183 protein-coding genes and 3 pseudogenes are annotated in these 225,272 nt (G+C 59.8%); 93 read left to right on the forward strand and 93 right to left on the reverse strand.

What is annotated here, in order from left to right; all coding sequences use genetic code 11:
• Positions 1 to 188 (forward strand): hypothetical protein (locus KGB28_RS27750; protein WP_223448722.1); only part of this gene is annotated, 188 nt, incomplete at its 5' end.
• On the opposite strand, the gene KGB28_RS27755 is transcribed toward KGB28_RS27750, so the two are convergent.
• The 4 genes from KGB28_RS27755 to KGB28_RS27770 all read right to left on the reverse strand — a co-directional run bounded on the left by KGB28_RS27755 (position 181) and on the right by KGB28_RS27770 (position 3,546).
• On the reverse strand, positions 181 to 888 hold the full coding sequence (locus KGB28_RS27755; protein ID WP_223448723.1) for an ATPase: 708 nt from the start codon (positions 886 to 888) through the stop codon (positions 181 to 183). The two genes, KGB28_RS27750 and KGB28_RS27755, sit on opposite strands and share 8 nt — an antisense overlap.
• A gap of 229 nt (positions 889 to 1,117) precedes the next feature.
• Positions 1,118 to 1,528 (reverse strand): cupin domain-containing protein, encoded by a 411-nt coding sequence (locus KGB28_RS27760; RefSeq protein WP_223448724.1) that lies wholly within the window; start codon positions 1,526 to 1,528, stop codon positions 1,118 to 1,120.
• A gap of 167 nt (positions 1,529 to 1,695) precedes the next feature.
• Positions 1,696 to 1,989, reverse strand: coding sequence for a putative quinol monooxygenase (locus tag KGB28_RS27765; protein WP_108215849.1), 294 nt, complete (start codon positions 1,987 to 1,989; stop codon positions 1,696 to 1,698).
• Between the two features lie 123 nt (positions 1,990 to 2,112).
• On the reverse strand, positions 2,113 to 3,546 hold the full coding sequence (locus tag KGB28_RS27770; RefSeq protein WP_223448725.1) for a PLP-dependent aminotransferase family protein: 1,434 nt from the start codon (positions 3,544 to 3,546) through the stop codon (positions 2,113 to 2,115).
• A gap of 205 nt (positions 3,547 to 3,751) precedes the next feature.
• On the opposite strand from KGB28_RS27770, the gene KGB28_RS27775 reads away from it, so the two are divergent.
• The 4 genes from KGB28_RS27775 to KGB28_RS27790 all read left to right on the forward strand — a co-directional run bounded on the left by KGB28_RS27775 (position 3,752) and on the right by KGB28_RS27790 (position 6,462).
• Positions 3,752 to 4,192: a carboxymuconolactone decarboxylase family protein gene (locus KGB28_RS27775; RefSeq protein WP_150724044.1), complete on the forward strand. Its 441-nt coding sequence runs from the start codon at positions 3,752 to 3,754 to the stop codon at positions 4,190 to 4,192.
• Between the two features lie 73 nt (positions 4,193 to 4,265).
• A complete protein-coding gene (locus KGB28_RS27780; protein WP_223448726.1) occupies positions 4,266 to 5,246 on the forward strand; it encodes a LysR family transcriptional regulator in 981 nt (326 codons plus the stop codon).
• Positions 5,247 to 5,330: 84 nt separating this feature from the next.
• Positions 5,331 to 5,852 (forward strand): GNAT family N-acetyltransferase, encoded by a 522-nt coding sequence (locus tag KGB28_RS27785; protein WP_223448727.1) that lies wholly within the window; start codon positions 5,331 to 5,333, stop codon positions 5,850 to 5,852.
• Positions 5,853 to 5,967: 115 nt separating this feature from the next.
• Positions 5,968 to 6,462 (forward strand): hypothetical protein, encoded by a 495-nt coding sequence (locus tag KGB28_RS27790; RefSeq protein WP_223448728.1) that lies wholly within the window; start codon positions 5,968 to 5,970, stop codon positions 6,460 to 6,462.
• 57 nt (positions 6,463 to 6,519) lie between these two features.
• On the opposite strand, the gene KGB28_RS27795 is transcribed toward KGB28_RS27790, so the two are convergent.
• Positions 6,520 to 6,741, reverse strand: a complete 222-nt coding sequence (locus tag KGB28_RS27795; RefSeq protein ID WP_223448729.1) for a cbb3-type cytochrome c oxidase subunit 3 — start codon at positions 6,739 to 6,741, stop codon at positions 6,520 to 6,522.
• Positions 6,741 to 8,168, reverse strand: coding sequence for a cytochrome-c oxidase, cbb3-type subunit I (gene ccoN / locus KGB28_RS27800; protein ID WP_223448730.1), 1,428 nt, complete (start codon positions 8,166 to 8,168; stop codon positions 6,741 to 6,743). The genes KGB28_RS27795 and ccoN overlap by 1 nt, the downstream gene beginning before the upstream one ends.
• A 239-nt stretch (positions 8,169 to 8,407) precedes the next feature.
• Between ccoN and KGB28_RS27805 the strand changes: the two genes are divergently transcribed.
• Complete coding sequence (locus tag KGB28_RS27805) at positions 8,408 to 10,081, forward strand: nitrite/sulfite reductase (protein ID WP_223448731.1); 1,674 nt, start codon at positions 8,408 to 8,410, stop codon at positions 10,079 to 10,081.
• A complete protein-coding gene (locus KGB28_RS27810; protein WP_223448732.1) occupies positions 10,078 to 10,557 on the forward strand; it encodes a DUF934 domain-containing protein in 480 nt (159 codons plus the stop codon). The genes KGB28_RS27805 and KGB28_RS27810 overlap by 4 nt, the downstream gene beginning before the upstream one ends.
• A 121-nt stretch (positions 10,558 to 10,678) precedes the next feature.
• Here KGB28_RS27810 and KGB28_RS27815 read toward each other — a convergent pair whose 3' ends face one another.
• The 15 genes from KGB28_RS27815 to KGB28_RS27885 all read right to left on the reverse strand — a co-directional run bounded on the left by KGB28_RS27815 (position 10,679) and on the right by KGB28_RS27885 (position 30,319).
• Positions 10,679 to 13,039, reverse strand: coding sequence for a tetratricopeptide repeat protein (locus KGB28_RS27815; protein ID WP_223448733.1), 2,361 nt, complete (start codon positions 13,037 to 13,039; stop codon positions 10,679 to 10,681).
• Between the two features lie 209 nt (positions 13,040 to 13,248).
• Positions 13,249 to 15,762, reverse strand: a complete 2,514-nt coding sequence (locus tag KGB28_RS27820) for a fused MFS/spermidine synthase (RefSeq protein ID WP_223448734.1) — start codon at positions 15,760 to 15,762, stop codon at positions 13,249 to 13,251.
• Between the two features lie 183 nt (positions 15,763 to 15,945).
• Positions 15,946 to 17,526: an arylsulfatase gene (locus KGB28_RS27825; protein WP_223448735.1), complete on the reverse strand. Its 1,581-nt coding sequence runs from the start codon at positions 17,524 to 17,526 to the stop codon at positions 15,946 to 15,948.
• Positions 17,527 to 17,601: 75 nt separating this feature from the next.
• Entirely contained in the window at positions 17,602 to 18,630 is a 1,029-nt protein-coding gene (locus KGB28_RS27830) for an HAD family hydrolase (RefSeq protein WP_223448736.1), read from the reverse strand.
• Positions 18,627 to 20,054 (reverse strand): hypothetical protein, encoded by a 1,428-nt coding sequence (locus KGB28_RS27835; RefSeq protein ID WP_223448737.1) that lies wholly within the window; start codon positions 20,052 to 20,054, stop codon positions 18,627 to 18,629. The genes KGB28_RS27830 and KGB28_RS27835 overlap by 4 nt, the downstream gene beginning before the upstream one ends.
• The gene (locus tag KGB28_RS27840) at positions 20,051 to 21,631 is read right to left on the reverse strand and encodes a VWA domain-containing protein (RefSeq protein ID WP_223448738.1); all 1,581 of its coding nucleotides are present in this window, start codon (positions 21,629 to 21,631) and stop codon (positions 20,051 to 20,053) included. Before KGB28_RS27840 ends, KGB28_RS27835 begins: the two co-directional genes overlap by 4 nt.
• A 1-nt stretch (position 21,632) precedes the next feature.
• On the reverse strand, positions 21,633 to 22,625 hold the full coding sequence (locus KGB28_RS27845; protein WP_223448739.1) for a vWA domain-containing protein: 993 nt from the start codon (positions 22,623 to 22,625) through the stop codon (positions 21,633 to 21,635).
• Positions 22,612 to 23,208, reverse strand: a complete 597-nt coding sequence (locus KGB28_RS27850; protein ID WP_223448740.1) for a DUF4381 domain-containing protein — start codon at positions 23,206 to 23,208, stop codon at positions 22,612 to 22,614. Before KGB28_RS27850 ends, KGB28_RS27845 begins: the two co-directional genes overlap by 14 nt.
• Complete coding sequence (locus tag KGB28_RS27855) at positions 23,205 to 24,149, reverse strand: DUF58 domain-containing protein (RefSeq protein ID WP_411740608.1); 945 nt, start codon at positions 24,147 to 24,149, stop codon at positions 23,205 to 23,207. The genes KGB28_RS27850 and KGB28_RS27855 overlap by 4 nt, the downstream gene beginning before the upstream one ends.
• Complete coding sequence (locus tag KGB28_RS27860) at positions 24,149 to 25,129, reverse strand: AAA family ATPase (RefSeq protein ID WP_223448741.1); 981 nt, start codon at positions 25,127 to 25,129, stop codon at positions 24,149 to 24,151. The genes KGB28_RS27855 and KGB28_RS27860 overlap by 1 nt, the downstream gene beginning before the upstream one ends.
• 8 nt (positions 25,130 to 25,137) lie before the next feature.
• Positions 25,138 to 26,088, reverse strand: coding sequence for a transporter (locus tag KGB28_RS27865; protein WP_223448742.1), 951 nt, complete (start codon positions 26,086 to 26,088; stop codon positions 25,138 to 25,140).
• Between the two features lie 12 nt (positions 26,089 to 26,100).
• Positions 26,101 to 27,501 (reverse strand): DUF1254 domain-containing protein, encoded by a 1,401-nt coding sequence (locus tag KGB28_RS27870; protein WP_223448743.1) that lies wholly within the window; start codon positions 27,499 to 27,501, stop codon positions 26,101 to 26,103.
• Positions 27,502 to 27,527: 26 nt separating this feature from the next.
• Entirely contained in the window at positions 27,528 to 28,979 is a 1,452-nt protein-coding gene (locus KGB28_RS27875; RefSeq protein ID WP_223448744.1) for a DUF1254 domain-containing protein, read from the reverse strand.
• 10 nt (positions 28,980 to 28,989) lie between these two features.
• Complete coding sequence (locus KGB28_RS27880; RefSeq protein ID WP_223448745.1) at positions 28,990 to 29,529, reverse strand: hypothetical protein; 540 nt, start codon at positions 29,527 to 29,529, stop codon at positions 28,990 to 28,992.
• Between the two features lie 364 nt (positions 29,530 to 29,893).
• Entirely contained in the window at positions 29,894 to 30,319 is a 426-nt protein-coding gene (locus KGB28_RS27885) for a YciI family protein (RefSeq protein ID WP_223448746.1), read from the reverse strand.
• A gap of 408 nt (positions 30,320 to 30,727) precedes the next feature.
• Here KGB28_RS27885 and tpx point away from each other — a divergent pair, with 408 nt between their 5' ends.
• The 7 genes from tpx (at position 30,728) to KGB28_RS27920 (ending at position 43,789) form a co-directional block, all read left to right on the forward strand.
• Positions 30,728 to 31,228, forward strand: coding sequence for a thiol peroxidase (gene tpx, locus KGB28_RS27890; RefSeq protein ID WP_223448747.1), 501 nt, complete (start codon positions 30,728 to 30,730; stop codon positions 31,226 to 31,228).
• 177 nt (positions 31,229 to 31,405) lie between these two features.
• A complete protein-coding gene (locus KGB28_RS27895) occupies positions 31,406 to 32,722 on the forward strand; it encodes an MdtA/MuxA family multidrug efflux RND transporter periplasmic adaptor subunit (protein WP_223448748.1) in 1,317 nt (438 codons plus the stop codon).
• Positions 32,719 to 35,814 (forward strand): MdtB/MuxB family multidrug efflux RND transporter permease subunit, encoded by a 3,096-nt coding sequence (locus KGB28_RS27900; RefSeq protein WP_223448749.1) that lies wholly within the window; start codon positions 32,719 to 32,721, stop codon positions 35,812 to 35,814. Before KGB28_RS27895 ends, KGB28_RS27900 begins: the two co-directional genes overlap by 4 nt.
• Before the next feature lie 148 nt (positions 35,815 to 35,962).
• Positions 35,963 to 39,070: an efflux RND transporter permease subunit gene (locus tag KGB28_RS27905; RefSeq protein ID WP_223448750.1), complete on the forward strand. Its 3,108-nt coding sequence runs from the start codon at positions 35,963 to 35,965 to the stop codon at positions 39,068 to 39,070.
• Entirely contained in the window at positions 39,067 to 40,548 is a 1,482-nt protein-coding gene (locus KGB28_RS27910; protein WP_223448751.1) for an efflux transporter outer membrane subunit, read from the forward strand. The genes KGB28_RS27905 and KGB28_RS27910 overlap by 4 nt, the downstream gene beginning before the upstream one ends.
• Positions 40,549 to 40,839: 291 nt before the next feature.
• Positions 40,840 to 42,957, forward strand: a complete 2,118-nt coding sequence (locus tag KGB28_RS27915) for a putative bifunctional diguanylate cyclase/phosphodiesterase (protein ID WP_223448752.1) — start codon at positions 40,840 to 40,842, stop codon at positions 42,955 to 42,957.
• An 85-nt stretch (positions 42,958 to 43,042) separates the two neighbouring features.
• A complete protein-coding gene (locus KGB28_RS27920; protein ID WP_150756037.1) occupies positions 43,043 to 43,789 on the forward strand; it encodes an SDR family oxidoreductase in 747 nt (248 codons plus the stop codon).
• Positions 43,790 to 44,060: 271 nt separating this feature from the next.
• On the opposite strand, the gene KGB28_RS27925 is transcribed toward KGB28_RS27920, so the two are convergent.
• Positions 44,061 to 44,336, reverse strand: a complete 276-nt coding sequence (locus tag KGB28_RS27925) for a hypothetical protein (RefSeq protein ID WP_223448753.1) — start codon at positions 44,334 to 44,336, stop codon at positions 44,061 to 44,063.
• A gap of 306 nt (positions 44,337 to 44,642) precedes the next feature.
• Here KGB28_RS27925 and KGB28_RS27930 point away from each other — a divergent pair, with 306 nt between their 5' ends.
• Both KGB28_RS27930 and KGB28_RS27940 read left to right on the forward strand, forming a co-directional pair.
• Positions 44,643 to 47,426 (forward strand): RHS repeat-associated core domain-containing protein, encoded by a 2,784-nt coding sequence (locus KGB28_RS27930; protein WP_223448754.1) that lies wholly within the window; start codon positions 44,643 to 44,645, stop codon positions 47,424 to 47,426.
• Between the two features lie 352 nt (positions 47,427 to 47,778).
• Positions 47,779 to 50,571 carry an RHS repeat-associated core domain-containing protein gene (locus tag KGB28_RS27940; RefSeq protein WP_223448755.1) on the forward strand — a complete coding sequence of 931 codons (2,793 nt, stop codon included), beginning with the start codon at positions 47,779 to 47,781 and terminating at the stop codon, positions 50,569 to 50,571.
• 35 nt (positions 50,572 to 50,606) lie between these two features.
• Here the strand turns inward: KGB28_RS27940 and mapR are convergent, their stop codons facing one another.
• From mapR to KGB28_RS27955, 3 genes are all read right to left on the reverse strand, one after another.
• Positions 50,607 to 52,016, reverse strand: coding sequence for a GntR family transcriptional regulator MpaR (mapR, locus tag KGB28_RS27945; protein WP_223448756.1), 1,410 nt, complete (start codon positions 52,014 to 52,016; stop codon positions 50,607 to 50,609).
• Positions 52,017 to 52,113: 97 nt separating this feature from the next.
• Positions 52,114 to 53,526 carry a cytochrome c oxidase accessory protein CcoG gene (gene ccoG, locus KGB28_RS27950; RefSeq protein WP_223448757.1) on the reverse strand — a complete coding sequence of 471 codons (1,413 nt, stop codon included), beginning with the start codon at positions 53,524 to 53,526 and terminating at the stop codon, positions 52,114 to 52,116.
• A 195-nt stretch (positions 53,527 to 53,721) separates the two neighbouring features.
• A complete protein-coding gene (locus KGB28_RS27955; protein ID WP_223448758.1) occupies positions 53,722 to 53,955 on the reverse strand; it encodes a DUF3203 family protein in 234 nt (77 codons plus the stop codon).
• Between the two features lie 122 nt (positions 53,956 to 54,077).
• On the opposite strand from KGB28_RS27955, the gene KGB28_RS27960 reads away from it, so the two are divergent.
• Positions 54,078 to 54,575, forward strand: a complete 498-nt coding sequence (locus KGB28_RS27960; protein WP_223448759.1) for an MgtC/SapB family protein — start codon at positions 54,078 to 54,080, stop codon at positions 54,573 to 54,575.
• A gap of 39 nt (positions 54,576 to 54,614) precedes the next feature.
• On the opposite strand, the gene KGB28_RS27965 is transcribed toward KGB28_RS27960, so the two are convergent.
• Entirely contained in the window at positions 54,615 to 54,782 is a 168-nt protein-coding gene (locus tag KGB28_RS27965; RefSeq protein ID WP_223448760.1) for a hypothetical protein, read from the reverse strand.
• Positions 54,783 to 54,996: 214 nt separating this feature from the next.
• Here KGB28_RS27965 and KGB28_RS27970 point away from each other — a divergent pair, with 214 nt between their 5' ends.
• From KGB28_RS27970 to glgB, 3 genes are all read left to right on the forward strand, one after another.
• Positions 54,997 to 56,991, forward strand: coding sequence for an alpha-1,4-glucan--maltose-1-phosphate maltosyltransferase (locus KGB28_RS27970; protein WP_223448761.1), 1,995 nt, complete (start codon positions 54,997 to 54,999; stop codon positions 56,989 to 56,991).
• A gap of 180 nt (positions 56,992 to 57,171) precedes the next feature.
• Positions 57,172 to 60,513, forward strand: coding sequence for a maltose alpha-D-glucosyltransferase (treS, locus tag KGB28_RS27975; RefSeq protein ID WP_223448762.1), 3,342 nt, complete (start codon positions 57,172 to 57,174; stop codon positions 60,511 to 60,513).
• 2 nt (positions 60,514 to 60,515) lie between these two features.
• Entirely contained in the window at positions 60,516 to 62,747 is a 2,232-nt protein-coding gene (gene glgB / locus KGB28_RS27980; RefSeq protein ID WP_223448763.1) for a 1,4-alpha-glucan branching protein GlgB, read from the forward strand.
• Positions 62,748 to 62,851: 104 nt separating this feature from the next.
• Here the strand turns inward: glgB and KGB28_RS27985 are convergent, their stop codons facing one another.
• Positions 62,852 to 65,752: an RHS repeat-associated core domain-containing protein gene (locus tag KGB28_RS27985; RefSeq protein WP_223448764.1), complete on the reverse strand. Its 2,901-nt coding sequence runs from the start codon at positions 65,750 to 65,752 to the stop codon at positions 62,852 to 62,854.
• 117 nt (positions 65,753 to 65,869) lie between these two features.
• Here KGB28_RS27985 and KGB28_RS27990 point away from each other — a divergent pair.
• Positions 65,870 to 66,117 (forward strand): annotated as a pseudogene (locus KGB28_RS27990) (alpha amylase C-terminal domain-containing protein); the annotation flags it as partial.
• Between the two features lie 98 nt (positions 66,118 to 66,215).
• On the opposite strand, the gene KGB28_RS27995 reads toward KGB28_RS27990, so the two are convergent.
• From KGB28_RS27995 to glgA, 13 genes and pseudogenes are all read right to left on the reverse strand, one after another.
• Positions 66,216 to 68,969, reverse strand: coding sequence for an RHS repeat-associated core domain-containing protein (locus KGB28_RS27995; RefSeq protein WP_223448766.1), 2,754 nt, complete (start codon positions 68,967 to 68,969; stop codon positions 66,216 to 66,218).
• Positions 68,970 to 69,051: 82 nt separating this feature from the next.
• A pseudogene (locus KGB28_RS31550) lies at positions 69,052 to 69,168 on the reverse strand (autotransporter outer membrane beta-barrel domain-containing protein); the annotation flags it as partial.
• Positions 69,169 to 69,216: 48 nt separating this feature from the next.
• A complete protein-coding gene (locus KGB28_RS28000) occupies positions 69,217 to 69,405 on the reverse strand; it encodes a hypothetical protein (RefSeq protein ID WP_223448767.1) in 189 nt (62 codons plus the stop codon).
• Positions 69,406 to 69,514: 109 nt separating this feature from the next.
• Positions 69,515 to 72,109, reverse strand: a complete 2,595-nt coding sequence (locus KGB28_RS28005; RefSeq protein ID WP_223448768.1) for an autotransporter outer membrane beta-barrel domain-containing protein — start codon at positions 72,107 to 72,109, stop codon at positions 69,515 to 69,517.
• A gap of 167 nt (positions 72,110 to 72,276) precedes the next feature.
• Positions 72,277 to 74,913, reverse strand: a complete 2,637-nt coding sequence (locus tag KGB28_RS31745) for an RHS repeat domain-containing protein (RefSeq protein ID WP_223448769.1) — start codon at positions 74,911 to 74,913, stop codon at positions 72,277 to 72,279.
• Between the two features lie 190 nt (positions 74,914 to 75,103).
• Positions 75,104 to 75,904, reverse strand: coding sequence for an endonuclease/exonuclease/phosphatase family protein (locus KGB28_RS28015; protein ID WP_223448770.1), 801 nt, complete (start codon positions 75,902 to 75,904; stop codon positions 75,104 to 75,106).
• 96 nt (positions 75,905 to 76,000) lie between these two features.
• Positions 76,001 to 76,759 (reverse strand): PIG-L deacetylase family protein, encoded by a 759-nt coding sequence (locus KGB28_RS28020; RefSeq protein WP_223448771.1) that lies wholly within the window; start codon positions 76,757 to 76,759, stop codon positions 76,001 to 76,003.
• 215 nt (positions 76,760 to 76,974) lie between these two features.
• Positions 76,975 to 79,137: a glycogen debranching protein GlgX gene (gene glgX, locus KGB28_RS28025; RefSeq protein ID WP_223448772.1), complete on the reverse strand. Its 2,163-nt coding sequence runs from the start codon at positions 79,135 to 79,137 to the stop codon at positions 76,975 to 76,977.
• A gap of 192 nt (positions 79,138 to 79,329) precedes the next feature.
• On the reverse strand, positions 79,330 to 79,650 hold the full coding sequence (locus KGB28_RS28030) for a DUF2934 domain-containing protein (protein ID WP_223448773.1): 321 nt from the start codon (positions 79,648 to 79,650) through the stop codon (positions 79,330 to 79,332).
• 21 nt (positions 79,651 to 79,671) lie between these two features.
• On the reverse strand, positions 79,672 to 82,467 hold the full coding sequence (locus tag KGB28_RS28035; protein WP_223448774.1) for a malto-oligosyltrehalose synthase: 2,796 nt from the start codon (positions 82,465 to 82,467) through the stop codon (positions 79,672 to 79,674).
• Complete coding sequence (malQ, locus tag KGB28_RS28040; protein WP_223448775.1) at positions 82,464 to 84,542, reverse strand: 4-alpha-glucanotransferase; 2,079 nt, start codon at positions 84,540 to 84,542, stop codon at positions 82,464 to 82,466. The genes KGB28_RS28035 and malQ overlap by 4 nt, the downstream gene beginning before the upstream one ends.
• Positions 84,539 to 86,335: a malto-oligosyltrehalose trehalohydrolase gene (gene treZ, locus KGB28_RS28045; RefSeq protein WP_223448776.1), complete on the reverse strand. Its 1,797-nt coding sequence runs from the start codon at positions 86,333 to 86,335 to the stop codon at positions 84,539 to 84,541. The genes malQ and treZ overlap by 4 nt, the downstream gene beginning before the upstream one ends.
• 12 nt (positions 86,336 to 86,347) lie before the next feature.
• On the reverse strand, positions 86,348 to 87,931 hold the full coding sequence (glgA, locus tag KGB28_RS28050; protein ID WP_223448777.1) for a glycogen synthase GlgA: 1,584 nt from the start codon (positions 87,929 to 87,931) through the stop codon (positions 86,348 to 86,350).
• 558 nt (positions 87,932 to 88,489) lie between these two features.
• Between glgA and KGB28_RS28055 the strand changes: the two genes are divergently transcribed.
• Positions 88,490 to 89,302, forward strand: a complete 813-nt coding sequence (locus tag KGB28_RS28055; protein WP_223448778.1) for a crotonase/enoyl-CoA hydratase family protein — start codon at positions 88,490 to 88,492, stop codon at positions 89,300 to 89,302.
• A gap of 6 nt (positions 89,303 to 89,308) precedes the next feature.
• Positions 89,309 to 90,139 (forward strand): NAD(+) diphosphatase, encoded by an 831-nt coding sequence (gene nudC / locus KGB28_RS28060; protein ID WP_223448779.1) that lies wholly within the window; start codon positions 89,309 to 89,311, stop codon positions 90,137 to 90,139.
• Here nudC and KGB28_RS28065 read toward each other — a convergent pair.
• The 3 genes from KGB28_RS28065 to KGB28_RS28075 form a co-directional block, all read right to left on the reverse strand.
• Positions 90,107 to 90,886, reverse strand: coding sequence for a TSUP family transporter (locus KGB28_RS28065; RefSeq protein ID WP_150723998.1), 780 nt, complete (start codon positions 90,884 to 90,886; stop codon positions 90,107 to 90,109). The two genes, nudC and KGB28_RS28065, sit on opposite strands and share 33 nt — an antisense overlap.
• A gap of 198 nt (positions 90,887 to 91,084) precedes the next feature.
• Positions 91,085 to 91,561 carry a DUF1348 family protein gene (locus tag KGB28_RS28070; RefSeq protein ID WP_223448780.1) on the reverse strand — a complete coding sequence of 159 codons (477 nt, stop codon included), beginning with the start codon at positions 91,559 to 91,561 and terminating at the stop codon, positions 91,085 to 91,087.
• 55 nt (positions 91,562 to 91,616) lie between these two features.
• On the reverse strand, positions 91,617 to 92,180 hold the full coding sequence (locus tag KGB28_RS28075; protein WP_223448781.1) for a TetR/AcrR family transcriptional regulator: 564 nt from the start codon (positions 92,178 to 92,180) through the stop codon (positions 91,617 to 91,619).
• 216 nt (positions 92,181 to 92,396) lie between these two features.
• On the opposite strand from KGB28_RS28075, the gene pssA reads away from it, so the two are divergent.
• Positions 92,397 to 93,740, forward strand: coding sequence for a CDP-diacylglycerol--serine O-phosphatidyltransferase (gene pssA / locus KGB28_RS28080; protein ID WP_223448782.1), 1,344 nt, complete (start codon positions 92,397 to 92,399; stop codon positions 93,738 to 93,740).
• A 541-nt stretch (positions 93,741 to 94,281) separates the two neighbouring features.
• Positions 94,282 to 95,298: an AraC family transcriptional regulator gene (locus KGB28_RS28085; RefSeq protein WP_223448886.1), complete on the forward strand. Its 1,017-nt coding sequence runs from the start codon at positions 94,282 to 94,284 to the stop codon at positions 95,296 to 95,298.
• Positions 95,299 to 95,315: 17 nt separating this feature from the next.
• On the opposite strand, the gene KGB28_RS28090 is transcribed toward KGB28_RS28085, so the two are convergent.
• The 5 genes and pseudogenes from KGB28_RS28090 to KGB28_RS28110 form a co-directional block, all read right to left on the reverse strand.
• Positions 95,316 to 95,804 carry an LEA type 2 family protein gene (locus KGB28_RS28090; protein ID WP_223448783.1) on the reverse strand — a complete coding sequence of 163 codons (489 nt, stop codon included), beginning with the start codon at positions 95,802 to 95,804 and terminating at the stop codon, positions 95,316 to 95,318.
• A gap of 58 nt (positions 95,805 to 95,862) precedes the next feature.
• Positions 95,863 to 97,335 carry a nucleobase:cation symporter-2 family protein gene (locus KGB28_RS28095; RefSeq protein WP_223448784.1) on the reverse strand — a complete coding sequence of 491 codons (1,473 nt, stop codon included), beginning with the start codon at positions 97,333 to 97,335 and terminating at the stop codon, positions 95,863 to 95,865.
• A gap of 97 nt (positions 97,336 to 97,432) precedes the next feature.
• Positions 97,433 to 98,140: an HPP family protein gene (locus KGB28_RS28100; protein ID WP_223448785.1), complete on the reverse strand. Its 708-nt coding sequence runs from the start codon at positions 98,138 to 98,140 to the stop codon at positions 97,433 to 97,435.
• 159 nt (positions 98,141 to 98,299) lie between these two features.
• Positions 98,300 to 98,425, reverse strand: a pseudogene (locus tag KGB28_RS28105) (MFS transporter); the annotation flags it as partial.
• 131 nt (positions 98,426 to 98,556) lie between these two features.
• Positions 98,557 to 99,936: a UDP-glucose dehydrogenase family protein gene (locus KGB28_RS28110; RefSeq protein WP_223448786.1), complete on the reverse strand. Its 1,380-nt coding sequence runs from the start codon at positions 99,934 to 99,936 to the stop codon at positions 98,557 to 98,559.
• A gap of 256 nt (positions 99,937 to 100,192) precedes the next feature.
• Between KGB28_RS28110 and xerC the strand changes: the two genes are divergently transcribed.
• Positions 100,193 to 101,131, forward strand: a complete 939-nt coding sequence (gene xerC, locus KGB28_RS28115; protein WP_223448787.1) for a tyrosine recombinase XerC — start codon at positions 100,193 to 100,195, stop codon at positions 101,129 to 101,131.
• Between the two features lie 4 nt (positions 101,132 to 101,135).
• Here xerC and KGB28_RS28120 read toward each other — a convergent pair whose 3' ends face one another.
• From KGB28_RS28120 to KGB28_RS28150, 7 genes are all read right to left on the reverse strand, one after another.
• On the reverse strand, positions 101,136 to 102,206 hold the full coding sequence (locus KGB28_RS28120; protein ID WP_223448788.1) for an ABC transporter ATP-binding protein: 1,071 nt from the start codon (positions 102,204 to 102,206) through the stop codon (positions 101,136 to 101,138).
• On the reverse strand, positions 102,203 to 103,801 hold the full coding sequence (locus KGB28_RS28125; protein WP_223448789.1) for an ABC transporter permease: 1,599 nt from the start codon (positions 103,799 to 103,801) through the stop codon (positions 102,203 to 102,205). The genes KGB28_RS28120 and KGB28_RS28125 overlap by 4 nt, the downstream gene beginning before the upstream one ends.
• A 4-nt stretch (positions 103,802 to 103,805) precedes the next feature.
• Positions 103,806 to 104,819: an iron ABC transporter substrate-binding protein gene (locus KGB28_RS28130; RefSeq protein WP_223448790.1), complete on the reverse strand. Its 1,014-nt coding sequence runs from the start codon at positions 104,817 to 104,819 to the stop codon at positions 103,806 to 103,808.
• A 373-nt stretch (positions 104,820 to 105,192) separates the two neighbouring features.
• Positions 105,193 to 105,750, reverse strand: a complete 558-nt coding sequence (locus tag KGB28_RS28135) for a membrane integrity-associated transporter subunit PqiC (RefSeq protein ID WP_223448791.1) — start codon at positions 105,748 to 105,750, stop codon at positions 105,193 to 105,195.
• Positions 105,751 to 105,767: 17 nt separating this feature from the next.
• Positions 105,768 to 107,444: an intermembrane transport protein PqiB gene (locus tag KGB28_RS28140; protein ID WP_223448792.1), complete on the reverse strand. Its 1,677-nt coding sequence runs from the start codon at positions 107,442 to 107,444 to the stop codon at positions 105,768 to 105,770.
• Positions 107,425 to 108,081 carry a paraquat-inducible protein A gene (locus KGB28_RS28145; RefSeq protein WP_223448793.1) on the reverse strand — a complete coding sequence of 219 codons (657 nt, stop codon included), beginning with the start codon at positions 108,079 to 108,081 and terminating at the stop codon, positions 107,425 to 107,427. Before KGB28_RS28145 ends, KGB28_RS28140 begins: the two co-directional genes overlap by 20 nt.
• Complete coding sequence (locus tag KGB28_RS28150; protein WP_223448794.1) at positions 108,078 to 108,674, reverse strand: paraquat-inducible protein A; 597 nt, start codon at positions 108,672 to 108,674, stop codon at positions 108,078 to 108,080. The genes KGB28_RS28145 and KGB28_RS28150 overlap by 4 nt, the downstream gene beginning before the upstream one ends.
• Before the next feature lie 371 nt (positions 108,675 to 109,045).
• Here KGB28_RS28150 and KGB28_RS28155 point away from each other — a divergent pair, with 371 nt between their 5' ends.
• Positions 109,046 to 110,698, forward strand: coding sequence for an arylsulfatase (locus tag KGB28_RS28155; RefSeq protein ID WP_223448795.1), 1,653 nt, complete (start codon positions 109,046 to 109,048; stop codon positions 110,696 to 110,698).
• 93 nt (positions 110,699 to 110,791) lie between these two features.
• Here the strand turns inward: KGB28_RS28155 and KGB28_RS28160 are convergent, their stop codons facing one another.
• From KGB28_RS28160 to KGB28_RS28170, 3 genes are all read right to left on the reverse strand, one after another.
• Positions 110,792 to 112,093: an NAD(P)/FAD-dependent oxidoreductase gene (locus tag KGB28_RS28160; RefSeq protein ID WP_223448796.1), complete on the reverse strand. Its 1,302-nt coding sequence runs from the start codon at positions 112,091 to 112,093 to the stop codon at positions 110,792 to 110,794.
• Positions 112,090 to 113,178 carry a polyamine ABC transporter substrate-binding protein gene (locus KGB28_RS28165; protein ID WP_223448797.1) on the reverse strand — a complete coding sequence of 363 codons (1,089 nt, stop codon included), beginning with the start codon at positions 113,176 to 113,178 and terminating at the stop codon, positions 112,090 to 112,092. Before KGB28_RS28165 ends, KGB28_RS28160 begins: the two co-directional genes overlap by 4 nt.
• 183 nt (positions 113,179 to 113,361) lie before the next feature.
• Positions 113,362 to 114,720 carry a glutamine synthetase family protein gene (locus KGB28_RS28170; protein ID WP_090455086.1) on the reverse strand — a complete coding sequence of 453 codons (1,359 nt, stop codon included), beginning with the start codon at positions 114,718 to 114,720 and terminating at the stop codon, positions 113,362 to 113,364.
• A 162-nt stretch (positions 114,721 to 114,882) separates the two neighbouring features.
• Between KGB28_RS28170 and KGB28_RS28175 the strand changes: the two genes are divergently transcribed.
• Entirely contained in the window at positions 114,883 to 115,815 is a 933-nt protein-coding gene (locus KGB28_RS28175; RefSeq protein WP_223448798.1) for a helix-turn-helix domain-containing protein, read from the forward strand.
• Here KGB28_RS28175 and KGB28_RS28180 read toward each other — a convergent pair.
• Both KGB28_RS28180 and KGB28_RS28185 read right to left on the reverse strand, forming a co-directional pair.
• Positions 115,812 to 116,408 carry a cupin domain-containing protein gene (locus tag KGB28_RS28180; protein ID WP_150758105.1) on the reverse strand — a complete coding sequence of 199 codons (597 nt, stop codon included), beginning with the start codon at positions 116,406 to 116,408 and terminating at the stop codon, positions 115,812 to 115,814. The genes KGB28_RS28175 and KGB28_RS28180 overlap by 4 nt on opposite strands.
• Positions 116,409 to 116,573: 165 nt before the next feature.
• A complete protein-coding gene (locus KGB28_RS28185) occupies positions 116,574 to 118,535 on the reverse strand; it encodes an FAD-dependent oxidoreductase (RefSeq protein ID WP_223448799.1) in 1,962 nt (653 codons plus the stop codon).
• A 314-nt stretch (positions 118,536 to 118,849) separates the two neighbouring features.
• On the opposite strand from KGB28_RS28185, the gene KGB28_RS28190 reads away from it, so the two are divergent.
• The 33 genes from KGB28_RS28190 (at position 118,850) to KGB28_RS28350 (ending at position 155,634) form a co-directional block, all read left to right on the forward strand.
• Positions 118,850 to 119,899, forward strand: a complete 1,050-nt coding sequence (locus tag KGB28_RS28190) for an ABC transporter substrate-binding protein (RefSeq protein WP_223448800.1) — start codon at positions 118,850 to 118,852, stop codon at positions 119,897 to 119,899.
• Positions 119,900 to 119,974: 75 nt separating this feature from the next.
• Positions 119,975 to 120,763, forward strand: coding sequence for a class II aldolase/adducin family protein (locus tag KGB28_RS28195; RefSeq protein WP_223448801.1), 789 nt, complete (start codon positions 119,975 to 119,977; stop codon positions 120,761 to 120,763).
• A 246-nt stretch (positions 120,764 to 121,009) separates the two neighbouring features.
• Entirely contained in the window at positions 121,010 to 121,657 is a 648-nt protein-coding gene (locus KGB28_RS28200; RefSeq protein ID WP_223448802.1) for a TetR family transcriptional regulator C-terminal domain-containing protein, read from the forward strand.
• Between the two features lie 92 nt (positions 121,658 to 121,749).
• Complete coding sequence (locus tag KGB28_RS28205) at positions 121,750 to 122,466, forward strand: response regulator (RefSeq protein ID WP_223448803.1); 717 nt, start codon at positions 121,750 to 121,752, stop codon at positions 122,464 to 122,466.
• A gap of 5 nt (positions 122,467 to 122,471) precedes the next feature.
• Positions 122,472 to 123,245, forward strand: coding sequence for a substrate-binding periplasmic protein (locus tag KGB28_RS28210; RefSeq protein ID WP_223448804.1), 774 nt, complete (start codon positions 122,472 to 122,474; stop codon positions 123,243 to 123,245).
• Positions 123,242 to 125,497, forward strand: coding sequence for an ATP-binding protein (locus tag KGB28_RS28215; RefSeq protein WP_223448805.1), 2,256 nt, complete (start codon positions 123,242 to 123,244; stop codon positions 125,495 to 125,497). Before KGB28_RS28210 ends, KGB28_RS28215 begins: the two co-directional genes overlap by 4 nt.
• Before the next feature lie 208 nt (positions 125,498 to 125,705).
• Complete coding sequence (locus tag KGB28_RS28220) at positions 125,706 to 127,118, forward strand: amino acid permease (RefSeq protein ID WP_151214692.1); 1,413 nt, start codon at positions 125,706 to 125,708, stop codon at positions 127,116 to 127,118.
• 356 nt (positions 127,119 to 127,474) lie between these two features.
• Positions 127,475 to 128,266 (forward strand): enoyl-CoA hydratase/isomerase family protein, encoded by a 792-nt coding sequence (locus KGB28_RS28225; protein ID WP_223448806.1) that lies wholly within the window; start codon positions 127,475 to 127,477, stop codon positions 128,264 to 128,266.
• A 40-nt stretch (positions 128,267 to 128,306) separates the two neighbouring features.
• The gene (locus KGB28_RS28230; RefSeq protein WP_223448807.1) at positions 128,307 to 129,467 is read left to right on the forward strand and encodes an acyl-CoA dehydrogenase family protein; all 1,161 of its coding nucleotides are present in this window, start codon (positions 128,307 to 128,309) and stop codon (positions 129,465 to 129,467) included.
• 18 nt (positions 129,468 to 129,485) lie between these two features.
• Positions 129,486 to 131,585 (forward strand): acetate--CoA ligase family protein, encoded by a 2,100-nt coding sequence (locus KGB28_RS28235; RefSeq protein WP_223448808.1) that lies wholly within the window; start codon positions 129,486 to 129,488, stop codon positions 131,583 to 131,585.
• A gap of 10 nt (positions 131,586 to 131,595) precedes the next feature.
• A complete protein-coding gene (locus KGB28_RS28240) occupies positions 131,596 to 133,203 on the forward strand; it encodes a 5-guanidino-2-oxopentanoate decarboxylase (RefSeq protein ID WP_223448887.1) in 1,608 nt (535 codons plus the stop codon).
• A gap of 24 nt (positions 133,204 to 133,227) precedes the next feature.
• Positions 133,228 to 134,418, forward strand: coding sequence for a pyridoxal phosphate-dependent aminotransferase (locus tag KGB28_RS28245; RefSeq protein WP_223448809.1), 1,191 nt, complete (start codon positions 133,228 to 133,230; stop codon positions 134,416 to 134,418).
• Positions 134,411 to 135,826 (forward strand): aldehyde dehydrogenase family protein, encoded by a 1,416-nt coding sequence (locus KGB28_RS28250; RefSeq protein WP_223448810.1) that lies wholly within the window; start codon positions 134,411 to 134,413, stop codon positions 135,824 to 135,826. Before KGB28_RS28245 ends, KGB28_RS28250 begins: the two co-directional genes overlap by 8 nt.
• Positions 135,827 to 135,913: 87 nt before the next feature.
• On the forward strand, positions 135,914 to 136,624 hold the full coding sequence (locus tag KGB28_RS28255) for an NAD(P)H-dependent oxidoreductase (RefSeq protein ID WP_223448811.1): 711 nt from the start codon (positions 135,914 to 135,916) through the stop codon (positions 136,622 to 136,624).
• An 885-nt stretch (positions 136,625 to 137,509) separates the two neighbouring features.
• Complete coding sequence (locus tag KGB28_RS28260; protein WP_223448812.1) at positions 137,510 to 138,856, forward strand: outer membrane beta-barrel protein; 1,347 nt, start codon at positions 137,510 to 137,512, stop codon at positions 138,854 to 138,856.
• An 87-nt stretch (positions 138,857 to 138,943) separates the two neighbouring features.
• Positions 138,944 to 140,254 (forward strand): ABC transporter substrate-binding protein, encoded by a 1,311-nt coding sequence (locus KGB28_RS28265; protein WP_223448813.1) that lies wholly within the window; start codon positions 138,944 to 138,946, stop codon positions 140,252 to 140,254.
• A 25-nt stretch (positions 140,255 to 140,279) separates the two neighbouring features.
• Positions 140,280 to 141,005 (forward strand): ABC transporter ATP-binding protein, encoded by a 726-nt coding sequence (locus tag KGB28_RS28270; protein ID WP_223448814.1) that lies wholly within the window; start codon positions 140,280 to 140,282, stop codon positions 141,003 to 141,005.
• A gap of 3 nt (positions 141,006 to 141,008) precedes the next feature.
• Entirely contained in the window at positions 141,009 to 141,701 is a 693-nt protein-coding gene (locus tag KGB28_RS28275; RefSeq protein WP_223448815.1) for an ABC transporter ATP-binding protein, read from the forward strand.
• Between the two features lie 2 nt (positions 141,702 to 141,703).
• Positions 141,704 to 142,567: a branched-chain amino acid ABC transporter permease gene (locus KGB28_RS28280; protein ID WP_223448816.1), complete on the forward strand. Its 864-nt coding sequence runs from the start codon at positions 141,704 to 141,706 to the stop codon at positions 142,565 to 142,567.
• On the forward strand, positions 142,567 to 143,601 hold the full coding sequence (locus KGB28_RS28285; RefSeq protein ID WP_223448817.1) for a branched-chain amino acid ABC transporter permease: 1,035 nt from the start codon (positions 142,567 to 142,569) through the stop codon (positions 143,599 to 143,601). Before KGB28_RS28280 ends, KGB28_RS28285 begins: the two co-directional genes overlap by 1 nt.
• Before the next feature lie 207 nt (positions 143,602 to 143,808).
• Complete coding sequence (locus KGB28_RS28290) at positions 143,809 to 144,738, forward strand: LysR family transcriptional regulator (RefSeq protein WP_223448818.1); 930 nt, start codon at positions 143,809 to 143,811, stop codon at positions 144,736 to 144,738.
• A gap of 232 nt (positions 144,739 to 144,970) precedes the next feature.
• On the forward strand, positions 144,971 to 145,465 hold the full coding sequence (locus KGB28_RS28295; protein WP_223448819.1) for a hydroxyquinol 1,2-dioxygenase: 495 nt from the start codon (positions 144,971 to 144,973) through the stop codon (positions 145,463 to 145,465).
• Between the two features lie 48 nt (positions 145,466 to 145,513).
• Positions 145,514 to 146,533, forward strand: a complete 1,020-nt coding sequence (locus KGB28_RS28300; protein ID WP_223448820.1) for a hydroxyquinol 1,2-dioxygenase — start codon at positions 145,514 to 145,516, stop codon at positions 146,531 to 146,533.
• Between the two features lie 93 nt (positions 146,534 to 146,626).
• The gene (locus tag KGB28_RS28305; protein ID WP_223448821.1) at positions 146,627 to 148,090 is read left to right on the forward strand and encodes an aldehyde dehydrogenase family protein; all 1,464 of its coding nucleotides are present in this window, start codon (positions 146,627 to 146,629) and stop codon (positions 148,088 to 148,090) included.
• Between the two features lie 8 nt (positions 148,091 to 148,098).
• Positions 148,099 to 149,166: a maleylacetate reductase gene (locus tag KGB28_RS28310; protein ID WP_223448822.1), complete on the forward strand. Its 1,068-nt coding sequence runs from the start codon at positions 148,099 to 148,101 to the stop codon at positions 149,164 to 149,166.
• A 37-nt stretch (positions 149,167 to 149,203) separates the two neighbouring features.
• Positions 149,204 to 150,076: a dioxygenase gene (locus tag KGB28_RS28315; RefSeq protein ID WP_223448823.1), complete on the forward strand. Its 873-nt coding sequence runs from the start codon at positions 149,204 to 149,206 to the stop codon at positions 150,074 to 150,076.
• Between the two features lie 3 nt (positions 150,077 to 150,079).
• A complete protein-coding gene (locus KGB28_RS28320) occupies positions 150,080 to 150,397 on the forward strand; it encodes a YciI family protein (RefSeq protein WP_223448824.1) in 318 nt (105 codons plus the stop codon).
• A complete protein-coding gene (locus KGB28_RS28325; RefSeq protein ID WP_223448825.1) occupies positions 150,394 to 150,747 on the forward strand; it encodes a Rieske (2Fe-2S) protein in 354 nt (117 codons plus the stop codon). The genes KGB28_RS28320 and KGB28_RS28325 overlap by 4 nt, the downstream gene beginning before the upstream one ends.
• 67 nt (positions 150,748 to 150,814) lie before the next feature.
• On the forward strand, positions 150,815 to 151,270 hold the full coding sequence (locus KGB28_RS28330; protein ID WP_223448826.1) for a YMGG-like glycine zipper-containing protein: 456 nt from the start codon (positions 150,815 to 150,817) through the stop codon (positions 151,268 to 151,270).
• Positions 151,271 to 151,618: 348 nt separating this feature from the next.
• On the forward strand, positions 151,619 to 153,229 hold the full coding sequence (locus tag KGB28_RS28335; protein WP_223448827.1) for a mechanosensitive ion channel family protein: 1,611 nt from the start codon (positions 151,619 to 151,621) through the stop codon (positions 153,227 to 153,229).
• A 25-nt stretch (positions 153,230 to 153,254) separates the two neighbouring features.
• A complete protein-coding gene (aspT, locus tag KGB28_RS28340) occupies positions 153,255 to 154,946 on the forward strand; it encodes an aspartate-alanine antiporter (RefSeq protein WP_223448828.1) in 1,692 nt (563 codons plus the stop codon).
• Positions 154,947 to 155,086: 140 nt separating this feature from the next.
• Positions 155,087 to 155,359: a CopG family ribbon-helix-helix protein gene (locus KGB28_RS28345; RefSeq protein WP_223448829.1), complete on the forward strand. Its 273-nt coding sequence runs from the start codon at positions 155,087 to 155,089 to the stop codon at positions 155,357 to 155,359.
• A complete protein-coding gene (locus tag KGB28_RS28350) occupies positions 155,359 to 155,634 on the forward strand; it encodes a type II toxin-antitoxin system RelE/ParE family toxin (protein WP_223448830.1) in 276 nt (91 codons plus the stop codon). Before KGB28_RS28345 ends, KGB28_RS28350 begins: the two co-directional genes overlap by 1 nt.
• A gap of 75 nt (positions 155,635 to 155,709) precedes the next feature.
• On the opposite strand, the gene KGB28_RS28355 is transcribed toward KGB28_RS28350, so the two are convergent.
• The 10 genes from KGB28_RS28355 to KGB28_RS28400 form a co-directional block, all read right to left on the reverse strand.
• Positions 155,710 to 156,210, reverse strand: a complete 501-nt coding sequence (locus tag KGB28_RS28355) for an outer membrane beta-barrel protein (protein ID WP_223448831.1) — start codon at positions 156,208 to 156,210, stop codon at positions 155,710 to 155,712.
• Positions 156,211 to 156,280: 70 nt separating this feature from the next.
• A complete protein-coding gene (locus KGB28_RS28360; protein WP_223448832.1) occupies positions 156,281 to 157,876 on the reverse strand; it encodes an EAL domain-containing protein in 1,596 nt (531 codons plus the stop codon).
• Positions 157,877 to 158,139: 263 nt separating this feature from the next.
• On the reverse strand, positions 158,140 to 159,153 hold the full coding sequence (locus KGB28_RS28365; protein ID WP_223448833.1) for a helix-turn-helix domain-containing protein: 1,014 nt from the start codon (positions 159,151 to 159,153) through the stop codon (positions 158,140 to 158,142).
• 127 nt (positions 159,154 to 159,280) lie between these two features.
• Entirely contained in the window at positions 159,281 to 159,613 is a 333-nt protein-coding gene (locus KGB28_RS28370; protein WP_223448834.1) for a hypothetical protein, read from the reverse strand.
• Positions 159,614 to 159,790: 177 nt separating this feature from the next.
• Positions 159,791 to 160,090, reverse strand: a complete 300-nt coding sequence (locus KGB28_RS28375) for a hypothetical protein (RefSeq protein WP_223448835.1) — start codon at positions 160,088 to 160,090, stop codon at positions 159,791 to 159,793.
• Positions 160,091 to 160,273: 183 nt separating this feature from the next.
• Positions 160,274 to 160,756, reverse strand: a complete 483-nt coding sequence (locus KGB28_RS28380; RefSeq protein WP_223448836.1) for a hypothetical protein — start codon at positions 160,754 to 160,756, stop codon at positions 160,274 to 160,276.
• Positions 160,753 to 161,574: a transcriptional regulator gene (locus KGB28_RS28385; protein WP_223448837.1), complete on the reverse strand. Its 822-nt coding sequence runs from the start codon at positions 161,572 to 161,574 to the stop codon at positions 160,753 to 160,755. Before KGB28_RS28385 ends, KGB28_RS28380 begins: the two co-directional genes overlap by 4 nt.
• Before the next feature lie 664 nt (positions 161,575 to 162,238).
• Complete coding sequence (locus KGB28_RS28390; protein ID WP_223448838.1) at positions 162,239 to 162,580, reverse strand: hypothetical protein; 342 nt, start codon at positions 162,578 to 162,580, stop codon at positions 162,239 to 162,241.
• 84 nt (positions 162,581 to 162,664) lie between these two features.
• On the reverse strand, positions 162,665 to 163,126 hold the full coding sequence (locus KGB28_RS28395; protein WP_223448888.1) for a hypothetical protein: 462 nt from the start codon (positions 163,124 to 163,126) through the stop codon (positions 162,665 to 162,667).
• Between the two features lie 115 nt (positions 163,127 to 163,241).
• Positions 163,242 to 163,922 carry a DUF3313 domain-containing protein gene (locus KGB28_RS28400; RefSeq protein WP_223448839.1) on the reverse strand — a complete coding sequence of 227 codons (681 nt, stop codon included), beginning with the start codon at positions 163,920 to 163,922 and terminating at the stop codon, positions 163,242 to 163,244.
• 287 nt (positions 163,923 to 164,209) lie between these two features.
• Between KGB28_RS28400 and KGB28_RS28405 the strand changes: the two genes are divergently transcribed.
• Positions 164,210 to 165,031: a transporter gene (locus KGB28_RS28405; RefSeq protein WP_223448840.1), complete on the forward strand. Its 822-nt coding sequence runs from the start codon at positions 164,210 to 164,212 to the stop codon at positions 165,029 to 165,031.
• A 34-nt stretch (positions 165,032 to 165,065) separates the two neighbouring features.
• The gene (locus KGB28_RS28410; protein WP_223448841.1) at positions 165,066 to 165,458 is read left to right on the forward strand and encodes a GFA family protein; all 393 of its coding nucleotides are present in this window, start codon (positions 165,066 to 165,068) and stop codon (positions 165,456 to 165,458) included.
• A gap of 11 nt (positions 165,459 to 165,469) precedes the next feature.
• Here the strand turns inward: KGB28_RS28410 and KGB28_RS28415 are convergent, their stop codons facing one another.
• On the reverse strand, positions 165,470 to 165,892 hold the full coding sequence (locus tag KGB28_RS28415; RefSeq protein ID WP_223448842.1) for an MAPEG family protein: 423 nt from the start codon (positions 165,890 to 165,892) through the stop codon (positions 165,470 to 165,472).
• 78 nt (positions 165,893 to 165,970) lie between these two features.
• Positions 165,971 to 166,924: a diiron oxygenase gene (locus tag KGB28_RS28420; RefSeq protein ID WP_223448843.1), complete on the reverse strand. Its 954-nt coding sequence runs from the start codon at positions 166,922 to 166,924 to the stop codon at positions 165,971 to 165,973.
• Positions 166,925 to 167,111: 187 nt separating this feature from the next.
• On the opposite strand from KGB28_RS28420, the gene KGB28_RS28425 reads away from it, so the two are divergent.
• Together KGB28_RS28425 and KGB28_RS28430 are read left to right on the forward strand one after the other, a co-directional pair.
• Positions 167,112 to 168,068, forward strand: a complete 957-nt coding sequence (locus KGB28_RS28425) for an AraC family transcriptional regulator (protein WP_223448844.1) — start codon at positions 167,112 to 167,114, stop codon at positions 168,066 to 168,068.
• 208 nt (positions 168,069 to 168,276) lie between these two features.
• Positions 168,277 to 170,400: a TonB-dependent receptor gene (locus tag KGB28_RS28430; RefSeq protein ID WP_223448845.1), complete on the forward strand. Its 2,124-nt coding sequence runs from the start codon at positions 168,277 to 168,279 to the stop codon at positions 170,398 to 170,400.
• On the opposite strand, the gene KGB28_RS28435 is transcribed toward KGB28_RS28430, so the two are convergent.
• From KGB28_RS28435 to KGB28_RS28460, 6 genes are all read right to left on the reverse strand, one after another.
• The gene (locus tag KGB28_RS28435) at positions 170,388 to 170,894 is read right to left on the reverse strand and encodes a thiol-disulfide oxidoreductase DCC family protein (RefSeq protein ID WP_223448846.1); all 507 of its coding nucleotides are present in this window, start codon (positions 170,892 to 170,894) and stop codon (positions 170,388 to 170,390) included. The genes KGB28_RS28430 and KGB28_RS28435 overlap by 13 nt on opposite strands.
• 51 nt (positions 170,895 to 170,945) lie before the next feature.
• A complete protein-coding gene (locus KGB28_RS28440) occupies positions 170,946 to 171,152 on the reverse strand; it encodes a co-regulatory protein PtrA N-terminal domain-containing protein (protein WP_223448847.1) in 207 nt (68 codons plus the stop codon).
• 83 nt (positions 171,153 to 171,235) lie between these two features.
• Positions 171,236 to 171,889, reverse strand: a complete 654-nt coding sequence (locus tag KGB28_RS28445; RefSeq protein WP_223448848.1) for a hypothetical protein — start codon at positions 171,887 to 171,889, stop codon at positions 171,236 to 171,238.
• A 277-nt stretch (positions 171,890 to 172,166) separates the two neighbouring features.
• Entirely contained in the window at positions 172,167 to 172,445 is a 279-nt protein-coding gene (locus KGB28_RS28450) for a DUF2790 domain-containing protein (protein WP_223448849.1), read from the reverse strand.
• Between the two features lie 257 nt (positions 172,446 to 172,702).
• Complete coding sequence (locus KGB28_RS28455) at positions 172,703 to 173,836, reverse strand: response regulator (RefSeq protein ID WP_223448850.1); 1,134 nt, start codon at positions 173,834 to 173,836, stop codon at positions 172,703 to 172,705.
• A gap of 49 nt (positions 173,837 to 173,885) precedes the next feature.
• Positions 173,886 to 178,748, reverse strand: coding sequence for a HAMP domain-containing protein (locus KGB28_RS28460; protein WP_223448851.1), 4,863 nt, complete (start codon positions 178,746 to 178,748; stop codon positions 173,886 to 173,888).
• 297 nt (positions 178,749 to 179,045) lie between these two features.
• Between KGB28_RS28460 and KGB28_RS28465 the strand changes: the two genes are divergently transcribed.
• Together KGB28_RS28465 and KGB28_RS28470 are read left to right on the forward strand one after the other, a co-directional pair.
• Positions 179,046 to 179,687: a response regulator transcription factor gene (locus tag KGB28_RS28465; protein WP_223448852.1), complete on the forward strand. Its 642-nt coding sequence runs from the start codon at positions 179,046 to 179,048 to the stop codon at positions 179,685 to 179,687.
• A 328-nt stretch (positions 179,688 to 180,015) separates the two neighbouring features.
• Positions 180,016 to 180,315 (forward strand): hypothetical protein, encoded by a 300-nt coding sequence (locus KGB28_RS28470; RefSeq protein WP_150723922.1) that lies wholly within the window; start codon positions 180,016 to 180,018, stop codon positions 180,313 to 180,315.
• A gap of 329 nt (positions 180,316 to 180,644) precedes the next feature.
• Here KGB28_RS28470 and KGB28_RS28475 read toward each other — a convergent pair whose 3' ends face one another.
• The 3 genes from KGB28_RS28475 to KGB28_RS28485 all read right to left on the reverse strand — a co-directional run bounded on the left by KGB28_RS28475 (position 180,645) and on the right by KGB28_RS28485 (position 182,552).
• Complete coding sequence (locus tag KGB28_RS28475) at positions 180,645 to 180,851, reverse strand: co-regulatory protein PtrA N-terminal domain-containing protein (protein ID WP_223448854.1); 207 nt, start codon at positions 180,849 to 180,851, stop codon at positions 180,645 to 180,647.
• Between the two features lie 83 nt (positions 180,852 to 180,934).
• The gene (locus tag KGB28_RS28480) at positions 180,935 to 181,588 is read right to left on the reverse strand and encodes a hypothetical protein (RefSeq protein WP_223448855.1); all 654 of its coding nucleotides are present in this window, start codon (positions 181,586 to 181,588) and stop codon (positions 180,935 to 180,937) included.
• Positions 181,589 to 182,213: 625 nt separating this feature from the next.
• The gene (locus KGB28_RS28485) at positions 182,214 to 182,552 is read right to left on the reverse strand and encodes a hypothetical protein (RefSeq protein WP_150723919.1); all 339 of its coding nucleotides are present in this window, start codon (positions 182,550 to 182,552) and stop codon (positions 182,214 to 182,216) included.
• Positions 182,553 to 182,867: 315 nt separating this feature from the next.
• On the opposite strand from KGB28_RS28485, the gene KGB28_RS28490 reads away from it, so the two are divergent.
• From KGB28_RS28490 to KGB28_RS28510, 5 genes are read left to right on the forward strand one after another with little or no spacing between them, the layout of a single operon-like run.
• The gene (locus tag KGB28_RS28490; RefSeq protein WP_223448856.1) at positions 182,868 to 184,346 is read left to right on the forward strand and encodes a cytochrome c oxidase subunit II; all 1,479 of its coding nucleotides are present in this window, start codon (positions 182,868 to 182,870) and stop codon (positions 184,344 to 184,346) included.
• A 49-nt stretch (positions 184,347 to 184,395) separates the two neighbouring features.
• A complete protein-coding gene (ctaD, locus tag KGB28_RS28495; protein ID WP_223448889.1) occupies positions 184,396 to 186,168 on the forward strand; it encodes a cytochrome c oxidase subunit I in 1,773 nt (590 codons plus the stop codon).
• Positions 186,165 to 186,857, forward strand: coding sequence for a cytochrome c oxidase subunit 3 (locus KGB28_RS28500; RefSeq protein WP_223448857.1), 693 nt, complete (start codon positions 186,165 to 186,167; stop codon positions 186,855 to 186,857). The genes ctaD and KGB28_RS28500 overlap by 4 nt, the downstream gene beginning before the upstream one ends.
• A 6-nt stretch (positions 186,858 to 186,863) precedes the next feature.
• Positions 186,864 to 187,577: a heme-copper oxidase subunit III family protein gene (locus KGB28_RS28505; protein WP_223448858.1), complete on the forward strand. Its 714-nt coding sequence runs from the start codon at positions 186,864 to 186,866 to the stop codon at positions 187,575 to 187,577.
• A gap of 13 nt (positions 187,578 to 187,590) precedes the next feature.
• Positions 187,591 to 187,908 (forward strand): cytochrome C oxidase subunit IV family protein, encoded by a 318-nt coding sequence (locus KGB28_RS28510; protein ID WP_150723915.1) that lies wholly within the window; start codon positions 187,591 to 187,593, stop codon positions 187,906 to 187,908.
• 32 nt (positions 187,909 to 187,940) lie between these two features.
• On the opposite strand, the gene KGB28_RS28515 is transcribed toward KGB28_RS28510, so the two are convergent.
• The 3 genes from KGB28_RS28515 to KGB28_RS28525 all read right to left on the reverse strand — a co-directional run bounded on the left by KGB28_RS28515 (position 187,941) and on the right by KGB28_RS28525 (position 189,959).
• Positions 187,941 to 188,501 carry a magnesium transporter gene (locus KGB28_RS28515; RefSeq protein WP_223448859.1) on the reverse strand — a complete coding sequence of 187 codons (561 nt, stop codon included), beginning with the start codon at positions 188,499 to 188,501 and terminating at the stop codon, positions 187,941 to 187,943.
• Between the two features lie 134 nt (positions 188,502 to 188,635).
• The gene (locus KGB28_RS28520; RefSeq protein ID WP_223448860.1) at positions 188,636 to 188,926 is read right to left on the reverse strand and encodes a hypothetical protein; all 291 of its coding nucleotides are present in this window, start codon (positions 188,924 to 188,926) and stop codon (positions 188,636 to 188,638) included.
• 211 nt (positions 188,927 to 189,137) lie between these two features.
• On the reverse strand, positions 189,138 to 189,959 hold the full coding sequence (locus KGB28_RS28525; RefSeq protein WP_223448890.1) for a helix-turn-helix transcriptional regulator: 822 nt from the start codon (positions 189,957 to 189,959) through the stop codon (positions 189,138 to 189,140).
• A gap of 96 nt (positions 189,960 to 190,055) precedes the next feature.
• Between KGB28_RS28525 and KGB28_RS28530 the strand changes: the two genes are divergently transcribed.
• Positions 190,056 to 191,012, forward strand: a complete 957-nt coding sequence (locus KGB28_RS28530) for a threonine dehydratase (RefSeq protein WP_223448861.1) — start codon at positions 190,056 to 190,058, stop codon at positions 191,010 to 191,012.
• 73 nt (positions 191,013 to 191,085) lie between these two features.
• Here KGB28_RS28530 and KGB28_RS28535 read toward each other — a convergent pair whose 3' ends face one another.
• Positions 191,086 to 192,078 (reverse strand): GlxA family transcriptional regulator, encoded by a 993-nt coding sequence (locus KGB28_RS28535; protein WP_223448862.1) that lies wholly within the window; start codon positions 192,076 to 192,078, stop codon positions 191,086 to 191,088.
• A 192-nt stretch (positions 192,079 to 192,270) separates the two neighbouring features.
• Here KGB28_RS28535 and KGB28_RS28540 point away from each other — a divergent pair, with 192 nt between their 5' ends.
• Both KGB28_RS28540 and KGB28_RS28545 read left to right on the forward strand, forming a co-directional pair.
• On the forward strand, positions 192,271 to 193,062 hold the full coding sequence (locus tag KGB28_RS28540; protein ID WP_223448863.1) for a cysteine hydrolase: 792 nt from the start codon (positions 192,271 to 192,273) through the stop codon (positions 193,060 to 193,062).
• A 234-nt stretch (positions 193,063 to 193,296) separates the two neighbouring features.
• Positions 193,297 to 194,133 (forward strand): alpha/beta fold hydrolase, encoded by an 837-nt coding sequence (locus tag KGB28_RS28545; protein WP_223448891.1) that lies wholly within the window; start codon positions 193,297 to 193,299, stop codon positions 194,131 to 194,133.
• Positions 194,134 to 194,187: 54 nt separating this feature from the next.
• On the opposite strand, the gene KGB28_RS28550 is transcribed toward KGB28_RS28545, so the two are convergent.
• Positions 194,188 to 194,463, reverse strand: coding sequence for a DUF2252 domain-containing protein (locus KGB28_RS28550; protein ID WP_223448864.1), 276 nt, complete (start codon positions 194,461 to 194,463; stop codon positions 194,188 to 194,190).
• A 391-nt stretch (positions 194,464 to 194,854) separates the two neighbouring features.
• Between KGB28_RS28550 and KGB28_RS28555 the strand changes: the two genes are divergently transcribed.
• The 4 genes from KGB28_RS28555 to KGB28_RS28570 all read left to right on the forward strand — a co-directional run bounded on the left by KGB28_RS28555 (position 194,855) and on the right by KGB28_RS28570 (position 199,167).
• Entirely contained in the window at positions 194,855 to 195,505 is a 651-nt protein-coding gene (locus KGB28_RS28555) for a hypothetical protein (protein ID WP_150724312.1), read from the forward strand.
• 602 nt (positions 195,506 to 196,107) lie between these two features.
• Entirely contained in the window at positions 196,108 to 196,548 is a 441-nt protein-coding gene (locus KGB28_RS28560) for an Ohr family peroxiredoxin (protein ID WP_223448865.1), read from the forward strand.
• Positions 196,549 to 196,675: 127 nt separating this feature from the next.
• On the forward strand, positions 196,676 to 197,134 hold the full coding sequence (locus KGB28_RS28565; protein WP_008051025.1) for a MarR family winged helix-turn-helix transcriptional regulator: 459 nt from the start codon (positions 196,676 to 196,678) through the stop codon (positions 197,132 to 197,134).
• A gap of 536 nt (positions 197,135 to 197,670) precedes the next feature.
• Positions 197,671 to 199,167 (forward strand): multiheme c-type cytochrome, encoded by a 1,497-nt coding sequence (locus KGB28_RS28570; protein ID WP_223448866.1) that lies wholly within the window; start codon positions 197,671 to 197,673, stop codon positions 199,165 to 199,167.
• Positions 199,168 to 199,325: 158 nt separating this feature from the next.
• Here the strand turns inward: KGB28_RS28570 and KGB28_RS28575 are convergent, their stop codons facing one another.
• The gene (locus KGB28_RS28575; RefSeq protein ID WP_223448867.1) at positions 199,326 to 202,226 is read right to left on the reverse strand and encodes a multicopper oxidase domain-containing protein; all 2,901 of its coding nucleotides are present in this window, start codon (positions 202,224 to 202,226) and stop codon (positions 199,326 to 199,328) included.
• A 376-nt stretch (positions 202,227 to 202,602) separates the two neighbouring features.
• Positions 202,603 to 203,526: a LysR family transcriptional regulator gene (locus tag KGB28_RS28580; RefSeq protein WP_223448868.1), complete on the reverse strand. Its 924-nt coding sequence runs from the start codon at positions 203,524 to 203,526 to the stop codon at positions 202,603 to 202,605.
• Positions 203,527 to 203,662: 136 nt separating this feature from the next.
• On the opposite strand from KGB28_RS28580, the gene KGB28_RS28585 reads away from it, so the two are divergent.
• The 3 genes from KGB28_RS28585 to KGB28_RS28595 all read left to right on the forward strand — a co-directional run bounded on the left by KGB28_RS28585 (position 203,663) and on the right by KGB28_RS28595 (position 208,538).
• The gene (locus tag KGB28_RS28585) at positions 203,663 to 204,718 is read left to right on the forward strand and encodes a tartrate dehydrogenase (protein ID WP_223448869.1); all 1,056 of its coding nucleotides are present in this window, start codon (positions 203,663 to 203,665) and stop codon (positions 204,716 to 204,718) included.
• Positions 204,719 to 204,824: 106 nt separating this feature from the next.
• Positions 204,825 to 206,180, forward strand: coding sequence for a dicarboxylate/amino acid:cation symporter (locus KGB28_RS28590; protein ID WP_223448870.1), 1,356 nt, complete (start codon positions 204,825 to 204,827; stop codon positions 206,178 to 206,180).
• Between the two features lie 231 nt (positions 206,181 to 206,411).
• Positions 206,412 to 208,538: a TonB-dependent siderophore receptor gene (locus KGB28_RS28595; RefSeq protein ID WP_223448871.1), complete on the forward strand. Its 2,127-nt coding sequence runs from the start codon at positions 206,412 to 206,414 to the stop codon at positions 208,536 to 208,538.
• Between the two features lie 138 nt (positions 208,539 to 208,676).
• Here KGB28_RS28595 and KGB28_RS28600 read toward each other — a convergent pair whose 3' ends face one another.
• On the reverse strand, positions 208,677 to 208,955 hold the full coding sequence (locus KGB28_RS28600; RefSeq protein ID WP_223448872.1) for a DUF2790 domain-containing protein: 279 nt from the start codon (positions 208,953 to 208,955) through the stop codon (positions 208,677 to 208,679).
• A 322-nt stretch (positions 208,956 to 209,277) separates the two neighbouring features.
• Here KGB28_RS28600 and KGB28_RS28605 point away from each other — a divergent pair, with 322 nt between their 5' ends.
• From KGB28_RS28605 to KGB28_RS28635, 7 genes are read left to right on the forward strand one after another with little or no spacing between them, the layout of a single operon-like run.
• Positions 209,278 to 209,955 carry a thermostable hemolysin gene (locus KGB28_RS28605; protein WP_223448873.1) on the forward strand — a complete coding sequence of 226 codons (678 nt, stop codon included), beginning with the start codon at positions 209,278 to 209,280 and terminating at the stop codon, positions 209,953 to 209,955.
• Positions 209,945 to 211,426, forward strand: coding sequence for an AMP-binding protein (locus KGB28_RS28610; protein WP_223448874.1), 1,482 nt, complete (start codon positions 209,945 to 209,947; stop codon positions 211,424 to 211,426). Before KGB28_RS28605 ends, KGB28_RS28610 begins: the two co-directional genes overlap by 11 nt.
• Positions 211,423 to 212,097 carry a TenA family transcriptional regulator gene (locus KGB28_RS28615; protein ID WP_223448875.1) on the forward strand — a complete coding sequence of 225 codons (675 nt, stop codon included), beginning with the start codon at positions 211,423 to 211,425 and terminating at the stop codon, positions 212,095 to 212,097. Before KGB28_RS28610 ends, KGB28_RS28615 begins: the two co-directional genes overlap by 4 nt.
• The gene (locus KGB28_RS28620) at positions 212,084 to 212,893 is read left to right on the forward strand and encodes an SDR family oxidoreductase (RefSeq protein WP_223448876.1); all 810 of its coding nucleotides are present in this window, start codon (positions 212,084 to 212,086) and stop codon (positions 212,891 to 212,893) included. Before KGB28_RS28615 ends, KGB28_RS28620 begins: the two co-directional genes overlap by 14 nt.
• Positions 212,890 to 213,534, forward strand: a complete 645-nt coding sequence (locus tag KGB28_RS28625; protein WP_223448877.1) for a tetratricopeptide repeat protein — start codon at positions 212,890 to 212,892, stop codon at positions 213,532 to 213,534. The genes KGB28_RS28620 and KGB28_RS28625 overlap by 4 nt, the downstream gene beginning before the upstream one ends.
• 11 nt (positions 213,535 to 213,545) lie before the next feature.
• Positions 213,546 to 214,208, forward strand: coding sequence for a response regulator (locus KGB28_RS28630; protein ID WP_223448878.1), 663 nt, complete (start codon positions 213,546 to 213,548; stop codon positions 214,206 to 214,208).
• Positions 214,205 to 215,572, forward strand: a complete 1,368-nt coding sequence (locus KGB28_RS28635; protein ID WP_223448879.1) for a sensor histidine kinase — start codon at positions 214,205 to 214,207, stop codon at positions 215,570 to 215,572. Before KGB28_RS28630 ends, KGB28_RS28635 begins: the two co-directional genes overlap by 4 nt.
• A 62-nt stretch (positions 215,573 to 215,634) precedes the next feature.
• Here KGB28_RS28635 and KGB28_RS28640 read toward each other — a convergent pair whose 3' ends face one another.
• Positions 215,635 to 216,552: a LysR family transcriptional regulator gene (locus KGB28_RS28640; RefSeq protein WP_223448880.1), complete on the reverse strand. Its 918-nt coding sequence runs from the start codon at positions 216,550 to 216,552 to the stop codon at positions 215,635 to 215,637.
• 83 nt (positions 216,553 to 216,635) lie between these two features.
• Between KGB28_RS28640 and KGB28_RS28645 the strand changes: the two genes are divergently transcribed.
• Positions 216,636 to 218,426 carry an acyl-CoA dehydrogenase C-terminal domain-containing protein gene (locus KGB28_RS28645; protein WP_223448881.1) on the forward strand — a complete coding sequence of 597 codons (1,791 nt, stop codon included), beginning with the start codon at positions 216,636 to 216,638 and terminating at the stop codon, positions 218,424 to 218,426.
• 68 nt (positions 218,427 to 218,494) lie between these two features.
• On the opposite strand, the gene KGB28_RS28650 is transcribed toward KGB28_RS28645, so the two are convergent.
• From KGB28_RS28650 to KGB28_RS28660, 3 genes are all read right to left on the reverse strand, one after another.
• The gene (locus KGB28_RS28650) at positions 218,495 to 219,760 is read right to left on the reverse strand and encodes an MFS transporter (protein ID WP_056724954.1); all 1,266 of its coding nucleotides are present in this window, start codon (positions 219,758 to 219,760) and stop codon (positions 218,495 to 218,497) included.
• Between the two features lie 51 nt (positions 219,761 to 219,811).
• Positions 219,812 to 220,882, reverse strand: a complete 1,071-nt coding sequence (locus KGB28_RS28655) for a sugar phosphate isomerase/epimerase family protein (RefSeq protein ID WP_223448882.1) — start codon at positions 220,880 to 220,882, stop codon at positions 219,812 to 219,814.
• 112 nt (positions 220,883 to 220,994) lie between these two features.
• Positions 220,995 to 222,503, reverse strand: coding sequence for a PLP-dependent aminotransferase family protein (locus KGB28_RS28660; protein WP_223448883.1), 1,509 nt, complete (start codon positions 222,501 to 222,503; stop codon positions 220,995 to 220,997).
• Positions 222,504 to 222,773: 270 nt separating this feature from the next.
• On the opposite strand from KGB28_RS28660, the gene KGB28_RS28665 reads away from it, so the two are divergent.
• The 3 genes from KGB28_RS28665 to KGB28_RS28675 form a co-directional block, all read left to right on the forward strand.
• Complete coding sequence (locus tag KGB28_RS28665) at positions 222,774 to 223,208, forward strand: GFA family protein (protein WP_223448892.1); 435 nt, start codon at positions 222,774 to 222,776, stop codon at positions 223,206 to 223,208.
• A 317-nt stretch (positions 223,209 to 223,525) separates the two neighbouring features.
• Positions 223,526 to 224,398, forward strand: coding sequence for a DNA/RNA non-specific endonuclease (locus KGB28_RS28670; RefSeq protein ID WP_223448884.1), 873 nt, complete (start codon positions 223,526 to 223,528; stop codon positions 224,396 to 224,398).
• A 198-nt stretch (positions 224,399 to 224,596) separates the two neighbouring features.
• Positions 224,597 to 225,272, forward strand: a 676-nt coding sequence (locus tag KGB28_RS28675; protein WP_317853324.1) for an Orn/Lys/Arg decarboxylase N-terminal domain-containing protein, incomplete at its 3' end; no start/stop codon positions are given.

A 225,272-nucleotide genomic window follows, 5' to 3' on the forward strand; every position in this document is an offset into this window, starting at 1 on the left:
GTGGTTCGACAGGCTGGGTCTGGTGCGACTCTCATAACCTCAATCTCTCGAACCGCCCGGTGCGGACCCGCATGCCGGGTGGTGTGGCAGGGGTACGGCCTATGAAGGCCGTCCCCTATGCCGATTCGGAGGTTTTTGTGGTGACTGATTGCCCGCGCTGGGGTTATCAGTACCAACTAATTATTTGAAGACTGATGTTCTTTCAGTGTTCATCGACACATTATTTGTCGGGCTGGTCAGTAAATTGCTGAGTGATTGGTCAAACTTTTGCAGTGCCCTGACTTGTACATTCTGTTGTTCGTTAATGTCCGCAACTATCTCTTCACTGCGTTTATAGTCGGCCCATACCGGACTAAGTGCTTTGGCATCATGCCCTTGTGCAGTACCGATGTAGTTGAAGTTCTTGTCGTAAAAATCCGCACTCACATCCGCCTGGATGTCTGAACTGCGCGACGTCATCAGTTGGCTGCGGGTGTCGATCACCGCCATCACATCCGGCCTCGCCGCTCTGAGGCTTTGCATGTCCGGGTACACCGTGACCGAGCCGAATTGCCGCTGCAGGGAGGCCTTGACCCAATCTACGGCCATGTCTGGCCTGGAGGTGGCAACGTAGGCGTCATGAATCGGCTGCACCAGCAGGCTCTGGCCGAAACCGGTGCCGGCGTTGGCTTGATAGTCCCGAAGGTAGGCGCGATTGGTCTGAGTGGATTGGCTGTAGATAACGCCCAACGAAACATGGCTACCGTTGGTAATGCGGGTGGCACCGCTGCGGCCCACCGGTTCGGTGAAGATGCCGTTCAGTGAAGAGACCGCCGTCGGTGCGGTGGGGATCGAGCAACCGGTTAAAACAACAGCCATGGTCAACGTACTGGCAAGCGCAAGTTTCATGGTGTTTCTCCAGTGAAACAACTTCAGTCGAAAGTTAAAGTTGCCGGTGTTGTACCGGCGGTAACTCAAGACTAAACCCAGGTTGATTTATTTAAATGGCCAATATCCACACTTGTCAGGCGACCAATAGTTTTGTTTGGTTTAAACGTCCTCGGTTAATTGCGTGAGGAAATAAAAAGGCCCGAATCCGCGATTCGAGCCTTTTTATTTATAGCTGTACGTTCAGCCATCAGTGTTCCAGTGGGATCAACACTTTCTCGTCCGTGGCCAAAACCATGAATGCCAGCAACCTGGCCGGCTGGGTTGCGCTGGCGTTTTTCGACACCAAGTGTTCCGAACCCGCCGGCTCATACCAGAACTCACCAGCCTTGTAGGTTTTCGCTGGCTGGCCCTTCACCTGGGAGGTGATTTCTCCGGAAATGACATAGGCCATGGTGGTGCCATCGTGTTTGTGGGCGATGGACGACTGGCCGGGTTGGTAATCGACTTCGATCATCAGCGCTTTCTTGCCAGGCACGTTTTTCAGCATTTCGTCCTGCAAAACGGTGACCTTTTCCGAAGGCTCATGGGCAAAGGCCGATGCGGACACCATCAGGGCCAGGGCGGCAAGGGGGGCAGCACAGAAGCGCAACATGTTCATGGTTCTTTACCTGCGGTGGGTGAGTTGTCGAAAACAACAGTAGTCCGCAAGCAGTAGAGGTTAAACAGCCAATATTCTGGAAGGCTAGGGGACCAATTACAGAAGATTCCAGGCCAACGGGGAAAAAATTGTGGCGAGGGAGCAAGCTCCCTCGCCACAGGTATCGGTTAAACGATCGGAAAACTGTTGAAGTCCACGGCATTGGCCAGCTGGCTATCAATCAGACTGATAAAACCCTGGACCTGCGGACAGTTGAAATGTGATCGCATGGCCGCTTCCGATTGCCAGTGGGCGCTGACGGTCCAGCGATTGGTGTCCTCTGGGCAGCGGTCGACCATATAGGATTCGCAGCCCGGTAGTTCACGCAGGGTTTCGACAATCTTTTGCAGTTGCTTACCCAGTTCATCCGAGCGGCCGGCGGCGGCCTGTACCTGTACGGTATTGATCACTTCATGGGACATTGCTCACACTCCTGAATCAGGCCGGACGAATCCTGCTCATTGAGGGATAACGCCTATGCAGGATAGGCCCGGCCCCCGGGACCGCCAATAGCCAATCGCCGGATAAAGTCGCAGGCCAATCCGTCAGGCCACCTGCTGCAGGATGTCGCGCAAACGGTCCAGCGCAATGTCGATGTCGAGGGTTTCGATGGCGCCAAAACCGAAGAAAAGCCCGGCCCTGGGCGTTTCCTGATAAAAAAAGCTGTCGATGGCATAGAGCCCGACTTCGACTTTTTTCGCCAGTTCGATCACCAATGCAATATCCATCGGCGCTTTGCACATCACCACCATGTGGAATCCGGCGGTGGACGGCACCGCCTCCAGCCAGGGCGAGAGGTCGCCGGCCATGCGCGTCAGGATCCGCTCGCGGCGCCCGGCATAGATCGTATGGCAGCGCCGGATGTGCTTGAGCAGGCAGCCTTCGGCGATGAACTTGGCCAGCGCCCATTGCGGCAGGGTCGAGGTGTGCAGGTCGGTGAGCTGTTTGGCGCGCACCACGGCCTCGAGGATCGCCGGCGGCAGGATCGCATAGCCGAGCCGCAGTTCCGGCAACAGGGTTTTGGAGAACGTTCCGACGTAAGCGACGATCCCCCGTTCATCCATGCTTTGCAGGGAATCGGTGGGGCGGCCTTCATAGCGGAATTCGCTGTCGTAGTCGTCCTCGATGATGATCGCACCCAGTTCATGGGCCTTGGCCAGCAGTGCTTCCCGGCGCGCCTGGCTCATCGGCATGCCCAGCGGGAACTGGTGCGACGGGGTGACGTAGATCAGGCGCGTGCCGCGAGGAATCCGGTCCACCACTATGCCTTCGGCGTCCACCGGCACGCCTATCACCGTGGCGCCATGGGTGCCGAACAGCAGGCGCGCCGGCGGGTAGCCGGGGTCCTCCATGGCGACCAGGCTGCCCGGACTGATCAGCACCCGGGCGATCAGGTCCAGCGCCTGTTGCGCGCCGTTGCACACCACCACATCCTCGTCCTGACAATTGACCCCGCGGGAGAACGCGATGTGTTGCGCAATGGCGTTGCGCAAGGCGGGCAAGCCTTCGGGCAGGCTGTAGAGGCCCTTGGAACCGGCCATCTGGCGCAGCGCATGAGAGGTGCAGCGCCGCCAGTCATCCTGGGGAAACTGGCCCTTGCTGGTGGCGCCACCAATGAAGTCGTAGCGCAGCGAGCCTTCCAGGGTCGGGTGACGCAGAAACACCGGCAGGTTGCGCCAGGACTCGATCACCTCGAAGCCGCCCAGCTCGGTGTGGCTCCGTTTACGCTGCACCTTCGACGCGCGCGCGTTGACGTAAGTGCCTTTGCCGACCACCCCGGTGAGGAAGTTTTCGTAGGTCAGCTGGGCGTAGGTATCGGAAATGGTCTTGCGCGAAATACCCAATTGTTCGGCCAGCAAACGGCTGGGCGGCAGTTGCGTCCCGGCGGTCAGGCGCCCGGACTCGATGGCGCTGCGCAGTTGGTTGTACAGCTGGCCGGCCAGGTCCTTGCGGCCGTTGATGACAACATGTAGTTCCATACCGGCGAGGCTCCGGGGCTGTTGAGGCGCGTGTGCGTCGCGCAAGATTACGCTTATCCGCTTGTGGTACAGAAGTTGTGCAGTGGAAAAACCGTCCATTGGTCTGGTGGCGGTGGTCCCCGGGGAATTCGCCTGATTGGATCTGTCATGCCCCCGCGCCAGCGACTACCGTGAAGATCACCTCACGGCTGCACGAGATCGCTCCATGAACCCCCGTCTGGATTACTACAGCGCGTCCCCCAAGGCGATGAAAGCCATGATCGCCATGGAGGCCCTGACCAGCAGCCTGAGCATCGAGCAGGGCCTGCTGCACCTGATCAAGATTCGCGCATCGCAGCTCAATGGCTGTGCCTTTTGCACCGACATGCACTCGGTGGATGCACGGCGCCTGGGCGAAAGCGACCGGCGCTTGTATTCCATTGTGGTCTGGCGCGACAGCAACTTTTTCAATCCGCGGGAAAGAGCCGCGCTGGCCTGGACCGAGGCGGTCACCTTGATCTCCGAAAGCCACGTGCCGGACGATGTCTACGCGCAAACCCGGGAGCAGTTCAGTGAAAGCGAAATGGTCGACCTGACCATCGCCGTCACCACCATCAACAGCTGGAATCGCCTGGCGGTGAGCTTTCGGCAGACACCCAGCGCCTGATTCATTGTCACAGCAGGTTCATGAACGTTCTGCAGGATGCAACTGTCAGTGTCAGGTCGACAGGGAGTCTTCGATGTCAGTCATGGAAATCTGCGCCCAACAGGGTGCTGCCGAGTATCGTGTAGCCATCGATAAAAACGCGTCCTGGCGCCAGTTGGCGGCGGCAATCGACCCCGAACTGGCGCTGTGTTTCACCGTCAGCGCCCGTTGCGGTTGTTTCATGCAGGCCGCACGCAGTCTCAACATCAAGGCCACCCGCCTGCGCAGGCAACTGGTGCTGCTGGAAACGCAGCTCCAGTGTTCACTGTTCAACCCTTCCGACAATGGTTTCAGCCTCAGCCGCGATGGCTTGCGCTTGCACGCACAATTGATCGCCCTGGCCCATGAGCGCAATTTGCCAGTGATCGAGCAGCCGTTGATTCGCCTGGCCGTAGCGGATTCGATCCTGCATGACATTCTCGGACGTGACCTGGTTGCACTGCTGCGGCGCAACGCCAGCGTGCGCCTGGACATCATCACGCTCGACAGCGAATTGGCCTTGCAGGCAGTCAGCGCCGACGTGGTGGTGTGGCTGGGTGAAACCGAGTCGCCGTTGCCGGGGCCAAGCTTTGCCACCACCGAAGCCCGGCGTCTGGTGCAACTGGAATACCTGCCGCACATTGCCAAGCGCTATTCGCGGGTCGCTTCCAGGCCGGAAAGCCTGGATGAACTGGCCGATTTTCTCCTGGTGCAATGGCGACAGGACTGTCAGGTTGAAAGCTTCCGGCCTTGGAGTGCACTGGTGGATCAACGCCTGGCGGGGGCGGTGCAACTGCAATCCTGGGGGCTGATGCTGGAGATGATCCGATGTAGCGCCTGCATCGGCCTGCTGCCGCACTACATGAGCCACTTCGACCGCGGGCTGATTGCCTTGCCGGGCTTGTTTGACCAGCCGATGCGGCGTCAGGTGTGGATGGCGGTCAACGCCCATTCCGGGGACGACGCGCAAGTGCGGATGATCGTCGAATTGATCGAAAGCACCTTCAGCGAGCGCCGGGAGTGGTTCGAAAGCTGAGCGCGATCAAAATGTGGTTCTCGCCACACCCGAAGGTAGCGTTATAGAGTGAACGGCCATGTCTGCTTCAAGGATGATTCACCCATGCCAACCACCGAATCCGTCATCACCCTCGAACGCTTCAACGAATCCCATATCGAAGGCATTACGGCGCTGTACAACGATCCGGCAATCGCCCGTCAAACCCTGCAAATGCCGTTTCAGTCCACCGAACTCTGGCGCAGTCGCCTGGCGCTGGATAACGAACACTTGGTGAAAGTGGTGGCCCTGCATCAAGGTACGGTCGTCGGCAACATTGGCCTGGAGCAGTTCTCACGCATTCGTCGCAGCCATGCCGGCAGTTTCGGCATGGGCGTTGCAGTGGCGTGGCAGGGCAAGGGCGTAGGGTCGAAGTTGCTCGCAACGGCATTGGATATTGCCGATAACTGGATGAATCTGCAGCGCATCGAGCTTTCGGTATATGCCGACAACGAAGCGGCCATTGCCCTGTACCGCAAGTTCGGCTTCGAAACCGAGGGCCTGTTCCGTGACTACGCCGTGCGCGACGGCGTACTGGTGGACACCTTGAGCATGGCGCGCCTGCGCCGCACGCCCAAGGCCGGTTGAGTCAATCACCCAGGGTGAACCTCTGGCGTACCTCCTGGCTGTTAATTGCCCACCGGCTGCACGCATCTGCCATGCTCAATGTCCGTAGCACTGCTGCAACCAAAGGAACACTGCAATGGACGATGTACAGCAACTGGGCGAAATGCTTCGCCACTACGCTGAAAGCGAAGCGCACAAAAAGCAAGTGTTCGAGTCGCAATCGGCCGAGTGGGCGAAGCGCATTGGTGCGCTGTTCGATCAGATCCAGCAGTGGCTGGAACCGGTCAAGGCACCCGACCTGCTCGAAGTGAACCGCGAAGTGTATGTCGCGTCGGGGCCGAGTGTTCCGGTGGAGGCCTCTCCATTCAAGACCGAAAAGCTGAGCATCCTGATCGCTGGCAAACCGGTGGAATTCGTGCCGGAGGTGATGGGTGTCGGCGGGCAGATTTCCGTGGCGGTGATGGGCTTTACAGCAGCACGTTATGGCAGCGTGTCACTGGTGTGCCTGCCGCCATCCACTAGCTGGCAGTGGCGCAAGACCAATGGCTTGAAAGACCCGGACACTTTTGAGTTCGATGCAAACTTCCTGGCGCAACAACTGCAAAGCCTGATACCCCGGGAGCGTACCTGAAATCTCGACATACAACCCTGTGGGAGCGAGCTTGCTCCCGCAGTAATCGGTGCTACATCAAATATCCAGGGTTCCCCAATCCGGTTTCGCCTCTTCCGGCGGCAGTGTTCTAACGGTTTTTCCGGTCGCCAATTCCACCCGCCGCGCCACTTCCGGGTCATCCGCAAACGGGATCAGGCTCGCATCATCCAGGCTCTCGGCGGTCTGGTGGCGCAGACAATACTCGATGGCGAACCACAAAAATGCCACACCCAGAATGTTCAATATGACTTCAATCATCAGGCTAACCGCGCCTCGCGTTCGGCCATCGCCACGTCCGTTACCCGCACCGTGCGCCACACGTTGTAGGCCATCAGCAGCATGCCGCTGAGGAAGAACACCCCGCCGGCAAAGCGCACGACGAATCCCGGATGGCTGGCCTGCAAGGCTTCGACGAAGGAGTAGGTCAGCGTGCCGTCATCGTTGATCGCGCGCCACATCAGGCCCTGGGTGATGCCGTTGACCCACATCGAGGCGATGTACAGCACGGTGCCGATGGTCGCCAGCCAAAAGTGCAGGTTGATCAGCGGCGTGCTGTGCATCTGATCGCGTCCGAATACCTTCGGCACCATGTGATAGGTCGCACCGAAGGTAATCATCGCCACCCAGCCCAGCGCCCCGGCGTGCACGTGGCCGATGGTCCAGTCGGTATAGTGGGAGAGGGCGTTGACGGTCTTGATCGCCATCATCGGCCCTTCGAAGGTCGACATGCCGTAGAAGGCCAGGGACAGCACCAGGAAACGCAGGATCGGGTCGGTGCGCAACTTATGCCAGGCACCGGACAGGGTCATCATACCGTTGATCATCCCGCCCCAACTCGGCGCCAGCAGGATCAGCGACATGGCCATGCCCAGCGACTGCGCCCAGTCCGGCAGCGCGGTGTAGTGCAAGTGGTGCGGGCCGGCCCAGATGTACAGGGTGATCAGCGCCCAGAAGTGCACGATTGACAGGCGATAGGAATACACCGGCCGGCCCGCCTGTTTCGGCACGAAGTAATACATCATCCCCAGGAAACCGGTGGTCAGGAAAAAGCCCACGGCGTTGTGCCCGTACCACCATTGCACCATGGCGTCGGTGGCCCCGGAATACACCGGATAGGACTTGAACCAGTCGACTGGAATCGACAGGTGATTGACCACGTGCAGCATGGCGATGACCACGATGAATGCACCGAAGAACCAGTTGCCGACGTAGATGTGTCTGGTCTTGCGTTGCACTACGGTAGTGAAGAACACCACGGCGTAAGCAATCCAGACCACGGTCATCCACACCGCGCCGGTGAATTCGATTTCGGCGTATTCCTTGGTGGTGGTGTAGCCCAGCGGCAGGGTGATCAGCATCACCACAATCACCGACTGCCAGCCCCAGAACGTGAAGGCGGCGAGTGTGTCCGAGAACAGCCGCACCTGGCAGGTACGCTGCACCGCGTAATAGCTGGCGGCGAATTGCGCGCTGCCGGCGAAACCGAAAATCACCAGGCTGGTGTGCAGCGGGCGCAAGCGGCCGAAGGTGGTCCACGGCAGGTCCAGGTTCATCTGCGGCCACACCAGTTGCGAGGCGATCCACACGCCCATCGCCATCCCCACGACGCCCCAGATCACGGTCGCCACGATGAATTGGCGGACGACCTTGTAGTTATAGGCCTGTCCGATAGTTGTTGTGCTCATGATCGATGCTTCCACGGTTGCAATGACGTGCACTGTAAAAACCGTGGCGAAAACAAAACAGGCTCAGGAATATTTCATTTGTGCGGATCAGATAAGTTGCGCTGCTGCGGCGATCTTGCGCGCTCTGATACGGTTTTTAACGATTCAGGTGAATCTGTAACACGCTGCACCGCTGGCGCATAGTCCCTCTTATGAACGAGCCACAGAGCCCGATACCCCGCAATCCTGATGAGGTAGCTATGTATCAATACGATGATTACGATCGGGCACTGGTGCTCGAACGGGTTGCGCAGTTTCGCGATCAGGTCGAGCGCTTCATGGCCGGTGAGCTGAACGAAGAAGAGTTCCTGCCGTTGCGCCTGCAGAACGGCCTGTACATGCAAAAGCACGCCTACATGCTGCGGGTGGCGATTCCCTACGGCACGCTGAGTGCCCGGCAGATGCGTACGTTGGCGAGCATCGCCCGGGATTACGATCGCGGCTACGGCCATTTCACCACCCGGCAGAATATGCAGTTCAACTGGATCGAACTGGCTCAGGTGCCGGACATCCTCGAACGCCTGGCCGGGGTGGAGATGCATGCGATCCAGACCTCCGGCAACTGCGTGCGCAACATCACCACCGAAGCCTTTGCCGGGGTTGCGGCCGACGAAATGATTGACCCGCGACCGTTGGCGGAAATTCTGCGGCAGTGGTCGACCATCAACCCGGAATTCCTGTTCCTGCCGCGCAAGTTCAAGATCGCCATCTGCTCGGCCGAGCAAGACCGCGCGGCGATCATGATGCATGACATCGGCCTTTATCTTTACCCAGGTTGCGAAGGACACATGCTCCTGCGAGTCATGGTGGGCGGCGGCCTGGGGCGCACGCCGATCCTCGGCTTGCAGATCCGCGAAGGCTTGCCGTGGCAGCACCTGCTGTCTTACGTAGAGGCGGTGCTGCGGGTGTATAACCGCCATGGCCGACGGGACAACAAGTACAAGGCGCGAATCAAGATTCTGGTCAAAGCCTTGGGCATCGAGGCCTTCGCCAGGGAAGTGGAGGAAGAGTGGCAGTACCTCAAGGACGGCCCGGCGCAACTGACCCTCGACGAGTTCGAGCGTGTGGCCAGTGCGTTCGTCGCACCGCCATATCGTGATCTGTCCGACACCGATCTCGGTTTCGGCACGCACCTGGCCGAAAACCCGGCGTTCGCTCGTTGGGTGCAGCGTAACGTAAAGCCGCACAAAAAATCGGGCTATGCCAGCGTGGTGTTGTCGACCAAGCCCGGCAGCGCTGCGCCACCGGGCGATGTCACTACCGGACAGATGGAGGCGGTGGCCGAGTGGTCCGAACGCTTCGGCTTCGGTGAAATCCGCATTGCCCATGAGCAGAATATCGTCCTTCCTGATGTGTCCAAGGCCGATCTGTTCACCCTGTGGCGCCTGGCCTGCGGACACAATCTGGGCAGCGCCAACGCCGGATTGCTCACCGACATCATCGCCTGCCCCGGTGGCGACTTCTGCGCGCTGGCCAACGCCAAGTCGATCCCCATCGCCAAGGCTATTGCCGCACGCTTCGAAGACCTCGACTACCTGCACGACCTGGGCGACATCAGCCTCAATATCTCCGGCTGCATGAATGCCTGCGGTCACCATCATATCGGCAACATCGGCATTCTGGGGGTCGATAAGAACGGCGCCGAGTGGTACCAGATCACCCTCGGCGGCGCCCAGGGCAAGCACAGCGCGTTGGGCAAGGTCATTGGCCCGTCCTTCAGCGCCGCCGAAGTGCCCGAGGTGATCGAGCGCATCGTCGACACCTTCGTGCGATATCGCGAGAGCGAAGAACTGTTCGTCGACGTCTTCCAACGGATCGGGCTAGAGCCGTTCAAGGAGGCGGTATATGCGAAGGTGCTGGAGGTGTCGGCATGAACAATCTGTTGCGGCTGGAAGAGGGCATGGCGCGGATTGTCGCGGATGATCCGTGGAAGCTCGTACGCGACCCACAAGCACCGCTGCCCGTGGGTGCCGCGATTCTGCCGCTGAGCCGTTGGCTGGAAAACCCGTCGCCAAGCGGCGTGTGGCTGGGGCCGGACGATGAAGTGGAAAGCCTTCAGCCATGGTTTGCCCAACTGCCCTTGATCGCCCTGGATTTTCCGAGCTTTCGCGATGGCCGCGGGTACAGCCAGGCCTATCTGCTGCGCACGCGATTGGGCTGGGCCGGCGAGTTGCGCGCCATCGGCGATGTCTTGCGCGATCAACTCAGCCACATGCGCCAATGCGGTTTCGACAGCTTTGCCGTGCGTGAAGACAAATCCGCAGAAGACGCATTGAAGGGATTGGCGGGGATGAGCGTGTTGTACGGGCGTTCGGTGATTGAGCCGCGGCCGTTGTTCAGGCGCCGCTGAATTCGGTCCCTGTAGGAGCGAGCTTGCTCGCGATGGACGTCAACGAAAACGCGATTTTTCTGGATAATCGCGTCGTCTGTAACGCCATCGCGAGCAAGCTCGCTCCTACAAGAATCTCCCGTCACTTCAACGCCGGATCCCCCATGTTCATTTTCTTCCAGCCCTGCAACAGCACTTGCGCCTTGGGCTCCTGGCCGTTGTCCAGGTAGTACTGGATCAACGACAAGCGGGCATTGCGGTTGGCTGGTTGTTCTTTCAACAGCCGTTCCAGCTCTGCGCACGCCTGGTCAATCTTGCCGCTGTCATGCAGGGCCACCGCCAGCACATAGCCGAACTGTCCGCTCTGTGGCTCCAGTTGCGCGGCCTTGCGCAGGTACGGCATGGCTTGGGCGGCCTGGCCCGCACGAATCAGCGCCAGGCCCTGGGTGTGTTGCAGCAGGCCTGAGTCGGGGTGGTCCTTAAGGCTTTGCGCCAGCAGGGCATGGGCTTCCTGACGGCGACCGTTGGCCTCCAGCCATTGCACCAGGGTCACCAGCGCCGGGTAGAAGTCCGGATCGCGCTGCAGGGCGGTACGCAGCAAAGCTTCGACTTCTGCACTGCGGCCATCAGCCTGATAGAGCATGGCCAGGTTCAGGTTGGCCTCGGCACGCTCGGCCAGACTCTTTTGCACCGCCTCGTATTCGGCGATGGCGGCATTCCAGCTGTCCTGAGCGTTGCCCAAGCCACTGCGTGCCACGCTGAGCAGGTCCCGGGCGACGGCAATGCGCACGGCCCGTACCGGGTCGCTCAGCAACGGCGTCAGTAATGGCGCGCGCTCCGCTGGCGGCAGGAAGGCGCTGACCGCGCGCACCGCGCTCTCGCGGACTTGCGGCGCCGGGTTGCCGAGGTCCTTGGTGGCCAGTTTTAACGCCTGTTCGCTCGGGTACGCCGGCAGTTCCGCCAGCAGCGTCGCCCGTTGAATCGCCGGCAGATTGCTGCGTTGCAGTTGCTCGAACAATGCCTGGGCGGCGCCGGCCTGACCGTTGCGAATCAGCCACAGGCTCTCGTCGTAGCGCGGGGCTTGCACCGCGCTGGCGTTGGCGGTGTTCCACAGCTTGAACTGCTCGGTGACCTTGTCGCCGGCCTTGCCCTGGTGGCAGGTCAGGCAGGCGTCGGGCGTCCCCAGTTTTTTTGCCCGCTCGGGGTTGGGGATGCTGAAGCTGTGGTCATGCCGAAAGTCGTTGCCCATGTAGAACTTGCCGGGCATGTGGCAATCCACGCACTGCGAACCCGGCTGGCCCATGGTGTGGCGAGTGTGTTCGACGGAATCGTAGTTTTTCGCTTGCAGGCCCTTGCCGTCGACGCCTTCCACAGTGGTTTTGCCGGCGGTGTTGTGACATTGCAGGCACACGCCATTGCCTGGCGCCTTTAGCTGAGTGCTGTGCGGGTTGTGGCAGTTGCTGCAGCGCACACCCTTTTCGGACATTTTGCTCTGGGCAAAGGAGCCGTGTTCGAACACTTCGTCCTTGATCTTGCCGTCCAGCGAGTACAACTCGCGGGTCAGGACGCTCGGCAGGTAGTCGTCCATCAGGCGCTTGCCGACCGTGTAGCCATCGTCCAGCGGCGCACGGCGGGAGTGGCAGCGGGCGCAGGTTTCGATCTCGACACTGGCGTTCTTGTACTTGAGATCGACGGCAAACCCGGCATGGATCAAGTCGGTTTTCTTCGCCGTCCATTCCAGGTGATTGGACGCCGGGCCATGGCAGGCCTGACAGCCGACACCGAGGCTGTTCCAGTGACTGTCGAAGGTGTTTTTCGCCGCATCGAAATTGCGCTTGTAACCGGTGGTGTGGCACTCGACGCACATGAAGTTGGCGTTCTGGCTCGGTTTGCTCCAGTGCAGCGGGTTCTTGAAAGTCACGCCCTGGCCCGGATAGAGGTGAAACCAGCGGTGCTTCTCGGTATCCCAGGCCACGGCGAGGGCCTGTAGCCGGCCTTCGCCGACTTCGATCAGGTATTGCTGCAGCGGTGCGATGCCAAAGGTGTAGGCCACCTTGAAATCGGCATTCTTGCCATCGATTCCCGGCGTGTTGACCCAGAATTCGTCGCCTTTGCGCGAGAACACCGTGGTCTCTTTTTCGGCCTTGAAGGTGACGTTGTTGAAGTCGCCGAGCAGGGTGTCCGCGTTGGCTTGCTGCATCGCCAATTGGTGATGGGAGCCTTGCCAGTCCTTGACCTGTTCACCGTGGCAGCCCTGGCATTGTTGCTCATCGACCATTTTCGCCGGCGTGACAGCGACCGGTTGCGGTTTGGCCGGTTGCACGGCAGGGGCGCTGACAGGGACTGGCTTGGGTGGTGTCGGTGTACTGCCCAGCAAAAACCAGCCGATGCCTGCCACGGCCAAGAGCAGGATGCCGATGGTGACAGGGAACAGATAACGGTTGATCAGGGTCGGTTGCGAATCAGGGTTTGGGGGTGCAGCTTTATTTTTATGGTTCGGCATTGCGACTTCCATGGTCCAGGTGCGTTTGCCTTGCGGCGCGCGATGAAGCTTGATGCAGCTTTGTCGGATGGTCGACGTCTGTCAAATGACATTGTCTTGAGGCTGATGGCCCCTTCGCGAGCAAGCCCGCTCCCACATTGGATCTCTGGTGCATCCGGTATCCCTGTGGGAGCGGGCTTGCTCGCGAAGGCGGCCGCCAAGGCGCCACATCACTCCCCGACAAACCACCGGTAATACGGATTCCCGGAATCCCCGCGCATCACCTCGCGCATATCCCTGGCCCAAGCGTCACGGTTTCCGTCGTAGGCATGCAGGCTCGCCCGATAGAACTGCATCAGGCGTTGTTGCTGGGTGTTCATGCGCTCGATGAACCCGGCGTCGGCGTTCGACACGGCTGGCGGCTGGTGCAAGTCGAGCAGGGCCGGCAACACGCGGCTGATCTCTTTCGACCTAACCCAGGGCGCATATTCGATCCTGGGCTGATCGTCCGTCACCGGTTGCGCATCGCCAGCGAAGCGTTCCAGCCCCGCACGGTCAGTCACCCAGGTGGCGAGCAGCGCCGCGGCTGAACCGACGCCGACATCCTGCAGGGTGCTGCGCACGCTGTCCTGCTGGAAGCGTGCGTTGATCTTCGCCGCATCCAGTTCAATCGGCTCCATCGAACCCACCAACAGCATCTCGTGGAATTCGCTGGTCCACAGGGTTGCGTACGGGAACACATCGAGGAAGCTGCGCACAAGCGAGCGCGAGTCGTCGATGTTCTGCGTCGGCAGCGGCAGCCATTGGGCGACCAGGCCTTGTTTGTGCAAACGGCTGGCGGCCAGTAGGTAGAAGTCCCGGGAATACAGGTTGACCACGCCGGCAGCGGAGGGCGGCGGCGGCTCGAGGGTGATCAGGTCGTAGCGCTGCGGATTGCGCAGCAGTTCCTGGCGACCGTCACGCAAGCGCACATCGACCCCCGGATCGGCCGCGGCATTGAAATTGCCCTTGAACAAGGGAGCTGCCTTGACCACCGAAGGCAGCAGTTCGGCGACCACGCGATGTTCCAGGCCGGGGTAGCGGGTCAGGGCGCCCGCGGTGATGCCGGTACCGAAACCGATCACCAGGGCCGAGCGCGGCTCACCGTTGTGGATCAACAGGGGCAGCAGCGCCTGGATCCGCATGTAGCGCAGGGACGGCATGGCATCGCCGGTATTGGACACGCCCTGGATGTACAAACGCTGGAACGCTCTTTCGCCCTTACCCTGGGTGACCACGGCGACGGTGCCGCCACGGCCTTCTTCGTAGAACGTCAGCGTGCCATTGCGCGCACCCGGCAGCAGGCTGGCGAGTTTGTTGACCGGTGTGAACACGGCGAGTGCCAGGGACACCAGGCCGATGGCAACCACTGCCTGACGTCGACCTTTCTTCACCCCATGGCCTTTGCGCACGGCGAGGTATGCGATACCGGCGGCGATCATCGCCAGCAGACCCAGAGTCCGCACCAGACCCAGCATCGGGATCAGGACAAAACCGCAGAGCATTACGCCGATGATGCCGCCAAGGGTATTGAACGCGACGACTTCGCCGACGTTGCGCCCCACCTGCTCGCCGCCGACGCTCAAGCGCAGGGCCAACGGGAACGCAGCCCCCAGCAACAGGGTCGGTACAAACACGATGCTCAAGGCGACCACGGCAAAGCGTGTGCTAATGCCCGCCAGTTCACTGCCGCCCAATGTCAAAACCCAGGATTCGGCCAGGGTTTGTGCAAGCACCAGCCAGCGTCCGAGCAACGCCACTTCCAGCAGGGCAATGGCACCGGCTGCGGCGATCAGCAAACCGAACACCCCCCAGGGATCACGCAGGCGATCGACCCGACGGGCCAGCAGGATGCTGCCCAGGAACAACCCGGTGAGGTAAGTCGCCAGCACCACGGCAAAGGCGTAGGTGCGGGTGCTCATGAATTGCACGATCGATTGCGACCACACCACTTCGTAGCCCAGGGCCACGCCACCGGCAATGGAATACAGCCACAGGGCCAGGCGGTCGGGGGCTTTTTCACTGTGATGTTTCACCGGGGCATCGACGGGGGCCACGCGCTGGCGCTGGAACCACAAGGCCCCTGCGGCGGCCAGCAGGTTCAGCATGGCGGCGGCCAGCGCGCTGCCGCGCACGCCGAGGGTGGCAATCAGCAAGAACGCAGCGAGCAGGGTGCCGGCAATGGCCCCGGCGGTGTTCGCCGCGTACAGCTGCCCGCCGGCCTTGCCCAGGTGTTGCGGGTCAGTGGCCAGGGAGCGAACCAGCACCGGCAGGGTGCCGCCCATCAACAGCGCGGGAATGCCCACCAGCGCGAATGGCAGCACCCAGGCCAGCAAACCCACGTGTTCTTCCAGCCAGGCAAAGGGGCTGGCCGCCAGGCTCATGGCGAAGGTCGCGCCGACACCGAGCACCGCCACCAGCACTTCCAGCCCGGCGTAGAGCACAACCGGTTGCTGCATCCGGTCCGCCCAGCGGCCGAACAGCAAGCCGCCCAGGGCCAGCCCGGCAAAAAAAGCGCTGATCCCGGTGGTGATGGCATAGACCTCGACGCCCACCACCAGCGACAGCTGCTTGATCCACAGCACCTGGTACACCAGCGCGGCGGCGCCGGAGACAAACAGCAACAGGGCGGGGATCAACAGCGCCGGGGAGGCGACTTGAGGGGCAGGTATGGCCGACGACTTGCTGGCGACACGTGAGGTCATTGCGGATTGCCTTGTTCCAATTCGAAATAGCCTGTGACCGCACCGGCCCTTCGCGAGCAGGCTCGCTCCCACATTTGCAATGCAGCCCCTGTGGGAGCGAGCCTGCTCGCGAATGAAGTCGATGCGGTCCCAGATCGAAAATAAGTCCGCTCGCCAATGAAGGCGAGCGGCGGTCCAGCGGTCTTACTGTGCAGCTTTCATTTTTTCAGCGATTTTGGCGTCTACCGCAGCACGGATCTGGTCGATGCTGAAGCTGGCCGGTCTCTGGCTAGGTGGATACTCGATGAAGGTCTGCAGGAACGTCGCCGATTTTTCGACGGCTACAGCCGCCAGGTAGACGTTCTTGGTTTGCCAGTCGTAATACTGATCGGACACCACGTCGGCACGTTCATACGGGTCCATGCGCAGGTTGAAGATCTTCGGTACGCGCAAGCATACGAAGGGTTCGCTCCAGACCTTGAAGCCGCCGGGTGCGCGCTGTTCGCAGAACACGGCTTTCCAGTTGTCGAAACGCATCGACACCAGCACGCCGTCATCGTTGAAGTAGTAAAACTCCTTGCGCTCACCCTTGGGCGCCTGGCCGGTCAGGTAGGGCAACTGGTTGTAACCGTCCAGATGCACCTTGAAGTTGGTGCCGCCGGAAGTCGGTGCCCAACCCTTGAGCAGCTTGGTTTTCACGTCGGCATCGCCAGCGGCGGCCAGCAAGGTCGGGAACCAGTCCATGCCCGAGAACATCTCGTTGGACACTTCGCCCGGCTTGATCTTGCCCGGCCAACGCACAATCGCCGGTACCCGGTAGGCGCCTTCCCAGTTGGAGTTCTTCTCGTTACGGAACGGCGTGGTTGCCGCGTCCGGCCAGGAGAACTGGTTCGGGCCGTTGTCGGTGGTGTAGACGACGATGGTGTTGTCGGTGATTTTCAGGTCATCGAGGGTTTTCAGCAGTTTGCCGACGTCGCCGTCGTGCTCGATCATGCCGTCGGCGTAATCGTTGCCGGGCATGCCGCTCTGGCCCTTCATCGACTCGCGCACGTGGGTGAACAAGTGCATGCGGGTGGTGTTCATCCAGACGAAGAACGGCTTGTCCGCCTTGGCCTGCTTCTCGATGAACGCTTGCGCCGCGGCGGTGGTTTCGTCGTCGATGGTTTCCATGCGCTTGGTGTTCAGCGGGCCGGTGTCTTCGATCTTGCCATCGGCAAAGCTGTGGATCACGCCGCGCGGCGAGTAGGCCTTGACGAATGCGGGGTCGTCCTTGGGCCAGTACGGACGCTCGGGTTCTTCTTCGGCGTTGAGGTGATACAGGTTGCCGAAGAATTCGTCGAAACCGTGGTTGGTCGGCAGGTATTCATCCTTGTCGCCCAGGTGGTTCTTGCCGAACTGACCGGTCGCATAGCCTTGGGACTTGAGGGCCTGGGCGATGGTGATGTCGCGTTTTTGGAGGCCGACCGGGGCACCCGGCATCCCGACTTTCGACAGCCCGGTACGTAGCGCCGACTGTCCGGTGATGAATGTCGATCGGCCGGCGGTGCAACTGTTCTCCGCATAGTAGTCGGTGAACATCATGCCTTCTTTGGCGATGCGGTCGATGTTCGGAGTCTTGTAGCCGACCACGCCCATGGAATAGGCGCTGATGTTGGTCTGGCCGATATCGTCGCCGAAGATCACGAGAATGTTGGGTTTTTCGGCGGCCCCGGCAGTTGCCGAAATCGCCATGACCGACGCTGCCACAAAGGCGAGTTTCGGTATCCACTTACGTATGCGAGTCATCTGACTGGCTCCTTATGCTCACTTGCGTCGCGTACTGCGACAAACGTTTATTGCGGTCCTGCATTACGTCTTTTTTTATTGCACTTGCCCGGGTGTGGCGGCATCGAACGGGTAGATCCGACGCCATTCGGACGCCATGTCGACGACCGTCCAGCCACGTTTGTTTGCTTCGTCCAGGGCTTTGTCCAGACGACCGATCTGCGACTGCCGGTCGTATGCCCATTCGCGTTTGGCGTCGGTGTGATGCACCAGGCCCATGAAGCGTTTTCCAGGTCCGGCGGCAGTCCACTGGAGCATTTGCAGGTCGCCGTCGGAGTTGCCGAAGGCGAGGATTGGCCGGCGCCCGATCACCGCGTCGATGCTGACCGGTTTGCCCGGGCCATCGTCGTTGTGGGCCAGTTTCGGCGTGCGCAGAATCGACGCCTTGCCATCCTTGTAATCAAAGGTGGTAACGAAGGTCGTGCCGATAACCTGCTCGGGTGGAACGCCATAGACCTTCTCGGCGAAGGCGCGCATGAACCCGGTGTCGCCGCCGGAGACGATGTAGGTCTTGAAGTCCTTGCCACGCAGGTAGTCGAGCATTTCCAGCATCGGCTGAAAGATCATTTCGGTGTACGGCTTGCCGGTTTTCGGATGGCGGGCCTGGGTCAGCCAGGTCTTGGCGTAGTCATCGAAGGCTTCGGTGGTCATCCCGGTGTGGGTTGCACCGAAAATTTTCATCATGCCCTCAAGGCCGCTGGCAGCCAGGGCCTTGTGATCGTTTTCCAGCACTGCCTGGAAGGGCTGGGTGGTTTTCCATTCCGGGTGCTGCGGCGCGGTGCGCTTGACTTCTTCCAGGGCGAACAGCAACTCGAAGTACATCGGCTGCTCGCTCCACAAGGTGCCGTCGTTGTCGAACACGGCAATGCGGTCTTCGGGCTTGACGAAGTCCTTGCTGTTTTGATCGGTGACCGTCTGCACGAATTCGATGATCTGCTTTTTCGACGGCCCGTCGTTCCACGAGGGCAGCGGCTCGGCGGCCTGCACCAGCAGCGGCAGGCTCAAGGCCAGGGTCAGCAGGAAACTCAATGCACGATGATGGCGTAGAGATATCGGATTCGTCATGGGAAGTCCTTCTCGTGAACGGGGTTGAGCGGATGAAGAGCAGAGACGACTGATTCTCTGTTGCGTCCGGCCTGACTATGCAGCGTAGACAAGGATTCCCTGAATTGGCGCAGCGCCTGCTCTTTGTCCGGTTCGCGGCCATAGCAGGCCCGCAGGAACGTTTGCAGGCGCGGGCCGAGGCCGGTCAGTTTCAGGCCGTGGCGGCTGCGTCGGGTCCACAGGTACAGGGCGCTGAGTTGCACCGGTTTGCCTTCGATTTGTGCCGGGATCTGCCGCCACGCGTAGTCGGCGGAGTCGAGCCAGGCGGCGTGTCGGGCGCGGCGTCGGGCTTGCCACTTGAGGTGTGTGCGGCGTACGAGCGGGCGACTGAACCAGCCGAGTGCCACCACCGCCACCACCAGTGCCAATAGTCCGAACCAGTGCCCGGAAAGGTGCAGGCGATTCTGCTGGCCGAGTTTTTTCAGGTCTTCGGTGATGGAAAACACCGGCTTGTAGGCGCTGTTGGCCGCCGCGTCGAAGGTCACGGCAGGCACCGTGGCCGTGCGGGTTTGCTGGCTGCTGGCATCCCACCATTTCAGTTCGACGGATGGCAGGCTGTAGTGGCCTTCCTGGTCGATTCGGTAAGTCACGCTGTCGATGCGCTGGCCGCCATTGAAGTTGCCGCGACCGTCATCCAGATTGCGGATTTGCGGCGCTTTCGGGTAGCGGCTCAGGCCCTTGATGTCGTCCAGCGTTGGCGTCGGCAGTGCCATGGCCAGGGCACCGTCGGCCTGCAAGGTCAGTTCCCGGGTGATGCTGTCACCGACCTTCAGCGGCGTGGCTGAATGGATGGTCTTCTGGGTAAACCGCAGTCCTTGAGCCACCAGCACCGCCTCACCGGGCTGGAACCCCGGTGGTTGCGCGGCGTTGAAATGCAAAGGCTGGCTTTGGGCGCTGAGTGCGTGGCTGGCCTGACCCGGTGTGGCTTGTACCGTCAGTGCCGGAATGTCGAAGCCCTGGGCCAGGTTCGGGGTGATCAGGTAGCTGTAGCGCATGCCGCTGAAGGATTGGCCGTCGAAGGTCTGGTTGATGTGCTGGGCATGGCCGTCCGGTGGCATCACCAATGCTCCGGGCAGTTTCAGGCCGGGCAGGGTGGGGGCGCTGGTGAACCAGGTGTCGGTGAAGACATCGAGTTGCAACTCGACCAGGCTGCCGACCATGACGGGGGTGGCGGGTTGCAGGGAGGCCTGGACTTTCAGCTGAGGGTCGGCGGCGAATGTGTTGAGGCTGATCAGGCCAATGAGCAGGGCGCCGAATTTTGTAGTGAGTGGTCGGGCCCTTTCGCGAGCAAGCCCGCTCCCACAGGGGATTTGTGGTGAGCCTGGATCAAATGTGGGAGCGGGCTTGCTCGCGAAGGCCGCGACTCGGAGTTTCAGGCTGATCATGGTTTAGCCCCCGCCTGATCCTGCAGACTGAATTTCTGCTTGAGAAATTTCGCCGGCGATGTGGTGAGGTTCTGCAACCATTGCTCATCCGAGGCCGCTTGCCGGGTCTCGACCTTTTTGCTTTGGCCTTTACCCGGTGCCTTGTCCATCTTGATTTCGTCGGGTTTGACCTCTGGCGTGTTTTTCTCGGCGCTTTCGGTGTCTTTTTGCAAGGCAATGGCCAGGGCCAGGTTGGCCGTGGCTTCCGGGAACTGCGGTTGCAACTTCAGCGCCTGGGTATAGGACGCGATGGCCTGATCGAACTTGAAGCGGCGCACGTAGATGTTGCCCAGGTAGAAATACGCCTGCGGTGTGTCGAGCCGCGCGAAGCTGGCCAGTGCCAGGTCGAAATCGGCCGCGTTGTAGGCGGCCACGCCTTTCCAGTACGGATCGACAAACAGCGCCGCCGCCTGAGGGTAGTGCTCGTGTTCGAAGGCCCAGCGACCTTGCTGGTCGCGGGTGAAAAAGGCATCGGTCAGCGCGTTGGCTTGTGCCGGCGCCGGTTGCAGGCCCAGGCCTACCGCCAGTAGTAATCCGGCCATCCAGTTCAGGCTCCAGCCCCTGCGCACGCTGAAGAAGGCGATCAGCAACAGCGGCCAACACAGCCAGTAACCGGCGTCCTTCCAGTGCAGTTCGCGCTGTTCGTCACTGGCTGACTGGAAGTGCTGCTCGGCGTGCAGTTCGATCCAGTCCAGATCGTCATCGTTTAGGGTCAGGCTGCCCAGCGGGGCATCCATCGTCGAGGCAAGCTGCTTGAGGGCGTCCTGATCGAAGCTGCCCATTTGCGGGCGACCGTTGCTGTCGGTGCGTGGCTGGCCGCTGGCATCGCGGATGATCCCGCCGTCGCTGCTGCCAGCCGCCAGTATCAGCACTTGCAGCGCACTGTCCGCCAGTTGCTTGTCCAACCCGGCCAGTGCCGAGGTGTCGGCGCCATCGGTGATCAGCAGCAGGGTGCCGGGTGTTTTCTCGGCGGCGAGCAGGCGCTTGGCCTGATCGATGACCGCGCCGACATTTTTCCCCGGTTTGTTGATCAGGTCGGTGCTCAGGGCCTGAACGAACGTATCGAGCAGCGCCGGGTCGTCGGTGGCGGGCAACACCAGATGCGCGCTGCCGGCGTAGGCAATCAAGGCGTTGCGTGAACCGGCGCGGCGCTGGATCAAGTCGTGGAGTTTGTGCTTGACCGCTTCCAGGCGACTGGGGGGAACATCGTTGGCGTCCATGGAGGGCGACAGGTCGACGGCGATGATCAGCGGCGCACGGTTTTCCAGAAAGTCCGGCCGATCCTGCTCCCAGGTTGGCCCGGCGGCGGCGATGGCGCCCAGTACCAGCAGCGCGCACACCAGATGCACCGGACGCAGGCGCTGCCGGTCCTGCGGGGTGATCAGCAGATGCGGCAGCAGGTGCGCGGCGATGTTGCTGCGCAAGCGCCGTTGCAGGTCCTGGTTGCGCCGCCACAGCAACGGCAGCAATGCGCCGAACAGCGCGAGCAACAGCCACAGGGGGCGCAGGAAATGGAAGTCGCTGAGGTTGATGTCCATGTCAGGCCTCCTGCCGTTGACGGGCGAGCATCAGCCGTGGAAGCAGCAGGGCACCCAGGTGATAAAGCGCCAATAGGGCAATGGCTGCGCCCAGCGGCCACCAGAACAGATCACGTTTGGGCTGATGGCTGAGGGTTTTCACCTGATGCGGAGTGAGTTTGTCGAGGGTGCTGTAGACCTGATCCAGGGCGTTGCGGTCTTCGGCGCGGAAGAAGCGTCCGCCCGTGGCCTGGGCAATGTCCTGCAAGCCTTGCAGGTTGACCTTGGCTTCGCCCTCGGCATTCGGGTCGCCGATGCCGATGGTGTGAATCACCACACCTTTGGCCGCGGCCATGGCGGCCGCGTGATCCGGGGTGATGGCACTGCTGGTGTCATTGCCGTCGGTGAGCAGGATCAGCACTTTTTCCTGCTCGTGGGCTTGATCCAGCAGTTTCAGGCTCAGGCCGACGGCGTCGCCGATGGCCGTGTTGGGGCCGGCCATGCCGATGCCGGTGTCGTCCAGCAGCAGTGACAGACTGGCGTGGTCGAGGGTCAACGGCGCCTGCGGATAAGCGCCGGTGCCGAACACGATCAGTCCGATTCGATCGTCTTTACGTTTGTCGATGAACCCGTGCACCACTTCCTTGACCGCGGCCAGGCGATTGATTTTCTGGCCATTGGCGTCGGTGAAATCGGTGGTTTCCATCGACTGGGAAATGTCGATGGCCAACATCAGGTCGCGCACCGGCTGCTGGCGCTCGATGGGTTTTTCCACCAACACCGGCCGGCTCGCCGCCACCAGCAACAGCGTCCAGACCAGCAGGTTCAGGAGCAATTGCCAGCGGTTGCTGCGGGTGCCGGCCTGGCTCGGGGCCTGGCCGACAGCACGGCTCATCGCCGCGAAAAACGGTACACGCACGGCGCTACGCGCCTCGCGGTAATCGGGCAGGTAGCGATAGCCGATCCACGGCAGCGGCAGCAGGATCAGCAGCCAGGGGTAATCAAGCTGCCACATGATGACGCTCCACCCAGGTTTTGCAGGTGCTGAACAACTGCTGGCGCTGTTCGGTGGGCATGGCCTGCAATGTTGCGTCTGGGGCGTAGGCCAGTAGCGAGAGTTGTTGGCTGAGGTCGGCAGGTAGGGGTTGTTTACTGTGCCGCTGCAAAAACGCCTGCCAGTCCTCATTTCCTAACGCCGCAGGAGATCCCTGTGGGAGCGGGCTTGCTCGCGAAGAGGCCATTGCATTCAATATTGATGTCGACTGACAGGACGCCTTCGCGAGCAAGCCCGCTCCCACAGGGAATGTATTCCAGGCAAAGGATGGCATCGAGAGGGCCACGCGTTTGAGCAGTTCCGGAAGCTCGCGCAACGCACTCAGGTCATTACTGCGCTGCTGCAATTCCTCCAGCCGCACCAACGCCTCGCGCCGATAGCGATCGCGCCGCCATTGCCAGTATCGCCGCGCACCAAGCACTACCAGCGTAACGATCAACAGCGCCAGCAACGCCCACCAACCCCAGGTTTGCGGTGCATAACTGACCGGCGCCGGCAGTGCCATTTCCTTGAGTTGGTCGATGCTCGGGATAGCGGGGTTCATCGGCGCCCTCCGGCAAACTTGCCCAGTTCGGCGCGCAGTTGTTCGTGGGCTTCTGTGGCAGTACTGAACATCATCAGTGGCACCTGGCTGCGGCGCAGCAAGGTCGCGACGTCCTTGAGCCGCCCGCTGAGAAAATCCCCGAGCGGCTGATGCACCTGTTGCCGATCCACCGCCAGCTCCACTTGCAATTGCCCTTGGGTGACCAGCACGCGGCCGTTTTTCGGCAGGTTCAGCGCCAGCGGGTCATACACCTGCATGGCAATCACATCGTTGTGCGCCGCCAGTTGCCGCATCAGTTGCAAGGTGCGTTCGCCGGCACCGGCGAAGTCGCTGACGATGCAGATCAGGTGATCGTGACCGGCCACGGCCAGGCAGTGCTGCAGGACCTTGTCGAGCTGGTCTTCGCCTTCGGCGTCCGGGTTGGCGGCATTGAGTGCCTGGTTCTGCTGGGCGATGCGGCTGCACAGCGCTTCGATCCGTTTGCGGCTGCGCAGCGGGGCGACGCTGTCGATGCGTTGATCGTTGAAGACCAATCCACCGACGCGGTCGCCGGCGTTGAACACCATCCACGCCGCCAGGGCGCCGAGTTCGGCGGCGACGGCGGATTTGAAGCTGCGTTGCGAGCCAAAGAACATCGACATGCGCTGGTCTACGAGGATCAGGGCCGGGCGGTCGCGCTCTTCGGTGAAGGTGCGTACCACCGGTTTGCAGGTGCGCAGGGAGGCGCGCCAGTCGAGGTGACGCAAATCGTCCCCCGGTTGATAGCGGCGCAGTTCATCGAAGTTCAGGCCCCGGCCACGCAAACGCGAAGCATGGTTGCCGGCCAGGATGCTGCCCTGGGGCTGACGCGCCAGAAAACTCAGGTCACGGGCCTTGAACTCCAGGGCCATCAGTTGCGCCAGAGAGACATACACCAGGCCGTCGGCGCTGTTCATGGACATCAGGCAGGAATCGCCACTTTATCGAGCAGGCGGTCGAGCACCTGATCGGCGCTCACGCCGTCGGCCACTGCGTCGTAGCTCAATTGCAGGCGATGGCGCAGCACCGGGTGCACCACGGCGCGGACGTTGTCCGGAGAAACGAAATCCTGGCCCTGCAACCAGGCGTCGGCCCGGGCACAACGGTCCAGGCCGATGCCGCCGCGGGGGCTGGCGCCGATGCTGATCCAGCGCCCGAGGTCGGCGTCGTAATCGGCCGGGTGGCGAGTGGCATTGATCAGGTCGATCAGGTAGCGGTCGATGGCCGGGGAGACATGCACGGCACTGACTTCACGGCGCGCGGCGAACACCACGTCCTGAGACAGGGAGAAACCCTGCACGGCAGCGGTCTTGGCGCCGAGGGCCTGTTCTTCGTCGCGCAGCAGACGCAGCACCTGGCTTTCGTTTTCCGCGCTGGGGTAATCGAGCAGCACTTTCATCAGGAAACGGTCCATCTGTGCTTCCGGCAGCGGGTACGTGCCTTCCTGTTCGATCGGGTTCTGGGTGGCGACCACGATGAACAGGTCCGGCAGCGCATGGCTGTTGCCGGCCACGGTGATCTGGCGTTCTTCCATGGCTTCGAGCAACGCCGCCTGGACCTTGGCCGGCGCACGGTTGATTTCGTCGGCGAGGATCAGGTTGCCGAACAGGGGACCTGGCTGGAAGCGGATTTCGTTCTTGCCTTCGACCTGATGCAGCACCTCGGCGCCGGTGATGTCCGATGGCAGCAAGTCCGGGGTGAACTGGATGCGGCTCATCTTCGCGTCCAGGTGTTTGGCCAGTGATTTGACCGTGCGGGTCTTGGCCAGGCCGGGCAGGCTTTCGAGGAGCAAATGCCCGTTGGCCAGCAAACCGACGAGCATCTGCCGGATCACCTGGTCCTGGCCGAGCACCGCTTCGGCGATGCTGGCTTGCAGGGCGTTGAGGTCGTTGAGTGCGCTCATGGGGTCTCCTAGAAAAACGCCAGGGTCATGTTGACGCTGAATCCATTGCCCTCAGGGCGGTTCTTGGTGTCGAACTCCGGCACCCAGCGCGCATTGAAGTTGGCCTGGGCGTCGGCGAACTTGCCGGTCCAGCCCACTGTCGGGCCGGCACCCACGGAGCGCCCACGGAAGCCGCTGTCGGCGCCGGACCCCGAGTCATCGGTGATCTGCTGGATGTAACCGGCGGCGATACCGGCGTTCCAGCCGTTGCCAAAACCGTGGGTCCACAGCGCATCGAGGGTGTAGATGTTGCCGTTGCGATAATCGGTGGCGTCGTTCTCGGTGTAGAACTCCAGGCCGCTCGACAGCGTGAATTCGCCGCCCTTGCCGTCCAGATGAGTGAAGGCCACGGTCGGCATGAAGGTGTAATTGTTCTGACCGGGGTTGGCCAGGCGATCGTCGTTGTAGGCACCGGTCGGCACGTAGATCGGCAGCGAGAACGATATGTGGTTGAGCTCGTCGAAGTGATAGCCGGCAGCAATCGGTGTCACCAGCATGTCGGCGAACTGGGTGCCGCTGTCCGAGGTGCCCAGGGTTCTGCCGCGAGGGCCGGTGATACTCGCGGTGATGTCGGTGTACTGCACCGGAACGCCAATGGCCGAGGCGTAATTCCAGCGACCCTTGCCGGTGTCCCAGACACGGGTGAAGTTGGCCATGGTGTAGGACACTTTCATGTCCAGCCCGGTACTCAGGGCACCGACGATCGGCACCTGGGCGCTGCCCTTGAGATCGCCGTCGTACCAGATGCTGGTCAGGGACATGACCCAACCCGGCTCCGGGGGCACGATCCCGGCATTGGAGAACACTTGCTGACCGGTAATCGGCCGTCCGACACCACCTTCAGCCGCCAGTACCAACGGGCTGCCGCTGACCATGCACAGCGCCAACAACAGGGGGCGCACTACGAAAGGCCTGATCATGACTGACTCCACTTATTGTTTTTGAGTGACGGGGTTCAACAGCGGCATTTTCCATTCGCCGTTGCTGACTTCCGGTTTTGGCAAATACAGGCGCAATATCCCGTAGAACGGTCCGTTCGGAGCCGGCAGCCAATTGCTTTGCAGGTCTTTGGCCGGCGCCTTGTGCTGCACATAAAGAGTCAGGCCGCCATCGGCATCGAGCTTGAGGTCAGGCAGCATGCGCGAGTTGATCAGGTAGCGATTGAGCGGGTTGGCCACCAGCAGCTTGTTCTTGCCGTCGTACATGGTCAGTGACCAGAACGCGTCGGCCGGGGGCAGGGCGCCCTTGTCGAAATGCAGGGTGTAGTCATTTTTCGAGGCATCGACCGGTTTGCCGTCCTTGTCGACGAAATAACCGATGTAGTTCGCCTCTTCGGCGGAGTTGCCGAAAATCCCCATGTTGGCACCGGCATAGCGGTACAGGTAATTGCCCTTGAGGTGATCGCGGGTGCCGAAGAAATCGCCGCTGGTGATCTCGTGGGTATCGACTTTGGTTTTCTTGAACTCGGCAAATTCTGCCTTGGCGTCGCTGATCCCGTCTTCCAGCGCCTTGCGTTGATCGGCGCTCAATTGGCTCAAGTTCAATGGCTTGCCGGCCTCGATACCGATTTTGGCGAAGCGCGCCAGCAGGTCCTTTTCCACGTCCTGGGCCGGGGCGAACGACAGCATGAAATTCAGGTAGCGGAACAGGTCCGGGGTTTCGCTCATGGTCGGCGTGGGTTTAGGCCAGTCGATCTTCGGTGCGGCCGCAGGCGCTTTGTGTTTGTCGTAATGACTCAGGGTTTCAACCTTGTAACCCTTCTGGATCTGCTTGACCTTGGCCAGATCCTTCCCGTCGAACAGTTGTGTGCGGTACAGCGCATAGGCGATGTTGCTTTCACTGCGCAGCAAGCGGTCGATGTTCAGCGGTTGCTGGCCCTGCCAGTTGGGCCCGGCGATCATGAAATGCCCGCCATTGTTGCCGGTGCTGCGGGTGCCCAGGTAGGCAAAGTTCTGCGTATAGGCGTCGATCAGTTGCACCGAGTAATAACGATGCTCTTCGATCGGCGGCAGGGTCAGTACCAGTGGCTCGGCGCGCAAGTCCATCCAGACAAAGGAGTAGGGCGTGTCGGCGTTTGGCGTGACAAACGCGGTGTCCTTGGCGGTGAAGGCCTTGGCGGTGTTGCCGATCTGGTTGAACGGCGCCTTGAAGTTCGGGCTCTTCTTGTCCACGGCCTGGGTGTAGAGCGTCTTGTACATCTCTACTACCGGAAAACCGTACAGGTAGGCTTCCTTGGCGATGGCCCGGGCTTCCTCCGGGGTGGCGGTGAAGTCGGCCCAGACGCTGGTGCTGAGGGTCAGCGCAAGGCCGGTGAACAAAATGCGGTGATTCATATACATCCCTTATTGAACGTTCGGCGTCATTGCACAGCCGTGATGTCGTCGAGTTTCCAGCTCTTGTCGAAATAGGCTTCTGTCGGCGCATACAGACGGAAATAGCTGAACCAGTGTTTGCCCGGCAGGGTTTGCACCCAGTTGTCCTCGAAACCTTTTGGCGCGGTCGGGCCGAAGTACAGGTCCACCGAGCCGTCGGCGTTTTTCTTCAAGTCCTGACGGGACGACAGGTCGGCCTTGCGCTGCGGGTTGTCGATCAGGCAGCGGCTGTCGATGTCGTATACGGTCATCGACCAGAACTGCTTGGCCGGCGGGTTGGCGCCGACGTGCAGGCGATAGCTTTTGCCGCCGTCGAGCCAGTTGCCCTTGCTGTCGGTGTAGGCGCCGAGGTAGGTCTGGCCCAGCCCCGGGGTTTTCGAGACCATGCCTTTGGTGTTGGTCACCGCCTCGTAGAACCAGGCGCTGCGCTCCCACAACTGGTCGTAATAGGCCACGCGCTGGGACGGATCGGCGATGTTCAGCACGCTGTCCCATTGCCGGTCCGGCCAGAATCGGGCATTGGGGAAACGCTTGGCGAAGGTGTTGGCCTTGGCGATCAGTTCACCGACCTGTGCACCCTGTTCCAGGGCTGCGCGTTGTTTGTCGTTTGGGTTGAACGGCTTGTCCTTCTCGATACCCAGGCTGGCCAGCATGGCCATGTAGAAACGGTCGCGCTCGTTGACAGGTTCCTTCTGGATGATCTGGTGCAAGCGCTCCCAGTACGCCAGGCCACGAGGCTGGGTGCCGGACCAGGCTTTACCACCGGGAGACAGCAGTCTGGTTTTGGCAGGTTCCGCTCGCTTGGCATACGGGTACATCTTGAATTGCTCGACCAGCGCCTTGCCCTTGGCCGGGTCTGGATCCAGCACGCGGAAGCCCACCAGCACATTCATGGTTTCGGATTTGGCCAGGTAGTATTTATGGGCATCCGCTGGCGGCTCGGCACCCGGTGGCAATACCAGGTACTTGCCGCCCTTGCCTTTGTCCGGGCCGGTCTGGCCCATGTCGATGATCGCCCGCTGCCAGAAATCGCCCACGCCACCAGCAGTCGGGCCAGGTGGTAGTTCAATCACCAGCGGCCCGGTTTCGTTGAGATCGACAAAGCCCAGGATGTACGGCGTGGTGGCGTTGGCCGTGATCACCCCGAGCTTGTCTTCGTAACTGTCGAGCACCATCAGGTCGCCGTTATGGGCACCCAGTTTGTCGCGGAATTCTTCCTGCCACTGGGCGTAGGACACCAGTGGCAAAGCCCACAGATAACTCTGGGTGGCCTGCTGGAAATCCAGTTCGGCGTAGAGCCTGGCGATCGACTCGTGGGCTGGCAGTTCGCCTTCCATGGCAATTTTGCCGATGCGGGTATCAAGTTCCTGGGCGCCCACGCCGCAGCTGACGAACATGGTCATCAGGCTGAAGCCGGCTGCGCGAAGGGCAACGTTCATTTTAAAGTCCTTATTTAGCTAAGGTGACGTTGATGCCGGCGTACAGCGTGAATTGCGGCAAGCCGTCGCCTTTGCGGTCGACGCGTGGCGAGGAGTCGATGGCGATGGCGGACAGTCCGGCCTGCCATTTGCCAGTCCCCAATTCGTCCTGCCCGGCGGTCGGCGCAGTGATTTGCGGGCCGACGCCCAGCTGCACGCCTTCGGTCTTGAGCAGGAAAATATCAAACACGTTCAGGTCGCCGATGCCGGTGCTGTAACCGTTATGCGGATCGGGACGGGTGCTGACGGGGAGGGTGACGCGCAGTAATTGCGGGACACCGATAAAGTCATTCGGGGCCATCGGCAGCGCACCGCGCAATAGCGCATCGTTGGTGTGAGCGTTGGTATCGAACAGCTTGGGGGTGTAGTAATCCTGAAGGTTGACGCCAGGCGCCAGGTTCAGCGGGTTGTTGCTTTTGTTGGCCGTCTCGGCGTTATCCGCGTGAGCACAAAAAGCAGGTGCGAGCGAAGTCACCCAGACAAAGGCGTACTTCCCCAATTTCTTAGACATTATTCCCCCGGTTCCCTGGTGGCTGATTGGGCATACGACCGTTATGTTTGGCCGTAACTGCGTCATCCCTTTCCGATCAAGCCTGTAGGACTCGTCGGATGAAGTTAGCAGTTAACCATGGGTTATCCAGTTGAATGGCTTAATTCTTTCGTTTTGCATGTAGATTTTTGTTGGTTTTGTGTACTAAAAAGTTAATACAGATCAAGGGGTTGTTCCAGCAAGTTAAGCTGCTATCTAGTCAATGTGTGAGCGAGCCTGCTCGCGAAGGCGGCCTGTCAGTCAATATAAGTGTTGAATGTGACGACCACCTCACGAGCAGGCTCGCTTCCACAGGAAACTGGAGCAATAGCCGGTTCAGTCAACGTCAGTTCTTCTTCGCCTGCTCCCAAACCCGCTCTTCCTGCTCACGCAGTTCAGGTGTGAACTCGGTACCGAAATCGTCGGCTTCAAACACCTGCCGAATCTCGATCTCGGCTTCGGTGCCCGGCATCGGGTTGGGGCAGCGCTTGACCCATTCGATGGCTTCTTCTTTGGAATTCACTTTCCACAACCAGAAACCGGCAATCAGTTCCTTGGTTTCGATGAAGGGACCGTCGATCACCGAGCGCTTGTCTCCTGAAAACTTTATACGAGCGCCTTTGCTGCTCGGGTGCAGGCCTTCGCCCGCGAGCATGATGCCGGCCTTGACCAGTTCTTCGTTGTAGTTGCCCATGGCCGTCAGCAGTTCCTGGCTGGGCATGACGCCGGCTTCGGAATCCTGGCTGGCCTTGATGATGATCATGAATCGCATGGTGTCGTCTCCGTTGCAGTTGAGTGGCTCGATTTATAGTCGAACGACGCTGGAGCAATTCGACAGAGTGTTAAAAAAGTTTTCGTCGATGACGTGTCGCGTGCCTTTCGTCATGAACATCGGGTTGCGGCGGGTGAGAGCGTACTCTGTACGTTTGCCGACTTGTTCGGCTAACACACGAACCCTGTGGGAGCGAGCTTGCTCGCGATGGCGTCGGATCAAACGCCAGCGATGTTGAATGACATTGCGCTTTCGCGAGCAAGCCCGCTCCCACAGGATTGTGGGTTGTATCCAGTTTTGTGTGCTGATACATGACAATTTATGTTTGACCGTAGGTCGTCGGACAATTTCGTGGTTAACTTCGGCCTCGTCAAAACTCTCCACACCAACGTCAGAAGGACTCCGTTCATGGCTCAAGTCACTCTTAAAGGCAACCCGGTTCAAGTCAACGGCCAACTGCCACAAGCCGGTTCCAAGGCGCCAGCCTTTTCCCTGGTTGCCGGCAATCTGTCCGACGTCACCCTGAAAGACTTTGCCGGCAAGCGCAAAGTACTGAACATCTTCCCAAGCATCGACACTCCGACCTGCGCCACCTCCGTGCGCCAGTTCAACGCCAAGGCCAGCGACGTGGCCAACACTGTCGTACTGTGCATCTCCGCTGACCTGCCGTTCGCCCAAGCCCGTTTCTGCGGCGCCGAAGGCCTGGAAAACGTACAGAACCTGTCGACCCTGCGCGGCGCCGAGTTCATCCAGAACTACGGCGTGGCCATCGCCGAAGGCCCGCTCAAAGGCCTGACCGCCCGTGCTGTGGTGGTTCTGGACGAAAACGACAACGTGCTGCACAGCGAACTGGTTGGCGAAATCGCTGACGAGCCGAACTACGAAGCGGCACTTGCTGTTCTGAAATAAGCGTAGCTTTACACTTATTAACGGCCTGGCTCTGTCCAGGCCGTTTTCATTTGTGCTTCAGTGTCTTACACAAAACTCCTGTTACGTAAGCCGAAGGTAAATTGCCGGTAAAGGCGCTTTGCTTAAAACCCGCCAGTGCTTATCGTTCAGCCTCATGTAAAAAAGCCCACGCGCCCAATGGTTGATCACTCAATGCAATCCTCCGCTTCCCGTAGTCCCCGTCGCTGGCTGTTCGGCCTGCTTGTCCTGTTGGTCATCGCCGCCCTGTGCTGGAAATTCTGGCCCGGCAGCGCTGCACCCAAAGAGGCTGCGGGGCAGAAAGCCGTCGCCGGGCAAACCGGCAGGTCAGGCGGAATGCGCCCTGGATTCGGTGGCGCGTCCGGACCGGTACCGGTGCGAGTGGCGCCGGCGGTCAAGGGGGATTTCCCGCTGTATTTCAAGGCGCTGGGCACGGTCACGGCGCTGAACACCATCAATGTCCGCAGCCGCGTCGGCGGTGAGTTGGTCAAGATCTATTTCGAAGAAGGGCAGATGGTCAAGGCCGGTGACCTGCTGGCCGAAATCGACCCGCGCCCTTACCAGAATGCCTTGCTCCAGGCCGAAGGCACCTTGCTGCAGAATCAGGCGCAGCTGAAAAATGCCCAGGTCGACGTCGAGCGCTATCGCGGCCTGTACCGCGAAGACAGTATTGCCAAACAGACCCTGGACACCGCCGAAGCGCTGGTCGGTCAGTTCCAGGGCACGGTCAAGACCAATCAGGCGGCGGTCAACGACGCCAAGCTCAACCTCGAATTCACCCGGATCCGCGCACCGATCACCGGTCGCGTCGGCCTGCGTCAACTGGACGTCGGCAACCTGGTCGCGGCCAACGACACCACTGCATTGGCGATCATCACCCAGACCCAGCCGATCAGCGTGGCCTTCACCCTTCCGGAAAACAGCCTCGACACCGTGCTCGCCCGTTATCGCAGTGGCGCCAAGTTGCCGACTGAAGCCTGGGATCGTGGTGATACCAAATTGCAAGCCACTGGCGTGCTGCAAAGCCTGGACAACCAGATCGACGTCACCACCGGCACCCTGAAATTCAAGGCTCGTTACGAGAACCGGGATCAGTCGCTGTTCCCCAACCAGTTCGTCAACGTGCGCCTGCTGGCCGACACCCTCAAAGACGTAGTACTGGCGCCTTCCGCCGCGATCCAGTTCGGCACCAACGGCACGTTCGCCTATGCCCTGGACGGTGACAAGAAGGTCAAGATCCGTCAGTTGAAAGTCGGCGCCAGTGACGGCGTGAACACCGTGGTCATCGAAGGCCTGTCCGCGGGCGACCGGGTCGTGTTGGAGGGCACCGACCGCCTGAAGGACGGCAGCGACGTGGAGGTGGTCAACGACAGCCAGGACGTGCCGACCACGCCAACCGAACACCTGCAAGGCAAGTCGGCGGTCAACGCGGCTGAGCCTGCGACCACCGACAAGGCGAAAAAGGGCGGCGCATGAATCTCTCGCGGCTGTTCATCCTTCGCCCGGTAGCCACCACGCTGAGCATGCTGGCGATTATCCTGGCCGGCGTCATCGCCTATCGGCTGCTGCCGGTGTCGGCGTTGCCTCAGGTCGATTACCCGACCATTCGCGTCATGACCCTGTACCCCGGCGCCAGCCCGGATGTCATGACCAGCGCGGTGACCGCACCGCTTGAGCGGCAGTTCGGGCAGATGCCCGGCCTGACGCAAATGGCTTCCACCAGTTCCGGCGGCGCGTCAGTACTGACCCTGCGTTTCAGCCTCGACATCAACATGGACGTGGCCGAGCAGCAGGTGCAGGCGGCGATCAACGCCGCGACCAACCTGTTGCCCAAGGACCTGCCGGCGCCTCCGGTGTACAACAAGGTCAACCCGGCCGATACGCCGGTGCTGACCCTGGCCATCACCTCCAAGACCATGCTGCTGCCCAAGCTCAATGACCTGGTCGATACGCGCATGGCGCAGAAAATTGCCCAGATCAGCGGCGTCGGCATGGTCAGCATTGCCGGCGGTCAACGCCAGGCCGTGCGGATCAAGGTCAACCCGGAAGCGCTGGCCGCCAATGGTCTGAACCTTTCGGACGTGCGCACCCTGATCGGCGCCTCCAACGTCAACCAGCCCAAGGGCAACTTCGACGGCCCGACCCGGGTCTCGATGCTCGATGCAAACGATCAACTGACCTCGCCCAAGGACTACGCCAACCTGATCCTGGCCTACGCCAACGGCGCGCCGTTGCGGCTCAAGGACGTCGCAGAAATCATCGACGGCGCCGAGAACGAGCGGCTCGCTGCGTGGGCCAACGAGAACCAGGCCGTGCTGCTGAACATCCAGCGTCAGCCCGGCGCCAACGTCATCGAGGTGGTGGACCGGATCAAGGCCCTGCTGCCGAGCATCACCGACAACCTGCCGGCCGGCCTCGACGTGGTGGTGCTGACCGACCGCACCCAGACCATCCGCGCCTCGGTCAAGGACGTGCAGCACGAATTGCTGATCGCCATCGCCCTGGTGGTCATGGTCACCTTCCTGTTCCTGCGTCGCGCCAGCGCCACGATCATTCCGTCGGTGGCCGTGCCGCTGTCACTGATCGGTACGTTCGGCGTGATGTACCTGGCGGGGTTCTCGGTCAACAACCTGACCCTGATGGCCCTGACCATCGCCACCGGTTTCGTGGTGGACGACGCGATCGTCATGCTGGAGAACATTTCCCGATACATCGAAGAAGGCGACAGCCCTCTGAACGCGGCGCTCAAGGGCGCCAGGCAGATCGGCTTCACCCTGATCTCCCTGACGTTGTCGCTGATCGCCGTGCTGATCCCGCTGCTGTTCATGGCGGACGTGGTCGGGCGGCTATTCCGCGAGTTCGCGATCACCTTGGCGGTGGCGATCCTGATTTCCCTGGTGGTTTCCCTGACCCTGACGCCGATGATGTGCGCGCGGTTGCTCAAGCGTGAACCCAAGGAAGCAGAGCAGGGCCGCTTCTACCGCGCCAGTGGCGCGTTCATCGACTGGATGATCGCCGCCTACGGACGCAAGTTGCAGTGGGTGCTCAAGCACCAGCCACTGACCCTGATGGTGGCCATTGGCACTTTGGCGCTGACGGTATTCCTCTACATGGTAGTGCCCAAGGGCTTCTTCCCGGTGCAGGACACCGGCGTCATCCAGGGCATTTCCGAAGCGCCGCAATCGATTTCCTTCACCGCCATGAGCGAGCGCCAGCAGGAACTGGCCAAGGTCATCCTGGCCGACCCGGCGGTCGAGAGCCTGTCCTCCTACATTGGCGTGGATGGCGACAATTCGACCCTCAACAGCGGTCGGTTGCTGATTAACCTCAAGTCGCACAACGACCGCGACCTGAGCGCCACGCAAGTGATTGCCCGGCTGCAACCGGAACTGGACAAACTGGTGGGCATCCGCCTGTACATGCAGCCGGTGCAGGACCTGACCATCGAAGACCGGGTCAGCCGTACGCAGTACCAGTTCAGCATGTCGTCGCCGGACTCGGCGTTGCTGAGCCTGTGGAGCGGGCGTCTGGTCGAGGCCTTGGCCGACCGGCCGGAATTGACCGACGTTGCCAGCGATTTGCAGGACAAGGGCTTGCAGGTCTACCTGGTGATCGACCGCGATGCGGCATCGCGGGTCGGGGTGTCGGTGTCGAACATCACCGATGCGCTGTACGACGCCTTCGGTCAGCGGCAGATTTCCACGATCTACACCCAGGCCAGTCAGTACCGCGTGGTGCTGCAATCGCAGTCCGGCGAGAAAATCGGCCCGGATGCGTTGAACCAGATTCACGTCAAGACCACCGACGGCGGTCAGGTACGCCTTTCCAGCCTGGCGCACATCGAAGAGCGTCAGGCGCAACTGGCGATCACCCACATCGGCCAGTTCCCGGCGGTGATGATGTCCTTCAACCTGGCGCCCGGCGTGGCGCTGGGGCATGCGGTCGAGATCATCGAACAGGTGCAAAAGGACATCGGCATGCCGATTGGCGTGCAGACCCAGTTCCAGGGCGCGGCGCAGGCTTTCCAGGCCTCGCTGTCGAGCACCTTGCTGCTGATCCTGGCGGCGGTGGTGACCATGTACATCGTGCTGGGCGTGCTCTACGAGAGCTATATCCACCCGATCACCATTCTCTCGACCTTGCCGTCGGCGGCGGTGGGCGCGTTGCTGGCGTTGATCCTGAGTGGCAACGACCTGGGCATGATCGCGATCATCGGCATCATTCTGCTGATCGGCATCGTGAAGAAGAACGCGATCATGATGATCGACTTCGCCCTCGACGCCGAACGCAACCAGGGCATGGACCCGCAAACGGCGATCTATCAGGCGGCCCTGCTGCGTTTCCGGCCGATCCTGATGACCACCCTGGCCGCGCTGTTCGGTGCGGTGCCGTTGATGCTGGCCACCGGTTCCGGCGCGGAACTGCGCCAGCCGCTGGGTCTGGTGATGGTCGGCGGCCTGTTGCTGAGCCAGATTCTGACGCTGTTCACCACGCCTGTGATTTACCTGTACTTCGATCGATTGGGACGCCGCTTTGGCAAGACCGGCGCTCAGGAGACGGTGGTATGACGGCCTGCATAACCTGTGGGAGCGGGCTTGCTCGCGAAGGCGTCCGGTCAGTCGACAGGGATGTTGAATGCAAGGCCCTCTTCGCGAGCAAGCCCGCTCCCACAGGGGGGCTGCAGGGCTCGTGGGTTGGTGCCGGGAGCCGTCATCGATGAATCTCTCGGGACCTTTCATCAAGCGCCCGGTCGCGACCATGTTGCTGAGCCTGGCGATCATGCTGCTGGGCGGCGTGAGCTTCGGTTTGCTGCCCGTGTCGCCGCTGCCGCAAATGGACTTTCCGGTGATCGTGGTCCAGGCCAGCCTGCCCGGGGCCAGCCCCGAGGTGATGGCGTCGACCGTGGCCACGCCGTTGGAACGCTCCTTCGGCAGCATTGCCGGGGTCAACACCATGAGCAGCCGTTCCAGCCAGGGTTCGACCCGGGTGATCCTGCAATTCGACCTGGACCGCGACATCAACGGCGCGGCGCGGGAAGTGCAGGCGGCCATCAATGCCTCGCGCACCCTGTTGCCGAGCGGGATGCGCAGCATGCCGACCTACAAGAAGGTCAACCCGTCCCAGGCGCCGATCATGGTGCTGTCGCTGACCTCCGATGTACTGGAAAAAGGCCAGCTCTATGACCTGGCCTCAACGATTCTGTCCCAGAGCCTGTCCCAGGTGCAGGGCGTCGGCGAGGTGCAGATCGGCGGCAGTTCGTTGCCGGCGGTGCGTATCGAGCTCGAACCGCAGTCGCTGAACCAGTACGGCGTGGCCCTGGACGATGTGCGCAACACCATCGCCAATGCCAACGTGCGCCGGCCCAAGGGCTCGGTGGAAGACGATCAACGGCTGTGGCAGGTCCAGGCCAACGACCAGCTGGAAAAAGCCAAGGACTACGAGTCGCTGATCATCCACTACAACGGCGGCGCGGCCCTGCGCCTGAAGGATGTGGCGAAGGTCAGCGATGGCGTCGAGGACCGCTACAACAGCGGATTCTTCAACGATGACGCGGCGGTGCTGCTGGTGATCAACCGGCAGGCCGGCGCCAACATCATCGAGACCGTCAACGAGATCAAGGCGCAGTTGCCGGCGTTGCAGGCGGTGCTGCCGGCCAGCGTCAAGCTGAACCTGGCCATGGACCGCTCGCCGGTGATCAAGGCCACGTTGCACGAAGCGGAAATGACCTTGCTGATCGCCGTGGCGCTGGTGATCCTGGTGGTGTTCCTGTTCCTCGGTAACTTCCGCGCTTCGCTGATCCCGACCCTGGCGGTGCCGGTGTCGCTGGTCGGTACCTTTGCCGTGATGTACCTCTACGGTTTTTCGCTGAACAACCTGTCGCTGATGGCGCTGATCCTGGCCACCGGGCTGGTGGTGGACGATGCCATCGTGGTGCTGGAGAACATTTCCCGGCACATCGACGAAGGCGTGCGGCCGATGCGGGCCGCGTACCTGGGTGCCCAGGAAGTCGGCTTTACTTTGTTGTCGATGAACGTGTCGCTGGTGGCGGTGTTCCTGTCGATTCTGTTCATGGGCGGGATCATTGAAAGCCTGTTCCGCGAATTCTCCATCACCCTGGCGGCGGCCATCGTGGTCTCGCTGGTGGTGTCGTTGACCCTGACCCCGATGCTCTGCGCCCGCTGGCTCAAGCCGCACACGCCGGGGCAGGAGAACCGCCTGCAACGCTGGAGCCGGCGGACCAACGACTGGATGGTCGGCAAATACGCCACCAGCCTCGACTGGGTACTGCGCCACAAGCGTCTGACCTTGCTCAGTCTGTTCGTGACAATTGGTGTGAATATTGCGCTGTACGTTGTTGTTCCTAAGACGTTTTTGCCGCAACAGGATACCGGCCAGCTGATCGGTTTCGTGCGCGGCGACGACGGCCTGTCGTTCAGTGTGATGCAGCCGAAGATGGAGATTTTCCGCCGCGCGGTGTTGAAGGACGAGGCGGTAGAAAGCGTCGCCGGCTTCATTGGCGGCAACAACGGCACCAACAACGCCTTCATGCTGGTACGCCTCAAGCCGATCAAGGAGCGCAGCATTTCCGCGCAGAAAGTCATCGAACGCCTGCGCAAGGAAATGCCCAAGGTTCCCGGTGCGCAACTGATGCTCATGGCGGACCAGGACCTGCAATTCGGTGGCGGTCGCGAGCAGACCACCTCGCAATACTCGTACATCCTGCAGAGCGGGGATCTGGGTGCCTTGCGCGAGTGGTATCCGAAAGTCGTCACCGCGCTCAGGGCCTTGCCGGAGTTGACGGCGATCGATGCGCGGGAAGGTCGGGGCGCGCGGCAAGTGACCCTGATCGTCGACCGTGACCAGGCCAAGCGCCTGGGTGTCGACATGGACATGGTCACGGCGGTGCTGAACAACGCCTACAGCCAGCGGCAGATATCGACCATCTACGACAGCCTCAACCAGTATCAGGTGGTGATGGAGGTCAATCCGAAATACGCCCAGGACCCGATCACCCTCAAGCAAGTCCAGGTGATCACCGCTGACGGCGCGCGGATCCCGCTGTCAACCATTGCCCATTACGAAAACAGCCTGGAAAACGACCGGGTCAGCCACGAAGGCCAGTTTGCTTCGGAAAGCATTGCCTTCGACATGGCCGAAGGCGTGACGGTGGAGCAGGGCAGTGCCGCCATTGAACGAGCGATTGCCAAGGTCGGCCTGCCGGAAGACGTGATCGCGAAAATGGCCGGCACAGCCAACGCTTTCGCGGCGACTCAAAAAAGTCAGCCGTGGATGATTCTGGGGGCACTGGTGGCGGTGTATCTGGTATTGGGTGTGTTGTATGAAAGCTACATCCACCCGCTGACGATCCTCTCGACCTTGCCGTCAGCCGGGGTCGGCGCGCTGCTGTCGATCTATGTGCTGGGTGGCGAATTCAGCCTGATCTCGTTGCTCGGGTTGTTCCTGCTGATTGGGGTAGTGAAGAAAAACGCCATCCTGATGATCGACCTGGCGTTGCAGCTGGAGCGACACCAGGGCATGGCACCGCTGGAATCGATTCGCAGCGCCTGCCTGCAACGTTTGCGACCTATTCTGATGACCACCCTGGCGGCGATCCTCGGTGCCTTGCCGTTGCTGCTGAGCCGCGCCGAAGGGGCGGAAATGCGCCAGCCGTTGGGCCTGACCATCATCGGCGGGCTGATCTTCAGCCAGGTGCTGACGCTTTACACCACCCCGGTGGTTTACCTCTATCTCGACAAACTGCGCCATCGCTTCAATAAATGGCGTGGGGTGCGTACCGATGCTGCTCTGGAAACTCCGCTATGACTGAACGTTCGCTTTTCAACCTGGCTGCACCACTGATCACGGCTCGAGGCTCGCGTGTGTTGAGCCTGTCACTGTGCGTGGCGATGCTCAGTGCCTGCGCCGTCGGCCCGGATTACCAGCGCCCGCAAACCGCGGAGCCTGCGCAGTACAAGGCCGCAGAGGGCTGGCGTCAGGCCAACCCCAGCGATGCCCTGGCGCGTGGTGCGTGGTGGGAGTTGTATGGCGACCGGCAGCTCAACGACCTGATCGAAAAACTCAACAGCGCCAACCAGACCGTCGCCCAGTCCGAAGCGCAGTACCGTCAGGCCCAGGCCTTGGTGCGCAGCGCACGCGGGGCGTTTTTCCCGACGGTGGACCTGAACGTCAGCAAGAACCGTTCAAGCCAGGGCACCGGCAGCAGCAGCTCCAGCCTGAGCAGTTCGTCCAGCGGTATTCGCGACACGTACTCGGCCCAGGCGGGCGTCAGTTGGGAAGCGGACGTATGGGGCAAGCTGCGCCGAGGCCTCGAAGCCGACACCGCCAATGCCCAGGCAAGCTTTGCCGATCTGGCCGCGATGCGCCTGAGTCAACAGTCGGAGCTGGTGCAGAATTACCTGCAACTGCGCGTGATCGATGGCCAGAAACGCTTGCTCCAGGACACGGTCGAGGCTTATCAGCGTTCGTTGAAAATGACCGAGAACCAGTACCGTGCCGGCGTATCGGGCAAGGACGCGGTGGCCCAGGCCCAGACACAGCTCAAAGGCACCGAAGCCGATATGATCGACCTGATCTGGCAACGCGCCCAGTTCGAGAACGCCATTGCCGTGCTGATCGGCTTGCCACCGGCAGAATTCAGCCTGGCGGAAAGCCAGGACATTCCGCAGTTGCCGCAAGTACCGCAGGCACTGCCTTCGCAGTTGCTGGAGCGTCGCCCGGACATCGCTTCCGCCGAGCGCTCGGTGATGGCCGCCAACGCCAACATCGGCGTGGCCAAGGCCGCCTATTACCCCGACCTGACCCTGAACATGAACGGCGGCTACAGCAGCAGCACCTATTCCAATTGGATCAGTCTGCCGAACCGCTTCTGGTCGGTCGGACCGCAATTGGCCATGACCGTGTTCGACGGCGGCCAGCGCTCGGCGGAAGTCGACCGCAGTGAAGCGGCCTATGACGAAACGGTGGCCAAGTATCGCCAGACCGTGCTGGACGGCTTCCGCGAAGTGGAAAACTTCCTGGTGCAGCTCAAGGTGCTTCAGGACGAAGCCGTCGTGCGCCAACAGGCACTGGACGCCGCCCGTGAATCGTTGCGCCTGACCCAGAACCAGTACAAGGCCGGCTTGATCGCGTACATCGATGTGGTGGTGACCCAGGCGGCGGCGCTGAGCAATGAGCGCAGCAACCTGGACCTGTTGCAAAGCCGCTTGATAGCCAGCGTGCAATTGATTGCCGCGTTGGGAGGTGGCTGGGATGGGCAGCTTCAGGTGAGCGAAAACCGATAGTGCAATCTAACGCACGCTGCAATCCCTGTGGGAGCGAGCTTGCTCGCGATGGCTGCGTCACATTCAGCATGGATGTTGCCTGACCCACCGCTATCGCGAGCAAGCTCGCTCCCACAGGTTTTGTGCGTTCGAAAGGAGTTAATGTAAAACCTTAAAACAAGCGTTTCATCGGACTGATGGCCCTTTGCTCATTTTGTGGGTGCGTTCTCATTTGGAATCAGTACAATCGCCGCATTTGCCCCCACCCGAGAATGAAAGCCATTAACAAGGGGGCATTCGCGAGAAGTCCCCATGCTCATCGGTAGCTATTCCCCCACCCTGGTCATCATTTCGCTCTGTGTAGCGATTCTCGCCTCCTACACCGCACTCGACCTGACCGGACGCATTGCCACCGCCAAAGGCCGCGCCGTGCATTTGTGGACCGCGGGCGGGGCCATTGCCATGGGCATCGGCATCTGGTCGATGCACTTTATCGGCATGCTCGCGTTCAAGTTGCCGATCGACCTGGGGTACGACGGCACGATCACCCTGTTGTCGCTGCTAATCGGCGTGCTCTCCAGCGGTTTTGCGCTGTGGCTGGTCAGCCAGCCGCAATTGCCGGCCTGGCAGCTGGCCTTTGGTGCGTTGGTCATGGGCGCCGGCATCAGCGCGATGCACTACACCGGCATGGCCGCCATGCGCATGCAACCGGGCATTGACTACGACCCGACGCTGTTCGGTGCCTCGCTGCTGATTGCGGTCGGTGCATCGGGCGCAGCATTGTGGATCGCATTCCGTCTGCGCCAGCACACGCCTTATGTCCGCCTGATCCGTGGTGGCGCCGCCGTGATCATGGGCATCGCCATCGTCGGCATGCACTACACCGGGATGGCCGCCGCGCGCTTTGCCGACGGCAGTTTTTGTGGCGCAGCGGTCAATGGATTGAGCGGCAATGGCCTGGACAACCTGGTGCTGATCACCACGTTGGCGGTGCTGAGCATTGCCTTGCTGACCTCGATCCTCGATGCACGCCTGGAGGCTCGCACCGCGAGCCTGGCCCAGTCGCTGACCGAGGCCAACCGTGAACTGACCCAACTGGCCCTGCACGACACCCTCACCGGGTTGCCGAACCGGACGCTGCTCGCCGATCGAATCGATCAGGCCATGTCGCGGGTCCGGGAACAGGGGGGGTGCTTTGCCCTGATGTTCATCGACCTGGACGGCTTCAAACCGGTCAACGATGCCTTCGGCCACCACATGGGTGATCTGCTGTTGCGCGAAGTGGCCGTGCGCCTGCGCGAAGACTTGCGCAGCCAGGACACCCTGGCGCGGATCGGCGGCGATGAGTTCGTGTTGCTGGTGCAATTGAGCGAACAGATCGACGCCTTGAACCTCGCGGCCCACCAGGTCGGGTTGATCGCGCGAGCGTTCCGGGTTGCCGAACATGATTTACACATTTCCGCCAGCGTCGGCATCGCGCTCTACCCGGGTAACGGGCAGTCCGCCCATGAATTGCTGATGAACGCCGACGCAGCGATGTATCACGCCAAGGGCGCGGGTAAAAACGGCTACAGCTTTTTCGATGTCTCGATGAACAGTAACGCCCGCAAACAGCTGCAATTGCTGCAGGACCTGCGCAATGCCGTGGAACATCAGGAATTCAGCCTGTATTACCAGCCCAAGTTCGACGCCGCCAATGGCCGGCCTGTGGGCGCCGAGGCCTTGTTGCGCTGGGAGCACCCGACGCAAGGGATGCTGTTGCCGGACAAGTTCATCGAAATGGCGGAAAAGACCGGTCTGATCATTCCAATCGGCGAATGGGTGCTCAACGAAGCCTGCCGCCAGATGCGCGAGTGGTACGTGCTCGGCTACACCGATTGGCGCATCGCGGTGAACCTGTCGGCCATTCAGTTTTGCCATGCCGGGCTGGTCCAGAGCGTCGCCAAGGCCCTGGCGACGCACCATCTGCCGGCCAACAGCCTGACCCTGGAGATCACTGAAACCACTGCGATGAGCGATGCCGATGCGAGCATGACGGTGCTGCAGGAACTGTCGGAAATGGGCGTCGACCTGTCCATCGACGATTTTGGCACTGGTTATTCGAGCTTGATGTACCTCAAGCGCCTGCCGGCCAACGAGCTGAAGATCGACCGCGGTTTTGTCCGCGACCTGGAACACGACAGCGATGACGCCGCCATCGTTTCGGCCATCGTGGCCCTTGGCCAGGCGCTGGGGTTGCGTATCGTCGCCGAAGGTGTGGAAACGGGGGTGCAGCAGGACTTCCTGACGCAGCTCGGTTGCGATTCATTGCAGGGGTACCTGCTGGGGCATCCGCTGCCAGCCGCAGGTTTCATGGTGGAAATCCATCGCGGGGAGCAATTGGTCGAGCAGTTGAAAGCCAGTGCCGGGCGCGAGATGTCGATGACATGACAGCTGATGTGAAGCCATGCAAAAACCGCCAATGGCGGTTATTCTAGCCCCCGACCGCTTAAGCTTTGATTGGGGGAAAGCTCGCATGGACAAAGTCATCGTCATCACCGGCGGTAGCCGCGGCATTGGTGCCGCCACCGCGCTGTTGGCCGCCGCGCAGGGCTATCGGATCTGCATCAACTACCAGGCTGACGAAAAGGCTGCACTGGGCGTGCTGGAGCAAGTCCGCGCCCTCGGTGCGCAAGCCATTGCAGTACGGGCCGACGTCAGCATCGAAGACGAAGTCATCGCACTGTTCCACCGGGTAGACACTGAACTGGGTCGGGTCACCGCGCTGGTGAACAACGCCGGCACTGTTGGGCAAAAGTCCCGGGTCGACGAGATGTCCGAGTTCCGCATTCTCAAAATCATGAAAACCAACGTCCTGGCGCCGATCCTCTGTGCCAAGCACGCGATCCTGCGCATGTCGCCCAGGCACGGCGGGCAGGGCGGCAGCATCGTCAACGTGTCCTCGGTGGCCGCACGTTTGGGCTCGCCCAACGAGTACGTCGACTACGCGGCCTCCAAAGGCGCGCTGGACACCTTCACCATCGGCCTGTCCAAGGAAGTGGCGGGCGAGGGGATTCGGGTCAACGCCGTGCGCCCCGGCTTCATCTATACCGATTTCCATGCCTTGAGCGGCGATCCGGATCGGGTCAGCAAGCTGGAATCGGCGATTCCGATGGCCCGGGGCGGGCGTCCGGACGAAGTGGCGGAGGCGATTGTCTGGTTGTTGTCGGACAAGGCTTCGTATGCGACGGGGACGTTTGTTGATTTGGGGGGCGGTCGATAAAGGACGGATGTGTGTGCGGCTAGGGCTGGCAGTTTCTAGTTGTTTTTTAAAGGCGCTTAATGATTTCTCAAGAGGAGAGAAGTCATTAAGCGCATGCGACGTTTTCCCGGTTACTGTTCTTTGATGGAAATATTGTCGAAATCAATATTCATGTTTGCCGGGCTGTCAGGGAGTAAGTCTGCGCCTAATGGAAAAATGTTTGCCTGGGTACTGCCCGACGTCCATTCAACTTCATATTTATGCCACTCACCGTCACCTTGTGGTACAGGGCTTAAAGAAAACTCTGGGTTTTCCCCATGTAAAATTTTTTGATACTCACGCCATTCGTGATGCGCATGTCGAAACTGACTTTTAGTTTCATGGCCGCAAGGAGGACGAAATTTTTTTCAATGTGAAAGTGTGGAGGGCGCGTGCCGGTCCCAATGAAGCCCAAGTAATTATTTTCTCCTTCGGTTTTGATTCGATGGGTGCCCTGAATGGAACTCCACCCATTAAGGCCGGTCTCGAAATCGGTAAAGTCATCAATCTTGTTTCGTGGATTGTTCATCTTGATCTTCCTGATGGTTGGACTGCTTTAGATGGAGCATCATGTCGTCTGTCTAAGAGTTGCTTTTGGGGTTTTATAAGCGTCGAGGAAATAAGCGTCTACTGTAAGAACTTACAGGTTTTAAGTGTTATTTGATCTTTGTAAAACCGGTATTGGTTATATAGCTTCTACGGGTTCTATTGAGTGGATGCTGTGGGATTTCCTGCCTGATTGGCAGCTTTAGTACTCTTAGCTGTTAATTCTGACAGTAGACGCCAATCCTGTGTGGGCCTAGATTCGCGGTAGTCTTCAACAGGCCACCTCGACTTGAACGCTCACACGCCCTCACTCAGCGCTGTTGACTCACGCGGTTTACCCATTCGCGCGGTGGCGTACTGGCGCCAGGCAGCCGATGAGTCGCCCACGGCGCGGGTGACGCAGCAAATGTTTGATCCGGTTGGTCGGCTTGTTCAACAGCGCGATCCACGATTATTTGCGTTGAGTCGGGGCGATGCCTCGGTGCCGGTGAACCTGACCACGACTTCTAGCCTTTCGGCGCAAACGCTGTGCAGCGACAGCGTTGATGCCGGTTGGCAACTCGGGTTGCCGGGCGCAGCGGGGCAGGCGCTTGAGGCTTGGGATCAACGTGGCTGGCATCGTCGCAGCGAGCATGATTCTTTATTGCGAGCTGTCGCGGTGCATGAGCAAATGCCGGGCGAACCTGAGCGTTGCGTCGAGCGCATGAGCTGGGGCGTCGTAGATGACGATCACGCACTGCACAACCGCTGTGGCCAACTCATTCGGCAGGATGATCCGGCGGGCAGTCGTTTGATCGTTGATTATGGATTGTCGGCGGCGGAGCTGCGTGAGCATCGACACTTTCTGAGCAGTGTCGATCCGGTTCACTGGCCTCTTTCGGATGTTGATCGCGACGATTTATTGGAGCCTGGCGAGGGAGCGCAGTCGTCGTGGACCTACGCACCGTCGGGCGAAGCACGCACGCAAACCGACGCTAAAGGCCATACCCGGCATTTCACTCTGGACCTCGCCGGCCAGCTGCATTCAGTGGGCCTGCAACGCGCCGGGCAAACCGGCGCCGATACGCTGGTCAGTGCCATCCAATACAGCGCGTCCGGCCAGGTGGAACACGAACTCGCCGGTAACGGCATGCGCAGTTCCAGCACTTATGATCCAGCGGATGGACACTTGATGTTGTTGGCCACGAAAGGCCCGGATCAAACCTTTTTGCAAAAGCTCAGTTATCGCTACGACGCGGTGGGCAATATCACCGAAATCACCGACGCGGCACTGCCCAGTCAGCACTTTGCCAACCAGCGCATCGAGCCGGTGCGGCGTTTCACCTACGACACGCTGCACCAATTGATCAGCGCCAGCGGTTGGGAAAGCGCCAGGCCCTCACTCGGGCCGGCGCTGCCGGAATGGCAGCCCTACGGCGCACCGGATGCCAGCCGCTGGAGCAACTACAGCGAAACCTATCTTTATGATGAAGCGGGTAATCTGTTGCAGCGTATTCATCATGGTGCGATGGACGACACGTTGACGATGCAGGTCGCAACGCTGAGTAATCGCAGCGTCAAGGTTCACTCAGGATTGGTGGGCATTGATGAATCCTTTGATGCGCGGGGCAATCTGCTTGAACTGCAACCGGGGCAACGGTTGCAGTGGAATGCCCGCAATCAATTGGCCCAGGTCACGCAGGTCGAGCGTTTAGACGGTGTTGATGACGCCGAGCGTTATGTCTACGACAGTGAGGGCACACGTCTTCGAAGGTCCCGCACGATGGCTGCCAAGTCCATCGTCCATACCGCTGAGGTGCGCTATCTACCGGGCATCGAACTGCGCAGCAACAGCGCTACAGGGGAACAACTCCAGGTCATCAACATTCAGGCCGGCCGATGCACTGTCCGCCTGTTGCACTGGGACAGCCCACCACCCGCGGAGTTGGATAACGACCAGTTGCGTTATTGCTTTGACGATCACCTGAGGTCGAGTGTCTTTGAAGTGGATGCGCAGGCGTGGGTGATCAGCCAGGAAGTGTACTACCCCTACGGCGGCACGGCGTGGCTGGCCGGGCGGCATGAAGTGGAAAGCAGCTACAAGACCATTCGTTATTCAGGTAAAGAGCGCGACGCGACAGGGCTTTATTACTACGGGGCGCGGTATTACGCGCCTTGGTTGCAGCGCTGGTTGAATCCGGATCCGGCGGGGGATGTGGATGGGGTGAATTTTTATCGGTTTGTCAGAAACAACCCAATTAACTACATAGATCTTGAAGGAAATACCCCAGCGCCTGTAAGTGATTATCGTATTGGTCTTGAAAAAAATTATGGGGTGCATCATCTGGTTATGCAACGAGGGATGGATAATATTAGAAAACATGCACCTGCGCTGTATGATGCTCTGATCGATGGCTTGATGGTCGCAAAAAAAGCATTAGTATTTGCGATGAATGAATCGATTGATCCAGAGTTTGGCGGGTCATTATATTACACTTTTTTTGGTGAGTATAAGTCGGCTGGCGCTTCATATTTGGAAGACCGATACAAAAAAATATTGTCTGGTGTTGATGCGGTAGAACGTGGGGTTTCTGAAGTGATTATTTTTCTTGGTGCGGAAAAAGGTGATTCTGCATTCGTTTTGATTGGAGATTTGGATAAAAATATATATATCAATAAAAAATTTTTAGAGGTCGCCCAAGTTGGGATTATTGCTTCAATGTTTATTCATGAAATTAGCCATCAGGACGAGATTTTTGGGACGGTGGATTATTATTATCTTGGTCGAGGCGCAGGAGCGCTTGGTCGATATGGGAAGAATGACCCCTATGGTATAGAGATGTTCAATGAAGTAGTCAAGAAACAGTCGTTGAGGATGATAAAAGGAGAAGCGTCGGAGGCGGATTTGTTTTCCGCCGACGCTAATAAAGTTTTTGCTGCGACGGAAAGTGTTGATCAAAGCAGTGCCTTATCTAAGTATAATTTAGATCCGGATATTCGTAGTCGAATGGGTTTTTACAATGCAGATAGTTTGGCAGGGTTTTCTATCGCTGTACTGGAATTAAAGGATTCGAACGTCCTACATTCGCGTTGACGTTTTTTATTGTTTGTATTCTTGTGATCGCCCGCTCCGCAACATCAACCCACGAGCCTCCATAGTTCAACCGAATACAGCTCCTGAGCCGCTGCACCGGCGAAAAAGTTGTCCTTCGACGCAATGCAGATTCTTTGCGCCAATGCTATCTGAAATCACTTTAACGAGACCGTCTGCCCCGGCAATTCCAGCCGCTACACCGGAGGTGTTTTATTTACGGGCTTGCCGGCGAAAGCATTTGAACTAACGAAACCCGCTATCGAAACGACCTTGGACACCTGTCATTCCTGACAGTAGACGCCAATCCGGTGTGGGTCTAGATTCGCGGTAGTCTTCAACAGGCCACCTCTACTTGAACGCACACACGCCATCTCTCAGTGTCGTTGACCCACGGGGTTTACCCGTTCGTGCGCTGGCGTACTTTCGGCAGGCAGCGGACGAGCCGCTCACTTTGCGAGTGACGCATCAGGTTTTCGATCCGTTGGGGCGGCTCATTCAACAGCGCGATCCACGGTTCTTTGCCTTGAGCCAGGACGATGCCTCGGTGCCGGCGAACCTGGCCACGATTCATGGTCTGGCGGGGCAGGCGCTGTGCAGTGACAGCGTCGATGCCGGGTGGCAGCTCGGGTTACCGGGTGCAGCGGGGCAGGCGCTTGAAGCATGGGACCAACGTGGCTGGCATCGTCGCACCGAGCATGATCCATTGTTGCGGCCTGTCGCAGTGCACGAACAAGGTTCGGGGGAACCCGAACGCTGCGTCGAACGAATGACATTTGGGGGAGTGTCGGACGATCATGCCCGGCACAACCTCTGTGGCCAACCCATCCGGCAGGACGACCCGGCGGGCAGCCGGTTGATGGCCGACTTTGGGCTGTCGGCGACGGTGCTGCGTGAGCGGCGGTTTTTCCTGAACAGCTTCGACCCGGTCGATTGGCCGGCACTGGACGCTGACCGCGACTGCTTGCTAGAGCCGGGCGCAGGCGCGCAGTCGTCGTGGACCTACGCACCGTCCGGCGATCTGATGAGCCAAACCGACGCCAAAGGCCATACCCAGCACTTTGCGCATGATCGCGCCGGTCAGTTGTGCTCGGCAGGGCTGCAACGCTCCGGGCAAATCAGCGTCGACACGTTGGTCAGTGGCATCCACTACAGCGCATCCGGCCAGGTGGAACAGGAACTCGCCGGCAATGGTATGCGCACCACCAGCGCGTATGACCCAGCCAATGGACATTTGATGCTGCTGGCCACACAAGGCCCGGGTCAGAGCTTTTTGCAGAAGCTCACTTACCGGTATGACCCCGTCGGCAACATCACCGAAATCACCGACGCCGCCTTACCCATCCAGCATTTTGCCAATCAGCGCATTGAGCCGGTGCGGCGTTTCACTTACGACACGCTGTACCAATTGATCAGCGCCACCGGTTGGGAATGCGCCAGCCCCTCACTCGGGCCGGCCCTGCCGGAATGGCAGCCCTTCGGCCCACCGGATGCCAGCCGCTGGAGTAACTACAGCGAAACGTATCATTACGATGCCGCGGGCAATTTGTTGCAGCGTATTCACCATGGCGCGGTGGACGACACGTTGACGATGCAGGTCGCAACGCTGAGTAATCGCAGCGTCAAGATTCACTCAAGATTGGTTGGTGTTGATGAATCCTTTGATGCGCGGGGCAATCTGCTGGAACTGCAACCGGGACAGAGGTTGCTGTGGAATGGGCGAAATGAGTTGGCACAGGTCACACAGATCGCTCGAATCGATGGCGCTGACGACCTGGAGCGGTATGTCTACGACGGTGAAGGTATGCGAGCGCGAAAGGCCCGCATGACGGCGGCGAAGTCCATCGTCCACAGCGCCGAGGCGCGCTATCTACCGGGCATCGAACTTCACAGCAACAGCGCGACAGGGGAACAACTCCAGGTAATCAACATTCAGGCCGGCCGTTGCACTGTGCGCCTGCTGCATTGGGACAGCCCGCCGCCGGCCGAACTGGACAATGACCAGTTGCGGTATTGCTTCGATGACCATTTGGGGTCGAGTGCTTTTGAGGTGGATGCCCAAGCGCAGGTGATCAGCCAGGAAGTGTATTACCCCTTCGGCGGCACAGCGTGGCTGGCCGGGCGGCATGAAGTGGAAATCGGGTACAAGACCATTCGCTATTCAGGCAAGGAGCGGGATGCGACGGGGCTTTATTACTACGGGGCGCGGTATTACGCGCCGTGGTTGCAGCGCTGGTTGAATCCGGATCCGGCGGGGGATGTGGATGGGGTGAATTTTTATCGGTTTGTCAGCAATAGCCCGATTAATTTTATTGATCGACAAGGGTGCTTTCCAATATTAAGGAACTATCTCGATTTTCGGTTTGAAACGAGCCTGGGGATTCGTCAATCAGTGCTCCATCGGGGGATGAAAGATGTTGAACGGAATGCACCTGAAATGGCCAAGGTCTTGAATGAAGGTATTGCGTTGGCAAAGTCCGCTGTAAAGGATGCGGCTGAAAGCATACTCAATCAAGATTTCAATGTGCGGATATATAATTCATATTTTGGGGCGTTTCAGCCTGATAATGCGGATGAGCTGAAAGAGCGCTATCAGAAAATCTTGTTCAATCTTGAACGATTAGAATCAAAGCCGGCTAAAGTCGTCATTTATCGGGATGCGGGAGGAGCCTATGGACGTGCAAATGCCTTTATTAATAACTCGGATAGAAGGCATAAGATTTACATCAATGGAAGGTATCTGTTAGGTCGTTCGGTCACTGAAGTAGCACAAACATTAATCCATGAGGCTAGTCATCAGGATAAGGCTAATTACTCGCTGGATTACTACTACATTACCCCTGATAAGTTTGATAAAGCTAATGCAAAATTGCTTGTTGGTAAAGGGGCTAGAGATGTAGTGTTCAGTGTTGCAATGGAGAATAATTCAAAAAAAATGCTGTTGGGTAATGCCGAGGAAATGGATTTGCGAGGAGCGCCGGGAGATTTTATTTTGGAAGCGCGTGGAGCTAATATTATAAATGCTCTGCATAAATACAACAACAATCCTGCGCTTCGCAGTCGGATGGCGCGAAACAATGCAGACAGTCTTTCTGGCTTTGCTATGTCTTCGGCGATAATGTCTAAATGCTCAAAACAACGATCCTAATGTGCGTTCTATAAGAGCTTATTTAAGTTTTTTTGTTAAAAAGATCTGACAATCCGCCCCAACGTCTCCATCGCCTGCTCCGAAGCCTCATCCCACGGGCTCCCGTAATTCAGCCGAATACAATTCCTGAACCGCTGCGCCGGCGAAAAAATCGGCCCCGGTGCAATGCTTATCCCCTGCGCCAACGCCATCTGAAACAACTTCAACGAATCCATCTGCTCCGGCAATTCCAGCCACAAAAAGTACCCGCCGGCCGGTTGGCTGACGCGCGTCTGCGCCGGGAAATAGCGGGCGATAGCGGCGAGCATGGCGCTTTGCTGGTCTTCCAGTGCGTGGCGCAATTTACGCAGGTGCCGATCGTAGCCCCCGTGTTGCAGATAATCGGCGATAGCCGCTTGGGCGGGCATCGAGGCGCACAGCGAGGTCATGAGTTTCAGCCGTTCGATTTTCTGCGCGTAACGCCCGGCGGCGACCCAGCCGATGCGGTAGCCGGGGGCCAGGCTCTTGGCGAACGAGCCGCAGTGCATCACCAGACCTTCGGTATCGAATGCCTTGGCCGGTTTCGGTGCTTGTTGGCCGTAATACAGTTCGGCGTAGACATCGTCTTCGATCAGCGGCACCTGGTGGCGGCGCAACAGTTCCACCAGTTCTTGCTTTTTTGCCTCGGGCATAGTCGCGCCCATGGGGTTCTGAAAACTGGTCATGCACCAGCAGGCCTTGATCGGGTGCCGCTCCAGCGTCTGTGCGAGCACACCGAGGTCGATGCCATCGCGCGGGTGCACGGGGATTTCCACGGCTTTGAGTTTCAAGCGTTCGAGTACTTGCAGGCAGGCGTAGAACGCCGGGGCTTCGATGGCCACCAGGTCGCCGGGTTGGGTCACCGCTTGCAGGCACAGGTTCAGGGCTTCCAGCGCGCCGTTGGTGATCAGCAACTCTTCCATGGGTAGCATCAGCCCGCCGACCATGTAGCGCAGGGCGATCTGCCGGCGCAGTTGCGGGTTGCCCGGCGACATGTCGGTGACCACCATGCGCGGGTCCATCTCGCGGGTGGCGCTGGCCAGCGAGCGGGACAAGCGTTGCAAGGGAAACAGCGTCGGGCTGGGAAACGCCGAGCCGAAGGGCACGGTGTTCGGGTCCTTGATCGAGTCGAGCACCGAGAACACCAGTTCGCTGACGTCGACTTCCGTGGACTCGTTGACCTGATTGCTGATCACCGGCTCGGAAAACGGCCGGGGTGCGTGGGCGTTGACGAAATAGCCGGAACGCGGCCGGGCGCGGATCAGGCCGCGACGCTCCAGCAGGTAGTAGGCCTGGAACACCGTCGACGGGCTGACGCCGTAGGTCTGGCTGGCGTAACGCACCGACGGCACCCGCTGGCCGGGACCGAGGACGCCGGTACGGATCAGTTCTGCGATGTCGTCGGCGAATTTTTCGTAGCGTTTCATCGGTATCCCGCAATGGAGTCGATTCGATTAATTGTGGTGAGGGGGCTTGCATTGCCAAAGCAGATCCGCATCTCACAAAGCCCTGCATCTTAAAGGCTCAGCGATTCATCGGCGCAACAAACCGGCTTTTCGCCACGCTGTAAACGCCAGGTTCATCGCTGTCGACCACCTTGAAGTTGATGCTCTGCGAACTGCTCGCCGGACGCTCCGTGAGCATCGCCACCGACACCGGCACATCGACAATCTCCCCCGGCGCCAGGCTCAACCCGGTCTTGCCCCGCAACTCGAAATCATCGGCATCGACCAAGCTCAATTGATAGTCCTGACGCTGTTGGGTCTTGTTGATCACCTTCAGACTGTAGATGTTTTCGATCTGCCCTTGGCTGTTCTCGCGGAAAAGGCCCCGGTCCTTGCTGACGTCGAGCGACACCATCGGTCGTTCCACCAGCGCCATCACCAGGGCTGCGACCATCACCAGCAGCACGGCGGTGTAGCCGATCAGGCGCGGACGCAGCAGGTGGGTCTTGCCACCCTGCAACTGATGCTCGGACGTATAGCTGATCAATCCCGGGGCGTAGCCCATTTTGTCCATGATCGAGTCGCAGGCGTCGATGCACGCGGCGCAACCGATGCATTCCATCTGCAAGCCATCGCGGATATCGATGCCGGTCGGGCAGACCTGTACGCACAGCTGGCAATCGATGCAATCGCCCAAACCCACTTCGGCGGGTTTGACCTCGCGTTTGCGCGGGCCACGGTTTTCGCCTCGGGCCACGTCGTAGGAAATGGTCAGGGTGTCCTTGTCGAACATCACGCTCTGGAACCGTGCGTAGGGGCACATGTGCATGCACACCGCTTCACGCAGCCAACCGGCATTGATGTAGGTGGCACCAGTAAAAAACAGTACCCAGAACAGGCTGACGCCGCTCATTTGGAAAGTCAGCAGCTCTTCGGCCAATGGCCGGATCGGCGTGAAGTAGCCGACGAAGGTCAGGCCGGTCAGCAGGCTGATGGCCAGCCACAGGGTGTGCTTGGCCGAGCGACGCATCAGCTTGTTCAGGCCCCACGGCGCGGCTTGCAACTTGATCCTCTGGTTGCGTTCGCCCTCGGTGATCTTCTCGCACCACATGAAGATCCAGGTCCACGAACTTTGTGGGCAGGTGTAGCCGCACCAGACCCGGCCCGCGAACACGGTGATCGCAAACAGGCCGAACGCGGCAATGATCAACAGCGCCGAGAGCAGAATGAAATCCTGCGGCCAGAAGGTCGCGCCGAAGATATGGAATTTGCTTTGGGAAAGATCCCAGAGCACCGCCTGGCGACCGCCCCAGTTCAACCACACGGTGCCGAAAAACAGCAAGAACAGAAAACCCGCGCCGCTGATACGCAGGTTGCGGAACAGTCCGGTGAAACTGCGGGTGTGGATCAGGTTATCGCTGGATCTGGCCTTCGTCTTCAGACGCGAAGGCTCGAATGTTTCTACGGTTCGGACGGGGATTCTCTCGCTCATGGTCTTTCGCTCATCAGCCTCCATCAGGCATGAGCACTATGAGCGGCGATCTGTTTGCATAACAGACTCAGGTATTGCATTAAAAAGCAGATCAGATGGCCGTGCCTGTACAACCTGCGACAACTTGAAGCAGTCGCCGCTGCCGGGCCCAGGGGCCTTTCCAAAACAGCGGCGGCAGGTGCGGATCAATCCCGGTCAAATTACCGAACCACTGTCGGTGGCTTTCAAGTGCCGGCGCCCATCCACCGCACCTGCGACGGTCAAGGCGTCGGCCTCGGCTTCCGTGATGTAGATGCGCTCGCCTTCGATGTCCACTGCCGACATGGCTTTGGCACCGTCGGTGATGATGGTCACGTCGGGACACAGACGAATGAGTTCGCCATTTTCGGTGGTGAAAAAGCAGGTCTGGTTCTCGATGCGCACGGTCACGGTGGAATCCTTTTTTCAGTGGAATCTAACGTTTCAGGCCGCAACCGCCGGTCATCGTTCTGTGCAACCGATTAATGGTCGCTGCGGTCCACCTTCCATGGCCCCCTCACAAGGACAACCCCATGAACGCCTGGTGGCACGAAGTCTGGGTGACCCTGCAAGCCGAGTTCGCCGACATCGCCGATGCCTCGCAACTGACACGGGTGACCGTGCGCCTGTTGATGGCCGCCTTGCTGGGCGGGATTCTCGGGTTCGAGCGTGAGCACCAGGGCAAGGCCGCCGGCGTGCGCACCCACATGCTGGTGGCAATGGGCGCGGCGCTGTTCGTGTTGGTGCCGCAGATGTCCGGCTCGCAGGCCGATGCCATGAGCCGGGTAGTGCAGGGCGTGATTGCCGGGGTCGGCTTCCTGGGGGCTGGCACTATCCTGAAGAATCACGAGGGCGATGAAGGCCACGTCAAAGGCCTGACCACCGCCGCCGGCCTGTGGATGACCGCAGCCATCGGCGTCGCGGCCGGGCTGGGCCGCGAGGCGACGGCGGTGTTCAGTACGTTGTTGGCGCTGGGGGTGTTCAGTGTGATGCCGGGGATTGTGAAGCTGATCGACAGGGATCACCAATGAGATCGTTCCTTCGGCCAGCACAGAAACGATCAATTGTCGTCATTCAGGATTCACTATCACCGGCGGCATCGTCGGTGGCGGTTCTACCCTTGGCGGCGGGTTGGTGCCGGGTGGATCCTGTTCGGGCACCGGCTGCGGTTCGCTCGGCGGTATCACCGGGTTGTCGATGTTGGGATCGGGGGTTTCAGCCGGGAATGGATTGTTCATTGTTCAGCCTGCGGTGGCACATGGCGTGAGTCGTGCTTAAGTAGATGGACTGGTTGGTTGACCGCGGCGCGAAGGGCTTGATTCCGGAAATTGTCGATGAAACTTTCCCGGCAGCTGTCGCTCGGAACCTAAGTGAGTGCATCCCGGGGCGGATTGCCCGGCGGGGTGTCGACCAGACACAAGCGCGTCCATGGGGCGTAAGGAGAGAGGCTCGATGACGGCTGAAAAACCGACTGAGTTGAGCTACAACCCGCACATGCCGCTGTCGCAGGCGTTGTTGCTGCCGCGTATCGTCATTGAAAACATCATGCCGACCCTTGAAGGCGGACAATTCGCGGTCAAGGCCGTTGTGGGGCAGGACGTGGTGGTGACGGCCAAGGTCTTTGCCGACGGGCATGACAAGCTGGCGGTTCGCGTGCGCTGGCGGGCCGAAGACGAGGACGTCTGGCAAAGCGCGGCCATGCACGACCTGGGCAACAACGGCTGGCAAGGGCAGTTCCGGGCCGACAGCCAGGGCCGCTATCTGTTCTGTATCGAAGCCTGGATCGATCAGTTCGCCAGTTTTTGCTATGAGCTGGAAAAGAAACATGCGGCGGCGGTGCCCGTCAGCCTGGAGTTGCAGGAAGGGCGGATTCATGTCCAGCAGGCCGCCGAACGCAGCGAAGGGCCACTCAGCGAGCAATTGGCGGCCTTGCACCATGAACTGTCAGGGCTGCTTGAAACCGAGCAGATTGCACTGTTTTTGCACCCGCGTAGCGCCGACCTCATGGCCCGCGTCGATCATCGCGCCTACCTGAGCCTGAGCCCGGAGTACCCGGTGGATGTGGAGCGCGAGCTGGCGCAGTTCGCCAGTTGGTACGAGTTGTTCCCGCGTTCGATCACCGACAGTCCGGCGCGCCATGGCACCTTCGATGACGTGCATTCGCGGCTGGCGATGATCCAGGACATGGGTTTCGACGTGCTGTATTTCCCGCCGATCCATCCGATCGGGCGCAGCTACCGCAAAGGCCCGAACAACTCGCTGACGGCGGGCCCCGATGATCCGGGCAGCCCCTATGCGATTGGCAGCGAGGAGGGCGGGCACGAGGCGATTCACTCGCAGTTGGGCAGCCGCGAAGACTTCCGCCGACTGGTGGCGGCCGCTGCGGCCCATGGCCTGGAAATCGCCCTGGATTTTGCCATCCAGTGCTCCCAGGACCATCCATGGCTCAAGCAACACCCTGGCTGGTTCAACTGGCGACCGGACGGCACGATCAAATACGCGGAGAACCCGCCGAAGAAATACCAGGACATCGTCAACGTCGACTTCTATACCCCAGAGGCAATTCCGAGCCTGTGGGTGGAACTGCGCGACATCGTAGTGGGCTGGGTCGAGGAGGGCGTGAAGATCTTCCGCGTCGATAATCCGCACACCAAGCCGTTGCCGTTCTGGCAGTGGCTGATCGCCGATGTACGGGCGCTGTACCCCGAGGTGATCTTCCTCGCCGAAGCCTTTACCACCCCGGCAATGATGGCGCGCCTGGGCAAGGTCGGTTATTCCCAGAGCTACACCTATTTCACCTGGCGCAACACCAAGGCCGAACTGGCGACCTACTTCACTGAACTTAACGAGTCGCCTTGGCGCGAATGCTTTCGACCGAATTTTTTCGTCAATACACCGGACATCAACCCGGCGTTCCTCCATGATTCAGGGCGCCCCGGGTTTCTCATCCGCGCCGTGCTGGCGACCATGGGCTCAGGCCTGTGGGGCATGTATTCGGGTTTCGAGTTGTGCGAGTCGGCGCCGGTGCCGGGCAAGGAGGAATACCTCGATTCCGAGAAGTATGAGATCCGTCCACGGGACTTCAATGCGCCGGGCAACATCATTGCCGAGATCGCCCAGCTCAACCGCATCCGCCGGCAGAACCCGGCGTTGCACACGCATCTGGGCCTGAAGGTCTACAACGCCTGGAACGACAACATCCTGTACTTCGGTAAACGCAGCTTTGACGGCAGCAACTTCGTTCTTGTTGCGGTCAGCCTCGATCCGCACAACGTGCAGGAAGCGAACTTCGAGTTGCCGTTGTGGGAAATGGGCTTGCCGGACTACGCCAGCACCCACGGCGAAGACTTGATGAATGGCCATCGCTGGACCTGGCATGGCAAGCAGCAATTCATGCGGATCGACCCGGCGTATCAGCCGTTCGGGATTTGGAGGATAACCGCCTAGACGCTGAACCTGTGGGAGCGAGCTTGCTCCGGGCGGCGTTCCGACGATGACGTCAGCACATCCAACATCTATGTGTCAGACAGTTCGCCATCGCGAGCAAGCTCGCTCCCACAGGTAAGTCATCGCGTTCGAGGCAGGCGAACGGCCCAGCGGCTTTATCGAATTCACCAGGAGTTGCACATGGCGAAGAAACCCAAGGCAGCCACGTTCATCAAGGACCCGCTCTGGTACAAGGATGCGGTGATCTATCAAGTCCACGTCAAATCGTATTTCGACTCCAACAACGACGGGATTGGCGACTTTCCCGGTCTCATCGCCAAGCTCGACTACATCGCCGACCTGGGCGTCAACACCATCTGGCTGTTGCCATTCTATCCCTCGCCACGGCGCGACGACGGTTATGACATCGCCGAGTACCGCGGCGTACACAGCGACTACGGCACCATGGCCGATGCCAGGCGGTTCATTGCCGAGGCGCACAAGCGCGGCCTGCGGGTGATCACCGAGCTGGTCATCAACCACACCTCCGACCAGCACGCCTGGTTCCAGCGGGCGCGCAAGGCCAAACCCGGATCGGCGGCGCGGGACTTCTACGTGTGGTCCGATGACGATCATAAATACGATGGCACCCGCATCATTTTCCTCGACACCGAAAAGTCCAACTGGACCTGGGACCCGGTCGCCGGCCAATACTTCTGGCACCGTTTCTACTCCCACCAGCCCGACCTGAACTTCGATAACCCGCAAGTCATGAAAGCGGTACTGTCAGTGATGCGTTACTGGCTCGACATGGGCATCGACGGCTTGCGCCTGGACGCGATTCCCTACCTGATCGAGCGCGACGGCACCAACAACGAGAACCTGCCGGAAACCCATGACGTCCTGAAAAAGATCCGCGCCGAAATCGACGCCAACTACCCCGACCGCATGCTGTTGGCCGAGGCCAATCAGTGGCCGGAAGACACCCAGTTGTACTTCGGCGACACCGACAAGAAAGGCCTGAACGGCGACGAATGCCACATGGCCTTTCACTTCCCGTTGATGCCGCGCATGTACATGGCGCTGGCCCAGGAAGATCGCTTCCCGATTACCGACATTCTGCGCCAGACCCCGGATATCCCCGCCAACTGCCAATGGGCAATCTTCCTGCGCAACCACGATGAGTTGACCCTGGAGATGGTCACCGACAAGGAACGCGACTACCTGTGGAATTACTATGCTGCCGACCGCCGGGCGCGGATCAATCTGGGGATTCGCCGTCGCCTGGCGCCGCTGATGGAGCGTGACCGCCGCCGGGTCGAACTGCTCAACAGCCTGCTGCTGTCCATGCCCGGCACGCCGACCCTGTATTACGGCGACGAAATCGGCATGGGCGACAACATCTACCTCGGTGACCGCGACGGTGTGCGCACGCCCATGCAATGGTCCATCGACCGCAACGGCGGCTTCTCCCGCGCCGACCCGGCGAGCCTGGTGCTGCCGCCGATCATGGACCCGCAATATGGCTACCTGTCAGTCAACGTCGAAACCCAGGCCGGCGATCCGCATTCGCTGTTGAACTGGACCCGGCGCATGCTCGCCGTGCGCAAGCAATCCAAGGCCTTCGGGCGCGGTACGTTGAAGATGCTGTCGCCGAGCAACCGGAGGATTCTGGCCTACACCCGCGAATACACCGGGGTGGACGGCAAGCACGAAGTCATTCTGTGCGTGGCCAACGTGTCGCGCAGTGCCCAGGCCGCCGAGCTGGATCTGTCGGCCTACGTCGGCATGGTGCCGGTGGAAATGCTCGGGGGTAACGCATTCCCGCCCATTGGCCAGCTGAATTTCCTCCTGACGCTGGCGCCGTACGGCTTCTACTGGTTCGGCCTCGCCGCGGAAAACCAGATGCCGAGTTGGCACGTGGAGCCCGCACAGAGTCTGCCGGACTTCACCACGCTGGTGCTGAAAAAACGCATGGAGGAACTGTTGGAGGCGCCGTCACGCAGCACGCTGGAGCAAAGCATCCTGCCCAACTGGTTGCAGAACCGCCGCTGGTTCGCCGGCAAGGACGCCGCGATCGAACAGGTCGAATTGGCCTATGGGGTGCGGTTCGGCGACCCGCAGCATCCGGTGCTGTTCAGCGAGATCAATGTCACCAGCGCTGGCCAGAGCAGCCGCTACCAGTTGCCGTTCGGCTTTATCTCGGAGGATCAGGTCGGTACTCCGTTGCCGCAGCAATTGGCATTGTCGCGGGTACGGCGCGGACGCCAGGTCGGCCTGATCACCGATGCCTTCAGCCTGGACACCTTCGTGCATGCCGTATTGCAGGGCATTCAGGCCGGCACCGTATTGACCTCCAGCGATGGTGACATCCGCTTCGAGTCCACCGCGGAGCTTGAAAAACTCGGCCTCAATGCCGAGTCGCCGGTACGTTACCTGTCCGCCGAACAGTCCAACAGCTCGGTGGTGATCGGCAACAGCCTGGTGCTGAAGCTGATCCGCAAGGTCGCCTGCGGTGTGCACCCGGAACTGGAAATGAGCGCGTACCTGACCGAAGCCGGGTTCAGCAATATTTCGCCATTACTGGGGGCCGTGGTGCGCCGGGATGGTGCGGGTGAAGACAATCTGCTGATGATCGCCCAAGGCTATCTGAGCAATCAGGGCGACGCCTGGGAGTGGACGCAGAACAACCTCGAACGGGCGCTGCGCGATGAACTGGCCGACGCCGTGTCCGAGCAGGAACAACATTACAACGCGCTCGGCGAACTGAAAGATTTCGCCGCTATGCTCGGTCAGCGTCTGGGGGAAATGCATCAGGTGCTGGCGGCGCCGAGTGCCAACCCGGACTTCTTGCCCCAGGTCACCACGCAGAAAGAGGCGCGGGCCTCGGCCAAGGATGTTGCTGCGCAAATCGAGCACGCGCTGAACTTGCTCAAACAGCATAAAAATCAACTGAACCCGGCGGACCAGACCCTGGTCGGCCGTTTACTGGACAACAGGAAAGCCATCCTCGGCCATGTACAAGCATTGGGCAAAAAGACCGCGGGCGGCTTGCGCATTCGTGTACACGGCGATCTGCATCTGGGGCAGGTGCTGGTGATCAAGGGCGATGCCTACCTGATCGACTTCGAGGGCGAACCGGCCCGGCCATTGCATGAACGACGGGGCAAACACAGCCCGTACAAGGATGTCGGCGGCGTGCTGCGTTCCTTCGACTATGCGGCGGCGATGGCGATCAATGTGCAGAGCGTCGATAACACCGCGGCGGCCGATGCCGCGCGCTTGCGGGTCACCGAGCGCTACTTGAGCGAGGCGCGGCAAGCATTTGTCGACGCTTATCGGCTGGCGGCAGCTAGTCTTGCCCATGCATGGCAAGATCCCGAAGGCGAGGATGCCGCGCTGGCGTTGTTCGGTCTGGAGAAGGCGGCGTATGAAGTGGCTTATGAGGCGGAAAATCGCCCCGCCTGGTTGCCCGTGCCGTTGCACGGTTTATATGGATTATTGAGTGGGCTTAAACCCTTTTCCGATCTTGGTGGAGAGTAGTCATGAGTGTCTCGAACAAGGAACAGGGTCATCACAAAGAAGCGCTGCTGCCCAGGGCGCGGGATATCGATGCATTGGTGCGTGCCGAGCATATCGATCCTTTCGCCATTCTCGGCCCTCACGCCGATGGCGCTGGCGGGCAATTCATTCGCGCGTATCTGCCGGGCGCCCTGAGTGTGCAGGTGCTGGCCAGGGACTCCGGCGAAGAGCTGGGTCACCTTGAAGTCACGGAGACGCCGGGGTTGTTCGTCGGGCATTTCCAGCATGCGCAAGCGTATCTGTTGCGCACCCGTTGGGCCGGCGGCGAGCAAACCGCAGAAGATCCTTACAGCTTCGGCCCGTTGTTGGGCGAAATGGATTTGTACCTGTTTGCCGAAGGCAATCACCGCGACCTCAGCGCGTGCCTGGGCGCGCAACTGAAAACCGTGGACGGTGTCGATGGCGTGCGTTTCGCCGTGTGGGCGCCGAATGCCCGGCGGGTATCGGTGGTCGGCGATTTCAACGTCTGGGACGGGCGCCGGCACCCGATGCGCCTGCGTCATCCCACCGGAGTCTGGGAATTGTTCATCCCGCGCCTGCAAGCCGGGGACACCTATAAATACGAGATTCTCGGCGCCCACGGCATCCTGCCGCTGAAGGCCGATCCCGTGGCGCTGGCCACCAGCCTGCCACCGGACACCGCCTCGAAAGTCGCCTCACCCTTGAACATCGACTGGCAGGACCAGGACTGGATGTTGTCCCGGGGTGACCGCCAGCGGGTGACCGCGCCGTTGTCGATCTACGAATTGCACGCCGGCTCGTGGCAATGCGAGCTGGACGACCTCGGTGAAGTGGCCCGCCAGTACACCTGGCCGGAATTGACCGAGCGGCTGATTCCCTATGTCAAAGACCTCGGTTTCACCCACATCGAACTGATGCCGATCATGGAGCACCCGTTCGGCGGTTCGTGGGGCTATCAGTTGCTGTCGCAATTCGCGCCGAGTGCGCGCTATGGCACGCCGGACCAGTTCGCCGCGTTCATCAACGCCTGCCATCAGGCCGAACTCGGGGTAATTCTCGATTGGGTGCCGGCGCATTTCCCCACCGATATCCACGGCTTGGCCCAGTTCGACGGCACGGCGCTGTACGAGTATGGCAACCCGCAGGAAGGGTTCCACCAGGACTGGGACACGTTGATCTATAACTTGGGTCGCACCGAAGTGCACGGCTACATGCTGGCGTCGGCGCTGCACTGGCTCAAGCATTTCCATGTCGACGGCCTGCGGGTCGATGCGGTGGCCTCGATGCTCTACCGCGACTACTCGCGCAAGGCCGGCGAGTGGGTGCCGAACCGCCATGGCGGGCGGGAGAACCTGGAAGCCATCGACTTCCTGCGTCACCTCAATGACGTGGTGGCCCTCGAAGCGCCCGGTGCGCTGGTGATCGCCGAGGAATCCACCGCATGGCCGGGTGTCAGCCAGGGCACGCAACAGGGCGGCCTGGGCTTTGCCTACAAATGGAACATGGGCTGGATGCACGATTCGCTGCATTACATCCAGCAGGACCCGGTGTACCGCGCCCATCACCACAACGAGCTGAGTTTCGGCCTGGTGTATGCGTGGTCCGAGCGCTTCATCCTGCCGATCTCCCACGATGAAGTGGTGCACGGCAAACACTCGCTGATCGACAAGATGCCCGGCGACCGCTGGCAGAAATTCGCCAACCTGCGGGCTTACCTGAGTTTCATGTGGGCGCATCCGGGCAAGAAGCTGCTGTTCATGGGCTGCGAATTCGGCCAATGGCGCGAGTGGAACCATGACCAGCAACTGGACTGGTACCTGTTGCAATACCCCGAGCACAAGGGCGTGCAGAAACTGGTGTCTGACCTCAACCGCTTGTACCGCGAAGCGCCGGCGCTGCATGAGCAGGACGATGTACCGCAGGGCTTCCAGTGGCTGATCGGCGATGACGCGATCAACAGCGTTTATGCGTGGTTGCGCTGGAGCAAGGACGGCGAACCGATGCTGGTGGTGGCCAACTTCACCCCGGTGCCGCGCGAGGCTTATCGCGTTGGGGTGCCGTTTGCCGGGCAATGGAACGAGGTGCTCAACAGCGATTCGTCGATCTATGCCGGTTCCAATTATGGCAACAGTGGCGGGGCGGTGGCCGAGGAGACGCCGAGCCATGGGCAGGCGTTGTCGTTGGTGCTGAATTTGCCGCCGTTGGCGGTGTTGATATTGCGGCCTGGGGAGTGATTTTGAGCACCAAAACACTTGGTATCTTGCGTTTGATCTTGTAGTACAGGGCTTGTCCGCTCATGAAGACCGCTGACAAAGGCCTTGAGCGGACGGGTGTTGTACTAAATCCAGAAGTGGTAACGAGACGGCGGAGCTGTTGTTTTTTCAAGCATTACATACCTAATTCCCGTTTTTCGTTCCTGAAAGTCGTCTGTGACTTTGAATTGGGTTCCAGGTGGGAATACGCCCTCTGACTCAAAGCTGTTATTGACGCTTGAAGCTCCTTTTGCAACAAATAATACTGAGTGTGTAGACGATTTGAAGGCGCTGTCATGGAATTTGTCCATAAATTTAATGGCAGTCTTCCTGTCCGGGGTAAAGGATGTGAAGCCACTGGTTTCCACTATGTCACCCTTGTTGAAGCCAGTGTAGGTAAGGCGTGCGCCTCTATAGAGTTCTCCTTTCAATGGAGTGCCTAATGAGTCACCCATTAATAAAACAGTATGTTTGGCGTTGTTGCTTGATGCGGCAAGTAGCTCAAGCGCGGGTTCGAGAAATTGTTCTTGCTGGGTGCTGGTTAATTTGATTGCTCCCGTCGATCCATTGTTGGTTCGTAGCTCTCGAAGTGCTTCTTTGCGAGCTTCCTTGAAACTGATCATCACGTTCGGTGTTGTCACGGAACTTCTCAGTCCTTCCGTAAAATAATCTCTAGCGATTCCGTTAATATATTTGGCTCCCGCATTGGTGCTCCAGAATATGTGAAGTCCTTTTTTTTCATTGTTTGTTGGTTCTCTGTAATTCGTAGTTGCTTGCGGTGTACTCTGCGATTCGGCTATTGCCGCGGCTGCTGCAAAACCCAGCCTTGACATGATCGTTTCAGCATATTGTTGTGGGTCAGCTCCCTTTCCTTTCAAGTATTGATTGACAACATCAAGTACATCTTCTCGAGGAAGTTCACCCATATCTTTTTTGATTATATTTGCTATCCGGATGATATTTCCCAATGTTAGTTCTGTTCCAGTATACCCATCCAGATCTCCAAAGTTTATGGGCCTGTTTCTTACCATTGAATACAAATTCATCCCATCCACATACCCCGCCGGATCCGGATTAATCCACCGCTGCAACCAAGACGCGTAATAACGGAACCCATAATAATAAAGCCCCGTCGCATCCCGCTCCTTGCCCGAATAACGCACGGTCTTGTACTTGGCCTCAATAGCCGATCGGGCCGCGAAGCAAGCCGTACCACCAAACGGGTAATACCATTCCTGGCTGATCAGGTCGGCGTTTTGGTCCAGTTCCAGTGTGCTGGAATGCAGGTGATCGTTGAGGCTGTAACGCACTTGGTCGTTGGTGATGTTCTCGGGTGGTTTGGCAAGCCAGTGCAGCACCTGCACGCTATTGCTGCCGGCGCTGGCGTTGATCACATGAAGGATTTCGCCGGTGCCGCCATGGCTACGGATTTCCACGCCGGGCAGGTAACGCACTTCGCTGATCAGTGTGCGAGCGTTGGTCTGGTTTGAGCGAAGTTTGCGCACCCGTTGGCCGCCGCCGTCGTAAATATAGCGTTCGTAGTCGTCGTTGCTGTCTTCGCGGACGACCGGCTGCACGGTGGACAGCTGATTGCGCAGGTCCCAGGCGAGCGACTGGCCCGCTTGCAGTTCACGCAGGTTGCCATTGGCATCGAAACCGGCGGCCAGTTCTTCTTCAGTCGGAGGGCGGCCGTTGCGTTCGGATAGGCAACGGTTGCTGTACTGGGCGCGGGTCAGAGTGCGGCCATGGGGCTGGGCACCAACGTGTGTCAGGTCCACCAAATTACCGCCGGCGTCGTAGTAATACGTCTGGCTGTAATTGGCAACCTGGTTGGGGTCGAGGGGCAAGGGCTGAAGGTCGGGCAGGGCGGGTCCGCCGTGTCCGGTCCTGGCCTCCCATCCCGTGGCTTCGATCAACTGATCGAGGGTGTCGTAGCGATAGGTCTTGAGCGGCTCGATGCGCTGGTTGTTGAAATAGCGGATCGGTTGGGCGGCGTCTTCGATGCTCATCACATTACCGACCGCGTAGTAGCGGTATTTCAGGTCCTGCAGTGGCGTGCCATTGGCCTTGTGTGCACTCAGCCCGATGAGGCGACCATCCGCCGGATCGTAGCGGTGGCGGGTGACGACGCCGTTGCCGGCGGTTTCCGACTCGATCTGGCCGGCGGCGTTGTAGTGGAGATCTCTGGCCAGGGTCAGCTCTTGCTGACCGTCGCCGGCCAGGGTCAGTAGCGTGTCCTTTAATGCGCCAGCGACGCTATAGGTAAAACGCTGGCGATTGTCCAGCGTATCGATTTGCTGGAGCAACTCGCCGCTGGCGGCGTAGTGCCAGGAAGTGATGGCGCCTTCAATGGGCTCAACCAGCGCATCTCGAGCGTGCACGTTGTCTGGCCAGTTCGCGGGATGGGTATCCAGCAAAAAGTGCCGGGTCTGTTGCAGCACTGCGCCAGCGATGCCGATTTCGCGCAGGTGCAGCGTTCCGGCGGGGTCGTCATGACGAAGCAATTGACCGCATAGATTGTGTGATGCAGCGTCGTCGTCAATGGCCGCATACGTGAAGCGTTCAAGGGTAAATTCTGCAAGCCCTTCGCCGCGTTCGTGTACGCCCACCGGACGCAGCAGTTCATCGAACTCAGTTTGGGAATGGCTGCCACGGCCGTCCCAGCCCTCGGCGCGTTGCCCGGCAGCTCCGTGCAACGCTACCCGCCAGCCTGCATCCACGCTGTTACTCGCCAACGGTGCGCCGGACAAACTGAACACCTGGCTAAGGTTGGCCGGCACCGACGCATCGTTCTGCGCCAGGGCAAACAGATACGGATCACGGCTGGCCACCGGCCTGCCGGCGGCATCGAACCGTTGATGCGTCACCCGTGCCTCAAGTGGATCGGCCATCTGCCGCCGATGGAACTGCACCGTCCTGACTGTCAGCCCACGTGAGTCCGAAACCGCAAGGGTTGGCGTGCCGTGATGCGCATAATCCAATGACATCCGTGACGGCCTCGATCAGGGTGACTTGCCCATCAGAATGCATCACCGCCAATGCTGTGGATACTGTAAGAAATACCGGTTTTTACCAGCGCATCTGCAGCGTTGCTTCACAGGAGAAAGGAGGGACGATCGGTGCTGATGGTGGAGAACTCCACGCCGATACCCACGAGGCCAATCGTATTGGTGTGCCGTTTACCGGGCAGTGGAACGAGGTGCTCAACAGCGATTCGTCGATTTATGCCGGTTCTAATTATGGCAACAGTGGCGGGGCTGTTGCCGAGGAGACGCCGAGCCATGGGCAGGCGTTGTCGCTGGTGCTGAATTTGCCGCCGTTGGCGGTGTTGATGTTAAGGCCGGAGGGGTAAACCGAGGTCATTCGCAGACATGCCTCGCTCCTACATATTGTTGTTTTCCTGTAGGAGGGAGGCTGTCGAATTTCAGATGGCATTAGTCATCAATTGCGTTAATGACGCGATTGTGTGCTTGGCATTTGATCGGGCGGATTAGTCCGGGTTCGCCGAAACAGTCTTGGAAAACAGGAAAATGGACCATTACTTTGTCTTTGAGGAGATCGTTCCCTTGAGGGGGCAACTGCCGGCGCGCCTCTAGAGGACGTTTGCGCGGGAGATAATGAAGGTGCAACTATGAGGAAGTAATGGCCAGCCTCCCATCCATCGACATCAGTAACTCTTTCCTGTGTCATGCTAAGAATACTTAGGCCAAGCTCTTTCATGCTTCTTGCGGTTGACTTTCCAATTGGCGTGTTGTTGGTGAATTTTTCAAGCAGCTCCTTCGAGTTGTTTTCAAGGTTTTCTGTTTCTTTCAGTGTGATTTCATTTATAACCATGTCCAACTTTATTTCTGATGGAAGGTAACCAAAAAAACCATTCTCTTTCGATATTGTAATATATTGATGTGTGAGTACGTCGCTAGCAAAATATTCAGTTACTTGAGGCTCTCGGAAATTCTCTTTGAATACCCAAAAATTTCTCTGAAACTCATTGAGAAATCTACTATCCCCATCTTCTGATTCCATTTCGTACCGAGATATGCGTTCGTGCTGCATGGTGTTCTCAACAAACATAAAGCGTTTTTTTGATTCTTTTGGGGCAGAGTCAAGTCGCAGCTGCATATCTTTATCGTAATAATTTAAACTAAGTTGGTGGTGAGGGCCGTTGTTTTCATTTTCAGCGCGAGCGACTGGTCGTTCGGGGGCAAGCCCATTTGGGTCTAAGAATGCAATGGGATTATTTCTAACCATTTTGTATCTGTTTAGCCCATCTAAATCTCCCGCCGGGTCCGGACTAATCCACCGCTGCAACCACGGCGCGTAATACCTGAATCCATAGTAATAAAGCCCCGTCGCATCTCGCTCCTTGCCCGAATAACGTACGGTCTTGTACTTGGCTTCGGTGGCCGAGCGGGCAGCGAAACACGCCGTACCACCAAACGGGTAATACCATTCCTGGCTGATCAGGTCGGCGTTCTGGTTCAGTTCCAGTGCGCTGGATTGCAGGTGGTCATTGAGGCTGTATCGCACTTGGTCGTTGGTGATGTCCTCGGGTGGTTTGGCCACCCAGTGCAGCACCTGCACGCTGTTACTGCCAGCACTGGCGGTGATCGCATGAAGGATTTCCCCGGTGCCGCCATGACTGCGTATTTCCACGCCGGGCAGGTACCGCACTTCGCTGACCAGTGTGCGGGTGTTGGTCTGGTTTGAACGAATCTTGCGCACCCGCTGGCCGCCACCGTCGTAGAGGTAGCGTTCGTAGTCGTCGTTACCGTTTTCGCGGACGACCGGGCGCACGGTGGACAGTTGATTGCGCAGGTCCCAGTCCATCGACTGGCCCGCTTGCAGTTCACGCAGGTTGCCATTGGCATCGAAACCGGCGGCCAGTTCTTCTTCCGTCGGCGGACGGCCGTTGCGTTCGGGCAGGCAACGGTTGCTGTACTGGGCGCGGGTCAGCGTGCGGCTGTGAGGCTGGGCACCAATGTGCGTCAGGTCCAGCAGATTGCCGCCCGCTTCGTAGTGATAAGTCTGGCTGTATTGGGCGATCTGGTTGGGGTTGAGCGGCAAAGGCTGCAAGTCGGGCAGGGCAGGGCCGCAATGGCCGGTCCTGGCCTCCCATCCCGTGGCTTCGATCAACTGATCGAGGGTGTCGTAGCGATAGGTCTTGAGCGGCTCAATGCGCTGGTTGTTGAAATAGCGGATCGGTTGGGCGGCGTCTTCGATGCTCAGAACGTTACCGACCGCGTAGTAGCGGTATTTCAGGTCCTGCAGTGGCGTGCCATTGGCCTTGTGTGCACTCAGCCCGATGAGGCGGCCGTCCTCAGGGTCATAGCGGTGACGGGTGATAACGCCGTTGCCGGCGGTTTCCGATTCGATCTGACCGGAGGCGTTGTAGCGGAGGTCGCTGACCAGCGTTCGTTCTGTCTGGTCGGGGCCGGCCAAGGTCAGTCGCGTGTCTTTCAATTCGGCGGCGACGGTGTAGGTAAAACGCTGACGATTACCCAGGGCATCGATTTGCCGGAGCAGTTCACCGCTGGCGGCATAGTGCAGCGCGGTGGTGGCGCCCTCTGCGGGTTCAAGCAAGGCATCGCGGGCGAGCACGCTGTCGGGCCAGTTCACCGGCAAGGTAGCCAGCAAAAAATGCCGGGTCTGTTGCAGCAGCGCGCCACCGAGCCCCAATTCCTGCAGGTGCAACGTCCCGGCCGGGTCGTCATGGCGCATCAACTGGCCGCACAGATTGCGTGAGGCCGCGTCGGCATCGCCCCCCGCATAAGTAAATCGCTCAAGGACGTGCTCCGCGACCTCTTTACCACGCTCCTGTATGGTCACCGGCCGCAGCAATTCATCGAACTCGGTCAGGGAATGGCTGCCACGGCCGTCCCACGCCTCGACGCGCTGCCCGGCCGCACCCTGCAACGCCACCCACCAACCCGCATCCACGCTGTCACTCGCCAACGGCACGCCGGACAAACTGAACACCTGGCTAAGGTTGGTTGGCACCGACGCATCGTTCTGCGCCAAGGCAAACAGATACGGATCACGACTGGCCACCGGCCGGCCGACGGCATCGAAGCGTTGATGCGTCACCCGCAGGTCGAGCGGATCGGCTGCCTGCCGCCGATGAAACTGCACAGCCCTGATTGCCAGACCTCGCGGATCAATGACAGCAAGCGATGGCGTGCCGCGATGAGCATTATCCAAAGACATCCGTGACGGCCTCGATCAGGGTGACTTGCCCGTCACACTGCATCACCGTCAATGCTGTGGATACTGTAAGAAATACCAGTTTTCACCAGCGCATCCGCACACCCAGGCTGCCGATCAACCCGTTCAGGTCGTTGTCGTCCACGTCGCTGCTGTAGTCGGCGCTGATGTACAGGCTCACCGGTTTGTGCCTGGCGAGAAGGCTGGACATAGAGTTGGTCCCAGGTCGTGGGCGCGGCGTCTGCGGTGGTCAGGTTGGACCGGGATAGGTTTCTGCAAGGGTAGGCAGACTGAGTGTCGGGATGTCCTGGCGATACCACGGGGCTGTTTCTTGCTCGTCAGTGGCGGCTTGTACTTGCATGGTGAAACACAGCAGGAGTGAACTCGACTCCGTGCAAAAAGTGACTTTGATCTCTTGTGGGGTGAGTGGGATTTTCATGGCGGTCTACCTTGCAGTCGCAGGCGGTATCTCGCTCCGGCGTCTCTCCTACCCCGAATGAGGGGCGACCGAATGGAAAAAAACCTCGGGACGGCGCAGATGTCCTCCATTACCACTTCACCCGGACCCCCACGTTACCGAACGTTCCCCGTTGTTGGTTGCTGTCGATATTGCTGGTGTAGTCGAGTCCGGCGTACACGCTGACCGAGGCCGCAACGCTCAGCACCATGCCGATACCGAGGTCGGCGGACGAGGTTCGTTGTTGGGTTTCGACCTGATCGAGATGGTCAAAGGTGACCGTATCGGTACCGGTGAAGGTGTGCCAGATGTTGGCCCGCAGATAGGGTTCCAGCGGCCGGCCGCCGACCTCGTAGCGACCCTTGAGGCGTGCGCCGACGCGGCCGGTCCAGGCACTGTCGGAATCGAACGAGACATGGGAGATGCCGTCGTCCTGGCTGTCGAGTTTGACCTTCTGGTAAATCGCCTGGGCCTGGGGTTCGACCACCCAGTTACCGGTCACCGCGATCGGGTATCCGACTTCTGCCGATAACGTCGTTACGTGCCCGTCATTGTCGATCTTCAGTCCACTGTCGGAACGGTTGTCGCCGTTGAGCCAGGTGTACATGGCCACGGTATCGAGATACGCGCCGGCGAGATCGGTCAGGGTCCAGTAAACGCCAAGGCTGTCGCCTTGCAACTCGACGTTGCCGGAGCGCTTGCCTGTGAAGCCCTGATTGAAACCGTCGACATCGCCTTGCAGGCGGCTGTGGCCGATGAAGAAACCGCTGCGCTGGGTTTGCCCGCCCGCCAACTCTGAGCTGAACAGATCATTGCCGACCTGAAAGCCATTGAGCGAGCCGTCCAGTCTTGGCGTGACGGTACCGGCCCAGGTCTGTTCGAGGTTCTTGCCGTAGACCCGGCCCCAACCGGCACTGAGCGCACCGGTTTGCGTCAGCAGGCGCTGATCGCCCTGACGGTCATGAAAAGTGCCCAGTGCTGTCAGGCTCAATTGTGCTGCAGCCGGCGGCACCACCGACCAGGTAGGCACCGCCTCGCGATACAGGGGGATTGGTGCTGCGCCGGGTACGGCGGCTGGCAACACCGGGGCTTCGACCGTCACGACGCCTTCAACTCCTTGAACCCCGGTGGCCACAACCACGGGCGCGGCGACCGGCACTGCGACGATGGGCACCAGCGTCGGCGGCAAGGCGGGATCAGGGTTGGCGACGGCTACCACTGGCGGTGCCACCACCGAGGAGCGCAAATACCAACTGTTTTCGCTGCCCGGTGTGATGCCGCCTTTGAACAGGCGGTAATCGAAAGCGCCAACCGACACCGGGGCTTTGAGGGCGAACGCGGTGTTGTCGCTGACCGCCGTGCCTTGGGCCTGTACCAGCTGGATACCGTTTTGCCCGGTCAGGGCCCCCGCGCCGCCAACGTTAATGACGCTGATCAGGGTGCTGCCGGTCAATGTGCCGTTGTTGACCACCAGCTTGTCGCTGGGAGAGCTGTCATCGCCCACGGCGCTTTGCAAGAGCAACTGGCCGCCGTTACCCACGTAATTGCCTTCAACCGTCAGGCTGTCATTGGTCCGCGAGTTGCCACGGGTGAGGTCGATGACCCCGCTGTTGTTCAGGGTAACGAGCCGACCTGTGGTCAATGGCGTGATGCTGCCCTGCACCGACGTCAGCGTACTGCTGCCATCAACGTTGAACACGCCGGTGCCGCTGGTGCTGTCCCCCAGCTGCAAGTTGTCATCCAGATCGAACCGCGAGCCATTGATCAGGTTGACGGTTTCCCCGTTGATGTAGCGGGCGGCGCCTGACGAGGTGGTGTGATCGAAGGTCAGCAGGTCATTGCCGACGCCGCCATTGATGCTCGGGGTGAGGGCGAGGGTGCTTTCGCTGAGGTTGCGCAGGGTGGCGCTGTCGTTGCCGGCCTCCAGCAGGATTTGCGAGCGGATGGTCCCGTCGCCGTCCCACACCAGGGTGTCATCGCCGTTGCCGGCGCGGATCTCGCCGACGATTTCCCCGCCGGTGACCGTGATGCTGTCGTTGCCACTGCTGACACTGATATTGCCGCCGATGCGTCCCCCGGAAACGCTGATGGTATCGGTACCCAGACCGGTCACCAGGTTGCCGAGGATCTGCCCGCCGGACATATCGAAAATATTGTTATCGAGCTTCATGTCGACCCGGCCGATGGTGCCACCGGTCATCCTGGCGACGTCGCCGTCCTGGAAGGCGCCAACAATGGTGCCGCCAGTCATCAGGAAGGTGTCGCGGCCGTCGCCTTGGGCCAGGGACTGAAGGTTCCCGCCAGACATGACGAAGTTATCGATGCCATTGCCCTGGCTGACCGCTCCGGTGACTTGCCCGGCGCTGATCGTAAAGCTGTCCGCCCCGTCGCCCTGATTCACGGCGCCGGCCACGATGCCGGAGGCCATGTTCACAGTGTCGGCGCCGGCGCCGAAGGTCACGTTGCCGTTGATCCTGCCGGTGCCGTTGGCAGGAAAGGTCAGGGTGTTATTGCCCGACAAATCGGTCAACGGCCCGCTGGTGGCGCTGTCGCAGACGAAGCTGTCGTTACCGGCGGTGGGGGTGAGTGTGCAGGCGGCGTAGGCGGGAAAGGACCAGCCCAAGCATAAACAGATTGAAACGGCACAGGTGCTGTAACGGTACTTGGGCAGATAGGAAAAGGTCATGATCATCTCCCGCGTTTGGATTGGCAACCGAGTCGCCGGTGTCCATTGATGGGATTACTGTGCGTTGTAAATCCCTATTGGTCATCAGTGTGCACGCCAGTACCGTAGCAATAGTTTTTAGCTGTCGCTACTGTCATATTTGACAGGTGTAAAAGGTCAGGACCCTTTCAATGTAGAAGAATATTGTCGATGAAGAACCTTTCAACCGTTACGGGCTGTGGCAACTTATGAAACCGTCGAGATGTGCTGTTAATGGGTATTTCAAGTTGATGTGAGTTGATCGCAGGAGTTATATGCTTGGTCTGAAGGTAAGTTGCTTCATTGTGTTCGTTGATTTCGGCAGAGTGTGGTTCTACATAGATATCAAAAGTATTATCAACTACCTCTATTTTGACCACCTTAAGTCCAAAGGTATCTAGTATTTTTTGCGTTGATTTTCCATTTTGCGTTTTATTCATGAAAACATTCAGTAGTTCTGTGGAGCCGTTTTCCAGGTTTTTGGTGAGCCCGCGTGTCTCCCGATTATCAACAGCCCATCTGCGTATTATCGAGGGCAAATGTCCGAAAAAGCCTTTGTCTATCGACATCAAGGTGTATTGGTACACCGTGACATCGCTCGCAAAATAATCGATTTTTTTTGAGTTGTCGGTATTTTTTGAATTGCGGAAATTATCTTCGAAAGTCCAGATGTCTCTTTCGTACATATTGGTAAAAGCATCCGGTCTGGCGAATGATGGATCATGCTTGGCAACCGATTGAATCTCGTATTTTGGCTTTAACGTATGTATCAGTTGGCGCTCTACTTGATCGAGTCGTTTTTTTGTTTTCTCGTCCTGAGAGTCAAGGAGCTTTTGTAAGTTTGGATCGAAAAAGGAGAGTTTTGACTTGTGGTTTCGTTCTTCAATGGGAGTGCGTACCAACCCATCGCGGTCAAAAAAAGCTACCGGATTATTCTTCACCATCAAGTACCGATTGAGTCCATCCACATTCCCCGCCGGATCCGGGCTCATCCAGCGCTGCAACCACGGTGCATAATATCGATAGCCATAGTAATAAAGACCGCTTGCATCCCGCTCCTTGCCCGAATAACGGCGAACCTTGTCTCTCGCCTCCAATGCACTGTTGCCAGCCCACCACGCCGTTCCGCCAAACGGGTAAAAACCTTCCTGGTTCAACAATCCGGCATGTCCATCCAGCTCCAGTGTGCAGGACCCGAGCAGGTCGCAGAGGCTGAATCGCAGTTGATCATTCTTTACGTCCTTTGGAGGGTGCACTGCCCAGTGCAGCATCCGGATCTGGCTACGTCCCGCGTCGGCTGTAATCACATGTCGTTCTTCACCGTGCACGGCGTCGAGGTGAATTTCCAGCCCCGGCAAATAGCGCGTTTCTGCGAGTAAGGCGCGACGGCCGGTGTGAGTGATGCGCACCTTGCGCAGGCGTTGGCCGCGAGGGCCATAAATGTAGCGCTCGTGGTCATCAGGCCCGTCCTCGCGCTTGACCATCGTGACCTCCTTCAACTGCTGACGACCGTCCCACAGGATGTACTGGCCAGGTTGCAGTTGCCGTTGATTGCCGCAGGGATCAAACCCATTGGCGATGTCCTCCTCGTCGAGCCATGCGCCGTCCTCTAGCAGTGCAAGGCTGCGGTTGCTGGTGCGGGAGGTCTTCATGCTGAAGGTCGGTGCGCCGGAATGGTGCCGGGTGAGCAGATTGCCGGCGGCATCGTAGTCGAAGGTTTGTGTGTAATGGGTCAGTTTATTCGGGTCCAGCGGAATGGGTAGCAATGCCGGGAGCGCGGGACCGTAAGTGGCGGGAATCAGTTGTCTGCCACTGGCTTCGACCAGTTGGTAAAGGCTGTCGTAACGATAACGGTTGATCGGCTCGACCCGTTGGTTTTTAAAAAAAACAACGGGCTGTGCCCTGTCTTCCAGATGAAGGATGTTGCCGACCGGATCGTAACGGTATTGCAGGTCCTGGAGTGGAGGGCTGCCAGGTACGGCGCTCACCAGCCGAATCGGACGGCCATCGTCGGTGGCATACAAAACACGGGTAAGTACGCCATTGCCAGCCGTTTCACTGTCTATCTGTCCGGCGGCGTTGTAATGAATGTCGCTGACCAATATGCGAGGTTCTTGCCCGGCGCTTGCCAGCTGCAACCGGGTTTCCTTGAGCTGGCCGGCTACCGAGTAAGCAAATTTGCGGTGGTTGCCTTTGGCATCGGTCTGGCTTTGCCGATCTCCGGTGGCGGTGTAACGCCGGGTGGAAACAAAAGCCTCGCCAAATTCCAGCAATGCCTCGCGCTGTTGAATGTCGAGCGGCCAGTCCGGCGTATCAAGGCTGCTGAGAAACTGCCTGGTTTCAACCAGTATTTCGCCGTGAACGGCAAATTCGCTCAAATGCTGACTGCCGGCACCATCATCGTGGCGTACCAGTTGGCCGCTTTGGTTGTGTGCCGCACATTCATGGCTGGCCATACCATAGGTGAATCGTTCGATGACTCGAGTCGGCTCATCGACCAACTTTTCACCGATGGCGACCGGTCGCTGAAGTTGATCGTATTTTGTTTGATGCCAAGTGCCACGACTGTCCCAACGAAACAGAATGGATTGAGCGTCATTCGGCAAATTCAATAGCCAACCGGCATCGACACTGTCACTCAACAGCGCCTGACCCGACAGACTAAAGATCGTCGCAAGGTTGGGGGCGGGGGCATTGCCCCAAAGGCGCGGATCCCAATGCGCCACCAGCCGTTCGACTGGGTCGAATACTTGGCGGGTGATCCGGGTATCAACGGGCTGCTCCACCTTTTTTCGACAGTACGCTACCTCGCGGACTGTCAAACCACGCGCGTCCGTAACCGTCAATGTTGGCGTGTCCCTGTGGTGAAACCCCGGGTAAGTCATCGCGGTACTTCGCTACCTGCCCAATGCCCGGAATCCAGCATGCCTGTCAATCGGGGAACCGGATACTGTAAGAACTAACAGGTTTTACGATTTAAAGATGCACTTCCACCGCCAGCGGCAAATGGTCAGAAAGGTGCGTCCATGGCTTGTGCCCGAGTATTTGCGGCTCATGGCTGCTGGCATTGCGCAGGTAGACGCGGTCCAGGCGCAACAAGGGAAACCGCGCGGGGTAGGTTTTGGCCGGACGACCGTGGTGGCGTTCGAAGGCTTCGTGCAAGTAATCGCGGCGGGCCAGGGCGGCATTGCCCTGCATCTGCCAGTCGTTGAAGTCGCCGGCAATGATCACCGGCGCATCATCCGGCAGGGACTCGAGGAGTTGACAGAGCAATTGCAACTGCAGCTGACGATGGCTTTCCAGCAGGCTGAGGTGAACGCAGATCGCATGCACTTCGCGATGCCCCGGCACGTCCAGCACGCAGTGCAGCAAGCCACGGCGCTCTGGGCCGGTAATGGAAACATCCAGGTTTCGATACTCGCGGATCGGGTATTTCGACAGTAAAGCATTGCCATGATGACCGTCGGGATAGACGGCATTGCGCCCATAGGCGAAGTCGCTCCACATGCTGTCGGCAAGGAATTCATATTGCGAGGTTTGTGGCCAATCGTTGTAGCGGGAGGAGTGGCGGTCGTGCTCGCCGACGACTTCTTGCAGAAACACCAGGTCTGCCGACGTACTGCGCACCGCTTCACGCAACTCGGGGAGGACGAAACGCCGGTTGAGTGCGGTAAACCCCTTATGGGTGTTGACCGTCAGCACGCGAAGCCGATGAATCGCCGGGGGTGTGTTCAACGGCGTTGGTTCGGCTGCCTGCCGTTTTGGATGACTGGCCACATGCACTCCTCTGATTCAGGGCTGCCTATGTATGCGACTGATGTGACGGCAGGCAGTTCAGTCTGCCTGGCAGCGTCACACCTATCACCGATGGTTTCATACCAGCACAATTTCATAAGGCAAACGGATACGCTCCAGCAGCGTCCGGGGCAGCAACGGCGCGATGCCGATGGCCGGTTCGCCGTCGAGTTGGCTGGCGTAGGCGTGGGTGGCGTGGCTCTTGCGGGCGACGGTCCAGGTATCGAGGCGCACCTTGCGGGCACGGTGCCAGGGAATCAGCTCCCGGTCCCGTGCCGGCCAGTGCCAGGCCCAGAACGGTACGTCGTTGTAGGTTGCCCCGATATTGGCTGCCGCCCTGGCGCTGGCGCGGCCAACGGTGTCGTGGTCGACGTTGCCGTCCTCGCGCCAGGTGCTGAACACCACATCACCGGGGCGCAGGTAGCGCGTGATGAATTGGACGATCTGATCTTCGTGCTCCACCAGCGCGTTGTCGGCAAACCCGCCACGAATCCACTTCAGGCTGTGCATCGGCAACCCGAGTCGGCGGATGGCTTCCACGCTTTCCTGGGGACGAAATACGCTGAGGCGTTTTTCCGACCACTGCCGAGAGCCCGGATGGCTGGCGCTGCCATCGGTGATCGAGATCAATTGCAGCGGGTGGCCCAGGTTGCTGAGCAATTGCAGCAGGCCGCCGCAGGTCACGACTTCATCGCCGGGGTGCGGGGCAATGAGTACCGCGCGTGCGCCGGTGGGTACCAGGGATTGGGTGCTGATGACCGGGATGCTGTCCAGTTGCGGGGCGCTGTTCCAGATTTGTGATGGCAGGCTGGCTTCGCTTAGGGAAACGGGTTTCATGGTGGATACGTCCTTGTTCTGCGTCGCCTTCAGTCGTGCATGGGACAAGCCCGGCAGACCCGTGAGGGCTCGTTGATAGCGATAGGCGACAAGCCAAGCCCTGGATTGCCGCGAATCGAGTATTGCTCATGTAACGCTATTCGTCGCGTCGCGAGCTTATCCAGAATGATTTTTCCGCTCTGCGGTGTTGCGGCCATGAATGCCTGGAGTCTCCTTTACTCTTCTTCCTCATGTTGCAGCTCGAACAGCAGCAACGAGCGGCCGGTGACCGAGTACTCGTGGCCAAACTCGAAGCGCTCCTGGCCGCGGATCGACGGCTGGTTGGTGTCGATCATGCACGTCCAGAAACCGCCGTCTGGCACTTCCGGCAGGCGGAAGTTGACGATGTCGTGATGCGCGTTGACCACCAGCATCAACGTCGCGTCGATGCCTTTGCGGCGAATGCCGGTTTCCTGGGCGCGGCCATCGAGCAGCATGCCCAGGCAACGATTGTGCGCATCGTGCCAATGCCGGGTGGTCATGTGCGTGCCGTCCGGCGCCAGCCAGGTCACGTCCTTGACGCCGATGTCTTCGTTGTAATTACCCACCAGGAAACGCCCGCGCCGCAGGATCGGGTAGGTCAGGCGCAACTTGATCAGGCGTTTGACGAACTTGAGCAAGGCCTTGCCGTCTTCGCTGAGGTCCCAGTTGACCCAGCCGATCTCGCTGTCCTGGCAGTACGCATTGTTGTTGCCGTCCTGGGTGCGGGCGAACTCGTCGCCGGCCACCAGCATCGGCGTGCCCTGGGCCAGCAGCAGGGTGGCGAAGAAATTGCGCATCTGCCGATGGCGCAATGCGTTGATATCAGGATCGTCGGTGGGGCCTTCGACGCCGTGGTTCCACGACAGGTTGTTGTTGCTGCCATCCTGATTGTCTTCGTCGTTGGCCTCGTTGTGCTTGTCGTTGTACGACACCAGGTCATTGAGGGTGAAGCCGTCATGGGCGGTGACGAAGTTCACCGATGAATAGGGCCGCCGACCACGTTGATTGAACATTTCACCCGAAGCCGTCAAACGGCTGGCGAAATCCGCCAGTTGCCCATCATCGCCTTTCCAGAAGGCGCGTACGGTGTCGCGGAATTTGTCGTTCCACTCGACCCAACCCGGCGGGAAATTGCCGACCTGATAACCACCGGGGCCACAGTCCCAGGGTTCGGCGATCAGTTTGACCTGGCGCAGCACCGGGTCCTGGCGGCAGGCCACGAGGAAACTGTGGCGTTCGTCGAAACCGTCGTGATAGCGCCCGAGAATGGTCGCCAGGTCGAAGCGGAAACCGTCCACGTGCATTTCCGAGGCCCAGTAGCGCAAGGAGTCGGTGACCATTTGCAGTACGCACGGGTGGCTCAGGTCCAGGGTGTTGCCGGTGCCGGAATCGTTGATATAGAAGCGCTTGTCATCGGGCTTGAGGCGGTAGTAGGACGCGTTGTCGATACCGCGCATGGACAGGGTCGGGCCTTGCTCGTTGCCCTCGGCGGTGTGGTTGTAGACCACGTCGAGGATCACCTCCAGATTGGCTTCGTGCAGGTGCGCGACCATTTCCTTGAATTCGGCAATCTTGCCGCTGGCCAGGTAGCGCGGGTCGGGGGCGAAGAACGCAATGCTGTTGTAGCCCCAGTAATTGGTCATGCCCTTGTGCAGCAGGTGCTGGTCATTGACGAACGCATGGATCGGCAGCAGCTCCACGGTCGACACGCCGAGCTTGCGGATGTGCTCCACCACATCATCGACCATCAACCCGGCAAAGGTACCGCGCAGGTTCTCGGGGACGGCAGGGTGACGCATGCTGAAGCCACGCACATGGGTTTCATAGATGATCGTCTTGTCCCACGGCACGCTGACGCGGTGGTCGTGGCCCCAGGTGTGCGCCGGGTCGATGACCTTGCATTTGGGCACGAAGGGCGCGCTGTCCCGTTCATCGAAGCTGAGGTCGGCGTCGGGGTGGCCGATGGTGTAGCCGAACAGCGCTTCGGACCATTTCAGCTTGCCCACCAGTTGTTTGGCGTAGGGGTCGATCAGTAGTTTGTTGTGGTTGAAGCGATGGCCGTTGGCCGGGTCGTACGGACCGTAGACGCGATAGCCGTAGATCAGCCCTGGATGGGCGTCGGGCAAGTAGCCGTGATAGATCTCGTCGGTGTATTCGGGCAGTTCGATGCGTTCGAGTTCCACCTCGCCGGCGTCGTCGAACAGGCACAGTTCAACCTTGGTGGCGTGGGCGGAAAACAGGGCGAAGTTGACGCCCAGACCATCCCAGGTGGCGCCCAGCGGAAAGGGCAGGCCTTCGCGGATTCGTGTGGTTTCGGCACGAGGGGCTGGCGCGGCGGCTTTCTTCGGACTGGGCATAGGTACTCCTGGGTAAAAATACTCGCTGGTCAGCGCTGCAACCTGTGGGAGCGGGCTTGCTCGCGAAAGCGGTATGTCAGACAAAATTGATGTCGACGGACACTCCCTCTTCGCGAGCAAGCCCGCTCCCACAGGTATGTTTTTGGGAACGCGAACGCGTCACGAGCCCAATCAGGACAAAGGCTGGCGGCCTCAAATCGCCGGCGGTTTTCGCGCAGCCCGGGGCTTTTTCTCGACGGCCTTTTCTCCTGGCGGGATCACCTTCGAAGCCGCCGCCGGTTTGGCCTTGGTTTTTGGCGCGGCGACCTTGGCATCGCCAGCCTTGCCATTGGCCCTTTTGCTGACCGGGGTTTTGCTCGCGGCTGCCTTGGCCGGTTGTTTCGGGGCCAGGGCTTCGGCTTCTGCCAGTTTGCACGCCATCTCCCAGTGGCGGGCCTCCTGACCTTCGGGTTTTCCTTCGGATTCCCAGATCTGATAGGCAAATTCGCGGATGCGTTTATCGTCGGTACTCATTGCAATGCTCCTGAACTGAACTCAAGTGTGGGCAGTTTGAAAAATGAGATTGACCGGGAAATCCCCCAGCGCGGCGCTGATCGGCAGCTCCCTGTGTTTTGTGACTGTGATGCCGGAAAAAAGTCCCAGCAGATGTTCGTCAGGGACGGTGAACGGCAATTTGACCCGGGTATCGCCCCAGAGCGGCGCGTGGACCTGTGGTTCGGCACCGTTTTCCAGCAGTTCGGCACAACGTATCGGCACAATCACGATGGCGCGTTTTCCCTCCTGTTCACGGACAAAACACAGCACTCGATGGGCCTCGCTGCCCACCACTTCCAGGGCCTGGTAGGTGCCATGCCGAAACAGTTCGGCATGCTCGGCGCGCAGGCTCAAGGTGCGCGCAATCAAGGCTTGCTTGATGCGCCCGTCACGCCAGTTCTGCAACAAGTCCGGCAGGTCCACCGTTTGCTGCAGTGCCTGCTGGCGGCTGGCGTAATCGACGGGGCGACGGTTGTCCGGGTCGACCAGGCTGAAGTCCCAGAAATCGTTGCCCTGATACAAATCCGGCACCCCGGGCACAGTCATGCGCAGCAAGGTTTGCGCCAAACCGTTGAGTGCACCGGGGGCGGCAATCGAGCGGGCAACTTTGACCAGGGCGGCACGCAGCAGCTCGCCTTCGGGGCTGAGCAACAGGCGCTGGATGAAGTCCTCGCTCGCTTGCTCGTAAATGTCATTGGGCGCGCTCCAGCTGCTTTGCAACTTGGCTTCGCGCAGGGCCTTGCGTTGCCACTGACAGAGGCGTTTTGCGTAGTTCTCGAGTGCCGGCGGATGATCGATAGCCAACTCCAGCGGCCAACTGCCGAGGATCGTCTGGTACAGAATCAACTCATCGCCCGCCGATGGCATTTGATCGTCGTTGCGCAAGGGCCGGGCGAGGGCGCGCCACAGGCCGATCTGGTCGGCATACCAGCCGCTGCGCTCGCTCAGTACCGCCAGCCGCGCCCGTGAATCTTCGCCGCGTTTGTGGTCGTGGGTGGCGCTGGCCAGCAGGTTGTCCGGGAAGGTGTCGAGGCGCTCGATGCAGGCCTGATGAAAGTCGGCGAGCGGTGCGCTGAACTGTTCGGTGTTGAAGCCAACGTCATTGCGCGAGAGCAAGACGGCCGAACGATAGAACGCGGTGTCTTCCACCGCTTTCGCCGCTGCCGGCGAGGTCAGTTGCTGGAAACGTACGCAGGCGTGCTTCAGGCGTTTGCGTTCGCGACCGGCCGGGCGCTGCCGCCAGGGTTCACCGCCGAGCCAGCCGGCCAGGCTGTCGAGCACCGGCCAGTCCGCTTCGCCGAGGGTCTGGCGGGCACCGTCCATGGCCTGTCGGAAAAACATTTCGTCCTGGGCCGACCGGCCAAGGGGGCTGATGTAGGTGCGGTACACCGGGAAGTGCACGATCAGCGCCTGCAAGGCCCGGCGAATGGCGCCCAGGGTCAGGTCGCGGGTCATGAGGTTGTCCCGGGCCACTTGCAGCAAGGCCTGGGCGACGCTTTCAAAATCTCCGGCCAGGGAACCGCTGAGGATTTGCTGGCGGGCCAGTTGAGCTTCCCGGGAGAAGTCGGCGGGCCGCTCGCTGTGACGCTGCCAGCGTTCGGCCAATGTCTGCGCGCCCCGTGGATCGTGTTGCAGCAGTGACAATTGGTTCATGAACTCGTAACCGGTGGTGCCATCCACCGACCAGTCGCGATGCAGGGTTTCACCTTCGCCGAGGATCTTTTCGACATAGATGGGCAGGTGGCGGCCCGCTGACAGGCTGTCGACCCGGCGGCGCAGTTTTCTACAGTAGCCCCGCGGGTCGGCGAGGCCGTCGATGTGGTCGATGCGCAACCCGTCGATCAGCCCTTCAGCCACCAGTTGGAAGATCTTCGCGTGGGTGGCTTCGAACACGGCGGGGCGCTCGACGCGCAGTCCGCCGAGTTCATTGATATCAAAGAAGCGCCGCCAGTTGATGTCATCGGCGGCGGTGCGCCAACTGGCCAGGCGATAGCTCTGGCGCTCCAGCAGGTTGTGCAGGCGCTGGAAGCCTTCGCCGGTCAGTGAGTCGTAGTTGTTCAGGTGCTGCTCGATGGCGTGGGCAAGGGCCGGATCGCTGAGCAGATCGCGCAGTTCCGCTTTCAGCGGCAGGGCCAGGCTGTGGGCGTCGGTCTGGTAGCTCAGGGTGCTGAAGCGATCGGCCAGGTTTTTCAGTTGTTCGGCCTGCTGTGTATCGAGCGGCGCATCGGTCCTGAGCAGTTCCCCGTAATCGCTGGGGCAAATCGGAAAACGGTGTTCGTAGTGCTCGACATGGAAGGTGCCGTGCCAGGCATCGAACAGCAGGGGCAGGGTGCCGTCCTGCAACGCGACGCCGTAGTCGCTGCCCAGAAACGGCAGGAGCAACTGGCCTTCCATCAACGGGTCGGGTGAGTGCCACTGGATATCGAAAAACTCGCCGTAAGGGCTCAGGCGTCCCCACTCCAGCAAATCCAGCCACCAGGGATTGTCACTGCCGCCAACCGCCATGTGGTTGGAGACGACGTCGAGGATCAACCCCATGTTGTGCCCGTGCAAGGCACTGACCAGACTACGCAGCGCCGCCTCACCGCCCAGTTCCGGATTGACCCTGGTCGGGTCCACCACGTCATAGCCATGCATCGATCCGGCGCGGGCGCGAAGCAGCGGGGAGGCGTAGACATGGCTGATGCCGAGACGGGCGAAATACGGCACCAGTGGCACCGCATCTTCGAGCGTGAAGCCTTGGTGAAATTGCAGGCGCAAGGTGGCGCGCAGTGGTCGGGTCGGCACCTCAGTCATCGATCACGCTCGGCCGCCTGCAGTCGCGCGCAGGCGAGCAATTCCAGGCGTCGTGCGGCATCCGCTCCATCGAGTAGGGCTTCGCTGTAACCGGGCAAGCGCCGCGACCAGTTCGGGTGAGTATCGATGGTGCCCGGCAGATTGGCCTGTTGTTCGACGCCAAGGGCATCTTCCAGCGGCAGCAGCACCAACGGCGCGCGGGTATGACCGAGAAAGCGCACGCTGGCATCGAGCACCTGGTCGGTTTCGTGGGACTCTTCGCGAAAGTTCTGCGGGTCCTGGCTCAACGCCCGGCGCAGGCCTTCACGTTCGCGCTCGCGGTGCTGGCGCCATTCGATTTCAGCGCTGGCATCGACCAGGCCGAGCCGGGCGTTCCAGTCGATATCGCGACCATGCCACCAGCCGTTGAGGGTCGGCAGGTCATGGGTGCTGGTGGTGGCCAGGGCGTTGTCCGGCCAGTCGAGGATCGGCTTGAAGTGCGTGTTGTCCTGTTCGAACAGCAATACCCGCATGCCGAGCATCGAACGGGCGATGAGTTTTTCCCGCAGACCGTCCGGCACGGTGCCGAGGTCTTCGCCGAGGACGATGGCCTGGTGACGATGGGACTCCAGGGTCAGCAGGCGCAGCAGATCGTCCACCGGGTAGTACAGGTAAGCGCCGTCGGCCGGCGGCGAGCCATTGGGGATTACCCACAAACGCTGCAAGCCCATGACGTGATCGATGCGCAAGCCTCCGGAGTGGGCGAAGTTGGCCCGCAACATTTCGATGAAGGCCCGGAAACCATTGCGCACCAGGCCTTCAGGGGAGAACGCGGAAATCCCCCAGCCCTGGCCGGTGCGGTTGAGAATATCCGGTGGCGCACCAACGGTGAGGGACGCGAGCAGTTCGTCCTGACGGCTCCAGGCCTGGCTGCCGCCACCGTCGGCGCCAACGGCCAGGTCGGCAATCAGGCCGATACTCATGCCGCTGGCGCGGGCGGCGGTTTGCGCACGCTCCAGGCAGCGCGTGATCAGCCACTGGCAGAAGGCGAAGAATCCAATGCGCCCGGCATTTTCTTCGGCGAATGCCGCCAGTTCGGCGCTGCGCGGATTGCGCCAGGGTTCGGGCCACTGCCGCCAGTCGAGGTGTTCACCGCGGGCAGCGCGCGCCTCCTGGATGGCCTCGAAGCGACAGTGGTTTTCCAGCGCTTCGCCGGCGGCGTGACGAAAACTGCTGAAGTCTTCGTGCAAGGGGTGTTCGCCCTGGACGAAACCTTCGTACAGCGACTGCAACAGCCGATGCTTGGCTTCGGCGGCGGCCGGCCAGTCAATCAGCGGACGCTCTTCCAGCGTCTTGAGCTCAATGGCCAGCCCGGTTGCATCGATGGCGGTACGCAGCGCGCGTTCGCCAAGAATGGTGCCGGGGGCGCAGTAAAGGCTGTTGAGAAACAAACGGCTGGACGGCGAATAGGGGCTGTAGCGTTGGCTGTCACTGGAAAACATCGCATGCAAGGGGCTGATCGCCAGCGCCTCGGCGCCACGCTCGCCGGCCACCCGGGCAAGGTCTTCCAGCGCCTGGGTGTCACCAAACCCGCCATCGCCGGGGCGGCGCAATCCATACAGCTGCACACTCAGGCCCCAGGCACGCGGGATCGGGTTGTCCACGGCATCGGCCACGCTGTAGCAACGGGCCGGGGCCACGGCCAGGGTGAAACTTTGTCCGTCGATGCTGACCTGTTGATAGCCGACCGGTACCAGCCCCGGCAGCACCGCTTTGGCGTCCAGTTTGAGGTTCAGCCGCGAACCGTCCTCGAGGTGGATTTCGCAAGGGGTCCCGGGCTCGAAAAAACGCGCCAGGTCCAGGCCCGCCCCGACATCGACGGTGATCAATGGCGGCAAGTGATGGGTCTGTTGCACCGCTTGCAGTTCCAGCAGGCTGGCGTCGATTTCCTGGGCACTGCCGGCCGGGTGGCCAAGGCCGGTCAGCACGTTGCGCAACACGGACGGCGCGACTTTTTGCGGGCGGCCGTTGGCGTCGAGCCAGTCGACGGCGAGGCCGGCACGGCTGGCCAGGATTTCCAGTTGCGCATCACTCATGGACGCTCTCCAAACGAGGTAGCAAAGGGGGCTGCGGCGGCGAGGCTGACGAGCGCGCAATACGGGGCAAGGGTGTTTGGGGCCGGCAGGTCGGAGTTCTGTGGCGGGTATTCGAACAAGCGCATGGCATCGATCTGTGAGGTGTGGACTACGGGCCTGGCGCTGAGGTTCAGATCAATGCGCAGTTGGCTGCCATCGCCCAAGCGCCAGGAGGCACTGACTGCGCCTTCACCCAGCACATCGGTGCCCAGTGCCTGGGCGCCCGGCAGGCGCGGGATGATGTGCCGGTGACGGATCTGCAACAGGCGGCAATACAGGTCGTGCATCTCGCAATGGCCGGTCGATGGCAGGACCGGGCGAGACGCTGCAAACGTCTGCGGATCGTTCGGGTCCGGAATGTGTTCGCGCAGGTTTGGGTCGGCAAAGGTGCTGAACGCCGCGAACTCGTTGCGCCGGCCGTCGCGAACCTGTTTGGCCAATTCACCTTGATGGCTGGTGAAAAACAGGAAGGGTTGCTCGACGGCAAACTCGTCGCCCATGAACAGCAGCGGAATCATCGGCGACAACAGCAGCAATACGGTGGCGGCCCGCAGCGCTTGCGGGTGGGCGAGTTGATGCAGGCGCTCGCCGAAGGCCCGGTTGCCGATCTGGTCATGGTTCTGCAAAAACAGGATGAAGGCACTGGGCGGCAGATGCCCGCTGGGTTCACCGCGCGCCACACCATGGCGGTTGAGATGGCCCTGGAACACGAAACCCTGGCTCAGGCAGCGCGCCAATTGTTCGGTGGGGTTATGCGCGTAGTCGGCGTAATAGGCGTCGGTTTCGCCGGTCAGCAATACATGCAGGGCGTTGTGGCCGTCATCGTTCCATTGCGCGTCGTAACCCTGTTCGAGCAGGCTGGCCTGGTTGTGTTCGTTCTCCACCATCAGCCACACATGCCGCGCCGGCCCCGTCTGCTGGCGCACCCGTCGTGCCAGCTCCTGGAGGAAATCCGGGTCTTCGATGGCGTGCACCGCGTCCAGGCGCAAACCGTCGAAACGGTATTCCAGCAGCCACATCAAGGCGTTTTCGATGAAGAAGTCCCGCACTTCGCGACGGCGCAAGTCGATGGCTGCGCCCCACGGCGTGTGTTTGTCTTCGCGAAAGAAACCCTTGGCATAACGATGCAGGTAATTGCCGTCCGGGCCGAAGTGGTTGTAGACCACGTCGAGAATCACCGCCAGGCCGTGACCATGGGCGGTGTCGATCAAGTGCTTGAGCTGCTCGGGGGAGCCGTAGGAAGCCTGGGGCGCATAGGGCAGGACGCCGTCATAACCCCAATTACGTTCACCGGGAAACTGCGCGACGGGCATCAGTTCGATCGCGGTCACACCCAGTTCGACCAGCCGCGCCAGATGCTGCTCGACGGCGCTGAAGCCGCCGAGCGCACCGACATGCAGTTCGTAGATCACCGCCTCGTTCCACGGCCGTCCCAACCAGGCGCTGTGTTGCCAGGCATAGGCCAGCGGATCGACCACCACACTGTGCCGGTCGATATCGCCGGCCTGAGCGCGGGAGGCCGGGTCGGGCACTTCCAGTTCGCCGTCGATGCTGTAGCGGTAACGCGTGCCCGCCGCGCATCGGGTGTTGCTCACGAACCAGCCGTCGGCCTGGGGCAGCAACGGCAAGGACTGTCCATTTTCCAGTTCGACACTGACGTAGAACGCATCTGGCGCCCACAACGCGAATCGCGTGTGCTCTGCGTCCAGCATGATTGCGCCGTGGGGCCAGGTCTCAAGGGTCCGTAACGGCATCTTGAAAGCCTCTTACTGTTTGTTCGATTTCCCCAATGCTTTAGCCACAAGCTGTTCGTAGAGCTCGGCGTAGGGTTCGACCGCCTTGCACCAGTTGAACGGCGCCGCCATGGCCCGGCAGCGCATGGCGTGCAGCAGGTCGGGAAAGGCGAACACCTTGAACGCGCGGCTCAGGGCTTCCTGGTAGCTCTGCACCGTGGATTCATCGAACAGGAAACCGGTCACGCCGTTTTCGATGGTGTCGGCCAGGCCGCCGGTATTGCGTGCCACCGGCAACGAGCCGAAGCGTTGGGCGTACATCTGGCTCAGGCCGCATGGCTCGTAACGCGAAGGCATCAGCAGGAAGTCGCTGCCGGCGAACATGCGCCGGGCGTCGGTTTCGTTGAAGCCGATGCGCACGCCGATCTGCCCGGGAAAACGCAGGGCCAGTTCGCGCATCGATTGTTCTTCTTCCGGCTCGCCACGGCCGATGATCGCGATCTGCCCGCCGTTTTTGACGATGTACTCGGACACCGCTTCGGTCAGGTCCAGGCCTTTCTGGTAAACCAGCCGCGAGACCACCGCAAACAGTGGACCTTCGGAATCTTCCAGACCGAACAGCTCGCGGACATGGGCGGCGTTCACGGCCTTGCCATCCCAGTCGCCGATGTTGAACGGGCAGAACAGGTGCGGATCGGTCGCCGCATCCCAGCTTTCATCGATGCCGTTGGGAATGCCGCTGAGCAGGCCTTGCTGGGTCTTGGCGGCGAGGAACCCGTCCAGGCCGCAGCCGAAATCCGGGGTGGTGATTTCCTGGGCGTAGGTCGCGCTGACCGTTGTGATGTGGCTCGAATAGGCCATGCCGGCCTTGAGGAACGACATCTTGCCGTAGAACTCCATGCCTTCCTGTTGCAGCGCGTGATGGGGAATGCCCAGTTCGGGGCACGAACCCAGGCTGGTCACGCCTTGATACGCCAGGTTGTGGATGGTGAACAGCGTCGGCGTGCGCTGCCCACGCCAGTGCATGTAGGCGGGGGCCAGGCCAGCAGGCCAGTCGTGGGCGTGCACCAGGTCCGGGCACCAGTGGATCTGTGCGAGGTTGGCGGCGATATCGGCCGCCGCCAGGCCCAGGCGGGCGAAACGGATATGGTTGTCCGGCCAGTCGCGGCCGTTGTTGGCGCCGTAGGGCGAACCTTCGCGCTCGTAGAGCTCGGGGCAGATCAATACGTAAATGACCAGGCCATCGGGCATGTCCATGCGCCCGATCTTGCACGGTGGCAACGCAGCATGACCGCCAAGCTCACCGATGATATGAATGGGGTTCTCGCTGTGCAGCACCTGCGGGTAACCGGGGATCAACACCCGTACATCGTGCAGATGGGCCATGGCCCGTGGCAGGGCCGCGGAAACGTCGCCCAGGCCACCGGTTTTCACCAGGTCGGCAATTTCCGAGGTGACGAACAGGACTTTTTTACGGTTCGGATTCTGCTTGGCTGCCGGGGTCAACGTCCTGGTGCCTGGAACGCTGACGTGTTGGGTGTTTGCGGCAGTAACGGCGCTCGATTCGCCGACCTGATGAGCACGCTCTCCCTGTATTTCCAAAGCCGTACTGATCATATGAATCTCCCGTGTTGTTGATCTAATTCTTAGGTCTGGCAAACGGTGTTCCATGGCCAATTCCCGTGGCCGGCGCAAACGCGCTACGCATCAGTGAGCAAGCGCTGCCCAATGCGTCCAGGCAAAAGGGTTGAATCAGCCGTTGCAAAGATTGCACCAGTCGCAACGCACCTTCTTGTCAGAGGACCGATCGGGATTGGAAAAAGTTTCGACTATTTTTCCATTTTGTGACCGGCCGGTTTCGCTTTGAGAAAATGAGTCTAGGCCAGAACTTAGAGCGGTAAAGGGCAGATGGCAAAATTGTTCGACAATCGGTTTGTAGCGGTACGGACGTGCCTGATCGAGGTGCAAACGCCCCGACGAAGTGCATGTTTTTTTGCGTTTTGGCCTCAAAAAGTCACTGGGCAGTCACATAAATGTGCGACGTGATTTATCAGGCATGCACTGTTGTGGTGCGTACTTTTGAGTCCTGCATTTGGCCGAACCACTGCCTTACTGCCCACCTTGGTGCCTTGTTATAGTTCGGGCCTCATTTTTGCCCGCAAAAGGATCATTGGCATGTCTCAGTACACTGCGTTCAACGTCGAACTGGTCGATAAAATCGCCCATGTGCAGATCAACCGTCCGGAGAAGATCAACTCGATGAACGCCGCGTTCTGGAGCGAGATCGTCGAGATCTTCCAATGGATCGACGACACCGATGAAGTGCGTGTGGTGGTCCTGAGCGGGGCAGGCAAGCATTTCTCCTCGGGGATCGACCTGATGATGCTGGCCGGTGTGGCCAATGAACTGGGCAAGGACGTGGGCCGCAATGCGCGCCTGTTGCGGCGCAAGATCCTCACCCTGCAAGCGTCGTTCAATGCGGTCGATAACTGCCGCAAACCGGTGCTTGCGGCCATTCAGGGTTACTGCCTGGGTGGCGCCATCGACCTGATTGCCGCGTGTGACATGCGATATGCCGCCGAGGATGCACAGTTCTCGATCAAGGAAATCGACATCGGCATGGCCGCCGACGTCGGCACGTTGCAACGCTTGCCGCGGATCATCGGTGACGGCATGCTGCGCGAACTGGCTTACACTGGTCGCACGTTTGGCGCCGACGAAGCGCGGAGCATGGGCCTGGTCAATCGCGTCTACAGCGACAACGCCAGCCTGCTCGACGGCGTCATGGGCATTGCCTACACAATCGCCAGCAAGTCGCCGATTGCCGTCACCGGCACCAAGGAGATGATCAGCTACATGCGTGACCATCGCATCGATGACGGCCTCGAATACATCGCCACCTGGAACGCCGCCATGCTGCAATCCACCGATCTGCGCGTGGCCATGGCCGCCCATATGAGCAAACAGAAACCCGAATTTCTGGATTGATTAACCATGATTCCTCGCTGGACCACCGCAGTACTGGACACCGATCAACCCGGCGGCTGGGCCATCGCGCGCAGCCCCGAAGGCTTTCTGTTCGATGACAATGGCGCACTGTTTGCGCGCGAATGGCTGAAGCGTCAGGACCTGCCGATTCTTGCCGAACATGGCATCGGTCATCTCGATGGCGAGCCGGTCTATCTGCTGGAACTGCGCAGTCATAGCGAAGTGCCGGGTTGCAACTGGAAAGGCCTGCGGGCGTTCATGCTCGAAGGCGATCACACGGTCTACAAGGTGCTCGGTTACGCCGCGCAGATCGGCACCTGGGCCCGCGAACACCGCTTTTGCGGTAACTGCGGTCAGGCCATGACCCAGGTGCCGCGCGAACGGGCGATGTATTGCCAGCCGTGCGATCTGCGCAGCTACCCACGGATTTCGCCGAGCATGATCGTCCTGGTGACTCGAGGCGATGAAGTGCTGTTGGCTCGCTCGCCGCGTTTTGTCAGCGGTGTCTACAGCACATTGGCGGGGTTCGCCGAACCGGGCGAATCGGCCGAGGACTGCCTGATTCGCGAGGTTCGTGAAGAGGTGAGCATCGAGGTCAGGAATATCCAGTACATGGGCAGCCAGTGCTGGCCGTTCCCGCACTCGATGATGCTCGGCTTTCACGCCGAATATGCCGGTGGCGAGATCGTCTGCCAGGAAGACGAGATCGAGGACGCCCAGTGGTTCAACGTGCACGAGCTGCCGCCGTTGCCGGCGTCACGCTCGATTGCCCGTTACCTGATCGACGTCTATGTGGCGCGGCGCTTAGGCCACGCTGAACCAGTGCTGCCAGGCTAGGCGCACGGTCAGGCCCAGCACCACGGTGATGAACACCGGACGAATGAATTTCGCGCCGCCACTGATGGCGGTGCGGGCGCCGAAGAAGGCGCCGACCATCAACGACGAGCCCATGCACAGGCCGATGACCCAGTCCACCTGACCGGAAAAGATGAAGATCGACAGCGCCGCCGCGTTGCTGACGAAGTTCATGCTGCGCGCCACGCCGCTGGCTTTCACCAGGTCGACGGGGTAGAGCAGCAGGCTGCTCACGGTCCAGAACGCGCCCGTGCCGGGACCGGCCACGCCGTCATAGAAGCCGAGGCTGAAGCCTTGGGTCGACTGCCACTTTTTCTTGATCGGTGCGTTGCTGTCCAGCGGCGCTTTCGGCGTGCCGCCAAACAATAGATAAACGCCACAGGCGAAGACGATCACCGGCAGCATTTTGTTCAGCCATTCCGCTGGCAGGTAATGCGCGACCACGGCACCCGTCAGCGCGCCAACCAAGGTGCCGACGATGGCGTGCACCCATTGCGCGGGGTGGAACAGCTTGCGCCGGTAGAAGGTGAAACTGGCAATCGCCGAGCCGAAAGTCGAACTGAGTTTGTTGGTGCCCAGCACCAGGTGCGGCGGCAGGCCGGCGGTCAACAGGGCGGGGGTGGTCAACAGCCCACCGCCACCGGCGATGGCGTCGATGAAACCGGCAACAAAAGCGACAAGGGCCAGGATGGCCAGGGTGGAGAGGTCAACGCTGAGTTCGAAAGGCATGGGATCGGCTTATTCGGCGGGTGCAGAAAGAGGCTGCAGGGAAGGGCAGCATCTTAACCACCTGCACGACACAAAACCAATGTGGGAGCGGGCTTGCTCGCGAAAGCGGTGTGTCAGCCAACACTGATGCTGGATCTGATGGCCCCTTCGCGAGCAAGTCGGATCGCCGCACCGCCGCTCCCACATTTTGCTCAGTGTTTACAGGCCAAGATCCGACAAGCCCGGATGATCATCCGGCCGACGCCCCAGCGGCCAATGGAACTTGCGCTCGCTTTCCTTGATCGGCATGTCGTTGATGCAGGCGAAGCGGTGGGCCATCAGGCCGTCCTCGTTGAACTCCCAGTTTTCATTGCCGTAGGAGCGGAACCAGTTACCCGAGTCGTCGTGCCATTCATAGGCATAACGCACGGCAATGCGGTTGCCGGTGAACGCCCAGAGTTCCTTGATCAGCCGGTAGTTCAGCTCCTTGGCCCATTTGCGGGTCAGGAAGCCCTTGGCTTCTTCGCGGTTGTGGGCGAACTCGGCGCGGTTGCGCCATTGGGTGTCCAGGGTGTAGGCCAGGGACACGCGCTCCGGGTCGCGAGAGTTCCAGCCGTCTTCGGCCAGGCGAACTTTTTCAATCGCCGATTCACGGGTGAAAGGAGGTAGTGGCGGACGAACTTCGGCATTAGACATTTAAAGTCTCCGTATCAAGTTAATGTTCAAACAACTGTAGAGCTTGATCAGGTTGCTACAGGTCCAATAACTTTCGCGCCATGCATTGCGCATTATCGGCGGCACTGTGATCACCCATTACAAGCGCCACGGTAATGGCACCGTCGATCAGGATCAGCAGCTGTCTGGCCAGCAGCAGCGGATCCTCGGCGCCATGTTCGGTACACAGCTCGCACAGGTAGTCGAGCAGCTTCTGTTTATGCTCTTTGGCGACCAGGCGCACCGGGTCCTGCGGGTCGCCGGTTTCACCGCTGGTGTTGATGAAAGCGCAGCCGCGAAAACCTTCGCAGGCGAACCACGACTTGAGCACGGTAAACAGGTTGAGCAGTCGCTCGGCCGGGGTTTGTGCCTGGCCGACTGCGCCTCTGTACCAGTGCATCCAGCGCTGGTCACGGCGTTGCAGGGCGGCCACCACCAGTTCGTCCTTGTTGGCGAAGTAGCGGTAGATGCTTTTTCTGGAGACGCCGGCGGTTTTCACCAGAAGATCCATGCCAGTGGCGGCTATGCCACTTTTGTAGATCAACTTTTCGGTGACATCCAGAATGATGTCGCGTGTGTCATTGCTAGTGATTTCGTTCATGTTGCAAACAGTAGAACGATCGTTCTCCTTGGTCAAGTGGATATTTTTGTTGCCCGCGCAAATGCCATCGCGAGCAGGCTCGTTCCCAAATTTGAAATACGGTCCCCTCTGGGAGCGGGCTTGCTCGCGAAGAGGGCATTACAGACAGTAACAAGACCCAAAGCAATCGATGGTGTAAGCTCACGGGTTCTTCGGATTCGACCCATTGCGAGCCCTATGCCGTCGTTTTTCAAACGCTCCCTGCTGCCCAAGTTGCGCAGTTTTCCGCTGACGGCCGATGCCGTTAACGTCCTCTGCGGCGCTGCCGAATTCCGTCGTTGCCTGCTGGAGAAAATCGCCAGCGCGACCCGGCGCATTTACATCGTTGCGCTGTACCTGCAAGAGGATGAGGCCGGCCAGGAAATTCTCGATGCCTTGCACGCGGCCAAACTGGCGCGTCCGGAACTGGACGTGGTGGTCGTCGTCGACTGGCTGCGCGCCCAGCGCGGCCTGATCGGTGCCGGCAAGCAACCGGGCAACTCCGCCTGGTATCAGGAAATGACCCGCACCCATGCCAGCGAAGTGCCGATCTACGGCGTCCCGGTACAAACCCGCGAATTGTTCGGTGTGTTGCACCTTAAAGGCTTCGTGATCGATGACTGCGTTATCTACAGCGGCGCGAGCCTGAACAATGTCTATCTGCACAAGTTCGACAAGTACCGCTACGACCGCTATCACCTGCTGCACAATCGTGAACTGGCCGATTCGATGGAGCACCTGGTGCAGCACGGCCTGGTGGCGTCCAAGGCGGTGCACCGCCTCGACCTGCCGAACCTGCCGACCACCCGCAGCCTGCGCAATGACATCGGTGACCTGCGCAGCCGTCTCAAGCATGCGGCGTACGACACCACGCAGGGCACCACCGACAGGACCGGTTTGTCCGTCAGCCCGTTGCTCGGCGTCGGCAAGAACAATCCGCTGAACCGGGTGATCTGCGAACTGATCGCCAGCGCCCAGCAGCAACTGATCATTTGCACGCCGTACTTCAACCTGCCGCTGGCGATCATCCGCGAGATCAACCGCGCACTGGCCCGTGGGGTGAAGATCGACATTGTGGTCGGCGACAAGACGGCCAACGACTTCTACATTCCGCCGAGCGAACCGTTCCGGGTCATTTCGGCGCTGCCGTACCTGTACGAAATCAGCTTGCGCCGGTTCGCCAAGCGTCATCAGCGCAACATCGACAGCGGGCAGTTGAACCTGCACCTGTGGCGTGATGGTGACCACACCTATCACCTCAAGGGCATGTGGATCGACCGGCGCTATACCTTGCTGACCGGCAACAACCTCAACCCGCGGGCGTTTCGACTCGATCTGGAAAACGCCTTGTTGATCGATGATCCCCATGGCGAACTGCTGGAGCCGCGTCGCAAGGAGCTGGCAGAGATCTTCCAGCACACCCGTCGCATCGAGCACTTCCAGAACCTGGAAACCCTGGCCGAATACCCGGCGGGCGTGGCCAAGTTCCTCAAGCGCGTGAGTCGCGTGCGGATCGAGCGGTTGCTCTATCGCATTCTGTAAAGCCGGTGGATCTCAGGAAAGCAATCGCGAGCTTGCTCGCGATGACGGCCTGACAGCCACAGATGCATCCCAGATGAACGCACCCAGCAAACAGGCCGGCCGGTAGGCCGCCTCGCTTTTGCTTTGGCTTTTGATCTTCTTGCCCCCTCGTGAGGCTTCGTTCCGGTTCTGCGCAGTGGGCAACCCGGCATGGATGCCGGGTTAGCCGCCGCCGGCCATGGATGGCCGATGGCGGCGGGCCCACGGAGCAGGACCGGAGCGAGGGCATGCCGAGCCTAAGCGAGGCACCGAACGTCAGGGGCAAGAGCCCTTGGTTACTTGGGGCTTTTCCAAGTGACCCGCCGTAAGGGCGGAACCATAAGCCGCCGTTACCGCAGAAACGGATAGGTACACCCTCAAAAATCCATGTCGCCTGCCAGGCAGCCATCGCGAGCAAGCTCGCTCCCACAGGAATCCGCGCTCCCACAAGGGATCTGCGTTGAGGTAGCGGTTTCAGCTAATATGCCCCCCACTCGAACAAGAACAGGGCTTGCCGCGATCCATGTCGGAAAAAGACACCATCTCCATTCAACTGGTGCGTGAAGCACTGTTGCAAAGCTGCGCGCCAGGAATCGCCACGGATGAAGTGTTGAGCAAGGTCGGCATCGACCCGCAGTTGTTGGGCAACGCCGACGCCCGTGTTCCGGCCACGGCCTATGCGCGCCTGTGGCGGTTGCTGGCACGGCGCGGCGATGATGAGTTCTTTGGCATGGACCCACGCAAACTCAAATCCGGCAGCTTTGCGTTCCTGTGTCGCAGCGCCATGCTCCAGCCCAACGTGGCGGCGGGAGTGGCCAGCGGCCTGGGTTTTTTGTCGTTGATCCTCGAACACCTGCCGGCGCAGTTGGTGCGTCAGCAAAGCCTGGCGGAAATCGTCCTGCTGGAGGACGACAAAGACCCGCGTCGGGCCTTCACCTATTTCACCTACTGGATGATCGTGCACGGCGTTGCCTGCTGGCTGGCAGGACGGCGGATTCCGATCCTGGCCATCGAACTGCGCTGTTCGAAGCCGGATTTCTGCGATGACTATCAGGTGATGTTTTCCGAGAACCTGCGCTTCGACCGCCCACGCACGCGGATGATTTTCTCCGCCGATTGCCTGGACCTGCCCATCAAGCGCAGCCCTGAAGAGCTCGAGCGATTCCTGGCCCGTGCGCCGGCGAACATTCTGGTGAAGTACCGCGATCCGCAGAGCCTGGCCAGCCGCATCAAACACGACCTGCGCCACCTGCCGGCCGAACACTGGCCGGAAACCGAAGCATTGGCGCAACGCCTGTGCATGTCGGCTTCAACCCTGCGCCGCCGATTGGCCGAAGAGGGGCAAACCTATCAAGGCCTCAAGGACGGCGTGCGCAAGGAGCTGGCGATTGTCTGGCTGGCCGAACCCACGATCAGCTTCAGCGAAATCGCCACGCGGCTGGGGTTCGCTGACGTCAGTTCGTTCTACAAGGCGTTTCGCAAGTGGTCGGGATCAAATCCGGGGCATTACCGCAGCCTGATTCTCAATGACACTGAGTAAGTTCAGCGGCGCAACGGTCATTTCTTCGCAGGCCTATAACGGCTGCCCGTAGTCGATCCAGGCAGATTGAGCGTGCCACTGTCGACGAAACGCATCGTGTTGAACACTCCACCCGAGAGCTTTCCGCGCAGGACATAAGGCATGTTGTTGAGCGTTTTCATCTGGCTGATGCCATAGGTCTGGCGGATCACCGACAACGCCGAAACACTGACCGGCACGCTGACGACGGTGTCGGAAAAACGCCCGATCGTACCCCTCTCATCGGTGACCCCAGAGGCGAAGGGCTGGCCGTTGATGTCCAGGTCCAGGGCGACGCCGCTGTAGGTGAGGGTGGTGTCATTGGGGTTCTGCACGCGGATTCTCACGGCAAAGCGCACTTCCATGCCCTCGCCTTGCAGGGGCTCGACACCCACGACGTTGATTCTCAACGGGTCTCGATTGGGCAGCGAAGAGCAGGCGCTCAGGCAGAGCAGGAGGGAAATCAGGACCGCGTGGGCGCTGCGCATGGACGTGCTCTCATCTGAAAAAGGGCTGAACCGTCAGCGGCTCAGCCCTTGAACCGGTCTAGCGGTTTGACTGTGCGACCACCGCAGCCTTTGCGGGTTCATCCCTGGCGGTCACATCGGGGTTCTGCATCACCTGAAGCACCGAGGCCTCCGGATCGAATTCGTCCTCTTCCAGTTCGATGAATTCCTCGGGCAAGAAGATATTAAGAACGATAGCGCACAGCGCGCCGACGGTGATGGGCGATTCGAAAATGTTGTGCAGGGCCTTGGGCAGTTCACGCAAGACTTCCGGCACGGCGGCCACGCCCAGGCCCATGCCGATGGAAATCGCCACGATCAGCATGTTGCGCCGATGCAGGCCGGCCTCGGCGAGAATCTTGATCCCGGCCACGGCGACGGTGCCGAACATCACCAGTTCCGCGCCACCGAGCACCGGTTTCGGCATCAGTTGCAGTACCGCGCCGATCATCGGGAACAGGCCAAGCACCACCAGCAATCCGGCAATGAAAAACGCCACGTAGCGACTGGCCACGCCGGTGAGCTGGATCACCCCGTTGTTCTGGGCGAAGGTCACCATCGGCATGCTGTTGAACACTGCGGCCATGGCCGAGTTGAGGCCATCGGCGAGCAGGCCGGACTTGATCCGGCGAATGTACACCGGGCCCTTGACCGGTTGCCGGGAGATCATCGAGTTGGCCGTAAGGTCACCGGCGGCCTCCAGCGGCGACACGAGGAAGATCACCGCCACCGGAATGAACGCCACCCAATCGAAGGAGAACCCGTACTTGAACGGCACCGGTACGCTCATCAGCGGTACTTCGGGCAGGCTGTTGAAATCCACCTGGCCCATGAGCCATGCCACCCCGTAGCCCAGGGTAAGGCCGATGACAATCGCCCCCAGGCGCAGAAACGGCACGTCCACCCGGTTCAACACCACGATGGTTCCCAGCACCAGCGCCGCCAGGGCCAGGTGACTGGCCGCCCCCAGATCCGGGGCGCCGAAGCCGCCGGCGATGTCGGTCATTGCCACCTTGATCAGCGACAAGCCCATCAGCGTGATGATCGTGCCGGTCACCACCGGGGTGATCAGCATGCGTAATTTGCCGATGAACTGGCTCAACACCACCTCGATGAACGCGGCAAAAAAGCACACGCCGAAGATGGTCGAGAGAATCTCATCGGTACCGCCACCACGGGCCTTGACCATGAAGCCGGCGCTGAGAATCACACTGATGAACGAGAAACTGGTGCCTTGCAGGCACAACAGGCCGGAGCCCACCGGACCGAAGCGCCGCGCCTGCACGAAGGTGCCCAGGCCGGAAACGAACAGCGCCATGCTGATCAGGTAGGGAATTTCGCTTTGCAGGCCCAGGGCGCTGCCCATGATCAGCGTCGGGGTGATGATGCCGACGAAACTCGCGAGCACGTGTTGCAGGGCGGCGAAGACGGTGGCGGTCAGATGCGGGCGGTCATCGAGGCCGTAGATCAGGTCGCTGTGGCGTGGAGCGGGGGCTTTTTCGGAGGCGGTCATGGTGGTTTGCGTGCCAGAAGGCGGGCCGGGTCAGAAAATGGAGGCGCAGGATGCCAGAACCGCCCGGCCACGGCAAAAGAACCTCCAAAACAGCAACTTACAGTCGAGGGGCGAGCACCTCGCCCACGCTGCGGCGTTTGGCGTGCAGTTGGCTGGCCTGGATCAACTGTTCGAGGTCTTCGGGCGTGACGTCGTAGAACGCTTCCATGTCGGCCAACGCCAGTTTCAGGTCTTCGGCGGTGATGGCCTGACGGTCGACCGGCGGGTGATCGGCAGGAATCCTGGCCACCGCTTCGCTGGCACTCTTGGGGTAACGAACGCGGGTCAGGTTGTTGTAGGCCAGGGCACAGAGCAGCATCGTCGCCGCGCTGAGCATCACCGGTCCGATGGCTCTCCAGTCCATGGCAATGGTCGCCGGATCGGCCAGCACCAGGGTCAGGGCCAATGCACCGGCCGGTGGATGCAGGCACCGCAGCCAGCACATCAGGATCAACGCCATGCCCGCCGCCAGGCACGCGCTACCCAGGGTTCGGCCCAACACATGGGCCACCAGCAAGGCAATCACCCCAGCGCACAAGTAGCCGCCGAGAATCGACCAGGGTTGGGCGAGCGCGCCCGAAGACACGGCAAACAACAGCACCGCCGAAGCCCCCAGTGGACCGATCAGGTGCTGGGCCACCTCGATGCCGAACACCTGGCTACAGAGCCATACGCTCATCAGTGTCCCCAAGGCCATGCCGATGGCGGCGCGGCTCCATTCGGTGGGGCGGGTGTTGATGGCGGCAGGCAACCAGCGAGCAAGCATTCCGAGAAAACTCCGGCAGAAAAAATCCATGCAAAAAAAGGGCTTGGCTGGGGAACCCAGAAAGCCCTTGAAGTTGTTCCAACTGTTGGGGGAGGAACGCGCACAGTGTGCCGTTCAATCCTGCTACTGACAAATTCATATTAATGAGCTTTCAGTGCATTAATTTTGCTTTAAAACGCCCCGTCGGCCGCTTGTGTAGCACAGCAAGCCACCCAGGGCAGCGAGTGCACTCAAGGCATAAAACATCGTCGGCGCCGGGGTGTGCATCAACATGAAGCCGCAAATGTTCGTTGCCACGGGATTTGCTTGAGGTGCAACAGCACGAAATCATTCCTGTCGAAACGCCCGCTCAATGCACCAACAGCCGTGCAGACCCAGCACGAGGGACTGTTGGCGGATGTGAGGGATCATGGTGTTCAGGCAACCACTGACTCGGCAAACCATTGCTGGTACGGAATCGGCAATTTGCTCGAGTCGCCCCGGCCGATCGGGAAGTAGGTGAAACCGATGCGTGCCAGACGGTCCGAGTCGTACAGGTTGCGGCCGTCAAAGATCACCGGTGCGTTGAGCCGCTGCTGGATCAGCTGGAAGTCCGGCGCCTTGAACTGTTGCCATTCGGTGCAGATGATCAGTGCATCGGCACCGGACAAGACCGACTCGGGCGTGCCCATGAGCATCAGCTTCGACTCATCGGGATACAGCTTCTGGGTTTCCTGCATGGCTTCCGGATCGAACGCACGGACATTCGCCCCGGCGGCCCACAAGGATTCGAGCAACACCCGGCTCGGTGCATCGCGCATGTCGTCGGTGTTTGGCTTGAACGCCAGGCCCCACAAGGCAAAGGTCCTGCCACGCAAGTTGCCCTTGTAGAACGCGTTGATGCGCTCGAACAGCTTGAATTTCTGTCGCTCGTTGATGGCTTCCACCGCTTGCAGCAGGTCACTGGAGCAATGGGCCTGTTCGGCGCTGTGGATCAGGGCACGCATGTCCTTGGGGAAACATGAGCCGCCGTAGCCGCAACCGGGGTAGATGAAGTGATAGCCGATACGCGAGTCGGCGCCGATGCCCAGGCGTACCGATTCGATGTCGGCGCCCAGGTGTTCGGCCAGTTCGGCGATCTGGTTGATGAAGCTGATCTTGGTCGCCAGCATGCAGTTGGCGGCGTACTTGGTCAGCTCGGCGCTGCGCAGGTCCATGAACATGATGCGTTCATGATTGCGGTTGAAGGGCGAGTACAGGTCACGCATCACCTCACGCACTTCTTCGCGTTCGCAGCCGACGACGATACGGTCCGGGCGGCGGCAGTCGGTCACGGCCGAACCTTCTTTCAAGAACTCCGGGTTGGAGACGATATCGAACTGCAAAAGACGCCCGGCGCTGAGCAGGCATTTGTCGATGTGCGCGCGCAAGGCGTCGCCGGTGCCGACCGGGACGGTGGATTTCTCCACCAGGATCGCCGGCTGCTCGCGATGCCGGGCAACCGCTTCGCCCACCGACATCACGTAGCGCAAGTCTGCTGAACCGTCGTCCCGGGACGGTGTACCAACCGCGATGAACAGCACCTGGCCATGCTGTATCGCGAATTTTTCGTCGTGGGTGAATTGCAACCGTCTGGCGTCAAGACCTTCGCGTACCAGGCTGGCCAGCCCGGGTTCGAAAATACTCACGTGGCCCTGTTGGAGCAGTTCGACCTTATTCTCGTCAACGTCCATGCAGACCACGTCGTGGCCGACTTCCGCCAATACCGCTGCCTGCACCAGGCCAACATATCCGCTACCAAACACGCTGATTTTCATTGGACACTCCTTTGTTCGGGCGCACGGGCTGGTTCGGTGACGCAGGATAGGCAGGGCCATGTTTCAATTCGGCTATCGCGTGGTAAAGCCACTGGCGGGCGTGTCGGTTGACTTTTTTCGCTATGACCGGCAGGTTGCACGTCCATTCGGGCAGCGCCGACTTGCGAAAAGTCCTGCGGGGGCGTTGTCTTCTACATCAGCGTAATTTCGCTTCCCGCTTGTTTCACTGAACTGTTTACCTTCAAGGCCGTTTCGTTTGATTGACTTACCTGTATCTGATTCCCGCACACCCCTCACCAATCCACTGACCCTGTATCTGGCGCGACTGGCGCCGTCCAGCCAGCTGACCATGCGTTATGTGCTGCAGGATGCCGCCGACCGTCTGGGTTTCGAAGACCACGATATCGAGGAAATTCCCTGGCACAATCTGCAGCCCGAGGACGTCATTGCGTTGGTCGCCACCTTGCGTTCGGATGGCTATGCGCCGAACACGTCTTCGCTCTATGTCAACGCGGTGCGCGGGGTGATGAACGAAGCGTGGCGCATGAGCCTGATCTCTCAGGAGCATCTGTTGAAGATGCGTACCGTGAAGGGTATGGCCGGGACACGGCTGTCCCAGGGGCGCAATCTCAGGCGCACGCTGATCCAGGAGCTGATGGCGGTCTGCGCTGCCGATCCGCGGCCGCAGGGCCTGCGGGATGCGGCGATCATCGGGATTTTGTACGGCTCGGGGATGCGCAAATCCGAATCGGTGAACCTGGAGCTGAACCAGGTCGACTTCACCGAGCGCAGCCTGCGGGTGACCGCCAAGGGCAACAAACAGTTGATCAAGTACGCGCCGGCCTGGGCCTTCGCCAAGCTTGAAGCCTGGCTCGAGCTGCGCCGTTCGTTGCTCAAGGACGGTGAGACGGACGATCCGTTCCTGTTCAACCGCATCCGCCGTGGCAGCCACATCACCCGTGAGCGCATCACCAAACACGCGATTTACTACATCGCCCGGCAACGGGGCGCGCAGGTCGGGGTGAAAATCATGCCCCACGACTTCCGGCGTTCATTCATCACCCGGGTGATCGAAGAGCATGACTTGTCGATTGCACAGAAGCTGGCGCACCACAGCAACATCCAGACCACGGCCAACTACGATGTGCGCGATGACAACGAGCGGCGTCGGGCGGTGGATCGATTCGATCTGTGAACGATCACACCTCGCTCAGTACATGGGCATGGCCAATGGTCGAGACCTGAACCGAACTGCCGGCGGGTGGTGCATACATGCCGGAACTGCGCACCAGCAGTGATCGGCCCGGTTGCTCGCTACGAGTCAATGACTGGAGTTCCACCGTCAGCGTGCAAGTGTTGCCGCTGAAGTCCCGATCGGTGACCACGGCCCGGCACCCGCTGGCTTCCAGGTCACTGGGGAGGATGCTGGCCAGTTGCAGCTGTTCGGGTCGCAGCATGATCTGCGCCGAGCTGTTGTTGCGGTGGTTGTTGACCGGGATCCGCCCCAGGTCGCAATGGGCCCAACCGGCCTCGATGCGCGCGGGCATCACCACGGCATCCCCCAGGAACAAGGCGGTCTGTTCGTCTTCGGGATAACGGTAAAGGTCCAGCGGATGCCCTGACTGCACCAGTCGGCCATGACGCATCACCGCCAACTGGTCGGCGAACGACAGGGCTTCACTCTGGTCATGGGTGACCAGGATGGTGGTGACGCCCGCGTCTTCCAGCAGCCGCGCAACCATCTTGCGCATGGCGGCGCGCAAGCCGGTATCGAGCGCCGAGAACGGCTCGTCCAGCAGCATCAGCCGTGGCTGCTGCGCCAGGGCTCGGGCCAGGGCCACGCGCTGTTGCTGGCCACCGGACAATTCGTGAGGCCAGCGCTCGGCCATCTTCGCGTCCAGGGCCACGCTGTCCATCAGTTCGGCGACGCGCTGCTGTTTTTCAGCGCCCCTGGTCGACAGGCCGAAGCCGATGTTCGCTGCCACGGTCATGTGCGGGAACAGTGCGCCGTCCTGTGGCACATAGCCGATCAGGCGTTGATGGGCCGGCACTTCGTGGGTGCCGTCGACCAGGGTCTGGCCATTGAGCGACAGGCGGCCGGAATCGGGGAACTCGAAACCGGCAATCATCCGCAGCAACGTGGTCTTGCCCGAGCCGGAAGGGCCGACGATGACCGTGCGACTGCCGCTGGGCACCGACAGGCTGACGTTGTCCAGGGCGCAATGGGCGCCATAGGACTTGTAGAGGGCATTCAATTCAAGAGTGTTCATCGGCCAGCCGTTTTTTTCGATTGGTGATAAAGGAGTCCGGTCAACGGAAGCGACAGCACAACCATCAATAAGGCGTAGGGCGCAGCGGCTGCGTAATCGATTTCACTGGTCAAGGCCCAGAACCCGGTCGCCAGGGTGCGCGTGCCGTTCGGGGCCAGCAGCAAGGTGGCGGTCAATTCGTTGGTGATCGCCAGGAACACCAGCGCCGCGCCGGCGGCAGCCCCCGGTGCGGCCAGGCGCAAGGTGATCAGCCACAGTGCCCGGGCCGGCGAGCGGCCAAGGCTGCGGGCCATGTTTTCCAGTTCCACCGGGGCCTGGGCAATGCCTGCGCGCAGGCTCACCAGGGCACGGGGCAAGAACATCAACAGATACGCCAGCAGCACGGTGAAGGTGGTCTGGTAGATCGGCCGGGCAAAATGGATCGTGACGGTCACCAGCGCCAGCGCGACGATGATTCCAGGCAAGGAACTGGTGATGTAGTTGCAGCTTTCCAGCACCCGTTGCAGTCGACCGGGGTAGCGGATCGACAGCCAGGCAATCGGGATCGCCGCGCAGGTGGTCAGCGCCGCGCCCGCGATGCCGAGCAGCAGGGTTTGCTCCAGTGCGGGCAACAATTCGGCCATGTCCCAGACTTCCACACCGCCGGCGATGAGCCACTTGCCCAGGGTAATCAAGGGCACGCCCAGGGCCAGGGCGCAGGTCACGATCTGCAGCGTCAGCGAGAGCAGGGTGGAGGCCGGTTTCAGGTAAACGACCCGTTGCTCCCGAGCGCTTCCCGAACCGACGCGAGCGTAACGCGCGGAGCCCCGTGCCGCGGATTCGGCCGTCAACATCGCCAGGCAACACAGCGCCAGGACACTGGCCAGCATGTGCGCAGCCGCACCGTTGAAGGTCGATTTGAACTGATCGAAGATCGCGGTGGTAAAGGTGTCGAAGCGGATCATGGCGTACAGGCCATACTCGGCCAGCAGGTGCAGGCCGACCAGCAAGGCGCCGCCGCAGATCGCCAGGCGCAATTGCGGCAACACCACGCGGAAAAACACGTTCCAGGGTTTGAGCCCCATGGATTCGGCGACGTCTTCGATGGCCGGATCGAGCCGGCGCAAAGTGGCCGCCACCGGCAAATACAGGAACGGGAAGTAGGCGATGACCGAGACCAGGACTCCGGCAAACAAGCCGTGAATCGGTGGCACCAGGCTGACCCAGGCGTAGCTGTGAACGAACGCAGGCACCGCCAGCGGCGCGGTGGCCAGCAACGACCACCAGCGCCGCCCCGGCAGATTCGTGCGTTCCGTGAGCCAGGCCAGCGTCACCCCCAGTGCGACGCACAAGGGAATCGTCAGCAGCACCAGCAACACGGTGTTGACCAGCAGTTCACCGACCCGAGGGCGGAACACCAGGGCCACGACGGTTGACCAGCCTGTCTGCAGGGACACGCCGATAACGTAAGCGATCGGTAGCAGTGCCAGTAATGAAACCAGCACCGACAAACCGATCACCCATACACCGCCACGTCCCGCAAAGATTCCGCGGGATCGTCGACGCAAATGTGCGGGTGTCGCCTCAGCGACCCCCGCAGGCAGGGTTTCTGGCATCAATTTAGAGCAGTCCGGCCTGTGTCATCAGCTCCACGGCTTTTTTACTGTCGAGTTTCGAAGCATCGACAGTCGGCGCATCGAGTTGGTTCAGAGGCACCAGTTTAGGGTTGGATGCAGCGCCTTTGCCCACGGCGTATTCAAACGACTTGCCGTTCTTCAGGACAGCCTGGCCGTCCTTGCCGGTAATGTACTTGAGGAACGCCTGGGCCTGTTCCTGTTGTTTGCTGGAGGCCAGCACGCCACCGCCGGAAATGCTGACAAAAGCGCCCGGATCCTTGTGTTTGAAGTAGTGCAGGGCGGTGTTCTTGCTGTTTTCGCCCGTCTTGGACTGATCCACCAGGCTGTAATAGTGGTAGATCACGCCGCTGTCGATCTGCCCGGCATTCACCGCCTTGAGTACCGAACTGTTGCCACGGTAGTTGGCGTAGTTGGTTTTCATCGCCTTGAGCCAATCCAGCGTGGCGGCTTCACCCTTTTGTTCGAGCATGGCTGCGACGATGGCCTGGAAGTCAGCACCGCCTGGCGATGCACCCCAGCGACCCTTCCAGCCCGGCGAAGCCAGGTCCATGATCGATTTCGGCAGGTCGGCTTCCGGCAGTTTGCTCGGGTTGTAGACGAACACCGTGGAGCGTGCGGCGATCCCTACCCATTTGCCGTGGGCCGGGCGGTAGGCGGAGTCGACCTGCTCCAGCGTGGCCTTGTCGACAGGCGCAAACAGCCCGGCGTTGTCGACCAGGACCATGGCCGGGGAGTTTTCGGTCAGGAATACGTCCGCCGGCGAAGCCGCGCCTTCCTGCACGATCTGGTTGCCCATCTCGGTGTCATCGCCGTTGCGCAAGGTGACGGGAATACCGGTCTCCTGGGTAAAGCCCTCGACCCAGGCCTTGGTCAGGCTTGCGTGTTGCGCGTTGTACACCACGATGCCGACGGAGTCAGCGGCATACACCTGGCCAGCGCTGAGCAAAGCGGTGGCCAGCAGGGCTTTTTTCAAGAACGAAGGGATTTTCGGAATCATTCTGCGGGCTGCTCCTGGTGCATTTTTTTGAAAGTCATGCGCATTCAAGCGCCAGTTAACCAATGCGAATCATTTGCATGTTTTTGAGGTGCGGGAAATGTAGAGATCCAAATGAGAAAATAACGTCAAAAAAACCGTTAATACATGTAATTTTCATTCAGATTAGCAGCACTGCACCCACTGTGGTTCGACTCGTCGATCAATCGATACCGTCGATCAGAATAGGGTGCTGCCCCCGGCTGCCTTTTGTCGTGCCCTCGGCGCACCTGACGGTGCCAGTTGCTGCTGGCCGCCTGTCGCGGGGAATGACAGCAGGAAACAGTAGGGACGGATTAACGACGAACTTGTCGCCGTTAATCCGGGGGGAAGGCGTTCAGGGCGAAGGGCAACTCGCCTGTGGCCTGGCGGCAGCCTGGCTGATCAGCGCGGCCAGGCGTTTGACGTTGTTTTGCTGGGCAAGCACCAGGTCATCGACGCTAGCGCCCGAAGGCGTTTGCAAGGCGCTGCGGCAAATCACCCGTGCTGTTTCGCCGCTGCTGGCACTGCGCAGGCGCCATTCCACGTCCATCAAGGCGTACTGGCCGGGGATCGAGTCAAAACGCTGCACATCGACCCGCACCGAATGTCGGCCTTGTACAGGACTGTTGCTCAGTTGGTCGGCCAGCGCACTGCGCAATTCGTCCACGAGAGTCGAGCCCCACCATTGGGTTTCCAGGATCGCCAGGCCACTGTTGCCCTCGCGAATGACGATCTGCGCTCGATCGACCTGGGGCGGCACGCTGATCGTCTCGATCTGGATCACCCCGACAGTGGTCCTTGAGTGATCGCCCTGCTGCGCCGGGGTCAGGGTGTGGAATTGAATCGGGTCACTGCGGCAGGCGGCTAGCAGCAACATCGCGGTGACCAATGTGAACTTCAGCGGTAAAGCCATGGGTGTTGCTCCTGTGTTCAATTGCGCGGTGGCCCTTGCAGATCCATGGGTGCGGCATTGTTCGGACGGCCGCGAAGCAGCGATTCCGGATGCCGTCCCAGGTAATCCGAAAGATCACGCAAGGATCTCGAGGTGCGTCCCAGTTCATCCAGGGTTTGCCCCAGTTTTTCCCGCTGCGGCGAATCCTCGGCCAAGGTCGAACTGGCCGATTGCAGGGTCGAATTGGCGGTTTCCAGCGTCTTGCTGACATCCGACAAGGTGGTTTGTACGCCAGGCAAGATCTTGCCGTTGAATTGCATCATGCCTTTGCGCAGTTCGACGAGATTGCCATCGAGATTGCCGGCGATACGCTCGATCGGCAGTTTGTTGATCTTGTCGACCATGGATTCGAGTTTTTCCTGCAATTGTTCGAGGCTTCCGGGAATGGTTGGAATCATGACCGGGCGTGCGCTTGCATCGAAGGCGACTTTGTCGGCCTTGGGGTAGAAGTCCAGGGCAATGTACAACTGGCCGGTCAGGAAGTTGCCGGTGCGGGCCTGGGCACGCAGGCCGTTTTCGATGAAGGTGCCGATCAGCCGCACGCCAGCGGCTTCGTCATTGGGATCATGCTTGAGCGCCTTGAGCATTTTGATGTGGGCCTGGCCAAGGCGCTGCGGGTAGATCACGATGCCGACGTTGATCGGAAAGGAACGCTTTGTCTCGTCGTAATCCAGATTGACCGCCACCACCTTGCCGATTTCCACGCCAAGGAATTCTACCGGGGCATCGACCTTGAGCCCGCGCAGTGCCTGGTCGAAGCGCATGGCCAGGTACTGCGGTTTGCCGTTTGGCGGGGCGAGGGCGGTTTGTTGGTCCTCGAACAGTTCGTAGGCGTACTCTGCGGCAGCAGGTTTATCGCCAGGGCTGTAGTCGGGCGCGCGGAAGGCAATGCCGCCCACCAGCAAGGAAGACAAGGATTCGGTCTTGACCGCAAAACCATTGGCGCCGACGTTCACGTCAATGCCGCTGGCGTTCCAGAAACGGGTGTTTTCGGTGACGTACTTGTCATGGGGAGCATGGATGAACAGTTCTATGTTCACGCCTTTGCCATCCGGGTCCAGCGCGTAGGCCACCACCTGACCCACGGGGATCTTGCGGTAGTAGACGGGAGAGCCGATGTCCAGCGATCCCAGGTCCTGGGTGAACAGGGTGAAACGCTTGCCCGGCTCGCCGTAGGTGATGGGCGGCGGGTTTTCCAGGCCCTTGAAGTTTTTTGCCCGGCCGTTGGCCTGGCCGATATCGGCACCGATGTAATCGCCCGACAGCAGCGTATCGATGCCGGACACACCGCCCGCGCCAATGCGCGGCCGCACGACCCAGAACTGTGAATCTTCGCGGGTAAAGCTTTCGGCCTGCTTTTCCAGTTTGATGGTGGCGTTGACACTCTTCTGGTCACCGCTGAGCTCCACATCGGAGACATGACCAATCACGACATTGCGGTATTTGACCTCGGTTTTATTCGCGGTCAGGCCGTCCCCGGTCTTGAACGTGACAACGATGGTCGGTCCTTGTTGCAAAATGCTGTGAACCACCAGCGAAATACCCACCAGCACCGCGACGATCGGGACGATCCAGACCAGCGAAACGCTGAAACGGCGGGTCTTGATCGGCGCGAGCCCGGGGGCTTGCGGCCCGTCAGTGGCTTGTGACTTCATCCGTGACCTCCTCATTGTGTGGGTTTTCCCGTTCTTTATCCCAAATCAAGCGTGGATCGAAACTCATTGCCGACAGCATGGTAAATACCACCACCAGACCAAAAAACAGAATGCCCGGGCGCGGTTCGATATCGGCCAGGGCCTGGAATTTCACCAGCGAGGCCACCAGGGCGACCACGATCACATCGAGCATCGACCAGTAACCGATGACCTCGACGAAGCGGTACAGCGTCGACCGTTCTTTACGTGCCCACTCGCTGTCGCGTTGCACGGTGACCAGCAGCAGCGTGATGGCGACGAACTTGATGCCCGGCACCGCGATACTGGCAATGAAAATGATCAGGGCGATGTCCCAGGCTCCGGCTTCCCAGAACTCCAGCACGCCGCTCATGATCGTGCTGTCGGCGCCATGGCCGACCATTTGGGTGTTCATCACCGGCAACAGGTTGGCCGGGATGTAAAACACCAGGGCCGCGATCATGTAGGCCCAGGTGCGGGTCAGTGAATTGGTTTTGCGCCGGTGCAGCGGTGCACCGCAACGCTCGCATTCGTGGGGCTCGAAGGTCATGTCGCAGGCGAGCCCGCAGGTGTGGCACAGGCACAGGTTGAGCTCGTCGGCGTACGGAGGCGTGCTCATACAAGGTCCCATAGTTCGCGGATATCGCGCCCGGCAATGCGGATCATCATCAGGCTCAGTGCAGCCAGGGCAAACAGACCGATGCCGGGCAGCACATCGAGCAGGCCGGCGAGCTTGATCACCGCGACCATGGCACCCAGCAGGCAGACTTCGAGCATGCTCCAGGGCCTCAGGGTTTCCAGCCAGCGCATGCAGAACTTGAATCCTGGCGAGCGTTGCCGGGCTAGGGCGAAGCCCAGCACCCAGATCAGCAGCAACAGCTGGAAAATCGGCGCGACGATCATGGCGATTGCCGCCACCATGGCGATGAACGTGATAGGCCCCAGGCTCAGGGCCAGTACCGAGTCCCAGAGGGTTGCGCTGTTCTTCACGCCTTTGAGGCTGATGCTCATCACCGGATAGAAGTTGGCGAACAGCCATAGCATCAACGCGGTGAAGGTCAACGCAAGACGCTGTTCCACCGTGAGGCCGTTATAGCGCTGAAGCACGCCGCCACAGCGCGTACACAGGGTTTTTTGATGTTTGGCGAGCGTTACTTTTTGGTACACGCTGTCGCAGTGCTCGCAGATGATCAGCTGATCAGTAGTTGCCATGGGTCAAGCTCAACAGAAGGCAGGAAGTTCAGAGCACCCCCTCAATATAGAGGTGACTTGCAATTGAGCAAATCGAAAGTCGCAACCTGAACACTATCTGCCGCCGGGGATGACTCGATCCACGCAATTACATGGGAAGCAAGCGACGAACGACTTCGAATTCCACTGCCTGCATTGCGCGTTATGAAAATAACCGTACTAGGCTGACTCGGGTGCCTTGAGTAGCTACAGGAATTCAATTGCCTGGTCAGTTGAACGCCTGGAACTAACCGGAGGGCATGGTTTGGGGGTAACTCACCAGGGTCCGGTTACGGATTACTTGAAAACAAGTAGCCGGCCACAAGGATCCGTCCCGATAAAGGAAGGTCGCCATGAAAAGACTCTCGCATCGCTCAAGGTTCTTCATTGCAGGTTCATTACTGATAGCGCTTAACGGTTTGGCCCAGGCTGCACAAACAGAAAAAACCAATATCCTGTTCATCGTATCCGACGATACCGGCTACGGCGATCTGGGCCCTTATGGTGGCGGCGTCGGCCGCGGCATGCCGACACCCAGCATCGACCAACTGGCCGCTGAGGGCACAACCTTTTACTCGTTCTACGCGCAACCGAGCTGCACGCCAGGGCGAGCCGCCATGCAGACCGGGCGTATCCCCAATCGCAGCGGCATGACCACCGTGGCCTTCCAGGGCCAGGGCGGTGGTTTGCCCGCCGCCGAGTGGACGCTGGCCTCGGTGCTCAAGACCGGCGGTTACGAGACCTATTTCACCGGCAAGTGGCACCTGGGTGAAGCCGACTATGCGCTGCCCAATGCCCAGGGTTATGACGTGATGAAGTACGTCGGTCTCTATCACCTCAATGCCTACACCTACGCCGATCCGACATGGTTCCCCGACATGGACCCGGAAACCCGGGCGATGTTTGCCAAGGTGACCAAGGGCGCACTCTCGGGCAAGGCGGGAGAAAAGGCCGTCGAAGAGTTCAAGATCAACGGCCAGTATGTTGATACGCCGGTCATCGACGGCAAACCCGGTGTAGTCGGGATTCCCTACTTTGATGGTTATGTCGAAAAAGCCGCGCTGGAATTCCTCGACACCGCCGCCAAATCCGACAAGCCGTTCTTCATCAACGTCAACTTCATGAAAGTGCACCAGCCGAACCTGCCGGCACCGGAGTTCGTTCACAAGTCGATCTCCAAGTCCAAGTACGCCGACTCGGTGGTCGAACTGGATACGCGCATCGGTCGTATCATGGACAAGCTCAAGGCGCTGGGCCTGGATAAGAACACGCTGGTGGTCTACACCACCGACAACGGCGCCTGGCAGGACGTTTATCCGGACGCCGGCTACACACCATTTCGTGGCACCAAGGGCACCGTGCGCGAGGGCGGTAACCGGGTCCCTGCAATCATGACCTGGCCCGGAAAAATCAAACCCAATGCCAAGAACCACGACATTCTCGGCGGACTCGACTTGATGGCGACCTTCGCCTCGGTGGCCGGCATCAAGTTGCCGGAGAAGGATCGCGAAGGTCAGCCGATCTATTTCGACAGCTATGACATGACCCCGGTGATAACCGGCACTGGCCCCGATCCACGTAAAGAGTGGTTCTACTTCACCGAAAACGAGTTGTCGCCGGGGGCGGCCCGCGTAGGCAACTACAAGGCCGTGTTCAACCTGCGTGGCGACAATGGTGTACCGACCGGCGGCCTGGCCGTGGACACCAACCTGGGCTGGAAAGGGGAGTCGAAGTACGTGGCGGTCGTACCGCAAGTCTTTGACTTGCTGCAAGATCCACAGGAGCGCTACGACATCTTCATGAGTAACGTCACCGAGCGCACCTGGACCATGGTGCCGATCAGCCAGGCGATCAACAAGCTGATGCAGACCTACATCAAATACCCGCCACGCAAGCTGCAAAGCATGGGCTATGACGGCCCGATCGAATTGTCCAAGTACCAGAAATTCCAGTCGGTACGGGAAGAAATGCAGAAGGAGGGCATTAACATTCAGATGCCTCAATAGATGTGCCGCGGCGATCTCTTGAGGTCGCCGCCACCCCACCTGACCTGCCGGGACGCCTGAAGCGAGGGACAACCCGTCTCAGGCGCCCGGTGGTCAACCCAGCACTTCCCGCATCCGATACCAGAACATGCCAAGGGCCAGCAACGGCGAACGCAGGGCGCGTCCGCCGGGGAAGGTCATGTGCGGCACGGCGCTGAACACGTCGAAGCCTTTGCTGTGGCCGGCATGGATCGCTTCGGCCAACAACTTCGCGCACCAGTGGGTCACGTTCAGGCCATGGCCGGAGTAACCCTGGGCGTAGAACACGTTCGGGTGCTGGCTCAGGCGCCCGACCTGGGGGAAGCGGTTGGCCGAGATGCCGATCTTGCCGCCCCACTGATAGTCGATGCGCACATCGGCCAATTGCGGGAACACCTTGAGCATTTGCGGACGCATGTAGGCGCTGATGTCCGAAGGATCGCGCCCGGAGTAATGGCAGGCACCGCCGAACAGCAACCGCCGGCCAGCCGAGAGCCGGTAGTAGTCCAGGCCGACCTTCTGGTCGCACAGCGCGAGGTTGTGCGGGATCAGTTTTGCAGCGGCGTCTTCCGACAACGGCTCGGTGGCGATGATGTAGCTGCCTGCCGGGAGTACTTTGCCGCTGAGCTTCGGTTCCAACTCTTCCAGGTGCGCGTTGCAGGCCAGCACCAACGTGCCTGCACTCACAGTGCCACCAGCACAACGCACTCGCACCGTGCTGCCATGGATCAGCTCCAGCACCGGGCTCTGCTCGAAAATCCGCACCCCGAGGGACTCGGCAACTTGCGCTTCGCCAAGGACCAGGTTCAGCGGATGCAAATGCCCCGAGCCCATGTCCACCAGGCCGCCGGCGTACACACCGGAGTTCACCACCTGTTCACGGATTTGCTGCGGCGCGACCAGTCGGGTTTCAAAGGCATAACCGGACTCGATCAGTTCCACCTGCTCGGCCTTGAGCGCTTTGAACTGGGCAGGGGTATTGGCCAGTTCACAAAAACCCCAGCTCAGGTCGCAATCGATGCCGTGCTCGCGGATGCGCTTGGCCACGACTTGCACCGACTCGGTCCCGGCGTGCTCCAGGTATTGCACGCCATCGGCGCCGATGTGCCTGGCGAAACCGCTGACGTCATGGCCGATACCACGAATCAACTGGCCACCGTTGCGCCCGCTGGCGCCCCAGCCGACTCGCCGGGCCTCCAGCAGGACCACCGAGAGCCCGCGCTGGGCCAGTTCGATGGCGGTGTTGATGCCGGTGAAACCCGCGCCGACCACGCAGACATCGGCCGTAAGGTCCGAGGCCAGCGCGGGACGCTGCTTCATGCCCTTGGCGGACGCTGCGTAATAGGAGTGGGTGTGTTCCTTGGTGTACTGATTCATTTGTTGGACTTCACTTTGCTCCACGAGCGGGTCATCAGGCGCATGATCGCCTGCGACGGCGTGGTGGAGATGTAGAGTTTGTCGAGGACTTCCTGGGACGGATAAACCTCGGGGTTGTTGACCAGTTCAGGGTCCATGTACTGCTTGGCGGCCGGGTTCGGGTTGGCGTAGCCGACCGACTCGCTGACCTTGGCAATCACTTGCGGGTCCAGCAGGTAGTTGATGAAGGCGTGGGCTTCTTTCGGGTTGCTGGCGTCGGCAGGGATGGCCAGCAGGTCGAACCACAGGTTGGCGCCTTCCTTGGGAATCGCGTAGGCAATGTTCACGCCGTTCTTGGCTTCCTTGGCACGGTTGGCGGCCTGGAACACGTCACCCGAGTAACCGAACGCCACGCAGATGTCGCCGTTGGCCAGGTCCGAGACATACTTGGAGGAGTGGAAGTAGGTGATGTAAGGGCGGATCTGCAGCAGCTTGGCTTCGGCCTTTTTGTAGTCCTCGACACTTTCGCTGCGCGGGTCCATGCCCATGTAGTTGAGCATCGCCGGGAACACTTCGTCCGCCGAGTCCATCATCGACACGCCGCAGGCGCTGAGTTTCTTGATGTTTTCCGGTTCGAACAGCACGGCCCAGGAATCGATCTTGTCGATGCCCAGCACAGCCTTGACCTTGTCGACGTTATAGCCGATGCCGTTGGTGCCCCACAGGTACGGCACCGAGTGCGAGTTGCCCGGATCGTTCTTCTCCAGCAGCGCCAGCAATTTCGGGTCGAGGTTCTTGTAGTTCGGCAGTTGCTCGCGATCGAGCTTGAGGAACGCGCCGGCCTTTACCTGGCGGGCGAGGAAGTGGTTGGACGGCACCACCACGTCATACCCGGTACGACCGGCAAGCAGTTTGCCCTCCAGGGTTTCGTTGGAATCGAATACGTCGTAGATCACCTTGATCCCGGTCTTGGCCTGAAAGTCGGCAAGGGTGGTTTCGCCGATGTAGTCGGTCCAGTTGTAGACGCTGACCTGTGGCTGGGCCTGGGCAACGGCACTGAACAGAACCGCCAGCGCAGCGGGGACCACGGATTTCAAAAGACGCATATCGATACCTTCTTGGAATTATTGGATTCTTCAGGCAAATCTTTGGTGTTCTGTGTCCTCCTGTGGGAGCGGGCTTGCTCGCGAAGAGGCCGGTACATTCAACATCATCGTTGACTGACAGGCCGCCTTCGCGAGCAAGCCCGCTCCCACAGGGGATGTGTGATCCCTTGGGGAGCGAGTTTTTTAGACGCTGAGCATCAGGAACTCACGCTCCCACGAACTGATCACCCGTTTGAAGTTCTCGTGCTCGGCACGTTTGACCGCGACATAACCCCGCACGAACTTGCTGCCCAGGTAACGGCTGATGGTGTCGCACTCTTCCATCTGGGTCAGGGCGTCCTCGATGGTGATCGGCAGGCGCAGGTTGCGACGCTCATAGGCGCGGCCCTGTACCGCAGCGCTCGGCTCGATGCGCTCGACCATGCCCAGGTAACCACACAGCAGGCTGGCGGCGATGGCCAGGTACGGGTTGGCATCAGCGCCCGGCAGACGGTTCTCGACGCGCATGGCGTCAGGGCTCGAGGTCGGCACGCGCAGGCCGACGGTGCGGTTTTCTTCGCCCCATTCGACGTTCACCGGTGCCGAGGTGTCCGGCAGGAAGCGGCGGAACGAGTTGACGTTCGGCGCGAACATCGGCAGCACTTTCGGGATGTACTTCTGCAGGCCGCCAATGTGATGCAGGAACAGCTCGCTCATGTTGCCATCGGCATCGGCAAAGATCGGCTGGCCGGTGGCAATGTCCACCACGCTCTGGTGAAGGTGCATGGCGCTGCCCGGCTCGTCGCCGACCGGCTTGGCCATGAAGGTGGCGGCCACGTTGTGCTTGAGCGCCGCTTCACGCATGGTGCGCTTGAACACGGTGATCTGATCCGCCAGGTCCAGGGCGTTGCCATGACGGAAGTTGATTTCCATCTGCGCCGGGCCGTCTTCATGGATCAGCGTGTCGAGGTCCAGACCTTGCAGTTCGCACCAGTCGTAGACGTCTTCGAACAGCGGGTCGAATTCGTTGGCCGCGTCGATGGAGAACGATTGACGACCGCTTTCGGCACGGCCCGAACGGCCCATCGGTGCCTTGAGCGGCAAGTCCGGGTCTTCGCAGCGCTGGGTCAGGTAGAACTCCATTTCCGGCGCGACGATCGGCCGCCAGCCTTTGTCGGTGTACAACTGCAGGACTTTCTTCAGCACGTTGCGCGGCGACAGTTCGATCGGGTTGCCGAACTTGTCGAAGGTGTCGTGGATCACGATGGCGGTCGGCTCGATGGCCCATGGCACCACGTAGACGGCGTCGGCGTCCGGCTTGCAGACCATGTCGATATCGGCCGGGTCGAGCAGGTCGTAGTAGATGTCGTCGTCGACAAAGTCCCCGGTTACCGTTTGCAGAAGGACACTTTCCGGCAGGCGCATGCCTCGCTCATGCAGGAACTTGTTGGTCGGTGCAATTTTGCCGCGTGCAATGCCGGTCAGATCGCTGACGACGCACTCGACTTCGGTAATCTTGTGATCTTTCAGCCAAGTGAACAGCTGATCGAAAGGGACATTCATAAAGACCTCGTTATTGGTTTTATTAACGCCAGGAGAGACCGGTTTCATCCGCCGGACACTTCCCCTGTAGCGCGTTGACGACTATCTTGTGCGAGCCTTGCGGTTCCATCTATCCACTTTAAGCAGCACAAAGCGCACCAAAAGAGTGCGTAAGGTCGCCCCATGACAGGTTCCAACTCCCTCCAGGTCCAAGCGTTCAACACCGCCGATGTCGCCGAGCAAATCCGCGCCACGCCGGGCTGGGTGCAGCAATACCAGCAGATGTCGCCGGGGCATTTCGCAGGCCTGGTGCGTTATCTGGACCTGCAGGGCGTGGAGATTTACGAAGAGTCGATGAACACCCGGGTCGAGCAGAATTTCAGCGCGCCCCAGGGCTCGTTGTCGTTCTGTTTCGATCGCGGCGACAATGCGCTGTACCTGTTGAATGGCGAGAGCCGCAACATCTGGATCACCCCGGAGAACTATCAGGAAATCGCCGTGGTGTTCGGGCCGGAGTTTGTAAAGCGCCACAGTCTGGACATCGCCAGGCTTGAAGGGCTGTTCATGGCACCGCTCAACTCCCAGCAGAACGCGCTGTTCTGCCGTTGGCTCAGCGGGACCTTGACGCGGCTGTCGCAGACCTTCGATCCACCGAGCCGCGAAGCGCTGACCCAGCAACTGCTGGAAGACTGCCTGTTCATCCTCGACAACGCCTGTGTCGGCCTTGACCAGGGGGCCTTGCAGCGTCGGGCCGGGGAGCGGTCGATCATGAAGCGGGTAGGGGAATGGGCCGCGGACACCCCGGAAGAACACCTCAACCTGCTGGAACTTTCCCAGGTTGCCGGGGTTTCACTGCGCCAGTTGCAGCATGCGTTCAAGACCTACACCGGCATGTCGCCAACCCAGTGGCTGCGCCTGCGCCGACTCAACAGCGCCCACCGCGAATTGCTCAGCCGCACGCCCACGCAAACCACCGTGGCCGAAGTGGCGATGCATTGGTCGTTCTGGCATTTGGGCCGATTTTCCAGCAGCTACCGCGCGTTGTTCAATGAGCTGCCGAGCGACACCCTCAAGCGTGCGAGTACCACTCAGGCAAGCGGTCGCCGCCGACGTTAGAACGTCGGCGGCGTAATCACCCAGATCACCACCGCATCGACATCGCCGGGGTTGCCGTAGCGGTGCGGTTCCTGGCTGGAAAAGCTGAAACTGTCGCCTTCATTGAGCTGGAAGTGGCGCTCGCCGACCCACAACTCGAAACTCCCCGAGAGCAAGTAACCGGCTTCTTCACCGTCGTGGCTGTAGCTTTGCTGGCTGTAGGTGCCGGGCGGGAAACGCGAGTGGAGCATTTCCAGTTGACGGTTGGCTTGCGGGGTCAGTAACTGGTCGACGATGCCGTCTTCGTAATGCACGTTCAGGCGGCTGTTTTTGCGCACCACGACGCCATCGTCTTCGGGCGCGGTGACCGCTTCACTGGCGAAGAACCATTGGATGGTGACGCCGAGACTGCGGGCAATGTTGAACAGTGCCGGAATCGACGGGTAGGCGAGGTTGCGTTCCAGCTGGCTGATGTAGCCGGCGGTGAGTTCGCTCTGTTGCGCCAGTTCCGCCAGGGTCATGCCCCGGCGCTTGCGCAGGCCGCGAATGCGCGTGCCGAGAAAATGCGGTTCGGCGCTGCCTGAGGCGGGCTGGGTCTTGCTGTTGTTGCTCATGGAAAATTCCGAACCGGGAGGGGAAACGCATTCCCTGTGGGAGCGGGCTTGCTCGCGAAAGCGGTTAATCATTCAACATCAATGGCGACTGATCTACCGCATTCGCGAGCAAGCCCGCTCCCACAGGTTGGTGTTAGCCGTTAAAGCCCCGGAGTATAAACAGCCTTAAAGCTCCCACGCGACTTTCAATCCTTCATAAATCGCTTCTTCGACCGTACGCGGCGCCAGGCAGTCGCCGATGCGGCGAAACTCCACCAGCCCTTGCAGTTCAGCACCCAGGGTATCCACCGGTTGATGTCCCTGGCACAGCACCAGCGTATCGATGTTCTCCATCAGCATCGGTTCGCCACTGGCGGTGTGTTGCAGGTACACCGTGTTGTCATCGCAGCCATACAGCCGCGCGTACGGCGTGATCGGCACGCCCAGCTTATGCAGCTCGCCGGCCAGTTGATCGCGTACGTACAGCGGCAGGTTTTCCCCGCAATGGGTGCCGTTGACCGCCAGTTGCACCTGATGCCCGGCACGCACCAGGCGTTCGGCGATGCCGGGGCCGATCCAGTCGCAACGCCAGTCGACCACCACCACCGAACGGCCGACCTGCACCTCATCGCGCAGCACCTGCCAGGCGTCTACCACCTGCAACTCGCCACCGCGCTCGAAGGGCGGCCAGTAGGGCTCGGCTCCGGTAGCGACGATCACCATGTCCGGTTTTTCCTGCTCCACCAGTACCCGGTCGACTCGGGTATTGCGCACCACGCGCACGCCGGCCAGTTCCATTTCCCGCAGCAGGTTGGTGCTGGCACCGCCGAATTCGCTGCGCCGTGGCAGCAGTTGCGCGAGCAGCACCTGACCACCCAGTTGCGAACTGGCTTCGTACAGCGTCACCTCATGGCCGCGCTGGGCCGCGACCGTGGCGGCTTTCATCCCGGCCGGGCCACCGCCGGCGATCATGATGCGTTTGCGCTGTGGCGCTTGTCGGCGTTCGCCGAAGATCAGTTCGCGCCCGGTTTCCGGGTGCTGGATGCAGGAAATCGGCAAGCCCTTGTGGAAGTGGCCGATGCACGCCTGATTGCAGGCAATGCACGCCCGCACGTCTTCGACGCGGCCGGTGTCGGTCTTGTTGGGCATTTGCGGATCGCAGATCAGTGCCCGGGTCATGCCGCACACATCGGCCTGGCCGCGAGCCAGAATCAGCTCGGCCTCCTGGGGCTGGTTGATGCGCCCGGTGACGAACAACGGAATGTTCAGACTGGCCTTGAACGTGCCGGCTTCTTTAGCCAGGTACGCTGCTTCGATCGCCATGGGCGGCACGATGTGCACCGCGCCGCCGAGCGACGCCGAAGTGCCGGCGACGATGTGCACGTAATCGAGCTGCGCTTGCAGTGACTGCACGGCGGCCAGGGATTCGTCCTCGGTCAGGCCTTCCGGGTCGCGCTCATCGGCGGAAATGCGCAGGCCGATGATGAACTGCTCGTCGGTCGCCTCGCGTACAGCCTTGATGACTTCGCGCAGAAAACGCAAACGCTGTTCCAGCTCGCCGTTGTAGCCATCGGTACGCCGGTTGACCCGCGGGTTGATGAATTGCGCCGGCAGGTAACCGTGGCTGGCCACGACCTCGACGCCGTCGATGCCTGCCTGGTGCAGGCGGCGGGCGGCAGCGGCATAACCGGCGACGATCTCGTCGATCATGGCCTGGTCCAGCGCGCGGGGCATCACCCGGAAACGCTCGTTGGGCACCGACGAGGCGGAGTAGGCCACCGCCAGCAGGCCATCGCTGGACTCCATGATCTCCCGCCCCGGATGGAACACCTGGGACAACACCACGGTGCCGTGGGCATGGCAGGTTTGCGCCAGTTTGCGGTAGCCCTCGATGCACGCATCGTCGGTGGCCATCAGCACGTGGGAGGTGTAGCGCGCACTGTCATGCACGCCGGCCACTTGCAGCACGATCAGCCCGGCACCGCCTTCGGCACGCGCCCGGTGATAGGCGATCAATTGTTCATTGACCAGGTTGTCGGTGGGCATCGAGGTGTCGTGTCCGCTGGACATGATGCGGTTCTTCAGGCGCTTGCCACGGATCTCCAGGGGTTCGAACAGGTGCGCGAAGGCGGGTGTCGAGGTCGGCATGGGGCGGGTACTCCTGGCAGGCTGACCTGTGTAGGAGCGAGCAGGCTCGCGATGGACGTCAACGATAACGCTGGGTACCTGACACCCCGCGGCGTTCTCAGGTCCATCGCGAGCAAGCTCGCTCCTACAGAGGAATCAGGTTTTCGGTGTAATTATTGGTCTATATAAATTTACCTACAGTAAAAAATCAACTTGTTTTTTTACTTCGCCTTGCAGTAGTTTCGTCTCGAGCCCGCTCCCGGGCCAAACCTCACAACAATAAAAAAGGGCTGCGCGGGCCTTGGGTCCCGTGGCACCTGCAAGAGGAACCACTGATGAAATCGCACACGCTCAAGCACGGTTTTTATCCCTTGGTGTTGTCCGTGGCCATGGGCCTGGGCAGCGCTCAGGCAGCATCGGACATGGTGGTGGTCGGATACGGCGGAGCCGGACAAAAAGCCCAGGACGTGGCGTTCTTTCAACCCTTTGCCGCCGTGGATCAAAGCAAAGTGATCCAGAGCGAATACAACGGCGAGATGGCGAAAATCAAAGTGATGGTCGACACCGGCAACGTCGACTGGGACGTGGTGCAGATCGAAGGCCCGGACCTGATGCGTGGCTGCGAGGAAGGCATGTACGAGCGTCTGGACTGGACACGTCTGGGCCACGCCGAGCAGTTGATCCCCGAGGCGGCGCAGGAATGCGGTTCCGCCGCGCTGGTGTGGAGCGTGGCGATTGCCTACGACACCGACAAGCTGGCCCGGGCCCCGACTTCGTGGGCAGACTTCTGGGACGTGAAGAAAACCCCCGGTAAGCGTGGGCTGCGCAAACGCGCGGTGTACAACCTGGAATTCGCCTTGCTGGCCGACGGGGTCAAGACCGAAGACGTCTACAAGGTGCTCGGTACCCCGCAGGGTGTGGACCGGGCATTCGCCAAACTTACTGAGCTCAAGCCTTACATCCAGTGGTGGGAGGCGGGCGCACAACCGCCGCAATGGCTGACCGCCGGCGATGTGGTGATGACCTCGACCTACAGCGGACGCATCGCCGACGCCGCACAGAAAGGCAGCCACCTCGCTCTGGTCTGGCCCGGCAGCCTGTACGGCATGGACTACTGGGCGATCATCAAAGGCTCCCGGCACGTGGATCAGGCCAAGCGTTTTATCGCCTTCGCCAACCAGCCGGACGCCCAGGTCAACTACGTGCAGCAGATCCCCTACGGCCCGACCAACACCCAGGCCGCCGCACGGCTGGACGACAAACTGGCGCAATGGGTGCCCACGGCGCCGCAGAACCTCAAGGGCGCACTGTCGATGAACGTCGGTTTCTGGGTCGATCATGGCGAAGAGCTCGAAGAGCGCTTCAACGCCTGGGCCAGCAAATAAACACGGACGGCTGGACGAGTCCAAGCGTCCAGCCTTACTGTCTGCCCCAGCCGATCAGCCTGGAGAACCACAAGAATGAACAACATCGTCACCCACCTGGCCCCTGAACGCAGCGCCACCGAGCAGCGCCTGCGTGAGGAGCTGGCGGCCTGTTACCGCTTGATTGCGCACTTTCGCATGACCGATCTGATCTTCACCCACATCTCGGTGCGCATTCCGGGGCCGGAGCATCACTTTCTGATCAACCCTTACGGGCTGATGTTCGATGAAATCACCGCGTCGAATCTGGTGAAGATCGACCTCGATGGTCACGCCGTGGAGCCGTCGCCGTACCCGGTGAATCCGGCCGGCTTCGTGATCCATAGCGCGATCCACGGCGCCCGCGAAGATGCGCAATGCGTGCTGCACACCCACACCAAGTCCGGTTGTGCGGTGGCGGCGTTGAAGTGCGGGCTGTTGCCGGTGAACCAGATTTCCATGGAGTTCTATGGCCGCGTTGCCTACCACGACTATGAAGGCGTGGCGCTGGACTTGAGCGAGCAACAACGGCTGGTGGCAGACCTGGGTGACAAATCGGTACTGATGCTGCGCAATCATGGTTTGCTGACCGTCGGCGAGACGGTGAGCCAGGCGTTCCTGCGCATGTACTACCTGGAAAAGGCCTGTGAAATCCAGTTGGCCGCGCAAGCCGCCGGTGAAGTTGTTCTGCCGTCGCACGAGGTTTGCGCGTATACCGAACGGCAGTTCAATGATCCGGGGCGGCCGTTGGAGGATGGGGAGTTGAGTGACCCCGATGCCATGCAACTGGCTTGGGCGGCGTTGTTGCGGATGCTGGATCGGGTGGCGCCGGGTTACCGCGACTGATCCAGGTTCTGTGTTGTTTGAGCTGGTCCCTTCGCGAGCAGGCTCGCTCCCACAGGGGTAGGTGGGTGTACGCAAAATCTGTGACCAACACAAAACCCTGTGGGAGCGGGCTTGCTCGCGAAGCAGGCGCCACGGTCTACCATACTGGCAACTGACTGGAGAAATGGCCCGCTCTTGCTGTACAGTCGTTCAGCCCGCCGCTAACCCGCGCAGGTCTAAACGATTGAACCAAGGAGCGTGTCGCCCATGAATCAGGAAGCCCGTTTTTCCCGCATGGAACCGGAGTTGCGCAAAGCCAACCTGATCGAGGCGACGCTGGTGTGCCTCAAGCGTCACGGCTTCCAGGGCGCGTCGATCCGCAAGATATCCGCCGAAGCCGGGGTCTCGGTGGGGCTGATCAGCCATCACTATTCCGGCAAGGATGAACTGGTGGCCGCGGCCTACATGGCGATCACCGGGCGGGTCATGACCTTGCTGCGCGACGCCATGGAGCAAGCCGCGCCGAATGCCCGGGAGCGCTTGTCGGCGTTTTTCCGCGGATCGTTTTCCGCCGAACTGCTCGATCCGCAACTGATCGATGCGTGGCTGGCGTTCTGGGGCGCGGTGAAAACCGCCGAGGCCATCAACCAGGCCCACGATCATTCCTATGGCGAGTATCGCGGCATCCTGCGCAAGGTGCTGGCGGAACTGGCCCGGGAGGAGGGTTGGGAAAACTTCGACGCCGACCTCGCCGCCATCAGCCTCAGCGCCTTGCTCGACGGCTTGTGGCTGGAGTCCGGGCTGAACCCCGGTACCTTCACCCCGGAGCAGGGCATCCAGATTTGCGAGGCCTGGGTCGATGGGTTGCAGGCCGGCGGACGCCAACGCTTCTGCGGGCAGACGAGCGACTGTTGATCAGTCGTTCAGTACTGGATACTCTCTGGCGCCGATGCAGGAAAACACTCTAATAAGAAACTGGCCTTCGGGCCTATGCCGGACACCAAGCGATGACTCCTCGGGTATTGATCGTCGATGACGATCCGCTGATTCGCGATCTGCTGCACGCCTACCTGTCCCAGGAAGGCTACGACGTCCATTGCGCCGCCACGGCGGAACTGGCGGAAACCTTCCTGGCCAGCCAGAGCGTCGACCTGGTGATGCTCGACATCCGCCTGCCGGGCAAGGACGGCCTGACTCTGACCCGCGAGCTGCGGGTGCGGTCGGAGGTCGGGATCATCCTGATCACCGGGCGCAACGACGAAATCGACCGCATCGTCGGCCTCGAATGCGGTGCCGATGACTACGTGATCAAACCCCTCAATCCAAGGGAACTGGTGTCCCGGGCGAAAAACCTGATTCGCCGGGTCCGTCATGCGCAAACGCCAGCGCCGGCCGTCGTGGCGGCCAAGCCGGTCAAGCAGTTCGCCGACTGGGCGCTGGACACCGACCGCCGTCGCCTGATCGATCCGTCCGGCAGCGAAACCCTGCTGACCCACGGCGAATACCAGTTGCTCAGCGTGTTCCTGCGCAACAGCGGCCATACCCTCAGCCGCGATCAGTTGATGGACCAGATCCGCAACCGCGAATGGGTGCCCAACGACCGCTCCATCGACGTGCTGGTCGGGCGTCTGCGCCGCAAGTTGCACGACGATCCGGCAGAACCCCAGTTGATCATCACCATTCACGGCGCCGGTTACCTGTTCACCGCCAGCGTGGCGGCCTGAAGCTGATGGCGCGATGGTTTTGCCTGCTGGCGATGCTGGTGGCCGGCCATGCCGTCGCGGCGGACAAGGTTCGCTATTGCGATTACCCGGTGTACCCGCCAGTGTCCTGGAGCGACGGCAAGCAGGTGCGCGGCCTGGCGCCTAATGTGGTGAAAAACCTGTTCGGCCAGTTGGGTTACGAGGTCGAGATGGTCGTGCTGGGCAACTGGAAACGCTGCCTGCTGGACGCCGCCGAAGGGCGGGTCGATGTGGTGCTGGCCTACAGCACCGCGCAACGGGAGCAGAGCATGCTGTTCTCGACGGTGCCGGTCTTGCGTGAAGAAGTGGCGTTGTTCATCAACCGCCAGCACCCGGTGAAATTCGAACAGCTGGACGACCTGGCCCATTACCGTGGCGGCCTGTTGTTCGGCGAGAGCTACGGCGTGGAGTTCGATCGCATGGTCGCGCGCAACAACAATATCGAATGGGTTTCCGACAGCCACCAGAACTTCGGCAAGCTGATTCGCGGGCGCATCGATTTCATCACCCAGGAGCGACGCACCGGCCAGCTGTACGTGGAAAACCTGCCCGGCGGCCAGGATATCGTCGCCTTGCCCAAGGCGTTGAGCGTGGATTATCTGCGGGTCGCCGTATCGCGGCGCTCGCCCTTGGCCGCTCGCATGCCCGAGATCAATGCGCAGTTGCAGCGCCTGGTCGATGCCGGTGACATCGAGCGCTGGCTCAACGAAAGCGAAGTGACCTACCGCGACATGATCAACCTGCCGGCGGATGCGCAATGATTCGCGCCCGTCCCGGTGGACTGTTGCGACGCCTGTTGCTGTTCATTCTGTTGTTCAGCCTGTGCTTCACCGTGCTGGCCAGCAGCGTGCAACTGTACATCGAGTATCGACGGGAAATGCGCGACATCGATTCGCGCATGGAGCTGATCCGCGCCGGCTACCTGGCCAGCCTGGAACGCAGCCTCTGGGACTTGAACCAGGAGCAGTTGAATGTGCAGTTGCGCGGGCTGGTGGACTTCTCCGACGTCGCCCGGGTGCACTTGACCAGCGCCGATTTCGACCTGGTACAGGGCAATCCGCACCCCACGGGACCGCTGCGCATCGAGCGCTTTGTCCTGGACTATCAGCCGCCGTCCGGCCCTTTGCGCAACCTTGGCGAGCTGGAAGTGAGCACGGATCTGGGGGCGGTGTACCAGCGACTCTACGCCACCGGTTTGACCAGCTTGTTGTGGATGGCGGTGTTCCTCTGCGGTCTGGCCGTTGCCTTGTCGGGGCTGTTTTATCGACTGGTGACCCGGCACCTGAAAGTCATGGCCGAGTTTGCCCGACGCATCGCCGCCGGTGAATGGCACGAACCCCTGCACCTGGACAAGCGTCGTGGCAGCGACGAAATCGACACCGTGGCCCATGCGCTGGACGATATGCGCCGGGCGATCCTGCGGGACATCGAGCGCCGGGAAACCGATCGCCTGGCCTTGCAGGACAACCGTGACGAGCTGCTGAAAATGGTCGAGCGCCGCACCGCCAGCCTGATGCGCGCCAAAGACGAGGCGGAAGCGGCCAACCTTGCCAAGTCGCGGTTCCTGGCGACCATGAGCCACGAACTGCGCACGCCCCTCAATGGCATCCTCGGCATGGCCGAATTGCTGCGCGGTGCGCGTCTGGATGCCCAGGACGGCAAACGCCTGGATGCCTTGCACAAGGCCGGCGAAGGCTTGCTGACGATCCTCAACGAAGTGCTGTATTTCGCCAAGCTGGAGGAGGGTGTCAGCCATCCCGAACCGGTGGATTTCTCGTTGCGCCAGTTGCTCGACGAGGTGCTGACCCTGTTGGAACCGCGAGCGCTGAACAACGACACGATCCTCAGTTGTCGGGTCGATCAGCGCATTGCCGAGCATCACCACGGCGCCGAGCAGTTCCTGCGTCAGGTGCTGAGCAACCTGCTGGCCAACGCGATCAAGTTCACCGAAGGCGGCGAAGTCAGCGTCGAGGTGGCGCTGCTCAGCGAAACCGGCGAACAGACCGGACAGCGCCTGCGGGTCAGTGTCACGGACGACGGCATCGGCATTGCCCCTTTGATGCAGGCGAAGATTTTCGAGCGTTTCACCCAGGCCAGCGAAGAAGTCGCGCAGCGTTTTGGTGGCACCGGGTTGGGGTTGGCGATCTGCAAACATCTGGTGGAGCAGATGGGCGGCTGCATCGGCGTGGACAGTGAAGAGGGGCGCGGCAGTTGCTTCTGGTTCGAGCTGACCTTGCAGCCGGCCAGCGGCGTGGTTGAAGTTGCGTCGATTCGCGCGGCGGGGCCGGCACTGAACATCCTGGTGGTCGAAGACGTGGCGCTCAATCGCGAAGTGGCCAAGGGCTTGCTGCAACGGGACGGCCACCGGGTGTGGCTCGCCGAAGAAGCGGATCAGGCGCTGGAGCACTGTGCGGCGCGGGTTTTCGACCTGATGCTGCTGGACGTGCACCTACCGGGCATCAGCGGTGTCGAGCTATGCCGGCAGATTCGCAATAACGACGGGCCGAACCGCCATACGCGCATTTTCGCCCTGACCGCCAGCGTGCAACCGGCACTGGTGCGCGGTTATCTGGAGGCCGGCATGGACGGTGTCCTGGCCAAACCCTTGAAGCTGGAAAACCTGCGCCAGGTGCTGGAAGGGCATGCACCTGTGGCCGAGTCGCTACCGAGCGATGAGGCAATGGACTGGCCGCTGTTGCAGACCCATCGCAGCCTGCTCGGTGCGCAAAAGGTCCTGGGGCTGCTGGCGGTATTGCGTGACTCGATCGTTCAACACCGCGATGCGCTGAATGAAGCCATGGCCGCCGACGACTGCACAGAGGTCGCGCAACTGGCTCACCGCTTGGCCGGTAGCTGCGATTCCCTGGGTTTTCGGGCCTTGGCCAGCACCTTGAGGGTGCTGGAGACCTTGGCGCTGGCAAACGATGAATCGGCGATCCAGCGCATGAGCCCCGCGCTCGATGAGCAATTGCAGCACTCGCTCGATACCCTCGAAGGCCTGTTGCAGAGCTGACGTACAAGTTTGTTACGACTTTGTACAACTTCGATCCTTACGGTCAACGCGAACTTACATGGCTTTCCAATAATCGACGCAACCGCCGCAGCGCGGTCTTCGAAGCTTATTGGAGATAATAATAATGAATTGCCGTAAAGCTGATCCCTCCCTGCGCCGTGACGTCCTGTCGCGCGCTGTTCACCTCATCGACTGCTGAGGTGCCGACATGAACGAAAACACTGATCATAAAGGCATCCAGCTGACCCGCGCCCTCAAGAGCCGGCACATTTTCATGCTGTCGTTGGGCGGCGTCATCGGCACCGGGTTGTTCATGGGTTCCGGCGTGACCATCAATCAGGGCGGCCCGGTGGGGGCGATCCTGGCTTACCTGGTTGCGGGCTTCCTGATGTACCTGGTGATGGTCTGCCTGGGTGAACTGTCGGTGCAGATGCCGGTGTCCGGTTCGTTCCAGACCCATGCCACCAAATACATCGGCCCGGCCACCGGGTTCATGATCGGATGGGTGTACTGGATGAGCTGGGCCACCACCGTGGGCCTGGAGTTCACCGCCGCCGGCATGCTGATGACCCGCTGGTTCCCGGAGGTGCCGATCTGGTACTGGTCGGCGCTGTTCGTGGTGGTGCTGTTCGGTATCAATGCCATGGCGACCCGCGCCTTTGGTGAAGCCGAATACTGGTTCTCGGGGATCAAGGTCGCGGCGATTCTCGGTTTCATCGTGGTCGGCGTGCTGGTGATCTTCGGCGTGATGCCCTTGAGCAGCGGCGCACCAGCACCGATGGCGACCAACCTGATCGGCGATTCGTTGTTCCCCAACGGCCTGTCGGCGGTGTTCGCGGTGATGATGACCGTGGTCTACGCGTTCCAGGGTTGCGAGATCATGGGCGTGGCCGCCGGTGAAACCGACCAGCCGGAAAAAAGCATTCCCCGCGCCGTGCGCAACGTGGTGTTCCGTGTGCTGATCTTCTACGTGCTGGCGATCATCGTGTTGTCGGCCATCGTGCCGTGGCAGCAGGCCGGCCTGATGGAAAGCCCGTTCGTGCAGGTGTTCGACATGGTCGGCATTCCTTATGCGGCCGACCTGATGAACTTCGTGATCCTTACCGCGATCCTCTCGGTGGGCAACTCCGGCCTGTATGCCTCGACGCGCATCCTGTGGGCGATGTCGAAAACCGGCATGGCGCCGAAAAGCCTGTCGCATTTGAGCAAGCGTGGCGTACCGCTACGCGCCTTGAGCATCACCTTGTGCTTCGCGCTGGTGTCGCTGATGACCAGCTTCGTCGCCGCCGACACCTTGTTCATGGTGCTGATGGCGGTGAGCGGCATGTCCGGCACCGTGACCTGGATTGTCATCGCGCTGGCGCAGTACAAGTTCCGCAAGGCGTACTTGCGTGACGGCGGCAAGCTCAGCGACCTGAAATACCGCGCACCGTGGTTCCCGGTATTGCCGCTGATGTGCATCACGCTGTGCTGCTCGCTGTTCGTGTTCCTGGCCCTGGATGAAACCCAGCGTCCGTCGCTGTATTGGGGCTTCGGATTCATTGCGCTGTGCTATGGCGCGTACTTCCTGATCCATCGCAAGCGCCAGGGCGTGTTGGCGCCGAGCTTGCCGACTGCCTGATTCCTTGAACTAAACACTTCCCCCCTGTGGGAGCGGGCTTGCTCGCGAAAGCGGAGTGTCAGTCACCATCAAGGTTGACTGACAGGGCCTCTTCGCGAGCAAGCCCGCTCCCACATTGGTTTTGTGGTGGGCAAAAGATCTGCGACCAACGTCCTGTCACCAGTTGTTCGAAGTTGTAACAGCGCGAACGGTTCACGCTCGCTCTTCTAATAAATATTAAATAAAACCAATGTGTTACATAGTTTTTGAGCTTGTTACAGCCCATTTCCCCACCAATTGCTGCCTTGCTGAACACTCGTTTAGTATGGCCTCAAGTCGCATCACCTCAGACCAATCACAATAATTCGAGGATTCCCATGACCACTCAATCGTCGCTGCTCAGCCAGGTCGAAGCAGGCGTTGCCTGGATCACCCTCAATCGCACTGCCCAGCGCAATGCGCTGGACATTCCGACGCTGAAAAACCTGCATGGTTTGCTCGACGCTTTCAACGCCGATCCGGCGGTGCGCGTGGTGGTGCTCACCGGCAGCGGCCGCAGTTTCTGCGCCGGCGCCGACCTCGATGAATGGGCCGATGCCGAAGCCCGGGGTGCACTGGAAACCTACGGCTGGACCGAAACCGCCCACGCCCTGATGACCCGCCTGCACAGCCTGGAAAAACCCACCATCGCCGCCATCAACGGCACCGCCGTCGGGGCCGGGATGGACCTGACCCTGTGCTGCGACCTGCGCATCGCCGGGCAATCGGCGCGCTTCAAGGCCGGCTATACCAGCATGGCGTACTCGCCGGACGCCGGCGCCAGTTGGCACCTGCCACGGCTGATCGGCAGCGAAAAGGCCAAGCGCCTGCTGTTCCTCGATGAACTGTGGAGTGCTGACCGTGCCCTCGACGCCGGTCTGGTCGGCGATGTCTGTGCCGACGATCAACTGCTGACGGTCACCAGCGAATTGGCCGCACGCCTGGCCGCCGGCCCGACCTTTGCCTTCGCCCAGACCAAAAAACTCATGCGTGAAGGTGCAGAACGCAGCCTGCCGGAACAACTGCAAGCCGAGCTCGCCGCCGGTTTGCTCTGCGGTCGCAGCGAAGACGGCAACGAAGCCCTGCGCGCCGCCATGGAAAAACGCCCGGCACGCTTCATCGGTCGTTGATTCCTCTCCATCTCCCAGAACACGAACAACAGGTAGCAGCATGAATTTCCAACTGACCCAAGAACAAGAAATGTTGGTGGACTCGGTACGCAGCTTCGTCGAGAAGGAACTGCTGCCCTATGAAGAGCAAGTCGACCGCGCCGACGAGGTCTCCCCGGAACTGGCGGCACAGATTCGCGGCAAGGCGATTGCCGCCGGTTTCTACGCCTTCAACATGCCCGAAGAAGTGGGTGGTGGCGGCCTGGATTACCTGTCCCAGGCGCTGATCGAACGTGAACTGTCCAAGGTGTCCTGGGCGCTGCACGTGTTCGTCGCACGACCATCGAAAATCCTCATGGCCTGCACCGGCGACCAGATCAACGACTACCTGTTGCCGAGCATCCAGGGCGAAAAAATCGACTGCTTCGCCCTGACCGAACCGGGCGCCGGTTCCGACGCCAATGCGATCAAGACCCGCGCCGTGCGTGAGGGCGACGACTTCGTTCTCAACGGCAGCAAGCATTTCATCAGCCACGCCGGCCATGCCGATTTCGCCATCGTCTTCGCCGTGACCGACACCTATGAACACAACGGTAAAAAGCGCAACGCCGTGACCTCGTTCCTGGTCGACCGCAACACCCCGGGCATGACCATCCGCCGTGGACCCAAGTGCGTGAGCAACCGGGGTTATCACACCTTCGAAATGTTCTTCGACGACTGCCGCGTGCCGGCCAGCAAAGTGTTGGGCGAAGTCGGCAAGGGTTGGGAGGTGGCCAACGCCTGGCTGACCGCCGGGCGCGTGATGGTCGCGGCCAACTGCGTCGGTCAGGCCCAGCGCGCACTGGACGTGTCCTTGCAATGGGCGGCGGACCGCAAGCAATTCGGCCAGCCGATCGGTACTTACCAGGGCGTGTCGTTCAAATTGGCCGACATGGCCACGCAAATCCGCGCCGCCGAACTGCTGACCCTGCACACCGCCTGGAAAATGGATCAGGGCACCATGACCGATGGCGAGGCCGGCATGGCCAAGCTGTTCGCCAGTGAAGTGCTCGGGCGTACCGCCGATGAAGCGGTGCAGATATTCGGCGGCATGGGCCTGATGGACGAAGGTCCGGTGGAGCGCATCTGGCGCAACGCGCGGATCGAACGGATCTGGGAAGGCACTTCGGAAATCCAGCGCCACATCATTTCCCGCGAGCTGCTGCGGCCGCTGCTGCGCTGATCGGCCCGGAGAATTCCCATGTCCCAAACCATTCGTGACAACCTCAAACGCATGCTCGCGCCGCAACACGTGGCGTTCGTCGGCGGCCGCAGCATGGCGCGCGCCCTCAAGCGCTGTGCCGAGGGCGGCTACCAAGGGCAAATGTGGCTGGTCAATCCGCAGCACGACAGCCTCGAAGGCGTGCCGTGTGTACGCAACATCGCCGACCTGCCATGCGGGCCCGATGCGGTATTCATCGCCACCAACCGTGAACTGACCCTGACCTGCGTCGCCGAACTGGCGGCCATCGGCGCGGGCGGGGCGATCTGCTACGCCTCCGGCTTCGCCGAGACCGGCGTCGAAGGCCAGGCCCTGCAACAGCAACTGCTCAAGGCCGCTGGCGACATGGCCTTGCTCGGCCCCAACTGCTACGGCCTGCTCGACTACCTGCACAGCTCCGCGCTGTGGCCGGTGGCCCATGGCGGCAAAGCGGTGGAGAAGGGCGTGGCGGTGCTGACCCAGAGCGGCAACTTCGCCTACAACCTGTCCATGAGCGACCGCTCGCTGCCGGTGGCCTACATGGCCTCGGTGGGCAATCAGGCGCAACTGGGCGTGGCTGAACTGATGGACGTGTTGCTCGACGAGCCGCGCGTCACCGCCATCGGCCTGCATCTGGAAGGCTTGAAGAACGTGCCGGGTTTTGCCCGCGCCGCGCACAAGGCGCTGGAGAAGGGCATCCCGATCATCGCCCTGAAAACCGGTGTGTCACAGATCGGCGCCGAACTGGCCTTGAGTCACACCAGCTCGCTGTCCGGCTCCGATGCGCTGTACGACGCACTGTTCGATCGTCTCGGGGTGATCCGCGTCAGTGGCCCGGTGAGTTTTGTCGAAACCCTCAAGGCCGCCGCCTGCGGCAACCTGCCGGCGGGCAACAGCCTGATCGCGCTGGCCTGTTCCGGTGGCGACGCCGGGCTGATTGCCGACTATGCCGAACGTAACGAGCTGGGCCTGCCGAAACTCGATCAAGGGCAGGTCGGCGAACTCGCGCAAGTGCTGCCGACCTACGCCAACCTGGTCAACCCGCTGGATTTCACCACCGCGATCTGGGGTGACGGCGTAGCCTTGAACCGCATGCTCGACAGCGCGCTACGCACCGAAGCCGACGCTGCCATGCTGGTGCTCGACTACCCGTCGGAGTTCACCGGCGAGCGCAAGGAATGCGACCTGCTGCTGGAGTTGTACTGCGCGGCTCTGCAACGCCACGGCAAGACCGGTTTTGTCACCTCGGCCTTTCCCGATCTGCTGCCGGCCCATGCCCGCGAGCGTCTGCACGCCCAAGGCGTCGCGGCCCTGCAGGGCGTTGAAGACGGGTTGGCCGCGTGGGGGCGCATCGCCGGTTATCAACGCAACCGTCAGGCGTTGCTGGCGCTGGGCGAATCGGCGCTGGTGCCGTTGTGCCCGCAAGCGCTGGAAGGCGAGGGACGCTTGCTCAATGAATGGGATTCCAAACAGGCGTTAAAAGCCTTTGGCCTGCCGACGCCCAACGGCGTTTTGAGCACCCCGGACAAGGCCCTGAAGGACGCCGAAACCCTGGGCTATCCGCTGGTACTCAAAGCGGTCAGCGCCCAACTGCCACACAAGACCGAGGCTGGTGCCGTGGCGTTGAACCTCAAGGACGGCGCGGGATTGAGCGCTGCACTGGAGAAGATGCGCAGCAGCATTGCCGCTTACGCCCCGGGCGTAGCCTTCGATCAACTGTTACTCGAACCCATGGCCAAGCCGCCACTGGCTGAGCTGATTGTCGGCATCAAGCGCGAAAACGATTTCGGCCTCGCGCTGGTGATCGGTGCCGGCGGCATTCTGGTGGAGTTGCTCAAGGACAGTCGCAGCCTGTTGCTGCCGACCACCGACGGAGCGATCCGCAACGCCTTGCTCAGCTTGCGCAGCGCACCGTTGCTGCAAGGTTTCCGTGGTCGCGAGTCCGCAGACCTGGACGCCTTGGTCACGGCCATCCGCGCGGTGGCGGACTACGCCTGCGAGAACGCCGGACACCTGCTGGAACTCGATGTGAACCCATTGTTGGTCGGTGCCCAAGGCACGACTGCGGTCGATGCGTTGATTCGCCTCGGCCAGGAGTGAGGACATGAATATGCAAAGCAAAACCTTGACCGGTGGCCAGGCCCTGGTGCGTCTGTTGGCCAACTACGGCGTCGATACCGTGTTCGGCATCCCCGGCGTACACACCCTGGAGCTGTATCGCGGCTTGCCCGGCAGCGGCATCCGCCACGTCTTGACCCGTCATGAACAAGGCGCCAGTTTCATGGCCGACGGCTATGCCCGGGTCAGCGGCAAACCCGGCGTGTGCTTCGTCATCACCGGTCCCGGCGTGACCAACGCCGCCACCGGCATTGGCCAGGCCTACGCCGACTCGATTCCGATGCTGGTGATTTCCAGCGTCAACCACAGCGCCAGCCTGGGCAAGGGCTGGGGCAGCCTGCACGAGTGTCAGGATCAACGGGCGATGACCGCGCCGATCACCGCGTTCTCCGCCGTGGCGCTGACCGCCGAAGACCTGCCGGAACTGATTGCCCGTGCCTACGCGGTGTTCGACAGCGAGCGCCCGCGCCCGGTGCACATCTCGGTGCCGCTGGACGTCTTGTCGGCGCCGATTGCCCGTGACTGGAGCAATGAGGTGGTGCGTCGCCCGGGTCGTGGCCCGGCATCCGCCATTGCCATCGATCAAGCCGTGGCCAAACTGAAGGCTGCCAAGCGACCAATGATCATCGCCGGTGGCGGTGCGCTGAATGCCGTTGCGCAACTGCAAGACATCAGCACCCGGCTCGCTGCGCCGCTGTTCACCAGCGTTGCCGGCAAGGGCCTGCTGCCGCCGGACGCGCCGCTCAACGCTGGCTCATCCCTGTGTGTAGAGCCGGGCTGGAACCTGATTGCCGAGGCCGACGTGGTGCTCGCGGTCGGCACCGAAATGGCCGATACCGACTACTGGCGTGAACGCCTGCCGCTCAGTGGCGAACTGCTGCGGGTCGACATCGACCCACGCAAGTTCAACGACTTTTATCCGTGCGCGGTTGCCTTGCACGGCGATGCACAACAAACCCTCAGCGGTGTGCTTGAGCGCCTGCCATCCGACGTACGCGACGCCGGCGCAGCCACTGCCTCGGTTGCCGCACTGCGTGAGTCGGTCAAGGCCAGCCATGGCCCGTTGCAGTCGATCCATCAATCGATTCTCGACCGTATCGCCGCAGAGCTACCGGACAACGCGTTCATCAGCACCGACATGACCCAACTGGCCTACACCGGCAACTACGCCTTCGACAGCCTGGCCATTCGCAGCTGGCTGCACCCGACCGGCTACGGCACCTTGGGTTATGGCCTGCCGGCCGGCATCGGCGCCAAGTTCGGCGCGCCGCAGCGGCCGGGCCTGGTGCTGGTGGGCGACGGTGGTTTCCTCTACACCGCCCAGGAACTGGCCACGGCTGTTGAAGAACTGGACAGCCCGCTGGTGGTGCTGCTGTGGAACAACGACGCGCTGGGGCAAATCCGCGACGACATGATCGGCCTGGATATCGAACCCATCGGCGTATTGCCACGCAATCCGGATTTCGCCGCCCTCGCTCGTGCCTTCGGCTGCGCCGTGACTCAGCCGCAAAGCCTGGCCGAGTTGCAGACCGACCTGCGTCAAGGCTTCAAGCGTAACGGCGTGACCTTGATCGAACTCAAGCATGCCTGTGCGCATTGATTTGCACTTTAAGGGGATGAAGCCATGCGCTTTTCCGATCTGACTCAACGTATCGCCGGCGACGGCGCCGCCGCGTGGGACATTCACTACCGCGCCCTGGCGCTGCGCGAGCAGGGTGAAGACATTCTGCTGTTGTCCGTGGGCGATCCGGATTTCGACACGCCACAGCCTATCGTGCAGGGCGCCATCGACAGCCTGCTGAGCGGCAACACTCACTATGCCGAGGTGCGCGGCAAGCGTGCCCTGCGTGAAGCCATCGCCAGGCGTCATCAACAACGCAGCGGTCAATCCATTTCGGCCGATCAGGTCACCGTGCTGGCCGGGGCGCAATGTGCGCTGTTCAGCGTGGCCCAATGCGTGCTCAATCCCGGTGACGAAGTGATAGTCGCCGAACCGATGTACGTCACCTACGAAGCGGTGTTCGGTGCCTGCGGCGCCGTGGTGGTGCCGGTGCCGGTGCGCTCGGAAAACGGTTTTCGCGTGTTGCCCGAAGATGTCGCCGCGCGCATCACCCCGCGCACCCGGGCGCTGGCACTGAACAGCCCGCACAACCCGTCCGGCGCGAGTCTGCCGCGCAGCACCTGGGCTGCCTTGGCTGAGTTGTGCATCGGCCACGACCTGTGGCTGATTTCCGATGAGGTCTACAGCGAATTGCTGTTCGAAGGCGAACATGTCAGCCCGGCGAGCCTGCCGGGCATGGCCGAGCGCACCGCGACCCTCAACAGCCTGTCGAAATCCCACGCCATGACCGGCTGGCGCGTCGGCTGGGTGGTGGCGCCGCCATCCCTGGCCGCGCACCTGGAAAACCTCGCGTTGTGCATGCTCTACGGCTCGCCGGATTTCATTCAGGACGCTGCCGTGGTGGCCCTGGAAAGCAACTTGCCGGAACTCGAAGCCATGCGCGAAGCCTATCGCCAGCGTCGTGATCTGGTGTGCGACAGCCTGGCCGATTGCCCCGGCGTGCGGGCGTTGAAACCCGATGGCGGGATGTTCGTGATGCTCGATATCCGCCAGACCGGGCTCAGCGCCCAGGCGTTTGCCGACCGTCTGCTGGATCGCCACGGCGTGTCGGTCCTGGCGGGCGAGGCCTTTGGTCCGAGCGCGGCGGGGCATATTCGCCTCGGCCTGGTGGTCGGCGCCGAACCGCTGCGCGATGCCTGCCAGCGCATTGCCCGTTGTGCTCAAGAATTGATGGAGGCCCAGGTTCATGCTTAATCACAAGACACTGTTTATTGATGGTCGCTGGCAAACTCCGTCGGGGCAGGGCATCGCCGAGGTGATCAACCCGGCCACCGAAGAAGTGTGCGGCAGCGTTCCACTGGGTGATGAACTCGATGTCGAAAACGCCGTGGCGGCTGCACGCCGGGCGTTCGACGCATGGTCGCGTACACCGTCCAGCGTGCGTGCCGGTTACATCCGCGCCCTGGCCGATCAACTGCGCAATCGTGCCGATGAGATGGCCGCGGTCATCACCACTGAACTGGGCATGCCGGTGCAATGGTGCCGTTCGGTGCAGGTCGACGGGCCGATCACTGGCCTTGAGCAGTACGTCGAACTGGCTCATCTCATGGACGAAGTGCGCGAAGTCGGCAACTCGCTGGTGATCCGCGAGGCCGTGGGTGTCTGCGCGTTCATCAACCCGTGGAATTACCCGCTGCACCAGTTGATCGGCAAACTCGCTCCAGCGTTGGCCGCCGGTTGCACGGTGGTGGTCAAGCCGAGCCAGGAAACCCCGCTGCATGCCTTCCTGCTGGCGCAAATGATCGAGGACATCGGCCTGCCGGCCGGTGTGTTCAACCTGGTCAGCGGGCCAGGGTCGAAAGTCGGCGAAGCGCTGGCCAAACACCCGGACGTGGACATGGTGTCGTTTACCGGTTCCACCGGCGCTGGCGTTCGTGTCGCCCAAGCGGCGGCGCCTTCGGTCAAGCGGGTGTGCCTGGAACTGGGCGGCAAGTCGCCGTTGCTGATCGCCGAAGATGCCGACCTGGCAGCGGCTGTGCGCTACGGCGTGCAGGACGTGATGATCAACTCCGGCCAGACCTGCACCGCGCTGACCCGCATGCTGCTGCCGGCCAGCCGTTACGCCGAGGCCGTGGAACTGGCGCTGGCGGAAACCCTGAGCCTGCGCATGGGCGATCCCCTCGACCCACAAAGCTTCCTCGGCCCGATGTGTTCGGCCGGGCAAAAACGCACCGTGCTCGACTACATCAAGGTTGGCCAACAGGAAGGCGCACGGCTGCTGTGCGGCGGTGACACGCCGTCGACCTTCGAACGCGGCTTCTATGTCAGCCCGACGCTGTTCGCCGATGTCGACAACCGCATGCGCATCGCCCAGGAAGAAATCTTCGGCCCGGTGCTGTGCCTGATTCCCTACACCGATGAGGCGCAAGCGATCCAGATCGCCAACGACTCGCCGTTCGGCCTGTCCAGCGGCGTCTGGGCCGGCAGTGCCGAGCGCGCCTTGCACCTGGGGCGGCAGCTGCGCGCCGGTCAGTGCTTCCTCAACGGCGCGGCGTTCAATTACCAGGCGCCGTTCGGTGGCTACAAACAGTCGGGTAACGGTCGTGAATGGGGTGAGGAGGGACTGAACGAGTTCGTCGAAGTGAAGGCGATCCAGGTGTGACGGTTGGCGATTCAAACTGTTCATCACCCACGATGTTGCTACTCCACACCTTCAATCGATTCGCTGGAACAAGTCTAAGGAACCACCATGAAAGTACTGATCGTCCACGCTCACCCGGAGCCGCAATCCTTCACCGCCGCCCTGCGGGACCAGGCCGTTGCCACCCTCGAAGCCCAGGGCCACGAAGTGCAGGTCAGCGACCTGTACAAAATGAACTGGAACCCCGTGGCCAGCGACGCGGACTTTTCCTCCCGGGAAAACCCTGAATACCTGGTCTATGCCCTGGAACAACGCCTGGGCGTGAAGAGCCAGTCGCTGGCCGCGGACATCCAGGCGGAACTGGACAAACTGCTGTGGGCCGACCTGCTGATCCTCAACTTCCCGATCTTCTGGTTCTCCACCCCGGCCATGCTCAAGGGCTGGATCGACCGGGTGCTGGTGTCTGGCATCTGCTATGGCGGCAAGCGCTTCTACGATCAGGGCGGTCTGGCGGGGAAGAAGGCACTGGTGACCGTGACCCTGGGCGGGCGTGAACACATGTTTGGCGACGGTGCGATCCATGGCCCGTTGGAGGACATGTTGCGGCCGATCCTGCGTGGCACCCTGGCTTACGTCGGGTTCGATGTGCTGGAACCGTTCGTGGCCTGGCATGTGCCGTACATCAGTGAAGAGGCGCGCCAGCAATTTCTGGTTGATTACAGCCAGCGTTTGCAGCACTTGAGCGACGACCAACCACTGGTATTTCCGAAGTTGTCGCAGTTTGATGAGCAGCTGTATCCACTGACCACCAATGCCTGATTAACACCACATCCCCCTGTGGGAGCGGGCTTGCTCGCGAATGAGATCTGTCAGTTGACTCAGACGGCGACTGACATACCGCCATCGCGAGCAAGCTCGCTCCCACAGTGATCGGCGTTGTCGCAGATGCCCGAGTACCCACACAAATCCCTGTGGGAGCGGGCTTGCTCGCGATGATGGCTTCACATTCAACATCTCTGCTGACTGATACACCGCTATCGCGAGCAAGCTCGCTCCCACAATGGTCGGCGCTGCCGCAGATGCCCGAGTACCCACACAAATCCCTGTGGGAGCGGGCTTGCTCGCGATGATGGCTTCACATTCAACATCTCTGCTGACTGATACACCGCTATCGCGAGCAAGCTCGCTCCCACAATGGTCGGCGCTGCCGCAGATGCCCGAGTACCCACACAAATCCCTGTGGGAGCGGGCTTGCTCGCGATGATGGCTTCACATTCAACATCTCTGCTGACTGATACACCGCTATCGCGAGCAAGCTCGCTCCCACAATGGTCGGCGCTGCCGCAGATGCCCGATTACCCACACAAATCCCTGTGGGAGCGAGCTTGCTCGCGATGATGGCTTCACATTCAACATCTCTGCTGACTGATACACCGCTATCGCGAGCAAGCTCGCTCCCACAATGATCGGCGCTGCCACAGGTTCAGCTATCTCCCAGCATTGTTCTGAATACGCAAACACTGATGTCGCCGAGAATGGAATTGTTGGTGCAGTGGTGGACTTGTAGCCTCCATTACGCCGAACACCACGATCCGCCAACGATCGAGTGGAGCCCGGGCCAGGGCTCATCAAGACGTCATACCTTGCTTTCGGCCTCATGCCCCTTCGGGGGATTGGCGCCTAATAAAAATAAGGAAGGCAGGTATGAGTATTCGTGCATGGGTTTGCGCAGCAACCCTGGTCGCGCCCGTTCTGGGTGCCGAGGTTTTGTTTCCCTCTATGGCTCTGGCAGCAGACGATCCGATGGGCTCGCTGGTGCGCAGTGTGTTCGGCGACAGCCTAGAGCGCGAACACGGGATCAAGGTCTACGGCTGGGCTCAGGCCGGTGTGATCTATAACAACAACGGCACGGATGACGTCAGCAAGCAAAGCTTCTTCAATACCGACGAAGGTGTGAACCTCAACCAGTTCGCCCTGGCCGTGGAAAAGAAACCCAAGAGCAATGTGATCGGCCGCGTGGGACCGTTTCCCGGCGCGATGCCGCAGGAAGCTGACTGGGGTTTCAACGTCACGGCGCTGTACGGCAAGGACGCACGCTTCTTCAAGACCTACGGCTGGGACGAAGACCTGAGCGTCAACCGCGACAACAAGCCTGAAGATCCGGCGTTCACCGTCGCCCAGGCTTACGTCAACTTCTACTTCCCCGTGCTCGGCGGCTCGGAGTTGATGGTCGGGATATTCCACACGCCGCTGGAAAACGAAATCGGCTTTGCCTTGCCATCCCCGGCGCCGACTGACTTCTACTCGCACACCTATTCATTCATGCACGGCCCGGCCAAACATGCCGGTGCACTGTACTCGTTCAAACTGCCTTCGGCGCCTGGCGAAAGCATGCTCGGCTTCGAACTGGGGGTGGTCCAGGGCTGGAACAACCTGCAAGATCCCAATCACTCGCCGGACGTGATCGCCAACGTACGCTGGCGCTCGGCGGACTTCGGCACCTGGATCGACTGGGAAAACATCTACGGCAATGGCGCTGGCGACAGTTTCGCCGAATGCAGTTGTGGCTCGCCGCTGCCGGCGGGCACCAAGGATGACGACTACAAGCGCCTGGCGTCTTACCTGACGCTTTCGCAGGTCATCGATCCGAACAACCGCGTGGCGCTGGAGTTGAATTACGGCAAGCAGGAGCAGGGCGCTTTCGCCGGGTTTGCCAACAAAAACGACGCCACCTGGTATGGCACGGACGTGAACTGGTACCACAAGCTCAGCGAAAACCTGATGTGGAACAGTCGCGCCGAGTGGTTCTACACCGACGCCCCGGTCCACGTGATGATGGCCAATATCGACCCGCACACCGGCATTCCCGATCCGACCTGGGGCAGTTTCTACGGTGTGACCACCAACCTGGCCTGGACGCCGACACCCAACGTGCGCCTGCGCCCGGAACTGCGCTACGACATCCACTCAGGCCCCGGCCGCGATGCCTATGCCGACGGCGAAAAGGATTCGCAAGTGGTTGCGTCTTTCGACGTCAGTTTCTTCTTCTAAACGGATTTCTCCGGTTTACCCCTGACCCTGCGTGATGGCCCGGCCACACGTGGCGACCCTGTTCGTCCAGGCTTTTGGAGTACTTACATGACAGACAATAACGATAAAAACCTGTTTGGCCGCGACTTCTCCCGCCGTGATTTCCTGCGCAGTACCGGCGTTGCTGCCGGTGGCGTGGCACTGGCCAGCCTGCCGTTCAACTTTGCCATTGGCAGCGAGCGGGTGATCAAGCTCGGTTATGTCAGCCCGCAGACCGGGCCGCTGGCGCCCTTTGCGGCAGCCGACAACTACATCATCGAGTCGCTCAGGCAAGTCTTGAAGAACTCGATCACCGTGGCCGGCAAGGTTTACCGCCTGGAGGTTATCGTCAAGGACAGCCAGTCCAACCCCAACCGCGCGGCGGAAGTGGCGAGCGAGCTGATTCTCTCGGACCAGGTCGATCTGATGCTGGTGTCGTCGACCCCGGAAACCACTAACCCGGTGTCCGACCAATGCGAAATCAACGAAATTCCGTGCATCTCCACGGTGGCGCCGTGGCAGCCGTGGTTCTTTACCCGTGGCGGCAAGCCGGAGCAGGGCTTTGAGTGGACTTACCACTTTTTCTGGGGCCTGGAAGATGTGATCGGTACCTACAGCGCCATGTGGGGGGCGATGCCGTCCAACAAAATCGTCGGTGGGCTCTTTCCCAATGACGGCGACGGCAATGCGTGGGGCGACCAGAAGCTCGGTTTCCCGCCGGTACTGGCGCAAAAGGGCTTTCAACTGGTCGACCCTGGCCGCTTTCAGAGCCTGACCGACGATTTTTCCGCGCAGATTGCCGCGTTCAAAAAAGCCGACGTCGAGATCGTGACCGGCGTGGTCATCCCGCCGGACCTGAGCACGTTCTGGACCCAGGCCCGGCAGCAAGGCTTCAACCCGAAAGCCGTGTCGGTGGGCAAGGCATTGTTGTTCCCGACGGCAGTCGAGGCACTGGGCAAGGCCGGCAACAACCTGTCGACCGAAATCTGGTGGAGCCCGACGCATCCGTTCAGCTCGTCATTGACCGGCGCCAGCGCCGGGCAACTGGCCCAGGGTTTTACCCAGGCGACCGGCAAGCAGTGGACGCAACCGTTGGGGTTCGTGCATGCCCTGTTCGAACTGGCCGTGGACATCCTCAAGCGCACCGAAGAAATCGGCAACGCCCAAGCAGTCCGCGATGCCTTGCTCAAGACCAACCTCAACACCGTGGTCGGCCCGATCAACTGGAATGGCGGACCGGTGAAAAACGTCGCCAAGACGCCTCTGGTCAGCGGCCAGTGGCGCCTGGGCAAGGACAACAAATACGACCTGATCGTGACCAGCAATGCCACCGCACCAGCGATTCCGTTGGGTGGCGAGATGCAGGCCATTACGTATTGATCGCGCAACAGGACACGGGTGCACCATGCAACAACCACTTCTACAAATGAGCGATGTGCACAAAAGCTACGGCCAGGTGAAGGTCACGGACGCAATCGACTTGACCCTGCAACCGGGCGAGGCCCTGGGCATCATCGGGCCCAACGGTGCAGGTAAAAGCACGCTGTTCAACCTGATCGCCGGTGGCGTCGCGGCGGACAAAGGCACGATTCATTTCGAGGGCCGCAACGTCACCCGAGAACCGGTGTTCAAGCGCTGCCAGCAAGGCATCGGCCGTTCCCACCAGATCCCGCACCCGTTCGTGAAAATGACCGTGTTCGAGAACCTGCTGGTGGGCGCGACCTTTGGTGCGCGGTTGCGGGACAAGGAAGCCAGTCAGTGGTGTGCGCAAACATTGGAGCTCACCGGCTTGATGCGCAAGGCCAACGTGCTGGCCGGCTCACTGACCTTGCTCGACCGCAAACGCCTGGAAATGGCCCGGGCCTTGTCGACCCGGCCGCGCCTGTTGCTACTCGACGAAATTGCCGGTGGCCTGACCGAACCGGAATGCCTGGCACTGGTGGAAACCATTCAGGGCATCCATAAGTCCGGTGTCGCCATCATCTGGATCGAGCACATCGTGCATGCCTTGCTGGCGGTGGTCAGTCGCCTGACGGTGATCAACTTCGGCGCCAAACTGGCCGAAGGCGAGCCGCGCAGTGTCATGGCCGACCCTCGGGTCCAGGACATCTACATGGGAATCGGGAGCTGACGCATGCTGACCATTGAAAAACTCTGTGCCGGTTACGGCGACTTTCAAGCGTTGTTCGACATCAGCCTGACCCTTGATGCCGGTGAAACCGTGGCGATCATCGGTTCCAACGGCGCGGGCAAGTCGACGTTCCTGCGCTCGTTGGCCGGGCTGATCAAGAACCAGCCCGGCGCCATCCACTTCAAAGGCCAGGCCATCGGTGACCTGGCGGCCAATCAGGTGTTGGAGCGGGGCATCGCGCTGGTGCCGGAAGGCCGCAAGCTGTTCCCCTCGCTGACGGTCGAAGAAAACCTGTTGATCGGTGCCTACAGCAAACGCCCGGGACCGTGGACGTTGAAACGCATCTATCAGCTATTCCCGGTGCTGGAAAAACTGCGCAAGCGTCCCGGCACCGCGCTGTCCGGCGGCCAACAGCAAATGGTAGCGATTGGCCGGGGCCTGATGGCCAACCCGCATCTGCTGTTGTGCGACGAAATCAGCCTGGGCCTGGCGCCGACGACGATCAAGGACATCTACGCTGCGCTGCCCTCGATCAAGGCCGACGGCACCACGGTGATTCTCGTCGAGCAAGACATCAATCAGGCACTGAGTGTGTGTGACCGCTTCTACTGCTTCCAGGAAGGGCGCGTGTACCTGACCGGTCAGCCTGGGGATGCGGACAAAGCACAAATCAAAGCCGCGTATTTCGGGATCTAGTGATGGAATGGCTCAATACTTTGCTTCAAGGCATGTTGCTCGGCGGCCTGTACGCGATGTTCGCGGTGGGGTTGTCGTTGATGTTCGGCATCATGCGCCTGGTCAATATCGCCCACGGCGACTTCATCGTTCTGGCGTCGTACATGGCGCTGCTGGTGGTCAATCACCTGGGGTTCAGCCCGTTGGCGAGCTTGCTGATCGTGGTGCCGCTGATGTTCTGTTTCGGCTACCTGTTGCAACGGCTGTTGCTCAACCGGACGTTGGGCCAGGACATCCTGCCGCCATTGCTGGTGACCTTCGGTCTGTCGATCATCGTGCAGAACGTGCTGCTGGAATTCTTCAGTGCCGACAGCCAGAAACTCGCTCAGGGTGATCTTGAGGTAGCCAGCGTCGGCATTGGCAGCCTGAGCGTCGGCGTGATGCCGCTGATCGTGTTCTGCAGTGCGCTGCTGATCATCGGCGGCCTGCAATTGCTGTTCTACAAGACATCGTTGGGCCGGGCGTTTCGCGCCACCTCCGATGACCAGCACACCGCACGGCTGATGGGGGTCAACAATGCGCACATCTTCGGCCTGGCCATGGCGCTGGCGATGGCCGTGGTGTCGATTGCCGGGGTGTTTCTGGCGATTCGCACCAGCTTCGACCCCACCGTGGGACCGGCGCGGCTGTTGTACGGTTTCGAAGCGGTGATCATCGGTGGTTTGGGCAGCCTGTGGGGCACGTTGGCCGGCGGGGTGATTCTCGGCGTTGCGCAATCCCTGGGGGCAAAAATCGATCCCGGCTGGCAAATCCTCGCCGGTCATCTTGTGTTCCTGCTGATCCTGGTCCTGCGCCCGCGTGGCCTGTTTCCCCGGAGTGTCGACTGATGAATGCCTTGAACAACCCAGCGCTTAGGTTTCGCGTACAACGCACGACCACCAGCAGCACCATCGGCCTTTCGTTGCTGGGCCTGTGCGTATTGATCCTGCTCAGTGCACCCTTGTGGGCCGACCGGGCGAGCCTGCGCCTGGTGGTGGAGTTCGCCTATTACCTGGCGTTGGCGCAAATGTGGAACTTGCTGGCGGGCTACGCCGGCATGGTCTCGGTAGGGCAGCAGGCCTTCGTCGGTCTGGGCGGCTATCTGCTGTTCATGCTGGCGAGCCAATTCGGAGTGCCGCCCTTGGTCGCGGTATTGCTCTCTGGCGTGTTGGTGGCATTGCTGGCGATTCCCACGGCGCTGATCGTGTTTCGTCTGCGTGGCGCCTATTTCGCCATCGGTACCTGGGTGGTGGCGGAGGTCTTCCGTTTGGGCCTGGCGCAGATGAGCAGCCTGGGTGGCGGTTCCGGGCAAAGCCTGCCGGCGGCGATTGTGCGGCAGATCGGCAATGACCGGGACGGGCGCGAAACGCTGATCTATTTCACCGCACTGGCCATCGCCATTGCCACCGTGGCAGTGGTGTTTTTTCTGCTGCGCTCGCGTCAGGGCCTGGCACTGGCATCGATTCGTGATTCTGAACCGGCGTCCGGCAGCCTCGGTGTCGATACGTTCCGCACTAAATTGATGGTCTACGTACTGGCCGCCGGTTGCACGGGGGTGGTCGGGGCGCTGATCTTCCTGCAAAAACTGCGCATATCCCCGGACGCCGCGTTCAACCTGCAGGACTGGACGGCGGTGGTGATCTTTATCGTGATCATCGGCGGCATCGGCACCCTCGAAGGACCGTTGATTGGCACGCTGATTTACTTCGTGTTGCGCGGCTGCCTGGCGCAGTACGGCGCGGTGTACATGATCATTCTTGGCGTGGTCGCGGTGGTGATGATGCTCAAGGCTCCGCAAGGGGTGTGGGGACTGATCAGCGAACGCCTGGGCTGGCAGGTTTTCCCGATGCAGCGGCGGTTGTCCGCTGCGCCCCGGCCATGACCTGTAGGAGCGAGCTCGCTCGCGATGGACGTTAACGAAAACGCTGGGTACCTGACACCCCGCGGTGTTCTCAGGTCCATCGTCGGAACGCCGCCCGGAGCAAGCTCGCTCCTACAGGCAGGTTTTCGCCCGGGATCTGGAGTGCGAGGTGCCGACAGGCTAACCTCGCTGTTCCTATAAGAACAAAAGCATCCAGAGAACCTGCCCATGGATCGTTTACTCAGTGTCGAAGCCTTTGTGCGGGTGGCCGAAACCGGTAACTTCGCCAAGGCGGCCCAGCAACTGGGGGTGACTCGTTCGGTGATCACCCACCGCATTCAGCAGCTGGAACAGTTCATCAATGCGCCGTTGTTCCATCGCAGCACCCGCCATGTGCGGCTCTCCGAAGTAGGCGAGACCTACTACAAGGAATGTGCGGACATGGTCGCGGGTTTCAATTCGCTGACCGAACACATGCGTGAACTGCGGGCCAAACCCACCGGCAAGCTGCGCGTGCAGATGCTGCCGGGCTTCGCCATCGGTCACTTCGGCCGAATGCTGGCCGAGTTCACGCGCTTGTACCCGGACATCGAAGTGGACGTGATCGTCAATGACCGGGTGGTGGACCCCATCGAAGAAGGTTTCGATGTGGCGTTCCAGATGTTCCCGCCGATGGCCGAAACCCTGATCGAGCGCAAGCTGTTCAGCGTGCGCCGATTGTTCTGCATGTCGCCTGATTACGCCGACGAGTTTGGCGTGCCCACCCATCCCCAGGAACTGTTGCAACACAAGATCGCCTTGTATGAAGGCTATCCGTCGCGCAACCGCTGGATCTTCAGCCGTGACGACGAGCAAGTGGAGCTGAGCCTGCCGGGCCAGGTGCGTTCCAACTCCGTGCATTTGCTGCGCGATTACGCACAGACCGGTGTGTGCATTGTCTGCCTGCCGACCCTGGTGGCCAGCGATGACTTGCTCAGCGGCCGGTTGATTCCGGTGCTGCCGGAGTACGGGTTGTCCTCTTTCAACTTTTCGGCGGTGTATCCCGCCACCCAGCGCCGGGCCTTGAAAGTGCGTACGTTGATCGACTTTCTGGTGGACAACTTCGGCGAAGAGCCATGCTGGGACAAGCCCCTGCTGGAGCGTGGCTGGGTCCGTTGAGCCAATACGCGAACCCTGTGGGAGCGGGCTTGCTCGCGAAGGCGGTGTGTCAGTCGCCAATTGGCTCAACTGACAGGTCCTCTTCGCGAGCAAGCCCGCTCCCACAAGTATTGCGCTGGCTTCAGTGTTTGCGTTTCGCAAACACTGTTGTCGCCGGTCCTCTAATTGTTCGCAGAGCGGGTGCGACGTACTGTTGGCTCACTGTTACTACAACAACAAAACGGTGAAAACCATGAGTAGCGCTGCAATCGAAACGGTCTTCGGCTCGCTGGACAACTACACCAAAGGGTCGGTTGAAATCATCAGCGGCCAGGCCAGTCACTACGCCTTTTCCAACATTTTCGAAGTGGCCGATCTTTCTGGCCCTTATGAAAAGGTCGTGGTCGGTTTCAACCTCGGCTACGTCGTCGAAACCCTGCGCGCCGAAGGCCAGTCGCCCTGGTACACCGCCGCGCACGACGAGTTCGCCATCGTCATGGACGGTGAAGTGCGGGTGGACTTCCTCAAGCTCGATGCGCCGTTGCAAGCCGGCGAGGGCACGCACCTGGCCGGTGAAATGCCGGCGGGCAAACCGATGGGCTACGTGTTGCTCAAGCGCGGTCATCAGTGCCTGTTGCCGCTCGGCACCGCCTATCGCTTTGAAGCCAGCCGCCCGGGCGTGATTCTGCAGCAGACCATCAAAGGCCCGTTGTCGGTCGAGAAATGGGCAGACATCTGCTTCAAGTGATCTGCCGTATCTGACCGCCCAATCCAAAAGAACAAGAGGAATCCCGCCATGGCCATGCTTGAAACCGCTGCCGACTCCGCGCATTTTGCCGACGATGAAGTCCAGGCCAGCGCCCCCCACGCCGTCACTGGCTACTGCTCATTCAAACTCGGCGCCTTCGAACTGTCGCGCGACGAGTATTTCGCCCGCATCACCTGGCCGGCCAAGGGCCAGACCCGCTCGCACCTGATTCCGGTCGACGCTTTCCTGCGCGCCATGATGCGCGACGTGGCCTGGGGCTTTTTCTATGGCTGGGTCAACTTTGACCACGTCATCGGCACCCGCAACTACTACGGCAAGGTCGATCTGTACGCTGGCACCTTCAACGGCACGCTGAAGGCGGCCGGGGTCAACTACACCGAAAACTTCGAAACGCCGCTGATCATGGCCACCTTCAAGGCGATCCTGCGGGACTGGACCAACGCCACCTTCGACCCCTTCGCCGCCCCGGAAGAAACCGGCAGCGCATTCGGTCGCAAGAGCGGCAACAACATCCAGGCCATCGAGCGCTCCCGCATCGCCACCAAACGCATGCCGGGCCTGAAGGATGACTCGCCGCTGCGTGACGACCTGCCGGTCAACCGCCAGTTCATCGACGTGCCGCAGGATGAACCGGAGGTCCATGCCGCCGAAGGCTTTGAAGGCGAACTGCATGCCTTCAACCTGTTCAAGTACCTGTCGCGCTCCGACGTGACCTGGAACCCGTCGGTGACCTCGGTGTGCAAGGCCAGCCTGTTCTGCCCGACCACCGAGGAATTCATCCTGCCGGTGTTCCACGGCAACGACCGTATCGAGTGGTTCTTGCAAATGTCCGACGAGATCATCTGGGACGTCGGCGACAAGGACGATGGCAATCCCCGTGCGCGCATCACCATGCGTGCCGGCGACATCTGCGCCATGCCCGCCGACATCCGTCACCAGGGCTACTCGACCAAGCGCTCGATGCTGATGGTCTGGGAAAACGCCACGCCGAACCTGCCGCAACGCTACGAAAGCGGCGAGCTCAAGCCGTATCCGATCGAGTTCTAGGACTTCGTGTCCGGCCCGGTCTCGCGCCGGGCAAAGCGCTCAAGAATCACTTCGTCAAACACTGCGCCAGCCGCGCGGTGCGAGGAAACCATTATGCAAAATCAGCTCTATATCGATGGCCGTTTCGTGGACGCGGTCGCTGGCGGCACCATTGACGTGGTATCGCCCCACGACGGTAATTTGATCACCCGCATCGCTGCCGCCGAAGCCGCTGACATCGACCTGGCCGTTGCCGCCGCCAAACGTGCGTTCCCTGCCTGGTCTGCTTTGGGCGCCGCCGAACGCGGACGTCTGTTGCTCAAACTGGCGGACAAGATCGAAGAGTGCGGCGAAGAACTGGCGCAGCTCGAATCCCTCAATACCGGACACCCGATCCGCGATTCCCGTGGCCTCGACGTGCCGCGTACGGCGGCGTGCTTCCGTTATTTCGGCGGCATGGCCGACAAGATCGAAGGTTCGGTGATTCCGGTCGAAGCCGGGTTTCTCAACTACGTGCAACGCAAGCCGATTGGCGTGGTGGGGCAGATCGTGCCGTGGAACTTCCCGCTGATGTTCACCAGCTGGAAAATGGGCCCGGCGCTGGCAGCGGGCAACACCATCGTGATCAAGCCTTCGGAAATCACCCCGTTGTCGACCTTGCGCATCGTCGAGCTGATGACCGAAGTCGGCTTCCCCAAAGGCGTGGTCAACGTGGTGCCGGGGTACGGGCACACCGCCGGGCAAGCGCTGGCCGAACACCTCGATGTGGGCAAGATTGCCTTTACCGGTTCGACCGCCACCGGGCGCCGGATCGTCGAAGCCTCCCAAAGCAACCTCAAGCGCATCCAGCTGGAATTGGGCGGGAAGGGCGCGAATATCGTGTTCGAAGACGCCAACCTGGACGCGGCGGTCAACGGCGCGGCCTGGGCGATCTTTCACAACCAGGGCCAGGCCTGCATTGCCGGTTCGCGGCTGATCCTGCACAAAGATATCGCTGATCAATTCCTTGAGCGTTTCATTGCGTTGGCCAAATCCATTCGCCTGGGCGACCCGCTGGACCCGCAAACCGAAATGGGCCCGCTGACTTCGGCGCTGCACCGCGACCGCGTCATGGCTTACATCGACATTGCCATCGAGCAGGGCGGCAAGATTCTCGCCGGCGGCAAGGCACCGGACGATAAAGCCCTGGCCAATGGTTTTTATGTCGAACCAACGATTGTCGAAGCCAAGCCCGGTGACCGCGTTTGCCAGGAAGAAGTCTTCGGCCCGTTCGTGACTGTGGTGCGCTTTGGCACCGACGAAGAAGCCCTGGCCATCGCCAACGACTCCGAATACGGACTGGGCAGCGGCCTGTGGACGCAGAACATCAGCCGCGCACACAAAATGGCCGACGCGATTCACGCCGGCATGTGCTGGATCAACTGCTACAAACGGGTCAACCCGGGCAGTCCGTTTGGCGGTGTCGGGCAATCCGGTTACGGTCGGGAAATGGGTTTTGAAGCGATCCACGATTACACCGAAGCCCGGTCGGTATGGGTCAATGTCGACGCCAACATTCCTCCGTACTACAAGCGCTGAGGCCAGCCATGAATCCTTTTGTTTACCAAAGCCTGCCGACCCGTGTGGTGTTCGGCTGGGGCAAGCTTTCGGCACTGGCCGAGGAAATTGAACGACTGGGTGCCCGGCGCGCGCTGATCCTCACCACGCCGGAACAGCATGGGCTCGGCGAACAGGTCGCCGCATTGCTCGGTGATCGTGCCGCCGGCGTCTATCCAAAGGCCGTGATGCACGTTCCGCTGGAGGTGGCGCAAGCGGCGCGCATTGAGGCGGCGCGGCTGGACGCCGATTGCTGCGTGGCCATCGGCGGTGGCTCGACCATCGGCCTGGGCAAGGCGATTGCGATGGATTCCGGCCTGCCCATCGTGGCGGTTCCGACCACCTACGCCGGTTCCGAGATGACGCCGATCTACGGGCTGACCGAAAACCGCCTGAAGAAAACCGGGCGAGATCCCAAGGTCTTGCCCAAGACCGTGATCTACGACCCGCAATTGACCCTGACCCTGCCATCGCAGATATCCGCCTGTTCGGGCATGAACGCCATGGCCCACGCGGTCGAGGCGCTGTACGCCGAGGACGCCAACCCGATCATCGGCTTCATGGCCGAGGAGTCGATTCGCTCCCTGGCGCAGGCCTTGCCGGGCGTGGTCAGCAATCCCGATGACCCCGAGGCGCGCAGCCAGGCGTTGTATGGAGCGTGGCTGGCGGGCATTTGCCTGGGCTCGGTCGGCATGGCCTTGCACCACAAGCTCTGCCACACCCTGGGCGGCACGTTCAATCTGCCCCATGCCCAGGCGCACGCTATCGTCTTGCCCCACGCCGCGCATTACAACTGCGAAGCGGCAGCGGGGCCATTGCAGCGGGCTGCACGGGCATTGGGTGGGAGCGAGGCGAGTGAGGTCGGTGCCTTGCTGTACGCACTGAACCAGAAGCTGGGCATTCCACTGGCCCTGGCAGACATCGGCTTCCCGGCAAGCGGCCCGGCCGAAGCCGCACAAATCGCCTGCGCCAGCCCTTACTACAACCCGCGGCCATTTGAACAAGGCCCGATTGAGGCGTTGTTGAACCGTGCCCTGAAAGGTCAGGCCCCAGCCTGATCTGCCAGCCACTCTTATCCTCGTCGGAATAACAACAATGACCGATCAAGACAAAGCCATGGAGTCACTGATCTCCCAACAGGCAGTGAACAGCTTCAACGATGCGCCCAACGCGCGTTACAGACAGATCATGCAAAGCCTGGTGCGCCACCTGCATGCGTTTGTCAGCGAGGTCGAATTAACCGAACAGGAATGGTTCGAAGGCATTGGTTTCCTGACCGACACCGGGCACAAATGCGATGGCCTGGTGCGCCAGGAATTCATTCTGCTGTCGGACACCCTGGGCGTTTCGATGCTGGTCGATGCGATCAATCACCGGCACAGCGCGACGGCAACCGAGACCACGGTGTTCGGGCCGTTTTATATCGATGGCATGCCGGATCGCGAATTTGGTGAAAACATGGCCTTCACGCCGGGCGAAACGGCGCTGGTGCGCGGACGCGTGGTCGATACTCACGGCAATGCACTGGCCGGTGCGGTGCTGGACGTCTGGCAGACCGCCGAAAACGGCATGTATTCCGGCCAGGACACCGAACAACCGTTCGGCAACTTGCGCGGGCGCTATCGCACCGACGCCGATGGCTGCTTCGCGATTCGCAGCATTGTGCCGGTGGCTTATCCGATACCGACCGATGGCCCGGTGGGGCGCATGCTCGACGCTGCCAACCGCCATGCGTGGCGGCCCGCGCACCTGCATTTCATGATTGATGTACCGGGCTATCGCAAACTGGTGACGCACCTGTTCAATCACGATGATCCGTACCTGGCGTCCGACGCCGTGTTCGGGGTGAAACAGTCGTTGCAGGTGATCTATGAAGACCTGAACACCCACGACGATGTGTCCGCCAGGCTAGGCATGGAGGTGCCGTTCAAGCGTGCCTGTTATGAGTTTGTCATGGAGTCCGCGTGAATCATGGGCCAGTTCTTTGCGGTATTTGCCACTGATCATTCGGACAGTCAGGCGCTGCGCCAGCGTCTGCGGCCCAGTCACCAGGCGCATTTGCGTGTCACCGGGGACCATCGGGTCGTTGTGCGCCTCGGCGGCCCGATCCTTGACGATGCCGGCGCGGCAATGACTGGCACGTTGCTGGTCATCGAGGCGGGCAGCCTGCCGGAGGTGGAAGCGTTCATGCAGGATGATCCTTACGTGCAGGCGGGCCTGTTCGCCAGCATGCAGATTCGCCCCTGGCACTGGAGCCTGGGCAACCCTGAGCTGCGCGGTTTTCCATGACCGCCATTACTTTGTGCCGACTCGACGACATCGCCGACGGCGGGGCGTTGGGGCTGCCGCAGCACCAGCAATTGCATCCTGCGGGGCTGGTGGCGGTGCGTCAGGGCGAACAGGTGTGGGTGTACGTCAACCGCTGCCCGCATTTCTCGGTGCCGCTGGACTTCAATCCGCAGCAGTTCTGCACTTATCGCGGCAAGGTCCTGATGTGCGCCCATCACAGCGCGATGTTTCGTTATGACGACGGGCACTGCATCGACGGCCCGTGTAAAGGCGCGCAACTGGAGGCCGTGCCGGTGCGTTGGGTCGACGACCGACTGGTGATGGAGATCGAGCCCACCGCCGGTCAGTAACCGGGTGGCTGACGGGGGCTGATCTAAACTCCTGTTGGGAGTGAACCAGGTTCATCCGGAGGTCATCATGAAAAAATTGTCACCCATCAGTCTGTGTCTCGCCTTGTCGGTTTTGAGTGCCCCGCTATGGGCGCAATCGGTGGTGCCGATGAAAGGGCAAAGTTCGCAACAAACGCAGGCGGATATGTCCGAATGCCAGAGCATCGCCAACAGTCAGGCGGCATCGACGTCTTCGACGCCATCGGGCGGGCGGGTCAAAGGGGCGGCAGCGGGGGCTGCTGCCGGCGCCGTGGCGTCTGGTGTGCGCAGTAATCAGCACGAAGCGTTTGATGATCGTGTCGACAGTGACGTGAAACAGAACGTCCGCCAGGACCGCGCCAAGGAAACCGCCGCGGCCGGTATGGTCGTCGGTGGTTCGCGCCAGCGTCAGGAGCGCCGGGAGCAATCGAATACTACGCAGGCGAACACCACGACGGCTTACACCAGCTGTTTGCAGGGCAAGGGTTATCAGGTCAACCCTTGAACTGACCTTGAACTGACCTTGAACCGGGCACTGACCGCCTGACCAGATCTCAACCTGTGGGAGCGAGCCTGCTCGCGAAGGCGGCGGCACATTCGACATCCCCGTGCCTGATCCACCGCTATCGCGAGCAGGCTCGCTCCCACAGGGGGCTTAAGTGTTTTCTGAATCCGGTTAATTACGCGCTTTCTGCTGCTTGAGCCACTTTCATGGGCTGGTGCCGGGGCACTGTTTCAAGGAAATAGACCCATGGGGAAACTGCCTGTAGCTCTAATCTGACAACCGTTCATCGGTGAACTACGCTGCGATACGTACCCTCGATCTGAATTTCGTGACGTAAGGATCCGACACATGCGGAGCAGGCTGCTCGCTGTAATGTTTACTGTTTTCGGGATGTTTGGGTCGGTGCAACTGTGGGCCGAGGATGCACCGAAAGTGGTTGATGCTCCCGTTGAATTGAAAGTGGCCAACCGCAGCATCATGGTGTTTCGCGCGACCATCCTCGGTGAAGCCCCGGCCTCGCGGGTCAAACGGGCGAAAACGGTGATCGGTGAGGCGCTGGACGACGCCGACGACCTCAATGTCACCATCGACCCGATCATGAAAAGCTACATGGTGCTGCTGGGAAGCCGGCGTGCCTTTATCGTTTCGCCCAATGATTTCGACGAGACCGAATACGACTCGGTACAGCAGGCCGCCGAAGCCGCGGCCGGCAGGCTGCGCCAGGTCGTGGCCGAAACCCGGGAGGCGCGCAGCCTGCGGTTGATCCTGCGCTCTGTAGTCGCCGCGTTGCTCGCCACTGGCGTTTACATCGCGCTGCTGTTCGGCATGTCGTACCTGCGGCGCAGAGTGCTGAAGAAACTGCCCGAACTGATGCATCGGCACACCCAGGCCCTGAAAGTCGGACGGGTGCCGCTGATCGACGCCAATTACCTGTATCCGTTGGCCAGCCGCCTGCTGGAGCTGGTGCGCTGGATCATCGTGTTGCTGCTGACGTACGAATGGCTGGGCTTTGTCCTGTCGCGCTTTCCCTATACCCGTCCCTGGGGCGAAAGCCTCAACAACTATCTGCTGGAGCTCGGCGGCTATCTGCTGCAAGGGATCGTCGGTGCCATACCCGGGCTGGGCGTGGCGCTGGCGATCTTCTTCATCGCCCGCGGCGCAACTGCATTCATGCGGCGGATACTGCGGCGCATGGCTGTACCGGGAACCCTCAGCTGGCTGAACCATGAAACCCTGCAACCGACCCAACGCCTGACGTCCCTGGCGATCTGGCTGTTTGCTCTGGCCATGGCCTATCCGTACCTGCCGGGTGCCGGCACCGATGCCTTCAAAGGCTTGTCGGTGTTGATCGGCCTGATGATTTCCCTGGGTGCCACCAGCGTGGTGGGCCAGGCGGCGGCGGGGTTGATCCTGACTTACACCCGAACCCTGCGCCCCGGCGAATTTGTGCGCATCGGCGACTACGAAGGCACGGTGACCGAACTGGGCATGTTCACCACCAGCATTCGCACCGGCCTGGGCGAGGTGCTGACTCTGCCCAACTCGATGATCACCGGCACCGTCACCAAGAACTACTCGCGGGTGGTACAAGGCCCCGGCTACGTGGTCGACACCGTCGTGACCATCGGTTACGACACGCCGTGGCGGCAGGTGGAGGCGATGTTGCTGGAGGCCGCAAGACGCACGCCGGGGGTTCTCGAGGTGCCGCCGGCCCAGGTGTTCCAGACAGCGTTGTCGGACTTCTACCCGGAATACCGGCTGGTGGCCCAGGCCATTCCCAGTCAGCCCCGGCCGCGCGCGGTGCTGCTGAGCATGCTGCACGCCAACATCCAGGATGTGTTCAACGAGTACGGCGTGCAGATCATGTCGCCGCACTACCTGGGCGATCCGCAACAGGAGAAATGGGTGCCCAGGGACAAGTGGTACCCGGCCCCCGCGCAAGAACCGAAGGAATCCTGATTACGCCTGAAAGGGAGTTCGCACCATGATCGAGTTTGTGCTCCATGCCTTGCGGACCGACCCGGAAATCGCGGTGTTCCTGGCCATTGCCCTGGGCGTCTTTGTCGGCCGCATCCACATCGGCAGTTTCCACCTCGGTTCCGTGGCCGGTGCGCTGTTGATGGGGCTGCTGATCGGCCAGATCGGGCTGGAAGTGCCGACCGGATTGAAATCGGTATTTTTCGTGATGTTCATCTACGCGGTCGGCTTCAAGAGCGGGCCGGAGTTTTTCGGCAGCCTCAATCGCGGCACGCTGAAACTGGTGGTGTTGAGTGTGGTGCTGTGCGGGACCGCGCTGGCGGCGATCCTGCTGATGAATGCGGTCTTTGATTTCGACGCCGGTTTCACCGCCGGGCTCGGTGCCGGCGCACTGACCGATACGGCGATCATGGGCACCGCCACCAGCGCCATCAATCAACTGTCGATCGACACCGCAGCCAGGGCCCAACTCAACAGCCACATGGCGATTGCCTACGCGATCACGTACCTGTTCGGCACCATCGGCCTGATCGTCTTCGTCGGCAGCATTGCCCCGAAGCTGCTGGGCGTGAACCTCAAGGCGTCGGCACGGGAGCTGGAACTGGAGCTGGGCATCGCCAAGGAAGAAGACGCGATTACTGTGCCGTACACCCGCATTGTCGTGCGCGCCCATCAGGTGGCGGACAACGGTTCGGCCAATGGGCAGCGCATTGCCGATGTGGAGAAACAGTACGAATCGCTGACCGTCGAGCGCGTGGTGCGTGCAGGAACAGTTATCGAGCGTGACGAGGCTTTCACGCTGATGGCCGGGGATATCGTCGGGGTCTATGCCTTGCGCGAAGCCGTGGGCACGCTCACCCAGTGGATCGGGCCGGAAATCGACCATGCCGAATCCTTGTCTTTCCCCACCCGCGAGGTGGACATCGTCGTGACCTCGCCGGAGTTCGCCGGCAAGACGATCCATCAGGCGAAAAGCCGCCTGGAAAGCGCCAGGCGTCTGGGCTGCTTCATCAATACCATCACCCGCCAGGGCTACGAGTTGCCCTTGCTGCCCAACACCGTGCTGCGTCGAGGCGACGTGATTACCCTGACCGGCCGCACCGCCAGTGTCGAAGCGGTGGCCAAACGGTTAGGGCGGATTCGCGAGAACAACTACAAGAGCGACATCGCCATGCACACCCTCGGCATGGTGCTGGGCTCGTTGCTGGGGCTGTTGTCGACCCATATCGGGATGATCCCCGTGGAGCTGGGCATCGGTGGCGGGGTCTTGGTCGCCGCGCTGGTGATTGGCTGGTACAACTCGCGCCACCCGGAAATCGGCGCGTTGCCGCCCGCCGCGCAATGGGCGTTTTCCGAGTTTGGCTTGACCGCGTTCGGCGCGGTGGTCGGCCTGCTGGCCGGCCCCGCAGCTTTTGCCGCGATGAAGGAACAAGGCCTGGCGTTGCTGCTGTCCGGCGCCGTGGTCACCATCGTGCCGCCGTTGGTGGCGCTGTACTTCGGCCGCTATGTGCTGCGCCTGCACCCGATGATCCTGTTCGGCGCACTGGCCGGTGCGCAGACCGAAGCGGCGTCGATGAACAAGATCATCGAACAGTCCGGCAGCAATACTCCGGTGATTGGTTTTACCGTGTGTTATGCGATTTCCAATGTGTTGCTGGCGGTGTGTGGGCCGATCATTGTGTTTGTGGTGGCGGGTTAGGGGGCATGCAATGCGCGATGACCATCTATCGTGCTTGACCATCCTGGGTTATTGGATGTGATTTAATCTGGTTCCCATTGAAGCAATCTGAATAACGTTAACAGGTGTCTGCTGCATCTCGCGGCATAGGAGCAAATGTCATGGCTACTACCGTCAAAACCCGATCAGTGACAGCACACGTCCCAGTAGACCTGGCCGAACGGGTTGATGAGCTCGCAGAGCGTCTGGATCGTTCTCGAAACTGGATCGTCAAGCAGGCACTTTCGGCGTGGCTGGATCAGGAAGAAGAGCGTAGTCGTCTGACCCGTGAAGCATTAGCCGATGTGGATGCCGGCCGTGTTGTCGACCATCAAGCGGTCCAGGCATGGGCCGAAAGCCTCAGCAGTGAATCACCGTTACCGGTGCCGCGCTGATGGAGTTGAAGTGGACCAGCAAGGCGCTTTCCGATGTAGCCCGTTTGTACGAGTTTCTAGCCACCGTCAATCATTGCGCCGCAGTCCATACGGTTCAGCAACTTACAGCTGCTCCGAGCACTTTGCTGAGCAACCCGCGCATTGGTGAGCGCCTGGAGGAGTTCGACCCACGGGATGTGCGTCGAATTCTGATCGGCCACTATGAACTTCGATATGAAATTCAGCATTCAACGCTCTATCTGCTGCGCTTGTGGCATACACGCGAGCATCGATAGCGCCTGCATGTAAGGGCGGGGGATGTTGTGCAGAGTGCGATGAGCGACCGGCAAGGCCGCTCAGTTGCAGCGGTGTCAGAAAAGCATATAGGCGGATGCGGTCGTCTGGTTCAGGTCGATCTCTCCGACTTCCAGGACTTCGTATTCCGCGCGCAGGCCGATGTTGCGAAAGACATCGACCTCCAGGCCGACACCGTAGGTCAGATCAACCCCGGTATCGTCGTCGGTGGCATTGCCGTCGGCGTCCCAGGCGTGAGCACCGACGCTGCCGAATACCCGCACCCGATCGCCCAGCGGAAAGCCGACATGGGCGGCAGCCTGGGCCGATTTGCCGTCGAAATCGACATTCTTGTCCTTGAATTGACCGAGATCGACATAGGCACCCTCGAAGGCCAGGTAGCTATTGACGCGATACCCGGCATAAACCTTGTAGCTGGTGTCGTCGTCGTCCAGTCTGGATTCGTCGGTCTGTATGCTGCTTACGCCAGCTCCAAGATATAAGCCTTTGTCATCAGCGAGCGCTTGAAAAGACAGCAACGATAGCAGTGAAGCGAAGCCAAGGTTTCGAAGTCGCATGTGTGGTGGAGTCCTTGTACAGGTTTGTCAGGTGTTAGGGTTCGGCGAGCATTTGAGGGGCCGTGAGGGGTTAATAGAAGTCATTGATTGATATTTTTGAGTCGTACGGCGGGATGTTTGCCGGGCATTGAAAGTAGCGCCTTGCCAACGCTTGAACAGGCAGCGCTTTGCAGAACAACCAGCCTTGCGCCAATACAACCCCCTCCGAAACCAGGTGCGGCAGTTGCTGCTGACTCTCGACACCTTCGGCCACGACCTTGAGTCTTTGCGACTTGGCCAAACGGGCAATGTGTCGCCACAAGGCATCCTCGGCAGCGATCTTGTCGTCTGCGATGAATGAGCGATCTATTTTCAGAATGTCGAAAGGCACCGAATCCAGAAGCGAGAGATTGGAATAGCCGATACCGAAGTCGTCCACGGCAATGCGATGTCCACACGCACGAAGCCGTCGCAATTGCAGGGCGGCAGACTTCTGATCGAGCAAGGTCCTTTCGGTGATTTCAAACGTCATGGCGGACGCGGGCATGTTGTAGGTTGCCAGCAGGTCGGCCACATAGTCTGGAAGGGTTGGGTCCTGAATATCCTGGGCGCAAAGATTGACCGTAATGTAGAAGTCCTTGCACGCCCAAAGGTAGGTGCTGTAATCCTGCGCCACTTGTCGAATCACCGAGCGCGTAAGTTTGCGGATCAAGTCAGACTTTTCCGCCACCGGAATGAAAACATCTGCAGGCACCTGGGTGCCGTTGTCGCTCCAGTGAGAAAGTGATTCGGCGCCAACCAGATAGCCCGTCGTCAAGTTAACGATAGGCTGGTAGTGAACACCCAGCGTGTTGGCTTTCAGGGCATTGCGAAGTCGTACGGCGATAGAGGTGTAATGCCGTTGGGCACACCTTGCGAGCAAGAGCAGCGCTGCGAACACGCACACAAGGCCAATGAATAGTTTGAATTTGAGACTTGTCAGGTAACTCAACGGAAGAGAAATGACGGCGATCAGTTCATTTCGTTTGCCCGCAAAGGCGATCAGGACCTTGTCTGCCGAGGTAACCAGTTCTTCAAGGTGGAACGGCTTCTGCATCTTCAGCGGCTTGGGGCCCGTGGAGGCAACAGGCACTGCGCCGCCGGGACCGATGAGGTCCAGTTGCAGGTCCTCGGGAAACTTCAAATTGTCGAGCAGGATCTTCTTGTTTACCCAGACGTAGGTCGACTGTTCCGACACGATGATAAAGTCGCTGTCCGCAGATACTGCGTGACCGGTATCGACCCAATAGCTTCGCTTTCCAACGGAGAACTTGCGCTTCTCGTTACCGGCCAGTATCGACTGGAGTTCTTGTCCGTAGGAGGAGCAGATCTTGCCGTTGGGCAACTGGATTGCCGCTTGATCAACAAATCGCAGGTTCTTGACCAGGTCAGCCAGTTGTGAGTATTGCTCGACGGAGCATTCCTGACCCGAACGATCAAGATCGCCGAGGGTTTCCAGTACTTTGTCGATCTGCGCATTAGGCTCCACTTGAGCAGCACGCAGGTCGGCATAAACGTTATTCAACTTCCGTGCGATGAATTGCTCAGCCAGTCCTCCAGCACAGAACCATGCGGCCCAGCCCGTCGCAGCAATCAGGCATACAGTGACTGCGTGCCTTCCAAGTAACGCTTTATATGCGGCAATCATCGAAAAACCCCGAGGTATCAATATTTCACTGTGCACCTTGTAGTCGTGGATTAAACGACTTCAGTACCAGTCAATGACCCAGGCCAACAAGATGCCGCTTGCATAGACGGCAATGCACAGGGCGATTTTCTGCTTGAGTGGCAGTGTGTTTATTCGATGTTGCATGCTTATCTCCTTGAGTGGGCAAATAAGCAATGGTGGGTACCTATGTTCAAGCGAAGGAAATTATTAATCATCATTTGCAGGGCTTTGATAAACACCGGTTAACGATAACTCTTATCGCCGGCGACCTGATTGTAAACGGATGAGGACGTGCACCTGGGCTTGGCTGAGTTGCGCCTGGCCGTTTCTGACGGAGTCTCTCCGTAAGCAATCTGATACGCCTTGGAAAAACGACCCAGATGGTGAAAGTTCCAGAACATCGCGGTTTCTGTCACGGTGGGCCACGTTTTATTGATCAGGTCGCGACGGGCACTGGCGAGTCTCAGGTTTCTGATATAGGCGATTGGCGACATCCCGAACGTTTCAATAAAGCCAAAATGCAGGGTGCGAGTGGTGGTTTCAAGTTGCCTTACGAGCGTTTTTATAGAGAGTGTTTTTTTTGTGTTTTCATGAATGTACTGTATGGCTTCTATCGCCACCTTTCTTCGTGTCGGGACTTTGCGGCTGAAGCCACCAGCGGGCGTCAATGACTGCAATAGAGAAGCAAGTACCGCACTTTCAAACGCTGAACTCTCTGCTGCGCTGCGTTGTGCTGAAGCAGCGTCGTTGATGTCGACACAGCAAGCGCTGATGGCTTGAATGGCAGATTGTATGAATTGAAAGTTTTCAGCCTGGAAGCTGTGTTGTGTTCTGTTTGCAAGTATATCTATGACAGAGTGATGTTGGCGGCACCGGTCATAGTTTTCCAGTGTTGTGGTGATGGTGAAAAGTGTTTCATTTGGTTCGCAGGTGTAATGCACCGATTCATCGCTGTGCAGTACGATGATTTCGTCAGGCCGTAGTTGGTGATTGTTTACGACGGGGCGTCCAATCGGGGGCTGCGAGATGGCGAATGTCACGAACCCGGCAGGGACAGAACTGACCAGGGTGACGGATGAGTCGAACTCAAGACGGCTGCACTGCAGTTCCGGACTGTGAAAGAGCTTGTGTTGCCGAATGCGCGCCTCTTGCTCGGTCGGAATAAGGCTCATTTGCCATTTGCCTATTGTTCTATTCAGTTGACTCGGCAAGGCAGAAGACAAATGAAAGATCTCGTCGGGCGGTGCGATACTCATGAAGTTGAAGGCTCATCTGTTAAATGATTAGGGTCAAGCCTGACGGGCAGTCATGGAGAAGGTACGCGATTCGGCGTCCTGTCGGTCGGTGAGATCGACCTCATTGCCATTGGCTTTGAACGGGTTGTCAGAGTCCCCGGATCAGTTCCAGCTCCGCCGAAAATGCGTACTTGTTGTCCAACGGTGAATCGTCCATGTGTTGAACGTTGCGCGGGTCAATTTTCGAACTGAAAATCTGCGATTGGGGTTTCATCGGGTCGATGGCGGCGGCTGTAAAGGAGTAAAAGTCGTCAATACGATAACCGGATTTTACCTGATAGCTGGTTTTCACTGCACTTGGAACCTTCTTGTTGGTTTCGACACTCATCAATTTGGCACTGTAGACACCCTTGTCGTCGGCCATGGCCTTGAGGGAAAGCAATAAACCAAACGACACGGTGACGAAGTTTTTCAGTAGCATCGAGACGATTCCTTATTAACGGTTTATTCAGGCAGAGCAGAATGTCAGCTGCATCTCTGCCACGACCTGGGCTGCAAATAATCTCACTTCGATTGTGCCTGCCACAGTCAATAACTCATATTTACGAGGTCGTCAGGATGGTCAAAACACCGTTTGCACCGGGTTACACCGTACGCGTCAGAGTAATATGAGCGAGCTGGCGTAACTCGTGCCGGTATCACCTTGTGGTGGGGTGGAGAGAGGGAAATCACTGTCCTGCTCGTCCGCATGATACTCATTCTCGCTTTGGATTTTCAGATGCGATAGTTTCTGGCGGTCATCCGGGCTTGTTTCAATTTCATAATATTCAATGGTCGTGCTTTCGACGGAGTGCTCGTCGTGCGCCAGCGAATAAAGTGGCATGGCAGAAAAAAATAAAACCGCCAGGAATCCGAAAGTCGTCGATTTATGGGTTCGCAGGAAATGCAGGGCTTTCACTTGATTCTCCTGTAAGGGCATTGTCCCGGACGAGAATCAAGCAGGCTCGATTCCAAAGATTATCGGCGAGGGATTTTTCGCAGGAGAGACGTTTGATTCAAATCAATAAGTGTTATTTTTGTTTGAAAAACGCTTTGATATGAACCTGTGCCAGGCGGGTGTTGAGTCAGTTCGGGAGGCCGATTAATGGTTCATGCAGCGCAATCGGCCAAGTTCATGTACATAAAAACACACGGCGTTTTTATCCGACGTTGGAATCAATTCGTAGTTTAGAATGGCGCCTTCTTGCAAAACGTATTGACGTCTGAAGAACAGGTCAGGGGTCTTTTCAATGGCAAAAAGTTCATTGTCCTGGCTGAGCTTGATGTTGCTGACTTTTATTTCGACGTGGGTTTTGCTTTCGCCGATTATGTTCGCTGAAATAGTGGCATTGCGGATTTTTCCATTCAGGCTTTCGAGCGTGGTTCCAGTGAGTCGGCCATGCCCGATAGTGAGGTACTCTTCGGTGTTCAGTTGATCAAGATCTTCCAGCCATTGTCGGGCTTTTGTTTGATAACTGGTGTTTTCCATGTAGTGCGAAGGGGAGTACAAAAGGGAGAAAATGCAGACTGCATTGATCAAGGCGATGATCGGCCAGTGAACGGCTTGCGGAATTTCAAACTTCATAGGGTGACTTCCAAACATTGACGGATCATCAAGGCGAGGTCTCTTTCGCTGCTGTTCAATTGTAGATTTGCAGTGCTTAGGTCCGGGCGAATGCACGATACGGAATAATTGGCTTTATACAGGTTGATCCAGACTTGACCCTTCAGGTTTGGCGGTAGTTGTTCAGTTTGTTTGGCCGACAGATCCATCAGCGCTTGAGCCTCGGCAAGATCGCCACCCACGGCGTGTATGACCAGTCCATTCTTGTCGACGCTGGAAATTTCAATTTTTGGCGCGTCGAAGTCGAATTGAAAAATGGTAAAGACAACGACTGCCAGCGTAACCATATAGGCGATCAGCTGGGGTTTTGTAATGCGCGTGGATTTATTGGTTTTACCTGAGGGTGCAAGCAGCCCATCACTACCAGGTGGCGGTAGTTGTCCAGGGAGAGGGGCGGGTGGCTGCGCTGTTTGCTCTGAGGGTGTTGGTACATCTGCTTGTGCATCGACGATACAGTGCCGGTTGAAGCAATATCCGCGTCGAGGAACAGTCATCAGTATCTCGTGATCCCGACTGTCATTGAGAATATTGCGTAGTGAGAAAACCGTTTGGTTCAAACTGCCGGAGGCAACCACGCGGTCATTCCAGGTGTAGTCGATGATTTCATCGCGGCTTTTAGTGACACCTGGCTCCATGAGCAGCAGGTCCAACAGACGCGACTCAGCTCTCCCTAGCGTGGAATTCTGTACATCTCCATGGGGTGTTGTAATGGAAAGCATGGCGCTGTCCGGGTCGAATACCGCCACGGCGCCATTTTTCAACTTGAAGGTGTAGCTCATAGAAATCTTCCGTTCAGGCGGTACTGGCCTGAGTATAGGGGCCGGATTTGGCTCGGTACATTCTGGTCTGGGAGGTGAACGAAGAGGAGGGCCAGGCGGAAGGTGCACTGTGTGTCGCATTTACAATGCCGGACTGGCTCGTTTCAGAGGCGTGCCGTGCGGCAAACAGCCCGGCCTGGCAGAGGTATCAGTTGAATCAAACAAGGGAAAAGCATTGCTGGATGACCCACGGTTTTTGATTTGGACTCCGTGAATAATGCTTGGAATGGATTTTCTGCGCTATCCGAAAACTGCAAGCTCGGGCAGCTGGGTTTGCGCGCCGCCACGCCTGAATGAACTAACTTCGCTGTTGCGACAGGTTTCAACTGCAGCCTGAACTATCAGGATACAAATCAATGATTGTGTTTTTGTGCACCTGGCTTGTTGAAGATTATTTTTGATTCTTATTAGCTTTGAACCAGGGGCGTTAGCGATTTAAATGGATATCGAGGAGCGTTGACACACATCGCGTTCATGGTTTGTTTGTCGCGGCGTAAACGATCCTCACCTCTCGTTCTACGGCTTTGCCCCGAGTCCTTTCATGAAGGGCCCGGGGCTTTTTTTGTTTTGGAGGGGGGCAGGCGATGTCTGGAGGGGAGAAGGGCAGGCAAGTCGCTGTCTGGCGCTACAGGCATTCCTGAGCGGCACGCTCGAAGCTCGATGGCTTGAAGGTCGAGGCCAGCAATTGGCGCTCGTAAAGGTACACATTGCCTCCATCCTGTGCCCTATGGGTTTCCAGCACAGTGTCTACGGCAACTTTGCTCGAAACGACAACCCGGTAGTTGCGTTCGCTCCCTGACACGACAGGGCTCATCTCTTTGTCCTTTAACTTCGGTACGAGGCAGTCGACATACTGCTCGGGCGATTTGTCGGTTTGCAAAGTTAAAGTCGGGTCGTTCGCGGAGGAGACACAGCCGGCCAGAAGCCAGGACGCGAGCATCACGACAGGGACACATACAGGTCGCATCGGTGGAGCCCTCAAGTTGGATTCGGCCGGGTTCGTTGAGTCATGCTCAAAAGGTCGATAAACACTTCAGGCCATCGTCGTCGATCAAGGCAAGACATCGTAGCCACGTTGTTGCAGGCAACTGCTGTAGACGGAGTTGTTGGCGGTAACGCTTTGTTCGCTCGCACTCAGATTCTGCCGGCGCTCCTGGCGTTGCCTGGAGCCCCCCACGATGGCGCCGGCAGCCGCGGCACTGCGTGCGTTGTTCTGGCGATAGTCTTGCCTGGTATCGTCGTCGATCTGGTCATAGATGTTTTCATGTTGGCGACCCCGAACTTCTGCCGCGGTCGCCCCGGCTACCGCGGCGGTTGCGGCGCCCTTTACCCGGCCACCGGATGGCACGGTGCTTTGTACCGGATGTTGCGCGTTGGCTTGGGACTGACAGGCACTGGTGTCCTGCTGGATGGTCTGGGAAGTCTGACCTTTTTGGGGAACCACCGTCACCGCCAGGGCGCTGGTGCTCAGCAACATCGTAACGACCGCTAGGGTATGGGCCAGTATTTTCATCATTGAGTCTCACGTCAGGCGTCGGCACGGCTAACGGTTTGTCAGAGGGAAAACGCGGCGTGGCGCCACTTTGAAACCCCATGCCAGTCTGCTTGCGATGGGGTTTACCTGAGCATCAACGCTTGAGGAGGAGGGCCTGCATATCGTCTGACATGCCTTTGAGTGCAACCTTGAAGTCATTGGCAACAATCGGCTGTTCGGCATTCTTGACGGTCTCGCCGAATACCTTGCGCACGATCTTCGCGACCGGCATACCGGTTTTGGCATCGATCAGGTTGGCTTCGATGTACATCTCGGCGGTCTGATCCCGATGCCCGGTGGCGGCTTGTGTCGCCCCGACAATGGCCCCGATTGGAACAGCCTCATACCAGTGCATGCCTTCGTTGTTGGCGCTGACGTGAGTGATCGCCGCTTGCAGGATCAGCGACCGCGAATCGGTTGGTGCCAACTGTGGATAAGGGACGATCGTATAGCGGCGGGCAAAGGCGGTCTTGACGCTGGTGCTGGCCATCAATTGCAGGTCTTGCAGGGTCTTCAGGCTGACGCGCGCGGTCGGCTGCGGCGATGGATACAGTTCCATCTGCCTGAATACCACCGTGGAATACGCGCGAGGATCGAACCCTGGCGATACCCAGCGCAATACTTTCTGCTCACTCGGCGTAGTTTGCTCCTCCAGGCCCTGGTAATTGCCCAGGAAGCCCGAGTATTGCTCTTGCTGCGCGACTTTCGAGACACAGCCGACCTGAAATACACAGCTCAAAGCAATACCCGCAATCCATTTGTTCGACATGCCCATGTGTTTGGTTCTCAAGTGATGAAAGTTGTCATTCGGGTTCCGACCTGGCCCCGGGCAATGGTCCGGGCGCCTTGTATTCAGGCACTGGTACTCGCCAGTCGGTTACGCAAAGCAGGTGCTTGCACGCCGGTCAATGCGGGCCGAATGCTGCCTGCAGCAGCGGGATAATCCGAATCAATAACTCTCAAAAACTGTTAAACACGCGGTGAGGAAAAATTGCACATCGATCACAGTTGCCTACGCTAACCCTTTGCAACGCCGGTTTTGGCGTCTACAGGTGAGTGAGCATGGATGTGAAAGAACGATGGATTAGTACCGCGTCGACACTCGTCGTTGCGTTGGGCCTCATCCCGATGGCTCAGGCCGACGATTCGGCAGAATTGGCGAAGAAAGCCCTCAACCCGGTCGCGGCGATGTACAGCCTGCCCGTGCAGTACAACTGGGACCAGAAGATGGGGCCGACCGGGGAGGGCATGCACAGCGTCACCAATATCCAGCCTGTGCTGCCGTTTGCCTTGAACGAAAACTGGAACCTCATTTCCCGGACCATTCTGCCGATCATCGACCAGCACGGCTTGGCCCCCAATGGCGCGGCGGACAAGTCCGGCACCGGCGATATCACCCAGAGTTTTTTCTTCTCACCGACCAAGCCCACGGACAGTGGCTGGATACTCGGCGGCGGCCCGGCGTTGTTGATACCGACCGGCAGTGATGAGTTGCTCGGCAGCGAGCAATGGGGCCTCGGCCCGACGGCGGTGGCGTTGAAACAGTCCGATGGCTGGACCCGAGGCATTCTGGCCAACCATATCTGGGGCCTGGACGACAGCCCGCCGGACGACAAGGAAAAGGTCAACCAGACCTTCCTGCAACCCTTCCTCTCGTACACCACTCATACGTACACGACCTACGGGGTAAACACCGAGTCGACCTACAATTGGCAATCGCGCGAATGGTCGGTACCGGTCAACCTGACGATTACCCAACTGCTGAGGATCGGCGGTCAACCGCTGACGGTGCAGGCCGGCCCGCGCTACTGGCTCGACAGCCCGGAGGACGGCCCGCAGGGCTGGGGCTTTCGCGCCGCCGTGACGCTCCTGTTTCCACGCTGATACGCCGTTTCGGACGGCCTGGAGGAGACACCGCATGGACCGATTCACCGGCGGTTGTTTGTGCGGCAAGGTGCGCCTTGTTGCGTCGGGGCGCCCGTTCCGGGTTGGCGTTTGTCACTGTCTCGACTGCCGCAAGCATCATGGCGCGCTGTTTCACGCGTCCGCGATATTTCATCAGGATGCCGTGACGATCGAGGGCGAAACCCGTGACTATGCCGGGCGGCATTTCTGTCCGCAGTGTGGTTCGTCGGTTTTCTCACGCAGTGCAGACGAAGTCGAGGTGAACCTCGGATCCCTGGATGCCCCTGACCAGCTGACGCCTACCTATGAGAGTTGGACTGTGCGCCGCGAGGCCTGGTTGCCGGCGTTTGCGCTCACCCGACACTACGAGCGCGATCGAGACTCCACGGGACGTTTTGAGGACTAGCGGGCACATATTCATATGCCATGACTAACGGCTATGACAATGAGCGCGAGAAAACACACCAACTGAACGCTGAAGAAAGTAAACCGGACCGCCACGAACGCTTTGGTTTGCTCATGGGATACGTGAACCAGTGACTGGCACACGCGAGCGATCAGGACGAGCGTGGACAAGTAGTTCACGGCAGCGCCATTGACATCAAGGGCTGAAATCACGAACACGATGACGGCAAAGACAGGCAGGTTTTCCACACAGTTGGCGTGTGCCCTTGTCCCGCGCCGATACCAATCCTCGCCTTCGAGTCGATCGCTGCGGAAAGAGGCGATCGGAACGCTGGAGAACAGGATTCCGACCCAGCGATACACCCCGACGGTTGCCATCAACAGCAGCAGGGTCCAGGTCGCAAACCCGAGCAGCATCCACATTGGTATCGTCATGGCCGCCATCCTCGATAGATCATTATCAGCACGTCATCCCACAGCGCGACCGGCGAGCAGTCGGTCGCGCGCTGTCGGTCAATTGCTCATGATGGGTGCCAGTGCAGTCTGAATCCGGGACATCTGTGCGGGCGTTGTCATGTGCGTCAGCAAACGGCCGAAGTGTGGATGCTGCACGCCCGAGATAATGTATTGCCAGCGGTAGGCGCTCAGTACGCCAGCCTTGATTTGCGCCGTTTCATCGACACTGAACGATCGTGAAGCATTACCAATGAAGTAGTCGGCATCGGCTGCCGATTGTGCCTGCAGGATTGCGTCGACGGCCGTCACCAGCGCAATCAGGTCATTCACTGCCTGGTCGCGCTCGGCGGGCGAGAGTTTCGCGTGCTCGTCCCGCCACTCCAGTTCATCGAGTACGACGTGTCGGCTTTCATCCTTCCAGTGGAATTTGAAGACATCCTTGAACAACGGGCACAGCTCCTCGCGCGGGGCGATGCTTTGCACGTAGTGCGCCTGAACAAACAGCTCGATATGGCAGGTCAGCGCCAGCACCGACCAGGTGCTGGCAGCGAGTACCGCGCGCGCCACCTCGTTTGGATCGGCAACTTGACGATATCCCTCTGGCAATTTCGAACTCATCATCGTTTCCATGCGCCGGAACAGTTCCTGGTGCTTGATCTCGTCGTTGGAAAAACGCACCAGCGCTTCAAGCGCCAGTTGATCGTCAAATACATGGGCCCGACCCTGATCGAGCATCTTGGCACTGATGAAACGCTCGACCAGGCCAAAGATAAACGCATAGGTTCGGCCCTGGATCTGACTGAGCAGGCGCGCCTCGGCCGCATCGAGAAAGGCCAGGCGGTCGACCTGCGAGAGTCCGTCGGGGAGGAATTTGCGCGAGAAGTCGAAACGGCGGTCCTGGAGCAGATCGCGATCGATCTGCCATTCGGTCTTCTTCGATGATCTGACCATTTGTGCATAACGGGCGGTGTTGCCTGACGCTGAGCGGGGTAGGGTAACGACGCTGTTCATATGGATCTCCTGCTGCCCTGGTTGAGTTGGAATGGGGCAATTCGGTTGACGTCGGAGCCAATGAACCTCTGGGGACAATCCCGATCGTTGAGTCCGCGTTGGTGCTAATCTAAGCGTCGCAGTTCAGGCGGTGAATGACCGGTGCGCCTGAATACCTGCTCCGGACTCCGGAAAGGAGGGCGGTCAAGTGTTGGATGCGCTTTCTGATGTCTTGCGTGTGATTCGGCTGTCTGGAGGGGTCTTCCTCGAGGCGGAACTCACTGCGCCCTGGTGCATCAACGGCAGAATCTCGGCGGATGATTGCAAGCCGTTCCTGGCGGCACCTCGACACATCATTGCGTCGCACTTTGTTGCTGCGGGGCACATGCAAATTCAGATTGACGGAGGTGCCGCCATCGAAGTGAGGGCAGGCGAACTCGTTCTGCTTCCCCGCAACGACGCGCATTCCTTTGGCAGCGACCTGAGCATTGCGCCCATGCCGGCCAGAGAAGTCATTCAGCCGCCAGATGTCGGCGGCATTTCACGGATCAGGTACGGCGGTGGTGGCGAGGCCACGCAGTTGTTGTGCGGGTTCCTCGGATCGGAAACACCCTTCAGTCCGTTGCTTTCGTCGCTGCCTTCCTTATTGAAGCTGGACCTACGGGCGACGGCTTCGGGTACCTGGATCGAAAGCTCATTCCGTTTTGCTGTCAGTGAGATCGCGGCGGGACGCGTCGGCTCGACAACGGTCATCGCCAAGCTATCCGAACTGTTATTCGTCGAGGCTGTCGGCCAGTATGTCGCCAGCCTTCCCGCTGAGCGGCGCGGGTGGCTGGCGGGTTTGCGCGATCCGCATATCGGGCGCGCACTGGCGCTACTGCATGCTCGTCCAACCGAGGGCTGGACGGCAGAAGCACTGGCGCTTGAGGTGGGCATGTCGCGCTCGGTGTTCGCCGAGCGCTTCACCGCATTGGTCGGACAGCCACCGATGCAATACCTGACGCTGTGGCGCATGCACGTGGCGGCTCAACAATTGCGCGAAGGTCGCGGCAATGTGGCGCAAATCGGCTTTGCCGTTGGCTACGACTCCGAAGCCGCGTTCAGTCGCGCATTCAAACGCCAGTTCGGCACATCCCCCGGTACCTGGCGCAGACAATCGGCATGAGAGGGGGGGGAGCTGTAGCCGCCTACCTTGAGCGTCGGATATTGAACTGTAACGGCCCGAGGCTTGACGTCCGGAAGGAGCGCTTCTGTCGCCCATCAAATTGAGACAATCGTTCTGAGTGGCGTCAATGAATTGAATCGGAATGATATGTATTTACTTACAAAAGATAATCGTTATTATTCGCGCGATAATTCATACAAAGGTGTCCATGGTGGCTCGATCGCGCATTTACCCAGCCTCTCTGTCGTTGCTGGGCGTTCTGGTTGTACCTGATCTACAGGCAGAAACGAAGTCTGCTCTAACCCTGCCGGCAACCGCTGTGAACAGTGAGTACAACGAGCAGAGCTACATGTCGACCGAGAGCAGGAGCGCGCTGAAGATCGATGCCCCGCTACGGGATATCCCGCAAACCGTCAACGTGGCTCCCCAGAGCGTCATCAAGGATCAGGGGGCTCAGTCGATGGAAGACGTGCTGAAGAATGTCCCCGGTATCGGCCTGTCCAATGGTGATGGCCAGCGCGACCAGGTCACCATCCGTGGTTTCAGTGCCATCGGCGACATGTACATCGACGGTATTCGCGACGATGCGCTGTACTTCCGGGATCTGTCCAACGTCGAGCGGGTGGAAGTGATCAAGGGGCCGGCCGCAGTGCTCTATGGCCGAGGCTCTTCGGGGGGGCTGATCAACAGCATCAGCAAGACACCCAACTTCGCCCCCAGGCAGGAGGTCGGCGTCAGTGTCGACAGCGAGGGCAAAAAACGCACTCAGTTCGATGCCGGTTGGGCCGATCAGCAGCAAGGCGATAAAGCCTTTCGTGTGACCGGTGCGCTGGAGAACAGCGACACTTTCCGGGATGACGGCTACATCGACCGCAAGGCCATCGCGCCTTCGGCCTACTTCAAACTCTCGGATGATCTGGAACTGAACCTGGGCGCCAGCTATCTGTATGACAAGCGCCTGATCGACTTCGGCATTCCGGCACGAGGCGACCGTCCGGTCGATGTGGACCGCGACAAGCGCTTCGGTGCCGCCGATCCGGATGATGACTACACCCGCAGCGAAGTGTTCTCGTTCACGGCGGGTGTCGACTACCGGATCAACGACGACTTCAGCCTGAGCAATACCAGTCGCTACTACCACTACGACCTGGATCGCAACAACACACTCGCTGACTCCAGCCCGACACGTTTCGTCACCGCTCCCAATGGTGAACTGCTGGTAAAACTCAACCGCGGCAACGTGCAGCGCAAGGAAGACGGCTGGTTCAACCAGACCGAACTCAACCAGCGCGCCGTGCTCGCCGGGATGAACCATAACCTGCTCTATGGTGTGGAACTGGGGCGCCAGGTGAAGGACCAGTCCGTATTCAGCCAATCCAATGTGGTCAGGGTGCCGGTGTACCGCGATGCCCTGGTCGACGTGCCGTTCCAGGCCAACCGGCAAACCGCCAAGGGTACCAATACCCAGGACACCGCCGGCTTCTATGTACAGGACCTGATCGAACTGGCGCCAAAGTGGAAGGCCCTGGTGGGTGTGCGTTACGACGTGTTTGACCAGGAGTACGCCGACGACCTGACGAACAGCGAACTGTCGCGCACCGATACGACCTGGAGCCCGCGAGTCGGTCTGGTCTACCAGCCTGATCAAGTGCAGTCCTATTACGTCTCGGTGAGCCGTTCCTACCAACCCTCCGCCGAGATGTTCGCCCTGAGTACGACGAACCAGGATCTTGAACCAGAGGAGACCACCAACTTCGAGATCGGCGGTAGGTGGGACCTGCTCGACAATCGCCTGGCGTTGACGGCGGCGCTGTTCCGCCTGGAACGCACCAATATGAAAACCAGCGATCCGGCGAACCCGACCAAACTGGTGCTTGCGGGTGAGCAGCGTACCGATGGCCTTGAGCTGACCGCCAGCGGGCAGTTGAGTGACAAATGGCAGGTCTATGCCGGATACGCCTTTCTGGATGCCGAGATCACCAAGTCCAACAGCTTCACCAACGGTGTCGCCAACGAAGGCCAGGTACCCACCTTGACGCCGCGCCACAGCGCCAACCTGTGGTTGGTGCGTTCGCTGACGCAAACCTGGCGTGTGGGCATGGGGGCCAACTATGTCGACGATCGCTATACCGCGCTGGATAACAATGTGGTCATGCCGGCTTACACGACAGTGGACGCCGCGCTGCTGTACAACCTGCCGAAATGGGACATGGCCTTGCGTCTGCGCAATGTCTTCGACAAGGACTATTACGCTTCGGCGCATGGTTCGGTGGATCTGATCACGCCCGGTGCCCCACGGACACTGGAGCTGAGCAGCAACTATCGCTTCTGAGTACAGACCTGAAGAACAGGCGTCCGGCATTGTCGGGCGTTTGTTTGGGGCGCTTTCAAAAAGCGCTGTTCATGATCAGGATCCGGCAACAGGCAGGTGTCGTATTTCCCGAAGAGCCGATAACGATTAAGCGCAATGCGGTCGTATGCCCAATCTCGAAGCTTGCGAGGGAAGATGCGTAACAGGTTCACGGGGCGCCAGCGTGCGGGAAACCGGGCGATGATCTCGAAAAATGCATCCGAACGCACCCAGTAGTGCCGGTCGCGGATCACCGCCATGGTGTCGAATTGATCCATGGGCAAACCCGCCCACGCGAGCAGAGCCTGCCCCTCGGGTGACTGAACCGCCGCCAACCGCAGGCTCCGCTGGCGGTCATGGCGAATCAACAACCTCACCCAGACATTGCATAGCTTGCAGACACCGTCGAACAGGACCACCGTCTCGCCTGGTTCGAGCAGGGGCGCGGGTGAGGGGCGGATTTGCGAGGCTGGCATTTGAGGCTCGAGGTCGCACATTTCAGTTAGCCGGGGGGCGCGCTACACAGATCAGCTTTTGGCGCGATCGGTCGCCTTGGCTTTGCTTTGAGCTACAGCGGCTTCAGTCTTCTGTTTCTGTGCAACCTGGTAGGTTTCCATCGAGACTTTCCGGGCCGACTCCATGCGTGCGAAGGTCTTATCACCACCACCGGTGGCCATGGCCAGAGAAGAGGCGGTCAGGGTGGCGACTACGAAGAGAACTTTCATGGATTTCATTTGGGTATCCTCAAGTGAGATTCTGTTAACAGCTAAAAGCGGAATTCATTTACTGAAGCTGAACTTCCTTGTTCAACCTGGCTTCACCATCCAGCCAGGGCGGCGTTTCCTGGTGACCAGGTGCCTCGCTCCATGCGCGCTTCGGTGTCTTTGTTTTTTGCCCAGGCAGTGAGCAGTACCATCATCGCGAATCCGCCGACGATGAGAACCGGATAGGCTGCCAGCAACTCCACCAGCGAGTACTTCCAGGCCAGCGGACGACCAACACCGAGCATGGCGGCATAGAACCACGACACGCCAGAGAGGGCGCCGGAGAACAGCGCCAGCATGCGCAGGCTGAAGGAGAGTTTGAGTAACGAACCGGCTTTTTTCAGCGCCGGCAAGACAGCGCTATGCAACAGGAAGCCGTTAAAGGTCAACAGCACAACGATGCCGATCTTGGCTTGCAGTTTGGGATTGAGGAAATACTCCATCCCCTTGCCGGCATAATCGATCCCGATAATACCAATGCCCGTAATCCAGAGCGCTACAAGTGCAAGCGATACGGTTTTTTGAAGGCTTTGCATGTGCGCGTCATCGTGGTGACCTGACGCATCCCCCTTCAGGAGTTGCTTGACCATTGCAATGTCACTGGTCAAAACCAGCCCGATTGCAACGCAGCAGGCGATAAGATGAAAATATACAACGCCCAAACGCACATATTCCACGGTGGACGAAGAAAACATACTAAGTTCCATGGTGACCTCTTGGTTGTAATAGTGAATCAACTTGGCTCTCAGCACGGTTTGATTGGAATTTACCGTTGCTGACTGCCATTTAGATCCAGCAATTACTATTAATTAATCTTGCGACATTACGCCACCAAGATAATAGTGAGTTTCGCGAATGAACTTTTAGTCATTCGATCATGTCCATTTTCAGGTAACAAAAAACCTCAATCACACTGGGTGCATAGGAGGTTTAACTTCCGCTTCTGGGGGCCGGCGAGGCCCGGAACCCGATCGACGAGACGGATCAGGCAATGGTGGTGGGGTCGGCGGGGCTTCCACCCCATTCGAGGAAACGGATCTTGTGAACCTCGCCCTGGCTGTCCAGGTAGACCACAGTCACCGGTACCACGCCGGTCTTGTCGGATGTATCGGTGCGCTGCAGCACCTGTTTCACATCGATGTCCATCCCGTAGTGGTAATCGACGGCTGAGACATGCGCGCCGGGTTCTTGCAGGCTGTTCTGGTCGAAGACACTGGGTGCGAGACTGGAAATCACCGCACTTACAATTGTGGCCATGCTCATAAGGCTGTACCTCTTCTGTAGTTCGCTTGACAAGGACCTAATGTGACACGTTGAGGAAGTGAAGTTCACTTTACCGCGACGAACGTGCCCGTTTGAAAAGCCTGTAGTGGCTGCAAACTCCCGGCAATTCCCCGCGCTTGACGCCTCTTGACCATTCGTCCTTTAAACCCCGTATTTGTTGGGCAAAGTCCGTTTTTTGAGGGAGGTCATGACATGTCATGACGGATTTTCACGCAGGTGAATCAGTGCCATCCGGGTCAGTCGAGTGGCAGCGATATCGTTAATTTCGTTCCTTTGTCCGGTGCGCTGTCGATCGTGAATTCCCCGCCCAGCATGCTGATGCGTTCCTTCATTCCCACCAACCCGAACGAGTTCAATTTTTTGCGATCCGTCATGCCTACGCCATTGTCCTTGATCCGCAGGTAGAGCCGGCGACCCTCCCTGGAGAGTTGGATATGCACCTGTGTCGCTTGCGCGTGCCGGGCAATATTCGACAGCGATTCCTGCACGATGCGGAACAGCGTCGTGGCGGATTTTTCATTCAGATCGCAACGGAAATTTTCGTCTTTCGCCGACATCGTGCAATCGATCGCGCTGCGCTGGCGGAACTCTTCAAGTTGCCACTCGATCGCTGCCTGCAGTCCCAGATCGAGTACGGGTGGCCGAAGGTCATTGATGATACTGCGCACACTGCGGATGGCTGTATCGAGTTGATTCAGAGCATCGCTGGCCTTTTCGTTGAGCTTGGGGTGCAGGGTACTGGTGCGCGCCTGCAACATGGAGACATCGATTCGCAACGCCAGCAGACTCTGTCCCAGTTCGTCATGGATATCGCGTGCGATCCGCTTTCGCTCTTCTTCCTTGATGTGCTCCTGATAGGAGGCCAGTTCACGCAACTGCAGCTTCGATTGCAGCAATTCTTCGGCCTGCATCGTCAGTTTGCGCTGCAGGTAGAACAGGTCGACAAACACCCGGATCTTGGCGCGAAGAACCTCGGCCACAATCGGCGAGAAGATGTAATCCACCGCGCCGGACGTATAACCGCGGAAACGCTCGGAATCCGTTTCGGCCTCAGCTGTGACGAAGATAATGGGCGTGTGGGCCGACTTCGGGCGGCCGTGAATCAGTGCAGCGGTTTCAAAACCGTCCATCACTGGCATTTTCACGTCGAGCAGAATGACGGCGAAGTCGCGCTGCAATAGCAGGCGCAGCGCCTCGCGCCCGGAAGTCGCCGTGGCAATATCGAGGCCCATGTCGGCAATCACTGCGGCGAGCGCCGTAAGCTTGGCGGGATTGTCATCCACCAGCAACACGGATGCTGGCACGCCATCAGGCGGGAGCGGGTGCCGTACCTGGGGTTTCTCATTGAATACCGGAGGTTCCTGTTGCATGTTTATGCCACTTCGGTTTGCGCTAGCGCGCAATGAGTGCGGTACACAGTCATCGATAGAGCCATTTGCGCATCAGTGACAGCAGCTGGTCGGTATCCACTGGCTTGCTGACATAGTCCGATGCTCCTGCCTCGATGCACTTTTCACGGTCACCCATCATCGCCTTGGCCGTCAGCGCAATCATCGGCAGGGTTTCAAATCTCTTGAATGTACGGATCTGGCGCATGGTTTCAAAGCCATCCATCTCGGGCATCATGATGTCCATCAACACGATGTCGGTATCGGGCTGCTGCTGCAGCAGTTCTATGGCGGTTCGGCCGTTTTCGGCCGTGGCCACCAGCATTTTGTTGCACTCGAGCACGCTGGTCAGGGCAAAAATATTGCGCACGTCATCGTCGACCACCAGGGCCTTTTTACCCTCCAGACTGTCCGAACCCTCATAGAGTTTTTCCAGCATCCTGCGCTGGGTCTGCGGCAGCCTGGCTACGACGCGGTGTAGAAACAGCGCGGTTTCGTCGAGTATGCGCTCGGGGGACTGAACGGCCTTGATGACGCCCTTGCCGAGCAGTGTCCTGAAACGCTCGTGTTCCGGCTTGGTCAGTGTCTGCGCACCATAGACGACGATCGGCAATTCACGCAGAGCGTGGTCTTCCTGCAGCGCCTCGAGAAACCCGATGCCGGATGCGTCGGGCAGTTCGAGATTGATTGCCATGCAGTCGTAGCGTTTCTTTGCCAGTTTCTTCAAGGCTTGCGCGCCGCTGGCGGTCGTTTCGATCTTCACGTCGGTGTTGCCGAGTAGATCGAGGATGCGGGCGCGGCTCCCTTCGTTGCCGTCGATGAGCAGCAGATTCCTGGTCTCGCGCCGAGCGAATGCGACGATGCCGACCAGCGCATTTTGAATCTCGTCGGCTGTGACCGGTTTGAGCAGATAGTCGAAAGCGCCATAGCGCAGCCCGCGCGTGTGGTCGTCAGCGATCGAGATGATCTGGACCGGGATATGACGCGTGGCGAAATTGCGCTTCAACTGCTCGAGCAGCGACCAGCCATCGATGTCCGTCAAGCCCGGGTCTAGCGTGATCGCGGCGGGTTTGAAGCGCTCGACAAGCTCCAGTGCATCCGCGCCACGGGTCGTGACGATAGCCCTGAACCCCTTCTGGTGCGCGGCCTCGAGCAGAATGCTGGCGAATCGGGCGTCGCCCTCGAGCATCAGCAGCACTTGGTCCCCGGCTTGGACAGACTCGCGGTCGTCCGGTATCTGTGCAGGCGGGCTAGACATGAGGTCGCGCTTGACCTGGCCAGGTACTGCCTCTGTCGCGGATTCGTCCAGGGTCTGACGCTGGGCATCCGGTGTACGCAGGGGCACGTACAGCGCGAAAGTACTGCCATTGCCGATCTCACCGGGGATCAGCCGCAGCTCACCGCCCAGTCGGTGTGCGAGCTCGCGGCTGATCGACAGGCCGAGGCCGGTGCCGCCGTATTTTCGTGAGGTTCCGGTATCTGCTTGCTGGAACGCTTCAAAGATGAGCTTCTGCTTGCCGGCAGAGACGCCAATGCCGGTGTCGGTGACCACGAAGGCAACCACCGCATCGGCGCGATTCAGCTCGCTGTGATCCACGCTCCATCCGGACACAACGGTCGCTATGCTGATCTTGACGCTGCCTTGCTCAGTGAACTTGAAGGCGTTGGACAGCAGGTTCTTGACCACCTGCAGCAGGCGCTTTTCGTCGGTCCAGATGAAAGGCGGCAGGGTAGGTGCCAGTTCAATCGTGAAGGTGAGGCCCCGGCTTTCGGCGACCGGCCGGAAGGTGCGTTCGATCTGGTCGTGCAGATCGGCGAACAGCGCTTCATTCAGATCCAGTGTGACCGTACCCGACTCGATCTTGGACAGATACAGAATCTCGTCGATCAGCTCCAGCAGGTCTTTGCCCGCGCTACGGATGGTCTTGGCATATTCGACCTGCCGGGGCGTGAGATTGTGCTCCGCGTTGTCGCTGAGCTGCCGGGCCAGGATCAGCAAGCTGTTCAATGGCGTTCTGAGCTCATGGGACATGCTGGAGAGGAATTCGGACTTGTACTTGGAGGTCAGCATCAACTGCTCCGCCTTCTCCTCCAGCGACAGCTTGGTGATTTCGACTTCGCGGTTCTTGCGTTCGACTTCGGCTTTCTGCTCCGCCAGCAGTCCAGCCTTGTCCCCCAGTTCCTCGTTGGTCTGTCTCAATTCCTCTTGTTGCTTTTGCAGCTCCTGCGCCAGCGATTGCGACTGCTTGAGCAGTTCTTCGGTACGCATATTGGCTTCGATCGTGTTGAGCACGATACCAATCGATTCAGCAAGCTGATCAAGGAAGGTTTGATGAATGATGCTGTAGCGCGTGAACGAAGCCATTTCTACGACGGCCTTGACCTTGTTCTCGAACAGGATTGGCAACACGATGATATTCAGCGGAGCGGCCGCACCCAGTCCCGATGAAATCGCGACGTAATTGGCGGGTACATCGGTCAGCAGGATGCGCCGCTTCTCGTAGGCGCATTGCCCGACCAGGCCCTCGCCGAGCCGCCACTCATCGTTCACATTGATGTTGCCCTTGTACGCATAAGCGGACAGCAGTTTGAGTTTCGCAGGATCGGGCGGGCTCTCGTTCATCATGTAGAACACACCGTGCTGGGCGTTGATCAGCGGAGCCAGTTCAGACAGCACCATCTTGGAGACTGCCGCCAGATCACGCTGGCCCTGCAGCAGGCGGTTGAATTTCGCGAGATTGCTCTTGAGCCAATCCTGTTCCGCGTTTTGCCGTGTGGTTTCGCGCAGGTTGCGGATCATCTCGTTGACGTTGTCCTTCAATTCCGCCACTTCACCCTTTGCTTCCACCTCCACGTAACGCGTCAGATCGCCCTTGGTCACGGCAGTCGCCACGTCGGCAATGGCGCGCACCTGATTGGTCAGGTTGGCCGCCAGACCGTTCACGTTGTCGGTCAGATCGCGCCAGGTGCCGGCAGCACCCGGCACGTTGGCCTGGCCGCCCAGCTTACCCTCGACCCCCACTTCACGCGCCACCGAGGTCACCTGATCGGAGAACAGCGCCAGCGTATCGGTCATACCGTTGATGGTGTCGGCCAGTTCGGCGATCTCGCCCTTGGCTTCCAGTGTCAGTTTCTTCTTCATGTCGCCGTTGGCGACTGCGGTCACCACTTTGGCGATGCCTCGCACCTGGCTGGTCAGGTTGGCCGCCATGAAGTTCACGTTTTCGGTCAAATCCCTCCAGGTGCCGGACACGCCTTGCACCTGTGCCTGTCCCCCAAGCTTGCCTTCGGTGCCGACTTCGCGCGCCACCCGCGTCACTTCGGCGGCAAAGCTATTGAGCTGGTCCACCATGGTGTTGATGGTGTTCTTCAGCTCCATGATTTCGCCCTTGGCTTCCACGGTAATCTTGCGCCCCAGGTCGCCTTTGGCCACCGCCGTCGTCACATCGGCGATGTTGCGCACCTGATTGGTCAGGTTGGCCGCCATGCTGTTGACCGAGTCGGTCAAGTCTTTCCAGGTTCCACCGACGCCCGTCACCCTGGCCTGGCCACCGAGCTTGCCGTCAGTCCCCACTTCGCGAGCCATGCGCGTCACTTCGTCGGCAAAGGTCGAGAGCTGGTCCACCATTGTGTTGATGGTTTCCTTGAGTTGGAGAATTTCACCTTTCGCTTCGGCTGTGATCTTGCGTGACAGGTCGCCGTTGGCCACCGCCGTCGTCACGTCGGCAATGTTGCGCACCTGGGTGGTCAGGTTGGCCGCCATGCCGTTGACCGAATTGGTCAAGTCCTTCCAGGTACCGGACACGCCGGTCACTTCGGCCTGTCCGCCCAACTTGCCTTCGGTACCGACTTCCAGCGCGACGCGGGTCACCTCCGAGGCGAAGCTGGAGAGCTGGTCGACCATCGTGTTGATGGTGTTTTTCAGTTCGAGAATCTCGCCCTTGGCTTCAACGGTAATTTTCTTGCCGAGGTCGCCGCGCGCCACCGCCGTCGTCACCTGTGCGAGGTTGCGCACCTGGGTGGTCAGGTTCGCCGCCATGCCGTTGACCGATTCGGTCAGGTCGCGCCAGGTGCCTGATACACCGCGCACTTCCGCCTGACCGCCCAACTTGCCTTCGGTACCGACTTCCAGCGCCACGCGGGTCACCTCCGCAGCGAAGCTCGAGAGCTGGCCGACCATCGTGTTGATGGTGTTTTTCAGCTCGAGAATCTCCCCCCTGACTTCGACGGTAATCGTCTTGCCCAGATCGCCTTTGGCCACCGCGGTCGTCACGTAAGCGATGTTGCGCATCTGGGTGGTCAGGTTGGCGGCCATGTCGTTGACGGAGTCGGTCAGGTCTTTCCAGGTGCCGGACACCCCTTTGACATTGGCCTGCCCACCGAGAATCCCTTCAGTGCCGACTTCGCGCGCCACGCGGGTCACCTCGGAAGCGAAGGAGCCCAGTCGCGTCACCATGGTGTTCACGATCCTGGCGGATTTGAGGAACTGGCCCCGCAGTTTCAGGCCGTCGAGTACCGGTGGTACCTGCTGGCTCAGATTACCCTCGGCAACCGAACCGATAACGCGAATCATCTCGCTCATCGGGCTGATGAGGTCGCTGGTCAGCGCATTGCTCGAGTTGACGATCTTTTGCCATGAGCCTTTCATCATCGGCAATTGGATACGCTCATCGACCTTGCCCTGCTTGCCGATCAGTCGCGCCACGCGTTCGAATTCGGTGGCGGTGTCGGCCGCCATGTCGATGATCTCGTTGAGCGTGTCGGCGATCTTGCCCGGCATGCCGGTCCAGTCTTCCGGCATACGCGTGGTGAAGTCACCATTGCGCAACGCCTTCAGCGCTGTCAGCAACGTCTTCATGTCGAAAACTTCGATCGGTGTCGTCACTGTGGCCATGTCTATGTCCAGTCAAGATGGATGCCACGCGCAAGGCGTCATGCAGGAGCCGGCATTGCAGTATTGACCATGCTGAAAGCTGAGCGTTGGCTTGTGAAATATTAGCAAGGTTGGTGCAATGCCCCGGATCCTGGGGAAATTGGCCGGGAACAGGCCGTTCCAAGCGACTGCACCGGCAGTTCGGAGATGTGGGCACTAACGCCTGAGGCAAAAGTGCAAGTGTACTCTGCGCCTGCTAACGTCAAGCTCTGCAGCAGATTCCATGGCTTGCTGGCTATTGCCGAATGGAAAATACAGATGATTGACCACAAAATCAGAGTCTTGCTGGTGGATGATCACAGCATCGTGCGTAATGGCGTGCGACGCATGCTGGAGACCGCCGGCGAGATCGACGTAACGGGCGAAGCCGCGACGGCACAAGACGCAATGCTCCTGGTCCGGGAGCAGGATTTCGACGTGGCGCTGGTCGATATTCAGCTGCCCGACAAGACCGGCCTGCAACTCCTCAAGCTCATGCGTGCAGAGAAGCCCAAGCTCGCCGTTCTGATGTTGAGCATGCATTCGGTCGAAGCCTATGCGATACGCGCAATCAAGCACGGCGCAGCGGGATACCTCACCAAGGATATTTCCGCAGCCACCCTGGTTGCGGCAGTTCGCAAGGTGGCCTCAGGCGGCAAGCACGTCAGTCCTGAGCTGGCAGAAAAACTGGTCAACGCTATCGGCAGAGGCGACGGGGCACCCCACGAAGCGCTATCCGACCGGGAACTCGAAGTACTGAAGCTCCTCGCTTCAGGCGAGAGAATTGTCCGCATCGCACAGATATTGCACTTGAGCCCGAGTACCGTCACGACGTACCGGGCACGCATCCTGGAAAAAACAGGGATGGACAGCAACGCGAAACTGGCCCGCTATGCCCTCGAAAACGGCCTGTTGACTTAGAACACCCTGCCATCCGACGCAGCCGAGTCACTCAATCGTTCTCGGCATCCTCCACTCTCTGCGGTAAACGCCCGGGCATCATTGAATCGTCCTGATTGAACTACAGGTGCGGTTTAACGAAGGTGCAGCAATGATGCGCAGCACATGCCCGGCTTCGCCGGATCCAGCCTGCTTGTAGTGGAATCACTACAAGCGTTTGGCCGATATCTCCACAAAGAAGTCCTGCTAACGTCGATAGTGGTGGCCGTCCCAATCAAGCATATTTACCGCTCGACAAATTTTCGTCCGCTGCATTCATGTTGAATCAATGTTCAAACTGGAGGGCATCATGATGATAGGTTATTGGTTGTGTGCGTTGCTGTGGGGTGTGGTGTTGCTGGAGGAGATCCAACTCATGCCCCTTCAAGAATGGAAAGACGAGGGTCTGAAAAAGGTTCTGTTGCTGCGCCGGACCAGAACCCGGACCGGCTACTTTATTGCGTTGATCGCGGGCGCCTTGTGCCTTTATAGCGAAATCCTGGTGGCACCGGTCGATCAGAACATTTTCAATCCGGAGCTGATACTTGCCCTGTGTGGTGTTCTTTGGGGTGCTTATCTTTCCGTAGTCTGCATGAAGGGGAAGCGATAGATGCCTATCTCCATGACTACTGCGGGTATTTGATATTTCACTATCGTCGGCCGGCAGGGGAACTCCGCCGGTCAAGCGCTCCTCAAGAGTCTTGATTTAGGTTGGCTGACTTCCTCAGGGCGTGAAGCAGCCCTTCGCGAAAGGCTGCTTACGACTGTGGATTCAACACACTGGAGATAGGCATCTATCGCTTCCCCTTCATGCAGACTACGGAAAGATAATTTTGTGTAAACGGGGTTTCGGCTAAAACGGCAAATGCAGCACTTTGAGTGCTGCATTCGAGGCTTGAGACCGCACATTTCTGTCGGTCTGGGGACGCGCTACACAGATCAGCTTTTGGCGCGATCGGTCGCCTTGGCTTTGCTTTCAGCGACAGCGGCTTCAGTCTTCTGTTTCTGTGCAACCTGGTAGGTTTCCACCGAGATTTTCCGGGCCGACTCCATGCGTGCGAAGGTCTTATCACCACCACCGGTGGCCATGGCCAGAGAAGAGGCGGTCAGGGTGGCGACTACGAAGAGAACTTTCATGGATTTCATTTGGGTATCCTCAAGTGAGATTCTGTTAACAGCTAAAAGCGGAATTCATTTACTGAAACTGAACTTCCGTGTTCAACCTGGCTTCACCATCCAGCCAGGGCGGCGTTTCCTGGTGACCAGGTGCCTCGCTCCATGCGCGCTTCGGTGTCTTTGTTTTTTGCCCAGGCAGTGAGCAGTACCATCATCGCGAATCCACCGACGATGAGAACCGGATAGGCTGCCAGCAACTCGACCAGCGAGTACTTCCAGGCCAGCGGACGACCAACACCGAGCATGGCGGCATAGAACCACGACACGCCAGAGAGGGCGCCGGAGAACAGCGCCAGCATGCGCAGGTTGAAGGAAAGTTTGAGTAACGAACCGGCTTTTTTCAGCGCCGGCAATACAGCGCTATGCAACAGGAAACCGTTAAAGGTCAACAGCACAACGATGCCGATCTTGGCTTGCAGTTTGGGATTGAGGAAATACTCCATCCCCTTGCCGGCATAATCGATCCCGATAATACCAATGCCCGTAATCCAAAGCGCTACAAGTGCAAGCGATACGGTTTTTTGAAGGCTTTGCATGTGCGCGTCATCATGGTGACCTGACGCATCCCCCTTCAGGAGTTGCTTGACCATTGCAATGTCACTGGTCAAGACCAGCCCGATTGCCACACAGCAGGCGATAAGATGGAAATATACAACGCCCAAACGCACATATTCCACGGTGGACGAAGAAAGCATACTAAGTTCCATGGTTACCTCTTGGTTATAAGGGTGAATCAACATGGCTCTCAGTACGGCTTAGTTGGAATTTGCCGTTGCTGATTGCAATGAGGATCCAGAAATTTGTATTAATTAATCTTGCGGCGTTACGCTGCCAAGACAATAGCGGGTTTCGCGAATGAACTTTTAGTCATTCGATCATGTCCATTTTCAGGTAACAAAAAACCTCAATCGCACTGGGTGCATAGGAGGTTTAACTTCCGCTTCTGGGGTCAGGTGAGGGGGCGAGCCCGTGTCACCTGTGGCGTATTCTGAACGAAAAACCCCGGATCCGTTCATTTTTTGATCAATTGTTCTGACCAACGGCAGTGAAATGGCTAGTCGATTATTGCCTGCCTGGATAGCGCAGCCAGCACCATTACAGGCTTTGCGGCGAGTTGGGAGGCAGATGAGGGCCGCGCCGATTTTTTCGTCTTTTTTTCCAGATTCCATGGGGAAATCGGGGGGGAAACAAGCTGGTCGGCCATAAAAAAGCACCTGGCCGGGTTTACAAACCAGGTCAAGGCACTGCCATTTCCCCGCCCAAAAAAAGTGAGGTTCCCCACATGTGGGGGCACCCCACGGAGAAAGACCGATACCGGTAATCGCGTAGTTGCTACTCAAGCAACTGATCAATCAACACCGCATTGGTGTAGATCAAGCTGCCGTCACTCGCTCGGTGTCCGACCAGATGGAACTGTCCGCGTTCGTGCTGCAGATAGACACGCATCTGGCAGTCGGACAAGGGCGCGTATCCCTCGGGCATGATCAGATCCATCGAGTCCATATCGACATCGACCATGGCTTCAGGCTCGTGAGTCTTCTGCAAGCGCTCTTCGGCCTCCTCCAGACGGACATGGAGAGGTCCGTCGACGTAGAAATGGACTTCCCCCATCGGGGTGGACTTTTGGGCGCCGCTGGTTTTGCACCAGCCTTCGATCGTCAGGGCACTCATGACGAAACCTCCCATGTGGGTTGTTGGACTCTGTAACTATCGTTCCTGCTCAATGCCATCACTTATGTTTGATGACTGCACAAGGGCAGGGTTCGACTATTGGGGCAGTTTTTGGCCGATCTCTGCCGTCCGTCATCAGAAATTCAGTATAGCCGGCCGCCGGGCCTCGCTTGCCGACCTCGCGGTACAAGCCGATGGCTCTATACTTCTTACTGACTTTGCCGCCCGGATGGGTGGTATTTGTCGGCCCTGCTTGGACGTCAGTGGCGATGCTTTTGCATAACCAATGAACAACAGGAATAGGATGAAGAGGAAATGGCAATAGCAATTATCTTGATACTAATCGTTATTGCATCCGTGCTATTCCACATACTAGCGCCTTGGCAGGCGACACCGGCAGCATCCAACTGGGGGTCCATAGACACCACCCTGTTCATCACCCTGATCATTAGCGGAATATTTTTCATCGCCATCACGGTATTCATGGCGGTAGCGGTGATGCGCTATCGTCACAAGGAAGGTTCCAGGGCGGCCTACCAGCCAGAAAATAAAAAGCTGGAATTATGGTTGATTATCATTACTTCGGTAGGTATTGCCGGGATGTTGGCGCCAGGCCTGGTTGTCTACAACGATTTCATCCGCGTGCCGAAAGATGCCTACGAACTTGAAGTGGTCGCCCAGCAGTGGCAGTGGGCCTTTCGTTTTCCCGGCCAGGACGGGAAGTTGGGCAAGTCGGATATCAAGCTTGTTGATTCCGCCAATCCCCTCGGTGTTGATCCCAAGGATCCTGCCGGGCAGGACGATGTGCTTGTAATGAATAATGAAGTTCGCCTTCCGCTCGATCGGCCGGTGAAAGTCTTGTTGCGCGCTAAAGATGTTCTGCACGATTTCTATGTACCGCAAATTCGCAGCAAGATGGATATGGTGCCAGGGATGGTGTCGTACTTTTGGTTTACGCCGACTAAAACCGGAAAATACGAAGTCCTTTGCGCTGAATTCTGTGGTGTAGGTCATTACAACATGCGCGGCCATATGATCGTGGAAGAGCAGGGCGTCTTCGATCAATGGCTAAAAGGCCAGCCTACTTTTGCGCAGACACTGACCACAGCTGCCAAACCCGGCCGAGACAACGTGCTGGAAAAAGGCCGCCAGTTGGTCGAACAGTACGGCTGCAAGGCCTGCCATAGCCAGGATGGCAGTGCCAGTCTCGGCCCGGGATGGAAGGATTTGTACGGCCGCACTGAACAGCTTGCCGATGGCACCAGTGTGCTGGTCGACGAGGCCTACCTGAAAGAGTCGATCCTCGATCCGAAGGCCCGGCTGGTACAGGGCTATCCGCCGGTCATGGTGGCCTATACTCTCAAAGACGATGAACTGGGTGCCGTCATCGCCCTGATCAAATCACTGGGTGCTACGGGGCAAGACGACGTACCTTCGACCGGCGAAGCGTCGAGCCCGGGTGAAGACCTGGTGGCGCAGGGACAGCGGCTGGCCGGATCGCTTGGCTGTCTGGCCTGCCACAGTGTCGATGGCAACAAGGGCGTTGGCCCCAGCTGGCAGGGCCTGTTTGGCAAGACAGAAACCCTTGCCGACGATACGAGCGTAAAGGTCGATGAGGGCTATATCAAAGATTCGGTTCTTCATCCCAATGCCAAAATCGTCAAGGGCTATGCAGCCGTCATGCCGGCCTTGGCTCCGAGTGACGAGGAGCTGAATGCACTGATCGCTTTTATCAAATCCAAAGCGAATGCGAATGCTGACGCTGATGCGAACAAGGCGGAGCCAGGGAAGTAGCCGTAAAACAGCCAGGAATACACTGAAACTTCGGCAGGAGAATGACGTGATGGCCTATGCGGAGCAAGCCGAAACAGAGGCACTGCACGAGCCTAAAAGCTTCCTGACCAAATATATCTGGAGTCAGGACCACAAGGTCATCGCCATTCAATATTCCTTGACGGCTTTATTCGTGGGGCTTATCGCCGTGGTGTTGTCCGGCTTGATGCGCATGCAGATAGGCTTCCCCGGTAGTTTGGCGTTCATGGACGCCAGTACTTACTATCAGGCGATGACCATGCACGGCATGATCATGGTCATTTACTTGCTGACGGCCCTGTTTCTGGGGGGCTTCGGCAACTATCTGATCCCGTTGATGGTGGGCGCCCGCGACATGGTCTTCCCCTACGTCAACATGCTCAGCTACTGGTTTTACCTGGTGGCGGTACTGGTGTTGCTCAGCAGTTTTTTTGTCCCTGGCGGCCCCACAGGTTCCGGCTGGACGCTCTATCCGCCACAGTCCATTACTCAGGGGACACCGGGGGTCGAGTGGGGCATTGTCCTGATGCTCGTCTCACTGGCGATTTTCATTGTCGCGGCCACCATGGGCGGGTTGAACTACGTCACCACGGTGTTGCAGGCGCGCACGCACGGCATGACATTGTTTCGCATGCCGCTCTCGGTATGGGGCATCTTCATGGCCTCGATCATGGCCTTGCTGGCCTTCCCGGCGTTGTTTGTCAGTGCGGTCATGATGCTGTTCGACAAGCTGTTGGGCACCAGCTTCTTCATGCCGGCGATGATCTCGCTGGGGCAGCAGCTCGATCACCAGGGTGGCAGCCCGATATTGTTCCAGCATCTGTTCTGGTTCTTCGGCCACCCGGAGGTCTACATCGTTGCTCTCCCTGCGTTTGGTCTGGTCTCCGACTTGATCAGTACCCATGCGCGTAAAAATATCTTCGGCTACCGAATGATGGTTTGGGCCATCATTGCGATTGGCGTACTCAGCTTCGTGGTCTGGGCGCACCATATGTATGTCAGCGGAATGAACCCGTACTTTGGCTTTTTCTTCGCCGTCACCACCTTGGTCATCGCAGTGCCAACCGCGCTGAAAGTCTACAACTGGGTGCTGACCCTGTGGCGGGGCGACATCCATCTGACCGTGCCGATGCTGTTTGCCCTGGCCTTTATCGTCACCTTCCTGGTCGGTGGTCTGACCGGGTTGTTTCTCGGCAATGTGATCGTGGATATACCGCTCTCGGATACCTATTTCGTCGTGGCCCATTTTCATATGGTCATGGGGGTCGCCCCGGTCCTGGTGGTGTTCGGCGGCATTTATCACTGGTTCCCGAAAGTCACCGGGCGCATGTTGAACGACACCCTGGGCAAGCTGCATTTCTGGATTACCTTTCTGGGCACCTACGCCATCTTCTTCCCCATGCACTACCTGGGTTTCCAGGGCATGCCACGCCGCTACTACGCCTATGAAAACTACGCGTTCATCCCGCAGTCGGCGCAAGACTTGAATGCCTTCATTACGGTGGTCGCATTGACCGTCGGCGTTTCCCAATTGCTGTTCGTGTTCAACCTGGCCTGGAGTACATTCAAGGGCAAACCCGCAGGCAGTAATCCCTGGGGCGCGGCCAGCCTGGAATGGCAAACGCCGGACACCCCGCCGAAACACGGTAACTGGGGAGAGAGGTTGCCGGTCGTGCATCGCTGGGCCTATGACTACAGTGTGCCGGGGATAGAGCAGGATTTCGTGCCGCAAACGGTCTCCGCCGAGGAGCTGGAGCACATGCGGCAACTCAGTGCCGGAACCAAGGCGGACATCAAGACATGAACAGGCTGCTATTGAGAAACGCCGACGGCGCTGATCCCGGCGGCAGCTGGAGTCGCGACCCTGAGGGTATGCAGACCGCCGAGGATGCCGATAGAAGGCAAACCGCAAGGGTAGGCCTGCGCTTGTTTCTGGTGGTGGTGAGTTCGTTATTCTTCCTCTTCCTGATCGCCTTTATTGCCCGTTCTCAAATGGCCGACTGGCTACCCCTGACAGAGCCTTTGGCGCCGTTAGGCAATCTCCGGCCGCTATGGCTGAATTCGGCTTTTCTGGTATTGAGTTGCATGGCACTGCAGTGCTCGCGTATGGCCGCCCGAAAGGCTCGGCGGGGCGCAACTGTCATTGGTTTTGCATTGGGGGGTGTCTTTGCCATTGCCTTTCTGGCGGGGCAACTCTGGGTCTGGCAGCAGTTTGTCGCCTGGGGCTACTTTGTCGCCAGCAATCCGGCCAACAGTTTCTTCTACCTGTTGACCGGCCTGCATGGGCTCCACCTGCTGGGCGGGCTGATCGCCTGGTGCTGGATCGTCGCTAGATTTCTGCGTCATGTGCCACTGGCGCAACTTGGCGCCAGCGTAGAGCTCTGTGCCATCTATTGGCATTACTTGCTGGGCCTTTGGTTCGTGCTATTCGCGCTGCTGGCCAGCACGCCGCAAACCTATGAAGCCATCGCCAGATTCTGCGGCCTGAGGTGAACAGCCATGGCATTGCACCCACAAGCCCAAGTCGAATCCAGTACATCCAATCCACCAGGTTCGCCGCCTGCACCGGGATGGCAGGGCATCGCCAGCGACTGGTCCTCGGATAAAGAGGCCTTCAAGCAGGTGCCCTGGGGCAAGGCGATGATGTGGATATTCCTGCTCAGCGATACGTTTATATTCACCTGTTTCCTGACCGGCTACATGTCGGTACGCATGACCATCACCAGCGCCTGGCCGAACCCCAGTGAAGTGTTCGCATTGACGATCGGCGGCAGGGAAATCCCGCTTATTCTGATCGCCATCATGACCTTTGTGCTGATCAGTAGCAGCGGCACCATGGCCATGGCCGTCAATTTCGCCTATCGCCGTAATCGCGCGAAAACCACGGCCCTGATGCTGGCCACCGCTGCCTTGGGTGTGACATTCGTCGGCATGCAGGCATTTGAATGGACCAAGCTCATCGCAGAAGGGGTGCGTCCCTGGGGGAACCCCATGGGGGCGGCGCAATTTGGCGCCAGCTTTTTCATGATTACCGGTTTTCACGGACTGCATGTGTCAATCGGCGCCCTCTACCTCAGCATTGTGGCGCTGAAAGTGTGGCGCGGAGATTATGAGCGCTCCGGAAACTATCAGAACGTCGAGATAGCCGGGCTTTACTGGCACTTCGTGGATTTGGTGTGGGTATTTATTTTTGCTTTCTTCTATTTATGGTAGAGGAGCACGGGTGATGGCACATGCTCAGGGTCAGCAACATCCAATCAGTTTGTATCTTAAAATCTGGGGGCTGTTATTCGTCCTCAGCACGCTGTCGTACCTTGTCGACTATTTCCACTTCCATGGCTACCTTCGGTGGTCCCTGATTATCACTTTCATGTTGTTGAAAGCAGGTTTGATTGTCTCCATCTTCATGCATATGGCCTGGGAGCGCCTGGCGTTGGTCTACGCCATACTGGTGCCACCTTTGTGTTTACTGGTACTCATCGGGCTGATGGCCACCGAGGCAGACTATATTTTCCTCAGCAGGGGCATTTTCTTTGGCCAGTAAGCAGCTTTCGGATGGCCTTGAGTCTCCAGGCACTAACCCGATATCACTCGCTTGAACTGATGCCATTTGTGCTGCCAAGCCACTGTCCAGTGGGGGGCTGCTGCTCCCGTGCCAGCGATCTTCAGTTTTGGATGCTGTTTGATTACCTGGTCCAGTACCGATTCCTGATCCGGTTCAACATCCACGAAGAAGATATGTTTGCCTTCTTTTACCACCTGCTTGAAATTGCGGAAGTGTGTGTTCGGCACCTGGAACCCAAAAAAGCCGCCTTCCCAGATGCAGAAGCCCAATACAACAATGGCAAGGAAGATGAAAGGCATCCAGCCTGCGGCGGACTCGGTCCAACCCATCCAATAGGCGCCACCCAGCACCAGCGCCGCGAGTGGCACACCGACCACCGCACCAATCTCACCAGAGTGAACAGCATCCTGTTCCATTAACGAGTTGACCTCGTGGAGGTGATGTTCTTCTACATCAGCAACATTTTCACTGAGTACATGAATCTGTTCGGAATTGATGCCGCTGGCTTCCAATTCATATTCAACGTTTTCAAGATCGTTGAGATTGTCACTGATGTAATAGTGTCGGTTCATGCCACACCTCCCATCTCGTGTTTGCTGTAGACCTCCTCTGTCCGGCAGCACTCGGTATTTGTACCCTTGGGAACGTTGCACACTTCATGCAATCTGAAAAAAAGTATAGCACTCACCACCCTGCGGATCGGTCGTTAGTTGATCTGCACAATGACCGGACCTTCCGTTACGATCGGCGGGTTCGCGTGGATATTCGAGGTGTTTTTCTGAATCCAGTCACGCGCGACTTTCATGCTCGCATCACTGCCGGCCTTGTCCGTGCAAACAGTGATCGACGTACCACCATCACCGGTATTCAGCAGTGTGTAGCTTACCAGGTCAGGCACTGTCCGCAGGGTCGCTTCGACGTCGACTTTGCGCTCTTCCAGAAGCTCGAAAAGCTGCTTTGCTCCAGTACCCAGGTAGGTTCTTATAACCGCATACATAGTCGTCTCCTTTGGGAGTACCGTCTTGATGCCAATCCAGATCCGTTGATGGCTGCAATCACCCAGGTTTCAGTTCGCCCTGATTTATTAAGCTTAGCCAAACGCCGGCGACAATCGAAATGCAACGACCACCGGCAACTCTCGCCGATTTCTGCCTGTCAGCAAAGGCAGGCAGCAATCAGCCCATTGCAAACATCAAAATAACCTGGCGCTAACTGAACCTCGCACACTGGCGCAACTGCGCCGGACTCACCCCAAGGCGTTGCTTGAAGGTGGTCGCCATGTGCGCCTGGGAATTGAAACCGCAGGCGTAGGCGATCTCCGTCAGCGTGGCAGTCGAATCGCGCATCAAGGCACGGGCCTTGGCGAGGCGTCGGTCGATCAGGTAACTGTGCGGGCTTTTGCCGGTAGCGTTTTTGAATGCCCGCATGAAATATCCTTCGGACAATCCAAGCAACCCCGCCATCGCCGGTACGCTCAACGGGCCATCGAGGCCTGCATCAATGAACTCGTCGAGCAAGCGCATCCGGTTGCCGGTTATCGAACCATGGGGTGCTGTCGACACCGCTTCGCTACCCGCCGCCCGCTCGGACAATGCGAGTGCCCAGGCTTCCCAATCGTCCTCCACAGAGGCCAGCAACAGCGCGGCGCGCATTCTCCGTGCGAGGGCAGTGGCCTGCCGATCGATACGATTGTTGAAGACTCGATCCCCCACCAACGCCATACCGTCGGTGCGCATCACCCGCAGGTATTCACCGCCCTGGGGTGATTCGGATAGCACGTCACAGCCGGCGGGGACGAACGCCAGGCCGTTGGGCACGGCCTCGAAGGGGCGTATTCGGTCACTGCCGATGGCGTGCAGGCCTCGCTGGCTGTCGAAGGCGAAGCCGATTCCCGCCTGGGTCGCGACATATCGGGTCGCGTAGGCGCAGCCGGGGAGTAATTCGATTGCCCAGGGCCCGGCCTCGATACGGCGGACCGGTTCGGACAGGAGTGGTGGCGGCGGGCGATTTCGATGACTCATGGACACCATAGTAGTGAAGAGTGGGGGCAAAAGTCAGGTCAGTTTTCTGAAAGCCGGAACACTGCGCCCGTGTTCAGACTGGGCAAAATCTCAGGGGGACAACTCATGCACAGACTGACTCGCGACGATATCGAACAGGCCGCTCGCAGCGTTTACCAGGTCATGCCGGCCACCGCCCAGTACCCTTGGCCTTTGCTGGCTCAGCGGTTGGGTTGCACGGTGTGGGTCAAGCACGAAAATCACACGCCTACCGGTGCCTTCAAGGTACGTGGTGGTATCACCTTCATGCACTGGCTCAAACGCGAGCACCCGGGCGCGAAGGGCATCGTCAGCGCTACCCGCGGCAACCATGGCCAGAGCCTGGCGCTGGCGGCTGGGGCATTGGGTTTGCGGGCGTTGATCGTCGTGCCGCAAGGTAACTCGGTAGAAAAGAACAACGCCATGCGCGGCTTTGGCGCTGAAGTGGTCGAGTATGGCCGCGATTTCGATGATGCCCGTGAAGAGGCTGCCCGCCTTGCGCGCGTGCATGACCTCTTCCTTGTCCCGCCGTTTCACACCGAGCTGGTCAAAGGCGTCGCCACTTATGCGCTGGAGCTGTTCAACGCAGCGCCAGACCTGGATACCGTTTATGTGCCGATTGGCTGTGGATCGGGGATTTGCGGGGTGATCGCCGCTCGCGATGCGCTGGGTCTGCAAACACAGGTGGTTGGCGTGGTTTCCAGTGAGGCCCTGGCCGCAAAGTTATCGTTTGATGCTGGCGCAATACGCGAAACCGCCTCGGCCAACACCTTCGCCGACGGCCTTGCCGTACGTAAGCCAATTCCTGAAGCCTTTGCCGTCTACGCGGCAGGTGCAGCGCGGATCGTATCGGTCAGCGATGACCAGATCGCCGAGGCCATGCGTGTGTATTACACCGATACCCACAACCTCGTCGAAGGGGCCGGTGCGGCGGCGCTGGCCGCGCTCATCGAGGAGCGTGAAGCCATGTCGGGAAGAAGGGTGGGGGTGATTCTATCCGGTGGGAACGTCGACAGATCGGTGTATGCGCGAGTGATTGCGTGAAGGTGGGCCGTGAGAGCGACTGCTGATCGGGCGAAACAGCAGCTCCTGGCCCGCTGGATCACCGAGTCTTCGCTTACGTGGACGATTGATCCGTTTTTTTTCCGGACCCACCATTGTCTTTGGCCTGGCGGGCGCTGCGGCGCAGTTCCTGTGGCGTGCGCCCCACGACTCGCACGAAGCTGCGAAGCATGTGGTCGGCATCGCCGAATCCGAAGCACCTGGCGATCTCTTCGAAAGTCTGGTGGCCGTCCTCGACCATTGGCCGCGCCGACTCGATACGCAGGCGCTCGATAGCTTTCGCCGGCGTCACCCCGACCGATGCCGCGAACACGCGGCCAAACTGGCGCACGCTCATATGTGCAACGTCTGCCAGGCGTTCGACTGACAGATCATCGCGCAGATGATCGCGCACATGGCTCAACACCGTGCGGATCCGATCCGAGCCTGGGTCGAAATCCAGTAGCGAAGAAAACTGATACTGACCACCGGGGCGCCGATAGTAGACAACCAGCATGCGCGCAACGGAGCGTGACACTTCCTTGCCCAGGTCCTGCTCGATCATCGCCAGGGCCATGTCGATGCCCGCCGACATACCGGCGGACGTCCAGACATTCCCGTCTTCAGTCCAGATTCGATCTCCATCCACGCGCAGTGACGGATAACGTGCCTGCAATTGCGGCGCGTAGTTCCAGTGCGTGGTCGCGACACGACCGTCGAGCAGACCGCTCTCGGCCAGCAGGAAGGCGCCGGTACAGACGCTGGCAGTGCGGCGAGAGCGCGGGGACATCTGTCGTATCGCCGCTGCCATCGGCAGCATCCTGTCATCGATCGGCGCGGTGGGTGCGCCGACGATGATCAGCGTGTCGAGGTGTTCGACCACCTGCAAGGCTTCGGTCGCGACTTGCAGTCCGCTCGAAGCGCCGATCAATCCGCCTTCAAGCGAAGCGACTGTGAATCGATAGCCAGAAGGGCGCGCACGATTGGCGTTGGAGAAGGCTTCGAGCGGGCCACTCAGATCGAGTAATACGAAGCCCGGATAGACCAGGAAACATATGTGACGCTGCATGCACGGAACATCCACAGTCTGAATGGGGCCATGGTACGCGCTTGCTGTCGGGAAGGTCACGGGGGCATTGAACCCAGCCGTCTCATGCAAGGTGCCTGGCCTAGTCGGCCGAAATCCAGGGATATATGTCCATTTCGTGCCGCCTTCTCGCCGTACCGTGAATGCACCACCCCCACACTGCGGACGTGCAACATGACCTTCAACCGAATTCATCCCGCCAGACTCATCTCCTGCGCCACCTTGCTGGGGGCGATCCTGATGGCGCCCGGCATCGGCTACGCCGCCGAGAACCCCTACGCCGATCCAGCCAAGCCCGCGCTGCCGGCTTCCACCTTTCAATGGGATGCCAGTCGAACCGCACTGGTCGTGATCGACCCGCAGATCGACTTCATGAGCCCGGAGGGTGCGGGCTGGTCAGTCTTCGGCCAGAGCGTTACCGAGCAGAATCTGGTGCCGAATCTGACCCGGCTGTTCACGGCGTTCAAGCAGGCCGGAGCGACCGTAGCGATCTCGCCGCACTACTACTATCCCCACGATCATCAGTGGGAGTTCGAAGCGCCAGCGGAGACTGTCCAGCACAAGCTGGGAATGTTCGACCGCAAGGGCGCCCTGACGCTGGACGGATTCCGCAATTCGGGTGCCGATTTCATGAAGGAGTTCAAACCCTTCATCGAAGACGGCAAGACCCTCGTCGCCTCACCGCACAAGTTGTATGGCCCGCAAAGCAACGACCTGATGCTGCAGCTGCGCAAGCAGCGGGTCGACAAAATCATCCTGGCCGGCATGGCGTCCAACCTGTGCGTCGAATCGCACCTTCGCGAGTTTCTGGAGCGCGGTTTCGAGGTGGTTGTCGTACGTGACGCCGTCGCCGGCCCGAAGCTGCCTGATGGCGACGGGTACGGTAGCGCGCTGGTCAACTTCCGCTACATCGCCAACGGCGTGATGACGACCGATGAGGTCGTGAAAAAGCTGGAAGGGCGCTGACCTTGGGCATGCCCCATTTCCTGACCAGACAGGGGAGTCCTTGCGGCTCCCGTGTCACTGACTGACGCGGAGTCACCCATGAGCGATAGCGAAAATTCAGGGCTTGTCAGCCCGGACCGACGGGATTTTCTGGTGCTCGGCCTGAGTGCCACGGCCCTCGTTGCCTTGTCCACGGCACCCGGCCTTGCCCTCGCGTCCTTCAACTCTCCTGACACCCATAGCGGAAACATGACCATGAGCAAAGTGAATACCCAAGATGGCGTTGAAATCTTCTACAAGGACTGGGGCCCGAAGAACGCCCAGCCCATCGTGTTCCACCATGGGTGGCCGCTCAGCGGTGACGATTGGGACAGCCAGGCGCTGTTCTTCGTTGGCCAGGGCTATCGCGTCATTGCACACGATCGGCGCGGCCACGGCCGCTCGTCTCAGGTAAGCGATGGCCACGACATGGACCACTACGCTGCAGACGTCGCCGCGTTGGTACAGCAACTGAACCTGCGCAACGCCGTGCATATCGGCCACTCGACCGGCGGCGGGGAGGCGACGCGCTATGTCGCCCGGCATGGTCAGTTGCACAAGCGCGTGGCCAAGCTGATTTTGATTGGTGCGGTACCGCCGGTCATGGTCAAGAGCCCGGCAAACCCGGGCGGTCTTCCAATCGAGGTGTTCGATGGCATGCGCAAGCAACTGGCGGCCAACCGGTCTCAGTTTTATCTGGATGTTGCCAGTGGCCCGTTCTACGGCTTCAACCGCCCGGGTGCCGCTGTTTCGCCGGGGATGATCCAGAACTGGTGGCGGCAAGGCATGGCCGGCGCGGCAAATGCCCACTATGAGTGCATCAAGGCCTTCTCTGAAACCGACTTCACGGATGACCTGCGGGCGATCACCGTACCTGCTTTGGTCATGCACGGTGATGACGACCAGATCGTTCCCATTGCCGACTCTGCGCTGCTGTCGAGCAAGTTGCTGAAAAATGGATCCCTGAAGGTGTACGAGAAGTACCCGCACGGGATGTGCACGACGCACGCCGATGTGGTCAATCAGGATCTGCTGAAGTTCATTCGCGGCTGATCCGTTCGAGCCATGGCTCTGCTGCTCGCAGGGCCATGGAGGGGTTCATTACTCTTATTCCCTGAGTGCATTGATCCGTCCTGATTTTTCCGCAGCTATCAGCGCGGCATGATCTTTCGCATTTTGATTGGCATAGGCGATGGAGAACTTGCCGACAGCCTGGTCGAAAGAGTCCAGCGGGCCCATTTTCGAAATTTTTCGCAGGCCTTCGTGGTAAGCAATTTTCGCCGTTGGTCGGGTCTGGCGACGAAAGTTCAGCACAAAAGCGGTTTTTTTTTCGGCAGGGAACAAGAAACGATTCAGCGTCGTGGCGACGCGGGTTTCAGCCAATGGGGCAGGGATCCCCAGGTGCTGGAAACAGTACCGTTTGTCGATGTTTGTGCTCAAAAAATGAACGATCGGGATATGCTGGGCTCTGATTTTCCAGCAGGCGGATCCTTGGAGACCCGCTGCACTCACTAGAAAAATGGACGTATACCTCATCTGCATTGAATGGAATGCGCATGGGGATTTTTTTTACCTGAGACCTGGAGTGATAGTATGCCGTCATCACTGACTCGCTGGGCGAGTCGCTCTCTCTTGTAATACCCAATTATTTAGTTGCTTCAATCAATGCTGACTTGATCGTGCAGGTGTAATTAATTAATTAATTCGCATGCCTGGGGCATGGTCAATTTGCACTGCCGCAATAAGTGGAGATGTAGTCTTGGATATTAATACAATGATCGGCCTGATCGGCCAGAAAGAATCCATGGAGTTTTTGCGTTTAGGCGTTGTGTACGTTCACCTGTTGGCTTGCTGCGTAGCTATCGGCCTGGTGTTTGCCAGCGATGCCGCCATGGTCAAGGATTTGTTGAAAGGTCGCGTGTCGTCGGGGCACGACAATGAGCATATGGCCAGTCTTCAGAAGTCTGTTGCCAATGCGTTGATATTCTTGTGGGTCACCGGAGCTGCGATTATAGGTATTGATTACCTTGAAAAAGGCATGACCTATTTTGCCAATCCGAAACTTCAAGCCAAAGTTATTATTGTATTGCTGCTGACGTTCAACGGCATGTTGTTGCACCGCTATGTATTGCCGGCAATGCTGAAGGCCGGTTCGCTGCTTGATCTCCAGATCAATGTGCGAATGTTTGCCCTGTTCTCTGGCGCACTGTCGGGCGTGTCCTGGCTGTATGCCGCCATGCTCGGTGTCGGTCGACCGCTGGCCTGGAAGTATTCGCTCACCGAGTTGCTGATGGCCTATCCGGTGTTGATCGTGCTCGGCTTTGCGATGATGGTGGCGCTGACCCAGTGGGCGCGTAAGCGCAACGAAGCAACTCCGGTTCAAGAGACTTCGTGGCTGTTTGCGGGTATTCCCGCGCTGCGCTGAGCTGACGAAAGTCCAGGGAAAGACGGGTGAAACCGTCTGAACCGTTCAAACATCAGACCCCCTCCTTGTGAGGGGGTTTTTTGTGTGTGCGGGTACCAACAAGTCAAAGAAAACCGGCTCGATTGGCCGGTTTTTTTTCGAGTGAAATACGTCCATTTCATTTCAGCGCCAACGAGTTGATCGTCATGCGTGAAAGCGATCCGAAGCGCGTAGCCAGAGGTCCCCGCAGGGCCGGACGGTGAGAAGCCCATCATCCTTTTCGACAAGGGGGAGGGTAGCGAGGTTGATCTCGCGTCTACCGCTCATCGCCAAGGCATAAAATAGGCTTTGACATCATTGGGGCTTTGGTTGAATATTAATCAATCGCATACGATCTAATCGATAGCGATAAGAAGTAACAACAACCCTTGCCGTTTGGAGACTCAGCCATGAACACCGGAAGCCGCCGCACAAAGTTTATCTCGACCGCTCACGCTTCCCATGGTCAAAACGGCAACAACTGGATCATTGCACACACCCATTGATGAACGTTGTCTTTTTAAATGTCATAAATATCGCATGCGATAAAATCGCACGAAATATAAAATCCTGAGGAAATCCCCATGAGCAAGATCGAAAAAGTACTGGCAACCGGCAAAACCCACACCACTTACAGCGGTGTCGGTGGCCACAACGGCAACCTCGATATCGTACTGTCGTCACCGAGTTCTGCCCAGCCGGCCCACGTCTTTACCGCCACACAGCCGCACCCGAAAGCCGAGCAACTGTTTGCCGGGGCCTGGTCTGCCTGTTACACCGCGGCAGTGGGGCTGGTGGCCCAGGAACGCAATATCGTGTTGCCGGGGGATATGGCCGTCGACATCGAAGTGGACCTGGGCCAGACCGGCGCGGCCTACTTCCTGCAGGCCCGACTGACCTTGCGGGTGCCGGGGCTGGACCAAGGGGTGGCGACCGAGTTGGCGCACAACGCCGATGCAATCTGCCCGTACTCCAAGGCCACACGCGGCAACATTGATGTCGACATCAACGTCCTGACCGCATAACCCACTGCACGGCCGACTCACCGGGGATCTTCCCGGTGAGCCGGCCGTCGGTGTTTATACGCACTTCCGATACCATCGCGTACGACGTATAGTTTCAGCCTCGCCAGATTGAGCCAAGAGAACGTCCATGAAAAACACCGACAAGACATCCGCCCTGGATCTCAAACTCTCCGAGTTCCTGTGTTTTGCGGTCTATTCCACCAACCTGGCCTTCGGCAAGGCCTACAAGCCGATGCTTGAACGGCTCGGCCTGACCTACACGCAATACATCACCCTGGTTGCGCTGTGGGAGGAAGACAACCAGACCGTTGGCAGCCTCGGCGAAAAGCTGTTTCTCGAATCCAATACCCTCACGCCGATCCTGAAGAAGCTGGAAGCGATGGGATATCTGCTGCGCCAGCGTGACCCGGAAGACGAACGCCAGGTGCGGATCAGTCTCACCAAAGAGGGGCGAAAACTGCGCGAAGGCCTCACCGAAGACGGCTTTCCGCAAACCGGTCTTGATCCCGACGACTTCGTGCAAATGCAGAAGGCCATTGTGAAGTTGCGGGGCAGTCTCATCCGGTCGACGAAAGACCGGGAGTAAGTTCTATCGAGTAAAGTGAGTGGCCCCGGAGTTGCGAGGTGCACTGCGCGGAGAAACCCTTTCCTATTCTGCAATCAGGTGCATAAGTGCAGCAGGTTGCAGCGATAGAGAGTCGGCGGCCCAGGTAACGGATCAGAGCGGCTCATTAACTTCGGAGGGTAATACGATTATCGGATGTTGTGCGGCGGTTGTACCGCAGGACCGGCCCCTGGTCTGTATCCCCCCGATTTCGGAGTGAGCTCCCCCGCTAATGGGCGCGGATTCCCAGCAGGATTCGCGTCTCCATCAGCTCGGGAATTTCAAATTCCGAGCAATGTTTGCGGGGCGTTCAGGTATGCCGACAAATATTGTTACTTCGATGGCAGGGTAATTGCTGAGCGAGGGTATCCCGTTCATGAAAGGTGTCGGGACGCCGTGGAGCTGCAAGTACCCCCATTGAGTGATTGATGTAACCATCGGGTAGCATCATGAAATACCCCTGGCGACTCAATGGAAGTGCTGCAGTCATCCTCTGCAACTGTCCAGGGGAAGTCGTTATGAACCACTCCAAGGTAGTGCTGCTGCGCCGTCTGTTGTGCTTGCTGGTTTGCCTGCTGACGGCCACGCTGGTGGCGGCCGACGGACCTCAGGGCAATGACAATCAAAGCAATGAGAAGTGGCTGGAGCCGGCACGCTCCAGGCTCATGCATGTGATTGGCGGAATGCCGTTCTTTCCGCATCGGGCCAATACCACCGGCAACCTGGTCTTGAATGTGAAGGACTTCGACAATGCCCAGGTCTGTGGCGCTTGCCATACGGAGATCTACAGGCAGTGGCGCTCGTCGATGATGTCCCAGGCCTGGGATGAACCCATCTATCGGGCCTTGCTCAAGCGTGCGAGTACGGCCACCGAGGGCAAGGTCGATAACTTCTGCACCGGCTGCCATACCCCGATCGGTCTCACGACCGGGCAGATCACTTCGCAAGTCAACCGCTCCTCGATTGAAGACAGTGCGAAGAATAATCCGATGCCAGGGGTCGATTGCGAGACCTGCCACAACATCAGTGCCCGCACGGGCCTCGATAACGGCGCCTATGTCCTGAGCCCTCGAGCGAACGGCAAACCGACCAAGTTCGGCCCGCGCAAAGATGCCGTTTCGCCTTATCACGACACCGTGTATTCCGCTCTGCACACGCGCTCGGACTTTTGCGGCACCTGCCACAACGTCACGCACCCCTTCAGCAGCGTGGCGGTGGAGCGCACCTATGACGAATGGCAGGAGAGCACCTACAGCCTTAACAATGTGACTTGTCAGAGCTGCCACATGCCGGGTTTTGCAGGCAAGGCCGCGATCATGGGGCCAGACCGCGAGGAGGTCGCCTCGCATTGGTTCAGCGGAGCCAATGCGATGATGCTCAAGCATCTCGGTCAGGAGGAGGGCGCGCAACGCGCACGCGACATGCTCGCGCGTGCCGGGGAAATAAAGTTCCAGCAAGTGCCGGCAGCCATGACGCCCGGGCAATACACCTCGGTAGCGGTCAAAGTGACCAACGTCGGCGCCGGGCACAAGCTGCCGACCGGCTTTCCCGAGGGTCGGGAGATGTGGATCGATTTCCGGGTGCAGGATGCCAGTGGTCGCGAGCTCTATCGACTGGGTTCGATCAAGGACGGCAAGACCGAGGTCAACACGCGAAATTTCAAGGTGCATATTGGCGACAAGGACGGCAACCCGTTGGACGTCGAGGTCTGGAATGCCACGCAGATTCTCTCGGACAACCGCATTCTGCCCAAGGGCTACGATATCGGGGAGTTCTCCTTCCTGGTGCCGGCCGACGCCGTCGGGCCGCTGACCCTGACTGCCGATCTGAACTACTGGCCGTTTTCCCAGAAACTGGCCGACTACCTGCTCGGCGAGGATAAAGTGCAGGTGGAAATCACCCGGATGGCCAACGTCACGCAGAGCGTACCCCTGTCGACCGGATCCGAGACGGCGAAGCGGGCGGTACCCGCGAAGTTGAAACTCGACGACGTCAGCGCCTACTACAAAGAATGAACATGTCATTGCCATCGTCGAACAGGTAACGCGTCTCGGACAGAGAGCGCATCCGACCCAAAGCCGACAGTGATGACAGGCGGCTTTGGGATTGAAACGATCATGCAGCCGGTTCCTTGTGTTTGCTGACGCCATGACCAGTCGTTTGATAGACGACGCTAGCCTCCGCTGCCGCTGCCACTGCCACTGCCACTGCCACTGCCACTGCCGCCGCCGCTGCCACTACTGGTTTCCTGGTCATTGTCGACCTCGACCTGTGGCCCGACACCATCTCCCGTACGGAATGTCGGTAACGCAACCGAGGCCACGAATTTCACGCCGTCCCAGCTGGGCAATGGTGTGGGCATCAATTGAATCTGGCCCGGGTGTTCAGAGTCCCAGCGCAGCAGCATCGCCGTGTCCTCATGCTGTGTGTTGTGGCAGTGCTCCATGTAGGTACCGGCAAACTCACGGATGCGTATGGCCATTTCGACATTGTCGAGGCTCTCGGGATGGCGGCCTACATTGTAGATATCCTTGCGCGCGCCTTTTTCCCATTCTGGTGGCGTTTTGCCGCCTCGAGTGAGAATGATCCCTTCCTCGAAATGCACATGCACCGGGTGACTCCAGCCATTGCCGCCGTTCTCGATCTTCCAGACTTCCAGTGTGCCTTCACCCTTGAACCCTGCCGGTGTCGGGCCAGTGGCCAGTTGTGGCGCGGCTGAAATCCGGCGTGGGTCCATGCCGAAGCCTTCGCCGCCATCGGTCTTGATCGTCCAGGGCTTGAAATCCGTGCCGTTGGAGCGGCCAAAGATAAAGGTGCGGTGCCGCGCCTGGGCAAGCCGGGCGATATCGGCAGGGTCATCACGGTTCAAGGGCAGGGGGATCATGAACTTGCCCTCGGGCTGGCCAGGCTTGGCGGGCTCGAAGTCGACCGGATTCATGCTGACATCCTGGCCGGTGTAAGGCTGGACGTTCAGTTGCAGGAACAGGCCCACGCCCGGGTCACCGTTGACCCACTGTGGCCCGTGGCTGGTTTGCCGGACAACGGGCAGGTACTTCCCGGAGAGTACATCCGCCAATGGAATGTCACGTTCGGGACGCTTGCCGTTTTCATGCTCCTCGATGTTGACGAAGTAAATCTTGTCGCCCGGGCTGATGCCGTTTTTCGCGAAGTCGACGACGATGTCATAGCGTTCGGAAATGCCCTGTATCGGCAGAATGGCATTGTGGTCCTGTGTGTCGCCGTCGCCATCGAGGTCCAGGCTGCCATCGAACGGCACCGCGTGCTCCATGATATTGCCGTCGTTCGCAATCATGTGGAACGGCACCCGGTTGTAGGAAACCCCGGAGCTGTTCGGACCAGGAAACTCGCCACCATTACCATTGACCTGACGCACCACCGCCAGCTTGAAGTAGCGAGACACCGATCCGTTGAGAATGCGGAAACGGTAGCGGCGGGCACGTACATCCAGGAAGGGCTCGTACTCCCAGTTGGTCAGCATCTGGTCACCGAGAAAACCGTCGGTGTTGAAGGGGTTGAACCACAACTGGCCGGCCTGGTCCCAGGCCTTGTCGGCGATCGTCAGGTTGACGTCATAGTCGCGGTTACCCCACCCCAACCCCGAACCGCTGGCCAGGCGCAGGTTGACCCCGTCGTCGACCGCCTCGTTGCCACGGTCCACGGCGCTGTAGTAGTTCATCATCGTCGCATTGCCCTTGTAGACATTCTGCGCGGTGAAATCGAGCATGTGGTCGTGGAACCAGTGGCTGCTCATGGTTTCGCGCCAGTCGCCTCGGATCTTGATGGTGCCGTTGTCGCAGGTCTTGAAGCCGGGGTTGGCGTCGTTGACGAAAAGGATTTCACCGGGGTCGCAGGGGAATGCCGCACGCGGATCCTGAGCGCTGGTATTGATGCTGTCGTAACCGGCCAACTGGATCGGCCAGCGATAGTCGTAGTACTGGCCCGGGAAGAAGAACGCGTTGGCAAAGCCGTCGCTTTCCGCGGGCGAGTGGCCGTTATGTTCATGGGTGGAGATGGTGTGCAGGCCAAAGCCCCGGTTGGCCGACGGGTCAATGGGCAAGGCATCGTAATGACGCATCAGCATCGCTTGGCCATAGCGGACTTGAAGCAGTTTGGGCGGAAAGGTGCCGTCGAATGTCCACAACGCGTTATGGTCCTGGACAGGGAAGTTGGGGTGAAACTGCACTTGAATGCCCTTGGTTGTGCCCTCGTTGACCGGGTTGCCGTTGGGATTGTGATACAGCCCGCCTGGCGCAAATTCCCCCACGGCGTAGTTATGCCGTTGCATACGATCACGCAAGCCGCTGTTGACGTGCGCGCCTGCTTGCACAGTCTTGAAGGCGTCGCGCGGGAAAAACTCATTGAAGCGCTGGTGTGACCAGCCTTTTCCCGGTGGCCGGCCTTCTGCGGGCGAGTCGACTCGGCGGTTGAGGAAAAGCTCGATCTGCGCCTTCCAGGGGTTGCGGTCCAGTACATTGGAGAACTCTGTCGGGAAGGGCGTCAAGGCTGGCTCCCTGAGAAAGGCGTCCAGCGCAGCCGGCGACGGGCCGCTACGCGCCACGTTCAATGGATCTTGCGCCGGGGCGGGGCCCAGCGTCGGAACCGGAAACGGAACGGGTGATGGCGGGTCTGTCGCATCCAGTTTGTTCGAGCCGAACTCCTCGAACAGTTCAAGCTTCTGGGTGAACGGTTGAGCCCCGAACACCGGGCTGGCATTACCGTTAGTGGGGATGTTGAAGCTGGGTTGCAGATCGGGTGGCAGCACATTGTCGACCAAGGGGGTCTGGCGGTTACCGATCACACCATTGGGTAAGTCAAAAGCGCCGACGTTTGCGGGAGGCAGCTTGAGCAAGTCTCGCAATGCGGCTTCGGGGTCGGCGGGCTGATTAGTGAACGCCGATGGGTCGGTAGGAGGCGGTGGATCGGTGTTGTCGAGGGGCACTGCCCGGGCCTGGGACAAGCCCAGCCCCAACATGATCACGGCAGCAGAGATACTCAGCGCCAGCCTGGTTTTGAACAATGGACTAGGTTTCAGCCTTCCGGCATCCAGTTTCATCGCAAACACCTCTGACGGGTTCCTCGGAGCGCGTGGCAATGCATGGGCAACGAGCCACTGCTCCTGGCCCGGCTGGCAAAACGTTTGATTTCGAGCCGGGATGGGAACGATGCATATTTCCCGCCGAAAGTGACAGGAGGTGACTGATGGCTCTACGCCGCGTTCCCCTTGTCTGCTGGCTTCAAGCAGGCGTATGAGAAGCCAGGATGAAAGCCCCGATGACGGGGAATATCCCCCAATACCGGGTGCGATTGTGCGGGGTGTCCGGGCTAAGAGAAGTGGCCACTTTCTGAATGTATCGATGGCTGACTGCTGTCATTCACCCCAACTTCATCGGTGCCCGCTGTTGGCCGAAGCGGCTGCGAGCCCAGGCTGTTCAGTCGTGCAGGCCTGCCGTTTCATCCAGGTGGTCAATGTGCCTGAAACGCTCGACCAGGAAATCGATCAGGCTGCGTACACGGGCTGACAGGTGCAACTGTTGCGGGTACACCGCATAAACATCGGCGCGGGTCGGGGTCTGGTCTTCCAGCACTAATCGCAAGCGGCCGCTGCGCACGTATCGGGCAATGTCCCATTCGGCCCGCAACAGTATGCCGTAGCCTTCCAGCGCCCAATTCAGGGCCACCTCGCCGTCATTGCAGCCCAGTGCGCCACGGACCTTGATGTTTTGCGTGCGCCCACCGTTGGTGAAACTCCACACACCGTAGGGCGTTTCGTTTTGCCTGAGAAAGATGCAGTTGTGTTGCTGCAGGTCCGACAGGCGTTGCGGCACACCATGCTTTTCCAGGTACAGCGGCGAGGCGCATAGAAGACGGCGATTGGACGCGATCTTGCGTGCATGGAAGGCGGCGTCCGGCAGGGTACCGAAGCGTATGCCCAGGTCAAACCCATGGGTCGTCAGGTCCAGGGGGTGATCGCTGATTTCCAGCTGCACCTCCACCTCTGGGTACTGGGCGAAGAATGCACCCAGGGCAGGGCCGATGTATCGGCGACCGAAACCCAGCGACGCGTTGACCCGAATCAGGCCTTTGGGTGTGGCCCGACGGCTGTGGATCAACTGCTCGACCTCATCGATCTGCGTCAGGATACGGGCGGCGTGGGAAAACAGCAGTTCACCTTCCGAGGTCAGACTCATGGAGCGCGTGGTGCGATTGACCAGGCGGATGCCCAATCGAGCTTCCAGTGCGGTGAGACGCTTGCTGACCGCCGGCGGCGTGATACCCAGTTCCCGTGCGGTCGCGGCGAGACTGCCTTTATTGGCCAAGAGGTAGAAAAACGACAAATCCAAGGTCTGGCTCATTCGTAACTCAAAGTTATTTATGTAGTGATTATGAGTAACTCACACCTATTTGTTCACTACATATACTCCGCTCACACCCTGATTGAACAGCCCGTTCGACAGGCACAACAAGAAACTTACGAGAGTGGAGTTGAGCATGAACGCATACAAGATTGCAGCGGTTCCAGGTGATGGCATCGGTGTCGAAGTGATTGCCGCTGGCGTCGAGGTGCTGCAAGCCCTGTCGAAAAAGTCCGGCTTCCAGCTGGATTTCAAACACTTCGACTGGAACTCGGATAACTACCTGAAAAACGGCTACTACATTCCCGAAGGTGGCCTGGAAGAACTGAAAACCTTCGATGCCATCTTCTTCGGTGCAGTGGGTGCGCTGAACGTGCCGGATCACATTTCACTCTGGGGTTTGCGCCTGCCGATCTGCCAGGGCTTCGATCAATACGCCAACGTACGACCTGCCCGGGTACTGCCGGGGGTGAAGAGCCCGCTGCACAATGGCGATCAAATTGACTGGGTGGTGGTGCGGGAAAACTCCGAAGGTGAGTACTCCGGCAATGGTGGTCGTGTACACCGTGGCCTGCCGGAAGAGGTCGCCACCGAAGTCTCGGTATTCACCCGTGCTGGCGTCGAGCGCATTCACCGTTTCGCTTTCGAACTGGCACGCAGTCGTCCGCGCAAGCACCTGACCATGGTCACCAAGTCCAACGCCCAGCGTCATGGCATGGTGCTGTGGGACGAGATTTTCTACGAAGTGGCCAAGGATTTCCCGGACGTCAGGATCGACAAGGAACTGGTCGATGCGGTGACTACGCGCATGGTGCTCAAGCCGTCGACGCTGGATGTGATCGTCGCCACCAACCTGCACGCCGACATCCTGTCTGACCTGGCCGCGGCACTGTCCGGCAGCCTGGGCATCGCACCGACCGCCAACCTCAACCCGTCACGCCAATTCCCGTCGATGTTCGAACCGATCCACGGCTCGGCGTTCGACATCACCGGCAAAGGTGTGGCCAACCCGATCGCGACGTTCTGGACGGCTGCAATGATGCTCGAGCATCTCGGCGAACACGCCTGCGCCAAACAGTTGATGTCCGCGATCGAAGCGGTGACCGAAAGTGGTTTGCATACCCCGGATCTTGGCGGTACCGCCACCACACGCCAGATCACGGATGCGGTCATCGCGTTGATCAACCGCTGATTTTTCCAGCGCTTCCAGGCAGTACTGCGGCACAACGCCGAGGGGCGGATCAGTTGATCTGACTCCTTGGCATTTCCTGACAACAATAAAAAATCAGGGCCCTGTCATGAAAAGAATATTCGGCAAACTCTATGTGCAAGTGCTGATCGCCGTGATCCTCGGCGCCATCGTCGGCGTGTTCGTTCCCGAAACCGGCGCTGCGCTCAAACCCTTGGGCGATGCCTTCATCAAATTGATCAAGATGCTCCTCGCTCCGGTGATCTTCCTGACCGTGGTCACAGGGATTGCCCGCATGGAAAACATGAAGGAACTGGGGCGTGTGGGCTTTCGGGCCTTGCTCTATTTCGAGGTGGTCTCGACCCTGGCGCTGGTGGTCGGATTGGTGGTGGTCGATGTGTTCAAACCCGGTGCCGGCATGAACATCGATGTCGCCACCCTCGACACCTCCAGCCTGGCCACCTACACCACGGCCGTGAAACATGCATCGTTCATGGACTTCGTCATGAACATCATCCCTGACACCATCGTGGATGCCTTCGCCAAGGGCAATGTGCTGCAGATCCTGCTGTTTTCCATTCTGTTGGGCATCGCCCTGGCGCATGTAGGGCCACGGGGCAAGGCATTCGTCGATACGCTCGATAGCCTGATGCAGGGTATGTTCCGCATCGTCAACATGGTCATGCGCCTGGCACCGATTGGCGCATTTGGTGCCATCGCCTTCACGATCGGCAAGTATGGCTTCGGCTCGCTGTTCTCTCTGGGCAAGTTGATGGCTTGCGTCTATCTGACCTGCGCCGTGTTCGTGATCTTCGTCCTCGGCCCGATCTGCCGCTACAGCGGATTCAGCCTGTGGAAGTTCTTGAAGTTCATCAAGGAAGAGTTGTTCACCGTGCTGGGTACCAGTTCTTCGGAGTCGGTGCTGCCACAGATGATTTCCAAAATGGAGAAGGCCGGGGTGTCCAAGCCCGTTGCCGGGATGATCATTCCCTCCGGCCTGACCTTCAACCCGGACGGGCAAGCGATCTACTACACCATTGCCGCGATATTCATTGCCCAGGCTACCAACACGCCGCTGACCCTGACCGATCAACTGATCGTGCTGGCGGTACTGATGTTCACCTCCAAAGGCTCGGCCGGTGTCACCGGCTCCGGGTTCATCATTCTGGCCGCCACCTTGTCTTCCCTGGGCACCATACCGGTGGCGGGCATGGTGTTGCTGCTGGGCGTCGACCGGTTCATGTCGGAGGCGCGGGCCATCACCAATACCATCGGCAATGGCGTGGGCACCATGGCGATCGCCAAATGGGTCGGGGCGCTGGACACCGACAAGATGCACAAGGCACTCAATGGTGAGGTCGAGGAGCAAAAGCCCGAGGCGGTGCGGGCGGAGGTGGTTCATACCCATTCATCGGCAACGAGCAGTCCCTTGCTGCCCGGCCTTGACCAAGCTTCACGAGTGTAAGTATCCGGGGGCTGATGTCCTGAGTTTAAAGGGCCCTTCGGGGCCCTTTATTGTTATGCCGGCGGCTTCGACAGGGGAGGCTTGAACCATCGGCGATTTGAAATGAGCCAGGTCACATTCAGAAAATTCAAATGAGAATACGTATCAAAACATGGTGATGCGGTATACCATGCGCCGCGATTTATTGGCATGTATGCCGTCCCATTTGGCTATTTTCACAAGGTTTCCTAGATGCGTCGTACTCTGGTGTCTATCTGCGTGCTTCAGGCGTTCTCCGCTTCCGCTTGGGCGGAGCAGGCAACTACCGATAAATCCAGTCTGGAGTTGCAAGCGACTGACATCGTTGGCACAGCAGACTTTGAAACCGCCCTGGGGCCGGTTGACGGCTATCGCGCGACGCGCTCGGCCAGCGCCACGCGCACCGACACTTCGATCCACGAAACGCCACAGTCCATCAGTGTGGTCACCAGGGATGTGGTCGAGGACATCAGTGCCACCCGTTTGCAGGACGCCCTCGATTACGCCGGTGGTGTGGGGCGGGCCAACAATTTCGGTGGCCAGGGCCTGACCACCTTTACCGTGCGTGGCTTTACCACCGGGGAGTTTTATCGCAACGGGTTCCCGATCAACCGTGGCTATCCGAACATGCCCGATGCCAACACCATCGAGCGACTGGAAGTACTGCGAGGGCCGGCGACCATGCTCTATGGCCGAGGCGATCCGGGTGGCACCTTCAACGTCATCTCCAAACAACCCCTGGCCGTGCCCACTGTGACCCTGGGTAGCCAACTCGACGACCAGGGCATGAAGCGTGGCACGCTGGACGCCTCCGGCCCGTTGGACGAAGAGGGCCGCCTGGCCTATCGCCTGAACGTGGTGGGTGAGGGCGGTGATACCTTCCGCGATCATGTCGAAACCGAACGTTACGGCGTGACGCCGGTGCTGTCCTGGCAGGCCACCGACGACACCAAGGTGATTTTCGAAGGCGACTTCATGCGCAACAATCACCCGCTCGACCGCGGCCTGACGCGCTTTCCAAACCAGATCGGCACGGCCTCGCGCGACACCTTCTTCGGCGAAAAAGACGTTGGCAAACTGCACAACGACAACAACATGGCGCAGCTGCGGTTCGAGCATCTGCTGAGCGATGACTGGACGTTGGGCGGCGGATTCCAATGGCTCGACGGCACCCTCGAGGGGAATGCAGTCGAAGCCAACGGTGTGGCCGCGGACGGGCGCACCCTGGGCCGTAACTTCAATTACCGCAAGCTGGAGTGGACGGACAAGGACACCCAACTCAATCTCACCGGACATTTCACCGCAGGCGGTTTCGATCACACCTTGTTGACCGGTGTCGAGTACGAGAATTACGACTACAAGTCGATCATTCAGCGCTCCAGCGGCGCTGTGAGTGCCTACCCGATCGATATCTTCGACCCGGTGTATGGTCAGCCGCGTCCAGCCTTGACCCGCACCCCGACCAATGACAAGGAAAACCTCAAGACCTACGCCGCTTTCGTCCAGGATCAAGTGGCCTTGACCGAGCGTTTGAAACTCTTGGCCGGGGCCCGTTTCGAGCGCTTCGAACATGACTACCAAACCTACGTACCGGGCGGCAAAAGCTGGGAGGCCAGCGACAATGCGGTGACCCCGCGCGTTGGCGTGACCTATGACCTCACCGACACCGTGGCGATCTATGCCGATACGGCTCGCTCGTTCAAGCCCAATACCGGTGCCAGTCGCCAGGGCGGTGGTTTCGAACCGGAAAAGGGCAAATCCTATGAGCTGGGTATCAAGTGGGAAGCGCTGGACAGTCAATTGAGTGTCGACGCGGCGATCTACCAGATCGAAAAGCGCAACGTACTCACCACCGATCCTGTGGACTCCACGTTCAGCGTGGCGGCAGGCGAGGTGCGCAGCCGTGGTTTCGACCTGAACATCGCCGGCAACCTGACCCCGCAATGGCGGGTGATTGGCGGCTACGCCTATGTCGATGCCGAAGTGACCAAGGACAACGTCATCAAGTCCGGCACCCGGCTGATGAACATTGCGCAGAACAGCTTCAGCCTGCTCAACGTCTACGAGTTCCAGGATGGCGCGCTCAAGGGACTGGGGCTTGGCACCGGGCTCAAGTACGTCGATGAGCGTGCAGGGCAGACGGCCAACACGGCGTTTTCGATGGGCAGCTACACCGTGGTCGACCTGCTGAGCTACTACAAGGTGAACGACAGGATCCGGCTCAACCTGGATGTGAAGAACCTGACGGACGAAAATTTTGAGGAGGGCGCATTCGGCAACGTCTACGCCTATCCAGGGGCACCAAGAACGGTGCAGGTCGGTGTTTCCTACACGTTGTAGTCCGGATGAATGCCGCGCGTTGCGGCGTCTTCAGGCTTGCTCCCGGACTATCCGCGCCACGAGTATCTCGTGGCCAACCAGTCGGGGGTTCCGGCCTGCAGCGCGCAGGCTTGGCCTGGAACCCATTCGGCGAGCGGATCAGGCAATGCTGGTGGGGTCGGCGGCACTTCCACCCCATTCGAGGAAACGGATCTTGTGAACCTCGCCCTGGCTGTCCAGGTAGACCACAGTCACCGGTACCACGCCGGTCTTGTCGGATGTATCGGTGCGCTGCAGCACCTGTTTCACATCGATGTCCATCCCGTAGTGGTAATCGACGGCTGAGACATGCGCGCCGGGTTCTTGCAGGCTGTTCTGGTCGAAGACACTGGGTGCGAGACTGGAAATCACCGCACTTACAATTGTGGCCATGCTCATAAGGCTGTACCTCTTCTGTAGTTCGCTTGACAAGGACCTAATGTGACACGTTGAGGAAGTGAAGTTCACTTTACCGCGACGAACGTGCCCGCCTGAAAAGCCTGTAGTGGCTATAAACTCCCGGTAATTCCCCACGCTTGACGCCTCTCGACCACTCGTCCTTTAAGCGCCGTATTTGTTGGGCAAAGTCCGTTTCTGAAGGAGGTCATGACATGTCATGACGGACTGACACGCAAGGCGACAATCTGTTTTGTCACCTTCAGACTTCGTTAAGAAATGCCTTTGATACTTCTCCCCAATTGATCCGGGGAGATGTTTTTCAATGTCCGATTTCAACTGGAACGTTCAGTTGCCGCTGCACTTTGGCCTGGCCGAAACACAGCAGATGTATCTCGTCAGGGCCTTGCCGGACGCTCCGCAACGGAGCGCCTTCGAAGCCTTTATCCAGCAACGTTTTCGTAAGGCCCACGGTGCCGATATTCGCCATTTCATGCCGGAGCTGTTTGGCATGAGCGATGCGTCCGGCGCGCTTTGTGCGGTGGTCGGGGTACGTCTGGCGAGCGCCGGGCCACTGTTCCTGGAAGGTTACCTGGACGAGGCGATCGATCCGCTGATCAGTGCCGCGGCTGACCACACCGTAGGCCGCTCAGACATCGTCGAGGTAGGCAACCTGGCTGCCGGCGACACCGGCAGCGCACGGATGAGCATTATCGCGATGACTTACCTGCTGGCCATGGGGGGGCTGGAATGGGTTGCCTTCACCGGGAACCTGGGGCTGGTCAATAGCTTTCATCGCCTTGGCTTGAAGCCCGTGACCCTGTGTGCTGCCGACCCGGCGCGTCTGGGCGAGGACCGCCACGCTTGGGGCAGTTACTACGAAAGCAAACCGTGGGTTCATGTTGGCAATATCCGCTCCGGATTCATTCATTTGCGCAACATTGGCCTGTTCAGTCGCCTGGGCTTGCCAACCTCTATTGAAGGGGCCTGCCATGTCGCCTGAAATAGAGCGTTTCAAACAGACCCTGCGTCATCACGTTGAGCAAAAAACCAACGCCATTGCCTTGTGGGGCGATCATCTGAAGCTGGACTACGCCACGCTGTATGCCGAGGTCATTTATCGCCAGCAGCGCCTGCGCGATGAGCGGGTCAGGGTGGTCGCCCTGGCGCTGGACAATGGCGTCGAAGCCATGTTGTGGGACCTGGCCGCGCTGTTCGAGGGTTTGACCTGCGTAGCCTTGCCGCCTTTTTTCAGTCCGGCGCAACGCAAGCACTGCCTGGAGCAAAGCCAGGCCGAACACGTCATTGCGGAGCCGCAACTGCACGACGAGCTGCTAGCGACCGGGTATCAGAAGTGCGGCGAGTTCTGGCATCGCACCTTCAGTGGCCCGAACCGGATGCCTGAAGGCACCGCCAAGTTGACCTTCACCTCGGGTACCACAGGCACACCCAAGGGCGTGTGCTTGAGTGCCGAGAGCATTCTGCGGGTCGCTCGCGAGCTGGACCTGGCCAGCCAGCCCACCGCCCCGCAACACCACCTGGCGCTGCTGCCGCTGGCCATTTTGCTGGAGAACATCGGTTGTTACGCCGCGCTGTATGCCGGCGCTACCTTGAGCCTGCCCAGCCAGAAAACCCTGGGGATTCAAGGCGCCAGCGGTTTGGATGTGCCTCAGCTATTGGGATGCCTGGCCAGCCGGTCGCCCCAGAGCCTGATTCTGGTGCCGCAGTTGTTGCTGATGCTGGTCAGTGCGGCCGAGCAGCAGGCTTTCGACCCACAGCACCTGCGTTTTACCGCCGTGGGCGGTGCCCGGGTCAGCGAAGATCTACTGCATCGCGCTCAACGGGTGCGCATACCCGTCTATGAAGGTTACGGGCTGTCCGAGTGCGCGTCGGTAGTGTGCCTCAATCGCCCGCAAGCACGGCGCCCCGGCAGTGTCGGACGGCCATTGCCCCATGTGGAGATTCGCCTGGCGGACGACGGCGAAGTGCTGATCAAGGGTTCAACCTTGCTGGGCTATCTGGGAGAGGCGCCGCACACCGCCCAGTGGTGGCCCAGCGGCGATCTCGGCGAGTTCGACGCCGAGGGTTTTCTCTACCTCAAGGGACGCAAGAAACATCAGTTCGTCACCAGTTTCGGACGCAACGTAAACCCCGAGTGGGTGGAAGCCGAATTGACCCAGCGCGGGCCTGTCGCCCAGGCCTTTGTCTATGGCGAGGCCATGCCTCACAACCATGCGCTGCTCTGGCCCCACCGCCCGGACTGCACCGACGAACAACTGGCCGCTGCCGTGTCCCAGGCCAACGAGTCTTTGCCCGAGTACGCCCAGGTCCATCACTGGAGCCGGCTCGACCAACCCTTCACTGCCACCAACGGCTTGCTCACCGCCAATGGCCGACCCCGCCGTGACGCCATCGTCGAACGCTACCGAGGGCAATTGAGCGAATCTGCATTCTCCGAGGAATCCGCACCATGAGTTTTTTTGACACGCTGCAACAAGCCACTGAGCAAGAACGCAATGAGCTGTTCAACCTGCCGATCATCCGTGATGCGCTGCAGGGCGACGTCAGCCTGGAAAGTTACCGGGAGTTTCTGGCACAGGCCTATTACCACGTGCGCCATACCGTGCCGTTGATGATGGCCTGCGGTGCGCGCCTGCCATTGCGCCTGGAATGGCTGCGCGAAGCGGTATGTGAATACATCGAGGAGGAATACGGCCACGAACAATGGGTACTCGATGACATTCAAGCCTGCGGCGGTGACAGGGACGCTGTACGGGACGGGCGCCCGTCATTGCCTATCGAGTTGATGGTCAGCTTCCTCTACGACCTGATTGCCAGGGACAATCCGGTGGGGCTGTTCGGCATGGTCAACGTACTCGAAGGCACGAGCATCGCCTTGGCCACCCACGCCGCCGGCAGTATTCGCCAGCGCCTGGACTTGCCGGAAAGCGCCTTCAGCTACCTCAGTTCCCACGGCTCACTGGATATCGAACATATGCAGACCTACCGTCGATTGATGAACAGCCTTGAAGACCCGGGCGACCAGGCCGCCGTCATTCATGCCTCCAAAGTGGTGTACCGGCTCTACGCCGATATGTTTCGTGGCTTGCCGCGTAACGGGGAGAACCTGCATGCGCCTGTCTGAAGCTCGCGTCGTGTTGACCGGTGCCAGCGGCGGCATCGGCCTGGCCATCGCCACCGCACTGTGTGCCAGTGGTGCCCAGGTGCTGGCCGTGGCTCGGCATCGGGAACCCTTGGTGCCGCTGCTGGAGCTTTATCCCCGCAACCTGTGTTGGGTCCGTGCAGACCTGACGTTGCTCTCCGACCGCCGCGAGGTGCTGGCGCGGGCCCAGGGCATCGGCGGCATCAACCTGCTGATCAATGCCGCCGGGGTCAACCATTTCGCCATGCTCGAACAACTGGACGACAGCGAGATCAATTCGATGCTCGCGGTGAACATCAGTGCGCCGATGTGCCTGACAAAACTGATGTTGCCTCTGCTCAAGCAAGCCGACAGTGCCATGGTGGTGAACGTCGGTTCGACCTATGGCTCCATTGGCTACCCCGGCTACGCCAGTTACTGCGCCACCAAGTTCGCCCTGCGCGGGTTCTCTGAAGCCTTGCGCCGGGAGCTGGCGGACACCCGGGTCAGCGTGCTTTACGTCGCCCCGCGAGCGACCCGTACCGGCATGAACAGCCCGGCAGCCCAGGCGCTGAACGATGCGCTCAAGACCAATGTCGACGATCCGCAAACCGTGGCGGCTGCGGTAATTCACGCCATTGCCGGTGAACGTCGCGACTTGTACCTGGGCTGGCCTGAACGTTTTTTTGTACGCCTGAACAGCCTCCTGCCCCATCTGGTGGACCGTGGTTTACGCAAACAATTGCCACTGATCCGCCGCCTGAGCCAGAAACCCGACCAGGAGAATCTCGAACCATGAACAAGATCATCGCTTGCCTGCTGCTTGGCGCATTGAGCCAGAGTGTCTGGGCGCTGGATGCCGTCGACCAGCAGCGCCTCAACGGTATCCAGCAAAGCTGGGCGCACATTCAGTACGAGTTGCCCGAGGGACAACGAACCGCGGCTTTTGAAAAACTGGCCGCTCAGGCTTCGAGCTTCAAGCAGGAACGCCAAACGGTGGCTGAGGCCTGGATCTGGTCTGGCATTGTCACCAGTAGCTGGGCAGGCGCCCAGGGAGGGCTGGGTGCGCTGAGCAAGGTCAAGGATGCCAAAACCGACCTGGAAAAAGCCCTTACGCTGGACCCCAAGGCCCTGCAAGGTTCAGCCTATACCAGCCTGGGGGCACTCTATGACCGCGTACCGGGTTGGCCCATCGGTTTCGGCGATTCGGACAAGGCCGAGCAGTTGCTCAAGCTGGCATTGCAAATGAACCCCAACGGCATTGATAGCCTGTACTTCTGGGGCGATCACCTCTACCGTCAGAAGCGTTATGTCGAAGCCAGGGCAGCGCTGCAAAAAGCCTTGCTGGCTGCGCCTCGACCTGGCCGCGAGAGCGCTGATGCCGGGCGCCGCAAGGAGATCGAGACGCTGTTGGTGGACGTGAACAAGAAACTCGGCTGACAGGAGACCCTGTGCGTTTATTACTCATAGAGGATGACGTGGCACTCGGCGAGGGCATTCATCAGGCCCTCGGCCGTGAAGGTTATACCGTCGACTGGTTGCAGGACGGCACCAGCGCCTTGCACTCGCTGCTCAGTGAAATCTTCGATCTGGCGGTGCTCGACCTTGGCCTGCCACGCATGGACGGTATCGAAGTGCTGAGGCGTTTGCGCGACAGTGGTTCCAACCTGCCGGTGTTGATCCTGACCGCGCGCGATGCCACCGAAGACCGCATCGCCGGCCTGGATGCCGGCGCCGATGACTACCTGATCAAGCCTTTCGACCTGGCAGAATTGAAGGCGCGCATACGTGCGTTGCTTCGGCGCAGCGCCGGGCGTGGACAATCGCTGATCGAGCACGCCGGTATCAGCCTGAACCCCGGCACCCAGCAAGTCAGTTACAAAGGCGAGCCGGTGGCCCTGACACCCAAGGAATACCAGTTGCTCCATGAACTGCTTTCGCCACCGGGACGGGTAATGACTCGCGATCATCTGATGCAGTTGCTGTACGGCTGGAACGAGGAGGCCGAAAGCAACACCCTGGAAGTGCACATCCATCACCTGCGCAAGAAATTCTCCACCGATCTGATCCGCACCGTCCGTGGTATCGGTTACCTGGTGGAGGAGCGTCGATGAGCTCGATCCGGCGTCGTACCCTGGTCCTGATCATCGGCCTGATGCTCGCCGGACTGGCCGTGATCAGTGTGTTCAATCTGCACGACAGCAACCACGAAATCGCCGAAGTCTATGATGCCCATCTGGCCCAGAACGCTCGCCTGCTGCAAGGCGTCATGCGAATGCCCATGGTGAGCAAGGACCATGCGGATCTGTACAAGGCTTTCAACCAGGCCCTGAACGAGGCGACACCCGGGGCCGAAGGGCATCCGTATGAAACGAAGATTGCGTTTCAGGTCTGGAACGCCAGGAACGAAGTGCTGGTACATACGGCCAGTTCTCCGTCCTTCAGCACACCTGCGGTCAAACCGGGTTTCAGCGATGTAGTCGACCTGAACAACCGGCATTGGCGCGCCTTCCTGCTTGAAGACAAGCAGAACAACCTGCGCATCTGGGTGGGTGAGCGGGACGACGTGCGAATGGACCTGGTGGACCGGATCGTACGCCACACGCTGTGGCCCAATATCCTGGGGAGTCTGTTGCTGGCCGCCATGATCTGGCTGGCCATCGGCTGGGGCTTGAAACCGCTGGTCAATATGGCCGCAACGCTGCGGGCCCGCAAGCCCGGCTCACTCGAACCCTTGCAATTGACGCCGCTACCCACTGAGCTTGAGCCCATGCAGGCCGCCCTCAATCGCATGCTCGCGCAAATTCAGGAAGTCATGGGGCGCGAGCGACGCTTTATCGCCGACGCCGCCCACGAAATGCGAACACCACTGGCCGTGCTCAGGATCCACGCGCAAAACCTGATGGAGGCGGGGAGTGAAGAGGATCGTCGCGCATCGCTCGAATTCCTGATTGCCGGCGTGGACCGTACCAGCCGACTGGTCAATCAATTGCTGACGATGGCTCGTATTGAACCTGGAGCAGGGACTGAACCGCCTGCACCAATTGATCTGGCGAGCACCGTTCGCGGCAGCCTGGTTCAGTTGACGCCCTGGTTGCTGAGCAAGGGGCTTGAACTGGTTTTTGATGTCAGCGACGACATCAGCGTTGCGAGAGTCGACCCAACCTCGATTGATATTGCCTTGAACAACCTGGTGACCAATGCGGCGAATTTCTCCCCCCGGCACGGAGTCATCACTGTAAGGCTGGTCGAAAAGGAAAATGGCTACGAACTGTCTGTCGAGGATGAGGGGCCGGGCATCAATGAGCAGGATCGCGATCGGCTTTTCGAGCGTTTCTACAGCCGCGGAAATGACCAGGGTGCAGGGTTGGGGCTGACCATCGTCAAGGCCATTGCCGATCGCTTTGGTGGGCGGATCATACTGGAGAACCGAAACCCTGGAGGGCTACGCGCTACCTTGGAAATTCGTCGTTTTTGACGTAGTTCCCGGTGTTGTCTGGCGCAACCGAAAAATCACTTCGGCAAACCCCTGGCGTCCGTTCAAGCCGGCCGCACCGCCAGGATTTGCTCGATCAGCCACGCCAGCGCCGGCTCATGTTGGCGTTGCGCCAGATACACCAGTTCGAGGTGGAACGAGCCGACGTCGAAGGGCAGTTCGAACACCTGCAGCGGTAACAGCTGCGCGCATTGATTGGCCAACTGGGTCGGCAGGACGACGCTCAAGTCTGAATGGGCGACCAGGTGGGCCGCCTGCAGGTAGTTGGGCGTGGTGTAGACGATTTTCCGCGACAGGCCTTGCTTGCCCAGCCATTGGTCGACCATGCCGCGCGACTGGCCGCCACTCACCCAGAGATGGCGCAGCCCCAGAAAGTCATCCAGCGTGAGTGGGTCGTGTGCCAGCGGATGCTGCTTGCGCACCGCCAGGCGCAGGGTTTCGCTGTGCCACGCCCGGCGGGTGAAACGCGCCGGCACTTCTTCGAAGCGTCCCAGGACCATGTCCAGTTCGCCCCGGTCCAGCAACTCGGCAGGAAGGCTGGGGGCGAGGTGAGCAACGTCGATGCGCAGGTTTGGCGCCAGTTCTCCCAGGCGCGCGAGCAAGGGCGGCATGCACAGCTGTTCGACAAAGTCGGTCAGGGCGATGCGCACCTGCTGCTGGCTCAGGCGGGGGTCGAAGGTTTCCCCGGCATCGAGTGTCTGTTCGATCTGTTGCAAGGCCGCGCGAATCGGTCCCTCCAGCGCCAGCGCCCGGGAGGTGGGTTGCATGTGACGGCCAACGCGCACCAGCAAGGGGTCGTCGAACAGTGAACGCAGGCGGGCCAGGGCATTGCTGACGGTGGGCTGGCTGAGGGCCAGGCGCTCGGCCGCCCGCGACACGTTCTGTTCGCGCAGCAGCATATCGAGCACCCGGAGCAAATTCAGATCGAAGCTTTTTAAATTCAAATTACAAATACCAGGCATATGAAAATGAAATTTCAAAAATAGTAGGCGCCTGCTTAGGGTGACGGCAATCTTTTCCACTCTGCCAACCCATGAGGCCCGCCATGAAGTATCAAGCTCCCCTGCGCGACATGCGTTTTGTGCTGCACGAACTGTTCGATGTCAGCGGCCATTGTGAGCGGTTGGACAAGGGGCTGGACCGGGAAACCATCGACGGCGTCCTCGAAGAAGCCGCCCGCTTCGCCGGCGAAGTGGTCGCGCCGCTGAACCGCAACAGTGACGAGCAGGGTTGTCAGCTGATCGACGGCCACGTCACTACGCCCCAGGGGTTTCGCGACGCCTACCGGCAGTACGTCGATAACGGCTGGGCGAGCATGACCGGGCCGCTGGAGTTCGCCGGCCAGGGTTTCCCGCAGCTGATTTCGGCCAGTTTCCACGAAATGCTGATGGCTGCCTCATTGTCCTTTCGCATTTATTCCGGCCTCACCGAAGGCGCGGTGCTGGCTCTGCATCGGCATGGCAGCGAGGCGCTCAAACAGGCTTATCTGGAAAAAATGGTCAGTGGTGAATGGTCCGGCACCATGTGCCTCACCGAGCCCCAGGCCGGTACCGACCTTGCCCTGCTGCGCACCCGTGCCCAGCCTCAAGCCGACGGCAGTTATCAGGTCAGCGGCAGCAAGATCTTCATCAGCGGCGGCGAGCATGACCTGACCGCCAACATCATTCACCTGGTCCTTGCCCGTTTGCCGGATGCGCCGGCCGGGGTGAAGGGCATCAGCCTGTTCCTGGTGCCCAAGTTCATTGCCGCGGCCGATGGAACACCGGGGCCGCGCAATTCGCTGAGCTGTGGCGCACTGGAACACAAGATGGGCATCAAGGGCGCTTCCACCTGCGTGATGAACTTCGACGACGCACAAGGCTGGTTGCTCGGTGAACCGAATCAGGGGCTGGCGTGCATGTTCACCATGATGAACGATGCACGCTTCCAGGTCGGACTGCAGGGACTGGGCATCGCCGAGGCTGCCTTCCAGGGTGGTCTCGCTTATGCCCGTGAGCGCCTGCAATCGCGGGCCATCAGCGGCCCGGTGGCGCCGGACAAGAGTGCCGATCCGATCATCGTGCACCCCGATGTCCGGCGCATGCTGCTGACGCAAAAAACCTTGAGCGAAGGCTGCCGCCTGCTCGCGGCCTACACCGCCCTGCAACTGGACCTCGAACACGGCGACCCGCAACCCGAGGCTCGCCAGAGGGCGAGTCGTCGGGCGGCGCTGCTGATTCCGATCGTCAAGGCCTTCTTCACCGACGTCGGCCAGGAAGTCGCCAGCCTGGGCGTTCAGTTGTACGGCGGCCACGGTTACATCCGCGAGTGGGGCATGGAGCAGTTGATGCGTGACAGCCGCATCACCCAGCTATACGAGGGGACCAACGGCATCCAGGCGCTGGATCTGCTTCGGCGCAAGGTGCTGGGCGATGGCGCCACGGAATTGGGCGCCTTGATCGATGAACTGGCCGTGCATGTCGACGCGGCCGGCTCGCAAGCAGCGCTGAGGGAAATGGCCGAGGCCATGCAGCAGCGTCTCGCCGAGTGGCGTGAACTGGGTGCCGAGGTGGTCGAAGCGTGTCGGCGCGATGTGCAGGAGGTCGGCGCCATGTCGGTGGACTTCCTGGCGTACAGCGCTTACGTGCTGGTGGGCGGGCTGTGGTTGCAGGCGGCTGTGCGTGCCCAAACCGCGCTGGATGCGGGTACTGACGAACCTGGGTTCTATCGGGCCAAGCTGCAAGCAGCGGATTTTTACTGGCGTCGGGTGCTGCCTCGTGCCAGTGGCCATCGCGAAAGCCTGCGGGGCGGTGCCCATTGCCTGATGGCCATGGACGAGGCCGATTTCGCATTTTGATGGCGGTGCCAATGCGGCGGTAACCGAGAGGACTCGGTTACCGCCGCACCGCATACACCCGCCTATGTTCAGGCTTGCGCTGCGCTGACCTTGCCAGTGATCGTGGCGTTTTTGCGGACCGCTTGATACAGCAGGCTGGACACCATGAACCCGACAATGGCCAATACGCTCATCAACGAGAACACGTAGTTGTAGCCCTGTTGACCCGGGAAGTGGTCAAGGATTGCGCCATAGATGACGTAGGCGAACATGCCCGGCGCATAGCCGATCAGGCAACCGATCCCAAAGGCTGAACCGGTGATGTGTTGGGGAATGCCGACTTCACCCATGGGTGCCCAGAACACGCCGCGCATGGAAAACACAATCAGCGCGAAGGAGAGGGTGGCCGCCATGCCTGCGTAGATGTAATCCGGGCTTTTCGGGATGAGCATGATGACGCCCATCAGCGGCAACAACGCCAGGAATGCCCACTTCAGATAGCGGCTGGAACTCTTGAACTGCTTGTCGGCAATGAAGCCGCCAGCAGGGCCGCCCAGGATCTTGAGGAAGTACTGGTTGATGATGCCGTAGGCGCCTACCAGGGCCACCGGCAGTTCGTACATTTCCTTGAGGTAGGGAATGAAATAGGTCAGGCCGCAGTACACGATGTAGACCATGAACACGTTGAGGCTGACCAGCCAGATGCCCGGCACCTTGATGGCCTCGAGCAGGTTCGACAAGCCGTTCTTCGGCTTGACGGTCGACTGGGTTTTGCCGCTCTTGAGCAGCAGCCAGGTCAGGGTACCGGCAAGAATGTCGATGACCGAGTAGAACAGGATCGCCGATTTCAGGCCGTTTTCACCGGAGCCCATGGCGACGAAGACGCCCAGCGCAGAGAAGGCAACCAGGGTATCGATGACGCCGCGTCCGCCTTCGAGCAGGCCGAACAGGCGCCCCTGTTCCTTATCGTCGCCCAGGTTGCGGATGGCTTTGAGCAGCGAAGGCCAAAAGAGGCAGTCGGCACACACGGCCAGCAGGCAGAACACCACCAGCAGATTGCTGAAGGGCGGAAAGGTCGCAAGGTAAAGCCCGAGGCCGCCGGTACCGATCAGGCCGAGGGGGATCAGTTTGCGCGTGTCGTACCGATCGGCGAGCATGCCGCCCACCACGAACAGCGCGGTGGCGATGATGGCGTTGGCGCTCAGCAGCACGCCGATTTCAGTGTGGGACAGCCCCATGAATTCTTGCATGGGGATATAAAAGGCGTCTTTGAGATTCGCCAGCTTGTAGATGGTGCCGCCACCGAGGATGAGAATCAGGAATCTGAGCCATTTGGCCTTGTCTTGGGATGTCATTATTGTTCTCCAGGCGTAATTGGGTAGGCAGTGCCGGTGGGCACGTCCGGTTCAGGCGTCAGGACAATGGGCCAGGGTCAACTCGGCCAGGGTGCGGAACTCGGCCAGCAGACCGCGTACGTAGGCGACCTGGTTGTTTGCCCAACGGTGCTCATCGGCCAGCATTCGCTCCAGCGAGAAGCCTTCCGGCAGCGCTGTTTCACTCATTTCCCGGTACGCAATGAACGGGTCGGCGGTTTCGTCGAGCTGGCGGAACGCCGGGGCGACGTAGTGGTTTTCCTGCTCGAGAATGAAAGCGATCACTTGCGGGGTTGATTCGCCGAGCATCAGCAGTTCGAACAACATGCGTGCGCTGGGCAGGTCGTCTTCGGCACAGCCTTGCAGCACGCCGTAATGCCCGAAGCCGTTTTGCTCAGGCACGATGCGCACACCCTTGAGGTGGGTCTGGCGTATGTGCGGGGCCAGGGCGCGCAGTGCCGCCAGGGGCTGTTCGCAGGCGTTGATCATGTTGCCGAAGTCGAACAGGGCGTGCAGGCGAGGGTGGTTCAGCCGGCTCAGCAGTTGCGCGATCTCGCCGCTCTTGAGCTCTTCATGCTGCTCGAAGTCGAAGAACAGGTCGTGCTCGTCTGCCTGCTGCGCGAGGTAGTGCAGGTCTGACTCGATTATGTCCATGACCCGGGACAGCGCCCCTTCGTAGCGTGAGTAGACACGGATGTTGCGGGTGCCCAGCGCCTTGGCAATGGCGATCACTTGATCGACATCCTTTTTCAGGGTGCTGCTGATTTCCAGATGCACGTCCAACCCGAGTGCATCGGCCTTGGCAGCGAACGCCTGAAGCTGCGCGGCTGTCATTTGACTCAGGCTGTTTTCCTCACCGTCGAGCAGGTGCAGGCTCAGGCCCTGCAGTTCGTGGCGATAGGCGAAGTCCAACAGGTCGCCAGGTGTGACGCGGCCGTGGGTCAGGTTGGTCAGCAAGGGGTAGGCATGGGCAAACAGGCGCAGTTGCGCCAGTCGGTCGAGCAACTGGCGGGCCAGTGCCTCGTTCAGTAGGGGGGGAGCCTCGGCCTCGACAGCCTTATGGCTGAGCAAGGCGTTGAATCGTTCCTGGATCTTATTGTTCATTCGAGTCGTTCCTGGTTCAGACACCGGGTCTACCGGCGCAGCCTTTATCGCGCCAGTCAGGAACTCTCGATAGATCCATTATCAGTTAATTCATAAGACCACTTGCCTTGCGTCAAGTGGCCGGTTGCAGGTAGCCCATTTTGTCCAGGGCCTGGGCCAGCGCTTCGACGCGCGCTTCGGCCTGGTCCTCGGGGGTGCTGGCAAAGCCGATCAGCAGCGCCGGCGGCAAGACGTGTTCGACGCTGTAGTCGCTCAGGGGATAGGTATGAATGCCATGCTGGCCGAGTTCCCTGGCCAGGGCGTCGTCATCGAGATGCGCGGGTAACCAGGCGATCAGGTGCATGCCGGCTTCCACCGGCGTGATCCTGAAGAAAGTCCCCAGGCGTTTCTGCAGGTGTTCCACCAGTGCCTGCTGGCGAGCCTGGTACAGGGCGCGCATTCGACGAATATGGCCGAGAAAGTGGCCTTCGCGCATGAAGTCCGCCGTGACGGCCTGGAGCAGTGTGGGCGGGCTGCGATCCATGACCGCCCGCAGGGTGCAGAAGGGTTCGATCAAGGCGTTCGGCAGTATCACGTAACCCAGTCGTAGCGAGGGGAACAGCACCTTGCTGAAGGTTCCGGCGTAGATGACCCGGGCCCATTGGTCCATGGCATAGACTGCCGGCAGGGGGCGGCCGTTGTAGCGAAACTCGCTGTCGCAGTCATCCTCGATGATCCAGCTTTGATTCTGGGCGGCCCAATCGATGAGTTCCTGGCGTCGCGCATAACTCATGGTGACGCCCAAGGGATGCTGACGAGAAGGTGTGGTAAACACCAGGCGGGCGTCGGGACAAAGGGCCAGGCCTTGCCGGACATCGATCCCCTGTTCGTCGATACGCAACGGCACGACCCGGCCACCTTGGGCCTGGAGCGCAATGCGCGCCGCGATATGCCCCGGATCTTCCATCCAGAAGCTGTCCTGCGGATTGAGCAACAGCATTCCCAGCAGGTTGAAGGCTTGCTGGGCCCCGGACACGATGACCACCTGATCGGCACTGCAATCAATGCCACGGGCATCGAAGACGTACTCGGCAATCGCCTCGCGCAGGGCCAGCAATCCCTGTAGTTCGCCATAGCCGAGCATGGCCTTGGTCGGCTTGTGCAGGTGGCGGTTCAACAGGCGCTTCCAGACCGATTGCGGGAACGCATCGTAGGCGCTGTGGCTGGGCAGGAACGAGGTCGGGCTGCCGGTCGCCCAGTCGGCATAGGAAACACCGCGGAAATGATCGCTGCGCAACGACAGCATGGACTGGCTCAGGTCGGACAGGCGAGGGGGCTGGCGCTTGTGCTCATCGTCTTCAATACCGCGGCTTTCCCACTCATGGCCGACATAGGTCCCGGCCCCGGTCCGCGACGTCAGAAAACCTTCGGCAATCAGTTGATCGAACGCATTGAGAATGCTGATTCGCGACAGCTGCAGTTCCTTGCTCAGGGTCCGGGTGGACGGCAGGCGTACGCCTCCCTGAATCCTGCCACTGAGAATCTGTTTGCGAATCTGCAAGTAGAGTTGGCGGTACAAGGGGATGGAACTGGCACGGTCCAGCTCGATACCTGACAACAGCAAACCTGCGGAGGATTTCATTTTTGGTTCGTCTGGATGAAGTGTGGTTTGGCCTGAATTGCCGTCAGGCACCCGGGGGCGAAAGGGTATCGAGGGGTGCTGGATAAGTCATCCACCACCGGCATTGATAGCCCTGCGATCGCCCCGCCAGCCGCGTCACAACAATATGACTGCTGAGCCCAGCATTATCCATGGCAATGAAAGGCCAGTACCATGACAGCCATCGCTTTTCCGATACCTGCACTCGAACCGGTACATAAACCGGTGAATCGTTCTTCAATGGAGAGACACATGACATCAGGACAATGTCTTTGCGGAGCTGTACGTTTTTCCCTGGAGGTTGAACCACGATTCTTTTATCGCTGCCATTGCACCCTATGCCGCAAGCAAACCGGGGTTGGTCATAATCTCGCCACGCTGGTCAAGGCTTGCGATTTTCGATGGGAAGAAGGGCAGGGCGCGATCACGAGTTGGCGCAAACCCAGTGGATACAGAAATGACTTTTGCTCACGATGTGGCTCGACCGTGCCTAATCCTCTTCGCGAGACGCCTTACTTCTGGATTCCGCTTGGGCTTCTCGATGTCGAGCTGAGCATGGAGTGTGTTGGAGATTTCTGCACCGATGACGCTATGCCATGGGATGAACAACGCTCGGAAAAAAGTCATCGCGCAGCCCCGGAGTCACTTGGGTTTATTTTGCATGAACTCCAGGTCAACAACGATTGATTCAGGAGCTTGGTCGGAGTTGAGACGAATTGGCAGTCTGGCCCAAACCGAACTGCGCGACCAAACGCTACCGACCGCTTCCTCGACGAGCACTGATCAATAGAATCTGTACGCTGCCCAGCACTAACGGGGCTTGTCATGGTCCATACACCCCGCACGACCCTCAGCGGTCGAACCGACCGGCCCCTCATCGGTAACTTGATCAAGGACAGCGAAAGCATGATCGCCGCCACATAATTAGCAACGCCCTCCACCCGATTCCGTGAATCGGGCCTCGCCGTACGTTTATCCCTCAATTCCTTTCGAAGATTTAACCCATGTACCTACGCAAAATTGCAGTTGGGCTGTCGGCCCTTGTTTTGCTCTCGACCGGGGCGCAAGCCCGCAGTCTGCTGGACATCCTCAAGCCACCCACCGCGCAACACGAACAAGCGTCCCGCTCGGGCTCGATCAGCCAGAACGCGGCCCTGGACCTCTATTCAAGCAAACAGAAACAGGCTTCGTTTGACGGCTGCGCCGATCTGTTCCCGGCAGCGAAACCGATCAACACGGCCACAGTGCCCGCATCGATGAAACCTCTGGCGCTGTGTTCCGACAACTTCGCGGTGCTGTACTCGCAAACCAGCAAGACCCCGCTGGTGGTGGTCGAACGCCTGAATGCGGCCCTGTTGCAGGATGCCAAAGGGGAAGAGCGCACCAACCAGTTCTACCCGGACCCACGCATTCCCAAGAGTGGGCGCGCCGAGTTGAGCGACTACCGCAGCCAGCACCCGGCCGTGGACCGTGGTCATCAATCCCCGGCAGCCGATGCACCGAACCCCAAGGCAATGGCCCAATCCTTTGCATTGTCGAACATGGTGCCGCAGGACCCGACCAATAACCGGAAGATCTGGAGCAAGGTCGAGTCTGATGTCCGCAAGTTTGCCAAGCGCGCCGATGGCAACGTGTTTGTCTTTACCGGCCCGCTCTTTGACCCAGGCCACTCGACCATCGGCGACAACCAGGTCTGGGTGCCGACGCGCCTGTTCAAGCTGGTGTACGACGCATCGTCCAAACGTGCCTGGGCCTACGTGCTGCCTAACGCAGAAACCCGAATCGAGAAGCCGATGGACTATGAGTCGTTCGTGAAGAGCACCGGGCTCAAGCTGCTTGGGAACCTGCCCGTTACAGGTTCCGCAGGGCGCACCTGATGGCTGGATAAGCAGCACCCCAAAGGTTGGCGGCAACCGATGGGGTGTTTCATTCACCGATAAAATTTCGGCAAGGGGTAACAAATTGTAAAAATGGACTATACCCAATAGGGCAATCGCTCCGGACCCGGGACATGATGCCTCTGAAGAAGTTCGTCCCAGGAACTTCAACGTCAAGCAGACCGAGAGATTCTGGATATGAACGCTTTGAAAATCGCTGCCAGCGATGCGGTCCGGGATTGTTTTCGTAATACCCGTGAAATCGTCCGGTTCGACCAGACGGACTTTACCGATGTCGCCGTCGCCGTGCTCTGCGTTGACGACTTGGCCGCCGGGGTGCTGGATGCCATCAAGCGCACCGGCTTCGACATCCCGATCTTCCTGGTGGCCTCTCAGGGTCGCAGCAATCGCTCCCTGGCAATCTACAAGCAACTGCAGGATGTCATCTTGCAGGTCAATGGTGTCTTCGACTTATCCAGCAATAATGCCGAATACCACGGCAACCAACTGGAGACCGCCGCCAAGGCCTACGAAGCAAGCCTGCTGCCGCCGTTCTTCGATTCGCTCAAGCACTACACCGAGGCGGCCAACGCGACCTTTGCCTGCCCCGGCCACCAGGGCGGCCAGTTCTTTCGCAAGCATCCGGCGGGCCGGCAGTTTTTCGACTTCTTCGGCGAGACGCTGTTTCGCGCCGACATGTGCAACGCCGACGTCAAGCTCGGTGACCTGCTGATCCACGAAGGCCCGGCGCTGCTGGCGCAGAAGCACGCCGCGCAGGTGTTCAACGCGGACAAGACCTACTTCGTGCTCAACGGCACCTCGGCGTCGAACAAGGTGGTGACCAACGCCTTGTTGACCCCCGGCGACCTGGTGC

Source organism: Pseudomonas sp. BF-R-19 (assembly GCF_019956445.1).
GTDB lineage: Bacteria > Pseudomonadota > Gammaproteobacteria > Pseudomonadales > Pseudomonadaceae > Aquipseudomonas > Aquipseudomonas fluorescens_BH.

What these genes read in the sequence shown, in the direction of transcription:
- KGB28_RS28255 (WP_223448811.1), top strand. Translation starts at nt 135,914, where the DNA reads ATGAAAGTACTGATCGTCCACGCTCACCCGGAGCCGCAATCCTTCACC.
- KGB28_RS27885 (WP_223448746.1), bottom strand. Translation starts at nt 30,319, where the DNA reads ATGCGATTCATGATCATCATCAAGGCCAGCCAGGATTCCGAAGCCGGC.
- KGB28_RS28520 (WP_223448860.1), bottom strand. Translation starts at nt 188,926, where the DNA reads ATGTATGCGGTTATAAGAACCTACCTGGGTACTGGAGCAAAGCAGCTT.
- KGB28_RS27895 (WP_223448748.1), top strand. Translation starts at nt 31,406, where the DNA reads ATGGTTGATCACTCAATGCAATCCTCCGCTTCCCGTAGTCCCCGTCGC.
- KGB28_RS27840 (WP_223448738.1), bottom strand. Translation starts at nt 21,631, where the DNA reads ATGGACATCAACCTCAGCGACTTCCATTTCCTGCGCCCCCTGTGGCTG.
- KGB28_RS28545 (WP_223448891.1), top strand. Translation starts at nt 193,297, where the DNA reads ATGAGCAAAGTGAATACCCAAGATGGCGTTGAAATCTTCTACAAGGAC.
- KGB28_RS28365 (WP_223448833.1), bottom strand. Translation starts at nt 159,153, where the DNA reads ATGAGTATCGCACCGCCCGACGAGATCTTTCATTTGTCTTCTGCCTTG.
- KGB28_RS28575 (WP_223448867.1), bottom strand. Translation starts at nt 202,226, where the DNA reads ATGAAACTGGATGCCGGAAGGCTGAAACCTAGTCCATTGTTCAAAACC.
- KGB28_RS28275 (WP_223448815.1), top strand. Translation starts at nt 141,009, where the DNA reads ATGCTGACCATTGAAAAACTCTGTGCCGGTTACGGCGACTTTCAAGCG.
- KGB28_RS28335 (WP_223448827.1), top strand. Translation starts at nt 151,619, where the DNA reads ATGCGGAGCAGGCTGCTCGCTGTAATGTTTACTGTTTTCGGGATGTTT.
- KGB28_RS28560 (WP_223448865.1), top strand. Translation starts at nt 196,108, where the DNA reads ATGAGCAAGATCGAAAAAGTACTGGCAACCGGCAAAACCCACACCACT.
- KGB28_RS28280 (WP_223448816.1), top strand. Translation starts at nt 141,704, where the DNA reads ATGGAATGGCTCAATACTTTGCTTCAAGGCATGTTGCTCGGCGGCCTG.
- KGB28_RS27995 (WP_223448766.1), bottom strand. Translation starts at nt 68,969, where the DNA reads ATGTCTTTGGATAATGCTCATCGCGGCACGCCATCGCTTGCTGTCATT.
- KGB28_RS28240 (WP_223448887.1), top strand. Translation starts at nt 131,596, where the DNA reads ATGCAAAGCAAAACCTTGACCGGTGGCCAGGCCCTGGTGCGTCTGTTG.
- KGB28_RS27775 (WP_150724044.1), top strand. Translation starts at nt 3,752, where the DNA reads ATGAACCCCCGTCTGGATTACTACAGCGCGTCCCCCAAGGCGATGAAA.
- KGB28_RS28095 (WP_223448784.1), bottom strand. Translation starts at nt 97,335, where the DNA reads ATGACCGCCTCCGAAAAAGCCCCCGCTCCACGCCACAGCGACCTGATC.
- KGB28_RS28455 (WP_223448850.1), bottom strand. Translation starts at nt 173,836, where the DNA reads ATGCAACAGGAACCTCCGGTATTCAATGAGAAACCCCAGGTACGGCAC.
- KGB28_RS28600 (WP_223448872.1), bottom strand. Translation starts at nt 208,955, where the DNA reads ATGAGCATGGCCACAATTGTAAGTGCGGTGATTTCCAGTCTCGCACCC.
- KGB28_RS28610 (WP_223448874.1), top strand. Translation starts at nt 209,945, where the DNA reads ATGTCGCCTGAAATAGAGCGTTTCAAACAGACCCTGCGTCATCACGTT.
- KGB28_RS28205 (WP_223448803.1), top strand. Translation starts at nt 121,750, where the DNA reads ATGACTCCTCGGGTATTGATCGTCGATGACGATCCGCTGATTCGCGAT.
- KGB28_RS28110 (WP_223448786.1), bottom strand. Translation starts at nt 99,936, where the DNA reads ATGAAAATCAGCGTGTTTGGTAGCGGATATGTTGGCCTGGTGCAGGCA.
- KGB28_RS27960 (WP_223448759.1), top strand. Translation starts at nt 54,078, where the DNA reads ATGAACGCCTGGTGGCACGAAGTCTGGGTGACCCTGCAAGCCGAGTTC.
- KGB28_RS27865 (WP_223448742.1), bottom strand. Translation starts at nt 26,088, where the DNA reads ATGATCAGGCCTTTCGTAGTGCGCCCCCTGTTGTTGGCGCTGTGCATG.
- KGB28_RS28315 (WP_223448823.1), top strand. Translation starts at nt 149,204, where the DNA reads ATGACCGATCAAGACAAAGCCATGGAGTCACTGATCTCCCAACAGGCA.
- KGB28_RS28070 (WP_223448780.1), bottom strand. Translation starts at nt 91,561, where the DNA reads ATGTCTAATGCCGAAGTTCGTCCGCCACTACCTCCTTTCACCCGTGAA.
- KGB28_RS28295 (WP_223448819.1), top strand. Translation starts at nt 144,971, where the DNA reads ATGAGTAGCGCTGCAATCGAAACGGTCTTCGGCTCGCTGGACAACTAC.
- KGB28_RS28440 (WP_223448847.1), bottom strand. Translation starts at nt 171,152, where the DNA reads ATGAAATCCATGAAAGTTCTCTTCGTAGTCGCCACCCTGACCGCCTCT.
- KGB28_RS28465 (WP_223448852.1), top strand. Translation starts at nt 179,046, where the DNA reads ATGATTGACCACAAAATCAGAGTCTTGCTGGTGGATGATCACAGCATC.
- KGB28_RS27985 (WP_223448764.1), bottom strand. Translation starts at nt 65,752, where the DNA reads ATGTCATTGGATTATGCGCATCACGGCACGCCAACCCTTGCGGTTTCG.
- KGB28_RS28590 (WP_223448870.1), top strand. Translation starts at nt 204,825, where the DNA reads ATGAAAAGAATATTCGGCAAACTCTATGTGCAAGTGCTGATCGCCGTG.
- KGB28_RS27830 (WP_223448736.1), bottom strand. Translation starts at nt 18,630, where the DNA reads ATGACGAATCCGATATCTCTACGCCATCATCGTGCATTGAGTTTCCTG.
- KGB28_RS27905 (WP_223448750.1), top strand. Translation starts at nt 35,963, where the DNA reads ATGAATCTCTCGGGACCTTTCATCAAGCGCCCGGTCGCGACCATGTTG.
- pssA (WP_223448782.1), top strand. Translation starts at nt 92,397, where the DNA reads ATGCCGTCGTTTTTCAAACGCTCCCTGCTGCCCAAGTTGCGCAGTTTT.
- KGB28_RS27825 (WP_223448735.1), bottom strand. Translation starts at nt 17,526, where the DNA reads ATGACTCGCATACGTAAGTGGATACCGAAACTCGCCTTTGTGGCAGCG.
- KGB28_RS27910 (WP_223448751.1), top strand. Translation starts at nt 39,067, where the DNA reads ATGACTGAACGTTCGCTTTTCAACCTGGCTGCACCACTGATCACGGCT.
- KGB28_RS28615 (WP_223448875.1), top strand. Translation starts at nt 211,423, where the DNA reads ATGAGTTTTTTTGACACGCTGCAACAAGCCACTGAGCAAGAACGCAAT.
- KGB28_RS28475 (WP_223448854.1), bottom strand. Translation starts at nt 180,851, where the DNA reads ATGAAATCCATGAAAGTTCTCTTCGTAGTCGCCACCCTGACCGCCTCT.
- KGB28_RS28350 (WP_223448830.1), top strand. Translation starts at nt 155,359, where the DNA reads ATGGAGTTGAAGTGGACCAGCAAGGCGCTTTCCGATGTAGCCCGTTTG.
- KGB28_RS28355 (WP_223448831.1), bottom strand. Translation starts at nt 156,210, where the DNA reads ATGCGACTTCGAAACCTTGGCTTCGCTTCACTGCTATCGTTGCTGTCT.
- KGB28_RS28400 (WP_223448839.1), bottom strand. Translation starts at nt 163,922, where the DNA reads ATGGGCATGTCGAACAAATGGATTGCGGGTATTGCTTTGAGCTGTGTA.
- KGB28_RS27780 (WP_223448726.1), top strand. Translation starts at nt 4,266, where the DNA reads ATGTCAGTCATGGAAATCTGCGCCCAACAGGGTGCTGCCGAGTATCGT.
- treZ (WP_223448776.1), bottom strand. Translation starts at nt 86,335, where the DNA reads ATGCCGTTACGGACCCTTGAGACCTGGCCCCACGGCGCAATCATGCTG.
- KGB28_RS28185 (WP_223448799.1), bottom strand. Translation starts at nt 118,535, where the DNA reads ATGCCGACCTCGACACCCGCCTTCGCGCACCTGTTCGAACCCCTGGAG.
- KGB28_RS28395 (WP_223448888.1), bottom strand. Translation starts at nt 163,126, where the DNA reads ATGAAAATACTGGCCCATACCCTAGCGGTCGTTACGATGTTGCTGAGC.
- KGB28_RS28245 (WP_223448809.1), top strand. Translation starts at nt 133,228, where the DNA reads ATGCGCTTTTCCGATCTGACTCAACGTATCGCCGGCGACGGCGCCGCC.
- KGB28_RS27765 (WP_108215849.1), bottom strand. Translation starts at nt 1,989, where the DNA reads ATGTCCCATGAAGTGATCAATACCGTACAGGTACAGGCCGCCGCCGGC.
- KGB28_RS28100 (WP_223448785.1), bottom strand. Translation starts at nt 98,140, where the DNA reads ATGCTTGCTCGCTGGTTGCCTGCCGCCATCAACACCCGCCCCACCGAA.
- KGB28_RS27900 (WP_223448749.1), top strand. Translation starts at nt 32,719, where the DNA reads ATGAATCTCTCGCGGCTGTTCATCCTTCGCCCGGTAGCCACCACGCTG.
- KGB28_RS27760 (WP_223448724.1), bottom strand. Translation starts at nt 1,528, where the DNA reads ATGAACATGTTGCGCTTCTGTGCTGCCCCCCTTGCCGCCCTGGCCCTG.
- KGB28_RS28635 (WP_223448879.1), top strand. Translation starts at nt 214,205, where the DNA reads ATGAGCTCGATCCGGCGTCGTACCCTGGTCCTGATCATCGGCCTGATG.
- glgX (WP_223448772.1), bottom strand. Translation starts at nt 79,137, where the DNA reads ATGCCCAGTCCGAAGAAAGCCGCCGCGCCAGCCCCTCGTGCCGAAACC.
- KGB28_RS28660 (WP_223448883.1), bottom strand. Translation starts at nt 222,503, where the DNA reads ATGAAATCCTCCGCAGGTTTGCTGTTGTCAGGTATCGAGCTGGACCGT.
- KGB28_RS27820 (WP_223448734.1), bottom strand. Translation starts at nt 15,762, where the DNA reads ATGACCTCACGTGTCGCCAGCAAGTCGTCGGCCATACCTGCCCCTCAA.
- aspT (WP_223448828.1), top strand. Translation starts at nt 153,255, where the DNA reads ATGATCGAGTTTGTGCTCCATGCCTTGCGGACCGACCCGGAAATCGCG.
- KGB28_RS28290 (WP_223448818.1), top strand. Translation starts at nt 143,809, where the DNA reads ATGGATCGTTTACTCAGTGTCGAAGCCTTTGTGCGGGTGGCCGAAACC.
- KGB28_RS28325 (WP_223448825.1), top strand. Translation starts at nt 150,394, where the DNA reads ATGACCGCCATTACTTTGTGCCGACTCGACGACATCGCCGACGGCGGG.
- KGB28_RS28540 (WP_223448863.1), top strand. Translation starts at nt 192,271, where the DNA reads ATGACCTTCAACCGAATTCATCCCGCCAGACTCATCTCCTGCGCCACC.
- KGB28_RS28180 (WP_150758105.1), bottom strand. Translation starts at nt 116,408, where the DNA reads ATGAGCAACAACAGCAAGACCCAGCCCGCCTCAGGCAGCGCCGAACCG.
- KGB28_RS28640 (WP_223448880.1), bottom strand. Translation starts at nt 216,552, where the DNA reads ATGCCTGGTATTTGTAATTTGAATTTAAAAAGCTTCGATCTGAATTTG.
- KGB28_RS28595 (WP_223448871.1), top strand. Translation starts at nt 206,412, where the DNA reads ATGCGTCGTACTCTGGTGTCTATCTGCGTGCTTCAGGCGTTCTCCGCT.
- KGB28_RS27920 (WP_150756037.1), top strand. Translation starts at nt 43,043, where the DNA reads ATGGACAAAGTCATCGTCATCACCGGCGGTAGCCGCGGCATTGGTGCC.
- KGB28_RS28260 (WP_223448812.1), top strand. Translation starts at nt 137,510, where the DNA reads ATGAGTATTCGTGCATGGGTTTGCGCAGCAACCCTGGTCGCGCCCGTT.
- KGB28_RS27855 (WP_411740608.1), bottom strand. Translation starts at nt 24,149, where the DNA reads ATGTCCATGAACAGCGCCGACGGCCTGGTGTATGTCTCTCTGGCGCAA.
- KGB28_RS28665 (WP_223448892.1), top strand. Translation starts at nt 222,774, where the DNA reads ATGACATCAGGACAATGTCTTTGCGGAGCTGTACGTTTTTCCCTGGAG.
- KGB28_RS28650 (WP_056724954.1), bottom strand. Translation starts at nt 219,760, where the DNA reads ATGACATCCCAAGACAAGGCCAAATGGCTCAGATTCCTGATTCTCATC.
- KGB28_RS28510 (WP_150723915.1), top strand. Translation starts at nt 187,591, where the DNA reads ATGGCACATGCTCAGGGTCAGCAACATCCAATCAGTTTGTATCTTAAA.
- KGB28_RS27790 (WP_223448728.1), top strand. Translation starts at nt 5,968, where the DNA reads ATGGACGATGTACAGCAACTGGGCGAAATGCTTCGCCACTACGCTGAA.
- KGB28_RS28470 (WP_150723922.1), top strand. Translation starts at nt 180,016, where the DNA reads ATGATGATAGGTTATTGGTTGTGTGCGTTGCTGTGGGGTGTGGTGTTG.
- KGB28_RS27845 (WP_223448739.1), bottom strand. Translation starts at nt 22,625, where the DNA reads ATGTGGCAGCTTGATTACCCCTGGCTGCTGATCCTGCTGCCGCTGCCG.
- KGB28_RS28225 (WP_223448806.1), top strand. Translation starts at nt 127,475, where the DNA reads ATGACCACTCAATCGTCGCTGCTCAGCCAGGTCGAAGCAGGCGTTGCC.
- KGB28_RS28535 (WP_223448862.1), bottom strand. Translation starts at nt 192,078, where the DNA reads ATGCAGCGTCACATATGTTTCCTGGTCTATCCGGGCTTCGTATTACTC.
- KGB28_RS28000 (WP_223448767.1), bottom strand. Translation starts at nt 69,405, where the DNA reads ATGAAAATCCCACTCACCCCACAAGAGATCAAAGTCACTTTTTGCACG.
- ccoN (WP_223448730.1), bottom strand. Translation starts at nt 8,168, where the DNA reads ATGAGCACAACAACTATCGGACAGGCCTATAACTACAAGGTCGTCCGC.
- KGB28_RS28145 (WP_223448793.1), bottom strand. Translation starts at nt 108,081, where the DNA reads ATGAGCACGCCTCCGTACGCCGACGAGCTCAACCTGTGCCTGTGCCAC.
- KGB28_RS28035 (WP_223448774.1), bottom strand. Translation starts at nt 82,467, where the DNA reads ATGACTGAGGTGCCGACCCGACCACTGCGCGCCACCTTGCGCCTGCAA.
- KGB28_RS28570 (WP_223448866.1), top strand. Translation starts at nt 197,671, where the DNA reads ATGAACCACTCCAAGGTAGTGCTGCTGCGCCGTCTGTTGTGCTTGCTG.
- KGB28_RS28195 (WP_223448801.1), top strand. Translation starts at nt 119,975, where the DNA reads ATGAACAACATCGTCACCCACCTGGCCCCTGAACGCAGCGCCACCGAG.
- KGB28_RS28215 (WP_223448805.1), top strand. Translation starts at nt 123,242, where the DNA reads ATGATTCGCGCCCGTCCCGGTGGACTGTTGCGACGCCTGTTGCTGTTC.
- KGB28_RS28430 (WP_223448845.1), top strand. Translation starts at nt 168,277, where the DNA reads ATGGTGGCTCGATCGCGCATTTACCCAGCCTCTCTGTCGTTGCTGGGC.
- KGB28_RS28155 (WP_223448795.1), top strand. Translation starts at nt 109,046, where the DNA reads ATGAAAAGACTCTCGCATCGCTCAAGGTTCTTCATTGCAGGTTCATTA.
- KGB28_RS28160 (WP_223448796.1), bottom strand. Translation starts at nt 112,093, where the DNA reads ATGAATCAGTACACCAAGGAACACACCCACTCCTATTACGCAGCGTCC.
- KGB28_RS28020 (WP_223448771.1), bottom strand. Translation starts at nt 76,759, where the DNA reads ATGAAACCCGTTTCCCTAAGCGAAGCCAGCCTGCCATCACAAATCTGG.
- KGB28_RS27875 (WP_223448744.1), bottom strand. Translation starts at nt 28,979, where the DNA reads ATGAACGTTGCCCTTCGCGCAGCCGGCTTCAGCCTGATGACCATGTTC.
- KGB28_RS28120 (WP_223448788.1), bottom strand. Translation starts at nt 102,206, where the DNA reads ATGAACACTCTTGAATTGAATGCCCTCTACAAGTCCTATGGCGCCCAT.
- KGB28_RS28460 (WP_223448851.1), bottom strand. Translation starts at nt 178,748, where the DNA reads ATGGCCACAGTGACGACACCGATCGAAGTTTTCGACATGAAGACGTTG.
- KGB28_RS28360 (WP_223448832.1), bottom strand. Translation starts at nt 157,876, where the DNA reads ATGATTGCCGCATATAAAGCGTTACTTGGAAGGCACGCAGTCACTGTA.
- KGB28_RS28265 (WP_223448813.1), top strand. Translation starts at nt 138,944, where the DNA reads ATGACAGACAATAACGATAAAAACCTGTTTGGCCGCGACTTCTCCCGC.
- KGB28_RS28190 (WP_223448800.1), top strand. Translation starts at nt 118,850, where the DNA reads ATGAAATCGCACACGCTCAAGCACGGTTTTTATCCCTTGGTGTTGTCC.
- KGB28_RS28420 (WP_223448843.1), bottom strand. Translation starts at nt 166,924, where the DNA reads ATGAACAGCGTCGTTACCCTACCCCGCTCAGCGTCAGGCAACACCGCC.
- KGB28_RS28605 (WP_223448873.1), top strand. Translation starts at nt 209,278, where the DNA reads ATGTCCGATTTCAACTGGAACGTTCAGTTGCCGCTGCACTTTGGCCTG.
- KGB28_RS28410 (WP_223448841.1), top strand. Translation starts at nt 165,066, where the DNA reads ATGGACCGATTCACCGGCGGTTGTTTGTGCGGCAAGGTGCGCCTTGTT.
- KGB28_RS28525 (WP_223448890.1), bottom strand. Translation starts at nt 189,959, where the DNA reads ATGGTGTCCATGAGTCATCGAAATCGCCCGCCGCCACCACTCCTGTCC.
- KGB28_RS27835 (WP_223448737.1), bottom strand. Translation starts at nt 20,054, where the DNA reads ATGATCAGCCTGAAACTCCGAGTCGCGGCCTTCGCGAGCAAGCCCGCT.
- KGB28_RS27815 (WP_223448733.1), bottom strand. Translation starts at nt 13,039, where the DNA reads ATGCCGAACCATAAAAATAAAGCTGCACCCCCAAACCCTGATTCGCAA.
- KGB28_RS27860 (WP_223448741.1), bottom strand. Translation starts at nt 25,129, where the DNA reads ATGAGCGCACTCAACGACCTCAACGCCCTGCAAGCCAGCATCGCCGAA.
- KGB28_RS28165 (WP_223448797.1), bottom strand. Translation starts at nt 113,178, where the DNA reads ATGCGTCTTTTGAAATCCGTGGTCCCCGCTGCGCTGGCGGTTCTGTTC.
- KGB28_RS28065 (WP_150723998.1), bottom strand. Translation starts at nt 90,886, where the DNA reads ATGCCTTTCGAACTCAGCGTTGACCTCTCCACCCTGGCCATCCTGGCC.
- KGB28_RS28390 (WP_223448838.1), bottom strand. Translation starts at nt 162,580, where the DNA reads ATGCGACCTGTATGTGTCCCTGTCGTGATGCTCGCGTCCTGGCTTCTG.
- KGB28_RS28435 (WP_223448846.1), bottom strand. Translation starts at nt 170,894, where the DNA reads ATGCCAGCCTCGCAAATCCGCCCCTCACCCGCGCCCCTGCTCGAACCA.
- ccoG (WP_223448757.1), bottom strand. Translation starts at nt 53,526, where the DNA reads ATGAGCGAGAGAATCCCCGTCCGAACCGTAGAAACATTCGAGCCTTCG.
- KGB28_RS28370 (WP_223448834.1), bottom strand. Translation starts at nt 159,613, where the DNA reads ATGCTACTGAAAAACTTCGTCACCGTGTCGTTTGGTTTATTGCTTTCC.
- nudC (WP_223448779.1), top strand. Translation starts at nt 89,309, where the DNA reads ATGATTCCTCGCTGGACCACCGCAGTACTGGACACCGATCAACCCGGC.
- KGB28_RS28655 (WP_223448882.1), bottom strand. Translation starts at nt 220,882, where the DNA reads ATGAACAATAAGATCCAGGAACGATTCAACGCCTTGCTCAGCCATAAG.
- KGB28_RS27850 (WP_223448740.1), bottom strand. Translation starts at nt 23,208, where the DNA reads ATGAACCCCGCTATCCCGAGCATCGACCAACTCAAGGAAATGGCACTG.
- KGB28_RS27805 (WP_223448731.1), top strand. Translation starts at nt 8,408, where the DNA reads ATGTATCAATACGATGATTACGATCGGGCACTGGTGCTCGAACGGGTT.
- glgB (WP_223448763.1), top strand. Translation starts at nt 60,516, where the DNA reads ATGAGTGTCTCGAACAAGGAACAGGGTCATCACAAAGAAGCGCTGCTG.
- KGB28_RS28490 (WP_223448856.1), top strand. Translation starts at nt 182,868, where the DNA reads ATGGCAATAGCAATTATCTTGATACTAATCGTTATTGCATCCGTGCTA.
- KGB28_RS28250 (WP_223448810.1), top strand. Translation starts at nt 134,411, where the DNA reads ATGCTTAATCACAAGACACTGTTTATTGATGGTCGCTGGCAAACTCCG.
- KGB28_RS28670 (WP_223448884.1), top strand. Translation starts at nt 223,526, where the DNA reads ATGTACCTACGCAAAATTGCAGTTGGGCTGTCGGCCCTTGTTTTGCTC.
- KGB28_RS28140 (WP_223448792.1), bottom strand. Translation starts at nt 107,444, where the DNA reads ATGAAGTCACAAGCCACTGACGGGCCGCAAGCCCCCGGGCTCGCGCCG.
- KGB28_RS28505 (WP_223448858.1), top strand. Translation starts at nt 186,864, where the DNA reads ATGGCATTGCACCCACAAGCCCAAGTCGAATCCAGTACATCCAATCCA.
- KGB28_RS28210 (WP_223448804.1), top strand. Translation starts at nt 122,472, where the DNA reads ATGGCGCGATGGTTTTGCCTGCTGGCGATGCTGGTGGCCGGCCATGCC.
- KGB28_RS28030 (WP_223448773.1), bottom strand. Translation starts at nt 79,650, where the DNA reads ATGAGTACCGACGATAAACGCATCCGCGAATTTGCCTATCAGATCTGG.
- KGB28_RS27870 (WP_223448743.1), bottom strand. Translation starts at nt 27,501, where the DNA reads ATGAATCACCGCATTTTGTTCACCGGCCTTGCGCTGACCCTCAGCACC.
- KGB28_RS28270 (WP_223448814.1), top strand. Translation starts at nt 140,280, where the DNA reads ATGCAACAACCACTTCTACAAATGAGCGATGTGCACAAAAGCTACGGC.
- KGB28_RS28085 (WP_223448886.1), top strand. Translation starts at nt 94,282, where the DNA reads ATGTCGGAAAAAGACACCATCTCCATTCAACTGGTGCGTGAAGCACTG.
- KGB28_RS28055 (WP_223448778.1), top strand. Translation starts at nt 88,490, where the DNA reads ATGTCTCAGTACACTGCGTTCAACGTCGAACTGGTCGATAAAATCGCC.
- KGB28_RS28300 (WP_223448820.1), top strand. Translation starts at nt 145,514, where the DNA reads ATGGCCATGCTTGAAACCGCTGCCGACTCCGCGCATTTTGCCGACGAT.
- KGB28_RS28415 (WP_223448842.1), bottom strand. Translation starts at nt 165,892, where the DNA reads ATGACGATACCAATGTGGATGCTGCTCGGGTTTGCGACCTGGACCCTG.
- KGB28_RS28625 (WP_223448877.1), top strand. Translation starts at nt 212,890, where the DNA reads ATGAACAAGATCATCGCTTGCCTGCTGCTTGGCGCATTGAGCCAGAGT.
- KGB28_RS28285 (WP_223448817.1), top strand. Translation starts at nt 142,567, where the DNA reads ATGAATGCCTTGAACAACCCAGCGCTTAGGTTTCGCGTACAACGCACG.
- KGB28_RS28620 (WP_223448876.1), top strand. Translation starts at nt 212,084, where the DNA reads ATGCGCCTGTCTGAAGCTCGCGTCGTGTTGACCGGTGCCAGCGGCGGC.
- KGB28_RS28645 (WP_223448881.1), top strand. Translation starts at nt 216,636, where the DNA reads ATGAAGTATCAAGCTCCCCTGCGCGACATGCGTTTTGTGCTGCACGAA.
- glgA (WP_223448777.1), bottom strand. Translation starts at nt 87,931, where the DNA reads ATGATCAGTACGGCTTTGGAAATACAGGGAGAGCGTGCTCATCAGGTC.
- KGB28_RS28320 (WP_223448824.1), top strand. Translation starts at nt 150,080, where the DNA reads ATGGGCCAGTTCTTTGCGGTATTTGCCACTGATCATTCGGACAGTCAG.
- KGB28_RS28565 (WP_008051025.1), top strand. Translation starts at nt 196,676, where the DNA reads ATGAAAAACACCGACAAGACATCCGCCCTGGATCTCAAACTCTCCGAG.
- KGB28_RS28005 (WP_223448768.1), bottom strand. Translation starts at nt 72,109, where the DNA reads ATGACCTTTTCCTATCTGCCCAAGTACCGTTACAGCACCTGTGCCGTT.
- KGB28_RS28580 (WP_223448868.1), bottom strand. Translation starts at nt 203,526, where the DNA reads ATGAGCCAGACCTTGGATTTGTCGTTTTTCTACCTCTTGGCCAATAAA.
- KGB28_RS27810 (WP_223448732.1), top strand. Translation starts at nt 10,078, where the DNA reads ATGAACAATCTGTTGCGGCTGGAAGAGGGCATGGCGCGGATTGTCGCG.
- KGB28_RS28500 (WP_223448857.1), top strand. Translation starts at nt 186,165, where the DNA reads ATGAACAGGCTGCTATTGAGAAACGCCGACGGCGCTGATCCCGGCGGC.
- KGB28_RS27795 (WP_223448729.1), bottom strand. Translation starts at nt 6,741, where the DNA reads ATGATTGAAGTCATATTGAACATTCTGGGTGTGGCATTTTTGTGGTTC.
- KGB28_RS28555 (WP_150724312.1), top strand. Translation starts at nt 194,855, where the DNA reads ATGATCGGCCTGATCGGCCAGAAAGAATCCATGGAGTTTTTGCGTTTA.
- KGB28_RS27770 (WP_223448725.1), bottom strand. Translation starts at nt 3,546, where the DNA reads ATGGAACTACATGTTGTCATCAACGGCCGCAAGGACCTGGCCGGCCAG.
- KGB28_RS28220 (WP_151214692.1), top strand. Translation starts at nt 125,706, where the DNA reads ATGAACGAAAACACTGATCATAAAGGCATCCAGCTGACCCGCGCCCTC.
- KGB28_RS27970 (WP_223448761.1), top strand. Translation starts at nt 54,997, where the DNA reads ATGACGGCTGAAAAACCGACTGAGTTGAGCTACAACCCGCACATGCCG.
- KGB28_RS28530 (WP_223448861.1), top strand. Translation starts at nt 190,056, where the DNA reads ATGCACAGACTGACTCGCGACGATATCGAACAGGCCGCTCGCAGCGTT.
- KGB28_RS27915 (WP_223448752.1), top strand. Translation starts at nt 40,840, where the DNA reads ATGCTCATCGGTAGCTATTCCCCCACCCTGGTCATCATTTCGCTCTGT.
- KGB28_RS28125 (WP_223448789.1), bottom strand. Translation starts at nt 103,801, where the DNA reads ATGCCAGAAACCCTGCCTGCGGGGGTCGCTGAGGCGACACCCGCACAT.
- KGB28_RS28380 (WP_223448836.1), bottom strand. Translation starts at nt 160,756, where the DNA reads ATGAAGTTTGAAATTCCGCAAGCCGTTCACTGGCCGATCATCGCCTTG.
- KGB28_RS28200 (WP_223448802.1), top strand. Translation starts at nt 121,010, where the DNA reads ATGAATCAGGAAGCCCGTTTTTCCCGCATGGAACCGGAGTTGCGCAAA.
- KGB28_RS28345 (WP_223448829.1), top strand. Translation starts at nt 155,087, where the DNA reads ATGGCTACTACCGTCAAAACCCGATCAGTGACAGCACACGTCCCAGTA.
- KGB28_RS28075 (WP_223448781.1), bottom strand. Translation starts at nt 92,180, where the DNA reads ATGAACGAAATCACTAGCAATGACACACGCGACATCATTCTGGATGTC.
- KGB28_RS28170 (WP_090455086.1), bottom strand. Translation starts at nt 114,720, where the DNA reads ATGAATGTCCCTTTCGATCAGCTGTTCACTTGGCTGAAAGATCACAAG.
- KGB28_RS28515 (WP_223448859.1), bottom strand. Translation starts at nt 188,501, where the DNA reads ATGAACCGACACTATTACATCAGTGACAATCTCAACGATCTTGAAAAC.
- treS (WP_223448762.1), top strand. Translation starts at nt 57,172, where the DNA reads ATGGCGAAGAAACCCAAGGCAGCCACGTTCATCAAGGACCCGCTCTGG.
- KGB28_RS28480 (WP_223448855.1), bottom strand. Translation starts at nt 181,588, where the DNA reads ATGGAACTTAGTATGCTTTCTTCGTCCACCGTGGAATATGTGCGTTTG.
- KGB28_RS27785 (WP_223448727.1), top strand. Translation starts at nt 5,331, where the DNA reads ATGCCAACCACCGAATCCGTCATCACCCTCGAACGCTTCAACGAATCC.
- KGB28_RS27965 (WP_223448760.1), bottom strand. Translation starts at nt 54,782, where the DNA reads ATGAACAATCCATTCCCGGCTGAAACCCCCGATCCCAACATCGACAAC.
- tpx (WP_223448747.1), top strand. Translation starts at nt 30,728, where the DNA reads ATGGCTCAAGTCACTCTTAAAGGCAACCCGGTTCAAGTCAACGGCCAA.
- KGB28_RS28485 (WP_150723919.1), bottom strand. Translation starts at nt 182,552, where the DNA reads ATGAGTGCCCTGACGATCGAAGGCTGGTGCAAAACCAGCGGCGCCCAA.
- KGB28_RS28090 (WP_223448783.1), bottom strand. Translation starts at nt 95,804, where the DNA reads ATGCGCAGCGCCCACGCGGTCCTGATTTCCCTCCTGCTCTGCCTGAGC.
- KGB28_RS28305 (WP_223448821.1), top strand. Translation starts at nt 146,627, where the DNA reads ATGCAAAATCAGCTCTATATCGATGGCCGTTTCGTGGACGCGGTCGCT.
- KGB28_RS28230 (WP_223448807.1), top strand. Translation starts at nt 128,307, where the DNA reads ATGAATTTCCAACTGACCCAAGAACAAGAAATGTTGGTGGACTCGGTA.
- malQ (WP_223448775.1), bottom strand. Translation starts at nt 84,542, where the DNA reads ATGAGTGATGCGCAACTGGAAATCCTGGCCAGCCGTGCCGGCCTCGCC.
- KGB28_RS28135 (WP_223448791.1), bottom strand. Translation starts at nt 105,750, where the DNA reads ATGGCTTTACCGCTGAAGTTCACATTGGTCACCGCGATGTTGCTGCTA.
- KGB28_RS28330 (WP_223448826.1), top strand. Translation starts at nt 150,815, where the DNA reads ATGAAAAAATTGTCACCCATCAGTCTGTGTCTCGCCTTGTCGGTTTTG.
- ctaD (WP_223448889.1), top strand. Translation starts at nt 184,396, where the DNA reads ATGGCCTATGCGGAGCAAGCCGAAACAGAGGCACTGCACGAGCCTAAA.
- KGB28_RS28150 (WP_223448794.1), bottom strand. Translation starts at nt 108,674, where the DNA reads ATGGCAACTACTGATCAGCTGATCATCTGCGAGCACTGCGACAGCGTG.
- KGB28_RS28130 (WP_223448790.1), bottom strand. Translation starts at nt 104,819, where the DNA reads ATGATTCCGAAAATCCCTTCGTTCTTGAAAAAAGCCCTGCTGGCCACC.
- KGB28_RS28235 (WP_223448808.1), top strand. Translation starts at nt 129,486, where the DNA reads ATGTCCCAAACCATTCGTGACAACCTCAAACGCATGCTCGCGCCGCAA.
- mapR (WP_223448756.1), bottom strand. Translation starts at nt 52,016, where the DNA reads ATGAAACGCTACGAAAAATTCGCCGACGACATCGCAGAACTGATCCGT.
- KGB28_RS28450 (WP_223448849.1), bottom strand. Translation starts at nt 172,445, where the DNA reads ATGAGCATGGCCACAATTGTAAGTGCGGTGATTTCCAGTCTCGCACCC.
- KGB28_RS27880 (WP_223448745.1), bottom strand. Translation starts at nt 29,529, where the DNA reads ATGTCTAAGAAATTGGGGAAGTACGCCTTTGTCTGGGTGACTTCGCTC.
- KGB28_RS28385 (WP_223448837.1), bottom strand. Translation starts at nt 161,574, where the DNA reads ATGAGCTACACCTTCAAGTTGAAAAATGGCGCCGTGGCGGTATTCGAC.
- KGB28_RS28310 (WP_223448822.1), top strand. Translation starts at nt 148,099, where the DNA reads ATGAATCCTTTTGTTTACCAAAGCCTGCCGACCCGTGTGGTGTTCGGC.
- KGB28_RS28445 (WP_223448848.1), bottom strand. Translation starts at nt 171,889, where the DNA reads ATGGAACTTAGTATGTTTTCTTCGTCCACCGTGGAATATGTGCGTTTG.
- KGB28_RS28585 (WP_223448869.1), top strand. Translation starts at nt 203,663, where the DNA reads ATGAACGCATACAAGATTGCAGCGGTTCCAGGTGATGGCATCGGTGTC.
- KGB28_RS27755 (WP_223448723.1), bottom strand. Translation starts at nt 888, where the DNA reads ATGAAACTTGCGCTTGCCAGTACGTTGACCATGGCTGTTGTTTTAACC.
- KGB28_RS27925 (WP_223448753.1), bottom strand. Translation starts at nt 44,336, where the DNA reads ATGAACAATCCACGAAACAAGATTGATGACTTTACCGATTTCGAGACC.
- KGB28_RS28405 (WP_223448840.1), top strand. Translation starts at nt 164,210, where the DNA reads ATGGATGTGAAAGAACGATGGATTAGTACCGCGTCGACACTCGTCGTT.
- KGB28_RS28175 (WP_223448798.1), top strand. Translation starts at nt 114,883, where the DNA reads ATGACAGGTTCCAACTCCCTCCAGGTCCAAGCGTTCAACACCGCCGAT.